210 protein-coding genes (2 of these 210 cut by a window edge) are annotated in these 230,686 nt (G+C 35.7%); 93 read left to right on the top strand and 117 right to left on the bottom strand.

Going from position 1 to position 230,686, the window contains the following annotated elements; translation table 11 throughout:
- On the top strand, positions 1-766 hold the 3' portion of the coding sequence (locus tag MKS83_RS13930) for a ferric siderophore ABC transporter substrate-binding protein (protein ID WP_240580192.1). It extends 119 nt beyond the left edge of the window; 766 of the gene's 885 nt are visible here — the last part of the coding sequence; the start codon falls outside the window, past its left edge; it ends in the stop codon at positions 764-766.
- A gap of 122 nt (positions 767-888) precedes the next feature.
- Entirely contained in the window at positions 889-2,004 is a 1,116-nt protein-coding gene (locus MKS83_RS13925; RefSeq protein ID WP_240580191.1) for a retropepsin-like aspartic protease, read from the top strand.
- 87 nt (positions 2,005-2,091) lie between these two features.
- Here MKS83_RS13925 and MKS83_RS13920 read toward each other — a convergent pair whose 3' ends face one another.
- The 3 genes from MKS83_RS13920 to MKS83_RS13910 form a co-directional block, all read right to left on the bottom strand.
- Positions 2,092-5,187, bottom strand: a complete 3,096-nt coding sequence (locus MKS83_RS13920; protein WP_240580190.1) for a T9SS type B sorting domain-containing protein — start codon at positions 5,185-5,187, stop codon at positions 2,092-2,094.
- A gap of 107 nt (positions 5,188-5,294) precedes the next feature.
- The gene (locus MKS83_RS13915; protein ID WP_240580189.1) at positions 5,295-7,631 is read right to left on the bottom strand and encodes a T9SS type B sorting domain-containing protein; all 2,337 of its coding nucleotides are present in this window, start codon (positions 7,629-7,631) and stop codon (positions 5,295-5,297) included.
- A gap of 155 nt (positions 7,632-7,786) precedes the next feature.
- On the bottom strand, positions 7,787-10,081 hold the full coding sequence (locus MKS83_RS13910; RefSeq protein WP_240580188.1) for a fibronectin type III domain-containing protein: 2,295 nt from the start codon (positions 10,079-10,081) through the stop codon (positions 7,787-7,789).
- A 448-nt stretch (positions 10,082-10,529) separates the two neighbouring features.
- Between MKS83_RS13910 and MKS83_RS13905 the strand changes: the two genes are divergently transcribed.
- On the top strand, positions 10,530-12,068 hold the full coding sequence (locus tag MKS83_RS13905) for a helix-turn-helix domain-containing protein (protein ID WP_240580187.1): 1,539 nt from the start codon (positions 10,530-10,532) through the stop codon (positions 12,066-12,068).
- Entirely contained in the window at positions 12,065-13,192 is a 1,128-nt protein-coding gene (locus tag MKS83_RS13900) for a tetratricopeptide repeat protein (RefSeq protein ID WP_240580186.1), read from the top strand. Before MKS83_RS13905 ends, MKS83_RS13900 begins: the two co-directional genes overlap by 4 nt.
- A gap of 18 nt (positions 13,193-13,210) precedes the next feature.
- Here MKS83_RS13900 and MKS83_RS13895 read toward each other — a convergent pair whose 3' ends face one another.
- The 10 genes from MKS83_RS13895 to MKS83_RS13850 all read right to left on the bottom strand — a co-directional run bounded on the left by MKS83_RS13895 (position 13,211) and on the right by MKS83_RS13850 (position 21,724).
- A complete protein-coding gene (locus tag MKS83_RS13895) occupies positions 13,211-13,594 on the bottom strand; it encodes a hypothetical protein (protein WP_240580185.1) in 384 nt (127 codons plus the stop codon).
- Positions 13,595-13,611: 17 nt separating this feature from the next.
- Complete coding sequence (locus tag MKS83_RS13890) at positions 13,612-14,349, bottom strand: ATP-grasp domain-containing protein (RefSeq protein WP_240580184.1); 738 nt, start codon at positions 14,347-14,349, stop codon at positions 13,612-13,614.
- Positions 14,350-14,358: 9 nt separating this feature from the next.
- Entirely contained in the window at positions 14,359-15,762 is a 1,404-nt protein-coding gene (locus tag MKS83_RS13885; protein ID WP_240580183.1) for a nucleoside recognition domain-containing protein, read from the bottom strand.
- 102 nt (positions 15,763-15,864) lie between these two features.
- Entirely contained in the window at positions 15,865-16,383 is a 519-nt protein-coding gene (locus MKS83_RS13880) for a DUF6973 domain-containing protein (RefSeq protein ID WP_240580182.1), read from the bottom strand.
- 54 nt (positions 16,384-16,437) lie between these two features.
- Positions 16,438-17,295: an acetyl-CoA carboxylase, carboxyltransferase subunit beta gene (accD, locus tag MKS83_RS13875; RefSeq protein WP_240580181.1), complete on the bottom strand. Its 858-nt coding sequence runs from the start codon at positions 17,293-17,295 to the stop codon at positions 16,438-16,440.
- Positions 17,296-17,389: 94 nt separating this feature from the next.
- On the bottom strand, positions 17,390-18,460 hold the full coding sequence (gene fbaA / locus MKS83_RS13870) for a class II fructose-bisphosphate aldolase (protein ID WP_240580180.1): 1,071 nt from the start codon (positions 18,458-18,460) through the stop codon (positions 17,390-17,392).
- Positions 18,461-18,530: 70 nt separating this feature from the next.
- A complete protein-coding gene (locus tag MKS83_RS13865; protein ID WP_240580179.1) occupies positions 18,531-19,400 on the bottom strand; it encodes an NAD kinase in 870 nt (289 codons plus the stop codon).
- Between the two features lie 2 nt (positions 19,401-19,402).
- Positions 19,403-20,056 (bottom strand): CBS domain-containing protein, encoded by a 654-nt coding sequence (locus tag MKS83_RS13860; RefSeq protein WP_240580178.1) that lies wholly within the window; start codon positions 20,054-20,056, stop codon positions 19,403-19,405.
- A gap of 185 nt (positions 20,057-20,241) precedes the next feature.
- Complete coding sequence (locus MKS83_RS13855; protein ID WP_240580177.1) at positions 20,242-20,772, bottom strand: RNA methyltransferase; 531 nt, start codon at positions 20,770-20,772, stop codon at positions 20,242-20,244.
- Between the two features lie 64 nt (positions 20,773-20,836).
- Positions 20,837-21,724, bottom strand: a complete 888-nt coding sequence (locus MKS83_RS13850; protein WP_240580176.1) for a bestrophin family protein — start codon at positions 21,722-21,724, stop codon at positions 20,837-20,839.
- Between the two features lie 108 nt (positions 21,725-21,832).
- Here MKS83_RS13850 and MKS83_RS13845 point away from each other — a divergent pair, with 108 nt between their 5' ends.
- The 3 genes from MKS83_RS13845 to mutS all read left to right on the top strand — a co-directional run bounded on the left by MKS83_RS13845 (position 21,833) and on the right by mutS (position 25,745).
- Positions 21,833-21,994, top strand: coding sequence for a hypothetical protein (locus MKS83_RS13845; RefSeq protein ID WP_157798803.1), 162 nt, complete (start codon positions 21,833-21,835; stop codon positions 21,992-21,994).
- Between the two features lie 105 nt (positions 21,995-22,099).
- Positions 22,100-22,966 carry a cupin-like domain-containing protein gene (locus MKS83_RS13840; RefSeq protein ID WP_240580175.1) on the top strand — a complete coding sequence of 289 codons (867 nt, stop codon included), beginning with the start codon at positions 22,100-22,102 and terminating at the stop codon, positions 22,964-22,966.
- Positions 22,967-23,156: 190 nt separating this feature from the next.
- Positions 23,157-25,745, top strand: coding sequence for a DNA mismatch repair protein MutS (mutS, locus tag MKS83_RS13835; protein ID WP_240580174.1), 2,589 nt, complete (start codon positions 23,157-23,159; stop codon positions 25,743-25,745).
- 36 nt (positions 25,746-25,781) lie between these two features.
- Here mutS and MKS83_RS13830 read toward each other — a convergent pair whose 3' ends face one another.
- Positions 25,782-26,252: a hypothetical protein gene (locus MKS83_RS13830; protein ID WP_240580173.1), complete on the bottom strand. Its 471-nt coding sequence runs from the start codon at positions 26,250-26,252 to the stop codon at positions 25,782-25,784.
- 140 nt (positions 26,253-26,392) lie between these two features.
- Between MKS83_RS13830 and MKS83_RS13825 the strand changes: the two genes are divergently transcribed.
- The 3 genes from MKS83_RS13825 to MKS83_RS13815 all read left to right on the top strand — a co-directional run bounded on the left by MKS83_RS13825 (position 26,393) and on the right by MKS83_RS13815 (position 27,998).
- Entirely contained in the window at positions 26,393-26,884 is a 492-nt protein-coding gene (locus tag MKS83_RS13825; RefSeq protein ID WP_240580172.1) for a TlpA family protein disulfide reductase, read from the top strand.
- Between the two features lie 10 nt (positions 26,885-26,894).
- Positions 26,895-27,551: a thioredoxin family protein gene (locus MKS83_RS13820; RefSeq protein ID WP_240580171.1), complete on the top strand. Its 657-nt coding sequence runs from the start codon at positions 26,895-26,897 to the stop codon at positions 27,549-27,551.
- A 72-nt stretch (positions 27,552-27,623) separates the two neighbouring features.
- A complete protein-coding gene (locus tag MKS83_RS13815) occupies positions 27,624-27,998 on the top strand; it encodes a DUF2809 domain-containing protein (RefSeq protein WP_240580170.1) in 375 nt (124 codons plus the stop codon).
- 120 nt (positions 27,999-28,118) lie between these two features.
- Here MKS83_RS13815 and MKS83_RS13810 read toward each other — a convergent pair whose 3' ends face one another.
- From MKS83_RS13810 to MKS83_RS13795, 4 genes are all read right to left on the bottom strand, one after another.
- Complete coding sequence (locus MKS83_RS13810) at positions 28,119-29,036, bottom strand: YARHG domain-containing protein (protein WP_240580169.1); 918 nt, start codon at positions 29,034-29,036, stop codon at positions 28,119-28,121.
- A gap of 80 nt (positions 29,037-29,116) precedes the next feature.
- Positions 29,117-29,755 (bottom strand): DUF2306 domain-containing protein, encoded by a 639-nt coding sequence (locus MKS83_RS13805; protein WP_240580168.1) that lies wholly within the window; start codon positions 29,753-29,755, stop codon positions 29,117-29,119.
- A gap of 1 nt (position 29,756) precedes the next feature.
- Positions 29,757-30,155 carry an energy transducer TonB gene (locus MKS83_RS13800; RefSeq protein WP_240580167.1) on the bottom strand — a complete coding sequence of 133 codons (399 nt, stop codon included), beginning with the start codon at positions 30,153-30,155 and terminating at the stop codon, positions 29,757-29,759.
- A gap of 12 nt (positions 30,156-30,167) precedes the next feature.
- On the bottom strand, positions 30,168-31,370 hold the full coding sequence (locus MKS83_RS13795; RefSeq protein ID WP_240580166.1) for an NAD(P)/FAD-dependent oxidoreductase: 1,203 nt from the start codon (positions 31,368-31,370) through the stop codon (positions 30,168-30,170).
- 114 nt (positions 31,371-31,484) lie between these two features.
- On the opposite strand from MKS83_RS13795, the gene MKS83_RS13790 reads away from it, so the two are divergent.
- From MKS83_RS13790 to MKS83_RS13780, 3 genes are all read left to right on the top strand, one after another.
- On the top strand, positions 31,485-31,976 hold the full coding sequence (locus tag MKS83_RS13790; RefSeq protein ID WP_100377467.1) for an acyl-CoA thioesterase: 492 nt from the start codon (positions 31,485-31,487) through the stop codon (positions 31,974-31,976).
- Positions 31,977-32,046: 70 nt separating this feature from the next.
- The gene (gene thiL / locus MKS83_RS13785; RefSeq protein WP_240580165.1) at positions 32,047-33,111 is read left to right on the top strand and encodes a thiamine-phosphate kinase; all 1,065 of its coding nucleotides are present in this window, start codon (positions 32,047-32,049) and stop codon (positions 33,109-33,111) included.
- A gap of 91 nt (positions 33,112-33,202) precedes the next feature.
- The gene (locus MKS83_RS13780; protein WP_240580164.1) at positions 33,203-33,601 is read left to right on the top strand and encodes a hypothetical protein; all 399 of its coding nucleotides are present in this window, start codon (positions 33,203-33,205) and stop codon (positions 33,599-33,601) included.
- A 47-nt stretch (positions 33,602-33,648) separates the two neighbouring features.
- Here MKS83_RS13780 and pepT read toward each other — a convergent pair whose 3' ends face one another.
- Entirely contained in the window at positions 33,649-34,896 is a 1,248-nt protein-coding gene (pepT, locus tag MKS83_RS13775) for a peptidase T (protein ID WP_240580163.1), read from the bottom strand.
- 186 nt (positions 34,897-35,082) lie between these two features.
- On the opposite strand from pepT, the gene MKS83_RS13770 reads away from it, so the two are divergent.
- Both MKS83_RS13770 and MKS83_RS13765 read left to right on the top strand, forming a co-directional pair.
- Complete coding sequence (locus tag MKS83_RS13770) at positions 35,083-35,931, top strand: hydroxymethylglutaryl-CoA lyase (RefSeq protein ID WP_240580162.1); 849 nt, start codon at positions 35,083-35,085, stop codon at positions 35,929-35,931.
- Between the two features lie 132 nt (positions 35,932-36,063).
- Complete coding sequence (locus MKS83_RS13765; protein ID WP_240580161.1) at positions 36,064-36,900, top strand: sulfurtransferase; 837 nt, start codon at positions 36,064-36,066, stop codon at positions 36,898-36,900.
- A 94-nt stretch (positions 36,901-36,994) separates the two neighbouring features.
- Here the strand turns inward: MKS83_RS13765 and MKS83_RS13760 are convergent, their stop codons facing one another.
- Positions 36,995-37,321: an SUF system Fe-S cluster assembly protein gene (locus MKS83_RS13760; protein WP_039371432.1), complete on the bottom strand. Its 327-nt coding sequence runs from the start codon at positions 37,319-37,321 to the stop codon at positions 36,995-36,997.
- Positions 37,322-37,324: 3 nt separating this feature from the next.
- The gene (locus MKS83_RS13755) at positions 37,325-38,029 is read right to left on the bottom strand and encodes a 3'-5' exonuclease (RefSeq protein ID WP_240580160.1); all 705 of its coding nucleotides are present in this window, start codon (positions 38,027-38,029) and stop codon (positions 37,325-37,327) included.
- Between the two features lie 78 nt (positions 38,030-38,107).
- Between MKS83_RS13755 and MKS83_RS13750 the strand changes: the two genes are divergently transcribed.
- Positions 38,108-38,878 (top strand): DUF4382 domain-containing protein, encoded by a 771-nt coding sequence (locus MKS83_RS13750; RefSeq protein WP_240580159.1) that lies wholly within the window; start codon positions 38,108-38,110, stop codon positions 38,876-38,878.
- 4 nt (positions 38,879-38,882) lie between these two features.
- Here MKS83_RS13750 and MKS83_RS13745 read toward each other — a convergent pair whose 3' ends face one another.
- Both MKS83_RS13745 and MKS83_RS13740 read right to left on the bottom strand, forming a co-directional pair.
- Positions 38,883-39,230, bottom strand: a complete 348-nt coding sequence (locus MKS83_RS13745) for a tRNA-binding protein (protein ID WP_240580158.1) — start codon at positions 39,228-39,230, stop codon at positions 38,883-38,885.
- A complete protein-coding gene (locus MKS83_RS13740; protein WP_240580157.1) occupies positions 39,227-39,733 on the bottom strand; it encodes a hypothetical protein in 507 nt (168 codons plus the stop codon). The genes MKS83_RS13745 and MKS83_RS13740 overlap by 4 nt, the downstream gene beginning before the upstream one ends.
- A gap of 199 nt (positions 39,734-39,932) precedes the next feature.
- Here MKS83_RS13740 and MKS83_RS13735 point away from each other — a divergent pair, with 199 nt between their 5' ends.
- The 6 genes from MKS83_RS13735 (at position 39,933) to MKS83_RS13710 (ending at position 48,874) form a co-directional block, all read left to right on the top strand.
- Positions 39,933-40,508: a DUF4840 domain-containing protein gene (locus tag MKS83_RS13735; protein ID WP_240580156.1), complete on the top strand. Its 576-nt coding sequence runs from the start codon at positions 39,933-39,935 to the stop codon at positions 40,506-40,508.
- 102 nt (positions 40,509-40,610) lie between these two features.
- Complete coding sequence (locus MKS83_RS13730) at positions 40,611-41,177, top strand: RNA polymerase sigma factor (RefSeq protein ID WP_240580155.1); 567 nt, start codon at positions 40,611-40,613, stop codon at positions 41,175-41,177.
- Positions 41,170-42,534 (top strand): outer membrane beta-barrel protein, encoded by a 1,365-nt coding sequence (locus tag MKS83_RS13725; RefSeq protein ID WP_240580154.1) that lies wholly within the window; start codon positions 41,170-41,172, stop codon positions 42,532-42,534. Before MKS83_RS13730 ends, MKS83_RS13725 begins: the two co-directional genes overlap by 8 nt.
- Positions 42,535-42,646: 112 nt before the next feature.
- Positions 42,647-43,612, top strand: a complete 966-nt coding sequence (locus tag MKS83_RS13720; RefSeq protein ID WP_240580153.1) for a T9SS type A sorting domain-containing protein — start codon at positions 42,647-42,649, stop codon at positions 43,610-43,612.
- Positions 43,613-43,800: 188 nt separating this feature from the next.
- Entirely contained in the window at positions 43,801-45,336 is a 1,536-nt protein-coding gene (locus tag MKS83_RS13715) for a YifB family Mg chelatase-like AAA ATPase (protein ID WP_240580152.1), read from the top strand.
- Positions 45,337-45,769: 433 nt separating this feature from the next.
- Positions 45,770-48,874, top strand: a complete 3,105-nt coding sequence (locus tag MKS83_RS13710; protein WP_240580151.1) for a non-ribosomal peptide synthetase — start codon at positions 45,770-45,772, stop codon at positions 48,872-48,874.
- A gap of 55 nt (positions 48,875-48,929) precedes the next feature.
- On the opposite strand, the gene MKS83_RS13705 is transcribed toward MKS83_RS13710, so the two are convergent.
- Both MKS83_RS13705 and MKS83_RS13700 read right to left on the bottom strand, forming a co-directional pair.
- Positions 48,930-49,406, bottom strand: a complete 477-nt coding sequence (locus MKS83_RS13705; protein WP_240580150.1) for a YdeI/OmpD-associated family protein — start codon at positions 49,404-49,406, stop codon at positions 48,930-48,932.
- A gap of 83 nt (positions 49,407-49,489) precedes the next feature.
- Positions 49,490-51,697 (bottom strand): S46 family peptidase, encoded by a 2,208-nt coding sequence (locus MKS83_RS13700; protein ID WP_240580149.1) that lies wholly within the window; start codon positions 51,695-51,697, stop codon positions 49,490-49,492.
- 86 nt (positions 51,698-51,783) lie between these two features.
- Between MKS83_RS13700 and MKS83_RS13695 the strand changes: the two genes are divergently transcribed.
- Positions 51,784-52,239 (top strand): META domain-containing protein, encoded by a 456-nt coding sequence (locus tag MKS83_RS13695; RefSeq protein ID WP_240580148.1) that lies wholly within the window; start codon positions 51,784-51,786, stop codon positions 52,237-52,239.
- Between the two features lie 71 nt (positions 52,240-52,310).
- Here MKS83_RS13695 and MKS83_RS13690 read toward each other — a convergent pair whose 3' ends face one another.
- The 4 genes from MKS83_RS13690 to MKS83_RS13675 all read right to left on the bottom strand — a co-directional run bounded on the left by MKS83_RS13690 (position 52,311) and on the right by MKS83_RS13675 (position 56,610).
- Positions 52,311-52,724, bottom strand: coding sequence for a hypothetical protein (locus MKS83_RS13690; RefSeq protein ID WP_240580147.1), 414 nt, complete (start codon positions 52,722-52,724; stop codon positions 52,311-52,313).
- 7 nt (positions 52,725-52,731) lie between these two features.
- On the bottom strand, positions 52,732-55,257 hold the full coding sequence (locus MKS83_RS13685; protein ID WP_240580146.1) for a beta strand repeat-containing protein: 2,526 nt from the start codon (positions 55,255-55,257) through the stop codon (positions 52,732-52,734).
- A gap of 4 nt (positions 55,258-55,261) precedes the next feature.
- Positions 55,262-55,744: a T9SS type A sorting domain-containing protein gene (locus tag MKS83_RS13680; protein ID WP_240580145.1), complete on the bottom strand. Its 483-nt coding sequence runs from the start codon at positions 55,742-55,744 to the stop codon at positions 55,262-55,264.
- Positions 55,745-55,902: 158 nt separating this feature from the next.
- Complete coding sequence (locus tag MKS83_RS13675) at positions 55,903-56,610, bottom strand: LytR/AlgR family response regulator transcription factor (protein ID WP_100377449.1); 708 nt, start codon at positions 56,608-56,610, stop codon at positions 55,903-55,905.
- A gap of 199 nt (positions 56,611-56,809) precedes the next feature.
- Here MKS83_RS13675 and hflX point away from each other — a divergent pair, with 199 nt between their 5' ends.
- The 6 genes from hflX (at position 56,810) to MKS83_RS13645 (ending at position 62,170) form a co-directional block, all read left to right on the top strand.
- Positions 56,810-58,033: a GTPase HflX gene (gene hflX, locus MKS83_RS13670; protein WP_240580144.1), complete on the top strand. Its 1,224-nt coding sequence runs from the start codon at positions 56,810-56,812 to the stop codon at positions 58,031-58,033.
- Positions 58,033-58,659 carry a DUF4919 domain-containing protein gene (locus MKS83_RS13665; RefSeq protein WP_240580143.1) on the top strand — a complete coding sequence of 209 codons (627 nt, stop codon included), beginning with the start codon at positions 58,033-58,035 and terminating at the stop codon, positions 58,657-58,659. Before hflX ends, MKS83_RS13665 begins: the two co-directional genes overlap by 1 nt.
- A gap of 25 nt (positions 58,660-58,684) precedes the next feature.
- Entirely contained in the window at positions 58,685-59,971 is a 1,287-nt protein-coding gene (locus MKS83_RS13660) for a cation:proton antiporter (RefSeq protein ID WP_240580142.1), read from the top strand.
- Between the two features lie 23 nt (positions 59,972-59,994).
- Complete coding sequence (locus tag MKS83_RS13655; RefSeq protein ID WP_240580141.1) at positions 59,995-60,705, top strand: DNA alkylation repair protein; 711 nt, start codon at positions 59,995-59,997, stop codon at positions 60,703-60,705.
- Positions 60,705-61,034, top strand: coding sequence for a DUF6122 family protein (locus tag MKS83_RS13650; RefSeq protein WP_240580140.1), 330 nt, complete (start codon positions 60,705-60,707; stop codon positions 61,032-61,034). Before MKS83_RS13655 ends, MKS83_RS13650 begins: the two co-directional genes overlap by 1 nt.
- Before the next feature lie 65 nt (positions 61,035-61,099).
- Positions 61,100-62,170, top strand: coding sequence for a calcium:proton antiporter (locus MKS83_RS13645; protein ID WP_240580139.1), 1,071 nt, complete (start codon positions 61,100-61,102; stop codon positions 62,168-62,170).
- Between the two features lie 5 nt (positions 62,171-62,175).
- Here MKS83_RS13645 and MKS83_RS13640 read toward each other — a convergent pair whose 3' ends face one another.
- Positions 62,176-62,556, bottom strand: a complete 381-nt coding sequence (locus MKS83_RS13640; protein WP_100377442.1) for a group III truncated hemoglobin — start codon at positions 62,554-62,556, stop codon at positions 62,176-62,178.
- A gap of 136 nt (positions 62,557-62,692) precedes the next feature.
- On the opposite strand from MKS83_RS13640, the gene MKS83_RS13635 reads away from it, so the two are divergent.
- Both MKS83_RS13635 and MKS83_RS13630 read left to right on the top strand, forming a co-directional pair.
- The gene (locus MKS83_RS13635) at positions 62,693-63,664 is read left to right on the top strand and encodes an ion channel (protein WP_240580138.1); all 972 of its coding nucleotides are present in this window, start codon (positions 62,693-62,695) and stop codon (positions 63,662-63,664) included.
- The gene (locus tag MKS83_RS13630; protein WP_225687383.1) at positions 63,664-64,152 is read left to right on the top strand and encodes a YkgJ family cysteine cluster protein; all 489 of its coding nucleotides are present in this window, start codon (positions 63,664-63,666) and stop codon (positions 64,150-64,152) included. Before MKS83_RS13635 ends, MKS83_RS13630 begins: the two co-directional genes overlap by 1 nt.
- A 120-nt stretch (positions 64,153-64,272) precedes the next feature.
- On the opposite strand, the gene gdhA is transcribed toward MKS83_RS13630, so the two are convergent.
- The 3 genes from gdhA to MKS83_RS13615 form a co-directional block, all read right to left on the bottom strand.
- A complete protein-coding gene (gene gdhA, locus MKS83_RS13625) occupies positions 64,273-65,631 on the bottom strand; it encodes an NADP-specific glutamate dehydrogenase (RefSeq protein WP_100377439.1) in 1,359 nt (452 codons plus the stop codon).
- A 190-nt stretch (positions 65,632-65,821) separates the two neighbouring features.
- Positions 65,822-66,931, bottom strand: a complete 1,110-nt coding sequence (gene dprA, locus MKS83_RS13620) for a DNA-processing protein DprA (RefSeq protein ID WP_240580137.1) — start codon at positions 66,929-66,931, stop codon at positions 65,822-65,824.
- 37 nt (positions 66,932-66,968) lie between these two features.
- Positions 66,969-67,736 carry a rhomboid family intramembrane serine protease gene (locus MKS83_RS13615; RefSeq protein ID WP_240580136.1) on the bottom strand — a complete coding sequence of 256 codons (768 nt, stop codon included), beginning with the start codon at positions 67,734-67,736 and terminating at the stop codon, positions 66,969-66,971.
- Between the two features lie 218 nt (positions 67,737-67,954).
- Between MKS83_RS13615 and MKS83_RS13610 the strand changes: the two genes are divergently transcribed.
- Positions 67,955-68,887, top strand: coding sequence for a DUF3078 domain-containing protein (locus tag MKS83_RS13610; protein ID WP_410678618.1), 933 nt, complete (start codon positions 67,955-67,957; stop codon positions 68,885-68,887).
- 59 nt (positions 68,888-68,946) lie between these two features.
- Here MKS83_RS13610 and MKS83_RS13605 read toward each other — a convergent pair whose 3' ends face one another.
- The 4 genes from MKS83_RS13605 to MKS83_RS13590 form a co-directional block, all read right to left on the bottom strand.
- Positions 68,947-69,591 carry a 50S ribosomal protein L25/general stress protein Ctc gene (locus tag MKS83_RS13605; RefSeq protein ID WP_100377435.1) on the bottom strand — a complete coding sequence of 215 codons (645 nt, stop codon included), beginning with the start codon at positions 69,589-69,591 and terminating at the stop codon, positions 68,947-68,949.
- 57 nt (positions 69,592-69,648) lie between these two features.
- Positions 69,649-70,587, bottom strand: a complete 939-nt coding sequence (locus MKS83_RS13600; protein WP_100377434.1) for a ribose-phosphate pyrophosphokinase — start codon at positions 70,585-70,587, stop codon at positions 69,649-69,651.
- Positions 70,588-70,671: 84 nt separating this feature from the next.
- Positions 70,672-72,231, bottom strand: a complete 1,560-nt coding sequence (locus MKS83_RS13595; protein ID WP_240580135.1) for a G-D-S-L family lipolytic protein — start codon at positions 72,229-72,231, stop codon at positions 70,672-70,674.
- Positions 72,232-72,241: 10 nt separating this feature from the next.
- Positions 72,242-73,480, bottom strand: coding sequence for an OmpP1/FadL family transporter (locus tag MKS83_RS13590; RefSeq protein ID WP_240580134.1), 1,239 nt, complete (start codon positions 73,478-73,480; stop codon positions 72,242-72,244).
- A 276-nt stretch (positions 73,481-73,756) separates the two neighbouring features.
- Here MKS83_RS13590 and MKS83_RS13585 point away from each other — a divergent pair, with 276 nt between their 5' ends.
- The 6 genes from MKS83_RS13585 to MKS83_RS13560 all read left to right on the top strand — a co-directional run bounded on the left by MKS83_RS13585 (position 73,757) and on the right by MKS83_RS13560 (position 82,378).
- Complete coding sequence (locus tag MKS83_RS13585) at positions 73,757-75,157, top strand: stage 0 sporulation family protein (RefSeq protein ID WP_240580133.1); 1,401 nt, start codon at positions 73,757-73,759, stop codon at positions 75,155-75,157.
- Complete coding sequence (locus tag MKS83_RS13580) at positions 75,150-75,611, top strand: gliding motility lipoprotein GldH (RefSeq protein WP_240580132.1); 462 nt, start codon at positions 75,150-75,152, stop codon at positions 75,609-75,611. Before MKS83_RS13585 ends, MKS83_RS13580 begins: the two co-directional genes overlap by 8 nt.
- 6 nt (positions 75,612-75,617) lie before the next feature.
- Complete coding sequence (locus tag MKS83_RS13575) at positions 75,618-77,999, top strand: penicillin-binding protein 1A (RefSeq protein ID WP_240580131.1); 2,382 nt, start codon at positions 75,618-75,620, stop codon at positions 77,997-77,999.
- 65 nt (positions 78,000-78,064) lie between these two features.
- Complete coding sequence (locus MKS83_RS13570) at positions 78,065-79,603, top strand: protein adenylyltransferase SelO (RefSeq protein ID WP_240580130.1); 1,539 nt, start codon at positions 78,065-78,067, stop codon at positions 79,601-79,603.
- A gap of 85 nt (positions 79,604-79,688) precedes the next feature.
- Positions 79,689-81,035, top strand: coding sequence for a T9SS type A sorting domain-containing protein (locus tag MKS83_RS13565; protein ID WP_240580129.1), 1,347 nt, complete (start codon positions 79,689-79,691; stop codon positions 81,033-81,035).
- 68 nt (positions 81,036-81,103) lie between these two features.
- Positions 81,104-82,378 carry a DUF6080 domain-containing protein gene (locus MKS83_RS13560; protein ID WP_240580128.1) on the top strand — a complete coding sequence of 425 codons (1,275 nt, stop codon included), beginning with the start codon at positions 81,104-81,106 and terminating at the stop codon, positions 82,376-82,378.
- Positions 82,379-82,423: 45 nt separating this feature from the next.
- Here MKS83_RS13560 and MKS83_RS13555 read toward each other — a convergent pair whose 3' ends face one another.
- The gene (locus tag MKS83_RS13555) at positions 82,424-82,960 is read right to left on the bottom strand and encodes a sporulation protein (protein ID WP_100377427.1); all 537 of its coding nucleotides are present in this window, start codon (positions 82,958-82,960) and stop codon (positions 82,424-82,426) included.
- Positions 82,961-83,145: 185 nt separating this feature from the next.
- Between MKS83_RS13555 and MKS83_RS13550 the strand changes: the two genes are divergently transcribed.
- The 11 genes from MKS83_RS13550 (at position 83,146) to ribH (ending at position 95,913) form a co-directional block, all read left to right on the top strand.
- A complete protein-coding gene (locus MKS83_RS13550) occupies positions 83,146-84,507 on the top strand; it encodes a c-type cytochrome (RefSeq protein WP_240580127.1) in 1,362 nt (453 codons plus the stop codon).
- A gap of 22 nt (positions 84,508-84,529) precedes the next feature.
- On the top strand, positions 84,530-87,592 hold the full coding sequence (locus tag MKS83_RS13545; RefSeq protein WP_240580126.1) for a TAT-variant-translocated molybdopterin oxidoreductase: 3,063 nt from the start codon (positions 84,530-84,532) through the stop codon (positions 87,590-87,592).
- Positions 87,593-87,617: 25 nt separating this feature from the next.
- Positions 87,618-89,015: an NrfD/PsrC family molybdoenzyme membrane anchor subunit gene (gene nrfD, locus MKS83_RS13540; RefSeq protein ID WP_050021927.1), complete on the top strand. Its 1,398-nt coding sequence runs from the start codon at positions 87,618-87,620 to the stop codon at positions 89,013-89,015.
- Positions 89,002-89,523, top strand: coding sequence for a DUF3341 domain-containing protein (locus tag MKS83_RS13535; RefSeq protein WP_100377424.1), 522 nt, complete (start codon positions 89,002-89,004; stop codon positions 89,521-89,523). Before nrfD ends, MKS83_RS13535 begins: the two co-directional genes overlap by 14 nt.
- Positions 89,516-90,205, top strand: a complete 690-nt coding sequence (locus tag MKS83_RS13530; RefSeq protein ID WP_100377423.1) for a c-type cytochrome — start codon at positions 89,516-89,518, stop codon at positions 90,203-90,205. Before MKS83_RS13535 ends, MKS83_RS13530 begins: the two co-directional genes overlap by 8 nt.
- Positions 90,206-90,213: 8 nt before the next feature.
- A complete protein-coding gene (locus MKS83_RS13525) occupies positions 90,214-91,545 on the top strand; it encodes a quinol:cytochrome C oxidoreductase (RefSeq protein ID WP_240580125.1) in 1,332 nt (443 codons plus the stop codon).
- A 158-nt stretch (positions 91,546-91,703) separates the two neighbouring features.
- A complete protein-coding gene (locus MKS83_RS13520) occupies positions 91,704-92,717 on the top strand; it encodes a hypothetical protein (RefSeq protein WP_240580124.1) in 1,014 nt (337 codons plus the stop codon).
- A gap of 50 nt (positions 92,718-92,767) precedes the next feature.
- Positions 92,768-93,967, top strand: a complete 1,200-nt coding sequence (locus MKS83_RS13515; RefSeq protein WP_240580123.1) for a hypothetical protein — start codon at positions 92,768-92,770, stop codon at positions 93,965-93,967.
- A complete protein-coding gene (locus MKS83_RS13510; RefSeq protein ID WP_240580122.1) occupies positions 93,968-94,504 on the top strand; it encodes an adenine phosphoribosyltransferase in 537 nt (178 codons plus the stop codon). It begins immediately after the preceding gene.
- Positions 94,505-94,683: 179 nt separating this feature from the next.
- Positions 94,684-95,391 carry a tetratricopeptide repeat protein gene (locus MKS83_RS13505; RefSeq protein WP_240580121.1) on the top strand — a complete coding sequence of 236 codons (708 nt, stop codon included), beginning with the start codon at positions 94,684-94,686 and terminating at the stop codon, positions 95,389-95,391.
- Positions 95,392-95,394: 3 nt separating this feature from the next.
- Positions 95,395-95,913: a 6,7-dimethyl-8-ribityllumazine synthase gene (ribH, locus tag MKS83_RS13500; RefSeq protein WP_100377417.1), complete on the top strand. Its 519-nt coding sequence runs from the start codon at positions 95,395-95,397 to the stop codon at positions 95,911-95,913.
- 48 nt (positions 95,914-95,961) lie between these two features.
- Here the strand turns inward: ribH and MKS83_RS13495 are convergent, their stop codons facing one another.
- Genes MKS83_RS13495 through MKS83_RS13485 form a run of 3 tightly spaced genes read right to left on the bottom strand, consistent with a single transcriptional unit; the run spans position 95,962 to position 97,747 of the window.
- A complete protein-coding gene (locus MKS83_RS13495) occupies positions 95,962-97,089 on the bottom strand; it encodes a glutathionylspermidine synthase family protein (RefSeq protein WP_317224441.1) in 1,128 nt (375 codons plus the stop codon).
- 2 nt (positions 97,090-97,091) lie between these two features.
- Positions 97,092-97,424, bottom strand: a complete 333-nt coding sequence (locus tag MKS83_RS13490; RefSeq protein WP_240580120.1) for a hypothetical protein — start codon at positions 97,422-97,424, stop codon at positions 97,092-97,094.
- Positions 97,424-97,747 (bottom strand): hypothetical protein, encoded by a 324-nt coding sequence (locus tag MKS83_RS13485; RefSeq protein ID WP_240580119.1) that lies wholly within the window; start codon positions 97,745-97,747, stop codon positions 97,424-97,426. Before MKS83_RS13485 ends, MKS83_RS13490 begins: the two co-directional genes overlap by 1 nt.
- A 78-nt stretch (positions 97,748-97,825) precedes the next feature.
- Between MKS83_RS13485 and MKS83_RS13480 the strand changes: the two genes are divergently transcribed.
- Positions 97,826-98,686: a neutral zinc metallopeptidase gene (locus tag MKS83_RS13480; protein ID WP_240580118.1), complete on the top strand. Its 861-nt coding sequence runs from the start codon at positions 97,826-97,828 to the stop codon at positions 98,684-98,686.
- Between the two features lie 42 nt (positions 98,687-98,728).
- On the opposite strand, the gene MKS83_RS13475 is transcribed toward MKS83_RS13480, so the two are convergent.
- Positions 98,729-99,565 (bottom strand): GLPGLI family protein, encoded by an 837-nt coding sequence (locus MKS83_RS13475; protein WP_240580117.1) that lies wholly within the window; start codon positions 99,563-99,565, stop codon positions 98,729-98,731.
- A 13-nt stretch (positions 99,566-99,578) separates the two neighbouring features.
- Positions 99,579-100,526 carry a GLPGLI family protein gene (locus tag MKS83_RS13470; RefSeq protein WP_240580116.1) on the bottom strand — a complete coding sequence of 316 codons (948 nt, stop codon included), beginning with the start codon at positions 100,524-100,526 and terminating at the stop codon, positions 99,579-99,581.
- A 216-nt stretch (positions 100,527-100,742) separates the two neighbouring features.
- Here MKS83_RS13470 and MKS83_RS13465 point away from each other — a divergent pair, with 216 nt between their 5' ends.
- The 5 genes from MKS83_RS13465 (at position 100,743) to MKS83_RS13445 (ending at position 106,409) form a co-directional block, all read left to right on the top strand.
- Positions 100,743-101,072: a HesB/IscA family protein gene (locus MKS83_RS13465; protein ID WP_240580115.1), complete on the top strand. Its 330-nt coding sequence runs from the start codon at positions 100,743-100,745 to the stop codon at positions 101,070-101,072.
- A gap of 68 nt (positions 101,073-101,140) precedes the next feature.
- On the top strand, positions 101,141-102,589 hold the full coding sequence (gene sufB / locus MKS83_RS13460) for a Fe-S cluster assembly protein SufB (RefSeq protein ID WP_100377407.1): 1,449 nt from the start codon (positions 101,141-101,143) through the stop codon (positions 102,587-102,589).
- A 247-nt stretch (positions 102,590-102,836) separates the two neighbouring features.
- Positions 102,837-103,580 carry a Fe-S cluster assembly ATPase SufC gene (sufC, locus tag MKS83_RS13455; protein WP_100377406.1) on the top strand — a complete coding sequence of 248 codons (744 nt, stop codon included), beginning with the start codon at positions 102,837-102,839 and terminating at the stop codon, positions 103,578-103,580.
- Between the two features lie 167 nt (positions 103,581-103,747).
- Positions 103,748-105,055: a Fe-S cluster assembly protein SufD gene (sufD, locus tag MKS83_RS13450; protein WP_240583193.1), complete on the top strand. Its 1,308-nt coding sequence runs from the start codon at positions 103,748-103,750 to the stop codon at positions 105,053-105,055.
- Between the two features lie 133 nt (positions 105,056-105,188).
- Entirely contained in the window at positions 105,189-106,409 is a 1,221-nt protein-coding gene (locus MKS83_RS13445) for an aminotransferase class V-fold PLP-dependent enzyme (RefSeq protein WP_240580114.1), read from the top strand.
- A 49-nt stretch (positions 106,410-106,458) separates the two neighbouring features.
- Here MKS83_RS13445 and MKS83_RS13440 read toward each other — a convergent pair whose 3' ends face one another.
- Positions 106,459-107,115 carry a hypothetical protein gene (locus tag MKS83_RS13440; RefSeq protein WP_240580113.1) on the bottom strand — a complete coding sequence of 219 codons (657 nt, stop codon included), beginning with the start codon at positions 107,113-107,115 and terminating at the stop codon, positions 106,459-106,461.
- A 114-nt stretch (positions 107,116-107,229) separates the two neighbouring features.
- Here MKS83_RS13440 and MKS83_RS13435 point away from each other — a divergent pair, with 114 nt between their 5' ends.
- Entirely contained in the window at positions 107,230-107,862 is a 633-nt protein-coding gene (locus MKS83_RS13435; RefSeq protein WP_240580112.1) for an NAD(P)H-dependent oxidoreductase, read from the top strand.
- 129 nt (positions 107,863-107,991) lie between these two features.
- On the opposite strand, the gene hemE is transcribed toward MKS83_RS13435, so the two are convergent.
- The 6 genes from hemE to hemA are packed head-to-tail and all read right to left on the bottom strand — an operon-like array spanning position 107,992 to position 113,180.
- Positions 107,992-109,023: a uroporphyrinogen decarboxylase gene (hemE, locus tag MKS83_RS13430; RefSeq protein WP_240580111.1), complete on the bottom strand. Its 1,032-nt coding sequence runs from the start codon at positions 109,021-109,023 to the stop codon at positions 107,992-107,994.
- A gap of 39 nt (positions 109,024-109,062) precedes the next feature.
- Positions 109,063-109,746: a uroporphyrinogen-III synthase gene (locus tag MKS83_RS13425; protein WP_240580110.1), complete on the bottom strand. Its 684-nt coding sequence runs from the start codon at positions 109,744-109,746 to the stop codon at positions 109,063-109,065.
- The gene (locus tag MKS83_RS13420) at positions 109,746-110,402 is read right to left on the bottom strand and encodes an N-acetylmuramoyl-L-alanine amidase (protein ID WP_240580109.1); all 657 of its coding nucleotides are present in this window, start codon (positions 110,400-110,402) and stop codon (positions 109,746-109,748) included. Before MKS83_RS13420 ends, MKS83_RS13425 begins: the two co-directional genes overlap by 1 nt.
- 5 nt (positions 110,403-110,407) lie before the next feature.
- Positions 110,408-110,989 carry a DUF1287 domain-containing protein gene (locus tag MKS83_RS13415; protein ID WP_240580108.1) on the bottom strand — a complete coding sequence of 194 codons (582 nt, stop codon included), beginning with the start codon at positions 110,987-110,989 and terminating at the stop codon, positions 110,408-110,410.
- Positions 110,990-111,010: 21 nt separating this feature from the next.
- Positions 111,011-111,919, bottom strand: a complete 909-nt coding sequence (gene hemC, locus MKS83_RS13410) for a hydroxymethylbilane synthase (protein ID WP_100377398.1) — start codon at positions 111,917-111,919, stop codon at positions 111,011-111,013.
- The gene (gene hemA, locus MKS83_RS13405; protein ID WP_240580107.1) at positions 111,906-113,180 is read right to left on the bottom strand and encodes a glutamyl-tRNA reductase; all 1,275 of its coding nucleotides are present in this window, start codon (positions 113,178-113,180) and stop codon (positions 111,906-111,908) included. The genes hemC and hemA overlap by 14 nt, the downstream gene beginning before the upstream one ends.
- 376 nt (positions 113,181-113,556) lie before the next feature.
- Between hemA and MKS83_RS13400 the strand changes: the two genes are divergently transcribed.
- The 6 genes from MKS83_RS13400 to MKS83_RS13375 all read left to right on the top strand — a co-directional run bounded on the left by MKS83_RS13400 (position 113,557) and on the right by MKS83_RS13375 (position 119,908).
- Entirely contained in the window at positions 113,557-114,582 is a 1,026-nt protein-coding gene (locus MKS83_RS13400) for a rod shape-determining protein (RefSeq protein WP_100377396.1), read from the top strand.
- 26 nt (positions 114,583-114,608) lie between these two features.
- Positions 114,609-115,463, top strand: a complete 855-nt coding sequence (mreC, locus tag MKS83_RS13395) for a rod shape-determining protein MreC (RefSeq protein WP_100377395.1) — start codon at positions 114,609-114,611, stop codon at positions 115,461-115,463.
- On the top strand, positions 115,456-115,962 hold the full coding sequence (locus MKS83_RS13390; RefSeq protein WP_240580106.1) for a rod shape-determining protein MreD: 507 nt from the start codon (positions 115,456-115,458) through the stop codon (positions 115,960-115,962). Before mreC ends, MKS83_RS13390 begins: the two co-directional genes overlap by 8 nt.
- Positions 115,959-118,001 (top strand): peptidoglycan D,D-transpeptidase FtsI family protein, encoded by a 2,043-nt coding sequence (locus MKS83_RS13385; RefSeq protein WP_240580105.1) that lies wholly within the window; start codon positions 115,959-115,961, stop codon positions 117,999-118,001. The genes MKS83_RS13390 and MKS83_RS13385 overlap by 4 nt, the downstream gene beginning before the upstream one ends.
- Entirely contained in the window at positions 117,998-119,227 is a 1,230-nt protein-coding gene (gene rodA, locus MKS83_RS13380; RefSeq protein WP_240580104.1) for a rod shape-determining protein RodA, read from the top strand. Before MKS83_RS13385 ends, rodA begins: the two co-directional genes overlap by 4 nt.
- Before the next feature lie 99 nt (positions 119,228-119,326).
- Positions 119,327-119,908, top strand: coding sequence for a pentapeptide repeat-containing protein (locus MKS83_RS13375; protein ID WP_240580103.1), 582 nt, complete (start codon positions 119,327-119,329; stop codon positions 119,906-119,908).
- A 134-nt stretch (positions 119,909-120,042) separates the two neighbouring features.
- On the opposite strand, the gene MKS83_RS13370 is transcribed toward MKS83_RS13375, so the two are convergent.
- From MKS83_RS13370 to MKS83_RS22340, 8 genes are all read right to left on the bottom strand, one after another.
- On the bottom strand, positions 120,043-120,756 hold the full coding sequence (locus tag MKS83_RS13370; RefSeq protein WP_240580102.1) for a C40 family peptidase: 714 nt from the start codon (positions 120,754-120,756) through the stop codon (positions 120,043-120,045).
- Between the two features lie 306 nt (positions 120,757-121,062).
- On the bottom strand, positions 121,063-122,169 hold the full coding sequence (locus MKS83_RS13365; protein ID WP_240580101.1) for an efflux RND transporter periplasmic adaptor subunit: 1,107 nt from the start codon (positions 122,167-122,169) through the stop codon (positions 121,063-121,065).
- 24 nt (positions 122,170-122,193) lie between these two features.
- Entirely contained in the window at positions 122,194-125,463 is a 3,270-nt protein-coding gene (locus MKS83_RS13360) for an efflux RND transporter permease subunit (protein WP_240580100.1), read from the bottom strand.
- Positions 125,464-125,495: 32 nt separating this feature from the next.
- Complete coding sequence (locus MKS83_RS13355) at positions 125,496-126,887, bottom strand: TolC family protein (protein ID WP_240580099.1); 1,392 nt, start codon at positions 126,885-126,887, stop codon at positions 125,496-125,498.
- A gap of 78 nt (positions 126,888-126,965) precedes the next feature.
- Positions 126,966-128,318, bottom strand: coding sequence for a sensor histidine kinase (locus tag MKS83_RS13350; protein ID WP_240580098.1), 1,353 nt, complete (start codon positions 128,316-128,318; stop codon positions 126,966-126,968).
- A complete protein-coding gene (locus MKS83_RS13345) occupies positions 128,315-129,007 on the bottom strand; it encodes a response regulator transcription factor (RefSeq protein WP_100377385.1) in 693 nt (230 codons plus the stop codon). The genes MKS83_RS13350 and MKS83_RS13345 overlap by 4 nt, the downstream gene beginning before the upstream one ends.
- Before the next feature lie 296 nt (positions 129,008-129,303).
- Complete coding sequence (locus MKS83_RS13340; RefSeq protein ID WP_100377384.1) at positions 129,304-131,499, bottom strand: glutamine synthetase III; 2,196 nt, start codon at positions 131,497-131,499, stop codon at positions 129,304-129,306.
- Between the two features lie 106 nt (positions 131,500-131,605).
- Positions 131,606-131,809, bottom strand: coding sequence for a bacteriocin-like protein (locus MKS83_RS22340; protein WP_410678604.1), 204 nt, complete (start codon positions 131,807-131,809; stop codon positions 131,606-131,608).
- A gap of 107 nt (positions 131,810-131,916) precedes the next feature.
- On the opposite strand from MKS83_RS22340, the gene MKS83_RS13335 reads away from it, so the two are divergent.
- The 4 genes from MKS83_RS13335 to MKS83_RS13320 all read left to right on the top strand — a co-directional run bounded on the left by MKS83_RS13335 (position 131,917) and on the right by MKS83_RS13320 (position 136,651).
- On the top strand, positions 131,917-133,608 hold the full coding sequence (locus MKS83_RS13335) for a DUF6909 family protein (RefSeq protein ID WP_100377383.1): 1,692 nt from the start codon (positions 131,917-131,919) through the stop codon (positions 133,606-133,608).
- 12 nt (positions 133,609-133,620) lie between these two features.
- Positions 133,621-134,148: a cysteine peptidase family C39 domain-containing protein gene (locus MKS83_RS13330; RefSeq protein WP_240580097.1), complete on the top strand. Its 528-nt coding sequence runs from the start codon at positions 133,621-133,623 to the stop codon at positions 134,146-134,148.
- The gene (locus MKS83_RS13325) at positions 134,145-134,615 is read left to right on the top strand and encodes a DUF1572 domain-containing protein (protein ID WP_240580096.1); all 471 of its coding nucleotides are present in this window, start codon (positions 134,145-134,147) and stop codon (positions 134,613-134,615) included. The genes MKS83_RS13330 and MKS83_RS13325 overlap by 4 nt, the downstream gene beginning before the upstream one ends.
- Positions 134,616-134,815: 200 nt before the next feature.
- Positions 134,816-136,651 (top strand): M1 family metallopeptidase, encoded by a 1,836-nt coding sequence (locus tag MKS83_RS13320; RefSeq protein ID WP_240580095.1) that lies wholly within the window; start codon positions 134,816-134,818, stop codon positions 136,649-136,651.
- A gap of 69 nt (positions 136,652-136,720) precedes the next feature.
- On the opposite strand, the gene MKS83_RS13315 is transcribed toward MKS83_RS13320, so the two are convergent.
- Positions 136,721-137,320 (bottom strand): hypothetical protein, encoded by a 600-nt coding sequence (locus tag MKS83_RS13315; RefSeq protein WP_240580094.1) that lies wholly within the window; start codon positions 137,318-137,320, stop codon positions 136,721-136,723.
- A 181-nt stretch (positions 137,321-137,501) separates the two neighbouring features.
- On the opposite strand from MKS83_RS13315, the gene MKS83_RS13310 reads away from it, so the two are divergent.
- Positions 137,502-138,260 carry a type III pantothenate kinase gene (locus MKS83_RS13310; protein ID WP_240580093.1) on the top strand — a complete coding sequence of 253 codons (759 nt, stop codon included), beginning with the start codon at positions 137,502-137,504 and terminating at the stop codon, positions 138,258-138,260.
- A gap of 53 nt (positions 138,261-138,313) precedes the next feature.
- Here the strand turns inward: MKS83_RS13310 and MKS83_RS13305 are convergent, their stop codons facing one another.
- The 10 genes from MKS83_RS13305 to MKS83_RS13260 all read right to left on the bottom strand — a co-directional run bounded on the left by MKS83_RS13305 (position 138,314) and on the right by MKS83_RS13260 (position 152,321).
- Positions 138,314-138,745, bottom strand: a complete 432-nt coding sequence (locus tag MKS83_RS13305) for a nucleoside deaminase (protein WP_240580092.1) — start codon at positions 138,743-138,745, stop codon at positions 138,314-138,316.
- Positions 138,746-139,378 carry an energy transducer TonB gene (locus MKS83_RS13300; RefSeq protein ID WP_240580091.1) on the bottom strand — a complete coding sequence of 211 codons (633 nt, stop codon included), beginning with the start codon at positions 139,376-139,378 and terminating at the stop codon, positions 138,746-138,748.
- 54 nt (positions 139,379-139,432) lie between these two features.
- Positions 139,433-140,353: a helix-turn-helix transcriptional regulator gene (locus MKS83_RS13295; protein ID WP_240580090.1), complete on the bottom strand. Its 921-nt coding sequence runs from the start codon at positions 140,351-140,353 to the stop codon at positions 139,433-139,435.
- A gap of 132 nt (positions 140,354-140,485) precedes the next feature.
- Positions 140,486-141,127 (bottom strand): hypothetical protein, encoded by a 642-nt coding sequence (locus tag MKS83_RS13290; RefSeq protein ID WP_240580089.1) that lies wholly within the window; start codon positions 141,125-141,127, stop codon positions 140,486-140,488.
- Positions 141,128-141,150: 23 nt separating this feature from the next.
- On the bottom strand, positions 141,151-142,833 hold the full coding sequence (locus MKS83_RS13285) for a hypothetical protein (RefSeq protein WP_240580088.1): 1,683 nt from the start codon (positions 142,831-142,833) through the stop codon (positions 141,151-141,153).
- Positions 142,834-142,908: 75 nt separating this feature from the next.
- On the bottom strand, positions 142,909-146,607 hold the full coding sequence (locus MKS83_RS13280) for a hypothetical protein (RefSeq protein WP_240580087.1): 3,699 nt from the start codon (positions 146,605-146,607) through the stop codon (positions 142,909-142,911).
- A gap of 99 nt (positions 146,608-146,706) precedes the next feature.
- On the bottom strand, positions 146,707-149,853 hold the full coding sequence (locus MKS83_RS13275) for a hypothetical protein (RefSeq protein WP_240580086.1): 3,147 nt from the start codon (positions 149,851-149,853) through the stop codon (positions 146,707-146,709).
- Between the two features lie 285 nt (positions 149,854-150,138).
- Complete coding sequence (locus MKS83_RS13270) at positions 150,139-150,381, bottom strand: hypothetical protein (protein ID WP_240580085.1); 243 nt, start codon at positions 150,379-150,381, stop codon at positions 150,139-150,141.
- Between the two features lie 212 nt (positions 150,382-150,593).
- Positions 150,594-151,631, bottom strand: coding sequence for a patatin-like phospholipase family protein (locus MKS83_RS13265; protein ID WP_240580084.1), 1,038 nt, complete (start codon positions 151,629-151,631; stop codon positions 150,594-150,596).
- A gap of 189 nt (positions 151,632-151,820) precedes the next feature.
- Complete coding sequence (locus MKS83_RS13260; protein WP_240580083.1) at positions 151,821-152,321, bottom strand: M15 family metallopeptidase; 501 nt, start codon at positions 152,319-152,321, stop codon at positions 151,821-151,823.
- Between the two features lie 184 nt (positions 152,322-152,505).
- On the opposite strand from MKS83_RS13260, the gene MKS83_RS13255 reads away from it, so the two are divergent.
- Positions 152,506-153,783, top strand: a complete 1,278-nt coding sequence (locus tag MKS83_RS13255) for a Y-family DNA polymerase (protein WP_240580082.1) — start codon at positions 152,506-152,508, stop codon at positions 153,781-153,783.
- Positions 153,784-153,854: 71 nt separating this feature from the next.
- On the opposite strand, the gene MKS83_RS13250 is transcribed toward MKS83_RS13255, so the two are convergent.
- The 3 genes from MKS83_RS13250 to MKS83_RS13240 all read right to left on the bottom strand — a co-directional run bounded on the left by MKS83_RS13250 (position 153,855) and on the right by MKS83_RS13240 (position 157,340).
- Positions 153,855-154,466 (bottom strand): YdeI/OmpD-associated family protein, encoded by a 612-nt coding sequence (locus MKS83_RS13250; RefSeq protein WP_240580081.1) that lies wholly within the window; start codon positions 154,464-154,466, stop codon positions 153,855-153,857.
- 5 nt (positions 154,467-154,471) lie between these two features.
- Positions 154,472-155,605, bottom strand: coding sequence for a serine hydrolase domain-containing protein (locus tag MKS83_RS13245; RefSeq protein ID WP_240580080.1), 1,134 nt, complete (start codon positions 155,603-155,605; stop codon positions 154,472-154,474).
- A 193-nt stretch (positions 155,606-155,798) separates the two neighbouring features.
- The gene (locus tag MKS83_RS13240; protein WP_240580079.1) at positions 155,799-157,340 is read right to left on the bottom strand and encodes a glycine--tRNA ligase; all 1,542 of its coding nucleotides are present in this window, start codon (positions 157,338-157,340) and stop codon (positions 155,799-155,801) included.
- Between the two features lie 374 nt (positions 157,341-157,714).
- Between MKS83_RS13240 and MKS83_RS13235 the strand changes: the two genes are divergently transcribed.
- Positions 157,715-158,410 (top strand): pseudouridine synthase, encoded by a 696-nt coding sequence (locus MKS83_RS13235; protein WP_240580078.1) that lies wholly within the window; start codon positions 157,715-157,717, stop codon positions 158,408-158,410.
- Positions 158,411-158,866: 456 nt separating this feature from the next.
- Positions 158,867-159,904 (top strand): quinone-dependent dihydroorotate dehydrogenase, encoded by a 1,038-nt coding sequence (locus MKS83_RS13230; RefSeq protein ID WP_240580077.1) that lies wholly within the window; start codon positions 158,867-158,869, stop codon positions 159,902-159,904.
- A gap of 327 nt (positions 159,905-160,231) precedes the next feature.
- On the opposite strand, the gene MKS83_RS13225 is transcribed toward MKS83_RS13230, so the two are convergent.
- Positions 160,232-161,476, bottom strand: coding sequence for a DUF445 domain-containing protein (locus MKS83_RS13225; RefSeq protein ID WP_240580076.1), 1,245 nt, complete (start codon positions 161,474-161,476; stop codon positions 160,232-160,234).
- A 170-nt stretch (positions 161,477-161,646) separates the two neighbouring features.
- Between MKS83_RS13225 and msrB the strand changes: the two genes are divergently transcribed.
- Positions 161,647-162,090, top strand: coding sequence for a peptide-methionine (R)-S-oxide reductase MsrB (msrB, locus tag MKS83_RS13220; RefSeq protein ID WP_240580075.1), 444 nt, complete (start codon positions 161,647-161,649; stop codon positions 162,088-162,090).
- A 128-nt stretch (positions 162,091-162,218) separates the two neighbouring features.
- Positions 162,219-162,974, top strand: a complete 756-nt coding sequence (locus MKS83_RS13215; protein ID WP_100377360.1) for a murein L,D-transpeptidase catalytic domain family protein — start codon at positions 162,219-162,221, stop codon at positions 162,972-162,974.
- Between the two features lie 194 nt (positions 162,975-163,168).
- Here the strand turns inward: MKS83_RS13215 and MKS83_RS13210 are convergent, their stop codons facing one another.
- Positions 163,169-164,536, bottom strand: coding sequence for a sensor histidine kinase (locus tag MKS83_RS13210; protein WP_240580074.1), 1,368 nt, complete (start codon positions 164,534-164,536; stop codon positions 163,169-163,171).
- Positions 164,533-165,222, bottom strand: coding sequence for a response regulator transcription factor (locus MKS83_RS13205; protein WP_240580073.1), 690 nt, complete (start codon positions 165,220-165,222; stop codon positions 164,533-164,535). Before MKS83_RS13205 ends, MKS83_RS13210 begins: the two co-directional genes overlap by 4 nt.
- A gap of 246 nt (positions 165,223-165,468) precedes the next feature.
- Between MKS83_RS13205 and MKS83_RS13200 the strand changes: the two genes are divergently transcribed.
- Genes MKS83_RS13200 through MKS83_RS13190 form a run of 3 tightly spaced genes read left to right on the top strand, consistent with a single transcriptional unit; the run spans position 165,469 to position 167,730 of the window.
- Positions 165,469-166,797: a hypothetical protein gene (locus MKS83_RS13200; RefSeq protein ID WP_240580072.1), complete on the top strand. Its 1,329-nt coding sequence runs from the start codon at positions 165,469-165,471 to the stop codon at positions 166,795-166,797.
- Between the two features lie 12 nt (positions 166,798-166,809).
- Positions 166,810-167,229 (top strand): Dabb family protein, encoded by a 420-nt coding sequence (locus MKS83_RS13195; RefSeq protein WP_240580071.1) that lies wholly within the window; start codon positions 166,810-166,812, stop codon positions 167,227-167,229.
- A gap of 21 nt (positions 167,230-167,250) precedes the next feature.
- On the top strand, positions 167,251-167,730 hold the full coding sequence (locus MKS83_RS13190; protein ID WP_240580070.1) for a hypothetical protein: 480 nt from the start codon (positions 167,251-167,253) through the stop codon (positions 167,728-167,730).
- An 85-nt stretch (positions 167,731-167,815) separates the two neighbouring features.
- Here MKS83_RS13190 and MKS83_RS13185 read toward each other — a convergent pair whose 3' ends face one another.
- The 14 genes from MKS83_RS13185 to MKS83_RS13120 form a co-directional block, all read right to left on the bottom strand.
- Positions 167,816-168,928, bottom strand: a complete 1,113-nt coding sequence (locus MKS83_RS13185; protein ID WP_240580069.1) for a TlpA family protein disulfide reductase — start codon at positions 168,926-168,928, stop codon at positions 167,816-167,818.
- Positions 168,929-168,995: 67 nt separating this feature from the next.
- Entirely contained in the window at positions 168,996-170,051 is a 1,056-nt protein-coding gene (locus tag MKS83_RS13180; protein WP_317224436.1) for a serine hydrolase domain-containing protein, read from the bottom strand.
- An 88-nt stretch (positions 170,052-170,139) separates the two neighbouring features.
- Positions 170,140-170,709, bottom strand: coding sequence for a helix-turn-helix domain-containing protein (locus tag MKS83_RS13175; protein ID WP_240580068.1), 570 nt, complete (start codon positions 170,707-170,709; stop codon positions 170,140-170,142).
- 22 nt (positions 170,710-170,731) lie between these two features.
- Positions 170,732-171,973 carry a beta-ketoacyl-ACP synthase II gene (gene fabF, locus MKS83_RS13170; protein WP_240580067.1) on the bottom strand — a complete coding sequence of 414 codons (1,242 nt, stop codon included), beginning with the start codon at positions 171,971-171,973 and terminating at the stop codon, positions 170,732-170,734.
- Positions 171,974-172,399 carry a PaaI family thioesterase gene (locus tag MKS83_RS13165; RefSeq protein ID WP_240580066.1) on the bottom strand — a complete coding sequence of 142 codons (426 nt, stop codon included), beginning with the start codon at positions 172,397-172,399 and terminating at the stop codon, positions 171,974-171,976.
- 3 nt (positions 172,400-172,402) lie between these two features.
- On the bottom strand, positions 172,403-173,671 hold the full coding sequence (locus MKS83_RS13160) for an acetyl-CoA C-acetyltransferase (protein ID WP_240580065.1): 1,269 nt from the start codon (positions 173,669-173,671) through the stop codon (positions 172,403-172,405).
- A gap of 10 nt (positions 173,672-173,681) precedes the next feature.
- The gene (locus tag MKS83_RS13155; protein WP_240580064.1) at positions 173,682-174,287 is read right to left on the bottom strand and encodes a TetR/AcrR family transcriptional regulator; all 606 of its coding nucleotides are present in this window, start codon (positions 174,285-174,287) and stop codon (positions 173,682-173,684) included.
- A gap of 316 nt (positions 174,288-174,603) precedes the next feature.
- Positions 174,604-175,023 (bottom strand): OsmC family protein, encoded by a 420-nt coding sequence (locus MKS83_RS13150; RefSeq protein ID WP_072953912.1) that lies wholly within the window; start codon positions 175,021-175,023, stop codon positions 174,604-174,606.
- 90 nt (positions 175,024-175,113) lie between these two features.
- Positions 175,114-175,980: a helix-turn-helix domain-containing protein gene (locus MKS83_RS13145; protein ID WP_240580063.1), complete on the bottom strand. Its 867-nt coding sequence runs from the start codon at positions 175,978-175,980 to the stop codon at positions 175,114-175,116.
- Positions 175,981-176,127: 147 nt separating this feature from the next.
- Entirely contained in the window at positions 176,128-178,812 is a 2,685-nt protein-coding gene (locus tag MKS83_RS13140; RefSeq protein WP_240580062.1) for a TonB-dependent receptor domain-containing protein, read from the bottom strand.
- A 219-nt stretch (positions 178,813-179,031) separates the two neighbouring features.
- Positions 179,032-179,178 (bottom strand): hypothetical protein, encoded by a 147-nt coding sequence (locus MKS83_RS13135; RefSeq protein ID WP_240580061.1) that lies wholly within the window; start codon positions 179,176-179,178, stop codon positions 179,032-179,034.
- Between the two features lie 90 nt (positions 179,179-179,268).
- Positions 179,269-179,889, bottom strand: a complete 621-nt coding sequence (locus tag MKS83_RS13130) for a hypothetical protein (RefSeq protein WP_240580060.1) — start codon at positions 179,887-179,889, stop codon at positions 179,269-179,271.
- 90 nt (positions 179,890-179,979) lie between these two features.
- Positions 179,980-180,666: a response regulator transcription factor gene (locus MKS83_RS13125; RefSeq protein WP_039363658.1), complete on the bottom strand. Its 687-nt coding sequence runs from the start codon at positions 180,664-180,666 to the stop codon at positions 179,980-179,982.
- Between the two features lie 106 nt (positions 180,667-180,772).
- Complete coding sequence (locus MKS83_RS13120) at positions 180,773-182,320, bottom strand: sensor histidine kinase (RefSeq protein WP_100377350.1); 1,548 nt, start codon at positions 182,318-182,320, stop codon at positions 180,773-180,775.
- A gap of 206 nt (positions 182,321-182,526) precedes the next feature.
- On the opposite strand from MKS83_RS13120, the gene MKS83_RS13115 reads away from it, so the two are divergent.
- A complete protein-coding gene (locus tag MKS83_RS13115; protein ID WP_240580059.1) occupies positions 182,527-183,012 on the top strand; it encodes an SRPBCC domain-containing protein in 486 nt (161 codons plus the stop codon).
- Positions 183,013-183,067: 55 nt separating this feature from the next.
- Here MKS83_RS13115 and MKS83_RS13110 read toward each other — a convergent pair whose 3' ends face one another.
- The 4 genes from MKS83_RS13110 to MKS83_RS13095 all read right to left on the bottom strand — a co-directional run bounded on the left by MKS83_RS13110 (position 183,068) and on the right by MKS83_RS13095 (position 187,080).
- Positions 183,068-183,412, bottom strand: coding sequence for a hypothetical protein (locus MKS83_RS13110; RefSeq protein ID WP_100377348.1), 345 nt, complete (start codon positions 183,410-183,412; stop codon positions 183,068-183,070).
- 216 nt (positions 183,413-183,628) lie between these two features.
- Entirely contained in the window at positions 183,629-185,674 is a 2,046-nt protein-coding gene (locus tag MKS83_RS13105; protein WP_240580058.1) for a S9 family peptidase, read from the bottom strand.
- A gap of 88 nt (positions 185,675-185,762) precedes the next feature.
- The gene (locus MKS83_RS13100) at positions 185,763-186,503 is read right to left on the bottom strand and encodes a uroporphyrinogen-III synthase (protein ID WP_100377346.1); all 741 of its coding nucleotides are present in this window, start codon (positions 186,501-186,503) and stop codon (positions 185,763-185,765) included.
- A 10-nt stretch (positions 186,504-186,513) separates the two neighbouring features.
- Positions 186,514-187,080 carry a DUF4271 domain-containing protein gene (locus MKS83_RS13095; protein ID WP_240583192.1) on the bottom strand — a complete coding sequence of 189 codons (567 nt, stop codon included), beginning with the start codon at positions 187,078-187,080 and terminating at the stop codon, positions 186,514-186,516.
- A gap of 178 nt (positions 187,081-187,258) precedes the next feature.
- On the opposite strand from MKS83_RS13095, the gene MKS83_RS13090 reads away from it, so the two are divergent.
- From MKS83_RS13090 to MKS83_RS13075, 4 genes are read left to right on the top strand one after another with little or no spacing between them, the layout of a single operon-like run.
- The gene (locus MKS83_RS13090) at positions 187,259-187,975 is read left to right on the top strand and encodes a polyprenol monophosphomannose synthase (RefSeq protein WP_240580057.1); all 717 of its coding nucleotides are present in this window, start codon (positions 187,259-187,261) and stop codon (positions 187,973-187,975) included.
- Positions 187,972-188,349 (top strand): DUF4296 domain-containing protein, encoded by a 378-nt coding sequence (locus tag MKS83_RS13085; RefSeq protein ID WP_240580056.1) that lies wholly within the window; start codon positions 187,972-187,974, stop codon positions 188,347-188,349. The genes MKS83_RS13090 and MKS83_RS13085 overlap by 4 nt, the downstream gene beginning before the upstream one ends.
- Positions 188,350-188,355: 6 nt before the next feature.
- The gene (gene tgt / locus MKS83_RS13080; RefSeq protein ID WP_100377342.1) at positions 188,356-189,489 is read left to right on the top strand and encodes a tRNA guanosine(34) transglycosylase Tgt; all 1,134 of its coding nucleotides are present in this window, start codon (positions 188,356-188,358) and stop codon (positions 189,487-189,489) included.
- A gap of 8 nt (positions 189,490-189,497) precedes the next feature.
- Positions 189,498-190,607, top strand: a complete 1,110-nt coding sequence (locus tag MKS83_RS13075; protein WP_240583191.1) for an LptF/LptG family permease — start codon at positions 189,498-189,500, stop codon at positions 190,605-190,607.
- On the opposite strand, the gene MKS83_RS13070 is transcribed toward MKS83_RS13075, so the two are convergent.
- A complete protein-coding gene (locus tag MKS83_RS13070; protein ID WP_240580055.1) occupies positions 190,601-191,314 on the bottom strand; it encodes a biotin--[acetyl-CoA-carboxylase] ligase in 714 nt (237 codons plus the stop codon). The genes MKS83_RS13075 and MKS83_RS13070 overlap by 7 nt on opposite strands.
- 86 nt (positions 191,315-191,400) lie before the next feature.
- Between MKS83_RS13070 and rsfS the strand changes: the two genes are divergently transcribed.
- The 6 genes from rsfS (at position 191,401) to MKS83_RS13040 (ending at position 197,589) form a co-directional block, all read left to right on the top strand.
- On the top strand, positions 191,401-191,769 hold the full coding sequence (rsfS, locus tag MKS83_RS13065; RefSeq protein ID WP_100377340.1) for a ribosome silencing factor: 369 nt from the start codon (positions 191,401-191,403) through the stop codon (positions 191,767-191,769).
- A 16-nt stretch (positions 191,770-191,785) separates the two neighbouring features.
- Entirely contained in the window at positions 191,786-193,798 is a 2,013-nt protein-coding gene (gene ftsH / locus MKS83_RS13060) for an ATP-dependent zinc metalloprotease FtsH (RefSeq protein WP_100377339.1), read from the top strand.
- 134 nt (positions 193,799-193,932) lie between these two features.
- Complete coding sequence (locus MKS83_RS13055) at positions 193,933-194,514, top strand: LUD domain-containing protein (RefSeq protein ID WP_240580054.1); 582 nt, start codon at positions 193,933-193,935, stop codon at positions 194,512-194,514.
- Between the two features lie 25 nt (positions 194,515-194,539).
- The gene (locus tag MKS83_RS13050; RefSeq protein WP_240580053.1) at positions 194,540-195,424 is read left to right on the top strand and encodes a phosphatidate cytidylyltransferase; all 885 of its coding nucleotides are present in this window, start codon (positions 194,540-194,542) and stop codon (positions 195,422-195,424) included.
- Positions 195,421-196,074, top strand: coding sequence for a phosphatidylserine decarboxylase family protein (locus tag MKS83_RS13045; protein ID WP_240580052.1), 654 nt, complete (start codon positions 195,421-195,423; stop codon positions 196,072-196,074). The genes MKS83_RS13050 and MKS83_RS13045 overlap by 4 nt, the downstream gene beginning before the upstream one ends.
- A 186-nt stretch (positions 196,075-196,260) precedes the next feature.
- Positions 196,261-197,589, top strand: a complete 1,329-nt coding sequence (locus MKS83_RS13040) for a peptide-N-glycosidase F-related protein (protein WP_240580051.1) — start codon at positions 196,261-196,263, stop codon at positions 197,587-197,589.
- A gap of 50 nt (positions 197,590-197,639) precedes the next feature.
- Here MKS83_RS13040 and MKS83_RS13035 read toward each other — a convergent pair whose 3' ends face one another.
- The 4 genes from MKS83_RS13035 to MKS83_RS13020 form a co-directional block, all read right to left on the bottom strand.
- Positions 197,640-197,987 (bottom strand): DUF1801 domain-containing protein, encoded by a 348-nt coding sequence (locus MKS83_RS13035; protein ID WP_240580050.1) that lies wholly within the window; start codon positions 197,985-197,987, stop codon positions 197,640-197,642.
- A 22-nt stretch (positions 197,988-198,009) separates the two neighbouring features.
- Positions 198,010-199,848 carry an ABC transporter ATP-binding protein gene (locus MKS83_RS13030; protein WP_240580049.1) on the bottom strand — a complete coding sequence of 613 codons (1,839 nt, stop codon included), beginning with the start codon at positions 199,846-199,848 and terminating at the stop codon, positions 198,010-198,012.
- A gap of 52 nt (positions 199,849-199,900) precedes the next feature.
- A complete protein-coding gene (locus tag MKS83_RS13025) occupies positions 199,901-200,824 on the bottom strand; it encodes a M28 family peptidase (RefSeq protein WP_240580048.1) in 924 nt (307 codons plus the stop codon).
- A 208-nt stretch (positions 200,825-201,032) separates the two neighbouring features.
- Complete coding sequence (locus tag MKS83_RS13020; protein WP_100377331.1) at positions 201,033-201,422, bottom strand: DUF4293 family protein; 390 nt, start codon at positions 201,420-201,422, stop codon at positions 201,033-201,035.
- A gap of 145 nt (positions 201,423-201,567) precedes the next feature.
- Here MKS83_RS13020 and rho point away from each other — a divergent pair, with 145 nt between their 5' ends.
- Positions 201,568-203,382, top strand: coding sequence for a transcription termination factor Rho (gene rho / locus MKS83_RS13015; protein WP_240580047.1), 1,815 nt, complete (start codon positions 201,568-201,570; stop codon positions 203,380-203,382).
- Positions 203,383-203,435: 53 nt separating this feature from the next.
- On the opposite strand, the gene MKS83_RS13010 is transcribed toward rho, so the two are convergent.
- Positions 203,436-204,389 (bottom strand): hypothetical protein, encoded by a 954-nt coding sequence (locus MKS83_RS13010; protein ID WP_240580046.1) that lies wholly within the window; start codon positions 204,387-204,389, stop codon positions 203,436-203,438.
- 163 nt (positions 204,390-204,552) lie between these two features.
- Between MKS83_RS13010 and MKS83_RS13005 the strand changes: the two genes are divergently transcribed.
- Positions 204,553-205,149: a superoxide dismutase gene (locus tag MKS83_RS13005; RefSeq protein ID WP_240580045.1), complete on the top strand. Its 597-nt coding sequence runs from the start codon at positions 204,553-204,555 to the stop codon at positions 205,147-205,149.
- 50 nt (positions 205,150-205,199) lie between these two features.
- Here MKS83_RS13005 and MKS83_RS13000 read toward each other — a convergent pair whose 3' ends face one another.
- Complete coding sequence (locus tag MKS83_RS13000; protein ID WP_100377328.1) at positions 205,200-205,619, bottom strand: DUF6146 family protein; 420 nt, start codon at positions 205,617-205,619, stop codon at positions 205,200-205,202.
- A 51-nt stretch (positions 205,620-205,670) separates the two neighbouring features.
- On the bottom strand, positions 205,671-206,870 hold the full coding sequence (locus tag MKS83_RS12995; protein ID WP_240580044.1) for an endonuclease: 1,200 nt from the start codon (positions 206,868-206,870) through the stop codon (positions 205,671-205,673).
- A 238-nt stretch (positions 206,871-207,108) separates the two neighbouring features.
- Between MKS83_RS12995 and MKS83_RS12990 the strand changes: the two genes are divergently transcribed.
- The 3 genes from MKS83_RS12990 to MKS83_RS12980 all read left to right on the top strand — a co-directional run bounded on the left by MKS83_RS12990 (position 207,109) and on the right by MKS83_RS12980 (position 212,698).
- Positions 207,109-209,892 carry a TonB-dependent receptor gene (locus MKS83_RS12990; protein ID WP_240580043.1) on the top strand — a complete coding sequence of 928 codons (2,784 nt, stop codon included), beginning with the start codon at positions 207,109-207,111 and terminating at the stop codon, positions 209,890-209,892.
- Positions 209,893-209,903: 11 nt separating this feature from the next.
- Positions 209,904-212,036: a DUF5689 domain-containing protein gene (locus MKS83_RS12985; RefSeq protein WP_240580042.1), complete on the top strand. Its 2,133-nt coding sequence runs from the start codon at positions 209,904-209,906 to the stop codon at positions 212,034-212,036.
- Positions 212,037-212,251: 215 nt separating this feature from the next.
- Entirely contained in the window at positions 212,252-212,698 is a 447-nt protein-coding gene (locus MKS83_RS12980; protein WP_240580041.1) for a hypothetical protein, read from the top strand.
- A gap of 88 nt (positions 212,699-212,786) precedes the next feature.
- Here MKS83_RS12980 and MKS83_RS12975 read toward each other — a convergent pair whose 3' ends face one another.
- From MKS83_RS12975 to MKS83_RS12950, 6 genes are all read right to left on the bottom strand, one after another.
- Positions 212,787-213,257: a DUF6702 family protein gene (locus MKS83_RS12975; protein WP_240580040.1), complete on the bottom strand. Its 471-nt coding sequence runs from the start codon at positions 213,255-213,257 to the stop codon at positions 212,787-212,789.
- A 57-nt stretch (positions 213,258-213,314) separates the two neighbouring features.
- Entirely contained in the window at positions 213,315-214,064 is a 750-nt protein-coding gene (locus MKS83_RS12970) for a TIGR00730 family Rossman fold protein (RefSeq protein ID WP_410678583.1), read from the bottom strand.
- Positions 214,065-214,069: 5 nt separating this feature from the next.
- On the bottom strand, positions 214,070-214,783 hold the full coding sequence (locus MKS83_RS12965) for a nucleotidyltransferase family protein (protein WP_240580039.1): 714 nt from the start codon (positions 214,781-214,783) through the stop codon (positions 214,070-214,072).
- A 92-nt stretch (positions 214,784-214,875) separates the two neighbouring features.
- On the bottom strand, positions 214,876-215,286 hold the full coding sequence (locus MKS83_RS12960; protein WP_240580038.1) for an RNase adapter RapZ: 411 nt from the start codon (positions 215,284-215,286) through the stop codon (positions 214,876-214,878).
- 68 nt (positions 215,287-215,354) lie between these two features.
- Positions 215,355-215,762 (bottom strand): GxxExxY protein, encoded by a 408-nt coding sequence (locus tag MKS83_RS12955; RefSeq protein WP_240580037.1) that lies wholly within the window; start codon positions 215,760-215,762, stop codon positions 215,355-215,357.
- A 55-nt stretch (positions 215,763-215,817) separates the two neighbouring features.
- Entirely contained in the window at positions 215,818-216,831 is a 1,014-nt protein-coding gene (locus MKS83_RS12950; protein ID WP_240580036.1) for an aminoglycoside phosphotransferase family protein, read from the bottom strand.
- Between the two features lie 49 nt (positions 216,832-216,880).
- Between MKS83_RS12950 and xrtF the strand changes: the two genes are divergently transcribed.
- Both xrtF and MKS83_RS12940 read left to right on the top strand, forming a co-directional pair.
- Positions 216,881-217,411: an exosortase family protein XrtF gene (gene xrtF / locus MKS83_RS12945; RefSeq protein WP_240580035.1), complete on the top strand. Its 531-nt coding sequence runs from the start codon at positions 216,881-216,883 to the stop codon at positions 217,409-217,411.
- A complete protein-coding gene (locus tag MKS83_RS12940) occupies positions 217,398-217,832 on the top strand; it encodes an exosortase F system-associated membrane protein (protein ID WP_240580034.1) in 435 nt (144 codons plus the stop codon). The genes xrtF and MKS83_RS12940 overlap by 14 nt, the downstream gene beginning before the upstream one ends.
- Here MKS83_RS12940 and MKS83_RS12935 read toward each other — a convergent pair whose 3' ends face one another.
- From MKS83_RS12935 to MKS83_RS12890, 10 genes are all read right to left on the bottom strand, one after another.
- A complete protein-coding gene (locus MKS83_RS12935) occupies positions 217,833-218,831 on the bottom strand; it encodes a cation diffusion facilitator family transporter (RefSeq protein ID WP_240580033.1) in 999 nt (332 codons plus the stop codon).
- 54 nt (positions 218,832-218,885) lie between these two features.
- Positions 218,886-219,878, bottom strand: a complete 993-nt coding sequence (locus MKS83_RS12930) for an aspartate-semialdehyde dehydrogenase (protein WP_240580032.1) — start codon at positions 219,876-219,878, stop codon at positions 218,886-218,888.
- A 33-nt stretch (positions 219,879-219,911) separates the two neighbouring features.
- Positions 219,912-220,343, bottom strand: coding sequence for a hypothetical protein (locus tag MKS83_RS12925; RefSeq protein WP_240580031.1), 432 nt, complete (start codon positions 220,341-220,343; stop codon positions 219,912-219,914).
- A 96-nt stretch (positions 220,344-220,439) separates the two neighbouring features.
- Complete coding sequence (locus tag MKS83_RS12920; protein ID WP_240580030.1) at positions 220,440-223,070, bottom strand: TonB-dependent receptor; 2,631 nt, start codon at positions 223,068-223,070, stop codon at positions 220,440-220,442.
- Between the two features lie 210 nt (positions 223,071-223,280).
- Positions 223,281-224,141 carry a carboxylating nicotinate-nucleotide diphosphorylase gene (gene nadC / locus MKS83_RS12915; RefSeq protein WP_240580029.1) on the bottom strand — a complete coding sequence of 287 codons (861 nt, stop codon included), beginning with the start codon at positions 224,139-224,141 and terminating at the stop codon, positions 223,281-223,283.
- Positions 224,142-224,151: 10 nt separating this feature from the next.
- Complete coding sequence (locus MKS83_RS12910; protein ID WP_240580028.1) at positions 224,152-224,790, bottom strand: hypothetical protein; 639 nt, start codon at positions 224,788-224,790, stop codon at positions 224,152-224,154.
- A 21-nt stretch (positions 224,791-224,811) separates the two neighbouring features.
- A complete protein-coding gene (gene nadB, locus MKS83_RS12905; RefSeq protein WP_240580027.1) occupies positions 224,812-226,383 on the bottom strand; it encodes an L-aspartate oxidase in 1,572 nt (523 codons plus the stop codon).
- A gap of 30 nt (positions 226,384-226,413) precedes the next feature.
- Positions 226,414-227,040, bottom strand: a complete 627-nt coding sequence (locus tag MKS83_RS12900; RefSeq protein WP_240580026.1) for an NAD(P)H-dependent oxidoreductase — start codon at positions 227,038-227,040, stop codon at positions 226,414-226,416.
- A gap of 104 nt (positions 227,041-227,144) precedes the next feature.
- Entirely contained in the window at positions 227,145-229,136 is a 1,992-nt protein-coding gene (locus tag MKS83_RS12895) for a T9SS type B sorting domain-containing protein (RefSeq protein WP_240580025.1), read from the bottom strand.
- 96 nt (positions 229,137-229,232) lie between these two features.
- Positions 229,233-230,686: the 3' portion of a lectin-like domain-containing protein gene (locus MKS83_RS12890; protein ID WP_240580024.1), read on the bottom strand. 799 nt of this gene lie beyond the right edge of the window; the window shows 1,454 of its 2,253 coding nt (coding positions 800-2,253); its start codon lies off the right edge, out of view; it ends in the stop codon at positions 229,233-229,235.

The following is a 230,686-nucleotide window of genomic DNA, read 5'->3' as shown; positions in this document are numbered from 1 at the left end:
TGAATTGGATCCGGAACCGGAGGTTGTTACGACAATGCTGGTCAATTTCGGGGATAACAGAAACGGAAATGGGGTAGAAGAACCTGCAGATCAGCCGGGAAGTCTGGCTGCTGCTACGGAAGAAGTTACTCCTGAACCTGTAGAAACGGCAGTTCCTGAAACAAAAACCATCATAAAGCCTGAACCACAACCTGAAACCAAAAAATCAGAGGCTAAGGATAAAATTATTACAGGAAATAATTCTAAAGTAACGGTTCCGAAAAAAGAGGAGTCAAAGGCGGATAATAAAAAATCCGCAACAAGTACAAGTGCTTCTAAAAACACTAAAAAATCAGGTGCAGTTACTGCGAATTCAAAAACCGGAAACGGTGATGGGAAAGGAACAGCTGCTATAGGAAATTTAATAAGAGGAAGAGGTACAAAAGCAGGAAGTCAGGGTGATGGAGAAGGTATCGGAAATGCGGGAGATCCTCTAGGTGGTGACGGAAATGGAGACAGCAGAGTAGGAATCGACAGAAAATTGGTAGGATACATTCCCGGGACTATGGGTAGAGGTGGATCACAGCCGTCTCACAGCTGTACAGCAAGTGGATCTATTACCATTGCTTATACGGTGGATAAAGCAGGGAATGTGGTTTCTGCGAGAAGATCAGGAGGGATTTCAGACCCTTGTGTTTCTTCTACTTCAGTTTCCTGGGTAAAAAAGTATGTAAAGGCTGAAAAAGCCAATGTTTCTTCAACAGGAACGTACAAGATTACCTTCTAAGAAAATAATTTAATTTTTATACTACCGTGTTAAAGTGTAACAACTTTAACACGGTTTTTTATTTGGAGAAATAGAGAGAGTGCTTATATTTGCTTATACCATGAATAAATCACAATAGAAATATGAAATTTAACTCTTTAATCATCTTATTATTACTTTGTCCGTTTTTTTTCAAAGCAACCGTAATCCCTTTTGAATTAATAGAAGGAAAGATCGTCTTAAATGTAACGATAAAGAATGATCAACATCATTTTATATTTGATACCGGGGCTTTTACTATTATTTCAGATGAACTGAAGAATAAAATTAATGCTAAAAAAAGCAACATTATATTTGAGTCAATAGATGCGAATAATGCGAAATCTAAAATGGATGTCTTCACGATTAATACTTTAAAGGTAGCAGATTTAAATATTAAAAATGTCAACTTTTCGTTTGCTGATATCGGCTGGATAAGCTCTCGTGCCTGCAAAAAGATAAGTGGGATCTTAGGAGCAAATATGATGAAAGATAAGATGTGGCAAATTGATTTTAAAAATAAAACGCTGACAGTGTTTGACAAAATAGAGAATGATTCTTATTCAGGCTCTGTAGCAATTCCTTTTACAGAAGAAAAATTTATAGGTGTTCCAAAAATTGAAGTGAAAATAAGAGGGCAAATTTTAGACTATGTGTTTGATACGGGTTCAGGGATGGGCTTTTCTCTTAATCAGCAATCTTATAACAAGATAAAAGATCATGATTTTCTGATTTTTGAAGGTTTACTTGCGCAGTCTTTAAATAGTATAAGCAAAGGTGAAAAAGAGGTTGATATAATGGAAGTTCAGTTTGGTAATATAAACGTCGGAAATCAGATTATAGACAGCAGTTTAGACGCTGTCAACTTAGTGGGAACTAAATTCATGGAAAATTATTTGATAGTTCTGGATTTTATCAATAAAAAAATCATTTTATATCCAAATGGTGATACACCTGCATATAATTCTTTCGGAGTATCGTTTGCTGTAAATAAAGACCGCTTGATTATAGTTAACAGGCTGATAATAGACTCATTATCAGAACTGAATCTTGGGGAAAGAATTATAAAAATAAATTCGATGGACGTATCAATTGTAAACGATGAAATCTTCTGTGAGGTGAAAAAAATACTTGACAATAATACCATCATCACTCTTGAAAATGAGTCACATAAAAGATTTACCATAGAAAAGAAAAACCTTTTACAGTTGTTGAATTAATAAAAAAAAGCTGTCTAAAAAAGACAGCTCAAAACAAAAATATTCCCTCAATATTAATCCCCAATCCTAATCATCATATGAATTTCTTTAATTTCTATTTTTTACCAATATCCAGTCGGTGTAAGTAACCATTTTATTGGTGTCCGGATCGGTCCACTTTATTTCGTACCAATAGGTGCCGCTATTTACAGGGGTTCCGTTAATGGAGCCGTCCCATTTGAAGTTATTATTTCTATCTGAAGAATAAAGGAGCTGCCCATATCTGTTATAGATAGAGATTTTTAAATCTTTCAGATGAGAGAGCTCAGAATAATCCAAAGTGTCATTTCTGCCATCTCCATTGGGAGTAATTGCATTGACAAGGTTTGCCACTGTTACCTGAATCTGAACCGGAGCACAATTGTTAGAATCTTTTACGTAAAAACTGTTCTTACCGCGAGGAAGATAGGTAAATAGGTTGGAATCCTGCCATATTTGTCCGTCTCTGGAATATTGGTAAGGAGGAACTCCACCTTCTGCAATCACAGTTGCGGTATTGTTTTTTAAGTTAACATTTTTAATTTTTGGAAGCTCGAAAGGATGCACTTTCACAAATTGTTTCGTTTTACAGCCATCAGAAGAAAGAACAACCCAGTAATCTCCTACCGGAACGTTTTGTATAGACTGTGTGGTTGCTCCTGTACTCCATAAATAAGAAGTATAACCGGAGCCGGCGTCTAAAGTCGTGCGGCCTTCCGGGCATATTGTTTGATCCTTCAAAACTGCAGATGGTTTCGGAGGAATAACTTTCAGGGTTATTTTAGCAAAGTCGAAACATCCGTCGTTGGAAATAACTTTTACATAAACAATAGAATTCGCTGAAACATAGCTGGCAGGTGAAGTAATTTCATTGGTTCCGTTGGTTGCATCAGTAAGTGTCGGATAATATTTTTTAGTTATAGGATTGGTGGTTGTAACGGCGGCTGTCGTCAGATTAAACGTTCCTGTGCTAGGATCGGTTTCGTTGAAACATTCGGTTAAAACGGCCTCCTGTACATTAACTCTCGGATAAAATTGCAGGGTGATCTTAGCATTGGCAGTACAGCCGTCTACTGTGGTTACTTTTACATAAACACTGGCGGGAACTGTTGACGGAAATGCATTGGCTGGGATAATTTCATTAATATTTGCAGTTAAGTCTGCTAATGTTCGATAATATTTTTTAGTTGCTGAAGCAGGAGCTCCCACATTGGCGGTGGTTAAATCGAAAATACCATTTCCACCGACATTACAAGCGCTTATTGTAGTATCTGTAAGAACCAGCGGAACTACAGTAATATTTACTTTTACCTGCTCGCAGTCTGTAAAATTCGGATCATTTCCACAGAATTTATAAGTGAATATGTCTGTTGTTGTTCCTGCATTCGCTGTATAGGTTAATACTCCTGTTACAGAATTTACGGTTAATGTACCGTTTGCAGGCGGATTAATGATTTGTACTGTAGAAGGAACCGGAGTTTGTGTAGAGCCGGTAAAAGCCGGAGTTATGGTAATCGGAGTACCTGTACTACAGATATTTAATGGTTTTACAGTATTTACCAAACAAGAATATACCTTGTAAGCATAGGTTGTATAAGTACAGTTTTCTTTAGTAATTGTTACGGTATAGTTTCCTCCTTGTGTAGGAGAATAGGTGTTGGATGTAGCACCCGGAATAGGATTTCCATTAAGATTCCATTGATAACTGTTAAAACCGCTGTCAACCTGTAAAACGATTCCCGGAGCACACTCTCCTGTGGTTTTGCTGATAACAGGAATAGAGCTGAACCCGGCAAAATAACCTCCGTAACCTAAGTTACCACTCCCTCCTGCAATTCCTGCAGTAACTGCTTTTGTTGAATTTACAGTAATATTACCCGCAATATTGGGAACGGTGTATGATACCCAATTCGTCGTTCCGGTAATGGGGAAGGGACCATAAGTTGCAGCCAGAGGAACACCGTTTACCGTTACAGTGGCTCCGACTTGTGTTAAGATATTTAATTTTACAAAAAGAGGCGGGCTAAAAGTAGTCGCATAAGGCATTTCGTCTATTTTCCCAATTTCATCAATCGTTTTGGGAAGTAAACAGTTTAATGGCGGAATATAATTAAACCCTTCTGTAGCATCGTTATCTGCAGTACCTGATAAAAGCTGATAGGTATAGACATTCTTGCTGGTTCTAATATACATATTGAGATGAGAAGGTCCGTTTACGATATAATTTTGGGCGGTTACTCGGTAATAATCACCTTCATTTAACGTGGCAACAGGGGTAAGGTTATTATTCAACCATACTTTAGTGTCATTTTCAGGGGCTACGATGAGCGCTCCTTCAATTTCTGGAAGAATGTTCCCCATTCCTTTGATAAGGGCAAATTCATTCCCTAAACGTTCAACGGGAACTGACTGATCCATAATGATATCTTCACCGTTATATGGCGGATTAAGACCGAATTGACCACGGAAATTTCCATTGGTCACAGATACTGGTTTGGTAGCTTCTATTTTAGCTCCTATAAATCCGTCTCTATTTCCCGGTCTGTTTGCTGCCCCAGTAAATATGTAAGACTGTCCTTTGTTTAGAGTAATGGTAATCGAAGGATGGGTAAGACCATTGAAATTATTAATGAACCAGGTGGTCATATCATATCCCGAAACTTTAACTTGTGTATTGTCTTCTGTTGCCAAAATACCGCAAGTGAAATTTTGAACGCCACCGGCAGGAACACCAGTAGCCGGAAGGGGAGCATAGACAGCATAAAACAATGTCCCGATTCCTGCTTTTCCTTTAGAGGTCAAAATCTCGCCATGATTAATTTCCGAAAACCTGTAGGTCACAAAAAAAGGAAGATCGCCATGAAGATACAGCCCTCTGGTTTTTACACTCATGGCATCAGAAGGATTCTGACCAAGCATGAAATTGAGCGGTACATCGAATGTTTGAGGACTTCCCTTACTGATCGTTATGGTTCCTATTGCAATATTATTATTGTAAATGGTAACAGGAAAAGGAGTTGTGCTGTCCGTAGATAGAAACAAAGCCTGTTTAGGGCTCCCGTTGGTAAGACTTCCTGCCATAGGCGCAAACCAATGGTCTGTATCTCTTTGGGCATTCAAACCAAGAGATAAAAACAATATAAAAATAAATAAGATCCTTTTCATAAATTATGAGGAAAATTTAAATTAAACAAACCATCACAGCGATTTAATGAGTTAAGGTGCTTTTGTTGATGATTTGTGATTGTTAATAGTTGTAAACTTTAAAAAAGTTAGTCTCTGTTTTTTAATAAAATCCAACCTGTGTATTTAATTGTAGCGTTTTGTAGATTGGATTCTTTCCATGATATTTCGTACCAATACGTTCCGGAAAGCAATTTTTTGTTGCTGAATTTTCCGTCCCATGTATAATTGTTGAAAGCAGTGCCTTTAAAAATATTGTTTCCGTATCGGTCATACACAGAGAAAGACAGATCTTTCTTGTATTTAAGCTCTGCATAAGAAATCGTATCATTAATGTTGTCTCCGTTCGGAGTGATGGCATTGATGATATTGATTACGGTCAGTTCTACCTGTACAGGTTCACAATTGTAAGCATCCTTTACATAAAATGTATTTTGTCCGTTTGGCAGATTGTTAAATACATTAGAAGTTTGCCAAGTTATCTTGTTAGTAGAATACAGATAAGGAGGCTTTCCTCCGGTTACGGTAATGGTCGCTTTCTTATTTTCAAGATCAATACTTTTGATCACCGGTTTTGGGGCTGTTTTAACAACAATGTCATATTTGTTAAAACAATCGTTATACCCTAAAATCACCCAATAATTTTCCGGTCCTATATTAGAGATAGATTGTGTTGTTGCTCCCGTGCTCCATTCATAAGACTGATATCCCGGTCCCGCATCTAATGTTGTCGTTGCGTCGATACAAATCGTTTGGTCGGTAAGTAAAGAAGGAGGTGCAGGAGGCGTTACTACTTCAAATACAGGAGTTGTTGCCGGCGGGCAGCTTCCTCCTGTAGAAACGGTCACGGTATAATTTCCCGCTTTGGTTGGAGAATAGCTATTTGTAATGGCTCCCGGAATCGGATTTCCATTAAAATTCCACTGATAAGAAGCGTAGCTGTCGTCAACTTCCAGAATCATTCCCGGAATACAGTTTCCGTTCTTTTTGGCAATCACAGGAACGGAAGAGAATCCGGCGAAGTAGCCGCCATAGCCTACAGCGTCATCTCCACCTGCTATTCCGGCAGTGACGGCTTTGGTTGAGGTTACCGTAATATTCCCCTTTATATTATTTACAGAATACGTTTGCCAGTTAGGATTTCCTGTTACGGGATAGGGGCCTTGAATACCGGATAAGGTTGCTCCGTTTACAGCGACGCTTGCTCCTGTTTCGGTAATAATATTCAGCTTCACCGCAGGGGTAAAAGCTGTATAATAAGGCATAATATCAATCATCCCAATTTCATCTATTTTTTTAGGAAGAAAACAACTGAGAGGAGGAATATAATTTGCTCCGGGAGTAATATCACTCTGGTTTGTAGTTCCTGCCATCAGCTGATAAACATAGATTTTTTTTGTGCTTTTAATGCGCATATTGTAATGCCCACTAAAATTGGGAGTAACATAACTTGTAGAGTTAATTCTATAAAATTGCCCTTCGTTCAAAGTGGTAACGGGAGTGGTTTCATCATTCAGGTAAATCTGAGTATTGTTCTCTGTAGCAACGACTATTGCTCCTTCTGTATTTTCTTGTAGAAGAGCCATTCCTTTCATTAACACATATTCATCACCTATTCGATCTGTAGGAATACATTGATCCATCAAAATATCCCCTCCGTTATTTGATCCTACGATTTGACCGTTGAAATTTCCATTGGTAACTGTAATTGGTTTTGTTGATTCAATTTTAGCTCCGATAAAACCGGTATGATTTCCCGGGATATTTCCTATTCCTTCTATTATATAAGACTCTCCTTTGTTCAATGTAAAAGTAATAACAGGAGTGTTAGCTCCTGTTGTTCCGTTAGAAAACTGAACGGAAGGATTATAACCAGAAACAGTTACCTTGGTATTGTCTTCCGTAGCTAATACCCCGCAGCTAAAGTTATATGCTGATGAAGATACCGTGATAGGTCCATAGGCTGTGTAAAATTTTGTGCCGATGCCGGCTTTGCCTTTGGATGTAAGGATTTCGGCATGAGCCTTTACAGAAAATCTGAAAGTACAGAAAAAAGGTTTGTCTCCTTTTACATACAATCCTCTTGTTTTTACTTTAAATATTTCTGTTGGAGAATCGGCAATCATGAGCTCCATGGGAATAACAAAAGATTGTGGATTTCCTTTGCTGATAGTTACCGTACCAATTGCAATATTGTTGTTGTAAATAGTAACAGGAAATGGAGTAACAGAATCTGTAGATAAGAAGAGAGCTTGTCTGTCATTATTCCGATTAAGTCTAGACATCATTGGAGCAAACCAATGTTCGGTATCTCTTTGCGAAAAAAGATCGTTGCTAGCAAAGAGGATCAATAAAAAACTAAACAAAAGCTTATTCGAAAAGCTAAGCCATTGTTTTATATGATGAGAAGTATTGTTAGGAATCATTGAATATTTTTGTTTTTATAATTGAAAATAGATAGAGTTTTATATCATTTTGAATAGGCATTTTTAATCAAATTGGGTAAGAAAACGGAAAGAATAAAATCTGCCATAAAAGCGGCGAGATGACCTCGCCACTTATTATGACAGAAACAACATATTTACTTTTTAACAGCTTTTATTGTTTTAGAAGAACCATTTTTCAGGGTTAATTTTATCATATACACACCAGAATTAAGTTCGTGTAATGAGATTGTTTTTTCTGAAGATTTTACTTCTTTCACCATTTTACCTGAAGCATCATAGATGGAAACAGACTGTAACTGTACATCTCCGGAAATATTAATCATATCTGTAAATGGATTAGGATAAATCGTGATGTCATGTTTTGCTGCTACTTCACTGGTTCCCAATGCTACAGTAGGAGCCCAAGATATATTATCCCAATAGTATAGAGCATTACCTCCTTCGGCAAATGTTGTATATAGGACAAGTCGTGCTGTAGCAGGAACGGTATTCGGAATAACCACACTGTATTCACTTGATCCTGTATAAGCGGTATTGGTGATATTCACATCCTGAATCAATACAAAGGAATTGATATCTGTAAGATTTGTTATATAACCAACTTTTATTTTACCAGTATTTACACTGCAGTATGCTCTGAACGTTAATGAATGTGTTCCTGCATTGATATTACTTAACTCCGGTAAAATGGCCATTGATGTTCCGGTAAGAGGTCTTTGCAGAATATGTCTTGTTCCGGAATAGGCTCCTGCTGAGTTTATATTTACACTTCCGGAATTAGTAACTAATTTTTTCCAACATGGTGCATTGGTTTCAATCAAGCCGGTGTTATAAGAATCGAAATTTTCAAAAAGAGATGTTTGTGGAGCACAAAGTGTTAAGATAGAGGTCATATTTGCCCATGCACTTTGATCTGTTCCGCTGCATCTTGCTCTTACCCAAATATAATAGGTGGTTGCCGAATTCAATCCGGGTAATGTATAAGGGTTTGCGGTTACTCCTGTTACATTTGGAAGGGTAGAAGAAGTCGGTGGAGTACTGCTTGTACTGTAATAGATATCATATCCTAAAGCGGGAGCGGGTGTAGGAGTTGTCCATGCAATATCAACCGATGCGCTGGTAACGTTTGATAATACTATATTAGACGGGGCTATACATGATGGTTTGGGTTCCCAATAAACATTATCCCAATATATATTTACAGAAGGTACACCTCCGTGTCTAATGGCTAATCTTGCATTCGCCGGAACAGTATTAGGTACAACTACTGTATATTCATATCCATCAAATACAGTATTGCTAAATGTTACAGATTGAATATTTACAAAAGAGGAAGCATCAGTATCATTGGTAACATATCCCACATCTAATGTTCCCGATCCGCTGCTTGTTTTAGCTTTAAATCTAAGCCAATGGGTCCCGGCGTTTAGATTACTGAATGCCGGAAGAACGGCAATAACGGTATTGGCAGCTCCATTTGCACTTTGATACATTCCTTTTGAGCTGTTAACCCCTGAACCTGTAGAAACAGCTTGGTACCCGGTACCCAAAATAATTTTATCCCAACAGTCTACGATGTACCCGGTTCCCGTGGTTGCAGTTTCAAAGTCCTGAAACATAGAAGTCATAGGATCACATTTGGTCTTAAATGTTCCTCTTAAAGACCAAGCACTTTTATTGGATGTACCACAAACAGATCTTACATAATAATAGTAAGTGGTAAAAGAAGCCAATCCGCTAAGAGGTTTAGAGGTTGTAATGCTTGTTCCTGATTCCGGTGTAGAAGCGGTAGGAACAGTAGTTGAAGAGGTATAATAGTACTCATAACCGTTTGCAGGAGCTGTAGCCGGAGCTGTCCAGGAAATCGTTGCTGTATTGGTTGTGATATTGCCGGAAGTAAGAGCGGAAGGAACATAACAAGTAGGAACAGGTTCAATTTTTAAACTGAAGTCTACAAAGTTTCCATTACCATTAGTATTGGGTCCGCAAGGATTTGGAGTACCACTAAGGGTTGTCCCTGTTTGTACCCTAATTCTGTAAATTCCCGGAGCCTGAGCCGGTGGAACGAAAAATTGGTCATCAACCGTTGAATAGGCAGACACTCCAATAGGATTTTCATAGAAATCATTGAAATCCCCATTCGAGTTCCAATCTACCCAGACAAGAGATTTTGTTCCGCTTCCTATAAATTCTAAATGTACTTTCACCGTTCCCCCCGGGTAAGAGGTTACCATTTGGCTCGCGGAATTATCTACATAGGCTTGATACGTGGTCGCGTCATAATAAAATGCTCCCTGATCCGAAAAAATAGCATTTTTTAAATAATTTGCTGTGGACGTTCCTCCGACAGTAGGTGTACAGTAGGTCTGTGCATTCAGCTTAAAAAAAGGAAGAAGTAATATCATCCATAACAGATAATGCTTTCTCATATATTTTTGTTTTATCGTTAGTAATTGTTATTTCAAAAATTAATTTGCAATATGATTTTTAAGAATATTTTTCAGTTTTATCTTTAAAATCCGGAGACCTGAATGGTCATTTATTCATATCTCAAATTGGAGTCATAATGCTTTCTTTTTTTGTAATTTTTTTCACTAAAAAAGCCGATGTCTTTAATGTTTTTTTCACATCCTTAGGCTTTGAACAATATTAGAGTTATATTTGTTTTTTATAAAGGATTGGGCTTGCATATTTCAATAAATTTGCAAGGATTTAAAAATTAAAAACCTGAAAAACAGCAACTTATTGAGATTGCTTTTAAAAAGACAGATGATGGTTTTATCTGGAAAAATGTGCGAAAAAATAGAGTGTATCTCAAAAAAAATGAGACGAAATAATATGCTGATATTATTTTTTACACTGTTATATCCATTTTTTATGAATGGTCAATCCGCTCCCAATTTTGGTATTCTGACCGATAAAGCATTTCAAAAACTCTATCAAAATCCTGAAGATTGCATCAGCTATTCGCAGAGTCTTTTAATGAGTGATAAAAATGCCGAGCACAAAATTATCCTAAGAAAAATTATTTCCCAGGCTTATGCTTTACAGGGCAATTATGTACAGGCTGTAAATATCTCCAATCAAAAAGAAGACGATGGAAAAAATGATAAGCCTTCTTACTTTGCCCAATTGTATGGAGAATATAATCTTGCGGACCAGTATCAGAATTTGGGGCTTTATAACCAGTCGAGGAATATTATTAAAGGGATTCTTTCGGATAGGGAACTTCTGAAAAGTACCAATGTGAAAGTGAGGATGACGTTGGGGAAATTATACCAGCTTCAGGCAATTAATTTCGGAATTACCAGAAACTATGACATTGCCCAGCAAAATCTTGACAAGAGTAATCAGTATCTTGACAGCAGGAACGCAGAAAATGCAATTATTAAACAGGAAAATAACATCTTCCGGTCCAATTTTTTAATGAGACAAAATAAATTGGAAGAAGCCAAAAAAGTACTGGATGAGGTTATATATAATGTTAATAATCATGGAAATAGTACTTTTCTAATGGCTTTTGCCTATGAAACATTAGCAAGGTATTTTTTCCTGAAAGAAGATTATAACACGGCAATTATTTACTTGGAAAAAGGGCTCGGAAAAATTAATAATCTGCCTTATAACGATATGAAACTCATTTTTTATGAATTGCTGACAAAGAATTATCTGGCGCTTCATAATGATGAAAAATACTATTACTACAATAATCTTTACACAGACTTAAAAACGAAGCTGGATGCCAATAAGAAAGAAGGGATACAGTATATTGTAAAGCTTGTAGAAACGTATCAGAACAACAATATAGAATTTCAGAGACAGCATAAATTGGGGCAATTAAAGAATACATCTGTCGTTATTTTACTTTTTGTTTTAGGAATAACGGTGTATTCGTTCTATGAATCGAGGAGGAGTAAAGATTTGAAGAAGCAGCTCAGTTTTTTTGAAAAACAAAAAGAAAGAGAAGAATTTATGCTTGCTCACGCCAATAAGTCTAAAAGTGAACCGGCGAAAGAAAATAAAAACAGTGAAAAAGATCTTCTGAAGGTTTCCAAAGAAAAAGAAGACGAAATTCTGAATAAATTGATAGAATGGGAACAATCGGACAACTTTTTGAATAAAAATATGTCAATTGCAATGCTTTCTGCACAAACGGGGATCAATACCAAATATCTTTCCGAGGTTATTAATAATAGTAAAGGGAAAAACTTTAACGGTTATATTAATGAATTGAGAATCAATCATATTGCTCATCAGTTAAAGACGAACCCTGCTTATCTGAACTATAAAGTAAGCTATCTTGCCGAATATTCAGGGTTTTCTTCGCATGGGGCATTTACCAATATATTCAAATCGGTAACGGGAATGTCTCCCAATACTTATATTCAGGAAATTTTAAAAAATAAGAAAGCATGAAAGCAATTGGTTATATTCTTCTGTGTATTGCGTTGTGCTGGCAGTTTCCTATTTTCGGACAGAAGGTTTCCAATGACTCGCTTATAAAAAAAGCGAATCTTGAAATTTATAATAATCCGGATAAAGCAATTGGAATAGCAAAAAAAATGCTTCAAACGGAAAAAGATATCAATAAGATCATAAGAATATATTTAATTATGTCTAATGCGGGGATTGCCAAAAGGAATTTTGAAGAATCTCTGCAATATATTGTAAAAGCAAGAGAATTTGTTCAGAAGACAAACGATCCCAAAGCAAAGACCAGCTTTTTTCTTACGGCAGCCGTTCAGTTTCAGCAGATGGAACTTTACAGTAAAAGCTTTGAATCCTTGGATGAAGCAGATGTGCATATCGCCAAAATACAGGATGCGGATTATAAATATTTCGAAATAGCAAAAAGCTATGCTTTGCGAGGGATGATTTATAAAAACCAGTCTAACCCCGAAATTGCTCTTCAGGAGTTTTTAATCGCCATTAAAAATTTTGAAAAAGTAAAAGAAAACCAACAGACTTATTATAATCAAAGTATTGTGTATTACAATATCGGGTATTGTTATCTTAGTGTCAATCAGTTAAATAATGCAGAATCCGCATTTGAAAAATCTATGAAGTTTGCCAGCTCGATTAAGGCTAAAAGTTTAGAAGCTTTTGCGTTGAAAGGAATGGCTGAGATGAATAAGCAGAAACACCGGAATCAGGAGGCATTAGAACTGCTAACAAAAGCAATAAGCCTGAGTAAAGACGTAGGAGATCTTACCCTTAATGAAGGAATATATAAAGAAATGGCCGACAATCATCTTGCGATGGGAAACCAAAACCTATATCAGGAATACAATAAAAAGTATTTTGAGACTCGTTTAAAAAGAGAACAGAGCGAACTGAGCTCCGTCGATCGTGCTATTGATATTCACAATATGGAAGCTAAGAAAAGAAATAAAGAAATTGTGAACCAATACAATTATTATATCGGAGCTGTTGTACTATCCGGATTAGCGGTGTTTGGACTGCTTTTTTGGAGAATGCTTACCATTAAAAAACGCAACAAAAAATATCAGAAAGAGATTCAAAAACTTATCAGATCCTAGAATCTCTTGATGGAGGCTTTAATTCTTCAGCTCGTTAATCCTGTTGATAACGGGTAATGCAAAAATCCCACTGGTCTGAAGATACAACTCGTAGAATGTTTTTGCCTTGTCTAAAAAGTCCTTATTTCCATTCGCTTTTCCATTAAAATAGAAAAGATTTCCCAGCATTTCATAATAATCCTTGTGATCTCTTTCCTGTCTTTCGTTGACGATTTCAATAATCTCTTCTTTTGATTTTGATGAAAGAGTGGTAAAATCGAACTTGAAAATATCCCTCATCAAAGTTTCAAAGTCCAGTTCTTTCTGCATTAAGCTTTCTTCAGGCTTATCCAAAATAAGTTTTTCCAACGCTTGAGTTAACTGACGTATTAGTCTTAATGTGAATTCTTTATCTGTAATCATTGTTGATTTTTTATTTGTTAAAAGTTTAAATAGTCTTCTGTTTGAGTGAGCTCACTCCATCTGGCGGAAAGAAACTTTGCATAATTGATGGATGAAAGACCATAAGTTCCTAAAGAATGTCCATCATTCACTTCAACTAATATTGTTTCCCCTTTTGTATTTACACCGAAATCTAAAGCAAATGAATTAGGTTGTGATGTAAATGAATTTATGGCGGCTTCAACAATTTTTACGTCTATTTTGGTGTCCCAGTCTCCTTTGTATCTTCGAATGTCTAAGATTTCTTTATATCGGATAAAACATCTCCATTCTGTTTTAAAATCAATAAGCTCGGAACAGAGTACTTCAATGTCTTTTTCTTCATTAATAATGCCTAAAAAATCAATTTCATTTTGAATAACTTTTCCGGCAAACAATTTTGTTTCTGTTTTAGGCTTAATGAAAATATTCCAGCTGTTCTTATCTGAGAAAATTTGATTAATTGTTGATTCCCAAATTTTTCTTTTCAAAAAAGGTTTTAATTCCTCAGGATAATCAATTTCCTTATCGGGACGAATTATGTTTAGGTTTTTAAGTCTCTTTCTTACATTTCCGATTCCTCCTATAATTATATTTTCCGGATTGTTATCTGAGATATCGTCTGCATCAACAAATTTTTCTATTTCATAACCAAAGTTTTTGAACCCTTCATATGCTATAAAGGCATTCACATTATAAAATTCCCCTGTTGTGTCCGTTTGAATATAGGCTTTCATTATTTAGCTTTATGCAAAGAAAAGATAAGCAAGCGCAATAGAAGTAATAATACCCACTAAATCGGCCAAAAGCATGGCAATTACAGTGTATCTCGTGTTCTTTATGGCTACTGCTCCAAAATAAACCGCAATTACGTAAAACGTCGTATCTGAGCTTCCCTGGAGAACAGCTGCCAGTTTTCCCTGGAAGCTGTCTGCTCCGAAGGTTGTCATGGTATCAACCATCATTCCTCTTGCTCCGGAACCTGATAATGGCTTGATTAAAGCAGTTGGAAGACCGTCTACAAATCGGGGATCAAAGTTTGTGGCATTGGCTACCCATTTCATTCCGTCAATAATCACATCAAAAACTCCGGAAGTTCTTAACAGAGATATTGCAATCAACATTCCGACTAAGTAAGGAATAATCTTTACACAGGTTGTAAAACCTTCTTTTGCTCCTTCAATAAAAGCATCAAATACATTAATTTTTTTATAAACCGCCCCAAGTACAATAGCAAGGAAGATGAAAAGAATTAATCCGTTGCTGAGTACTTTACTAAAATCATCCAACTCGTCTTTGCTTAATTGAGTTAAATATAAAACCAGTAAAGCGATAAGAGCAGAAATTCCCCCAACATATGCGAGAACGACAGGTCTTAATAAATTAATCTTTTGATAGAGTGACACAATAATCATAGCCGCTAAAGTTGCTGCAAAAGTGGCAATCATGCACGGAAGGAAAATATCGGTTGGTGTTCTCGAGCCCATAGAAGCTCGGATTGCAATAATGGAAACCGGAATCAGCGTCATTCCTCCTGCATGAAGGCAAAGAAACATGATCTGAGAATTACTTGCCGTGTCTTTATTCGGATTTAAAGTCTGCAGACTTTCCATGGCTTTCAAGCCAAAAGGCGTTGCTGCATTATCCAAACCTAAAAGATTAGCACTGAAATTCATCAGCATATGCCCGAAAGCAGGATGGTTTTTAGGGATTTCAGGAAATAGTTTTGAGAAAAAGGGCTGGATCAACCGGCTTAAAAGATTAATTCCTCCAGCTTTTTCAGCAATACTCATGAATCCCATGAATAACGTCATAATCCCGATCAACCCCAAACATATCTTCACTGCTGTTTCAGAGGTTCCGATTACGCCATCAGCTTCCTGAACACGATATACTTTTACATTTTGTTTTAGTGAATCAGTTTTATAGTGGATTCTGTTGTCAGCAAAATCGGGCTTTTTCATCAAACTGTCCCGGACAATCGGAGAAAGTGTATTTATTTTCTGTGTTGCAATCTGTACTGTATCGCCTCCTTTTCCCACTACCATATCGTTAAAAATGGTTTTGTAGTGACTTGAGGAAATGTATTTTATACTTGCAATAGCAATGGCAACAATGATAAATGCCGACCAAATTCTGCTGAGAACCATCTTTATTTTTTGTTAAGTTGTAAAGTTGTTAATTCGTGAAGCCGTTTATTTCGTTCTATAAAAAACAAATGTACAGATTTACATCCTAACAATTTAATATCTTTACGATTTAGCATCAGAAAGATAAACCAGAAAGCCATCAAAATCATCATTCAGATTTTTTAAGACTTTTGCCTCCTTCATTTTCTTTTCCAGCCCATCAATGAAAAAGCTTTTTTCAAAAAACTGACGGTGGATTCCGGGCAGTAATTCCATAAAATAATCCATCCCGATTTTATTGTTATGCAGATCCATTTTTGTTTCCAATGGCTGGTTGGGAAATAATTCTTCGTGCATATCGGTCATTCTTTTACAGAATTCCAGTGCTTTTTGAGGAGAAGAAACTTTACAGCAGTACATCATGATAAAGCAGCACCACAAAGCATGTCTGAAAGCATTTCCGATACCATTATTAGAAGCGGTTTTAGGGAATTTTTTCTGAGCAATGGTGTACGCTTGTATGGTGGCATGAAAACTTAATAAAGAAAAAAGAGGATGGGGCAGAACGAGTGACAAAAGACGCATGATCTTTTTGAAACTCATACTCCGGATCGTATCAAAGAATATTTTAAAAGTTCTCATCAATAAAAATCTCTCCCTAATTAGAGAGAGATGATTGTATTTTTGTTACAAATTTTAAGCACGTACTGCTAATAAATTTATTGTTTTAGCTACGGTGTCCTGAATTTCAGTTCTTTTTACGATGAAATCCACAAATCCTTTTTCCTGCAGGAATTCAGAAGTCTGGAATCCTTCCGGTAGATCTCTACCAATCGTTTCGCGAATAACTCTAGGTCCTGCGAAACCGATTAAAGCTCCCGGTTCAGCCATGATAATATCCGCTGTCATTGCAAAAGAAGCCGTAATACCTCCAAAAGTAGGATCACAAAGGTAGGCAATGTATAAAAGACCAGCTTCTGAAAGCTGAGCCAATTTTGCCTGAACTTTTGCCAACTGCATCAGAGAATACGTTGCTTCCTGCATTCTTGCTCCTCCTGACTGACAGATAATCATATAAGGAAGTTTATGCTGAATACAATAATCTACCGCTCTTCTGATTTTTTCTCCCATTACAGAACCCAAAGATCCTCCGATAAAAGCAAAATCCATACAAGAAACTACCATTTCAGTTCCTTTTACAGTTCCTACGGCGTTTCTGATAGAGTCAGTAAGCTTTGTTTTCGCCTTTACTTCTTTTAAACGGTCTGCGTAAGGCTTCGTATCTTTAAAATTAAGGATATCTATACTTTCAACGTTAGCATCTAACTCAGTGAATTTACCTTCATCAAAAAGGATATCAAAAAATTCTGCACTTCCAATTCTTACATGAAATCCATCCTCAGGAGAAACATAGTTGTTTCTTTTTAATTCTTCATGCTCAACTACTTTTCCAGAAGGAGTTTGGTGCCAAAGACCTTTGGGAACATCCTTTTTTTCATCAGTAGAAGTCGTAATGTTTTTTGCTTTTCTTTTAAACCAGTCGAATGCTGCCATTTTATAATATATTAATGTACAATGAAAAAAGTAAAATGTATAAAAGAGAAAGTGCTGAACTTGCTACATTATACATTTTACTTCTTACCAATTTTTATTTTAAAGTATTTACGTTATTTAAATCTTCAAATGCCTGAACCAATCTTGTAGAGAAAGTTTCTTCACCTTTTCTCACCCAAACTCTTGGATCGTAGAATTTTTTGTTTGGTTTCTCTTCTCCTTCAGGGTTTCCGATCTGAGTTTTCAAATACTCGATATTGTTTACCATATAATCTCTGATTCCTTCTGTATAAGCAAACTGAAGGTCAGTATCAATATTCATTTTGATTACTCCATAGTCGATGGCTTCTCTGATTTCTTCCAAAGTAGAACCAGAACCTCCGTGGAATACGAAATTCACCGGCTTAGCTGCAGTTCCGAATTTCTCCTGAACATATTTTTGAGAATTGTCAAGAATTTTAGGAGTAAGAACTACGTTTCCTGGCTTATAAACTCCGTGTACGTTACCAAATGCGGCTGCAATTGTAAAGTTATCGGAGATCGCCTTCAATTTTTCGTAAGTATAAGCGATATCTTCTGGCTGAGTATATAATTTTGAGTTGTCAACGTCTGAATTGTCAACACCATCTTCTTCACCTCCTGTAACTCCGATTTCCACTTCAAGAGTCATCTGAAGTTTAGCCATTCTTTCAAAATATTGAGCAGAAATTTCTAAGTTTTCTTCTAAAGGCTCTTCAGAAAGATCAAGCATATGAGAAGAATAAAGAGATTTTCCCGTTTGTTTGTAATGCTCTTCGTTAGCATCCATCAACCCGTCAATCCAAGGCAATAATTTTTTTGCACAGTGGTCTGTGTGAAGAATTACAGTTGCCCCGTAAGCTTCAGCCAGCGTATGGATATGTTTAGCTCCGGCAACAGCACCTAAAATCGCTGCTCTCTGCCCATCGTTGTTTAATCCTTTTCCTGCGTTGTAAGCAGCTCCACCATTTGAAAACTGAATAATAACAGGAGAGTTTAATTTCGCTGCAGTTTCCATAACTGCATTAATGTTGCTGGAACCAATTACGTTTACTGCCGGTAATGCAAATTTATTTTCTTTAGCATATTGAAAAATATCGGTAACTAATTGACCTGTGGCAACTCCTGCCGGAAAAATTCTGCTCATGTTTTACTTTTTATATAAATTATTAGGATCTTGTAAAATTGTTGTAAAGGTAATCATTTTTGCTCAATAACTAATTTCTTTTATCTCGGCCCCAAAGTAGCTTTTGACGGATGGTTTCGTAAAAACTTAAATTGTTGGGCTGCACCAGAAGAAGCTGGAAAGAAGCCTTTTTAATAATAATTTCCTTATCTGTTTCTATATGTATTAACCTTGAGTCTAAGGAAAGGGAATATTGTGGAACCCTGCTTTCTACTCGGAATTTGATTTCTACTCTGTCATTAACCACCAAAGGTCTTACATTAAGATTGTGAGGTGCAATAGGAGTAATGACAAAATTTTCGTTATTGGGAGAAATGATCGGTCCGCCGCAGCTTAATGAATATGCCGTAGAACCTGTAGGTGTCGAAACAATCACCCCGTCTCCCCAGAATACATTTAAAAATTCATCATTAATGTATGAATCTACAGTAATCATGGAAGTCGTTTCTTTTCTGGAAACGGTCACATCGTTTAATGCATAAGGAAAAAAACCTTCTTCTAAGCCGGGAGAAACCACTTCAATTACTGATCTTCGGCTGGTTTTAATATCTCCTTTTAAAATGGCATCCAGCTCTCTGAACGCTTCTTCTTTTGTAAAGCTTGCCAGAAAACCCAGTCTTCCGGTATTTACACCAACAACAGGAATTTCTAAATCTTCAATAAAAGTTAAAGAGTTTACAATCGTTCCGTCTCCTCCAAATGTGAAAAAAAGATCCACTTTTTTCTCTAGAAGATCTTGCTTACAATTAAAGGTTTCGAAAATTTTTGAAAACTGAAGGGCTTCAGCCATTTCGTCATAAAGAACAGATGTTACACCTCTACTTTCGAGCTCTGAAATAAATTTACTGAGATATAAAAAGGTGTCAAGATCTTTTTTCTGAGAATATATGGCTGCTTTCATGCTTAGATTTCTATGAATTTTTGGAAAAAGCCGAATCTGTCCTTATACAGGTCCGATTTTTCATCCGAATAATATTTTTCCACAATTCGGTAATCATATCGGTCGAATGTGGCGTCTATCGAAGCCAGGTTTTCATTGCTGATCTTTATCGTCACTTGAATCACTTCATCCGACATAAAACTGATAAATCCTCCGTAAAATTTAGAATTGTTGCTTTCTATAATATTGGCAATTTCTGTCATGGAATATTTTCTCGCCGGAGTTTCTATGGTAAGGATTGCTCCCGTTTCGGAAAACAGCGGATATTTTGATAAATCCTGGAAAATATCATCACAACTAATATATCCTAAATATTTTTCATTTTTATTGATAACAGGAACCACATTGGTGTTAAAAGTATGAAACAGACGGATACTGTCCATGATATTGCTGTCTTCCGATATCGCAAAACGTTCTATCTGGTGTTCCAGGTCTTTTAAAGTACCCTCTTCTTCTTCATAAAGAAAGTCTATGGCAATGGCTCCGTAAAAATGATGGGATTTTTTGATGAAAACATGAGTATATCCAAAGTCTTCTAATAAGTCCCTAGCTGCTTCTATTGAATCAGTCAGGCTAAAACATGGAAAGTCTTTTGAGATATAATCCTTGATAAACATGGTGCTAATTTATAAAAAATTAAACTAAAATTTTTCTGTATATCGCTTTTTTTTGATGATTTTTTTTGAAAAGTGATGTTAAAATTTGTTTGTAAAGGAAAAAGAAGTATCTTTGTCGCCTTTCATTTTTACTTTTTATTAGATTTATTTCAAACTGCACTGTCTTTTAGACATATGCAGTTTTTTTATTTTAGGGCTTTTGCAAACTCCCACATTACGATTCCTCCGCATACGCTCACATTTAAAGAATGCTTTGTTCCCAATTGTGGAATTTCCAGGAAAGAATCGATATTAGGAAGGGCTTCATCGCTGATTCCTTCTACTTCGTTTCCTAAGATAACGGCATATTTTTTAGACTTATCTATGGTGAAATCGGTGATCATTTGGCTGTTTGTCGTTTGCTCAATTCCCACAATTTCGAAACCCTGCGATTTTAAATCATTAATGGCAGTATTGATATCATTTTCATGGCTCCAGTCAACACTTTCTGTAGCTCCCAGTGCCGCTTTATGAATTTCGCGGTGAGGAGGTTGCGGAGTAATACCGCAAAGAACGATCTTTTGAATTAAAAAAGCATCTGCAGTTCTGAAAGTAGCACCTACATTGTGCATGCTTCTGATGTTGTCCAAAACAACTACCAAAGGAATTTTTTCAACCGTTTTAAATGTTTCCACATCTATTCTGTTGAGTTCTTCCAGTTTTAATTTTTGTACCAATGTATTATTTTGTAGAGATTAAAAAATCAAAAATAACAGTTTTTTATTAAACCCGATTTTGAAACTAGAGAAGTTTGTTTAATCCCATGATCTGATGAACGTTTCTTTCAATATTCTGTGCCAATGCTTCCATAGGGATGTCATTCTCGTCATTATTGAAAGGATCTTCAATTTCTTCGGCAATAAGCTCTAAACTCATCAAAACATAATAGACAAAAACAGTAAGTGGGATCATAAAAAGACCAATGCTGATCACATAGGCAACCGGTAATGCCATGACATACAGAATGATGAATTTTTTGACAAAAGAAGAATAAGAATAAGGAATCGGAGTGTTTTTAATTCTCTCACATCCACCGCAAACTTCTAAAAAACCGCTGAGTTGTGTATCCAGATACAGCATTTCTACATCAGAAATTTTCCCTTCTTTTTTTAGCTGATTCAGTTTATAGGTCAGAAGAATAATGATTTCATTGGGACCGTGGTTCTTTATAGACTGTTCAATCTCCGAATAGTCTTCGTCCAGAGCCAATCTCGTAGAATCTTTAGAAAGATGCTTGGCTAAGAAATGAGGAAAAAACTTTAAGTACCTTGCAATCTGTTCGACATCTTTTCTGTCATTTTCAAGAATGGAATTGATTTTTATAGCAAAATTTCGGGAATCGTTGACCAGTTTTCCCCAGAGTTTTCTTCCTTCCCACCATCTGTCATAGGCTGTATTGGTTCTGAAAACCAATAGTAAAGAAAGTACAAAACCAAGCAAGGAATGAATCATCCCGACATTACTGATTCCTGATTTTGAAGTAAGATGAAGATATTCGACTTCTAAATATTCAATTCCCCACGAATACAGCCCTACAATAATCATGCTTGGAAAAAGGATTTTCAAAGTATCGCTTTTATGCAGGCTGAAAAGGATTTTTAGAAAATGTTTGGTGTCGTAAACTCTCATAGGTTTCGTTGTTCTTACAAAGATAAATTTTTCGTTTTATCTTGACTTTACGGAAAACCATAATTTTTTTCATGGCATAGATTTTTTCTTTGTTGAAAATTAATATAAATGGGGTATTACAGAAAAGGATATTTCAGGAATGGAAAATGGGTAAGTGGACATTACGTGAGTACATTTGGTCGCAATACAAGAAAATCAAAAAGTCCTCAAGGCTGTGCTGTGATTATTTTTGGAGGAATAATTTCAATATTATTATATTTCTGTAGCTAAAAGCCTAGGATTATTGCTGGTAATGATAAATTAAATTAATGATGAAATTTTTCTGAGTTTCAAAAAAACACTACTTTTATTTCGCATTAAAAAATACCACACCAAATGATTCTCGAAAGTGTAGATGTTGTTACAGATATTAGTAAAGAAGATTTTCAGAAAAATTATTTCAAAAAGCACAAGCCGCTTCTGATTAAAAATTTTGCGAGCCGATGGGATGCTTTTGATAAATGGAACTTTGATTTTATCCGTGAGAAAGCCGGTGAACAGGAAGTTCCTTTGTATGATAACAAGCCCGCTGATGCGAATAAAAGCAGCGATGCTCCCGTTACCAAAATGAAAATGAAGGATTATATAGATACCATAAAAAGCAAGCCTTCGGATCTTCGGATTTTCTTTTACATCATTACAGACCGGCTTCCGGAATTATTGAAGAATTTCACATACCCGGATTTGGGGATGAAATTTTTTAAAAGACTTCCAACCTTATTTTTCGGAGGAAGTGAGGCCCATGTTTTAATGCATTACGATGTAGATTTGGGAGATTTTCTTCATATCCATTTTGAAGGTAAGAAGAGAATTTTATTGTTCGATCAGAAACAGTCAGCTTTTTTATATAAAGTTCCGTTATCGGTGCACACCATCTATGATATTGATTATGAGAATCCTGACTATGAAAAATTTCCTGCTTTAAAACAGGCAAAAGGTTTTGAAATTTTCATGGAACATGGAGACGCTCTTTTTATTCCGGGAGCGTTTTGGCATTTTAACAGATACCTGGAACCCGGGTTTTCAATGTCACTTCGTGCCCTTCCGAACAAACCGAATGTTTTTGCCAATATGCTGTATCATGTTTTCATTATGAGATACACGGATAAATTAATGCGAAAGATTTTTAAAGCTAAATGGGTGAATTATAAACAAAAATGGGCGTATAAAAAGAGTTCAAAAGCTTTGGCGAGACATTCTTAATAATTTTTTTCTCCCACAGATTTCACAGATTATTGCATATATTTTTTTCTTTTTTAAAACAAAGTAAAACATAAACATCTGTGCAAATCCGTGAAATCTGTGGGAGATTATAAATGTAGTTTTTCAAAAGCTTTCCTTCTACTATTTTATTTCTTACTTTTACCATCCTAATTTTTTAAGACAGATTTTAATGGCAAAGGCAGCGAAGAAAGAAACTCCGTTAATGACTCAGTATAACACCATCAAGGCGAAATATCCTGATGCTCTTTTACTATTCAGAGTGGGGGATTTTTACGAAACTTTCGGGCAGGATGCGGTGAGAACGTCTCAGATTTTAGGCATTGTTTTGACAAAAAGAGCCAATGGTGAAGGTCATATCGAGTTGGCCGGGTTTCCACATCATTCTGTAGATTCTTACTTGCCAAAATTGGTAAGAGCAGGAATGAGGGTTGCAATTTGCGATCAGCTGGAAGATCCGAAAATGGTCAAAGGAATTGTAAAAAGAGGAGTTACGGAATTGGTAACTCCCGGAGTTACTTTCAACGACCAGGTTCTCAATTCAAAAAAGAATAATTTCCTGCTTTCCCTTCACAAAGAAAAAGAGAAGTTCGGAATTGCTTTGGTGGATATTTCTACGGGAGAATTTTTGGTGAGTGAAGGAAATTTGGAAAAGCTGCTTCATATTGTCAATACGTTTGATCCGAGTGAGATTATTTACCAGAGAAGTGTTCAGATTCCTGAACAGCTTAAAAATAAAAATGCTTTCAAGCTTGAAGATTGGGCGTATCAATATAATTTTGCCTACGAAAAACTTACTAATCATTTTAAAACCAATTCATTAAAAGGTTTTGGGGTTGAAAGCCAGCCGTTGGCAATTACCGCGGCAGGAGCCATTTTTGCTTATCTTGTTGAAGATACCCATCACAATTTATTATCCCACATTACTAAAATTCAGGTGATTCCTCAGGAAGATTACCTGATGATGGATAATTTTACACTGAGAAACCTTGAAATTGTTTATCCAAGCAATCCGCAGGGAAAATCATTGTTAGATATTATCGACAAAACTTCAACTCCGATGGGAGGAAGGCTGTTGAGACGAAGAATTATTTTGCCGTTAAAATCAGTCAGTGAAATCAACAGAAGACTTGCTTTAATTGATTTTCTGAACGAAAACGATCAACTTAAATATGAAATTTCCCAACTGTTGAAATCGATTTCTGATCTGGATCGACTAATGGGAAAACTGGCGGCGGAAAAAATTTCTCCTAAAGAATTGGGATATCTTCGCCAGAGCTTGATTAATATTCATAAAATCAAAGCTTTGCTTCATCCTCATGCGGATGTTCTGGATTGGCTGGATCCGCTGTACGATCAGGATGAATTAATTAAATGCCTTCAAAATCATCTGAATGACGAGCTTCCTGTTAATTTAGCGAAAGGAAATGTTATTAAGGAAGGTATTTCTGAAGAGCTTGACCGTTTGAGAGGGTTGCAGTCTAAAGGTCGTGGTTTCCTGGATGAAATGTGTCAGAGAGAAATCGAAAGAACAGGAATTTCGAGCCTTAAAATAGATTTTAATAATGTTTTCGGATATTATATTGAAGTTCGAAATACTCATAAAGATAAAGTTCCGAGTGATTGGCTGAGAAAACAGACATTGGTTAATGCTGAACGTTACATCACGGAAGAACTGAAAGAATATGAAAATCAGATTCTTGGGGCCGAAGAGAAAATAGGAGTGCTGGAAAATGAGCTGTACAGAAATGTATGCGCTGAAACCATGATTTATATTGATCAGATTCAGGAAAATTCAAATATTATTGCACAACTGGATGTTGCGGTTGGATTGTCTGAACTGGCTGTTTCTGAAAGCTACACAAAACCTGTTTTAACAGAAACTTTTGCGATCGATTTAAAAGAAGCAAGACACCCGATCATTGAAAATGCGCTTCCTTTAGGTGAAAAATACATCCCGAATGATATTTTCTTAGATAAAGATTCTCAGCAGATCATCATGGTTACCGGACCGAACATGGCAGGTAAATCGGCGATTCTTCGTCAGACAGCTATTGTTTGCTTGCTGGCTCAGATCGGAAGTTTTGTTCCTGCAAAACATGCGAAAATCGGGGTTTTAGATAAGATTTTTACAAGAGTAGGAGCAACGGATAATATTTCTGCCGGAGAATCAACTTTCATGGTGGAAATGAATGAAGCGGCTAATATTTTAAATAATATTTCCGATCGAAGCTTAATTTTATTAGACGAGATCGGTCGTGGAACTTCTACGTATGACGGGGTTTCTATTGCTTGGGCGATTGCAGAATACCTGCATCAGCATCCTACGCAAGCAAAAACGTTATTTGCAACGCATTATCATGAATTGAACGAAATGACAGTAAATTTTGAAAGGGTAAAAAATTTCCACGTTTCTATTCAGGAAAATAAAGGAAATATTATCTTTTTAAGAAAGCTGATTCCGGGCGGAAGTGAGCATAGTTTCGGTATTCATGTGGCGAAACTGGCGGGAATGCCCGCAAAAGTGGTGAACAGAGCTAATGAAATCCTGAAAACACTGGAAGCAAGCCGCACTCAGGGAAGTTCATCAGAAAGCATTAAAAGAGTGACGGAAGAAAATATGCAGTTGTCTTTCTTTCAGCTGGATGATCCTGTTTTAGAGAATATTCGTGAGGAACTGACCAAAATAGATATCAATACCTTGACACCCATAGAAGCTTTAATGAAGCTTAATTCGATAAAAAAAATGATTGGAGGATAATCCAATCATTTTTTTATGAAGATATTTGATTCATTTTTAATACTTCTGCAAAGAAAGCGGGAAGCTGTAAAGATAACGAACGGGTTTGTCTGCTACTAAAGCAGGTTTCCAGCGAACCAGCATTTTCTTCAACGCTGCTTCTGCTGCTTTTGCATGATCTTTATTGTTGCTTATGGCGGCAATATTATTGATATAGCCATTTTTTTCAACGATAAAATAAACGCGGGTATCTATCTTTTTGCCCTTTGCGTAGATTACCTCCATATTTTCAGCAAATTTTCTGCGGAAAAGTGCCATTCCACCAGGAAATTCCGGTTCTTTATCTGCGGTCATTACTACACCCGTAAGGTTGATCCTTTTTTTCAGTTCTACATAATGAGGAAGTGACTCCACATTGATAATAGTTGCCGGAGCAGGAGCCGGAGTCGTTTTTGTTTCAGGAGTCTCCTGTGCAAAAGCAAAAGAAACCATACACAAAGTTATCAGCAGCAATATCCTTTTTTTCATACAATAATTTTCCACAAAAATAATTATCCTTCCTGATATAGTGATTATTTTTAAAGAAAATTAAAATATCCTCAAAACTCTTAACAAAATTTAACAGGAAGTCTCTGTAGACTAATTTGTTGATTTTCTTAATTTTGAGTATGAATAAGATAATTTACTTTGTTATTTTACTGTTGGGCACACATTGGTATTCTGCGCAAAATCAAACTGATGTTTCCTTTGTGAAATATGAAGAACTCGAAAAGAGAATTCAGTCAGAAAGAGATAAATTGCTGGTGGTAAACTTTTGGGCGACTACTTGTGCTCCATGTGTAAAAGAGCTTCCTTACTTTATGGAAGTGAATAACAAATACAAAAAAGACCCGAAATTTAAAATGCTTTTGGTCTCTTTAGACAGAGCTGTAGACAAAGAGAGGGTTTTAAAATTTATAAAAAATAAAAATCTTGGGGCAGAAGTCATTTTACTGGACGATATTAAAAGAATGAATACCTGGATTCCCCGTTTTGAAAAGAACTGGGACGGAAATATCCCTGTAACGATCTTTTATAAAAATGGTGAAAAAGTACATTTTAATAACGGTGAAATGAGTAAAGAAGACTTAGAAAATACAATTGCTAAACATTTAAATTGAACAAAATACTATGAAAAACTTAAACATCTTAATAATAGCTTTTGTTGTTGGATTAGGACTCCTAAGCTTTACCACAACAGATCATGGTAAAAAGGAACACGGAAAAGAAAGTAAATCTTTGGTAAAAGGGTACGAAGTAGGAGATGAAGCAACCGATTTTAAGCTGAAAAATGTTGATGGAAAAATGGTTTCTCTGAGTGATTTTAAATCGGCAAAAGGATTTATTGTTGTTTTCACCTGCAATCACTGTCCTTACGCAAAAAAATATGAAGACAGAATTATAGCTTTAGATAAAAAATATAAATCTCAAGGGTATCCTGTAATCGCCATTAATCCGAATGATCCTTCCGTACAGCCTGAAGACGGATATCAGCAAATGATTGAGAGAGCAAAGCAAAAAGGATTTACGTTCCCGTATTTAGTAGATGAAGGACAGAAGATTTTTCCTCAATATGGAGCCACAAAAACCCCTCATGTCTTTCTTCTTCAGAAAGAGAATGGGAAAAATATAGTAAAGTATATTGGCGCTATCGACAATAATTATGAAAATCCTAACGATGTCTCAGAATATTATGTTCAGGATGCGGTAAATGCACTGATTAAAAATGAGCCGATAAAAATGACAAAAACTGTTGCTATAGGATGTACAGTGAAAGTGAAGAAATAATATATTTGTTACCGGAATTTATATATCGGCATTCATTCGAATGCCGATTTTTTATCATCAAGATTTAAAATAATGAAATTAAAATTTAATCTGAAATATTTTCTTCTTAGTGTTATAATTTTCCTGACAGAAGTTTTAATTGCAACCCGATTAAAAGATATTTTCTTTGTAAGAGCTTATCTTGGAGACGTAATTGTTGTCATACTTCTATATACACTTATCAAAAGCTTTTTCAGCATTACAGATAATGAAAAACTGATTCTTGGGATTCTTATTTTTTCCTGTCTTGTTGAGTTTGCCCAGCATTTTAATATTGCAGAAAAATTAGGTTTCCGGCCCGGAAGCATTATGTATATCGTTATTGGAAATTCGTTTTCCTGGATTGATATTGTATGCTATGCTGTCGGATGCTTATTGCTTTATATTTTGGTTAAATTAGAAAAATAATGACAATAGATGAGATCCTTCTACTGCGCTCAGAATAACAACAAAGTAATGTCCTCCATTTCCTGGGATCAATAATAATGCCTGTCATCCTGAGCGCGAGCTTAGAATTATAGATAGAAGTTATCTTCCAAAACTGTCATATTTATCCTCCGCATATTTTATGAAGCGGTTGAGTAACGCAACATTATCCTTTTCCATTGGAGAAAGATCTTTGTCCACATTGTTGGAAACCGGGATATACCAGTCCGTCTGCTCAAAAAAGTTCCTATAAGTCTGCTTTTTAAAAGCATAGCCATGTCTTGCAAAAACGGAATTTTTGATGATCTCCATATCAAGTTTTCTAAGATTTTTAAGGTCTTTTTCAGTGAGCTTTTGCTTGGATGCGTTGATTTTGAAAACCGCATCAGAAGCAATCCTGTTTTTTGAAGCGGTATAAGTTTCCGTTTTTCCTGTTTCTTCATCGGTATATTTTTCTACAAAATCTTTCGGGTTTTCCCAGTCGATGAGATCATTGTCCTCATTCAGCATGAAGTTGGGATTGTAAACAAACTCTTTTTTGATCAGTTTCAGAGTCTTTAAAGGGGCTTTTACGGCAGATTTATTAAAGGCATTCCATTTTCCGGTAAGACTGTCATTGTTTAATTTAACTTCAAATCTCCCATCGGCTTTATCATTTCCCGGTTCGTCCAGAACAAACGATTTTGTTTCTTCATTAAAGACTCCACGGAAAGGACGCTGGTTTCCATTCACAATACTTTGGCCGTAAACGCTGTCTTTTGTAATTCTATTGATCTTTAAAGAAATTTTCTTGTAGACATCGCCTTCATACTCTTCTCCGATTTCAGGAGTGATCATTTCTTTTCCTGCAAAATCGCCCATATAAATTCCATAATACTCTTTATGGATCTCAGGAACAACTACCGAATCTTTCTTTGCAATAAGGCTGTCATTTGAAGAATCTGTTGCCTTTGCTTCTTTTTTACAGCTTACCAAACTTATGGTAAACAAGGAAATTAAAGTTAATTTTAAAATTTTCATATGTGATTTTTATTGATTTTTAGTGATCATATGCAATCGCAGAATAAAATGTTGGCCTTATAACAAAAGATAAAGCGATTTCATAGGTGCTTTTTTGTGATTAAATATTCAATTAAAATAATATTGGGAATCCATCCCATCCAGGCAATGATCTGGTAAACATCCATCGGATTGGGGTGAAATAAATATACAATAATTACTTTCCACATTCTTAAGGTGATCGCAGAAACGGTTAATGCGAAACTGCGCCACATCCATTGTTTATGTTCTTTGAATTTTTTTTGTCGGGCTAATTGATAGGCTTTAAAAGTCGAAAACCACCACAGACAACCTAAGATAACGAATGAGATTTTAGAGTAAATTCCACCGTTGGCAAAAATTCCCATGTAAATTCCTGAAGGTGCCGCGAAAACTAAGATCAGAAAAATATAAATCTTTCCTGCATTTTTATGAAAGTTTTTTAGTCCGAAATCTTTTCTGAGAATAGCTAAAAATCCGCTCAACAGCACAAAAATACTTGTGTAAACATGAGTATAGAAAAAATATAAGTATTCCGGTTTTTCAATGACTTCTGTTTGTTTGATCATCAAAAAACTTACATCTTTTCTAAAAGGAATATATTCGAATGTAATTTTCAGCATCAGCCAAAAGAAATACCCGAATCCTAAGACCAAAAGGATTTTAGAAATGTTAGAAATATTTTTTTTAACCAAAAGCATTTTACTGATCTTCTGCAAAAGTTATTGTAATTGGAAAGCGATATTTAGAATTGATGGCTTTATCATTTAACTTCTTCGGAATCCATTTCAATCTGCTCATTTCTGTAATTACTCGCTCTATTTCCTTATTCATAGATTCATTAATTCCAGTTGCTTTTATATTAGTAATCGTTCCTTCTGAGGTAACAATGAATGTCGCTTCGGATTGTGTTATTCCATTTCCATTGATTTTGCCCCTATCAAAAATTTCATAAAATTTCTGTCTGAAATTGTATTCTCCTCCAGGATAAACACTGTCATAAATATTATCAACTTTCATATTTTCTTGATTAGATGAAATACTCTCTTGAGAGAATGTTTTAACAGAAATAATCAGTAAAAGTAAAATTAATAATTTCATGATATTGTTTATTTATAAATTATTTAGATCCTGTGCAATCAGCCAAGCTTCACTCCAGCAAGCCTGAAAATTAAATCCGCCGGTTACAGCGTCAATATTCAATACTTCTCCTGCAACGTAAAAGTTAGGCAAAATTTTCGAAGACATATTTTTAAAGTTAATTTCCTTTAAATCAACACCTCCTGCGGTTACAAATTCATCTTTAAAAGTCGATTTCCCAGTTACATTGAATTTCTTGTGGCATAAATTTTCAATGATTTTCTGCATTTCCTTTCCTGAAATTTGAGCAACCTGTTTATTCAGATCAACATTGGAAACTTCAAGAATTCTCTGCCAAAACCTGTTGGTTACTTCAAAAATTTTAGACTGTCCAATCGTTTTTTTAGGATTTGACTGTTTAAACTGTTGGAAAAGTTTTTCAGCATCCTCTGGATCTTTAGAAATAAAATTAACTTCAATCTCGAAATTATACTTCATTTTCGCCAAATTAATCGCTTCCCAAGCTGAAATTTTCAAAATTGCCGGCCCGGAAAGTCCCCAATGCGTAATCAATAAAGGACCACTCTCCTGTGTTTTTAATTTAGGAATAGAGGTTTCAGCCATTTCAAAACTTGTTCCGGCTAAATCTTTCAATAAAGGATCCTTAATATTAAAAGTAAAAAGTGACGGAACCAGATCGATAATTTTATGGCCTAGATTTTCTATCATTTTCAGCGACTTTGGGGAGCTACCTGTTGTATAGATGACAAAATCGGCTTCGAAATCTCCCAAACTCGTTTTAACGATGTATATTTCATCCTGTTTTTCAATTTCTTTGACGGAGCATTTTGTTTTTATTTCAACATTTTTTTTCTGAGTTTCATTCAGAAAAGTATTGATAATGGTTTGCGATGAATTACTTTCCGGAAAGATTCTGTTGTCATTTTCTATTTTCAACGAAATTTTTCGTTGATCGAACCAATCCATTGTATCTCCTGGTTGGAATTTAGTAAAAACACTTAGTAATTCTTTATTTCCGCGAGGATAGAACTGAACAAGTTCTCTTGGGTCAAAACAGGCATGGGTTACATTGCATCTTCCTCCTCCTGAAACCTTTACTTTCTGAAGGACATCTGAGTTTTGTTCGAGAATGGTAATTTTATATTGCGTTTCGTCAAGATTCGCTGCACAGAAAAATCCTGCTGCACCGCCTCCGATAATGATAATTCGTTTCATAGTTTTATTAATCTTATGCGCAAGATTATTTTTACAAAACTACAATTTTTATAAACCATCTTATTTGAGTAATTTTGAAGAATATAATTTAATGATTCTAAAACTGATTTTTAAATGATTTTTTACCATAAATTCGAGGTGCGTTGGAGTGATCTTGACGCCAACAAACATTTGGCAAACTCATCATATGTCCAATATTGCGCTCAGGCCAGAATGGCTTTTATGACCAAAGAAAAAATGGGTGTGACACAAATGAGCAGATGGGGAATCGGGCCTGTAATTTTGCATGAAAGATATTCTTTTTTCAAGGAGATCTATGCAGATCAAACCGTGATTGTAAGCGTTGAAATTGATGGGTGTTCAGAAGACTCATCTATTTACAGGTTTCTTCACAAATTTTATACTCCGGATGGGCAGCATTGTGCTACTGCTGAAGCTACGGGAGTCTGGATCGATATGATGCTGAGAAAAATGACAACACCGCCGGATGATGTGGTAGAAGCGATGAATAAGTATAAATCTCCGGAAACTGTTGTTCTGACGAGAGAGGATTTCAAAAAACTGCCTTTCCATCCGAATAACATTGATCCGGCAGAATTAGTTTAAAAGATTAAGGTTTTGAGTTCAATAGCCAATATTGCTCATTATCTATTACTCATTACTTATAATTAAAAATATGTTTGAAGATAAATCACAGGAATTAACACCGATTTCCAAACTGGGAGAATTCGGGCTGATAAAACACCTCACAGAATATTTCCCTTTATCCAACGAATCTTCGGAGCTTGGAGTGGGAGATGACGCCGCTGTTATTAATCCCGGGAATAAAAAAATTGTTGTTACAACAGATGTTTTGGCGGAAGGCGTACACTTTAATTTAGGATATGTTCCTTTGAAACATTTGGGATATAAGGCAGTTGTTGTAAATCTTAGTGATATTGCAGCCATGAATGCAATCCCAACTCAGATTTTGGTTTCCCTGGCTGTTTCCAACCGTTTTCCGGTAGAGGCGTTGGAGGAATTATATGCTGGAATTCAAGCCGCTTGCGGAAGATATAAAGTTGATCTGATCGGGGGGGACACTACAAGCTCCAATGCAGGTCTTGTGATGAGCATCACGGCAATCGGATTGGAAAATGAAGGAAATATTGTAAAAAGAAGCGGTGCACAACCTAATGATTTGCTTGTTGTAACGGGAGATCTTGGAGGAGCCTATATGGGGCTTCAGATTCTGGAAAGAGAACACGCCGTTTTCTTAGCGAATCCGGATATGCAGCCTGAAATGGAAGGCTATGACTATATTCTGGAAAGACAGCTGAAACCGGAAGCAAGAACGGATGTAAAAGGGATTTTAGAGCAGTTGGACATCAAACCAACTTCTATGATCGACATTTCAGATGGGTTAGCTTCAGAAATTCTGCACCTTTCAGATCAGTCAAAAGTAGGTTTCAGATTGTATGAAGAGAAAGTTCCTATGGATAATCTTACAATTTCAACTGCGGATGGTTTTAATTTGAATCCTGTAATGGCCGCATTAAGTGGTGGTGAAGATTATGAATTGCTGTTTACGATTTCTCCGAATGATTTTGATAAGATTAAAAATCACCCTGATTTTACCATTATTGGTCATGCCGTAGAGAAAGAAGAAGGTAATTTTATGGTAGCAAGAGGTTCTAATCAGCTGGTGGCTTTAACAGCACAAGGTTGGGATGCTTTTTTAGGGAACCAACAAAACGATTAAATTTTATTTAATTTTTCTAATATTGTAAACCACTGCTTTTTGTAGTGGTTTTTTGATTTAAATAATTAATTTGTAAATGAAAATTAGTTGGATGAAATTACTTATATACTCTCTTTTCTTATTCATTATTTCTTGTCAAGGAATTGACCAAAATGAAGTTTATGGAAAGTACTCTCCAGTTTCTTATAAAAATACTTTTGATACGTTAATAATTAAAAAAGAAGGTAAATATAGGAGGGTCGTTTATGATAAAAAGAAAACAAAACTTTTAGATTATGAGTCTGCATACAAATTAGATGGTATTTCAATTAATTTTGACAGTTTCTATTTTAATCTAGATAAAGATTTAGTTGCCTTCCCAAATGATGTTAAAGATGTTGATATGACTTTTACAACATATTTTGAAAAAATTGATGGAAATGTGGGACTTTGTTTTGGCTATCATGAAGGAGAAAATTGTTATAAAAAAGTGATAACCTCATCTAAATAAAAAATCCAACTCGTTGAGCTGGATTTTAATTTATTTAAATTAAAATTTTACGATTTCGCAATATTCAAAATCACTTCCATTGCTTTTTCCATGCTTTCCAAAGCTACATATTCGTAAGGTCCGTGAAAATTGATTCCTCCTGCAAAAATATTCGGACAAGGCAATCCCATATAAGACAACTGTGCTCCGTCGGTTCCTCCTCTGATGGCTTTGATTTTAGGCTCAATTCCCGCTTCTTTCATGGCTGCTGCTGCAAGATCGATGATGTGCATTTTTCCTTCAAACTGCTGCTTCATGTTTCTATATTGTTCCTTAATCTCAATTTCAGCAGTTCCTTCTCCATGTTTCTGATTGAATTCAGCTACTTTTTCTTCCATGAATTTCTTTCTTGCTTCGAATTTATCTGCATCATGATCACGGATGATATATTGCAATTTAGCCTCAGAAATATCTGCGTTTAAATCCATCAAGTGATAGAATCCGTCAAAACCTTTCGTTGTAGCCGGAGTTTCGTTGGCAGGAAGCATTTGAGCGAATTCAGAAGCCAATAAAGCCGCATTGATCATTTTTCCATAGGCATAACCAGGGTGAACACTCAATCCGTGGATTTTCACAACCGCTCCTGCTGCGTTGAAGTTTTCATATTCCAGTTCCCCAACTTCTCCACCGTCCATTGTATACGCAAATTCAGCTCCAAATTTAGCAACATCAAATTTGTGTGCCCCTCTTCCGATTTCCTCATCAGGAGTAAATCCAACTGCAATTCTTCCGTGCTTGATTTCAGGATGAGCAATTAAATATTCAGCAGCTGTAACGATTTCTGCACAACCTGCTTTATCATCTGCTCCAAGAAGGGTCGTTCCGTCTGTAGTAATCAGGGTCTGACCGATATATTTTTTTAAACTTTCAAATTTTGAAGGCGATAGCTTGAAGCCTGTTTCTTTATTTAAAATCAAATCATTGCCGTCATAATTTTCCCAAACCTGCGGCTGTACATTTTCTCCGCTGAAATCCGGTGAAGTATCATAATGTGAAATAAATCCAATAGTAGGTTGGTCATCATTTTCAAGGTTTGAAGGCACATATCCCATGATATAACCATTGTCATCAATTGAAACATCTTCAAGACCAATCGTTTTCAGCTCTTCAGTAATGTAGTTGGCAATGTCCCACTGTCTTTCTGTAGAAGGCGTTGTTTCGCTTTCAGCATCACTCGTTGAATATATTTTTACATAGCTAAGAAAACGGTTCAGTAACTTTTCTTTCCACACTTGGTTGAATTCTATTGTACTCATTATTCGTATAAATTTCCGGCAAAGTTAGCAATTTTGATGCTCAGAATAATTTATTCGGAGATGAATATCAGCTATTGAAATTTTAAATCGGATATAAATATTTGAGAATCAAAATAATGTTAGATTTGTGAGTGTGTTATATCAAATTATTTAGTTTTATTATATTTGAGAAAATCTAACGTAAAAATGTTTCTTACTGAATGTCCGCGCGATGCAATGCAGGGTTGGGGAGAATTTATTCCTACCGATAAAAAAATAGATTATATCAACTCTTTAATGGATGTTGGTTTTGATGTATTGGATTGTCTGAGTTTTGTATCTCCAAAAGCAATTCCCCAAATGGCTGACTCTAATGAGGTTGCTGAAAATATCGATAAATCCCGATCCAATACTAAAGTTTCTGCAATTGTTGCCAATTACAGAGGAGCTGAAAAAGCATTAAAGCATCAATCGGTAGATATTATCGGGTTTCCATTTTCTATTTCTGAAACGTTCCAGCATAGAAATACCAATAAAAACCAAGAAGAAGCTTTTAATGAAATTATTAAAATGCTGGAGCTTGTAAAAAGTGAAAACAGACAACTGAATATCTATTTCTCTATGGCTTTTGGAAATCCCTATGGAGAAATGTGGAAATGGCAGGATGTAGACGTCTGGGCGCAGCGATTTTCAGAAATTGGGATTAAAGATATCTTACTTTCTGATACAACAGGAGTGGCAACTCCGGAAACAATTGCTCTTTTATTTGAAAAAATACCGTCTAAATATCCTGAAATTAACTTTGGAGGGCATTTTCATAACCGATATGAAGATTCTTATTCGAAATTAAAAGCGGCTTATGATAAGGGTTGTACAAGATTTGACAGTGCGATCAAAGGAATTGGAGGTTGTCCGATGGCCAAAGATGATCTGGTAGGGAATATGCCGACCGAGCAGGTGATCAACTTTATGAGCGTAGAAAAAGTAAATCATAAATTGAATTTATTAAACTTCGAAAGCTCTTACAATAAGGCGAAAGATATTTTTCATTTCTAAAATGTTAAATATTCATGAGTCTTAATATCATCCTGAGCGAAGCCGAAGGATCTCAAATAAAAAATTAATAGAAGCGGGCTTTAAACCCGCTTTGTCAGTCAAAACAAACTTTTTAACCCAAAAATCTATAAAATGCCACCAATAATCACTCCTTCAGAATTAAAAAATCTTCCAACCGAAAACTTAATAATCCTGGATGCAAGAGTAGGAAAAGATGTCTATCAAAACTATCTGAACAAACACATTAGAGGAGCTAGATTCATTGATTTGGATAAAGATTTGGCAAATATTGGAGAAGATGCAGCTTTTGGAGGAAGACATCCTCTTCCCAGTGTTGAAAAATTTGCAGAAACACTTTCCAGGCTTGGAGTTTCAGAAGACTCTCATCTTGTTGTTTATGATGATAAAAATGGTTCCAATGCTGCGGCAAGAGCTTGGTGGATGCTGAAATCTTTTGGGTTTGAAAATGTACAGGTTTTGGACGGCGGATTTCAACATGCTGAAAAAGAGGGTTTAGAATTTTCTTCGGGGGAAGAAGCTTTTGAAAAGGCTCAATTCATCAAAAAAGAGAATTGGCTTCTGCCAACTTCAAGCCTGGAAATTGTTGAAAATGAATTGATAAATCATTCTTCGACGGTAATCGACGTAAGAGATGCTTATCGTTATAAAGGAGAATCTGAGCCGATCGATTTAGTGGCGGGTCATATTCCGGGAGCAATCAACATTCCTTTTTCTGAAAACCTGGATGAAAACGGAAATTTCCTGAAGCCTGAAATTCTGAAGGAAAAATATTTGAAATTACTCGAAGGGAATTCTGAACATCTGATTATTCACTGTGGTTCCGGAGTGACGGCCTGTCACACTATCTTAGCGCTGGATTATGCAGGATTTAAAATCCCGGATTTATATGTAGGTTCGTGGAGTGAATGGAGTAGAAGAGAAGGTAAAGAGATTGCAAGGGGAATTTAGCGTTCTGAATGACAATGGGCAAAGGGATCAACAATTAATTAACAAAAATAAAAGGCTGTCAAAATTGGCAGCCTGTTTTATTTTTTATCCGAACTTAAAGCATTCCCAGCTCAAATTTCGCTTCCTCACTCATCATATCCTTGTTCCAGCTTGGCTCGAAAGTAAGCTCTAAATCGACACTCTTCACATTTTCAACTTCCGCTACCTTGTCTTTTACTTCTTGTGGAAGTGTTTCTGCAACAGGACAGTTCGGAGTCGTAAGTGTCATGATAATTTTTACATCAGCATCATCAGAAATCTGTACGTCGTAAACAAGCCCTAATTCGTAGATGTCTACAGGAATTTCAGGGTCATATACTGTTTTTAATACGCTAATGATTTCTTCACCGATGTCAGCAATCTGATCGTCTGTAAATTTCATTTTTTAATCTAAATTGGTATACCTTTTCAACAAATCTTCCTGACGCATACGACGGAAAATATTTGCCAAAGTTAAGACATCTTTTTCACAATAGTCAACTATTCTTTGCAAGTCTTTCTCTATGTAATAGATTGATGAAACCATTGAGCCGTCGATATCATCTTTTGGAGTGGGAATTCCGAAAAGATGTGCCAATAATTCAAGCGAAATAAAACTTTTATAGTCCCCGAATTTCCACAGTTCCATAGTGTCGATATGGGGGATTTCCCAAGGTTTCTTTCCGTACATCTGAAATGGAGTAGGAGGCTGAATTCCGTTGATTAAATATCTTCTTGCGATCCACGGGAAATCAAACTCTTTACCATTGTGGGCACACAGAATAACGTCTCTCAATCTCGGACTGTTGAAAATTTCGCCAAATTCAAGCAGTATTTTCTTTTCGTCATCACCAGCAAAGCTTTTTATTTTTAAAGTGTCATTTTTTTCAAGCATGCCGATGGTAATGCAGACAATTTTTCCAAATTCAGCCATAATTCCAGCTCTTTCAGGATAAAATTCTGCTGCAGAAACTTCATCCTTTCTCTGGAATCTGGTCTTTTTATCCCAAAGCATTTGTTCGGTTTCGGGCATATCTTCCCATGTGCTGAATCCTGGAACGGTTTCAATATCAATAAATAAAATTTTTTCCAGAGGGATATTCTGTATCATTTTTTTGTTTTTAAACTGAAAGATAAGACATAATAAATGAATTATCAAAAACGTTTTAATAGAACAAAATATTATTTTATGAAAAGGTTATTGATAATAGGAAGCAGTATAGGTCTGCTTTTCTTGGCTTCGTGCAATGATTCTGAGGGAAGTGATACTGCTACAGTGAATGTGAGACTTACTGATGGTCCCGCGGCGTATGATGCTGTTAATATTGATATTCAGCGAATAGAAATCAATAATAACGGTGAATGGACTGCTCTTAATTTTCCTAGTCCTGGTGTTTATAATCTTCTTAATTTTAAAAACGGAACAGATACCGTTTTAGGTCAGGCAGTATTGCCCACGGGTGAAGTTTCTCAGATGAGAATGATCTTGGGGCCTAATAATTCTTTGGTTGTGAATGGAGTTAATTACCCGTTACAAACTCCTTCGGCTCAGCAAAGCGGACTGAAGTTCAACTGGCATCAGACATTAGCCGCCAATGGTGCTTATACTGTATGGATCGATTTTGATGCGGGAAGATCTGTTGTAAAAACAGGAAACGGATCTTACATTTTGAAACCGGTTATCAGAACGTTTTCAGAACTAACAAACGGACAGATAAAAGGCTATGTACAGCCTCAGGCTGCAGATGCTGTTGTACATGCTATTGTAGCTTCGGATACGATTGCAACGGCAATACCAAATCCTGACGGATTTTTCATGTTTTCCGGACTGCAGCAGGGAACTTATACCGTTTCTTATGATGCAGATAATGCAACAGGATATGTAGATGAAAATACCAATAATGTATCTGTCGTATTCGGACAAATTACCAATTTAGGAACAAAAACTTTACATCAATAAGTAGTTAACCTACCTGAAACCCATTTTTAGTCGGAAGTGATGTGGTAAGCAATGTTACTTCCGATTTATTTTCGCCATATACTCCCAAAACCAGGCATTCACTAAAGAAATTGGCAATCTGTTTCTTTGGAAAATTGACAACCGCTAAAATCTGTTTTCCGATCAGATCTTCTTTTTTATATAATGTAGTAATCTGTGCTGAGGATTTTTTTATTCCTAATTCTCCAAAATCAATTTCTAATTGATAAGACGGGTTTCTGGCTTTTTCAAAATCGTTCGCTGAGATTATGGTTCCGCATCTTATGTCTATTTTTTCAAAATCTGTCCAGGAAATTTCGGGTTTTATGGTCATGGTAATACATTGATTAATTGTTCTATTTCAGCTTTTTGTGTGGCATATTTTTTCTGCAGTTCGGAGCCTTCTCCCATTCTTTTATAATATTCAAATGCTTTCTCTCCGAAAATCTTTTTATGAAAATCTGAAGCGTCCGGAATTTTCGGAAAATTTTTATGGAAAAGCATCTCATAATACGCCTGAAATTCTCTTTCATTTTTGTCCTCCACAGTTTGTTCCGGAGCTTTTTGCCTTACATGGAGCATTTCGTGAGCAATTACATTTAAAATAAGATTCAGGTCAAAATCAAATAAGTTAGGAGGAATCATTACTGTTTGGGGTTCTCCCAATTCACCTTCTGTCGTTAAAAGAACTAAGTTCGGAATTGCTTCCCGTAACCCAAATCCTGCAAAGTTTTCATGTTCCAGGTCGAAAGAATATAGCAAATACTTTGCGGCATCAATTACCTGATCGTTTTCTTTATAAGCATTCAAATGTAATTTGATCTGTTCGAAATCCATCTCAAAAAATATGTTTTAACAAATGTATTAAAATAATGAAACCTGAAATGAAGAAGCAGTAAAATAAATAGTCTGGAAATCAGTGTGTTATTGTTTTTAGCTTCAATTTTTGCTAATTCTCATGCAAGATTTCCTAAAAACCGGATTTATATAAATGAGTACTCCAATGAATAATGTGTAATGCTAAAAAATTAAAAAAATGAAGAAATTAACAGTACTTAAATCTTTAATGATCGCCATCATTGCGTTTTTGGGATTTTCTTTAACATCTTGTAATGACGATAAATATGAACCGATTCCTCTGACTTTGAATGATGTAAATGGGAGTTACAGGGCGAGACTGCTGACTTCGCAGGGAGGGAAGTTCAATGAAAAAATTATTGACTTTACGGCAAAAGATTCCATTATTACCTTCAAAGATTTTCCGGTAAAGGAAATTGTGAAGTCAGTTGTGAAAGATCCTGCTAAAGCTGATGCTGCGATCGCCAGTTTAGGAAAAATTGAATATAAGCTGAATTATAGCTCAAAGTTAAATACAGATCAGAATGTAGTGGAATTAACGTTTGAACCTAAAGTATTAACCTTACAGATTCCGGTGGATGGAACAGTTAGAAATACAATAGTGAAATTAGTGACTAAACAGAAGGGGTTTTTCGTAGGATACGACTGGTCGATGAGATTTGCTATGGAAGCCGAAAAAATAACGGTTGACGGAGCTGAGCTCACTCCTTATGAAACTATAAAATATGAGATTCCGATTAGTATTAAGAATTAAACGAATGAATAATTTGTAAAATAGGCAAAACCTCGAGTTGAGGTTGCCTATTTTTGCTTACTGAAAATCAATGCATAAACTGAGCAGCTATTGAATAGGTAAATGAAAGAAAATAAGGAGCAGATTTTGGTATCCCGCCTTTTGCAAAAGGAAGAAGCGGCCTGGAAAGAACTTTTCGGAGTGTATTCAGGTGGTCTTGCCTATGTCTGTTCCCGGTATATTATTGATAAAGACGATGTTCATGATGTGCTTCAGAATAGTTTTATACAGATGTTCCGTTCTATTGGTTCTTTTGAATACAGAGGAAGTGGTTCTTTGAAAGCCTGGATTACCAGAATTGTAGTTACTGAATCTTTAAAACATATAAAGAAGAACCCAGACTTAAAAACGGTTTCGGATGATTTTGAAATTGCGGATGAACAAAATGATGAAGATCCCAACCTGGAAGAAATTTCACAAGATATCATCATGACGATGATTCGTTCTCTTCCGGACGGTTACAGAACGGTTTTTAACCTTTTTGTTTTTGAGAAGAAAAGTCATAAAGAAATTGCAGAGATATTGGGAATCGCAGAAAATTCTTCCGCCTCACAATTTCATAGAGCAAAAGCAATGCTTGCCCAGAAAATAAAAGAATATACAATGTCTAAAACAGCGCACTATGAGTAATAACGAATGGCTAAATGATTTGCGCAGAAAAATGGAAGATCATATTGAAGATGTTCCGGATGGATTATGGGATGATATCAGAAACGAATTGTTTGTGGAAGATAAGACGGAGAATATTATTCCTGTTATAATGAACGATGGTCTGAAAGCGCAGGATAAAGCTGTTTCAACAATGCATCATAAATCTCTACTTTATCGTATCTGTGGTGCTGCTGCGGCTATTATCTTATTCTTTATTGTGGGCAAGCTACTTGTTTTTAATGATCAAAAAGAAGTTGTAAATATTGTTCAGGTGAAAGAAAATTCTTCAGAAAAGACTTCTTCTGATCATCCATATGAAGGAAATACCTTGGGACACGGAATAATTTTAGAGAGAAATGATACGAATGGTTTAAGTCACAATTTTGCGATAGAAAACTTGAATAAGCTTTCAAATGAAACAGAAAAATCAGAAGTAAAGAAAAATATTGAAGACAAAAGATATAATTGGAATGAAAGCCTCGGTCAATATGTGCAAAACAGTTCTTCAACACCAAATGAAAATACAGAGATAAAACGAGTAGAGGAAGAAACCGAAACGTATGAGCTTCTTACTAAAGAAGAAAGAGAGAAAAAACAGAAATTAAAAGAAGCCGAAAAAGTAAAACTTACCAAGAATAACAAAAAATCCTGGGCGATAGGATTGCTTGCAGGAAATACAGCCTCCAGTTCGACCGAGCAGTTTCCAGGATATGCTACTTTGAACGGAGCTACCTTGAGCTTACCGGAAATCTGGACTTCAGAATATGAAGAAAATCCTTTAATGGCAATTTTGCTGGCTAATCAGGATAAAAAAGTGGATGCTAAAATTAAGCATAAAACCCCGGTTACCTTTGGAGCCTCTGTTTCTAAAAGGATTGGTAGAAAATGGTCTGTAGGTACGGGAATAAATTATACTAAGCTCTCTGCAGAACTTACCTCAGGAAGCGGATCGAATTTTATAAGCAGTGAGCAAAATATTCATTATGTAGGGATTCCGGTGCAGGTAAATTATAATGTAATTCAGAAAGGTGCATTTACGGGCTATATTACAGGAGGAGGGGTGATTGAAAAAGCGATTTCGGGAGATATAAAAACTAAATATATCGTTGATGGAGAGGTGAAAGAAGTAACCAAAGAAGAAATTGGTGAAAAACCTGTCCAGGTATCCGTAAATACAGCGGCCGGACTGCAATTGAAAGTGATAAAAAATATTGGAATTTATGCTGAGCCCGGAGTAAGCTATCATTTTAAGGACGACAGCTCATTGCAAACCATTTATAAAGAAAAGCCTCTGAATTTCAACATCAAGTTCGGAATAAGACTGATCATAGACTAAATACAATCTCATATCAAACATTAAATGGCAGAACTATAAAAGTATAGTTCCTAAAGAAACACATCTAATTTTTATGGGAAAAATTGGTAAAAACTCATTAAATATTATAAATATGAAATTAAAATTAATCTTTTTAACAGCACTTTTTTCCTGTTTTTTCATTGTAAAATCACAACAATGTACACCGACTATTACAAGCCCGAGATTGGGAGCAATGTTCCAGGATAAAGTCGTGTTTTGTACAACGGAAACAGAGACATTATCCACCACTCAAACGTATGGAAGCTATCAATGGTATAAGCAAATGTGGGATTGGCAAACACCTAATCCCAATCCTTGGGTAGCGATTCCCGGGGCAACCTCGCAAACCTTGACCATCAACGGTTCTGCGGATATGCTGTATTATTTTAAAGTACAAGTTTCAGGGAATGATTGTGCGGCGGAGAGTGATCCGATCTTAGCGGACGGTTATGCGTATGGTCTTCCATTCCTGATTGCCAACTTTACCCCCGGAACTTATGAAGAAGTGGCTCCCGGAGAATATAATGTGTGTTCGGGAGCTTCTGTGGTTTTTGAGAACGGATTCCCTGCGGTGTATGGTCTCCATACATGGTTTAAATGCGTTCCCGGGAGCAATCCTCCATCACCTACAGATCCGTGTATTATTAATGGAGCTACGGGAGATACGTATACAGCTACATCATCCGGAAAATACGGATTTTATGCCTGTACGGAATACTGCCCGGATATGTGTGAAATGTTAAGTGATATGGCATTTATACAGCTTAATTTTGGAAGCTGGAGCTTCTGTAATTTAGGAACTGGGGAAGTAAAACCTAAAGAAAATAATTTGAGCATTTATCCCAACCCTGCTACCCAGTTTCTGTATATAGGAAAAGAATCAGAAAAATACACTGAAGTTTCCATTATTGATATGTCCGGAAGACTGATATTGCAAAAAAAAGATCATAACTACACTCAGGCGATCGATGTGAATGCTTTGTCCGCAGGTACTTATCTTATTGTTTCTAAAAGCGTGGAAGGAAAAACGTATAAAAATAAATTTATAAAAAAATAAATGTTCTGAGCTTAAGAGACGGTTTTTTTCAAATAGTTAGTTGGAGGCGGCACAAGATTTTGTGCCGTTTTTTTGTTTTCAAACTTCTGATAATAAATTGTTTATCGGAATGAGGGCTTAAGGAAATAATTAAAAATCATATTTTAAAAATCAGGAAAATATTTTTACTTTTACATTAAAACACAAACATGCTGATTAAAATTTATGGAAGCGCAATTCATGGAGTTGCGGCCCAAACTATTACTATTGAAGTGAATGTAGATACAGGAGGAGTGGGATACCATCTGGTAGGCCTTCCTGACAATGCTATTAAAGAAAGCAGCTACAGAATTTCTGCCGCCTTGAAAAATGTAGGTTACAAAATTCCCGGAAAAAAGATTACTATTAATATGGCTCCCGCAGATCTTCGTAAAGAAGGTTCAGCTTATGATCTCAGTATTGCTGTCGGGATTTTAGCCGCTTCGGACCAGATTCTTGCCGAAAATATTCAGGATTATATTATTATGGGAGAATTGTCTCTGGATGGCAGTCTACAGCCGATAAAAGGAGTGCTGCCCATAGCAATTCAGGCAAGAGAAGAAGGCTTTAAGGGGATTATATTGCCTAAACAAAATACACGTGAAGCTGCCATCGTAAATAATCTGGACGTGTATGGTGTAGAAAATATTAAGGAAGTCATTGATTTTTTTAATGAAGGAAAGGAATTAGAAAAGACCGTTTTAGATACCCGAAAAGAATTTCAGGAAAAGATCAATCATTTTCCATTTGATTTTTCTGAAGTAAAAGGACAGGAGGCAGCTAAAAGAGCAATGGAAGTTGCCGCAGCAGGAGGACATAATATTATTTTAATCGGTCCACCCGGAAGTGGTAAAACCATGCTGGCCAAAAGAGTTCCCAGTATTTTGCCTCCATTAACACTGAAAGAAGCATTAGAAACTACCAAAATACACTCTGTTGCAGGAAAAATGGGAGCGGAGACATCATTAATGACAGTGCGACCGTTTAGGTCACCTCATCATACGATTTCGGACGTAGCTTTAGTTGGGGGCGGAAGTTATCCGCAACCGGGAGAAATTTCATTGGCTCATAACGGCGTTTTGTTTTTAGATGAAATGCCCGAATTTAAACGAACGGTTTTGGAAGTCATGAGGCAGCCTTTGGAAGACCGTGAAGTAACGATTTCAAGAGCCCGATTCACGGTAAATTATCCTTCAAGCTTTATGCTGGTTGCTTCGATGAATCCCAGCCCGAGCGGATTTTTTCCTGATGACCCGAATAATACCTCTTCTGCTTTTGAAATGCAGCGGTATATGAATAAGCTTTCAGGACCATTATTGGATAGGATTGATATTCATATTGAAGTGCAGAAAGTGGAATTTGAGCAATTGGCAGAGAAAAGAAAAGGTGAAAAAAGTGAAGAAATAAGACAGCGGGTACTCAAAGCGCGCGAAATTCAAAATGAGCGATATAAGGATTTAAAAATCAGCTATAATGCTCAAATGGAATCAAAAGAATTGGAAGAATTTTGTGAACTTGATGAGGTTTCATTCGGCTTAATAAAAATGGCCATGGAAAAGCTGAATCTTTCAGCTAGGGCTTATGACAGAATTTTGAAGGTAGCCAGAACCATTGCAGATCTTGAGGTTTCGAAAAATATTCTGTCACATCATGTTTCTGAAGCAATACAATACAGAAGTCTGGACAGAGAATTTTGGAATGTTTAAACATGTGTAAACTTAGGGTTTATAAGTTGAACAAATGTAAGTGTTTGTATTTTAACTGCTTGTTTTATTTGTTAAATCTCCTTCTCGGGAAAAATTTTTATAAAATTGCTTGTTTGTTACAATTATTATATTAAATTTGAGCATCATATTTTTAAAATATTGCAATTATGAAAAAGAATTTATTAATCTTTAGTTGAAATCTATTATTTATAATTAGTAAAACAAGAATAATTGTTTAATTAGTCATAATAATTGCGTGTTTCCTATCCCTAATAGAATCATTACCGTCTAGTTATCTTCCCCAACATAAAAAACTACCATGAAAACATATTTGTGAATAAATGTGCAGCTTTCTTGCGCCTTTAATTCATCAGATAAACTTTTTATCAGATCTTATTTGATATAGTATTTTAACCAAATCATTCTGTTAAACATGAACACATTTTCAACAACACAGACACTTGGAACTGGTGTCGCAATTTCTTTATCACAGGAAGACAAAGAAAGACTTTTAAACGATTTCAACCGAACAGACTGGGATTATCCAAAAGAAGAAACATTGCTTTCTCTTTTCCAAAAACAGGTAAGCCGTTTCCCTGAATATGTAGCGGCAGTATTTCAGGATCAGCAGATTAGCTATCAAGAATTAGATGAAAGAAGTAACCAGGTTGCGAATGCCCTTTTAACCAAAGGAATCAAGGAAGGAATGTATGTTCCTGTCTGGCTCGATAGGTCACTGGAATGGATTGTAGCAATACTCGGAATCATCAAAACCGGAGCGGCTTATGTCCCGATTGATCCTGCTTATCCTGCAAAACGGGTGGAATTCATACTTTCCGATACTTCTGCTCCATTAATAATTACCAACAGCTCGTTGGCAGATTTTCTAATTAAAGATATAAATACAGAAACTTTTGTTGTTGACACAATGGATGATCTGTCTGGCTGGGGTACAGATGCTACAAATAATACACTTCATCAGGAAGCTTTGGCTTATACGATTTATACATCGGGTTCTACTGGGAATCCGAAAGGGGTGATGGTTTCTCATCGCAGTATTCAGCATTTGGTAACATGGCATAATCAGTATTTTCATGTGGATCATACTTCAAAGCTAAGTCTTGTTGCAGGGCTGGCTTTTGATATCTCTGTATGGGAAATGTGGTCAGCGCTTACCTCCGGAGCTACCATTTTTATAGCGGACAATGAAGAACGTACAGAAGCTTCGGCTTTGGTAAATTATTATCGGAAAAATAAAATTACGCATGGTTTCGTACCGACTGTTCTTGCTCCTTCTGTGGTGGAAAAAACAAAAAGTTATAATGATTTAAATTTAAAATATCTTTTTACTGCAGGAGAAAAACTAAAGCCAGTTTTAACCTCTGAGCTGAATTATGAGCTTGTCGATTATTATGGACCTACAGAATGTACAGTGTATGCAACGTTTAAAAAAGTGAAAGATATGAACGGGCAGTATATTTCATCCATCGGGAAACCGATTGCCAATGCTCAGGCTTATATTTTAAATGAGAATTTAGAGTTATTACCTATTGGGGCAACCGGAGAATTATACATTGGAGGAAATTTGTTGGCCAAAGGATATCTTAATAATGAGGAATTGACGAATGCGAAATTTATTACCAACCCATTTAATGAGGCCGAAAAAATATACCGTACGGGAGATTTGGCAAGATGGTCTATGGAAGGAGATATTGAGTTCTTAGGAAGAATAGATAATCAGGTGAAAATTAGAGGTTTCCGTGTTGAGTTAGGAGAGATTGAAAGAGCTCTAATGAGAATAGAGGATGTAAAAGATGCATGCGTGATCACAAAAGATAATCATGGAGGAAATAAATATCTTGTCGCTTTTATAGTATTAAATAAAGGGACTCAAAAAGATATGTCATCCATCAGGAATCAATTGAAAGAAGAATTACCAGGCTATATGATCCCTGCACAAATTATTTTCCTTGATAAAATATCCTTAACAGCAAATGGAAAAACGGATACTAATTTCTTAAAAGAACTGGCAGATAAGGAGGCTAAAGAGCTTATTTCTCACGAACCTCCAACCAATGAAACGGAGAGAATCATTGCGGATATCTGGGCGGAAGAATTGGAGCGACCAGTAATTAATATTACAGATAATTTCTTTGATATTGGGGGTAATTCTTTGCTGGTAGCGATTGCAGCAGTGGCATTGCAGGAAAAGTTAGGCGTAAAAGTATATATCCGGGATGTATATCAACATCCTGTTTTGCAGGATTTTGCCAATGTTTTAATTGCAAGGGCAAAAGCAGAAAGAGAGGCTATTCCGGTAGAAGATGTAGAACCTTATGTAGAACTTCAAAATGATGTATATCTCAATCCGGGGACAGTTTTTGAAGGTACTTTTGATCCTAAGCAATTGGAAAATCCAAAGTCTATATTCCTGACCGGAGTAACGGGATTTGTAGGAATTCATTTACTACAGGAGCTTTTAGATACTACAGAAGCGGATGTCTATTGTTTGGTAAGGGCGCAGGATGAATTCCATGCTTTGGAAAAAATTAATAAATGTTTTCAGCAGTTTCATATTTCAAGAAAAATGGAACAGGCTTCAAGGATTATTCCTGTAATCGGAGATTTGGCAAAACCATCATTAGGCTTTTCCGATGAAAAGTTTAAAGAATTGGCAGGAACATTAGATCTTATCTACCATTCCGGAAGTTCTGTGAATTTTATAGAACCTTATTCTTATATGAAAGCACCAAATGTGGAAGGGTTAAGGGAAATCATTCGTCTTGCAGGAGTAGAAAAAACAAAATGTCTGGCTTTATTATCGACAATTTCTGTGTACAGTTGGGGACATATTTTTACCGGAAAAAAAGTGATGCTTGAAAGTGATGATATTGAACAGAATATTATTTCGGTAAGCAAGGATATAGGATATGTAAGAAGTAAATATGTAATGGAAGCTATTGCAGACCTTGCGGCAAAACAAGGTTTACCATTAATTACGTATCGTCTTGGTTATGCTATGTGCCACAGTGAAACAGGTGCAAGTGCTCCTTATCAATGGTGGTCCGGCTTAGTGAAAAACTGTATTGAATTTAAATCCTATCCCATGCTGACAGAGCTTAGAGAAGGGCTGATTACTGTTGACTACATGACAAAATCAATGGCTCATATTACCAAGAATAAAGATGCTATAGGAAAAAAATTCAATCTGATTGCAAGACCGGAAACGAATCTTACGTTAGAGGATTTCTTTGGTTTAATTAAAAAGTATTATCCGTTTACGTTGGAAGGATTTTCTTATAAAGACTGGAGAAAGCAATGGGAAAATGACAGTAAAAATAGACTGTATCCGCTTACAAGCTTGTTTAAAGATAATATGCATGAAGGTTTGTCAACAGTAGAGCTTTATCAGAATACCTATATTTGGGATTGCTCGAATGTTATTAAATTTCTGGAGGGATCCGGAATAGAAGAACCGATTTTTGATAAATTCCTGCTGGATTCTTATTTAAATTATCTTGGAATTTCTATTTCATAATATTTATTTGAGTCCGGGGCAACGAAGTTGCCCCGGACTTTTTTGATGAATTTAATTATATTCCCTTCTTCCCATCTAAAATCATCTGAATCATTTTTATCTTCCTGTTTTCTCTTGTTTCAGGTTTTTTAGCTTCTTCGATCCAGCGGATATATTCTTTTCTGTGGGTATAGCTCATTTTGTCGAATAGAATTTTGGCTTCTTTGTTTTCATTAAAAATCAAGGAAATATCATCAGCTATTTCAACAGTTCGTTCTTCTTTATCTTCAATTAAAGAAACGGATACACTGTCCCCAAATGTTTTGTTTAACTTCTTTCTAATTTCTTGTGTCAGGCCTAGAATATGACAGTCTGATTTCATTTTTACCAGGCTTCCCCTGTATTCTACCTTGTCATCAAAAAGAGCTTTTATTTTTACCTGTCCTTTCTTATCAAAAAGTTCTATTGTCGAAAAAGGAAATTCTACAAAAGCGGCATTCATTTCTCCGTTTTGCTGGATGATTGCATTAAATTGGATAGGTTGATTTTCCATTTTAAAATTTCTGAAATTTAATTCAAAAATAAAAAAACCGTGAAATATTCATTTCACGGTCTATAAATTATAATCAAAAAAGATTATTTTTTCTTGGTTTTTTTAGGAAGAGTCGTTGTTCCTGAGTTTTTTGTTTTTGTATCTGCAGGTGTATTTTCGTCTCTTACAAGCTTTAATTCGTCAATAAGTCTTCTTGCTCCGGCATATTTGTCGATTGTCCAAAGAACAAAACGAACGTCTACGTTGATCGTTTTTTGCCATTCCGGTTCAAAAACGATATCGCCGCTTAATGCTTCGCTGTTTCCGTCAAAAGCAATACCGATAAGGTTTCCGTCTCCGTCAATTACCGGAGAACCAGAATTACCACCCGTAATGTCATTGTTTGAAAGGAAGTTTACAGGCATATATCCTTTAGCATCTGCATATTGTCCGAAATCTTTTAGGTTGTAAAGATCGATCACTCTTTGAGGAAGATCAAACTCTTCATCTCCTTTTTTGTATTTCCCTACTAAACCTGTCATATCAGTATAGTAGTTATCAGTTATTCCGAAATAGTTTCTGTCTGTTCTAATTGGTAATTTATCTACTGTTCCATAAGTTAATCTCATGGTAGAGTTAGCATCCGGATAGAATTTTTTTCCTGGCATAGCTTTCATAAGACCAGCTAAGAATAGACGATTGTTTTTCGCGAAATTCTCATCTACCTTAGAATAGCTTTCTGTTACCAGCTTTTGGTCAGCTACAACACCGTTTGCAATTTTCCAAAGTTGATCAGCATCAAGTTTTAAAGCATCAGGATTCAATAAGAAGTTGGTTGCTGATGTTTTATTAGCAAAAATAGAAGAATAAGCTACGTTAGAAAGATTTTTGGCATCCAATCCTAAAAGCGTTGCAGAAGCAACATTTTTATTCGTTACTCTTGCCTGGTAAAGAGCTACCATAGAGCTTAGCATTTCTCCTTCCAAAGAAGGGTTGAAGTTTTCATAAGCAGCTTTGAGAGCAGCTTCTGTTTTTGCTTTCATAGCAAGTCTTCCTGCCATATCCTGAGCAGCATAGGCTTTAAGTACACTTCCTACCTGTAAAGCTAAGCTGATGTATTTTGCATTTCTTGTAAGTTGTGTTGCATAGTTTCTTTCAACATTTCTGTCGGAAACTTGCTTGTAATAAGCATCTATATCTTCTAAAACACCGTCATACTCTTCGTTTCCAGCCTGCATAGACCAAACTCTGTATGTTTTCTCTATATTTTGCTTGTCAGAGATTGTTCCGTTTTTGTCAACGGCATCTATAGTTCCTTGTCTGTTTTTCCAGTAGTTGGCTACAGAAGCATATTGAGAAGCGTAGTTTAGCTGAGTTGCTTTATCTTTATCCATATACTTCTTCATAACATCCATTGCTAATTTAGAAGCTTCTACCCAAGCCGGATAATCTTTATTTACCATTTGCTGGATCCCGTAAGATGTTAAATAACGGTTGGTTCTTCCAGGATATCCTAAAATCATAGAAAAATCACCAGGCTTAACACCTTTAAGAGAAACCGGTAAGAAATGTTTAGGCTTTAAAGGAACGTTGTTTGGAGAAAACTCAGCAGGGTTTCCTGCAGCGTCTGCATATACTCTGAAAACCGTGAAGTCAGCAGTGTGTCTTGGCCATTCCCAGTTATCAGTATCTCCACCAAATTTTCCTAATGATGAAGGTGGTGCACCTACCAATCTGATATCTTTGTAATCCTGGTATACGAAATAATAGAATTCATTTCCGTTGAAGAAATCTCTTACTACTACAGTGTATTTTCCGTTCTCAGAGTTTTCAGTCTGAATTGCCTTTGTCTCAGCATCAATAACAGCTTTTCTCTCTGCTCCGGTCATTTTATTGTTAAGCTTAGAATTGATTCTTTGCGTAGCATCATCCATTCTAACCAAAAATCTAACATATAGATCTTTTGCATTAAACTCGTCTTTCTGTTTCATCGCCCAGAAACCATTTTTTAAATAGTCTTTTTCCGGAGTAGAAGCAGCGGCAACGGCTCCATAACCACAATGGTGATTCGTAAAAATAAGACCCTTATCAGAAACAATTTCTCCTGTACAGAAACCACCAAAACTTACGATAGCGTCTTTTAAACTGGAATTATTAACGGAATAAATTTCTTCCGGAGTCAAATGCAAACCTTCTTTTTGCATGTCAACACCATTAAGTCTTTTGATGAGCATTAAGAGCCACATCCCTTCATCGGCCCTCATTTGAGCAAAACTCAATAAGAAAGTGAATAGTAGAAGTATTCTTTTCATTTTATAAAATAATTTTTGTGTCGCTAATTTACTAATTTTTACGATATTCTGTCCCGGATTGGTATGAAAATGGGAGGAGGCTTTCTATGAAAAAAATATTATTTTCGGTTTTACCTGTTTTATTTTTAGGGATATTGCTGAATTGTTCTTCTGTAACTAAGGAAAATACACAGATGAACACTCGAAATTATCAGATTCAGAGAGAGTGGATGTTGGTTTCTTTTGGGCATTTTACTAAAGCTGATTTGGTTAACTACAAAGCTAAAATTGATTTGACCGGAAAACTGGAAAAAGGAAGAATCCAGGCTACGGCATTTATGGGATGTAATAATATATCATTTTCCTCTGAATTTAAAAATAATGGAAATGTAAATATTAAAGGGTTACTTTCCACGATGAAGGCTTGTCAGAATATGGATTTGGAAAGCGAGTTTCAGAAAAAATTTGAGACCATGACAAAATATAAAGTGGAAGGACATTTTCTGACATTATCTGATGGTAAAGGAAATATCATGAAATTTGTGGCAGCAGATTGGGATTAATGAAACTGAATAAAAAAGAAAGTCCATCTGTTGACGGGCTTTCTTCTTATTGCTGAAAAATCTATTGGTCATTAGTTTTTAGGAATGGTCTTTTTGATGTCTTCTAAAGTTAAATCTGGGCTGCTTACCAATCCTTTAATATTGTTATTTGTGTTCTTGGGAATACTTGTTTTGCGAGCTTGTCGTCCCGGAATAGTTGCTAATATTTCTTCAAAACTGGCTGTATTGGGCAGGAGTTTTCCGGAGTCGTTTGCCGTTTTCTGTTTGGCAGGCTGCTTTTTTACTTCCAGTCCCTGTTCAGATGTAAGTGTTACTGATGAAGGTTTTTGAAGAGCTTTTTCCTGAGCCTCTTTCATCATTTTGGCTTCAAGTTCTTTGGACTCTTTGTAGTAGGGAGCTTCCTGTACTTCCGAAACAGTTTTTTCTTGCTGAGCGTAAATGTTTATACTTAACGCTAAAAAAGAGATGATATATAATGGTTTCATGATCGTTTTATTTAATGTTTACCAATACTTTGATTTTTCCGATGCCGTTTTGGCCATAATCCTGGAGTGCTTTGCCAAGAACCTGTCCTATTCTCACTTTTTTAAGATTGGCTTTCATCGCCACTCCGGATTTTGAAGAAGTTACCAAAAGATCTCCTCTTTTAATCTTTCCTCCTTCAAGACATACTTTTGTAGGGATTACTCCAATTACTCCCATCGGCACTTTTCCGAAAAGATCTGCATCTATATTTTCTTCAGTTAAAAGTACTCCCGGTTTTGTTGCATAAACTCCCGCCACGAGACTTGAATAGGGTTTGGAAGATTTTTCTACAGTTCTGTCAGAGTCTGTGGAAATAACTAAGATGTCACCGGGTTCATACTCGGAAGAATTTCCTGTTACATCAAACACTTCGGCAACGTCGGCACCACTGCTTTGAGTTCCCCCATTAAAATAACCTCGGCCATCATTCCCGATTCTTGCAACATTTACGGATCCGGGGTTTCCGGATCTGAATATTGCTATTGAACCCGTACTATGAGTTTCTACAGTAAGTGCGGCATTTGTATTCGCTGTATTGTAGTTGACAAATCTTGCAGCACGGCCTGTCCCAAAATTAGGAATCCAGGCATAGATTGCACTTCCCGTTCCGTCTGCCGTGGTTTCTACACCGTCACCACCATTAGATGCGTTGGCGGTAATTCCGTTTCCGTTTCCATCAGCAATTGCGATCAGAGCGGGGCCGTTTCCGGCAGGGTTACTGGCATGGAATAATCCTGCATAGCCTCCTGTTCCTGATGATACACCGTAAATACCTGCTGTTCCGAAATTGGCAAACATTGAATTCACTTCGCCTCTTACAGCAGGAGATGTTCCTGTGGTTTTGTCAACCTTAAAGTTTCCTGCAATTCCGTTTCCAACAGTGGTAACGGTAATTACATCACTCGTATTGGCATCGTTGAAAATGTTGAATTTTCCTGCTCGTCCGGTAGCAAAACTTGGAACCCAGGCGTAAAGAGCATTTCCGGATCCGTCAATATTGGTTTCCACGCCGTTTCCTCCTTTGCTGGCGTTAGCAGTAATGGCATTTCCGTTACCATCAGTAATGGCAACCAAAGCTGGTCCGTTCCCTGAAGTATTGGAAGCATGAAATAATCCGGCAAAACCTCCTGTTCCGGAAGATTTACCAAAAATTCCGGCAGCTCCAAAATTCCCAAAAATGGTTTTAACTTCACCTCTTACTGCTGCTCCGACGCTATTGGTATTGTTTACTAAAAAAGATGCTGCGTTTCCTTGGGTGTTGTCAGGAATATTCCCATTGCCATTTGTTTCTACTTCAAAGGTGTTATTGGTGGTATTGGTTGCATTAAAATTTTCAAAACGTCCTGCACGTCCTGTGCTGTTACTTAATCCAACTTGTCCGTAAACTCCGATTCCTGTACCTGAAGTATTAGTGGCGACAAAACCTCTTACACCATAGCCTCCACCATCATTTCTACCTACTACCGCTCCCGCAATATCGCTTGTTGTTCTTCCTACCACCGCTTCGCCACCACCATTGTTATCCCCGACAACGCCTGCGGAAGTCTGGGCAGAAGTAAGCCCGTGAAGTGCGAAGCCTGATCCTGTAGAGCTTCTTACTCCAGCCCCACTTCCTGTCGTACTGATATTTACAACCGTTCCGTTTCCTACAGAATTGGCTACAATGACATTATTATTGTTGGCATTGTTGAAAATTGAAAAATTCGCCGGAATACCCGTATTGCTGGTTGCATTTAATCCCGTTCCTGTATTACTGTTGGCATAAACACCATATCCATTGGCGCTTGAATTTCCGTAAACTCCTAATCCGTTAGGAGTTACTCCATAAACGCCCCATCCGCTTCCTGCCTGACTTCCATAAACTCCGACTCCTAATCCTCCTGTACCATTGTTGATTCCACGGATACCTGAAGAGAATCCTCCGGGAGCAACGTTGCTTACAATACCTCTTATGGCTGTAATATTTGAAGTCGTTGTATTGTTAACACCTTCTATTGAGGTTCCATCGCCATCATTGGTAATTGAGAATAGGTTTCCTGCATTATTAAACGTATTTACATAGGGAATTACAAAGCTTCCGCCACTCACTGCCCCTGCTGATTTGGCAAACATGGCATATGGAACGCTTAATAATTGGCTTGTTCCTATGATCGTGTAATTTGTTCCTCCCGCTAAATCAGTTTCTGTTTTTAAATAATAACTTCCTGTTGACCAGTTTATGGTATTGAAAGTTCCTGTAAGTACGGTTCCGGACCCTATTTCTAAGGTAATCAGTCCGTTGGTATTTGTGTTTCCTGTAAGTCTTTCGGAGTAAACGGCAGCTCCTGCAGGAGAACCTTGTAAAATACTTGCCTTAATAGCGATGCTCTGGTTGGGCAAAACCTGTCCGCTAGCATTTCGAATGATGGCTTGGTAGCTCATTTTTTCCGGAACTTGTGCAAAGGCTATGTGAGAGCCTAACACAATTCCAAGCAGGAATAATATTTTTTTCATGGTGTTATTTTTTTATGATTTTGAATGTTTTTATATTTTCTCCGTTTTGATTAATTCTGATGATATACATTGCAGAAGGGAGAAAAGAAAAATTAAATTCAGATTTGGACTGAATAATTTTCTCCGTTTTGATCAATTTTCCCTGGCCATCAAAAATCTGATATTCTGCACCTTTGAAATTGTTTGTTGTAAAATCTAGGTACAGATAATCTTTGAATGGATTGGGATAAAGTAAAATGTCTTTTTCGGTTGATGGGGTTTCATTTGTTGAAAGTGAGGTGATTTCATAAGCCTGTTGTACGCCTTCAGAAATTTCCCGATTGCTTCCCTTGATGAGATAATCGATTTGTCCCACACTATAGGAAACCGAGCCGTTGCCTCCTGTTGCATCTGCTCCTGTAGCCAAAACTGCCGATTGTGCTTTTAGCAGAAAAAAGGGAACAAGAAGAAGTATGAAAAAGAAGCATTGAATAGATGTTCTTTCCATATACATTAGTTTTTGTGGTTATTGAATAAATGATTTTGTCCAAAAACTGAATAAATTTTTGGGAAGACTAAATTACCATATATCAAAACCGGATATTTAAAAAATCGACCAACGACAAGAATAATCGACCAACGACAAAAAGTGAAATGGAAATTAAACTAAGGATGGAAAAAAGCAAGATTTTCTTTGTAAGACCTGCCAATAGGTAGCTTTATCTGATGGGTAAGTTCCACCTCATGCGCATTTTTGCTTCGGATTAAATGACGGGGAACGGCGAAGCTTCTGTGAATTCTTATGAAAGAATCAAAAGTGGTTTTATGTAACAGATTTCCGAGAGAATCCAGAATGCAGTGTTTTTTTTCCGAAGTGACAATTCTGGTGTAATCTTTTAAGGCTTCCAGATAAAGAATGTCTGTAATATTCACCTGATAAATATTGCTGCCTTCTTTTATTTTAATGCTGTTTTCTCCTACTAAAGCATCAAAACATTCACATTTTTCTTTCATTTTAATAAAATCAAAAAGTTTCTGTATTGAATAATGAAAGCGTTCCGTTTTCAGAGGTTTGGAGATAAAATCTAAGGTGTCCAGCTCAAAAGCATCAATGGCAAGTTCCGAGTTTGAACTGATGAAAATGCAGGCCGGTATTTTGTGGGCAAGCTTTCTGAATTCCAGCCCGTTCATTCCTTTAAGGTTGGCTTCAATGATAAGAACATCGATAGGTAGCTCAAGATAGGGAATGGCTTTTTCTGCCGAATTAAAAGAGACTACAATTTCAATATTTTCATATTGTTTCAGATGATGAAACAGAAACAGCCTGTCCAGTTCATTATCATCAATAATCATACATTTAATATTGGTAATCATGATACTTGGTGTTAGTTTTTATAGATTTTACATTCTGTGGTAAGAACATAAAATCATAGTGTAAAGATAGTAATTTTCTATAAATCAATACTATCCTTGTTTTAGATGTATGTGAAAGAGTGGAGGATTCAAAGATTCATTTTGTTTTTTTTCTTAAAAAATGGTAACTTGTAAATCTCATAAACATAGATAGAACTTAATGTTAGAAAAGAAAGAACATAATTACGAAAAAGCAGTTTTGGTAGGGGTGGTAACTCAGCATCAGGATGAAGAAAAACTACAGGAATACATGGATGAGCTGGAGTTTTTGGCCTATACTGCAGGAGGAACGGTAGACAGACGCTTTACTCAAAAATTAACACAACCTGATTCCAAAACCTTCATTGGAAGCGGAAAGGCTCAGGAAATAAAAGAATACGTAAAAGAAAATGGAATAGGAACGGTAATCTTCGATGATGAATTATCTCCCTCACAGCTTAAAAATCTGGAAAGAGAAATTGAAGTCAAAATTTTAGACCGAACCAATCTTATTCTCGATATTTTTGCTCAAAGAGCACAAACTTCCTATGCGAGAACTCAGGTTGAACTTGCACAATATCAATATCTTTTACCTCGACTGACCAGAATGTGGACTCACTTGGAACGTCAGAAAGGGGGGATCGGAATGAGAGGACCCGGGGAAACGGAAATTGAAACCGACAGACGTATCATCCGTGACAGAATCACTTTATTAAAAGATAAGCTGAAAACAATCGACAAGCAAATGGCAACGCAGCGAAACAATCGTGGAAAAGTTGTGCGTGCAGCTTTGGTAGGCTATACCAATGTCGGAAAATCCACTTTAATGAATGCTTTATCCAAATCTGAGGTTTTTGCTGAAAATAAACTGTTTGCAACGCTCGATACTACCGTAAGAAAAGTGGTGATCGGAAATTTGCCGTTTTTGTTAACGGATACAGTAGGATTTATCAGAAAATTACCTACCCAGCTTGTTGAATCATTCAAATCAACATTGGATGAGGTAAGAGAAGCAGATCTGCTGATTCATGTTGTGGATATTTCTCATGAAAGCTTTGAAGATCATATAGAATCTGTAAATCAGACTTTAATGGAAATCAATGCACATCAGAAACCGATGATCATGGTTTTCAATAAAATTGATGATTTCAGCTATGAGAAAAAAGATGAAGACGATCTTACTCCGTCAACCAAGAAGAATATCTCTCTGGATGAATGGAAAAATACATGGATGGCAAAATCAAAATATCCGACGGTATTTATTTCGGCTTTAACGAAGGAAAACTTCCCTGAAATGAAAAAGATGATCTACGATGAGGTGATGAAAATTCATATATCAAGATTCCCTTACAACGATTTCCTTTTTGAATATTTTGATAATGATGAGGAAGAAAACCAGCCTTAATGAAATATATTTTTCTCCTTTATTGCTTTCTCTTTTCGGTTTTTGGTTTTAGCCAGAAATCAAAAATTGATTTTAAGAATATTGAGAAAAACAGTAAAGATCCTAAATCTCCCTACAATTATGAAAAACTTATTTTTAAATTTAAGGGACTCCCGAAGTCTGTAGATTCCATAGAAGCACAACATCTTTATTATGGAAGAAATTTTAGAGATATTATCTCGACGGAAGATGAAAGCTTTAAAAGTCTTGCTGAAGCCTTTAAAAATAAGGATTGGGAGAACAGTATCAGCTTAGGAAAAGTGCTTTATTACAAAGACCCCACCAATCTGGATGTGCTTCTGATCTTGCTACGTTCTTATGATTCAAAACAGGATGTGAATAATTTTGTTTATCATTTAAGCCAGTTCAGATTATTGGCAGATGCAATAAGGAATTCGGGAGACGGGAAAACTGAAAAAACGGCCTACAACGTCAATTCTATCGGAGATGAATATATTCTTTTGAATATGATGAATATCGGGATGGATTATACAAGAAGCTCAAAAGAGGTGAAAGGCGGAATGCTGGATATCTGGGAGAAAGAAAACAATAAAATGTATATCAAAGTTCTCTATTTGAGAAATTAACATAAAAATTTTAAAAAACAGCTTAGTGGAGTTATATTATTCATTTTCAGCTTTAATCGTTTTAGCATCAATATTTGCATATCTTAATTACAGATTTCTTAAACTCCCAAGTACAATTGGGATCATGGTGATTGCCATTGTGGTGTCTATCATACTGGTATTTTTCGGAGAAAACTTTCTTCCGAGAACATTCGGACATCTTAATAATCTAATGAACAGCATTGATTTCACAGAAGTTCTGATGGGGGCAATGCTTAATTTCCTTCTTTTTGCAGGAGGAATTCACATCAATATCAATGATTTAAAAGAACAGTTGCGTCCCGTTGTTATATTTTCTACGGCAGGAGTGGTGATTTCAACATTTATTGTTGGTTTCGGAATGTTTTACCTGTTGCCTTTGGTAGGATTGCAGATGCCGTTTATCTACTGTCTCGTTTTTGGAGCATTGATTTCTCCTACCGATCCTGTAGCAGTGTTAAGTGTATTAAAACAGGCGAATGTTTCCAAATCCTTAGAAACTAAAGTTGCGGGAGAATCCCTTTTTAATGATGGTATGGCGGTTGTGGTTTTTACCGTTGTGCTGCAATTGGCAGTCGGAAAAGAAGTCGATTTGGGGATTGAGAATATAGGGCTTTTACTGATGAAAGAAGCCGGAGGTGGGTTGCTCTTGGGTGTTTTACTGGGTTGGGTAACTTCCAGATTAATGAGGGAAGTTGATGATTATATTATTTCCGTTTTGGTGACGCTTTCTGTCGTAATGGGAGGTTATCTTATTGCCAGACAAATGCATATTTCAGGACCATTAACGATGGTTGCGGCAGGATTATTCATGGGGAATTTTAATGTGAAATTTAAAATGAAGTCTATAACGCAGGATTATCTGATCAAGTTTTGGGAGCTTATCGATGAAATTCTGAACGCGGTATTGTTCCTGTTTATTGGTTTTGAGCTCTTAATGATCAAAGATCTGAAACACTTTATGATTCCTGGATTGGTGGCTATTATCGTTGTTCTGATCGCAAGATTTATTTCTATTTGGGGGCCAACGAAATTTATGTCTTTAAGAACCCGGTTCAGTCCGCAAACGGTAAAAGTGTTGGTTTGGGGCGGAATTCGTGGGGGAGTTTCCATTGCTTTGGCGATGTCTATTCCTAAAAGTGAATACAGCGAAATTATTTTAAGTATTACTTATTGTGTCGTTGTTTTCTCTATTATTGTTCAGGGACTTACGATTGCAAAAGTGGCTAATCCGAAAAAGATAGAGTCTGAAGAAAAAGAACAGGAAAGTATTGCTTTAGATGAGTCTCATTAATATATTGTAAATAAGTGGGTAATATGCTAAAAGAAATAGAAGAAGCCCTTGCTGTTTTATCCATTCCGGAAAAAGCTGAATTTTTTCCAAAGTTCTTTAAAACCGGAAAAGGAGAGTATGGTGAAGGAGATCTTTTTTTAGGGGTGAAAGTTCCGGACCAGCGCTTGGTTGCAAAAGAATATTTTGCTAAAATTTCATTAGAGGATCTAAGTACCCTGCTTTCATCAAAATATCATGAGCATCGGCTGACTGCTTTATTTATGCTGATTTCTAAATTTGAAAAAACGAAAGATAAAGCGGTAAAAAAGGAAATCATTGAGTTTTACTTAAGCCATTTGAAGTATGTCAATAACTGGGATCTTGTTGATTCAAGCTGTTATAAAATTCTCGGCAGATATGCGTTTGAAAATCAGCAGGAAGAATTGTTAAGAAAACTAGCTGTTTCTGAAGAAATGTGGTACAAAAGAATTGCGGTGGTAGGAACGATGCATTATGTGAAAAAAGGAGCTTATGAGCTTACAAAAGAATTTGTAACGCTGAATTTAAAACATCCCCATGACCTGATGCATAAAGCAAATGGCTGGTTATTGAGGGAAATGGGACAGAAAAATGAACAGGAATTGCTCAGTTACCTGAATCAATATTATAAAGAAATGCCGAGAACCTGTCTTCGATACGCCATTGAAAAGCTGGATGAAGATTTGAGGCAGGATTATCTAAAAGGCAGAATCTGATGGATTGTTTCTTTTGGAAAACGCTAACTCATTATTTTCTACACCTGATTTTTCCGGGGATTATTGCTTTTGTTTTCTATCGGGAAAACTGGAAGAAGGTATATCTGATTCTTTTGGCTACGATGCTTGTAGATCTGGATCATTTATTTGCAGATCCTATTTTTGATCCGAACAGAGGCAGTATAGGCTTTCATTTTTTACATTCCTATTATGCAATTGCTGTGTATTTTCTAATGCTGTTTTTTAAAGGAAATATAAGAATTATAGGCATTGGTCTTCTTTTTCATATGCTGACTGATTTTCAGGATTTTCATTGCTGGTGTCATTAAAACTCCATTATATTTTTATTCCGGTATTTCAAAATCTGCTGTTTTTTTGTAATTTGTAGACACTTATGAAACTAAAAGAACTATTACATTATACCTATATTTTTCCCATTCTGGCAGTCGGGTATTATTTTTCCGGCTTACTGGGGCAAGGAGCTCTTTATGATGCGATTGGGGGGATTTTATTGATTGGCGCTGTTCTTTCAGCGGTTCATCATGCGGAAGTGGTAGCTCACAAAGTCGGAGAGCCTTTTGGAACCATTATCTTAGCACTTTGTATCACCATCATTGAAGTGGCCTTAATTATCTCATTAATGGTTGCCGGAGGAGACCAGGCTATTACCTTGGCAAGAGACACTGTTTTTGCTGCGGTAATGCTTATTCTGAATGGGATTTTAGGGATTTGTATATTAGTGGGAGGAGTGAAGTACTATGAGCAGTTTTTTGCCAGGACTTCGGCCACAACATATCTTGTAAGTATTGTTTCCATTCTTGTGCTTACCTTGGTGCTGCCTAATTTTACTTCAAGTGTTAATGGCCCTTTTTATAACAATGCCCAGCTTACTTTTGTTTCAGTGGCTTGTCTGGTTATTTATGGAGTATTCTTAATGGTACAAACCGTAAGACACAGGAGTTATTTTATCATTCCGGATGAACATCCTGAAGAACATTATATTCCGTCATTAGCTAAAACTTTGGTTAGCTTTGTATTTCTTGTGATCTGTTTGGCTATTGTGGTGATGATGGCGAAAGGTTTATCTTCATCCATTGAAAGTATGGTGCAGAGTTTAGGAGCTCCCAAATCTTTGGTAGGAGTCATTATTGCGGCTGTTGTTTTGCTTCCGGAAGGGGTTGCTGCGATCAGGGCTGCAAAAAGTAACCAGATTCAGTCAAGTTTAAACCTGGCTTTAGGCTCTGCATTGGCAAGTATTGGGTTAACAATTCCTGCGGTTTCGGTAGTTTGTATAATGTATGATATTCCTTTGGTGTTAGGATTAGATAAAAAAGATATCATTCTGCTTTCCTTATCGGTATTTATTGTAATGCTTTCCTTAAGCAGGGGAAAAACCAATATTCTCTACGGCACGGTTTTGCTGGTAAATCTTGCGGCTTATATTTTTACGGTAATAGTTCCTTAGTTTTATTAAAGTCTTCTTGCAAGTTCCATTTTAAAAGCCATCAGCTTAGCAATGTTTTGTGCCTTATAAATTGCTAAATCGGCATTTTCTCCCGCAAAATTTTCTTCAACAGTCTGTGTCCATAAGCTAAGCCATTGGTCAAAATGTTCCTGTTCCATAGCTTTGATCTCGTTGATGGGAAAGTGTGCTCCCATCGGATTTCCTTTATAGGTCATCTGTCCGAAAAGTATAGATTCCCAGAACGAATACATTTTAGGAAGATGCTTATCCCAGTCTACTTTTGCGATGTCTGTGAAAAATGATGCAATCTTCTCATCTTTAATCACTTTCGCATAAAAGGAATTGACAAGCTGTTCAATGTCTTTTCGGGTTTCCAATTTTTTCATAAGTCAAATTTAGTTTAAAATCAATTGAAAAATTCATTGGGGGAGTTGATAAATTTCATGAAAACAATATTTTATCTTTGCAGAATTGAAGAGGGTTTTTAACGCAGCTATCAGTAAACAAAATTAAATTTAAACAATGGCAAGAGGGTTCAGGCAAAAAATTCGCCAGAAAAATACGGAAAACAGTGGCTTTGGAAGCAATGCTTCCGGAAGGTTCATCAACAAAGACGGTTTTCCTAATGTAAAAAGGAGAGGAGTGAATGTTTTTAATAAGCTCAGCTGGTATCACACTATGCTGAATCTGTCATCGTTCCGTTTTTTATCTTATTTGGTGATTGCTTATGTTGTTGTAAATCTTTGTTTTGCATTCATTTATTATCTGATTGGAGTAGAGCACCTTACAGGAATTGATAAAAGCGATCCGCTAAACGAGTTTATTGATGTGTTTTTCTTCAGTTCTCAGACTTTTACTACTGTTGGATATGGAAGAATTGCTCCGGTAGGCTTTATGGCAAGTTTGGTAGCTACTTTTGAAGCTTTTTTAGGATTACTTACCTTTGCCATTGCAACAGGTTTATTTTATGGTAGATTTTCAAGACCTAGAGCATATTTGAGATTTTCAGACAATGCCGTTATTGCCCCTTTTCAGGATACGACCGCTTTGATGTTCAGGCTTGCTCCTTACAAGAATAATGCTTTATCGGATGCGGATGTAATTGTCTCAACGGCAATTGAAGTTATTGAAAATGGTGTTTCCAAAAGTAACTTTTACAGGTTGGAGATCCAGTTGAGCAAGATCAATACGTTGGCATTGAACTGGACGATTGTTCATAAAATTGATGAAAACTCACCATTTTATGGTTTTACAGAAGAAGACTTTAAAAATACGGACATTGAGATCATTATTCAGGTAAGAGCTTTTGATGAAGTATTTTCCAATACGGTGGTGCAAAGGACTTCTTATGTTTCGGAGGAAATTATTTTCGGAGCTAAATTTGTTCCAATGTATTCTCCAAGCAAAGATAACCTGTCAACGATTCTTGATCTGGATAAAATAAATGAATATCAAAAAACAGAGCTTCCTTCTGCAATAGAAGTACAACAATAATGAATTTGGATTTTTATAAAAAACAGGCAATACAAAAGCAGAAAGAACATAAAAAATTCTTAGACGGATTAAAGAAAAAACCGCCTAAAAATCTTGATTATATTGTTCAGGATACCCATGATGAAGTTTTTGAAAAAATAGACTGTTTACAATGTGCGAACTGCTGCAAAACAACCGGGCCTTTGTATACTGAAAAGGATATTGAACGTATTGCCAAACATCTTCGGATGAAAACCGCCGACTTTGAGGCTAAATTTTTGCGTGTGGATGAAGATAATGATAAAGTACTTCAGAATCTTCCCTGCTTTTTTCTGAATGATGATAATACCTGTTCTATTTATGAGGTAAGGCCAAAAGCGTGCAGGGAATATCCTCATACAGATCGTAAAAAGATCTACCAGATCAATAATCTGATGCTGAAAAATACCATTATTTGTCCCGCAGCCTATGAATTTGTGGAAAGCATGATGAAAAATATAAAGCAATAAATAAAAAAGCGTTGATTAATTCAACGCTTTCTCCTTTCACTTTTTACTTTTTTCCCATTTATAATCCCGGGAACAGGTTATATCAAAAAAGGCCGGGAATATTCCCAACCTTTATATTTTTTATACCACTCCTTGAGCTAACATTGCTTCTGCAACTTTCACGAATCCGGCGATATTGGCACCTTTTACGTAGTTTACATAGCCATCTTCCTCTTTTCCGTAGTCTCTACATGCTTTGTGGATTCCGATCATGATTTCTTTTAATCTTGCATCTACCTCCTCAGATGTCCAGTTGAGACGGATTGAGTTTTGAGTCATTTCAAGACCGGAAGTCGCAACACCACCAGCGTTAGAAGCTTTTCCTGGAGAGAACAATACTTTGTTGTCTAAGAAATAGTTGATAGCATCCAAAGTTGAAGGCATATTAGCTGCTTCAGTTACACAAACGCAACCGTTTCCTACCAATACTTTAGCATCTTCCAGATCCAGTTCGTTCTGAGTAGCAGAAGGGATAGCAACATCACACTTCACTTCCCAAGGACGTTTTCCGGCATGGAATTCTGCAGATGGGTATTTTTTAGCGTAATCTTCAGCTCTGTTATTTCCTGAAGATCTTAATTCTAATAAGTAATCGATTTTTTCTCCGTCGATACCATCTTTATCGTAAATATATCCGTCTGGTCCGGAAATCGTTACCACTTTTCCTCCTAGTTCAGATACTTTTTTGATAACTCCCCAAGCTACGTTTCCGAAACCTGAAACCGTTACGATCTTGTTTTTGAAATCCTGACCGATCGTTTTAAGCATTTGCTCAGCGAAGTAAACAACACCATATCCTGTAGCTTCAGGACGGATCAGTGAACCTCCGTAAGCCAGACCTTTTCCTGTAAGAACTCCTGTAAACTCGTTTCTGATTTTTTTATACTGTCCGAATAAATATCCGATTTCTCTGGCTCCAACACCGATGTCTCCTGCAGGAACGTCTGTTTCAGGACCGATATGCTTGCACATTTCCGTCATAAAAGCCTGGCAAAAACGCATTACTTCCATATCAGATTTCCCTTGTGGATCGAAGTCTGAACCTCCTTTACCACCACCCATTGGAAGAGTAGTTAAAGAGTTTTTAAATACCTGCTCAAAAGCTAAGAATTTAAGAACGGAAAGGTTTACAGTCGGGTGAAAACGGATTCCTCCTTTATATGGTCCAATCGCAGAGTTCATTTGAATTCTGAAACCTCTGTTTACCTGAATTTCACCTTTGTCATCAACCCATGGAACTCTGAAAATGATTATTCTCTCAGCTTCAGCCATTCTCTCTAGCAACTTCATCCCTGTATATTCCTTTTTGGTCATAATAAACGGAATTACAGTTACAGCGACTTCTTTTACAGCTTGTAAAAATTCTGGTTCATTAGGGTTTTTTGCTTCAATCTTAGCAATAAACTCTTGGATTTTCTGGTCAATATTATATTGTTCCATATATTAAGGTTGAATATTATTGCCAACAAATTTAATTTTTTTTTCAAGATTCACAATACCTTGATTGAAGATTGTTAAAAATTTAATAATAATGTGTCGAAATATTATTAAAATGATAATTTTTGTTTAAATTTTATTAAAAATTAAATGTTATGTCTGAAATAATGCAATATTAAGAAATCATTAAATCTTAAAGCGGTACAAATTGTCTCCCGGAAAGTGATTTTACCTTCCCTAAAAGCTCTAACTCCAAAATAGTTGTCAAAATTTTATGACCGGGCTGGTTTATTTTATCAGCCAAATCATCCAAAGAAATTTGCGGATGAGAAGTAATTGTTTTATAGATTAATTCTTGATTTTCAGAAAGTTGTATGGTTGTTTCTGTACTAGGAAATAATTCTTCTATTTTTTCTTTAGGAGGGTTAAAGCCTATTTGATTGATCAGATCCTGAATGGTAGATATGGCAGTTGCTTTATTCTGGAAAATAAGATGATTACATCCCTGGCTAAATTTGTCAGTAATTTTTCCGGGAAGAGCAAAAACATCTCTGTTGTAATTGTTGGCGAAAGTTGCTGTGCTAATAGAACCTCCTCCAAACGCAGTTTCTACAACAATTGTTGAAGGAGATATTCCTGCAATAATGCGGTTTCTCTGGATAAAATTTTCTCTGTCAGGTTTTCTTGATGAGTTGAATTCGGTAAAAAGGGCACCATTTTCCGATAAGATTCTATCAGAAAGGTTTCTATGGCTGGAAGGATATAAGGTATGAAAGCCATGAGCAAGAACTGCTACAGTAGGAATTTTTTGGCGGATGGATTCTGCATGAACTTCTTTATCGGTGCCTAATGCCAGTCCGCTTACAGAGATGAACTTGTGTTTTCTGGATTCTTCAAAAAAAGTCTCAATAAAGCTTTTTCCGTACAAAGTTATTTTTCGTGTACCCACAATACTTACAGGATGCAGGGCAGGATTAATTTTTCCTTTTTGATACAGTATTGCAGGAGCATCTTCACATTCTTTTAATAGAAAAGGAAGCTGATTAAGATGGCGGAGGTTGATTTGTATATTGTTGTTTTCACAAAAGGAAATTTCTTTTTCAGCGAATTTAAGATGTTTTATATTTCCAATGTCTGAAATTGTTTTTCTTCCGATTCCTGTTATTTTCTGAAGTTCTTTTGATGGAGCTTTCCATACATTTTCTGCACTGCCAAAAGCCCGGATCAGTTTTTGAAAATTAATATCACCGATATTAGAGCATTCTCTAAGGGCGATAGAAAAAAGATTTTCTTCCGTATCCATTTGTGTGTTATTTTATTCAAATGTAACGAAATATGAGCTATTTTTTTCTTAATTCTTCTAAATGTTCCCAGATATCATCATTTTTTTTGTAGGGTAAATCTAAAAAATCTTCAGGATGGTTTTCTTTATACTCCTGCCAAAGCTTATCATCTTTTTCGTTGTAATAGTTAGGAAATTCCCAGATGTATTTCTTTTTTTTGTCACCCACTTGTTTGAATGTGTAGGCAAGTATCACTCCTACAATGGCACCGGAAAGATGCGCCTGCCACGAAATTTTACTGGGTTCCTCAAGATTGTAAAATAATTCTTCAGGTACCATTCCCCAAATTAAGCTTCCGTAGTAAAGAACCACAAGAAGAGAAATGGTTAATAATTTCATGTTCCACTTAAATACACCACTGAAAAACAGAAAAAAAGCTAAAACATAAACAACGCCGCTGGCTCCGATTGTACAGGTGTACATATAATCTCCGGTTAGGATATCAATAGGGGGCAAAATCCATAGAAGCAAGCCCGTAGAAATCCAACCTAAAATAAATACTTTATTAGCTACTAAAGGATAAAACTGATATAACAGGAACATTAAGATAGCAATAGGAATAGAGTTTCCTACGATATGATCAATATTTCCATGAAGTAGAGGAGAGGTTATAATTCCGACAAGTCCTTCCGGAAGAAGCGGAATGATGGCTCCGGTACAATTGGAAAAAAAGCCCATAGTTTGTAAAAGAAAGCCTAACCACATTGCGGATAGCATGAGTAGGGGATTTATAATTGCTTTTTTGTGGATGATATTCTTTAACATACTATATGACTCTCAAATAAAAAGCCATTAATAAATTTCGGAAATTTTGTCGAAAAATTTTATTTATGTCCTTTTATTTTGACAAAAGAGACTCGTTTTTTATTTTTATAAAAATTTTGTCATTTATTTATTAAAAAAAATCAATAAGTAGAAGAGTGTGCTGAATATTAAGGTCTTTCTTTTGCTATTGTAATGCAGATAGAAATGTTGTATTTATTATGAGAAAGGTTTTGTCCGGAATTTCTGTTTTAATGGGAGCTTTAATTGCAGCGCAGGAAATAAAAGATGTAAAAGAAGAATTACCGGCTTTGGATACGGTAAAAGTATGGTCGGTTCAAGGGCAGAATACATTAATGCTGAATCAGGCTGCTTTTTCAAACTGGGTAGGTGGAGGAGCCAATAATGTAGGCTGGTTAGCAGGAGCAAATTATAATATTACCTATGAAAAAGATAAAGTGCTATGGGAGAATATTATTATTTTAGGATTCGGACAAAATAACACAAAAGGAATAGGCACAAGAAAAACACAGGATGTCGTGAATATTTCTACCAATTTTGGAAAAGGATTTGCGGAACACTGGTATTTTTCGGGAGGAGCAAGTTTGCAGACTCAATTTGCTTCTGGGTATGAAGATGGGAATAATCCGGCGGCTGCCAAAATTTCAAGTTTTATGGCTCCGGGATATATAAACTTAGGGGCAGGTATTACGTACAGACCTAATGATGATCTTACCGTAACACTTCGTCCTACCAATGCCAGATGGACCTTCGTTTTGGATCCTGACCTTCAGTATGCAGGTACTTATGGTTTGAAAAATGATGGGGATTCATGTTTGTTTCAGTTTGGTTTTTTGGGTTCAGCGATTTACAAACTGAAAGTTATGGAGAATGTTAATTTGGTAAGTACAGGCTCTGTCTTTTCAAACTATCTGGATCATCCGACAAGGCTTGTTCTTTCTTATAACGGTGTGCTGAGTATGAAAATTAATAAATATATCTCTGCGAATATCACATTGGATTTGCTGTATGATCATAATCAAATTCAAAAGACACAGCTAAAGCAAACTCTGGGTATTGGTTTTGCCTATACTATTGAAAAGGGAAAAAAGCGATCGGATAAAAAAGATAATCGTTCTTGGAGAAGTAATTAAATATAAAATAAAAAAACCTGTCATAAAGACAGGTTTTATATTTTGCATATAAGGAATTCTTATTCTGCTGCAGTTTCTTCTGCTGCCGGAGCTGCTCCCTCTTCTGCTACAACTTCTTCTTCATCTTCATCATCCATAGCTGCTGCACCACCTTTCATTGCATTTCTAGACATCTTAACAGCTACAACAACTGCGTTGTCAGGGTGCATGAAAGAATATCCTTCAGGCTTAAGACCTCCTACATAGATTTTGTTACCGATTCTTAAAGGAGTAACATCTACAACTACCTCATCAGGTAAGTTTGCAGGGATCGCTTTTACTTTTAATTTTCTGAAAGACTGACGTAGAACACCACCAGCTACAACACCTTTTGAACGACCAGTAATTCTTACCGGAACCTCCATAATTACCGGCTTGTCATCAGCTAATTGGTAGAAGTCAGCGTGAAGAATTCTGTCAGTAATTGGGTGGAACTGAATATCCTGAAGAACTGCAGGGATTACCTGTCCGTCAACTTCAATAGATACCGTGTGTGCTTCAGGAGTGTAAACTAAACCTTTGAAAGCTTTCTCTTCAGCAGAGAAGTTTAAAGGAGCTGTTCCTCCATAAACAACACAAGGAACTAATTCAGCATCACGTAAAGCTTTTGTAGACTTTTTGCCCACGCTTTCTCTTTTTGTACCTTGAATTGTAATAGATTTCATTTATAAAAATTTAAAAAATTGTTTCTTTTTTTTAATTTGCAATTGCTTGATTGTTAATTAAATAACAAACTTGCTGCTGATAGATTGGTGCTCATGAACCATCTTCATAACGTCTGCAAATAATGGGGCGCAAGATAGCACTTTTATTTTGGATGACAAATTATTTTTTACAGGAATTGAGTCAGTTACAATAACTTCCAACAATTTTGAGTTTTCAATATTCTCGTAAGCCTTTCCTGAAAGCACTCCGTGAGTTGCCATTGCTCTTACAGATTTTGCTCCTTTTTCGATAAGGATATCTGCAGCTTTGCAAAGTGTTCCTGCAGTATCGATCATATCGTCGATAAGGATAACATTCTTTCCTTCCACATCTCCGATAAGGAACATTTCTTCTACAACATTTGCCTTCTTTCTTTCTTTGTAGGCAATTACTACTTCAGCACCTAAATGTCCGGCGTAGTTTTTAGCTCTTTTTGCACCTCCCATATCCGGAGAAGCAATCGTAAGATTTTCTAAATTCAGGTCTCTGATATAATCTACGAAAATTGTAGAAGCATATAAGTGATCTACCGGAATTTCGAAGAACCCTTGAATCTGATCTGCATGAAGATCCATCGTCATTACTCTCGTTGCTCCTGCAGCGGTTAAAAGATTGGCAACCAATTTGGCACCGATAGGAGCTCTTGGTTTGTCTTTTCTGTCCTGTCTTGCAAGCCCGAAGTAAGGAAGTACTACTGTAATGCTCTTGGCAGAGGCTCTTTTCGCGGCATCAATCATCAAAAGAAGTTCTAAAAGATTGTCTGCTGGAGGGAATGTAGATCCGATTAAGAAAACTCTTCCTCCTCTTACGGATTCGTCCAAAACAGGTTCGAATTCTCCGTCGCTGAACTCCTGAAAGTTGATTTTTCCTAATTCCTGCCCATAATGTTGGGCAATTTTTTCTGCCAAGTCCTTGCTTGTCCTTGTACAAAATAGATAACTTAACTGATCGGCCATTTTTACTTTTTAAAGATTTTGCAAATTTAAAAAAAAACCACAAGATTTACTCCTGTGGTTTCTAAGTTTTTATTTTACCAATTATTATGGGAATTTTACTCCCGAATATTTGTTAGGATCTACCTGTGGAAGAGTAGATTTATACTTGGCATTAATAGCTTTAATAAATTCATTCGCAACAACGGCGTATCCTCTACCTGTAAGGTGAACTCCGTCTAATGAGAAGGTTCCTCCGGTTACAAAGGTTGCAGTATATCTAACTCCGTTCCAAACGATTCCAGATTTAGAATTTAATTCTATCATTTTTGCATTCATGTCAACAAATGCTAAGTTTTTGGAATCTGCCACACTTTTTATAGTAGCGTTAAATGCTGCAGTAGCTGTTAAAACTTCTTCAACTTCGCCATTCACACCGTTAAACTTACCTCTTAATACATGCTTATCTTCTAAAGGATAAGTAGTCCCATATTTATCAAAAGGCGCAATAGCTAATGGAGAACTTGGAGTAGTTCCTAAAACAGAGCTTGTAGTAAGAGGGATTAAGTCTTGATCAGTGCTATGTCTTGCCTGGCCGTATAATTGTCCCATTAGACCGGCTTGTTGGACGGGAACTCCTGCAGATACCAATGCTGTAGTTATTTGTGCCGATAAGTTTGTTAAAGACTCGTCTTTTAATAGAACAAGATTACCTTGAGTTTTTGATAATAACTGGATTCTGCTTCCTTGTCCTAATGCTGTTAAAATTTGTTTTAATGGCCCAAAAACCTGTGTGTTAAGGGCATCTATATTTGCGTTTTGATTAGATGGGCTTCCCGTTGGTGCAGTATTGAATTTTTCAGGAGGGATTGGATTATACGGTACTCTGGTAAAAAACGGAATTGAAGTTACATTTGGTATATTGGCTACAATTCCCTTCCTTGTAGTTCCATTTGGAAATAATGTACTTACTAATGCGGTATAGGTAGAATTGAAGCCTACTCCCACAGCTCCATCCACGGGTGTTATTGGATTGCTCCCGTCACCTCCGCTGGTTGCATATCCCAAAACATCATTATTTCCGATCCACAATGATAAAAAGGTTGGATTTTGGGCTAAGGCATCAGCAACAACTGAAGTGGAGGAGGAAGATGCAAATCTAACAAAATAAGGATTCGCTGTTGCAGGCAGTCCTGCCGGGTTTCCATATCCCGGTGCCAATAAATGTGCAACTTTAGCTCCCGGCACACCCATATTCTGATATGGTCCAGCGCTATATATATTTGCTAAAGTAGTAGTTCCTGTTCCTGGAGCATCAACTGGTGCCAATGAGCCGGCAACTACTGCAAGTATTTTTTTATTGGGTATACCAGCAGACGGAATTCCTCCGAGATTATCGGCCATTAGAGGCTGTTTGAATTCACCACCTCCGGCTAATTTCATTTGTTGAGCAATCATGGAAGGATAAGATTCATTTTGTCCGTCAATATACAAAGCATTATCTCTATATCCTGATGTTAATGAATTTCCCAAAGAAACATATTTAGAGAAATTCGCTTCTCCGGCTGTTACAGGAATATCCTTTACATCTGTATCAAAATCATCTTCGCAGCTTGTTGTGAAAAGAAGTGCGGAAATAGCGAATGTTGAAATTATAATTTTTTTCATAGTCTTTCAATTAAAAAGGGTTGTAAGATAAACCTAGACCTAAATAGAATGCGGTTGCTTTTGCCTGTCCGTAGAAGCCAAGATTAGCATTGTTTACATTTCTTGACTGTGGCATTGCATAGCCTCCAGCAACATCAACTCCAAATTGTTTTAATTTGAATCCAACCCCACCTGTCACAACATAAGTGTTGAATGATGGTGTTTCCGGAATGAAGTGGTCATCAGAATAAGGAGATTCATCATAATATGCACCCAAACGACCGTAGATCATATTCGTGAAAGCGTACTGAGTTCCCAGTCTGAACGTTTTGGAATTTCTAAAGTTTTTAGGAGAAACCGAAACAGTTGGGTCAGCCTGATTTCCGATTGGAGCTGTTGCAAAATCCAATGTCAGCTGGCTGTATCTTTCCCATCCGTGGTAATTGAAATCTGCGGAAACTAGCCATTTCGGAGTGATCTTATAAGTTAAACCGATTGTGTATTCCTCTACTAAAGGTAAGGTTGCTGTAAAGCCATCTGTTCTTTTTGCAGCATCCAGTCCTAGTAAAGGATAGATAGAAGCTGATGGGAAGTCAAAGGTTGCTGTTCCGTGTTTTGCTTTCATATCAACTGGGGAACGGTAGGCGATACTTACATCAAGATTTGGATCAGGTCTGAAGTAGAACCCGAATCCGAAACCGTGTCCGGTTGCTTTTTTATCCTTAATATTAATTTGCCCGCCAAATTGTGTAATGGCTTTATCCCAGTCTACTTGTCCTCTTGCATAAATGTAGCTTGCTCCAAAAGCTAGCCAGTCATTGAATTTATATGAAACCATTGGTTGAAAATAAAAGCTCTTCAGTTCAAGTTTTTGAACCATTTCTTTTCCTTCCCAGTCATTTGGCCATTCTATAGTACTTCCAAAAGGAGTTGTGAAACTAAAACCTACGGACAGTTTTTCTATTGGTTTGTAAGTGATAGCAGCATAAAGAGGGGTTCCCATTGGGTTGTCCGTTTGCGTGCTTTGTAATGTATTCAGATTTTGAAAAGTCACTTTGTTGCTTGCTCCAAATCCTCCGGCAACTATACTTAGTTTTGAGGGAATGAAAGACATTCCTGCAGGGTTGAAAAATGCAACACTTGCATCTTCAGCATGAGCACTGGTGTGTGCCATGGCCAATTGTTTTACCCCCTGCAAAGAAACTCTAAATCCCCCTGCATAGGATAGAACGCCTGCCAATAAAGCGGTTGATACTAATATTTTTTTCATAGACTATTATTATATAACCCAAATATAAAATTATTTTACTTACGTCTGTTAATATTTCTTAATTATTTAAACAATATGCCAAAAGAAAACTATGTTTAAAATAATATGTGCCGCTTAACGATATGTAATCTTTTGCTTTCTAGTGTTTTGTGAACGGTTTTATTCTTTAGATTGAATTGAGTTTAAAATTAAACAAATACTGATTTTAATATTTACTATTTTTAGAATCGGATAAAAATAAAAATCTATAAATTTGCAAGAATAAATAATTGTTATATGAGTTGTGGATGTAAAACATCCGGCGATTCTGCGCATTCGTGTGGTCCTAAAAAAACCGCGAATGGTTGTGAAAATGTAAATACCTGTGGTAATAGTTATAAATTAAGTGTTTTCGATTGGTTATCTAATATACAGAACCCGGCATCTAATAGGTGTGATTTTGTTGAAGTTAGATTTAAAAATGATAGAAAATCGTTTTATAAAAATGTAAATAATATCCCTTTACATATAGGTAGTGTAGTCACAGTAGAATCTAGTCCCGGACACGATATAGGTGTGGTAAGCCTCACCGGAGAATTGGTTAAGATTCAGATGAAAAAGAAAAAAGTTTCTGAAGAATCTGCACTTAAAATATACAGACAGTCAAATCAAAAAGATATTGAAGTTTGGCAGGAAGTAAGAAAAAAAGAAGACAGCGTAAAGATAGAAGCAAGAAAGATTGCTCAAAGGCTGGGACTTGAAATGAAAGTTACAGATGTTGAGTATCAGGGAGATGCTTCAAAGGTTACGTTCTATTATACAGCAGATAATAGAGTCGATTTTAGGCAGTTGATTAAAGATTATGCAGGGGCTTTCAGAACTAAAATTGACATGAAGCAGATTGGCTTCAGACAGGAAGCTGCAAAAGTGGGTGGGATTGGTTCGTGTGGGAGAGAACTGTGTTGTTCGACCTGGCTTACTGATTTCAGATCGGTAAATACAAACGTTGCCAGATATCAGCAGCTTAGTATTAATCCTCAAAAGTTGGCAGGGCAATGCGGAAAGCTGAAATGTTGTCTTAACTATGAATTAGACAGCTATCTTGATACACTAAGTAATTTCCCGTCGTCATCTACTACATTAGATACAGAGAAAGGAAGAGCGTTTTGTATTAAAATTGACGTTTTCAAAAAGAAAATGTGGTTTGCCTACGTTGAAAATTCTATTGCCTGGTATGATTTTGATATTGATCTAGTAAAAAAATTAATCTCTAAAAATAAAAGAGGCGAAAAAACATTGCCGCTTGAAGATCTGAAACAGCCTGAAACCTCATTAAAAAGTATTGATTTGATTCAGGAAAATAATGTAGATCGATTCGAGAAGAAAAATAAGGGGAACAACAGGCATAAAAATCAGAACCGATCAAACGCTAACAATCAAAACAATCAAAATCAGCAAGGCCAAGGTCAGAAAAGACCGAATAATAAGCCTGAAAGACAAGATCGTGATCGTTCTGAAAAATCTGAAAGACAGCAGAATTCTAATGCAAACAATCAGCCAAGACAGCCGAAAAGTCAGCAGCCAAAACCTCAGTTGGAAAAAGTAGCAGCACCAAATTCTGATGCAGAGAAAAAGCCGAACCCGAATAAGAAAAAATTCAAAAAGAAATTTCCTCCCAAAAAAGATAACAATGCGTAAAATTTTAGGATTATTAGCTTTTATTTTTCTGTTGAGTTGTAATTCTTCGGGAGAAGATGTTATCATGAATTCTGTTAATAATAAATGGGGTAAAAAGCAGGAGCAGAAATTTAATCTGGAAATTTCAGATCCGCAAAATCCTAAAAATATTATTTTTGTGGTGAGGAATAATAATGAGTATCCATACAGTAATATCAGATTTATTGTGAATTTTACCAACCTTCAAAACAAGAAAAAAGACGTGGATACGTTGAATTATGTACTGGCAAAACCCAATGGAGAATGGCTTGGTACAGGTTTTGGTGATACGAAGGAAATCTTTTTCCAATATAAACTGAACTATAAGTTTCCGGAAAAAGGGAAATATGAAATTGGAGTAATTCAGGCTATGAGAAATGATAATCTCCCTGGAATAGAGGATCTTGGAGTGAAAATAGAAACGGCTAAACCGTAATCATACATGGAAGAAAATAAACAAAACAATGGAAGTAAAGGAAAAACATTTCCTCTTCCACCTAAAAAAAAGAAAGACACTGCTTGGAAAAAGTGGGTGAAAGTAATCTGGATAGGATTAGTTGTCGTTGTTTTAGGAATTTCAGGACTTTTCTTTGCTGTATCTCAAGGGTTTTTGGGAGAAATGCCGGATGTAAAGGAGCTTGAAAATCCTAACATATATGTAGCATCTGAAATTATTTCTTCAGACGGAGTTGTTTTAGGTAAATTTGAAAAAGAAAAAACGCAGCCGGTTTTTTATAAAGATCTCCCTCCGTTTTTGGTGTATGCATTACAGGCAAAAGAGGATGAGCGTTTTAAAGAACACTCCGGAATTGATTTAAAATCTATTTTAAGAGCTATAAGATATGGTGGTGACAGAGGTGGAGGTTCTACAATTACTCAACAGTTGGCCAAACTTCTATTTACAAAAGAACCTTCTAGAAACCCTATACTAAGAGCTGTTCAAAAGCTGAAAGAGTGGGTAGTTGCAGTAAGCTTGGAGAAAAGATATACTAAAGAAGAGATTGTAACGCTGTATTTCAATAAGTTTGACTTTTTATATAATGCCAATGGAATTGAAATGGCTTCAAAAGTTTATTTTAATAAAAAAACTTCTGAACTTACACTTCCGGAAGCTGCTGTTTTCGTTGCGATGCTAGAAGCGCCAAAGGCAAATAACCCAATGAAAAATCCTGAAAGAGCAAAGAGAAGAAGAGATGTGGTACTTTCTCAGATGCTGGAAACAGGTTATATTGATAAAGAAACTTATGATAAAGCGATAGAGACTCCTATTACCGTAGATTTCCATCCTATCAAAGATATTACGGAAGGTTATTCTGCCTACTACAAACATTATCTTAGAAAAGAAATCAATCAGTATCTTGACGATTATGAAAAAGAGACCGGCAAAAAGTTAAATCTTTACAGAGATGGTCTTAAAATATATGTGACGCTTGATTCTAAGATGCAGAAATATGCGGAAGAATCAATTAAAGAACACTTAACGGATCTTCAGAAGAGATTTGATGCTGAACAAAGAGGAAGAAAAGACAGGCCTTTCTATTATCTTAATAGTACGCAGATTAATGATTTGATGGTTCAGGCGATGAAAAGAACGGGAAGATATAAACTGCTGAAAGCAGATGGTCTTTCAGATGAGGCCATTATAGCAGAATTTAAAAAACCTGTTAAAACATCCCGTTTTACCTGGGCTGGGGAAGAAGAAGTAGAAATGTCCCCTTGGGATTCTATTAAATGGCACAAACAGATTGCTCAGGCAGGTTTGATGTCTGTGGTTCCTGGAACCGGAGAAATTAAAGCATGGGTAGGAGGTATTGATTGGCAACATTTCCAGTATGACCATATTAAACAAGGTAAAAGACAGGTAGGGTCTACATTTAAGCCTTTCGTATATGCAACTGCAATCATGAAATTAGGCTTAACACCATGTTCTACGATCTCTAATGCAAGTTTCAACAAAGGAAGCTATCATGTTCCTGGGAGAGGAGGAATGCTTACATTGAAAGATGCTTTGGCGCATTCTCAAAACCCGGTTGCACTACGTTTGGCTGAAATGACAGGAACACAAAGTGTAATACAAACAGCAAGAGATTTAGGGGTTACTGAAGAAATCTCAACCAGCTTACCAATGGCATTAGGAGCTTCGGATATTACCATTTACGAAATGGTAGGGGCATACAGTACTTTTGCGAATTACGGAAATTACAACAAACCGGAAATGATCTGGAGAATAGAAGATGCAAACGGTAGAGTAATCAAAGAAGTGAATGTAGAACCAAAAGAAGTAATGAATCCTTTATATGCCTATACAATGATCGAATTGATGAAAGGAGTCGCGCAGTATGGTACTGCTTCCGGAGAGCTTGGCAGAAAAGGAATTTCAAAGGATGTTGAAATTGCAGGAAAAACAGGAACAACCCAGAATAACTCCGATGGTTGGTTTATGGGGATTACTCCGAAACTGGCAACAGGAGCTTGGGTAGGATGGGAAGACAGAGCAACTCACTTCTTTGGAACAGGAGAAGGGCAGGGGGCAAAAATGGCACTACCTATTTGGGCGATCTATATGAAGAAAGTATGGGCGGATAAGAGTTTAGGAATTTCTCCTCAAGATAAATTTGTAAAACCTTCAGAATGGAAAGACGGATGCTCTAACCTTAAAGGATTAGGAAGTGGATACGGTGATGACGGCGGACTGCAAACCCTGGATGAAATCAAGAATCCGAAACCTGCGGAGCCTTCTACGAAAAAGAATCCTGAAAAGAAAGATGAAAATGTAAATGAAAATCTCAATAAAGGAGAAGAAATTGATTTTAATAATAAATAGATAATTTAGATAAAGCCTTCCGGAAATGGGAGGCTTTTTTGTAATCAAATTAATACCTTTGATGTATGAATCTTACCAATATAAAACAGCCGTTTACAGAGATTTTTCCAGGAGATTTTTCAGGAAATCCGATGCAGAGAATGACACCTAAAGTGTTGTTCTCAACAGTTGTGCCTGTAGAATTTAAAAGTCCTAAACTTATTATTTTTAATGAAAAACTATCTGAAGAAATAGGATTGGGAAGATACGAGGAAAAAGATCTCGGCTTTTTGGTGGGAAATCATTTACCAGATAATATTAAACCCTACTCAACGGCTTATGCTGGACACCAGTTTGGAAACTGGGCAGGACAGCTGGGAGATGGCAGAGCAATTTATGCGGGAGAAATTGAAAGTCCGTCCGGAAAAAAAACTGAAATACAATGGAAAGGTGCCGGTGCAACACCTTATTCCAGACATGCAGACGGAAGAGCAGTACTCAGATCCTCTGTTCGTGAATATCTGATGAGTGAAGCAATGTATCATTTGGGTGTTCCTACAACAAGAGCGCTAAGTTTGAGCCTTACAGGGGAAAATGTGGTAAGAGATATCTTATATAGTGGAAATCCTCAAGAAGAAAAAGGAGCGGTAGTTATAAGAACCGCAGAAAGTTTTTTAAGGTTTGGGCATTTCGAATTATTATCTGCTCAGCAGGAATATAAAACATTGCAGGATCTTCTGGATTTTACCATAAAAAATTATTTCCCTGAAATTCAGTCTGAAGAAAATCAAAAATATAAAGACTTTTTTGAAAATGTAGCGGAAAGAACTGCAGACCTTATGGTAGAATGGTTTAGAGTTGGTTTCGTACATGGAGTAATGAATACGGATAATATGTCGGTTCTTGGTCTTACGATAGACTATGGACCATTTTCAATGATGGATGAATATGATCTGAATTTCACTTCCAATACCACAGATCTTCCGGGAAGAAGATATGCTTTTGGAAAGCAGGGGCAGATTGCTCAATGGAATCTTTGGCAGCTGGCCAATGCGCTCCATCCCATTATAAAAGATGAAAAATTTTTAGAAGATACCCTGAATAAATTCGGGGATTACTTTTGGAAGGGACACGACAATATGTTGTGTGATAAATTTGGATTTGATGAATTAAGGGTAAATGATGAAGAGTTTTTTATCAATTGGCAGGGTTTGATGCAGGAATTTCAGCTTGATTATACACTTTTCTTTAATCTCTTGGAAAGGGTAGGAGATTATGACCTGAACGATGAATTTGAAAAAATCTCATATACTGTATTAGGCGATAAAGCTTTTTCAAAAATTAAAAATTTCATCAACCAATATGAATTGAGAATTCAAAAAAATAAAATTTCAAGAGAAGAGTCTTTAGCATTAATGCAAAAAAACAATCCTAAATTCATTTTGAGAAATTACCTTCTCTACGAATGTATTGAAGAAATTGAAAAAGGTGAAACTGCTTTGCTTGAAAAATTAATCATAGCATTGGAAAATCCTTATGAGGAAAAATTCCCCGAATTTTCAGCGAAAAGACCAACAAAATATGATGATGTGTCGGGTTGTTCTATGTTGTCCTGTAGTTCTTAGATTGAATAATATTTATTTTTTTTGATTTAATATTAAAAATTGTTTAATGTTTTCTTTTTTTTGTTATTTTTATATAAAAAATATCATGAAAAGAATTTTACTTTCTGTTTTTATGCTTATTACTGGTTCGTCAGTGTTTGCTCAGTATTGGTCAGTACAAAATACAGCATTTACTACTGCATCTAGGGGGATTTCAGGCTTGGAAGTATATGATGCTAATACTGTTTGGGCTTTTGCATATGATGGAGCAACATCTACAAACAATGTTCAGGAGTTTACCAAAACATCTAATGGAGGAACTACATGGACCTCCGGAGCTATTAATATTGGAGATCCGGATTTAAGAATCACTAATATTTCCGGAGTTAGCTCTACAACAGCTTGGGTAGGTGCGTTTGATGACCTCATTGGTTTAGGTGGTGTTTGGAAAACAACAGATGCAGGAGTGACATGGACACAACAAAAAGCATTGACAACACCTAATCAATCTTGGACAAATTTTGTTCATTTTTTTGATGCAAATAATGGTATTGTTGGTGGTGATCCTGAAGGTGGAGAGTTTGAGCTTTATACAACATCTAATGGAGGAAGTACTTGGACAAGGGTTGCTGGGGCCAATATTCCCAATCCATTAGCAGGTGAATATGGATATAATTCAGGATACTATGCAAATGGAAATAATATTTTTTTCTATACAGGAAAAGGAAGAATTTTTAAATCTACAGATAAAGGCTTAACATGGGCTGTTGTATTTACTGGCTCAACATATGGACTTACTGATTTTGGTGGAGCAACTATAGGTGGAGATATGGCTTGGAGCGATGCAAATAAAGGAATTGTTTTTAAAAAAACATATAATACAGCTTCTCCTCCTGTTCAAACTGGTTTAGCGATCTATGGGACTACAGACGGAGGAACAACTTGGAATTCTATAACTTTTACGGGTATTACTGCTGCAAACGGTATTAATGATGTTACTTATGTTCCGGGGACGAGTATATTGGTAGCAACAAGTTCTGCAGGTGGATCATGGAAAAGTGTAGATAATGGTGTTACATGGACATCTATTGATACAGGAGTTCAGCATTTGAATGTTAGATGCTCTGATTCCAATACTTGCTATTCTGGAGGATTCAATACGTCCTCTACAGTAGGAGGTATGTTTAAATCAACTCAGAATTTAGGTGTATCAGATGTTATAAATAAAAAAAATAAAGCATTATTAATTTATCCTAATCCAACAAAAGGAGAAGTAAGCGTTAAGGCTGATAAAAAAATAATAACTTCTAACGTGATTGATATTACAGGGAAATCAGTATTAAAAGCTGAATCAGAAAAAGTAAATTTATCCTCACTTCCTGCGGGAACCTATTTTTTACAAATTGATTTTACCGACGGCACTTCTACTTCAGAAAAAGTAATTAAAGAATAAATGATCTCATAAAAGTTTTAAACTCACCAATTATGGTGAGTTTTTTTATTTTTGCAAAAATTTTAACAGTGTCCATACAATCAAAACTTTATAGTTTTTTTAAAATAGTTTTTCCTTCCACTTTTACAGAACTGGGTATTTTCCTTTTCTTTCTTTGTGTCTATGGGATTTTAGGATCTTATATAGCGCTGAATTATACCATTATTTTTGATGATAGAATTCCCTGGGATGCCTATTTTAGTTTTGACAACCGATCTATCGTGATGACAGGAGGAAGCTTTGAGCGTCACCCATTGTCTTATTATTTTTTTAATTGGTTGCGTGAACTGGCTTTTCTTTTTTCGGAGGGAAAGAAAGATGGTACTTTCAGATTGGTTTTAGCCTGGATGAGCAATCTGATGGTGAGTTTGAGCATTGTTCAGGTTTTCAAATATTTGAAGAATATCATTCAGCTGCCTTTGATAATTAGTCTTGTATTGGTTGCTTTCTTTTCTGTATTTTCTACAGCTATTATGCTCTCTTTTACTCCTGAAAATTTTACCTATACACTGTTTTTATTAATGCTTTTCAATTATTATGCAGCGACAAGGCTTAAAAATGAAAAAAAAATCTCTCCATTGGCATTGGTTGCGGCAGGTGTTACTATTGGAGGGCTTACCATCACGAATCTGGTAAAGGTTTTTATTCCTGTATTTTTCGAAAAGAATTTATTTAAAAGCTGGAAAAAACTTCTTGATGCTTTTATAAGAGGTTTAGTAACAGTGATTTGTTTTGTTTTACTTTATCTAAACAGAATTGAATTTAAATATGAAAATATTTTTTCCAAAACCAGCAGTCAGTATGAGAAGTTTTCGAATGCTGAGCCTGCTTCAGTTTGGGATATGATCGTTTCTTTCTTTTTTGGGGGTAATATGCTTTTTCCGGGCTTTATCATCAGAGATAAGCATAATATGAAAGGTTTTCATTATAAAGGCTTGTTTATGGATGTGTATTCATCCCCGATATCCTATTTATTTGTCTTTATTGTTTTGGGACTTCTGGTGTGGAGTTATTGTAAAAATTTTAAAAATAAATTTGTTCAGATTATTGTAATTTCCTTCGTTATAGACATTATCATACACTGCTTTATGAGATTTGGACTCCATACTTCCTATATCTATGGAGGTCATTTTGTTTTTGTGTATGTTCTGTTGCTGGGATGGCTTTTCTACGCCTACAAATCCTCTCCGAAAATGATGTCATTGCTTACGGCAATTATAAGCGTACTGCTGGTTTATCTCGGGTATAATAACTATTTAAGAATGGAAGAATTTTTTGACTTTCTGAATCAATTTTATCAATAAAAAAAGCTGAGAAATTTCTCAGCTTTTATGTTTTCATGTACTTAATTATTTAGCTTCTGCACAGAAAATTCTGTATTGTACAGCAACGGCAGATTTGAAATATTCTTTTATTTTAGAAAGATCGGAAGCGGCACTTTGCTTACTGAAATAACTTCCGGCTAAAATTTTATAATTAGGTCGTAAAGAAGCGTCTGTTTCCACTTTTAAATTCGGAAATCTCTTTCTGAAATAAGTTTTGATTTCGTTGGCTTCATCATTACTTTTTACGGTAGTGATTTGTATTTTGTACCCTAAAATTCTAGGGTTCTTTCTGCAGATTTCAGCATTCGTAAGTTCCCTGTTTGGAACCAGAATTTTTGTTGGTCTTGATGGGGTATCATCATCTATAACGTTAGAAGATTTACCGTAAGAAACCTTAGAACATTTATCTTCCAGGTTCGTCAATGCATCATTCACTCTGGGATCCATACTCATAATAAGCTCTGTACCGGATAAAGTATCTTTTTTTACAACCTGTTGTGCATCAATATTATAAAAACTAAGCAGGGATAATATCGAAAATAATTTTATCAAATTTTTCATTTAAAAGTTGTTTCAGCAAATTTATACAAATAAAAAATTATACCAAACTGAGTTATTTAGAATCAATACAAATTAAACTGAAATGATATTTTCCCCTTTCTATATGCCGTTAAATTTCTGTTAAATATATTATTTTTGCGGAATTGATTGAATGTTCAATATTTTACTAACATAAGATAATTTAAATGATTAGTTGGAGAAAGCATTATAAACAAACGTTGGTTGCAATAGGCTTATTGTTATCAACCAGTGCTTCAATTTACGGGCAAGACGGCGATCCTAAAAACGGAGAGAAACTTTTCAAAGCGAATTGTACTGCATGTCACGCGCTAGACAAACAAGTTGTAGGTCCACCTTTGAAAGGAGTGGTAGAACGAGTTAAGACAGAAGGCGGCAAAGATACAGAGTGGCTTCACAAGTGGATCAAAAACAACAAGGAAGTCAGAGAATCTGGCGATAAATACGCCAATGAGATTTTTGAAAAATTTAATAAGACTGAGATGCAGCTCTTTCCAAATCTTTCTGATAAGGATATTGACGACATCTTAGCATACACAACTAATCCTCCGGCTCCAGAGCCTGTCGCTGATAAAAAAACAGCAACACAGGGTACTGAAGCAACAGCAGCTCCGGCGAGCAGTACTACAACAAACGTTGTAATCATTTCCCTTTTAGCTATTGCAGCTTTATTAGTTTGGATTCTAGTAAAACTAAGACAGCTTGTGAAACTAGGTCAGTCTGAAGACTTAGCAGGGCTAAACGAAACAAGAGTAAAATCTTTCAGTGAAGTTTATGAAAAATACCATTATGTAGGTAAGGGGTTGATCGCGATCCTTGCTTTATTGGCTACTTATGGTGTTTGGAACTGGATTATGTGGATTGGGGTTTACAAAGGATATAAGCCAGAACAACCAATTTACTTCTCTCACAAAATTCACGCAGGAGAACAGAAAATCGACTGTCAGCTTTGTCACTCAAGTGCTAAATATGGTAAAGTATCTGAGATTCCTTCTATGAACGTTTGTATGAACTGCCACAAAGCAATTGGTGAATACAACGCGGAACATTATATGGAGCCTGGAAAAGATAAAGCATTCTATGACGGAGAGATTCAGAAAATTTATGCTGCAACAGGTTGGGATCCGGTAAAACAACAATATACAGGAAAAACTCAGCCGGTTGAATGGACAAGAATCCACAACATGCCAGACTTTGTTTACTTCAACCACTCTCAGCACGTAGTAGCAGGTGAACAAGCGATTATTAATTCTTTCAACAAAAAGAATCCTACGAACAAAATTGATGTTGTTTGTAAAGCTTGTCACGGTAAGATTGATACAATGAATGTTGTTCAGATGGCTAACGATTTCACTATGGGATGGTGTATCGAGTGTCACAGAACTACTGAGGTTGATATGAACAACGGTTATAATAAAGAATACTTCAAAAATCTACATGACAAATTGAAAAAACAATACCCTAAAGACGGTGGTAAGATTACTGTAGATGCAATTGGAGGTCTTGAGTGTGGTAAATGTCATTATTAATAACTAAAAATTAGAAGTATAAATGGCTTCAAACAAAATACAATTTAGAAGTATTCACGAACTTAAAGATCCGGCTTTAAACAATAAGCTGGCTCAGAAAGAGTTCCAGGAAGAAATTCCTGTAGAAGATTTCCTTGGAGATGCGGAACAGAACGGTTCCAGTACTTCAAGAAGAGATTTCTTAAAATTATTAGGTTTCTCTACGGCAGCGGTAACATTGGCTGCCTGTGAAGCTCCGGTAATTAAAACGATTCCTTACGTGGTAAAACCACATGATATTATTCCGGGAGTTCCAAATTATTACGCTTCAACATATTTCGACGGTTTTGACTTTGCTAGTGTTTTAGTAAAAACCAGAGAAGGAAGACCTATCAAAATTGAGCCGAATCCAGCAGCTGGCGATTTAGGAAAAACAAATGCAAGAGCTCAGGCGAGTGTACTTTCTCTTTATGATAATGATAAAGTAAAGCAACCTAAATTTGAAGGAAAAGACGAGACTTTCGATAAAGTAGACAGTTTTGTTATTAAAGGGTTGGAAGAAGCGAAAGCTGCAGGTAAAAGAATTGTGTTATTATCACATTCTTTTGCTTCACCTACTTTCAAAAAATTATTTGCTGAATTTAAAGCAAAATATCCTACAGCAGAATTGGTGACTTATGATGCTTTCCCTTATGCTGCAGCGTTAGACGCAGCTCAGGAAGTATTCGGAACAAGAGCATTGCCGGTTTACGACCTTAAAGGAACTGAATTGGTAGTTGGTTTCCACGCTGACTTCTTAGGAGATTATAATGCAGGAAGCTTAGAAACTTCCTACGCAGCGGCAAGAAAGCCGGGTGCAAACATGTTAAGACACATTCAGGTTGAATCTAATATGTCTTTAACAGGAGCTAATGCTGATGAAAGAATCAGATTAAAGCCAAGTGCAGTGAACAAAACTTTGGTTGAAGTTTACAATGCAATCGTTGGTGGTGGTTCATCAGATAAAACGGCTAACGAAATTGCTAAAGAATTACAGGCAAAAGGCAGTAAAGCTGTTGTTTTTGCTGATGGTTCTAAAGGTGCTCAGGTTTTAGCTCACTTAATTAACCAAAAATTAGGTTCAGTTGCTTTCACAGGTAAAGCGAACTTCCTAAAAGATTTTGATAAAGCAAGATTCCAGGAATTCCTTGGATGGGTAAACGCTGGTCAGGTTGGTGTATTGATCGCTAACAATGTTGACCCGATTTATTCTTATCACAAAGGAGAAGATTTCAAAAAATCTTTAACTAAAGTTCCTTATGTAATCGCAGTTGCTGATAAGAAAAATGAAATGTACAAAGCTGCTAAGGCTGTAATTCCTGTAGCTAACTGGTTAGAATCTTGGGGAGATATGGAGCCTCAGACAGGTGTATATTCATTAATGCAGCCAACAATCCAGAAAATCTACAAATCAAGACAGATTGAAGAGTCTTTATTGGTTTGGAAGAATGGTAAAAACAATGCTGCTAATAATTATTATGATTATTTAAAAGCGAATGCTTCTTCTATTTTAGGAGGAACTTCTTTCAATAAAGCTTTATATAACGGTATTAATGTTTCTCCAAACGCTACGACATTGTCTTATGCAGGTGGAAATGCTGCTCAGGCCGTTGCTGAATTGAATGGTTTCAAAGCTTCTGATTTAGAATTGGTATTGTATACTAAGACTTCTATGGGAGATGGTACTCAGGCAAACAACCCTTGGTTGCAAGAATTACCGGATCCACTGACAAGAATGTCTTGGGATAACTACTTGACTATTTCTCCGAAAGACGCAGAAAGATTAGGTATTGATAACGATCTTAATGCGAGAATGCAGTTAGATGGTTCTATCGTAAACCTTACTGTAAACGGAGTAACAATAAAAGACGTTCCTGTATTCATCCAACCGGGACAAGCTGACGGATCTGTAGGTCTTGCATTGGGTTATGGTAAGAAAAACTCTGGTGCTACTGCTGAAACAGGTGTAAACGCTTATCCTTTATTTGACGGTTCTAACTTAGTTGTTTCTAACGCTAAGATTGAAAAAACAGGAGAAGATCACGAATTTGCAGGTATCCAGCTTCAAAATACATTAATGGGACGTTATGAAATCGCTAAAGAAGTTCCTTTGGCTGATTACTTAAACGTAGCATTTGATGATGAACACAATGGATGGAATAAACCATTGGAATATCATACCATCAGTGGAGCACTTCCTGCAAGAAAAATTGATCTTTGGGATGCTTTCGATGATACAGACGGACCTCACTTTAACTTATCAATCGACTTGAATTCTTGTACAGGTTGTGGAGCATGTATTATTGCTTGTCAGGCTGAGAACAACGTTCCTGTTGTAGGAAAAGATGAGATCAGAATGTCTAGAGATATGTACTGGTTAAGAATTGACCGTTACTATTCTGCTAAACAAAAAGTGGAAGTTTATGAAGGATTAAAAGATGGATTGGCTGTTCCTGAATTATATGGAACTGCATTCAACAAAGAAGGAGGTGCACTAAACCATCCTGCTGAAAATCCGGATGTAATTTTCCAACCGGTAATGTGTCAGCACTGTAACCACGCTCCATGTGAAACTGTATGTCCGGTTGCGGCTACTTCACACGGTAAGCAAGGTCAAAATCATATGGCATATAACAGATGTATTGGTACAAGATATTGTGCGAACAACTGTCCATATAAAGTAAGACGTTTCAACTGGTTTACATACAACCTAAACGACAAGTTCGATTTCAACATGAACAACGATTTAGGAAGAATGGTATTAAATCCAGATGTAGTTGTAAGAACGAGAGGGGTAATGGAGAAATGTTCTATGTGTATCCAAATGACTCAGGCAACTATTCTTGAAGCGAAGAAAGAAGGAAGAAAAGTGAAAGCTGGAGAATTCCAAACAGCTTGTTCTAAGGCTTGTTCTACAGGAGCAATGACGTTTGGAGACATGAATGACAAAGAATCTGAAGTAAGAGAATTGTACTCTAGCAACAGAAGATATTATTTACTTGAAGAGATCGGAACAAAACCAAATGTGTTCTATCACACTAAAGTAAGAAACAGAGTAGAAAAATAAAGTTTAAATAATAAATAGGTAAAAAATGTCAGGACATTACGAAGCTCCGATAAGGGAACCTCTAATTATTGGTCACAAAACTTATCACGATATCACAGAAGATATTGCACGACCTATCGAAGAAAGAGCAGGTAAATTATGGTGGATCTCATTATATGCAGCCTTGGTTCTATTCATCTATGGATTCGGATGTATCGCTTATACTATCGGAACAGGTATTGGAGCATGGGGGCTTAACAGAACTATTAACTGGGGTTGGGATATCACCAACTTCGTATGGTGGGTAGGTATTGGTCACGCCGGAACCCTAATCTCAGCAGTATTATTATTATTTAGACAGAGATGGAGAATGTCTGTAAACAGATCTGCAGAGGCAATGACGATCTTTGCGGTTGTACAGGCGGCAATCTTCCCGGTAATTCACATGGGTAGAGTTTGGGTAGGATATTGGGTATTCCCTTTACCAAACCAGTTCGGTTCTCTTTGGGGGAACTTTAACTCTCCGCTACTTTGGGACGTATTTGCGATCTCTACGTATTTCTCAGTATCAACTGTATTCTGGTTCATGGGACTAATCCCTGACTTTGCAATGATCAGAGATAGAGCTAAAACTCCTTGGACTAAGAAAATTTATACATTCCTTGCATTCGGTTGGGGTGGTAAAGCAAAACACTGGCAAAGATTCGAAGAACTTTCTTTGGTTCTTGCAGGTTTGGCAACTCCACTTGTATTCTCAGTACACACTACCGTATCCTTCGACTTCGCGACTTCAGTAATTAAAGGGTGGCACTCTACAATCTATCCTCCTTACTTCGTTGCCGGTGCGATCTTCTCAGGATTTGCAATGGTACAGACCCTATTGTTGGTAGCTAGAAAAGTGTGTCACTTAGAAGAATATATTACAATGTATCATATCGAAATTATGAACATCGTAATTATCTTAACTGGTGGTATGGTAACTGTAGCTTACGCAACTGAATATTTCATTGGATGGTACTCAGGATCTAGATTCGAAGACTTCACATATCTTTCTCCGGGTGCTGCAGTAGGTCCTTACTGGTGGGCTTTCTGGTCACTAATCATCTGTAACCTTGTTGTTCCTGCTTCTTTCTGGTTCAAGAGACTAAGAACGAACATTATCTGGACATTCATCGTTGCATTGATCATCAATATCGGTATGTGGTTCGAGCGTTTTGATATCATCGTTATCAACCTTTCCAGAGACTACTTACCAGGATCTTGGACAATGTTTAAGCCAACGATCATTGATGTGGGTGTATACTTAGGAACAATCGGGTTCTTCTCTGTATTATTCTTATTATATGCAAGAACATTCCCTGTAATTGCACAGGCTGAATTAAAATCGATTTTGAAAATCTCAGGTGAAACTTATAAAGCAAAAGAAGGAGATGAGCACCACTAAAATTGTATACGGACTTTATGCTGACGACGACGATTTGATGAACGGCGTTAAGGCATTCAATGATAAAGGGATTAAAATAAACGAAGTTTATACTCCATTCCCGGTTCACGGACTAGATAAAGCTTTAGGGTTAAAGAAAACAAGAATTTCTGATGCTGCATTCATCTACGCGCTTTACGGTGTTACCATCGGTGCTACTGTAACTTGGTATGTGATGAATCATGACTGGCCTCAAAATATTGGTGGTAAACCAGCTTTTGACTGGGCTCACAATATGCCTGCATTTGTAGTTCCAATGTTTGAGCTTATGGTATTCTGTGCTGCTCACATGATGTCATTAACTTTCTTGGTAAGAAACAAAATGTATCCTGGAGCTCCTGCACAAAATCCTGATCCAAGAACAACGGATGATAAATTCATGATGGAATTCGTAACTGAAGATGTAGAATCTGTAAAGCAGTTGCTAATTGAAACTGGAGTTGAAGAAATAACTGTTAAAGATGCTTAAAATGAAAAAGAATGTATTAAGAATTACAGCAGTTTTAGGTTTAACAACAGTTTTACTTAACTCTTGCGGACCGAAAGAAAACACCCCATTGGTGTATTTCCCTGATATGTATTTTCCAGTAGCTTACGATCCGTTGATGAAAGCTCAGGATGCTTATTCAGATCATGAAAATGAAATTCCGGCATTTGTTAAAAATAATGGTGCAACAGGTCTTTCTCCGGTAGAAGGATCCGTACCTCAAAATAAAGACGGAGTTTTTGAAGAAAGTTTACTTCCAAAAACAACAGACGAGTACAACGCTGGTTATGAAGCTTCAAAAACGGTAACATCTTCTCCTTTGAATCCTGCCAATGCAGAAAAAGATATCGAAAGAGGGAAACTGTTATTTGAAAAAACTTGTGCTGCTTGTCACGGTGTAGGAGGGGACGGACAAGGACCTATCGTACAAAGTGGAGCATATTCTGGTGTACCAAATTATGCAGACAGAGACATTACTGTAGGATCTGTTCATTATGTGTTAACGAACGGTAGAAACAACATGGGATCTTACGCGGGTCAATTGAACGCAGGAGATAGATGGAGAGTAGCTATGTATGTGATGAGTGCTTTCAAAAAAGGAGCGGCAGCACCAGCAGCAGCGGCACCGGCAACAACTGAAACGACTACCGAAACTAAAAAATAAGAAAAGAAATGTATAGTTTTTCACCAAAATTAAAATCAACTTCTATAATCCTTCTTGTTGTAGGTTTAGTTCTATTTGGTATTGGTTTCTTTATGAATAAGGGACTTTCTACTGAAAAAATAGGAGAAATGATGGAGGCTGTTCATGCTTCTGGTCATACTGCACCTACACATTCAAGTGAAATGGTAGGACCTCAGGATCATGCTGCTCACCTTGAGCACGCTACTTTGCAGGTTCACAACCAGCCTTTAGCAGCAATACATTTCGTAGCTGTATTTTTCTTTGGAGTTAGCTGCTGTGTATTATTTTTCTATTCTATTCAGCACGCTGCACACGCAGGATGGCCAATCATTATTACAAGAGTAATGGAAGCTATTGCTTCTTATATTCCTTGGGGTGGTGCTATTTTAATTATCTTAATGATTTTAAATATCACTCATAATGGTCACTTATTCCATTGGATGGATCCTGAATTGACAGACCCGGAATCTGCTCACTTCGACGTGATCCTATTTGAAAAGAAAAGATTCTTAAATATACCTTTCTATGCAGTAAGAACTTTCATCTATGTATTGGGAGCATCTTTCTTCGCATGGAAACTGAAAGCTCAGTCTAAGAAAGTAGATGAGACAAAATCTAAAGTAGATTACCAAATGCTTTACAGATGGGCAGTAGGATATATCGCATTCTTCGGATTTGCTTCTGCAGCTTGGGCTTGGGACTGGTTGATGTCTATTGACCCTCACTGGTATTCTACAATGTATATTTGGTATTCAATGGTTAGCTGCCTTTCAAGTGGTATCGCAGTAATCATCCTTTTAAGTGTTTACCTAAAGAAAAATGGTTTCTTACCTCAGTTCAATGATAATCACTTGCACGATTTAGGGGTATTCCTTTTTGCTACAAGTATGCTTTGGACGTATACATGGTTCGCTCAGTTCATGTTGTACTGGTATGCTAACGTTCCGGAAGAGGTTAACTACTTCTTTGGAAGATTCCAACACTATTCTCCAACGTTCTTACCAATGCTTATTGTGAACTTCTTGTTACCATTATTGGTATTAGTAAGTAGCAGCATCAAGAGAAACTATAAAGTGGTTACAACAATGGCTGTAGTAGTTATTTGTGGTCACATCTTAGATTACTTCAACATGGTAATGCCGGGAACGGTAGGTCCATACTGGAACACTCCTGAAGTATTCTTATTAGTGGCAGGAGCTATCCTATTCGTAGCAGGATTATTTATGTTTACTGTGCTTTCAGCATTATCAAAACTTAAACTTATTCCTACAGGAAACCCATTCTTACACGAATCTGAAATTTATGAGTATCCTTTCTAAGGCCTTGTAACAAAATAAAATTATAAAAGACTGATTGTTAAAATGATCAGTCTTTTTTTATGCACTAAAGTGAAAAAATAGAAATGCTAAGCAACCTTTTTCAAATTGACTTGTCTTATCAATAGAGTTCTGATTTTAATTAAAAAACTAAAGCGATTATGAAAAAAAATATTCTTTTACTCTTATTACTGTTGTTCATTAGCTACGTTAATGCACAAACCATTACTTTTATTTCAGAGAAAACAAATAAACCCTTGCCTAAAGTCTCTGTTTTTGGAAAAGACGGAAGTATTGTGGCGTACTCAGATATTGATGGTAAAATTGAGAAACAAGCCATAAAGCCTGAACAGGAGAATTTTCAGCTGATTTATGATAATCTTTCTGTGGCCACTTTATCCTATGCTGATTTCGATAAAGAGGTTATTAAGATAAATGATCGTATAAAAGACATTGAAACGGTTATCATAAAAAACAATAAACCGGCGAAATACATTTTTGTAAAAGGTAATTTTAATACTTATGTAACGGTTAACAGTAAATTGAATTGCTACGCAGACGGAATAGTTACTTACATTTTTGATAATAAAACAAAAAAATTAAAAAGCACCAACGTCGGGCAATACCGTGTTTACAGACTGGAGGATGCTAAGTTTGATAAAAAACAAACAGCAATGTGGGATTATGATAAAACAATGGATATTCCGGATATGAAGGAAGTCGGAAATATCCTGGAATACAAAAGAAGAAATGCCGTCATTAAAGAATTAAAAGGAGAGCAGAAAGATCAGATCGAAATCACCGGGGAAGCTTTGCAGAAAAAAGAATTTGCTTTCTTCGGATACCGTTTTTTTGATGTTAAAAGCATTATCAACGCTTCATACGAAAAGTCAAGCCAAAAAACCTTGAGAGACCTATTGGAATTCAATGAAATTGGTTTCATCAAATTAAAGCATAAAACTGAGCCGGATTACAATCAATTAGTTCTTTACACCAACTTCTATCCTACAGAGTTAGACTTTAAAAATGATAATGACATCGAAAGAGTAAAGTTCAATACAGATAACAGCAACTATACAACACAATATTGGAAAGAAGCTTCTTTCCCCAATATGCAGACTATCTTTAGCTCTTTCTTTAAGGATGACCTGAAAGAGCAAGAAAATAAAAAATAAAACTGTCATTAATAAATGGTTTTACTAAATTTGCAGCAAACCAGAAAAAAATGAAAAAGTTTTCTTTTCTACTAATTCTCAGTTTATTGCTGTTTACAGCATGTAAAAAAGATCATGTAGATGCAACGAATACAAAAACATTACAGTCGAGTATCAATGATATGACTTCAAGTCTGCCTACCATTAAGCAGATTAAATTCAACGAAGCTTTATACATTTTAAAAACATTTGGAGTAGATGCAGATGGAGACATTAATGAGCTTAAAGCTTTAGGGCAATTGATTAACGGTAAAAAAGTTCCGGAAATCATGGCTATGGCAGATGAAGTGGCTCAGAAAAACGGGATAGAATGGGCAAGTACTGCCCCGCCTTCTTTAGGTGAAATGAATATTTTCGGAGATGATAAAGCAAAAGAAAGTGATCCGAATGATGTAAGAGCAAACTCATTAAGCATTCTTACAAGACCTACAGGAGATGACGGAACCGGAGCGCCGACTGCTCTGCAAATTATTCCGAGATTGGTAGATAACGCTGGAAATCCAGTAGCTTTCACAGGAGCAGGTTTAGAAGCAACTCTTGAAGTTTTTAGCAATGGAGTAAAACTGGCAACAGCAAAAAACCTTATGCAGGATAATAATTTTAAGGGATTTAACTTAAAGTTCTCTTCAATTCCGGCAGCTAAGGTAATCGATGGCAAAATTGATATTACGGTGTCTGTAAAAACGACTGCTAAAACCTTCAAGATGTCTAAGATAGGATTAGATGTTAACCCTGCAGCATTGAAGGTTCCGGAAGTTCCTAAAGTAGATTCTACTGCGGTTAATCAGGATCCTGCTGTAGTAGACCCGAATAATCCTGGAGCAACACCATCGACAACGCCTGCTGATCCGGTGGCGACACCTGCAACACCTGCAGCTCCTAAACAACCGACAGCTGATCCAAGATCTACAGTAAACAGCTTTTTAAATAATGTAAGCTCACAAAACCTTAAAGCAGCTTATAATGCATCAAGCAATCCAAGCTGGGGAAGCTATGAATCATTTTCAAATCCGAATTCAGGATTCGGAGCAGTGAAAAATGTAAGCGTTAAAAATATTACGACTAACGGAACCAGCACAAATTCGGCAAGTGTAAATGCAACCTACGACGTTACCGATAAAAGCGGAAAAACAACTTCATTGAAGGTAACTTTCGGGCTTAAAAATGTAAATGGCGACTGGAAGATTTCCAGCTATAAAATAAACCCATAAATGGCTTCACAGGACCTTATAAAAAAGCTTGAAAGTACAATTGAGAATATCCCTGATTTTCCAATTCCGGGAATTCAGTTTAAAGATATTTCTCCCATATTTCTGAATCCAAAACTGTATGAAGAAGTAATAGAGGATTTGGTAACTTTTAGCAAAGGGAAAATAGATGCTGTTTGCGGAATTGAAAGCCGCGGGTATTTATTCGGGATTGCGATTGCGGTTGCTTTGGAAGTACCGTTTATCTTAATCCGAAAAGCAGGAAAACTTCCGCCACCGATTATTTCAGAAAAATATGACCTCGAATACGGAAGTGCTATCATTGAAACCCGTGAAGGACAAATAAAGCCCGGACAAAGAGTTTTGATTCACGATGACCTTTTAGCAACAGGCGGAACTACAGAAGCCGCTGCGAAATTGGTCGAGAAACAAGGTGCAACCGTCTCACAATTCAGTTTCCTGATCGGATTGAAAGGATTGAGTGGCGATGAAAAACTGAAAAAGTTCGACGCAGAAATCTATCATATTTTAGAATACTAAAAATTTTCAAAACATAATTAAAGCTTCATAAACGCAATTTATGAAGCTTTTTTTATAAATGGTGATTAGCAATTTACGTCCTCCATATACTATTTATTCACTTTTATTAATAATACGCACAAAGTATTTTGTAAATCACTAAGAAACAATTAAATTTGCAGTTCAATTTTTAAAAACTTATGGCAAAATTGGAAAAGAATGCTCACAATGAGCAAGAAGGTAAAGAAACAGTAGAATTTTTTAAAGATCTTGACAGAGAAGCTTTAAACACTGAAAGATTTCTTGAAAAATACTCAAAACAAATAGGAATCGTTTTCGGAGTTTTGATTTTGGGAGTTTTAGGTTTTTTTGGCTATAAGCAATTTGTAGAAGCTCCAAAGAACGTAGAAGCTGTAAAAAGTTACCTTGCTGCACAGAAATATGCTGCTGAAGGAAAAGATAAAGAAGCTCTTGGTGGTAAATCTGCTGCTAATCCTGGGTTTTTAGGAACGTATGAAAACTATTCCGGAACTAAAGTAGGAAAACTTTCTGCTTACAATGCGGGGTTATTGAAATTTAAAGAAGGAAAGTTTCAGGAGGCATATGATCTTTTAGATAAATTCTCTTCAGACAATAAAACATTGATGGCTATGAAGTATGGTGCAATGGCAGATGCAAAATCAGGTCTTAACAAGAATGATGAAGCACTTACCTTATTAGATAAAGCTGCTTCTGCTTCTGATGATCCTTACACAAGCTATTATTTCACGAGAAAAGCAGGAATTGTAGCATTAGGGCTTAAGAAAAATGCTGAAGCTAAAAAGTATTTTGCTACAATTGACGAAAAATATCAGGACTACGACAACGGAATGTCTGATTCTTATATTGAAATGACTAAATATTATTAAAACATGGCAACAGTTAATCTTTCCGATTACAAGCCACTTCATATAACGAATGCCGATGAATTTTCAATCGGCATTGTTTTTTCTGAGTGGAATGATTTTGTAACGTACAATCTTCGTGATGCAGCATTGGAAATTCTTGAAAAAGAAGGGGTGAAAAAAGAGAATATTAGCCTTTTCTCAGTTCCCGGAGCATTTGAGTTAAACTATGCGAGTATGCAGCTTTGTAAAGAACGAAAATATGATGCAGTGATTGCAATTGGATGTGTGATTCGCGGAGAAACTCCTCATTTTGATTTTGTATGCTCTGCAGTAGCTCAGGGTATTAAGGATTGTAATGTTCTTACCGATACACCTACCATATTCTGTGTACTGACAGACGATACAAAAGAGCAGTCCATTGCAAGAAGTGGAGGAGATCTTGGAAACAAAGGAGTGGAAGCGGCAGTTACAGCGCTGAGAATGATCGATTTTAAGAAGAATTTATCCGGTAAAAAAGGAAACATCGGATTTGGACATTCTTAATTATAATAAAAAGAAAAAGGAGCTTAAATTAAGCTCCTTTTTTATTGTTTAATCTATAAGATGGGGAATAAATCGACTCTGATTATTGGTAATTAAATTAACCGATTCTCTGATTCCAATTCCGGCAGGTTCCTGACCAATGACCCAGCTCCCGATAATAGGATAGTTTCCATCGAAATTCGGAAGATCAAAAAGCTGTTGATAAATATATCCTTCTTTTCCATATACACCAGTGTTTTGCTCTAAAGGAATGTTATTTTTAAATAAAGTGACATTCGCTCCTTCTCTGGAATATATCGGCTTTTTTACAAAATCCTTTAAATGTTTTGGCTCAAAATATGATTCAAGGAGATAAGGATGATTCGGATATAGCTCCCAAAGAATGGGAAGGATCGCTTTAGATGAAAGCAGTAACTTCCAGGCCGGTTCTATCCATTGAGATCTGAAACCGTTTTTAATAAGCTTTTCTCCAAAACCATCATCAAGAATCCATTCATAAGGATATAATTTGAAAATATATTCCATAATGGATCTGTCTCCGGCAATGAATTCTTCAATATCTTCTGCCCAGCCGATATCCTGAATCGCAATAAATTCGGTATCAAATCCTGCCTGAGTAGCACAGTCTCTTAAATATTCCACATTGGTTACATCTTCAATATTGGTAAGCGATGCGAAATAAATATAATGAGGATTTATATAGTTTTTAAGATACTTCCAGTAATCAACCAGCTTTTCATGAATGGAATTGAACTGATCTTTGTAAGGAAACATCTCCTGAAGCCAGTACCATTGCACTACAGATGCTTCATATAACGATGTCGGAGTATCTGCATTGAATTCTAAAAGTTTTAGATTCTTACCATCAAAACCGAAATCAAACCTGCCATAGATAGAAGGATGATCCTCTTCCCAGCTTGTAATGATATAGTCTTTAAACCAGTCCGGAATATTGAATCGGTACCAAAGATTTTTTTCAATAATATAATCCACCGCTTCGAGACACATTTGCCAAAGTTCGGCAGTCGCATTTTCTATGGTGTTGATTTCTTCTGATGAGAATTGATAATAATGGCTTTCATCCCAGTAAAGACCTTCCAAAGAATGATATCCGAAGCCTAAATTCTCAAGTTTATGTTCCCAGTTTTTCCGGAAACCCGATGTAATTCTTTCCATAGTTATGAAGATGCTCTAAATCCGCTTCTGCCCAATCCGCCTCTTACTACATTTCCTTTATAGGTACTTCTGCCGACATTTGATTTGGAACTGATGGCATCACTGTAATATCCAGCCTTTTGATAAGAACCGTTGTGAAAAGAACCGTAAGGTCTGAATGCATGATACCAAAAATATCCGGGCATGAAACCATGACTTCTGGTATAAGAAGCTGTGGTATCAGATCTCATGTATACTTTTTTTTCAGTTTTCCATTGATCTTCAGGTTTGTTTTGGGTACATGAAGCAAGAAGCCCCGTTACAAAAAGCAATTTTATAGAACTTGATTTTTTCATTACTGAACGGTTATATAAAATTCGTAATCTTTTTTGGTCTTTGCACTTTGTTCATAGCCATCATTGTCTTCCGCAGTAACAAGCGTGTCTCCTAAGGAAGGAATGGTATCTGTTTTAATGATCTCTCTGAAAAGTTTGTTGTTTTTCCAGACCTTATGTTTGGTGATCAGAATGTCTGCGGTGTCGATATGCTTTACTGAAAGTTCTGTTTCAATAGACGCGTTTTTGTCGATACTGCTCACTTCATCTTCCTTAGATTCTTCATTACATGAGTTTAAACTTACGATTCCCAATAACAAAAAGAAAATTAGATTTTTTTTCACTTTAGTTTTAATTTTTCACAAAAGTAATTATTTAGTAATGATATTATTTTAAATTTACATATAAAATAAAACTAAAATATGAAATGGACAGACGATAGAAGCGGTAACGTAGAAGACAGGCGAGGTTCTGGTAGTGGCGGGGCAATTGTAGGAGGAGGGCTTGGTACGCTTATCATTGCTGCAATTGTATTTTTTCTGGGAGGAGATCCTTCTTCCATTCTTTCTTCAGGAAATATGGGAAATGGAGGAGCACAAACTGAACAACGGGAACTCAATGCGAATGAACTTAAAGTGAGAGAATTTGTTCAAATGGTAACCGCCGAAAATGAAGAAACCTGGACTAAAATTTTCGCTGAAAACGGAATAAAATATACTCCTGCAAGAGTCGTTTTATTTGAAAATACCACGCAATCCGGATGTGGAACGGCTCAATCTGCAATGGGACCTTTTTATTGTCCGGTAGATCAGACGGTGTATATGGATATGAGCTTTTTTAAAGAGCTGGAACAACGTTTTGGAGCGAAAGTGACCGAATTTTCCATAGCCTATGTAATGGCTCATGAAATGGGACACCATGTGCAAAACCTATTGGGAACTCTGAGCGAAACCGATAAAGCAAGAACAAGCGGAAATTATTCCGAAGCACAGGTGAATAAAGTCTCAGTTGCTACGGAACTCCAGGCAGATTTTTATGCGGGGGTTTGGGCAAAACAAACGGATAATAGAGAACATATATTAGAACCGGGAGATGTTCAGTCTGCCATAGATGCTGCAGAAGCGGTGGGAGATGATAATATCCAGAAAAGATCACAGGGATATGTAAATCAGGAAAGCTTCACGCACGGATCTTCCGCACAGCGTAAAGAATGGTTTATGAAAGGATATAATACCGGAGATATACGACAGGGGAATACCTTTAATCAAATTTTAGGTAATTAACCAAAATAAAAAATCCTGAAGAAAATCTTCAGGATTTTTTATTTATTGTAGTTCTATCGGATTGCTGTTTCTTTTAGCTTCTTCTTTTACTCTTTCTTCCATTCTCTTTCTCATATCACCGGGGTTTTGATTTCCACCGCCTCCGCCAATTCTCATTGGAGCATTAGGTCCGCTTCCGCCTTGATTCATGAACGACATCGGATCTGTTTTAAACTTCTCCTGTTGTTTTACAAAATCGGTTCTTTTTACTTTGATTAGATTTCCAAACTGATTTAAAGCAGGAATTTCTGAGATTTTATAGTTTTTCATCAAGTCAAATGAATAATCCCCTTTGTCATCCTCAGCTTTAACGATAAGTCCCGGAAGCCCGCTGAATTTATAAGGGCCATCCTGATACGGTAAATCTGTAGTAAACCAAACAGTCCATTTTCTTCCTCCGAACTCTGTTTCGGCTTTCTGAACTTTATAATCTCCGATTTTGGTCGTTTCAGAAGAAATTTTCCAATTAATCGGACGGTCTTCTTCATATACATAAATATCCCGGCCTAATCTGTCTTTATAAATTGTCTTTTGATTTTCCTTATCCTTTTCAATAGAGTAGTTGATGTTCGATCTCAGACTTTCCATCTGATCTCTGTTGAAACTTCCCCTTCCGCCTCCACTTTGAAAGGCTTTTTGCATAATAGAATCTCTTTTAAATCTGTTTTCAGAATAGAAAAGAGACTTTTCTGCCGAAATATCCAGGTAGGCATTTTCGGTCTTGACATCATTTTTATTGGAAGCATCCGGTTTCATGGTCACCTGATACACAAATCTGTTGGTTTGTGCAAAAGCTGTCTGCATGAATAACGCTAAAGCTATAATTCCTAACTTTTTCATTGATTTATATTTTTTATTTTAATTCAATTGGGTTTTGAGGGGCTGTGCTCATTATTGGAGGGCTGTTGCCATTTGAATTCATACTTGGCATTTGTTGTATTCCCTCATCCATTCCGCCACGGTGTCCCATACCGCCTTGCATTTCACTCATTCCTCCAGGCATTCCGCTTCCGTTCATACCACCGCCTCGGCGTCCTCCACCTCGGAAATTTTGTATTCCGTCTCCATTTCCGGCCATATTTTTTCTGTTTTTCGAGAATTCTAATTTCAATGCAGCTTTGTCGCCATTAAAATTAATTCTGGTACTTTGTTTCGCATCAGCGCTTATTGGTTCTTCAAAGGCATTTTGAAGAATCATTTTCTTTACAAGGTCAAACCTGTAATCTCCTTTATCATCTTCCAATTTTACAATGAGTCCGGGCAGGCCCGAAAATTTATAAGGCCCGTCTGAAATAGCAATGTCCTTTGTAAACCATGCGGTCCAGATTCTTCCTCCAAAATTCGCAACCGCTTTTTGAGCTAAATATCCATTTTGCTTTCCGGTGTCACTGGTGATTTCCCATTTTATCGGACGGTCTTCCTGATAATAAATTTGCTTTATACCGACTCTATCATGGTAGTAAACTTTTTGTTCAGGAATCTCTTTCGTGATGAAATATTCAAAGAAAGTTACTTCTGGTCTTTTGAGCTTTTCGGATTTTGAAAGATCTTTCTCTTCTTTTTTTCTGTTTTCTTTCTCTTCAGGTTTAAAAGATGCAAATAAAGAATCCCGTATTAATTTATTTTCGCTGATAAATAATGATCGGTTTGCTTTTACATCCAGGAAAGTTCTCTCCGTTTTCATCGTTACCAGATTGATAGAATCGGGGTTTACCGAAGTTTCATAAATATATCGCGTGGTCTGCCCGTAAGACTTTATTACTGAAAACAATACAAGGAAAACAAGTAGTTTCTGTTTCACTGCTAATTTTTTTAATAGATAAAAAATATTGTTTAAAGTTAAATCAAAAACGGAATCTGCAGATTTGAAAGGAAAAAATTATATATTTTTTAACATTACCCAACCTGTTAAGAATAATCTTATTACTAACAGAATCATTAAAATAGATATCTTCAATTTGAGATTGCGGAAATTAGTTCGTATTTTTGCATTATTAAATCATTCTAAATAAATACAATGATAAAAGTATCAGATCAAGCAAAAGCAAAAGCCATCCAACTGATGACAGAAGATGGTTTTAAACCTTTTGAAGACTATATAAGAGTGGGGGTAAAAAGCGGAGGATGCTCTGGTTTAGAATATGTTTTGAAGTTCGACAACGAAAAGACAGAGACAGATCAGGTTTTTGAAGACAATGACATCAAAATTATTGTAGATAAAAAATCAATTCTCTATTTAGCAGGTACCACTCTGGAATATTCAGGAGGTTTGAATGGAAAAGGATTTGTTTTTAACAATCCGAACGCATCAAGAACATGTGGGTGCGGAGAAAGTTTTTCTTTATAGAAAAGACATTAGATAATAGAAATCAGATCAATTTTCTGAAATCTACATCTGAAATCTAAAAAAAAGTAATGAGTAAATACACTGAAGACGATCTAAGAGTCGATCTAGAAAATAAAAAATATGAATTCGGTTGGGAAACGAAAATCGATTATGAAGATTTCCCGATTGGTTTAAATGAGGACATCATCCGTGCGATTTCTGCTAAAAAGGAGGAACCGGAATGGATGACAGAATGGCGTTTGGAATCTTTCAGAATCTGGTTGAAAATGGTAGAACCGGAATGGGCGAATATTAAATATGAAAAACCTGATTTTCAGGCGATAAAATATTATGCTGCTCCGAAAGTAAAACCAGAATTGGCGAGCCTTGATGAAGTAGATCCTGAATTGATCAAAACTTTTGAAAAATTAGGAATCAATATCGAAGAGCAGAAAAGACTTTCAGGAGTTGCTGTAGATATTGTAATGGACTCAGTTTCGGTAAAGACGACTTTTCAGGAGACATTGATGGAAAAAGGGATTATTTTCTGTTCGATTTCTGAGGCGATCAAAAATCATCCGGACTTAGTAAGGAAATATCTTGGAAAAGTAGTTCCGAGAGGAGATAATTTCTATTCAGCACTGAATTCTGCAGTATTCTCTGACGGAAGTTTCTGTTATATTCCAAAAGGAGTAAGATGTCCGATGGAATTATCTACCTATTTCCGTATCAACCAGGCAGGAACAGGTCAGTTTGAAAGAACACTTGTGATTGCAGACGAAGGAAGCTATGTTTCTTACCTTGAAGGGTGTACAGCACCATCAAGAGACGAAAATCAGCTTCACGCAGCCGTTGTTGAACTTATTGCAATGGATAATGCTGAAATTAAATATTCAACCGTACAAAACTGGTACCCGGGTAATGAAGAAGGAAAAGGAGGAGTTTTCAATTTTGTAACGAAAAGAGGGCTTTGCGAAAAGAATGCAAAAATCTCCTGGACACAGGTTGAAACTGGTTCTGCAGTAACGTGGAAATATCCTTCTTGTATTTTGAAAGGGGATAACTCGGTTGGAGAGTTTTATTCCATCGCGGTGACTAATAATCACCAATATGCAGATACAGGAACAAAGATGATCCACATCGGAAAGAATACAAAATCTACGATCATTTCTAAAGGGATTTCTGCAGGAAAGTCAAACAACTCATACAGAGGGTTGGTAAAAGTAATGCCGACTGCAAAGGGAGCGAGAAATTTCTCTCAGTGTGATTCTCTGTTAATGGGTAATGAATGTGGAGCACATACTTTCCCTTATATAGAGATCAAAGATCCTTCTGCACAACTGGAGCACGAAGCAACGACTTCAAAAATCGGGGAAGATCAGATTTTCTACTGTAACCAGAGAGGTATCGATACGGAAAGAGCAATTGCTCTGATCGTTAATGGTTTCAGTAAAGAAGTTTTAAATAAATTACCAATGGAATTTGCTATTGAAGCTCAAAAATTATTGGAGATTTCATTAGAAGGTTCTGTAGGATAAATTTTCACTCAGTTTGATAGTAATTTGTCATTCTGAACGAAGCAAAGCGAAGTGAAGAATCTTTTATTAAAAAAATAGATTTCTCCGTCGTCGAAATGATAAACTATACATTAAGGTTGATTTCAATTTTAATGTTTAAAAAAGAATAAAATAATATTTCATTCGCTAGCGTTAATGCCTTTGTTAATTGTGGTTTAGTGTTACAAAGGATATACTCAAAGTTTGACCTTGCGATAAATTTGAATGTATGTTAAATATAAAAAACTTGCACGCCAAAATTGAAGATGGCGCAGAAATTTTAAAAGGTATCAATCTTGAAATAAAGCCGGGAGAAGTTCATGCTATCATGGGGCCGAACGGAGCCGGTAAATCTACTCTTTCTTCTGTGATCGCAGGAAAAGAAGATTATGAGGTTACAGACGGAGAAATCATCTTCAGAGGTGAAGATATCATCGAAGATGCTCCCGAAGAAAGAGCTCACAAAGGAATTTTCCTTTCTTTCCAATATCCGGTAGAAATTCCGGGAGTGTCTGTAACGAACTTCATCAAAGCGGCGATGAATGAAAACAGAAAAGCAAACGGATTGGGAGAAATGCCTGCAAAAGAAATGCTGGCTTTAATCCGTGAAAAATCTGAAAAGCTTGGAATTAAAAAAGATTTCCTTTCAAGATCGTTAAACGAAGGTTTTTCGGGAGGTGAGAAGAAAAGAAACGAGATTTTCCAGATGATGATGCTGGATCCGAAACTGGCTATTCTTGACGAAACCGATTCAGGATTAGATATTGATGCATTGAGAATTGTTGCAGACGGTGTAAATGCGTTTAAAAATGAAGGAAACGCAGTTCTTTTGATTACACACTATCAGAGATTGCTTAATTATATTCAGCCTGACTTCGTTCATGTTCTGGCAAACGGAAAAATCATCAAAACTGGTGACAAATCTCTTGCTTTGGAGCTTGAAGAAAAAGGATATGACTGGCTTCTTAACTAAGAAGAAATCAACTGTCACAGAGATTAAAAATTTTTCGTTGTCATTCTGAATGAAGCGTAGCGAAATGAAGAATCTCTAATCATACAATTAGATTCCTCATTCTCCGGAATGACAATGTTTTAGCTCAAATAAAAGGAAAAATGGTGCAAACCACAGATATACCAGTAATGGCATTAAAAGAACAGATTACAGAAAACCATAATGAATTTTTGGAGAGTCTTCATCACAGATTTTTAGATGAAGAAAGAAAAGCAGCTCTTCAGCGATTCGAAAGTGTTGGTTTTCCGACAAAAAAAGACGAAGAATATAAATATACCAGCTTAAAGGAGATTACTGAAAAGGAATATAACTTTTTCCCGAAAGAAAGTCACAATATCACCAAGGAACAGTTGGATCAATTGCATTTAGGCGAAGAAAATTTTGACTGGATCACTTTCGTAAACGGTAAACTTCATAAAGAATTATCAAAAGTTTCGATTGAAAATGTTGAATTTCTTTCATTCAACTATGCGTTGAACGACGAGAAGCATAAAGATGTTTTCGACAAATATTTCAATACAATTGCTGGCGACAAATCAGCTTTTACCAATTTGAACCAAGCTTATTGTAAGTATGGTTTCTTCCTGAAAGTTCCTAAAAATGTAGTGATTGAAAAACCGATTCATGTTTTTTACATTTCTCAGAATCAGGAAGAAAATACATTTTATAATACAAGAAACTTATTAATTGTAGAAGAGGGTGCAAAAGTGGAGATCATTGAAAGTCATCATAATTTTGACAGTACGTATGTGTTGACAAATTCTGTAACTGAAATTTTCACATATCCGAATGCAAAAGCAGACTGGCATAAACTACAGAACGATAACGACACTTCTTACTTAATTGATAATACTTTCGCAAAACAGGAAAAAGACAGTTTAACGACTGTGAACACATTCTCTTTCGGAGGTAAATTGGTAAGAAACAACCTGGATTTCATTCAGAACGGATCGAATATCAACTCATTCATGAACGGAATCACGATTATCGGGAAAGATCAGTTGGTAGATCACCACACGGCGGTTCACCACAATCAGCCGAACTGTGAAAGCTATCAGAACTATAAAGGTATTTTCAACGGGAAATCTCACGGGGTTTTCAACGGGAAAGTATTTGTAGATAAGATTGCTCAGAAAACGAATGCTTATCAGCAAAACAACAATGTTTTATTAAGCGAAGGAGCAACCATTGATACAAAACCTCAGCTTGAGATTTTTGCAGATGATGTGAAGTGTTCTCATGGTTGTACAGTAGGTCAGCTGAATGAAGATGCTTTATTCTATCTGAGAGCAAGAGGTATTTCTAAAAAAGAAGCTCAGGCGTTACTTTTGTATGCTTTTGCAAACGATGCTATGCAAAATATTGATATTGAACCTCTAAAAGAAAAAATTTCTAAGCTGCTGGCTGAAAAATTAGAAGTAGATATTGAATTTTAATCAATATTTTATCATATAAAAAAAGCACTTCAGTCTGAAGTGCTTTTTACTTTTCTTTAACAATAAGTATTAAGAAAAAGCCGTAAATTTGAAGAGTTCTAAATAAGGACGTTTTAATTTAAAATTTTAATAAATGTTTGACATTCAGGAAATCAGAAGTCAGTTTTCTATATTAGATCAGAAGGTGAATGGTAAACCTTTAGTTTACTTAGATAATGCAGCAACATCTCAGAAACCCAATTCGGTTTTAGAGGTTTGGAATACATATTATACAGAGATCAATGCTAATGTACACAGAGGAATTCATACATTAAGCCAGTTAGCAACAGAAGAGATGGAGCTTTCAAGAAGAAAGATTCAGAAGTTCATCAATGCAAAGCATGATTTTGAAGTTATTTTTACAAAAGGAACAACGGAAGGATTAAACCTTATCTCTTATATTTTAACTCAGAAATTAAAGAAAGACGATGAAATTATCATCTCTTATCTTGAACACCACTCGAATATCGTTCCATGGCAAATGCTTTGTGAAAGAACCGGGGCGAAATTACGAGTAATTCCGATTGATGAAAACGGAATTCTTCAGTTGGATAAGTTGGATGAATTTCTAAGTGAAAGGACGAAAGTGGTTTCGGTTAATCAGGTTTCAAATGCGTTGGGAATTGTAAATCCTGTTGAAGAAATTATTGCTAAAACAAGAGCAAATTCCAATGCTTATATTGTTATTGACGGAGCTCAGTCTGCACCGCATTTTACCATTGATGTTCAAAAATTGGATTGTGATTTCTTTGTATTTTCAGGTCATAAAATGTACGCTCCGATGGGAACTGGGATTTTATACGGAAAGCAGGAAGTTCTTGAAGATCTGCCGCCGTTTCACGGAGGAGGTGAGATGATTGCAACCTGTTCTTTTGACGGAACAACTTACGCGGGACTTCCGTTTAAATTTGAAGCAGGAACTCCGAATGTAGGAGGAAATATTGCATTGGGAGCAGCAGTTGATTTTATACAAAAAGTAGGACAGGAGAATATTCAGAATCATGAAAATGCTTTGTTGGAATATGCTCAAAGACAGCTTTTGGAAATCGGAGGACTGAAAGTATATGGTGAAAAAGCTCGTAGAACAGGCGTTGTTTCTTTTAATCTTGAAGGAGTGGGAATTGCATCTGATGTAGGAATGATCCTTGATAAAATGGGAATTGCTGTAAGAACGGGACACCATTGTACACAGCCCATTATGAATTTCTTTAATATCGCAGGAACGGTAAGAGCCAGCTTCGCAGTCTACAATACTTTCAATGAGATTGATTCACTCGTAGAAGGGGTGAAAAAAGCACAGCGAATGCTAAGTTAATTCTAAATAAAATAAAAGACACCTCCGAATCAGAGGTGTTTTTTATTTACTATTTCCAGAATTCCCACCACTTAGGGTATACTTTTGCCGGTTTAGGCTTACTTTGTGTTTGAGTTGGAGGATTTCTGAAATGAACTCCAGGATTGGTAATATTTAATTTATCAAAAATAGTTTTGGCATGTCTGTCGCCTTGAAGGAATCCCTTGATAAACATGGCCACCATATTTTTATGGCCTTCCGGGAATTTATCTATATTATTTTCAATGAAATTTAAAACATATCCTCTTTTTTCTTTATGTGAAGTTCCTATTTTCAGATAAAACTGAAGTGCATTTGAGCCCCGGAATTTACCGTCGGTCAGAATGATTTCTTCAAGATAGTGCATTTGTTCATCTTTATAATGCTGAGCGATCATAATAAGAATAATATAAAGAAACTCTTCGGAAAGCTCTCTGGAGTTTAGTCCGAATTCAGATTCAAAAAGATAGATGTCCGTTATTTCATTCAGGTTAGGAATTCTGGATGCTTCTTCCATCCTTTCCAGTGCAGTAACAATTTCTTCACTTACGATATTATTTTTTCTTTTTTGTAAAAAGAATTTTGCACTTTTTAATATTTCATCGTATACTTCATTATTGATAGTTTGCCTTTGTGCCGCAGATTGTCTCTTGTATTCTTCAATGTCAAATTCAGTGTTTTCTGTCATTTTATTATGGTATTAATTTTATTGATAATAGATGTTAACAATATAACAAATTTAAAATTTAGTATCTGAATATCACGTCGCATGGAGTAATTTTGTTCAGTCAAAATTTAATGCATGGAATTAATTGAAAAATTGAACTGGAGATTTGCAACTAAAGCAATGAACGGTCAAAAAGTACCACAGGAAAAAGTGGATAAAATATTAGAGGCAGCAAGATTAGCACCTACATCAAGCGGACTTCAGCCTTTTGAAATCATCGTGATTACCAATCCGGAAATCAAGGAACAAATTAAACCTCACGCATGGAATCAACCACAGATAACAGACTGTTCTCATCTTTTGGTTTTTGCGGCTTGGGACACATACACAGAGGAAAGAATCAATAAAATGTTTGATCTGACAAATGATATCAGAGGTTTTAAGAACGAAGGCTGGGAAAATTACAGACAGATGCTGTTGAGTACCTATCCACAAAGATCTGCTGAAGAAAACTTTACTCATGCCGCTAAGCAGGCTTATATTTCATTCGGTGCTGCCATTATCGCTGCAGCATTCGAAGAGGTAGATTCTACGCCGATGGAAGGCTTTTCTCCGGAAGAAGTGGATAAAGTGTTAAACTTAAAAGAAAAAGGCCTGAAAAGCGTTCTGCTGCTGCCGTTAGGTTACAGAGATGCTTCAAACGATTGGCTGGTAGACCTTACTAAAGTGAGAAAACCAAAAGAAGATTTCATTACAGAAGTCAATTAAAATTTTACTCAAATAAAATCCCTTTCAGTAATTGAAAGGGATTTTATTTTGGTTTCCCACAGATTACACAAATTTCACAGAATAAATAATCAGTGTGATCTGCGTAATCTGTGGGAAAATATTTTAGAATTAAATATTCGGCTTCCAGTCTACTACAGCTCTGATAAAGGCTTCTGCATTTTCTACAGGAATATTAGGTAAAATTCCGTGACCTAAATTCGCGATATATCTGTCTTTTCCGAAACGGTTAATCATTTCAGTCACCATCTTTTTAATAGTTTCAGGGGTAGAATGTAATCTTGCAGGATCAAAATTTCCCTGTAGCGTCATCGTGTGATTCGTTAATGTTCTTGCAAATTCAGGTTTGATCGTCCAGTCAACACCTAAAGCAGAAACCGGAGATTGTACCATATCTTCCAAGGCGAACCAGCATCCTTTACCAAAAACAACAACGTGAGTTAAAGGGCTTAAAGCTTCAACGATCTGGTTGATATATTTCCAAGAGAATTCCTGATAATCAGCCGGAGAAAGCATTCCTCCCCAAGAATCGAAAACCTGAACCGCAGAAACCCCTTTTTCCACTTTTCTTTTCAGATAAGCGATGGTAGTATCTGTAATTTTCTGAAGTAATAAATGGGCAGCTTCTGGTTGCTGGAAACAGAAAGATTTAGCAATATCAAATGCCTTACTTCCTTTTCCTTCTACGCAATAGCAAAGAATTGTCCATGGAGAACCTGCAAAACCAATCAATGGAATTTCATTGTCTAATTTTTGCAACGTCAGTTCAATGGCGTCAAAAACGTACCCTAACGTATCATTCACATCCGGAACCACAACATTCTGAACCTGCTCCATTGTTCTGATCGGAGTATCCAGCCACGGGCCAACAGATTCTTTCATTTTAAAGTCAATTCCCATTGCTTGCGGAACCACCAAAATATCAGAAAATAAAATCGCAGCATCCAGCGGAAACCTTCTGATTGGCTGTACTGTAATTTCAGAAGCCAGTTCCGGAGTCTGACATCTTGTGAAGAAATCATATTGATCACGCAGCGCAATGAATTCCGGTAAATATCTTCCCGCTTGTCTCATCATCCAAACTGGTGGTCTTTCTACGGTTTCTCCGCGAAGTGCTTTTAAGTATAGGTCGTTCTTAATCATAATATAATAGACTGATATTGCCAAAAGACAATTAAATATTCAATTTTTGTTTAAAATTTCCTTTTTAATCAGTTTCAAAACAGACATCAGATTGTTTCCTTCTGAAACTAAAATCGGGTTTGAAGTGTACTTTCTTAATTCATTGGCCGTGGTTTCACCAATTGAAACAAGTTGCATATCCTCAAAGGAATTTCGATTTGCAAAACTACGAACTCCGCTCGGACTAAAAAATACAGTGACATGATATTTTTCATTTATCAACGGATTGATTTGCTCTGTGTTGTAAATGGTGACTTTTTTATAGCTGATGTTTTGTAAAGGAAGATTTTCGTCAAGCACGTCCAGTGCTATGTTTCCACAGAAGTGTAAAAATTTTTCATGCTGACAGTGGGTTATAATAAATTTTGAAAGGGTGTCGGCATTTTTCAGCATTTTAAAAGTACCAAAGCCGTTTTTTCTTAATTCACGTTTTGTTTTTTCACCCACACAGTAAATTTTATTGTAGTTTTTTGCTGTAAAATTTTCGTTGGGCTTAAATCCGTTTTTAAAAAAGGAATTTACTCCTTTTGCGCTTGTAAAAATCAATGAATAATTTTTCAGATCAAACGGTTTTACCTTTATAGGATTTGTTTTAATTACCTCGACGCATTCAACCAAGATATCCTCTCCTAATTCTTCGGATATAACAGCTGGATCTATGGTTTTGGTAAATAAAATCTTCATTAAGGTTGGTCTTTTAAATGTAAATCGGCGACCTGAAGTCTCACTCTGTTCATGAAATCTTTTCCCGGATCTTCTTTTCCCGTGAAATATTTGGGATCAGATTCTTTCCAGAGTTTTGAGTTTCTGAAAATACCATACTCCGAATGGCCGATAAGATATTCAATTTTATATTTCTGAGTTAAATATCGTACGAGTTGTGCATTAGCTACAACTTGTTTTTCTGTAAGCGGGTCCTTTTTACTTCCGATATTTTCAATCCCTATTGCACAGTAATTTAATCCTATGGTATGTCTTGCGAATTGAGTAGGCTCCATTAACTGGTAAATTGTACCGTCACGATCAATAATGAACTGGGAAGAAACATTTAGTGTACTTTGCTTCTTTAACGTACTTCTTCCGCTTTCCAGCGTTGCTTTATTAAAATATTTGAAATTACTTTCTATATTTCCGCCTGCAGTATAATGAAGAACGATCATTTTAGGAACTATCGTCGGTGTTTTTTGGACCAATCCGTGATGTTCCTTCAGATATTCTAAACTTAATCGAACTCTTTCCTCAGAATAGTTGATCGGTTTATTAATGATTTTCAGTTCGTTTTTCTGTCCTGCTGCAAAACCTATTATCAATATAAATAGAAAGCTAATACTATTTTTCATACTCTTTATTTCTGATATTGATAATGTCCGGTAATGGTAAATTTAAATAAACAGTCTTCAATAACCTGTCCTCCTCCGATATTATGAACAATTAAATATCGTTTTCCGTCTGCCGATTTTCTGTTGACCACAATACCGATGTGCGTTAAATTTCCGGGTAAAATCCAGGTTACAATATCTCCGGGAACATACAGTTCCGGTTTGGTTTCTATTGATTTTGATTTTCCGAACCTGGCAAAGAATACCCTTAAATTAGGAACTCTGCGATGATCAATATTGGCGTCGGTCTTTTTCAAGCCCCATGTTTTAGGATATTTTGAAAAATTTTTCACCATATCTTCATGCACCTCTTTCTGAAGATCAATTCCCAGTTTTCTGTACGCTCTGATGACAACATCGGTGCATACTCCTTTATCCGAGGGAATATCTCCGTTCGGATATTTGACCGTAAAATAAGCGGGATCGTAGGTAACTTTGTCTTTTGTTAAACTTAAAGCGGCATCAGAAAGCTTTTGGGCAAACTGATTCTGTGCTTTTAAATTTAAGACACAAAACATAATGATAAGAATGGTGAAATACTTTCTCATTATTCAGGAATTTTAGATCAATTAAATCTGACTTTTAATTTCCGTCATGAGTTCTTTTCCTCCATTTTCGAGAACAACTTTTGCAAATTTTTCTCCGAAATTTTCTTCTTCATTATAGATGAAGCTTTCATCTGTTGCGATACAGTTTTTGCCGTCTAAAGAACAAAGGGCTCCTTTAAAACGGATCTGATCCTCAAAAATTTCAGCAAAAGCTCCGATGGGAGCTGTACATCCGCCTTCAAGAGTGCTCAGGAAATTTCTTTCCATTTCTACACAGATTTGGGTAGGAGTGTGATTGATTGATTTTAAAATATCGTTGATGTCTTTTTTATCGGAATGTCCGGCAACGGCAATAACGCCCTGCGACGGAGCAGGAATTAAAAATGGCAGCATTTCATAATCGATATCCATTTTCATTCTTTTAATTCCGGCTAAGGATAAAATCGTGGCGTCAAAATCTCCTTCTTCCAATTTCTGAAGACGGGTTTGAATGTTTCCGCGGATATCTGAAAATTCAGCATTAGGGAAGTTTTTTAACCAGAAAGCTCTTCTTCTTAAGCTGCTGGTTGCTAATTTCAGTTCATGGAATTCTTTATTTCGTGCAGATTCTTTTCTGATCAGGACGTCCTGTGGGAAATCTCTTTCCAGATAAGCAACGATCTCAATGTTTTGAGGTAATTGTGTAGGAACATCTTTCAGGGAATGCACGGCAATATCGATCTCGTCATTTAATAATGCAACATCAAGATCTCTTGTGAAAACACCCGTAATTCCTAAAGAATAAAGCGGCTGAGTAAGGTTCTTATCGCCTGAAGAGACAATAGGGACGATTTCCGTTAAATAATTGCTGTTTTGAAGATGCCTCGCAACTTCTCTTGCCTGCCAAAGTGCCAATGCGGAGTTTCGGGTTCCGATTCTAATGCTTTTCATTGAATTCGTTGTTTGGTTGTTCAACTAATATTTCGTGCATTAATTTACTAATTTCTTCGGCTTTTAAAGGATTATCGATGATATATTTTGCAAAACGGTTGGTGATTTTCTGAATCATTTTATCGGAAAGTTCCATGTCCGTGATGTTTATGTATTTATTTTTTTTATAAAAATTATGCATTTCATTACGTTCCATATTTTTTAAAACCGCTTTGAAATGATGAATGTTGGGTGCCAATTTTCTCTTTTTTTCCCACTCAAGGAAATCTTTTGTCAGCTCTTTGATAATTTTTTCAGCTTTTGGAATTTCTTTTTCCCTTTGCTGAATGGTTTCCTGAATCTGTTTTGAAAGTTCATCAACGTCAATTAATGTTACATTTTCATTTTCCATTACGTTTTTATCAACGTTATTGGGAATAGAAAGGTCAATCACTAAAGTTTCTTTTCCATTCGGGAAATGAGATTTGTTAACAATCGGATGTCTTGCTCCGGTTGCCACGATAAGGATATCGGTTCCGCTGAGCTCTTGATCAAAATCAGCATAATCGATATGAGGAATATTGTATTTCTCGGAAATTTTTGCGGCTGTTTCCTGAGTTCGGTTAGCAATTTTAATTTTTGGCTGATAAACGTGCTTTACCAGATTTTCAACCGTATTCTGTCCAATTTCACCTACTCCTAAAAGCAGAATGTTTTTTTCAGCAATTCTCTTTTGATTATTTAAAATATAATGAACCGCCGCATAAGATACGGAAGCTGCCCCGTTAGAGATTCCGGTTTCGTTTTTGATTCTTTTAGAAATCTGAATCGCGGAATTTATCGCTCTTTCTAAAAAAGGATTCGAGTTTTGTCTTTCTTTTTTAAAACGGTTATACGCTTTTTTGATTTGCCCGATAATTTCGAAATCCCCAATGATTTGGCTTTCTAGACCGGCTGCAACCCTGAACAGGTGGGTTAAAGCCTCTTCTTTAGTCAAAATATTGGCAAATTGTAAGAAGTCCATCAGATTAACTCCAATCGTTTTGCAATACTCTTCAGCAATTAAAAGATAATTGGGTGAAGTGGTATAGATTTCGGTTCTGTTACAGGTGGATACTACAAATGCATCCCCTAGGTTCTCATCATGAATTCGGGTAACAAAATTTTTGATGTTTTCATCAAAGAAGGCAAACTTTCCCCTGGTTTCCACATCAGCCTTTTCAAAGCTAATGGAAAGTACCGAGAAATTCGCAGTTTGATGGATGTTGGAATACTGTAACATAAGCGCAGCAAATTTACGTTTTTTTTAATTAATCATCCTCTGATAGTATATATGATAATTATCGTAAAAAACTATTTCTTATAATCAAAAATTAAACTGAGAATTTACGTGGAATGTTAAAAGTTTTAAGATAGCTTGAAATTGTTTGTGTATAGATTTTTATTATGTTAAATACTGAGGCTTCCGTCTTTTCCCTTTCTTGCTCTAAATCACCTTAAATCTGGTTGAGTTCAAAGTTCGTAAATATCTAAAGTAAAAGTTAATAAGCGGTTAGAAAATTTAATAAAATTTTAACCAAATTATATGCTTGGAGAATTCCTTTGGTAGTGTTAAATTTATATCTTTGTAAATCTTTAAAAAAAATCAGAAGTAAAATATGAGTTTATTCGATATGTTTACGCAAGAAATTGCGATAGACCTTGGTACAGCTAATACCCTTATCATCCATAATAATAAAATTGTTATAGATCAGCCGTCAATTGTAGCAATTGAACGTTCTACGGGTAGGCCGATTGCTGTAGGAGAGCAGGCAAAACATATGCAGGGGAAAACTCATGAGGATATTAAGACAATTCGTCCGTTGAAAGATGGGGTAATTGCAGATTTTCATGCTTCTGAGCATATGATTAAGGAGTTTATTAAAAAGATTCCTGGAATTAAGGGTAAATTTATTCAGCCGGCATTGAGAATTGTAATCTGTATTCCTTCCGGAATTACAGAGGTTGAAAAAAGAGCGGTAAGAGATTCTGCTCAGAAAGTAAACGCTAAAGAAGTACGTTTGATTTATGAACCAATGGCTGCGGCAATAGGAGTTGGAATCGACGTTCAGAAGCCTGAGGGTAATATGATTATCGATATAGGTGGAGGTACTACTGAAATTGCTGTAGTTGCTTTAGGAGGTATTGTTTGTGACAAATCTGTAAAAATTGCAGGCGACGTTTTTACGAATGATATTGCTTATTACTTAAGAACACATCACAATCTTTATATTGGAGAAAGAACTGCTGAAAGAATTAAAATTGAAGTGGGTTCTGCAGTTGAAGATCTGGAAGTTGATATTGAAGATATTCCGGTTCAGGGTAGAGACCTTATTACAGGTAAGCCAAAAGAAATTATGGTTGGATATAAGGAAATTGCAAGAGCTTTGGATAAATCGATCATCAGAATTGAAGATTCTGTAATGGAAACACTTTCTTTAACTCCGCCTGAATTGGCAGCGGATATTTACAAAACAGGTATTTATCTTGCAGGTGGTGGTGCATTACTAAGAGGTCTTGCAGACAGATTGCATAAAAAGACTGGTCTTCCTGTTTTTGTAGCAGAAGATCCGTTGAGAGCGGTTGTTCGCGGAACGGGTATTGCGCTTAAGAATATGGATAAATTCAATTTCTTAATAAAATAATTTTAACTTTTTACGAACACATCTGAATGGGATTTTTGCTGAGATTATTTTCGAAGAACGCACTTTTTGTCTTCTTTATATTTCTGCAAATTATTGCTCTGGTCCTGATATTCTCTAGAAACGCAATGCAAAGATCCTGGATTGCGGGTCAGTCAGCCGCATTGAATTCCTGGTTTTCCGGGTATATCGATGAAGGAGTTTCATATCTTAAGTTAAAGCAAATCAATGAAGATCTTGTTGCTCAGAACAAATCTTTAATGATGGAGCTGTACGGGAAGCAGGGAGCAAAAAATCCTGTTTTCAGAAAAGTTCACGATACTTTGGGCGGCGGACAGATTTATACTTTCGTAGATGGTGAGATTGTTTTCAACAGTATTAACCGAAGAAATAACTATTTTACCATTAACAGAGGAAAAAGAGATGGTGTATTTCCGCAAATGGGAGTAATGGCACCTAAAGGAATTGCAGGTATTGTGATTAACTCTACAGATAGCTATGCTTTAGTTCAGTCTGTTTTAAGTGTGAATAAAATCAGAATCAACGCTGCATTAAAAAACTCAGGATATTTCGGAACTTTAACATGGAACGGTGACAATTCCCGGATAATGCATCTTGCTGACGTTCCCAAATATGTTGCCTTAAAGATTGGCGATACTGTAGTTACAGACGGAAAGTCGGCAATTTTCCCTAAAGGAGTAATGATAGGAACTATCGCAGGGTATTCAGTGGATAACAAGACAGGTTTTTGGGACATTTCTGTTGAATTAAGTGAGAAAATGGGAGCCCTGAGCAAAGTCTATGTGGTTAAAAACCTGAAAAAAGCTGAGGTTCAAAAGATTCAAGATACAATGCAAGCTGTAATAAAAAAGGAAAATGATTAGCAGAACATTATTTACGGATATATTAATCATGATTTTTCTAGTTGCATTACAAATTTTTGTATTGAACAGGATTACGCTATTCGGTAAATATACTCCGGTGTTGTATCCGGTGTTTGTGATGTTCTATCCTTTTTTTAGAAATAAATTTCAGTTTTTAGCTTTAAGTTTTTTAATAGGTCTTACGGTTGATACTTTCTTACAGACAGGAGGGATCAACGCATTTGCAACCACTTCGATTGCCTATTTCAGAACCCTAATTTTCAGAACTTCTACAGATACTTCTACAGATTTTTTCTCTTTTCAGTCCTTACAATGGGCGCAGTTTTTGCTGTTTCTTTTTTCGAGTATCTTTTTACATCAGCTTTTAGTACAGTATATTGAATTCTTTAAGTTGAGCAGATTTTTTGAAATATTACTTAATGTATTGGTAACAAGTATAATTTCGTTTATATTTATAGTTATATATGCATTAATATTTAAAATCAAACAGAAAGTTTGAATACGCGTTATTTAAAGATTTTTTCCGTCCTTGTAGTTATAGCCCTGATTTTCGTGGCTAGGCTTTCTTATTTACAGTTGTTTACAGATCGTTATGCGCTGAATGCAGCCAATACTTCTATTAAAATTGAATATGTTATTCCTCAAAGAGGAGTTATTTTTGACAGAAATGGGAAGATCTTGGTGGGAAATCAGCCTGCCTATGAAATCTCATTTACACAGGCATTGATGAAGCCTGATTTTGATACTATAGGATTTTGTAATTTAATGAAAATTACAAAGCCTGATTTTATCAAAAGAATAGAGTTGATTAAAAAGGAAAAGTATTATTCCAAGCTTACTCCAATGACTTTCATGAAGGATTTGAGCAGAGAAGATATTGCGAGAGTTCAGGAGATTATTTTTAAATATCCGGCTTTCAGTATTGTATCAAGACCTCAGCGTCAATATGAAGTTTCTACCTCCGGAAACCTTTTAGGATATACAAGTGAAGTCAATGAACGCGAAATTAAAAAAGATTCTCTTTATTATTTGCCGGGCGATTTCATCGGAAAAACAGGAATTGAAAAATCTTATGAAAAAGAATTGCGCGGAGTAAAAGGAATGAAGTATATCCAAAAAGATATTAAACTTCGAAATGTAGGTCCGTATAAGCAGGGTTCTTTAGATAAAGAAGTTGTTACAGGAAAAGATATTACGCTCACTATAGACTACGATCTTCAAAGATTAGCAGAAGAGATGATGGTCAATAAGCATGGTGCTATCGTTGCATTAGACCCTAATAATGGGGAGGTTTTAGTGGCGGCTACAGGGCCGGATATTGACCCGAATCTTTTTACCGGGCCTAACAAATCTAAAAATCTTTACGCTCTGTCGAAAGATACCATTTACGAAAATAAACCCACTTTTGATCGTTCACTTCAGGCGGCTTATCCTCCCGGATCCACATTTAAATTACTTACAGCTTTAGCTGCCATGCAGATGGGGGTGATGGATGAAAAAACGATTTTCCCTTGTGGAGGCGGCTTTTTCTACAGAGGAAAAAGGATTAAAGGTCATGGAGGAGCAGATCCGCTTATCCCGTCTATCCAGGTTTCAAGTAACTGCTTTTTCACTTATGCATTCATTGCAATTATTAAAAAATATCCGGGAAATCCTTCAAAAGGGGTTGATGAATGGAAAAAGATCATGAGTAGCTTCGGCGTGGGAGAATTCTTAAATAATGACTTTGCGGTTGGAGCAAAAGGAAGGATTCCTTCGGGAGATTTCTATGAAAGACGTTTTAAAGCCATTATGAAAGCAAGTGGATCACAGAGGACTGATTTTAAAAATTGGGACGAAATGCCTACAGGAGCTATTTACAACGGAATGGGACAGGGAGATGTTCTTGTAACTCCAATCCAATTGGCTAATTATGTAGCGGCCATTGCCAATCGTGGCTGGTATTATACACCTCATATCGTTAAATCTATTGACGGAAAACCGAATCCGGATCCAAGATTTAAGGTAAAACATCAAACATTAGTAGATAAAAAACATTTTGAACCCGTTTTGAAAGGAATGGAGGCTGTTGTACTTCGTGGAACGGCAGCAGGACTGAAATCTCAGGATTTTACTCAGTTAGCTAAAACAGGTACGGCACAGGTGCCTCAGGGAAAAGATAATTCTATCTTTGTTTTGATTGCTCCTGCTGATAAACCAAAAATTGTTGTTGTTGCCGTAATGGAACATGCCGGTTTTGGAGCGACCTGGGCAGGGCCAGCCTGTACTTTAATTGCTGAAAAGTATTTAACAGGAGATATTAAGAGAGATTATCTGTATAAAAAAATGGTAACGTCCAGCTTTATGCCTGAATACAAAAGGCAATGGATTGCTGATTTGAAGCGTAAAGGTTTGTATGTGGAACCTAAACCGGATTCCCTAAAGCTTAAAAGAATACAGGACAGCCTTAGATTTATTAAAGAACAAAAAGCCAAGCTGCAAAAAAAGATCGACGAAAAAACAAAAAATAACAAAAACACTAAAACGGTAAAACAATGAAGTGGACAGAAGGAATAGATAAACTAGGTCTGGGCCTGTATTTTCTGCTTTGTATTTTTGCAATTGCAAATATTTACAGTGTTGACCAGAAACTGGGTGAGAAACAGCTTATATTCTTTTGTATCTCTTTATTTGTGGGGCTGGTTATTTTTGTGGGAAGAAGTAAGTTCTTCGAAAATATGTCAGGGATTATTTACATTGGAGGTGTCTTGCTTCTTATTGGTCTGTTTCCGTTTGGTAAAGAAATTCTCGGACAAAAAAACTGGTATAAGTTCGGAAGCTTTACGATGCAACCTGTAGAGTTTGCCAAAATTGGAACCGCATTAATGCTTTCGAATTATGTTTCAGGTCCTGAATTTAACTTAAATAACAGAAAATCATTATACACGACTCTGGCTATCGTCGGAATTCCTGCTGCTGTCGTGCTGGCAATTCCTGATGTAGGATCTATGTTGGTTTTCATTGCATTTTTCATTGCGCTGTATCGTGAAGGAATGAGCGGGATGCTATTTGCAGTAGGATTTCTTTTTGCGGGAGTTTTCTTAATTTCCCTCGCTATTCCTCCTATTTATGTAGTGATTGCAATATTGGTCATTGTAGGAGGCTGGATTGCCATGAATTATTATAAAATGTCATGGAATGTTATTTCGATTTCGGGAATTGTAGGTTCTGTTCTTGTTTTGTGTGGTTTGGCTTTTGGGTCTCCATATATTTTAGAAAAATTGCCAAAACACCAAAGAGAAAGAATTGAGGTTCTTTATAAAGGCGAAAAAGCGTTCAGAGATACATCAGGTTACAATTTATTATATTCTAAAACGGCAATTGGTTCAGGAGGACTTTTGGGAAAAGGATACCGCGAAGGTTCGGTTACCCAAGGGAAATTCGTTCCGGAGCAGGAAACCGATTATATTTTCTGTACAGTAGGGGAAGAATGGGGCTTTGTAGGAAGTACTGTTTTGATTCTATGTTATATGATTTACATAGGAAGGATATATTATCTCGCAGAACAGCAGAAATCCTCATTTAACAGGGTTTTCGGATATTGTTTTGCTTCCATCCTTTTAATGCACTTTACCATCAATTTAGGAATGGTTATGGGGCTTTTCCCGACTGTAGGTATTCCTTTGCCGTATTTCAGTTACGGAGGAAGCTCATTGCTTGCCTTTTCTATTATGACTTTTATTTTCTTTAAGCTGAACTATTCGGACAAAAACAGTCTGGTGTAAAAGCGAAGACGAAAGGAATAATTTATAATCATGCTTTTTTTCATCTGCTCTATCCGAAAAATCTGCGTGAAATAAAAATAACTTTACTTTAAAATTTCAATGAAGCACCCATACATCTCGGACGAAAATTTTGAGAGCACAGACTTTACCCAAAAATCCTTAGAAAAAGGCGAATACGAAAATTGTACCTTCAGGAATTGTAATTTTGAGTACCTGGATCTTTCCGGATTCAACTTTAGTGATTGCGAGTTCACAGATTGTAATTTAAGTATGGTAAAACTCGTCGGAACCGCTTTTCGGGATGTGAATTTCAAAGGATGTAAAATGTTCGGACTTCAGTTCAATGACTGCAATGAATTCGGGCTTTCTTTTAGATTTGAAAGTTGCTCTCTAAATAATTCTGTTTTTTACCAGGCATCCTTAAAGAAAATAGTATTTAAAGATTCTAAGCTTATAGAAGTTGATTTTACCGAATGTGATCTTTCAAATGCAGTCTTTAATAATTGTGACTTTTCCGGAGCTGTTTTTGATAATACCAACATGGAAAAATCAGATTTGAGGACATCGGTTAACTATTTGATAGATCCTTCCCAAAACAGGCTTAAAAAGGCCAAATTTTCACTTTCTGAAATCCATGGTCTTCTATATAAATTGAATATAGAAATAGATAAGAATAGTTAAGGAGGTTAAAACTTTACTTCATGTAAAGTAAATCCTAGTTAAAACAAGCTTCCATAAAATCTCATCAGGAACAAAGAACAAAAAAGCCTTCAAAATTTTGAAGGCTTTTCATTATTTAAATCAATTATTTAAAATTAAAAACTTGTTCCGTTTGATACTGGAGTTACTGCTGCCAGATTATTGTAAGCCTCTCCGTTTTCATTAATAATTCTTTTTGCGAATCTATATTTTGGTCCCCAGTAAGAATCATTAAGAGAAGAAACCATTACTCCTTTTGATGTAGCAGCATGAATGAACTTAACCTCTCCTTCTTCGGAAACACTTTCAACAATTCCTACGTGAGAAATTCTTCTGCCGTGAGAGAAGAAAATCAAATCTCCTTTCTGTAGATTCTCTTTTTCTACTTTTTCTCCTTCCTGTGCCTGAGAAGATGCTACTCTTGGTAAACTAAGACCTGCTGCTGCACCGAAAACTGAAAGAACGAAAGCAGAACAGTCAATCCCGTTTCTTGTTGTTCCTCCATATCTGTAAGGTGTCCCTAAATAAGTAGCTGCCTCAGATAAAATGTTGTCAATTGTTGTATTGTGTTTGATTGCTTTTGCAATCTCAGAATTTTTAACTGCGTTTTTCGCACTGGCAATAGATGCCGCTTTTTCAGCAAGGAAAGAATCAATTAATCTTTGCTTATCAAGCTCAGCTTTCTTAGGATCGAAAGAAGCTAGTTTGGCATCTGTTTTGTATTCTTTAGTATAAGTTGCTGGTTTTGAAACTACATAATTTGTAACACAAGACTGTAGAGACATTGTAGAAACTACAGCAACTAAATAAAACAAAACTCTTTTCTTCATATATATTTGATTATCCGTGTTAAAAGGAATCGTTATTTTTCAAAAGCATTACAAAAATAGAGATTCCGATAAAAAGACTCCTGATATGATAATTGTCAGGTTCTTTATTTAACACATTTTAACATATTATTTACGTATGTTAAAAAAAAACAAACCGCAACCGCCTGTTTTAGGCGAGTCCGCAGTTTTTTTTATTAAGATTCTTTAACATAATTATTATAGATTATTCCTATCAAAGGATTTTTTCAGATTAATGTTAAAGAAAAGAGAGTCCTAAATTTTGTTAATAAAACATTGACTATAAGCCTATTTAAGCAGTTTAACTCTAATATTCTGCCCATCACGAATTTCTTCGGATGCATTCTTAACAACTATGTCATTTGTAGAAATATTTCCGATAATTGTCGTGACTTCTCCGTTAGCAATTCCTGCCGTTACTGGAACCCAATGTGCAATATTCTTTTCGACTTTAATAACGAAAACGCCCAAAGTGGAATTTAAAACGGCTGTGGAAGGAACAGACAAAGATTTATTGTTTTCACTTAAAGGTAAAATCACGTTGGCAACCATTCCCGGCAGCAATCTTTTGTCTTTGTTGTAAACATCCATTTCTACCCATTGAGAACGCAGTTTGTTGTCTAAAGCACCCGCAAATCTCGCAACTTTTGCCGTAAAAGTCTCTCCCGGAATCGATTGAATGGAGAATTTAATATCTCCATTTTTATTCAATAAGCCGGTGTACGATTCCGGAACATTCACAACCAAACGTAACCTGTCCTGCTGAACCAGACTGAACATAGGCAAATCCGAACCTTTTCCCGAAGGTCCAACGTAAGCTCCAGCACTCACATTTCTCATTGCAATATTTCCGCTGAATGGCGCTCTGATCTGCAAATAATTTTTAACATCAGCAACTTCTCGGTACGATGCTCTTGCGGCTTCCAATTGTGCTAAATCTGATCTTTGTGCCGCCAAAGCCTGTTCCAGATCAAGTGCGGATATTGTCCCGGGTGTTTTGCTGGTTTCTTTTAAGCGGTCATATTTCGCTTTACTCGCAATGTATAATGCTTCTTTTGACTTTAATGCTGATGAAGCTGCACTTTGTTGGGAATTGATTTCCGGAGCTTCCAATGTTGCCAATAATTGTCCGGCTTTTACTTCATTTCCAACATCAACGTACAATTTTTTCACAAAACTGCTCACCTTTGCATAAATATCAACTTTCTGATAAGGCTGTAATTCTCCCGGAATTGCCGTTGATGATGAAAAATCTGCTTGGGAAGGATTTACCGCTTCGATATCCGGAGAAGAAGTTTCTGCTGATTTCTTTGCTTCCTTTTTTTCCTCGTGCCCACAACTCTGTAAGCTGAAAACCAGTATTGTCGGAATTAAATATTTATATAATCGATTCATATTTTATCTTAAATAGTTTATTATTTATTTTACAATTTCAGGCATAAAGTGAATGCTTTCTTCATCTTCCGGATCAAGAGAAACACTTTGAGTAGTCGCTTTTCCTTGTCCCCAAGCAAACGCTAATGGAAGAATGAAAAGGGCAGCAAAAGTAGAAGCCACCAAACCTCCGATCACAGCTCTTCCCAGCGGTGAAACCTGATCTCCTGCTTCTCCCAATCCGAGCGCCATCGGGATCATTCCTACCACCATCGCCAAAGCGGTCATTACAATGGGTCTTAACCTCAACGCTGCGGCTTCCCTTGCGGAAAGTAATGCATTTCCGTTATGTTTTCTTAATTGTTCTGCATTGGTAATCAACAATACAGCATTCGAAATCGAAACTCCGACCGACATGATAATTCCCATGTAAGATTGAAGGTTAAGAGTTGATCCACTGATGATTAATAAAGCTAAAGATCCAACCAAAACTGCAGGCGCTGTTGCCAATACAACCGCAGAAACTTTGAATGACTGAAAATTCGCGGCCAACATTAAGAAAATCACAACAATCGCGATAATCAAACTACTTTGTAAACTACTTAAGGTTTCATTTAAAGTCTGGCTTAAACCAATCATTTGAATATTTAAACCCCTTGGAAGTTCACCCATATTATCAATTACTTTTTGTACATCTTTTGAAGCGGTTCCTAAATCGGTGTGATTAAGATTTGCAGTCACTGTCAAAGTCGGCATTGCTCCCAAGTTGTCGGTTTCTCCGTAGGTGAAACTGTTTTTAATGGTTGCAACATCTCCCAAATTCGGTCTGTTGGAATTTTTCTGTAATGGAATTCCTGCAATTTCTTCTTTGCTGTTCATTTTATTTTCAGGAATCTGAACCTGAACATTGTAGCTATAACCACCTTTTTCATCCGTCCAAATATTTTTTTCCGTAAATCTTGATGAGGAAGTTGAAGCTACCAAAGAACGCGAAACATCCGACATATCCACTCCCAATTGAGCAGCGCGGACACGATCAACATTAATATCTAAGGCTGGATATTTGATAGACTGACCAATCTGAACATCTCTCAAATAAGGAATCTTCTTTAATTCTTCTACGATTTTTTTAGCATAATTTTCATTTACGCTTTTATCTCTTCCCGATAATCTCACCTCAATCGGAGTCGGAGAACCTTGGCTGAGAATTTTTTCAGTTAATTCAATCGGCTCGAAGGATAATTTCATATCAGGATTAATGGTTTTCGCTTTTTCTCTGATTTTATCCTTTAAATCATCCATATTGGTATGATAATCTTCATTTAAACCCACCTGTAAAACCGTTTCATGAGAACCTGCCATCCAAAGGTAAATCGGACTTACCGAGAAAAGGGTCGGGTGCGTTCCTACGTATGCAGATGTGATGGAGACATTGTCTTTTCCGACAATTTCTTTAATTCCGTCTAATAATTTTAAAGTCTGAAGCTCGGTTTTTTCAATTCTTGTCCCGTCTGGAATTCGCATTCTTACCTGGAATTGTGTTCCGTTCACCTGTGGTAAAACATCTCGTCCGATGCTGTTTAAAAACAAAGCAACCATTCCCATCATCAATATAATATAAGCTGAAACCAATATTTTTCGATAAGGCATGATTCGGTCTAAAAATTTCAGATAACGGAATCTTATTTTTTCAAATAAACTTACTTTTCCGTCGCGGTTGCTGTCTTCATTTTGAAGTAAAATTTCTTTCTGACTCCATGTATCATTTTCATCGCTTAATCCTGCTGCTTTTAATTCTTCGGAATCTGTTAAAGTATGTCCATCTTTAGCTTTGTGATGTTTTACTTTCATGATCCAGTTGGCCATTACCGGAACGAAAGTCTGTGCAAGGAAATAAGAAACAATCATGCTAAAACCAATTGCTAAAGCTAAAGGTAAGAACAATGATCCCGGAATTCCTCCCATCGTAAATGCAGGAGCAAAAACTGCCAAAATACAGAATAAGATCAATAATTTTGGAAAGGCAATTTCTTTACAGGCATCCCAAATAGCGAGCGATTTGGGTTTTCCCATATCCAGATGCTGGTGAATATTTTCTATGGTAACTGTACTTTCATCGACGAGAATTCCGATGGCGAGGGCGAGTCCGCTCAACGTCATAATGTTGATGGTCTGTCCGAAAAGATTTAAAAATAAAACAGCCGAAATAATGGAAGTTGGAATCGTGAGAATTACAATCAACGCTCCTCTGATATCGCCGAGAAATAAAATAACCATTAATCCGGTGAGAATGGCTCCGATAGTTCCTTCGCTTAATAAACTTTTAACTGAATTAATTACGTAAGTCGATTGATCAAATTCAAAACTCACTTTCACATCATCCGGAAGATTGGACTGAATTTGTGGTAACTGTTTTTTCAGATTCTGAACCACGTCCCACGTTGAAGCATCGGCACTTTTAGCAATACTTAGATAAACCGAACGACGACCGTTCACCAAAGCATAACCCGAAGTCATATCTGCTCCGTCGGTTACTGTCGCAACATCTCTTAAATAAAGATTCTGAACACTGCCTTTGTACAAAGGAATATTTTCGAAATCTTTTACATTTTTAATCATCGTATTGGTCGGAGTGATATAGTATTTATCTCCGATTCTTACGTTTCCGGAAGGGGCAGTCTGGTTGTTCAAACGTAAAGCTTCTACGAGCTGATCAGGTGTCATATTATGCTGACGGAGCAAATCCGGATTGGCATTAATGACAACCGTACGAATATTACCACCAAACGGCGGAGACGAAACAATCCCAGGAATGGAGGTAAATGTTGAACGCACATACACGTTCGCGAGATCGAGCAATTCGTTGTTGGATCTTTTATCACTGCTTAAAACCAATTGTCCGACCGGAAGAGTTGAAGCATCAAAACGAATGATAAACGGCGGGTTGGAACCCGGCGGAAACGCGGCCTGAATTCTGGTTGAGAACGAGTTTAACTCAGCGGCAGCTTGCGCCATATTGGTTCCGGGATAGAAATTAATTTTCATTAAAGTCAGTCCCTGAATATTTTTGGTTTCAATACTTTTAATTCCGTTAACGAAAAGGAAAATATTGATGTATTGTTTGGCGAAAAATGCTTCCATCTGCTGCGGTGTATAACCACTGAAAGGGTGGGAAACATAGATTACCGGTAAATCCAGTTTGGGGAAAATATCGACTTTAATAGAGTTCATGGACCGGATTCCGAAGAAAAACAGCCCTGCAACAATTACTAAAATCGTAATAGGTTTTCTTAATGCAAATCTTATTAAATTCATTGAGATAATCTTGATTATAGTTGATATTAATCTTACAATTCGTTTTCAAAGACAGTGAAATCACCCAACGCGGCAGCTTTTAATAATAAAGCATTCCAAACATTGCTAATGGCGATATCTCTGTCGGTTTCTGCTCTTACCAAAGCATAAATCGCTTGTGATAAATCCACCAAATCTGTCAAACCGTTTTTATATAAAACCGATCTTTGGATGTAAGCATCATTGGCAGATTTCAACTGAACAGGAACCTGATCGTACACCGTGATGGCATTTTTCCATTTGTTTTCGGATAAATCCAATTGGGCTTTTAATTGCTGTTCGGCGAGGTCATATTCATGTTTTAACCCTTGACTTACATAATCCTGAGCGCTGATTTCTTTTGATAATCGATAGGTCTGAGTGAAATTCCAGGAAACACCAAGTCCAACTAAATAATTGCTTCTCGTCGGATGAATTCCATCCCAATAAGATGTTGAATAATCATTTTGATTTTGAGCATAACCACTTCCAAATCCTGAACCTCTCGTCTGAAAAATACCTACCATCGAAAATGACGGATAATACTGTGTTTTCAGAAATTGTTTTTCCTGTTCGCTTACATTAATTCTGCTTTTATATAAAGCCAATAACGGATGGCTTTCCAAGGAAGAGTTGGCTTCAATCGGAAAATCGGTCGGGACTCTTTTTAATAAAGTACTGTCCAGCACAAATTCCTGGGCAGGAATCCCCAACAGCTGAGCGAGCTTGTTTTCCTGTTCCTGTTCATTGTCTTTCGCTTTGGTGTAGGTGATCATTGCGTTGGCGTAATCGGCTTTAGCAAGGGATAAATCAACTCCGGGAACGATTCCGTTTCTTTCTTTTACCTCAACAATTCTCCTGATCGTGTCGGTTCTTCCGAGGTTTCGGGCGTAGGAAAGTTTTAATTTTTTAGCCGCTAAAACATTTAAATAAGCCGCTGCCACTTTTACTTTGTGCTGGAAAATTTCATCAGACAAGTCTTTGGTGTCCCTCAGATTTTTAGATTCTGCAACTTTTACCCTTTGCTTGGCTTTCCCGAAAGAGAAGAATTCCCAGTTGATATTGGCTAAATACAATGCTCCGAAAGAAGCATTCCAGTTTTGATCGGGAAGGGGAAGTCCCGAAGAAGCTACTCCGTAACCCCCGAAACCGTACAATGGCCCGTTTTGTCCGTTCACTGTTCCGTAATCCTGTTGCAGGCTGATGTTGAGGTTCGGCAGATATTGCCGTTTTGCCAGTTCTATCGATTCCTGTGAAGATAATCGGTAAGATTCTTTGGCTTTAATGGTTCCGTAATTTTGAACAGCGGTTTCCAGCGCAGATTTCAGCGTGAGAACTTCCTGTGCTTTCGCTGTGTTGGCAAAAAAAACGGATGATAAGGCGAGAATAAAAATTCTTGAAAGCATCTAACGTATTTTTCTTTTTTCAAAGTAAAAAATACATTTTGAAGCAAATTTGAAGTTTGAAAAATAATGTAAATCGCTTTATTCAGCAAAGTTTACAACTTGTTCAACGCTTTCGAATTCTAAATTGTTTTCATTTGAAATCTTATCAGAAATTAGTGGTTCGTGGAGCTGAGTCTGATCAAAATGAATTGTAATGTTGTGCCATCCGTCAGCAAAATCGTAATGAACAGCAAATTTATTGACTTCACAGATTTGTTTCACAATAGAAAGGCCAAGGCCGATACTTTCCTGGGACTGGTTACTTTTTTTAAACCTTTTAAATAATTCATTGGGCGGAACATCAGGCGGAAGTCCGGTATTGCTGATCTGGAAGTAGTTTTTGGTAAGATTAATTTCAATTTTTCCGCCTTCCAGATTATGCCGGATTGCGTTGGAAAGAAGATTGCTTAACAGAATTTCGGCTAAGGTCGGGTGAATTTTAATATAAACATTCTTTTCACAATTTCTGTTTAACGTAATGTTTTTCAACGCCAAATGATCCTCGTACATACATAGCGTTTCTTTTTCAACCCTGCAGAATTTCAATTCTTTGTTTGTTAAAAACTCATTGTTATTTAATTTAGTTAAAAGAATTAAAGAGCGGTTGATGCGGCTTAATTTGTCAATTGAATTCTGAATATCTGTTAGTAAGATGGCTTGGTTTTCATTGATTTCCGTTTCTGCCAACAATTCAATTTTACTTTGAATAATGGCTAAAGGTGTCTGAACTTCATGAGAAGCGTTTTCAGAGAATTCCTTCACGGAAGCATAGTCTTCCAGCGCCTTGTCGGTCATGGTTTTCAGGAATTCATTTAATTTTTTAAACTCTTTTGTGCTTGTCGGTAAAAGTTCAAGTCTTTCTTTTTTCTGAATACTGAATTTTTGAAGTCCGTCGATCGCGTGGTGGAAAGGTTTTAATATGAATTTAGATAAAATTCTTGCGGTAATAAAAACAATGGCTGTAATTAATAATAATTTCCAGAAGAGAGCGATCAGCATTCCGCCCATAATTTCTTTGGTAGCGGTAATGTAGGTGTATGAAGAGATTTTGTAAATTCTATTATCAATATTTGCAAAAGAATTGATCTGGATTTTACATTCATTCTTAGAAACGCCATTGTCTTCAAGGCAGGTGTGAAGAATTTCCGGTTCCGCAGGAAGGTTTTTTCCGTTTAAAACATTAATGGCAATAGGAAGTCCCTGTGTTGTCGTTGCTGGAGCTTCTCCTTTTTTTATCTGATTAATTACATAATTGTTGACGGTTTTCAATCTTTCAATTTCAACATTATCCAGTCGTTTTTTTATGCTTGTATACGAAATATACATGCTTATGGGCGTTACAAGCAAAATAATGGCGATAAACCAGACTGATATTTTATTCACTAAATTCATGAACCACTATATTTTAAAGCATTAAACTTGTATCCCAAGCCGTAGATCGTTTCGATATAATCGTTACCTTTTGCAGCGCCGATTTTTTTTCTGAGATTTTTAACGTGCTGATAAACAAAATCAAAATTAGCCAAATTATCGGTATAATCACCCCAAAGATGATTGGCAATAGACTGTTTGGATAATACCCGGTTTTTGTTGACGAGAAAGTAAAGAAGTAATTCAAATTCTTTCTGAGTGACTTCAAGTCTTGTTTCATTAATGGCAACTTCGTAAGTATCAGTATTTAAAATGATTTCATTGAACTTTACTTCGTTGTAACCATCCATTTTATTTCTTCGGTAAACGGCCCTCAATCTGGCATGTAGTTCCGGTAAGTGGAAAGGTTTTGTGATATAATCATCGGCGCCTTTTTCCAATCCGTTGATTTTATCGTCTAAGGCGTTTTTTGCAGAAATAATGAGAATTCCGCTGTTGATTTTTTCACTTTTGATATGATTTAAAATATTCAATCCGTTTCCGTCGGGCAACATAATATCCAGCAAAATACAGTCGTAGGAATTGAAATTTAATCGTTCCAATGCTTCGTTGTAGTTATAAGCGCATTCACAGATATAGCTCTCGCCTTCAAGGTAAAATTCCATACTTTGGGCGAGTTCTCTGTTGTCTTCTATGATCAGGATTTTCATAATTGAAGCAAAATTAAAATTAAATTTTGTATGAATTTTGAAGTTATGGAAGTCTTTGTCTATTAGTGTTTTAAATTAAATTTTAATTTAGATAAAAGATCGGTCGTCACTTCGAGTAAATTTTTGAAAAAAAATTGTATCGAGAAGTTCATTTAATTAAGTTCTCGATACATTTTTCTTAATATCACGATGAAAAACACTTGAACTGGCGAAAATTTCATATTGAAATCAGATTAAACAAAACAAAAACTCCCCGATTAATCGAGGAGTTTCACTAATATGGAACTTTACAAATGTTACTTTGTAAATAACATTTCTCTGTATTTCGTCATTGGCCAAAGCTCATCATCCACCATCATTTCTAAATCATCAGAAGCTTCTCTGATAACGTCGAATAAAGGTTTTACTTTGTTGCAGTAAGTTTCTGCCTGCTTTTGACTGTCTGAAACCGCTTTTGCAGCTTCTCTCGCTTTGATCAGATCTTCAACGCCAACTTTAATTTTAGAAACGTTTTCAGAGATGCTGGTAATTAAGCTCATTTGTTCTTTCGCTAAAGATTTGAACTCTTTGTCTCCGAAAATTTCTTTAAGACCTTTTACGTTCTCGATCAGTCTGTTCTGATAATTTAAAGCTGAAGGAATAATGTGGTTTCTTGCGATATCACTTAGAACTCTTGCTTCAATATCGATAACCGTAGAATATTTTTCTAATTTGATTTCGTTTCTCGCCTCAACCTCTCTGTGCGTGAAAATTCCCATTTCTTCGTAAAGAGCTAAGAATTTTTTATCCATCTCCTGCTTAAGAGCTTCCGGAGTAGTTTTTAAGTTGTTCAAACCTCTCTTTTTAGCTTCTTTTGCCCAGTCATCAGAATATCCGTCACCTTCAAACATGATGTTTTTACACTGCTTGATGTATTCTCTCAATACGTTGAAGATCGCTTCATCTTTCTTAAGACCTGTTTCAATTAAAGCATCAACTTCTTTTTTGAAATCGTTTAATTGTTTTGCTGCGATGGTATTCATTACGGTCATAGATTCAGCACAGTTGGCTGCAGAACCTACCGCTCTGATCTCAAATTTATTTCCTGTAAATGCAAATGGAGAAGTTCTGTTTCTGTCAGTGTTATCCAACAAGATTTCAGGAATTTTTCCAACAACATTTAATTTTAAGTCTGTTTTTTCGTCCGGTGAAAGTTTTCCTTCCGTTACTTTTTCAAGCTCTTCCAAAACTCTGAACAATTGGCTTCCGATGAATACAGAAATAATTGCCGGTGGAGCTTCGTTTGCTCCTAATCTGTGGTCGTTACTTGCAGAAGCAATGCTTGCTCTTAAAAGATCAGCATATTCGTGAACCGCTTTAATTGTATTAACGAAGAACGTTAAGAACTGTAAGTTTTTCTTAGGATTTTTTCCTGGGCTTAAAAGGTTTTCACCGGTATCAGTTGCCAAAGACCAGTTGTTGTGTTTTCCGCTTCCGTTTACGCCTGCGAATGGCTTTTCGTGGAATAAAATGTGGAAATGGTGTCTGTGAGCAATTCTTGCCATTACGTCCATCAACAAAGAGTTGTGATCTACGGCTACGTTTACTTCTTCAAACATTGGAGCCAGCTCAAATTGGTTTGGAGCTACCTCGTTGTGTCTAGTTGTTACAGGAATACCCAATTTCATACATTCGATTTCCAACTCTTTCATGAAGTTCATTACTCTTGTAGGAATAGAACCGAAATAGTGGTCATCCAATTGCTGTCCTTTTGCAGGAGAATGTCCCAATAAAGTTTTACCTGTTAAAACTAAATCTGGACGAGATTGGTATAATGCTGAGTCAACTAAGAAATATTCTTGCTCCCAACCTAAGGTGGGCGTTACTTTTGTCACGTTTTTGTCAAAATACTGCATTACGTTGGTTGCAGCTTCGTCTACCGCGTTCAATGCTCTTAAAAGAGGAGCTTTATAATCTAAAGTTTCTCCTGTATAAGAGATGAAAATAGAAGGGATACATAATGTAGTACCCATAATAAATGCCGGAGATGTAGGATCCCAAGCTGTATAACCTCTTGCTTCGAAAGTGTTTCTGATACCACCATTCGGGAAAGAAGACGCGTCCGGTTCCTGCTGGATCAATAAGTTTCCACTGAATCTTTCAATGGCTCTGCCTCCTTCGATAGGAGTGAAGAAAGAATCGTGCTTTTCTGCAGTACTTCCTGTCAAAGGCTGAAACCAGTGTGTGTAGTGAGTTACTCCTTTGCTCATTGCCCAGTCTTTCATAGCTACTGCTACCTGGTCTGCAATGTGTCTCTGGATTTTAGTCCCTTTTTTTACCGCATCCATAATAGACTGGAATGCTTCTTTTGTTAAATATTCTCTCATCGTTTCTTCTGAGAAAACATTTTGACAGAATAATTCTGACAATTTCACAGGAACTTCCACAGAGTTATCTCTTCTAAAGTCCTTAAATGGTAAAGTTTCTAACGCTTTGAATCTTAAAGTTGACATATAGGTTAATTTTTACGGGGCAAATTTACAAAAAAATATAAGATAAAATAAAAACACCCCTAAAAAATATGGGGTGTTTTTATTTTTTTTATTTTGTTTTCAATCTTTAGGGGTTTTCTGGGCAGATTCCTCCAATAAGACATAAGCAATCACAGGTTGACGGATCAAATTCTACGGGACAATTTCGTTGTTGCCATAAAGACATATTGCACCATTGACCACAAACAGAAGCTGGTTCTGCAGGACAAGAATTACCCTTTCCTGATACTGAGCGTAACTGCTCTCGTGTTAATTTTTTTAGATTTTTCATAGTAAATTATTTGTTGTTTACCAAATGTAATGAAAAAATAAATAATAATTAATAGGATTTTTAAATAATAATTTTTGAATGTAGTATATTTGTGTGAAATTTATTTTATGACAAATTCTAGAGCAAGAGAAACAACGGAAGCAATTGAAAGATTGTATATTTCTATGAGACACCTCTTTTACAGAGGTTTTTTTAAACCCGCCGGTGTTTCAGGGGAGAGTATCAGAAGTTTGTTGAAGACCATCAATCCGGAGATTTATGGGAGTATGAATATTCCGAGTAAATTGGAACTGGATGGTTTGATGTATGTTTTAGACAGACTTCCGGAAGGAATTGAAGAATGTGCTTTTATTCATCTTACATCAGATGAGGGTTTTGATAAAGGAAGTTTCGAACCAATTGTACCTAAAAAGAGAAGAAGAAACTGTTACAGAATTGATGAGCACCAAATGAATATTGAAGTTCTTTTGGGACGTTCCGAGATTTATGATATTCTTACTCACTTAACCTTCTTATTTATAGAAGCGGATAAGGTTAGAAATCTGGCTTTCATCCAGGATGAAAACTGGAAACCGACGCGTGCTTTTAAAATTATTGAAGAAGTCGTAAAAGGCGAAAAGAAATTCAGCAGAAAGGAAAAAGAAGTTGCCCTGATTCATTTATCTTCTTTGATCGGAAGAACTTTTGATGAAACATTAACAGCTTACAATACTTTCGGGGACGATCATAATCCTGACCGTTTGTTTAAAATTATTTACAACTTAGCGAAAGTAAGTTTAGAGGATGCAAAACAGACAAGAGAAAGAGAAATTCATTTCAGTGCTATTTTAAGAGAAAGAGTAGGACATCACTATTTTGGTGAGAAGTGGGCAGATAAAGTGAAAGAGGTTTTATTTGAAAACAATCTTCATATGCGTCCGCTACATATTATTTCCGCCAATATGCACTCTGTGAAAAATATGCTGTATGCCAATGATGCATTGAAGAAAAAAGATCACAAGGAAGTAGACTATAAATTATACGGAGAAATTTCCGATAAAAAAGAGCTTCGTGATAAGGTTTCCAAATATGCTTTGGAAGAAGGAATGATCTATATTAATGATAAGAGCGGCAGTAATATTGATGTTCAGATCATTGATCTAAGTAAAACCAATCTTAAAAACACTCCTTTCCACGATATTAAATTTGGCGGAGACGATGTGATTATGGTTTTTGATTATGCTTTTGGTGAACAGGCTTATGAAGTAATGGACGAATTATTGAGACCTTACGAGCATAAAGGAGAGGTTTATATGATGAAAGTGAAATCTGTTTCCATTATGGGTAAAGCGGGAATTCTTGCTGGTGGAAAAGGAGATATCATGATTCCTACGTCACACATTTTTGAAGGAACGGCAGATAACTATCCTTTTGAAAATACCTTGAAACTGGCAGATTTCCATGATGATGAACTGAAAGCATTTGAAGGTCCGATGATTACTGTTTTAGGAACTTCACTTCAAAACAGAGATATTTTATCATACTTTATGAATACTTCCTGGAAGGCCATAGGTCTTGAAATGGAAGGGGCACATTATCAGAAAGCCATTCAGGTGGCATCTAAGATCAGACACCATATTTCACCGGATTTATTTGTAATGTATGCATATTACGCTTCAGATAATCCTTTGGAAACGGGAAGTACACTTTCTTCAGGTGGTTTGGGATTAACAGGAGTAAAGCCAACCTATCTGATTACTTTGAGAATCTTGGAAAAGATCTTACAGAGCGGAAAGAAAGAAGTTTCTGCTAAAAAATAATTTGATTAAAAAATGAATTTTCTTTATAAGATAGGAAATATTTTCATGAGCATATTTTTATTTATGCTCATGATTTTTTTTGCGATGAGTTGTAAAAATGAAAATGCCACGCAAAATTTTCCTTTTTATAAACAGACAAGTGAAAAGACTTGTGGCCCAACCTGCTTAAGAATGATTTTTAAATATTATGGTCAAACTTATACCGAGAGTTATCTGAGTAAAATTACTCACTTTGATTCTTCAAAAGGGACAAGCATGTATGATTTATTCTCTGCTGCAGAATCATTAGGATTTAAACCTGAAGGTGTGGAAGTTGATTTTCAAAATTTAAGTAAAAATGTAGTATTACCTTGTATTGCTTATTGCAAGCCACATCATTTTGTTGTGGTTTACAAAATTGAAGATTCAAAAGTATATGTTGCAGATCCAGCAGATTCGTTAAGAATTTACAATAAAGAAGAATTTTGTAATTTTTGGGAAGACCCTAACTCTAATGGCATCAAGACAGGATATGCTTTAATAATAAATAAAAAACAATGAGCTCAATATCACAATTAGCCAAAAGATTCAGAGAAGTAATGCTGGATGGTTTATGGATTGCTAATACCAATTTTAAAGATCAGCTTTTGGGTGTAACTTGGGAGCAGGCAACAATGCAAGTAGGCTCTTTGAACACCATTGCCATGCTTACTTTTCATATCGATTATTATATTGCAGGTTTGGTGAATGTTTTTGAAGGCGGGAATCTGGAAATCAGGGATAAATATAGCTTTGATCTTCCACCAATTGGATCTCAGGAACATTGGGAGGAGCTTTTAAATAAGCTTTGGAATGATTCTGAAAAGTTTGCTAATCTATTGGAACAAATGCCCGATTCTAAAATGAATGAAGTTTTTGTCGATGAAAAATACGGTACCTATTTAAGGAATATTGACGGGATGATTGAACATGCGTATTATCATCTTGGACAGGTTACTTTGATCAAAAAATTATTGAAAAATCAGTAAAATCATATTCCCACAGATTGTATAAATCCCGCGGATTAATTTCAAAACAATTTTCTGTGAAATCCGTGAAATCTACGGATGTATTTAACAATTAGAATAAATTTAATCTAACACTATAATATAGAATAAGCCTCATCAATACCTCCACGTTTGAGGTTCTTACTTAAAATACATATCTTTAGAAAACTAAAAAATTTTAAATGAAAAAATCGGTTGCAATCCTATTTGCGTTTATAATTTCACAATTTCAAGCTCAGCAGGGAGCTTATTATCAGCAGAGTGCAAAGTACAAGATGGATATTGATGTGAACGCTGAAAAATTTACTTATCAGGGAAATCAGACTTTAGAATACACCAATAATTCACCGGACGAGCTTCATGTTGTTTATTTCCATTTGTATTGGAATGCTTTTAAACCCAATTCCATGATGGATCAGAGAGTTGCCGGACAAGGAAAAAACGGGGATTCAAGATTGCAGAAAGACGGAGTTTCAAGATTGGCATCTATTCCGAAAGATCAGGAAGGAGCACAAAATATTCACTGGATCAAACAAAACGGCAAAACATTGAAGTTTGAAATTCAGGAAACCATCATGAAAGTCTATCTGGCAGAACCGATTAAGCCAAATTCAACCACAACATTCACGATGGATTGGGATGCCGTAATTCCTCAACAAATCAGAAGAAGCGGAAGAAATAATAAGGAAGGTGTTGATATGACTATGACGCAATGGTATCCTAAAATCGCAGAATATGACTATGACGGCTGGGCAACATTCGATTATATCGGAAGAGAATTTCACGCGCCGTTTTCAGATTTTGATGTGACGATTAAAATCAACAAAGATTATGTAGTAGGAGCAGGGGGAATTCTTGAGAATCCGGCAGAAGTGAAAGGGTATGATACCAATGCAAAAATCAAAGCTGATAAAAATAAGGCCACCTGGAAATGGACAGCGAAAAATATGCTGGATTTTGCATGGAGCGCAGATAGAGATTATGTGGTGAAAAGTTTTGATGTTCCGCAAGGTCCGAAGGTATTTTTGGTGTATCAGAATAATGAAAAAACAAAAGTTTGGGAAGAAGCGCAGCCTTATGTTACAAAATATTTCCAATTGATGAATTCCCACTTCGGAAAATATGTATACCCAACTTACGCTTTCATTCAAGGGGGAGACGGTGGAATGGAATACGGAATGTGTACGATGATTTTAGGAGAAGCAAAAGATATTAAAGGATTGATGGGATTGATGGCTCACGAAGGTGCCCATTCCTGGTATCAGCAAATGCTTGCCACAAATGAGTCGATGCGTCCGTGGATGGATGAGGGGTTTACAAGCTATGCGGAAAACTATGTAATGTATCAGTTATTTCCGGAAGACCTTCCCAATCCGTTCGCGCATTCTTTGGATGCTTACAGAAACTTTATTAAAAAAGGAATTGAAGAACCTGCGGTTTGGTTAGGGGATCACCATGATAACGGAACTGCTTATACATACGCTTCTTATGTAAAAGGAGAATTGTATCTGGTGCAGCTGGGTTACATTATGGGAGAGCAGAATTTGGCAGAAACTTTAAAGCAATATTATGATCAGTGGAGTATGAAACATCCTTCTGACAGAGATTTTCTACATATTGCTCAGAAAGTTTCAGGGATGGATTTAAAATGGTTTCAGAATTACTGGATCAATACTACAAAAACGATCGATTACGGAATTAAAGACATAAAATACGAGGCAAAATCAACAACCATCACTTTGGTAAATAATGGACAAATTCCAATGCCTATTGATTTTAGTATTATAACAGCAGATAAAAAGATTGTAAATTACCAGATTCCCATGAATATGACCCATACGTGGAAAGAAAAGGATATTTACGGAGACTTTAAAACAGTGCCTTACTGGCCTTGGACACAGAAAGAGTATTCAATTACGGTTCCTTATACAAAATCTCAGCTGTCTGCAGTAGGAATTGATTTTAGTCAAAGAATGGCAGATATCAATATGCAGGATAATTTTGTTGAGGTGAAATAAACATCACATTGATTCTATAAAAAAGTCTCTGAAAATATTTCAGAGACTTTTTATTTTGTAGTGACAAATCTATTTTATTTCAAACTGCTGTACCATCCAATGCCTTGAATGATTTTTAATCAAATCATCCTTTATGGTGTTGTCTTTGGTATTCAGGTAGCTGTATACTTTAAGTGGAATGGAATCCGGATATTCTTTTAAGCCTTGTATTATTGTATTTTGAGACTCATCTTTTCTATGGCCGCTTTCTAATGCTTCTGCTTTGTAAATGTAAATAATGGCTGGAATTTTCCCGAAAATGTCTTTTGTTTCATTTTCAAGAATATTCATGGTCTCAATCTGAAAGTCTGCATCCGGTTTTTTTCCTACCGCTGCTGTTTTGCTGATATGCTGCTGATACATCAGAAAAAGCATGAGGATATGAAGATTTTTAGTATTGGGATCGGAAACCAGTTTCTCTATTTGCTGGATGTCTTCGGGAGTCATTTCTTCCTGATCTGCCTGAAGGTTTTTTTCATAAAAAGTAGTTAAGAGATTATAAATCGTTTTATCGGATTTATCAATTTGGGATTTTTTCTTTAGGTCAGGATAGATATCTTTAATGGAAGCTTTTTGCGCATAAAGAGACAGGTTAATCATTATAAAAAATATCAAAACGAACTTTTTCATGTCTGTAGGATAAATTTGAGTGGTTGTGACTTTAAATATAATTAATTGTTTTAAAAAACGAAAATTTCAAAATAATTTCAAACGTTCTAGCGTCTTGTTTCTATCAAAAATTATTAATTTTGAGCCTTAAAATTAATTAGGCTTCTCTATTACTAAATAAGCCAGATTGAAACATAAATCAATGAATTCAATTGTCATAAATGTTGGGAACAGCAATATCAGGTTTGGACTTTTTAATGGTGATAACTGTGATGTTTCATGGGTAATCAATACAAAACCTTACAGAACAACAGACGAGCTATATGTTCAGATGAGTATGTTATATCAAACCTATAAAATTGAACCCAAAGAAATCAGTAAAGTAATCATCGGTTCTGTTGTTCCTCAGCTTACCAAAGTGATGAGTTCTGCGATCAAGAAAATACATGATATTACTCCTGTCATTGTTGACAGAAATACACCTTCCGGTGTTCAGGCAAAATCTAAGCAAATGGGAACGGATATTTATGCGAATCTTGTAGCAGCGCATAATCTGTATCCCGGCAGGAAAAAGATCATTCTGGATTTTGGCACTGCACTTACTGCAAGCTGCGTTGCTGAAGATGGAGAAACGATGGGAGTTATTATTGCTCCGGGAATTGTTACTTCTCTTAATTCGTTAATCAGTCAAACGGCGCAACTTCCAGAAATTGAATTGAAGAAACCCAAATCGGTTTTGGGCTTAGATACGGTAACCTGTATGCAAAGCGGAATGGTTTATGGTTTTTTAGGAATGGTAGAAGGGTTTATAGACCGAATTAATGATGAGGTAAATGATGACTGTTTTGTGGTGGCAACGGGCGGTGTTTCGCATGTTTACAAGCCTTTGACGAATAAAATTCATATTGCAGACAGACTGCATACCCTGAAAGGACTTTATTTTTTAGGAAAAGATAAATGAAGATAAAAAAGCAGCTATAAAAGCTGCTTTTTTATTATAGGTTGCATAGAAAGTTATCTTCTAGATTTAAAAAACTCCTTTACAATGGAAGAACATTCGTTTTCCATGATTCCGGTAATGACTTCCGTTTTTGGATGAAGAGACAGGTGTTTATTGATGAACCCTCTCTGTTCGTCCCGTGCTCCGATCACTACTTTTGAAATCTGTGACCACGAAAGCGCTCCGGAACACATTACACATGGTTCTAGTGTCACATATAGCGTGCAGTCTTTCAAGTATTTTCCGCCTAAAAAATTAGCGGCAGAAGTAATGGCCTGCATTTCTGCATGCGCGGTTACATCATTTAACGTCTCTGTGAGATTGTGGGCTCTTGCAATAACTCTGTTGTTAGAAACAATGACACATCCAATGGGAACCTCATCTTTTTCTAAGGCAATTTCGGCTTCCTGTAAAGCCATTCTCATGTAATATTCGTCTGTAAACATTTATTCAAAATTCATCGTTAAAGGAAGTTTGAAGCTGAATCTCACCGATTCCCCATTGACTGTTGCTGGAGAAAATTTCTCAGGAATGGAGTATAGCGCAATTTCAGCCTGCCTGTTGAAGGTAAAATTATCTCCCTGAGCATTTACATTGCTGATGCTTCCGTCCCTTTCGACAATAAAATCAACATTGGCTTTGATTGTTTTGGTTTCGGAATATACTCCCGGTGTATAAAAAATCTGAGCAATCTCCTGTCTCAATGCATTGATTCCACCTGGGTAATCGGCATTTTTACTTACTGCTGAACCTCCTTTGGATTGGGTGTTGGATAATTCTATTTTGTCGTTTTGCTGATTGATTCTTTTTAAATCTTCCAGGTTTTTAACTTTTAATAAAGCTCCGATCATTGCAACATTTTCAATGCTGTCCATTTTTTTCATGAACAACAGATAATCCTGTTTTATGGCTGCTTTGGTCAATGTATTGGTTTCCGCGTCAAATTTCTTTTTAAACTCAGTATTGAGCATACCGCGATGCTGATTGTAAAAGTTTTTTACATTTTTAAATTCTTCCGTCTGTTGCGAAAAACAAAAAGAAGAAATAAGGCAAAACAGACAAAAGAATATAGGTTTCAAATTGAAATATTTATGTAAATGTAATCAAAAATAACCGAAATTCTTCATTCTTTTTTATTCACTCAGATAGCTGTTCAAAGACTGCTGCAGATGATTACGGATCTCATCAACTAAAGTTTTAGGTTCTAAAACGCGTACTTCTTTTCCATAGGAAAGAATTTCCTGCATAAAGTCATAAGTAGGGTGGAGGAAGAATTCAAAATAGATTTCTTCGGGAGTTTCCTTCAGTTCTTTCTGAGACTGGTGAAGCGGAAAACTTTTGATATATTCTCCCTGGTGTCTGCTGCATTTCAGGACAATTTTTTCAGGATTCTGTTCTGAAAGATTCATCACACCGAAAGCATTTTTAAAATGTTCCCTGAAATTATACTTATACTTTTCCCTGAATTGTTTTTCACTTACATCCAAATAATTGATTCGGTCCAATCCAAAAGATTTCAGCATTTTGTCTTTCGTATCAATAGCAATCAGGTACCATCTGTCTTTGGATTCTTTTAAGGCTAACGGATGAACTTTTCGGGAAGTCATCAGCTTGTTTTTGTAATTGTAATGCTCAAAAGAAACGATTCTTTTATTTCGGATCGCAAAAAACAAATCATAGAAATTTTCAACTCCGGTTGGTTTTCTGCTTTCAAAAAAGATAAAATCAGCAAAATCCGGATGCGTATTCATGGCGTTGCTTACCTGAAAAGACTCGAGCAATTTCTGGTTGTATTCATCTACCTCCATGATTGGTCGGCTTTCGATATAATACCGATTGTCCCCTTTCTTTTTATTGTGAATGGAAAGATTAAAAAGATCGGAAATCTCCCGAATATCCCTCTGTAACGTACGGATAGAGTAGCTCTTGATATCCGCATCCTGAAATTCGAAAGAGTTAAGAAGATAGTCCTCCAGCTGCGAATAGGTAGCCGGAGAACTTTCCAATCTTTTTATAATTAAGGCATATCTTGTCAGGTAAAAATCTTTTTTCATGGATGAATTTTATAAGACAAATATATGGGCTTAATGCGACAAAAGGTGTCGTGTTTTATTTTTTTAGTAAATATAAAAGGCAAAAGCCACAGTATTCTGTGGCTTATTGATTATTATTTGATGATAAATGTTCTATTTGTAATTTAATGATTCGCAATCTAATTTATGAAAGGTATTAATTTTCTGTTCAAAAATACAGGTTGATAATTTGGAAGAAGAATAAGAGCTAATTAGAACATATTTATCAAAAAAAATAGGTTGAGATAGGCTTATAGATTTAAATGTTTCATTCTTCTTTGCCTTTTTAAAGTTTTTCAAAAAAGAGTAATATGCTGTTTTCTTTTTATCCTCATTCCAATTTTTTTTCGAATATATAATAAATTGAGTTGGTTTTTTAGTATTAATAATCTGTGCTTTCTCCTTTTTAGTAAGGTTTTCAGGAATAAATAAAATGCAATCATAAGGAATATTCTTTTCACTTATAATAGGTATTCCATTTTCACATAAAATAGCTCTTTTCAAATTATAGTCTTGCCAGTTTATCTGGCTAATATTTTGATTTTTTAGAGCATTAGTATATTGTTGTCTGCTATTCAGGGAGATTGATTTACTCCAATCATCATTGAGTTCAGTAAGTAAAATGGGTTTGGCTTTTCTCTCTAAAAGATAGTAATCGTTTCCATATATACCATTAATAAAGCTTGAAATTTGTTCCTTATTTTGTGCGAAACAAGGAATATTGACCATTAATAATAAAAAGAAAAAGTATTTCATTTTTTGTAATTTAATTATTAAAATTATAAATTATCTAGTAAATCTTCACAATCTTTTTTTAAATTTTCAGCTTCTTTGGGATTGTCATCGAAAAGATTTTCGTAATACTGCAATTCATTTCTACTTCTTTCGGTATGGTAACTTTTCATATTTTCCCATTGTTTTGCATTAAAAACATACGGTTTTGGATGTAAAAGTTTAGTTCCGTCAATATTGATAACATAATAATCCATCACATTTTCAAGAGTTAAGCCTTCTTTCTGAATATTAATTCCTGTTGAATTTTCAAAAATATGACCTAAACTGAGACCATGAGCTAGCTCATGCGCATAAGTACTATACGAATCTTTCCCATGTATTAAACTAAACTTAGAAACAAGCACTGAAAGTTTATGACTTTTAATACGGTTTGACTCAAAAGCTTCTGTCCATTTCCAATTTCCGTCCTGTAAATAAATTTTAAATGTAATATCTTCTAAAAGGAAAAAAGGAATATAAGTATCTAAATACCATCGTCTGATTTCGTTCAGAAAATCTTCTTTAGAAAATACTTTTCTAATTTTATTTTTATATTTTTCATAAATAGCATTTAATTCCGTTGAGGTATTTAATTTGTTCTGTATATCGAGGTTATAAATCTTTGATATATGACTTTGAAGCTTAGATTCGGAGGTGTCATTTTTCGTCGCTAAGATCGAATTTCTTTTAAAAACGGTGGATAAATCACCTTTATTTTTTAAATCAACTACATCAGTATAATCCGCCAAATTAAATTTTATTTCTTCAACACCTGTACTCGAATTAATTTCTTTATATTTTTCTTCAAGTTTTAAAATATCAATAGTGTTTTTAGGGACAATGATATTCATTGCAGCCTGTCCCATAGTATTATTGTTTAAGAAGGAAGATAAACCTGTAATATCAAATGAATGATTTTCTGTGTACTTTTCTGTTCCATTATTTGTTACTTTTACCTTAATAAACTTTAATTTAACATTATTTTTTTTATTGGGAACAAAATTACATTGGCCCACTAGAAACTCTTCTCCTTTGTCATTTTTATAAAAACAAATTAACCCTATATGATCATCAAAGTCATCTACGGCTTGTATGGTAATTTGTGAGTCAAAATCTTCTTTACCAGATAATATTAATTCTTTACCGGAAATGATATTTAATTTGTTATCTGGATAATCTCTAAATTCTGATGTTGCTGCATTTTTAATTGGAAGCTTTGCTTCGTTTAATAATACAAATTTAAATGAAAGCTTAGGTAACATATATTTCTTTTTTGAATATCCTTTAATATATAAAGTGACATTATTATTTTTTGTGATACAAACAGAAGGAATATAATATTTATCATTCCCTTTGCTTTCTAGTTTGAAATTGTCTCTATTTAATTTCTTTTCTTCAATTACTGTTTTTATGTCTGTATTAACTGTATAATCATTCTCAAATTGTCTTGCAGGATAGAGTTTTGGAATATAAGTGTCAAAACCAAAATTTCCTGTATATAAATTGTCATATCTTATTTCTCCACTTGATTCAGTTTTGGGAAGACTTCCACTTGCCTGATTTTTTGATCGAAAGAATAAAACAAAGATACTTTGATCATCAAAATAGATTTTTTTTCTGTCCGTTTTATAAACATCCACATCAGCCACACCAATCTTTGCAAGATTTCTAATATCTATATTTTTCATTTTTAAAGTTATTTAAAATTAAAAATTGAGAAAAAATAGCAGTGATATTTCACACCGCTACTTAAGATTAATGATTTATCCAACAATTGTAGTAGGTAGAGTAGTTTTATCATCACCTGTTCCTTCTAATCGAATATCATCCAAACTAAAAGAAGTTTCGCCTTCCAATTCTTTTGGATTTTCACAATTTTCAGGATGCTCTTCAGGGAAGATTGGTAAAGGCTGGTCTTCCGCTACCTGTAATCCAACGGATTGTGCCTGTAGAATGGTTAATGTAGTAGGAACTCTTGTAATCCAGTATTTACCTTGAGGTACTCCTGTCGGTTGTCTCATTTCATCAACAATCGACATATACATAGGATCTCCGATTACAGGAACTTCACCGCCATTCCAGATTCTTCCGGTCGTCATGAAGAATTGTACTGCGTCTTCAAATCCTGGTTTTACGGTAACAATCACTCTTGCCATCCCGGATTGTAAAAAGCTTCTGAATAATGGATCTGCGCTTTCCGACAGGTACATTTTCTGCCACTCATCACGGTGTGCCCAGTAATAAGGATAGAAAGTATAATCCATAATTTCCCATTCGAATGCCTGCTCCATAAATTTGGCTAAAGCAGCGTATTGCTCAAGCTCTTCCCCTAAGATAACTTCAAAGTTTTTCATCTGGTCACCCACGGTAAACTTCTGACCTAAAGTGTTTAGATAATCCTGTAATAAATAAGCAATACAATTGTGTTTCAGAATTACACTTTCTATATCACGATAGAAAACCGACTGTTTGTTTTGGTTTTCAGTTGCCTGTTCTTTTGCTTTTTCGTCAGCTTCTTTTTGTTTTGTTAAAAAGTCTGCGTAGGCTGTTTCATAAGCTGCAATAATTGCATCGAAATTTTCTTTTTTCCAGGCTTCGAATAGAGCGGGTTTGATTTCTAAGTTTAACCTTAAGGAAATGTCTACAATTCCAATGTTGTAACCTGAGTTTTTGAATACCCAGCTGCCTGAAAGATTGAAGCCTCCTAAAGAAAAAGATTCTGTTGGATTGTATTTAGCGAAGCCAATACCATTTGTGAAATCTCCTGTTATCTGGAGGCTTCTGCTACTTTTCGAGCGTGTTGCAGAATAAGAGACATCTACCGATTTACAGATGTAGTCTGCCGGAACTGTAAAATTTCTCTGCTGTACACTACAGTTTCCACTGTCGTTAAACTCATCATGAACATTTTCAATATGCTGATCTTTTTCTTTAATTGCGGTAAGTTTTACTCCATAGATAGCTGCCCAATATTCCAGCAATTCTTTAGTTGCTGATTTTGAATCGGCCATAGTATTTGGTCTTGGTGCTTTTCTAGGGTCTACAGGTTCTGTAAAAGTTTCCTTATTTACAAAAGCAGACAGACGGTGCAACTTAGCAGGTTCAGGAATCATAAATTCAAACATGGTACGTTTCCCATAGTTATAAATCTGATTCTTCATTTTTTTATCAACCCATCTGTAGACCCCTGTAATATGTTTGGGCTGTGCAGCATCAGGATTATTGGTATCAGTAACCTTTCCGCGGTTATCAAATTCGTGTACGTTGGTTTCTGTGTATTCTTTAATGATCTTTTGAACTCGCTCTTTATTGATTTTCGTAAGAACTCTTTCCATCGCTCGCTCCGTGATTTCCTGAGATTTTGCGACAGCCTGTCTTGTACTGTCATGTTGAGCCGTATTATTAGCGTAGTTCGCTCCAATTTCAAAGAATGTTTTGCTGGCTCCATAGCTAAATCTTGTACTTGCAGTGATGCTTTGCTGTTTTTCCAGTTCTTGAGCCACTTCAGTCTGCATTTCATTTCTTTCCGCTTTTGTGGTGTCGGAAATTTTTTCTGTTTCAACAGATTCTGATGTGGTATCTGTAATTTCCGAATAATCTCTTGAAACGGAAGACTTGTGACGCAATTCACTGGCCATTACGTTTTCAATATTTGAAACTTCACCAGGGACGTAGGCATGTACACTTTGCTCCACTTTTAAGTAATCTGCAATTCCCAGTCTTTTTACACCGAAATGTTTTGGCACGAAAGTTCCCGGTTTGGGAGTCGTTCCGCCTTCGGTAGGGTTTTCAATTTCCAGCTTTACTCTTTCCGTATATAAAATACCTGTATAAGGTGTTTCTAATGAGATATTAGTAAACTCCAGATTGGCTTCTTCCCCATTGTTGAAGAAAATTCTTATCTTTAAATTATTGATAAACCTTCCAAATTTGTTGACCAGAATAGGAGGGAAGGTAATTTTTTCTGCACTTACGCTGATATTTGAATAGGATTCTTCATACGTTCCGAAATCAGTAACAGCGTTTACTTTAGCAGAGGCAACTCCCCAAACATTGCTTGCTGCCTGATAATAAAATGTAAGATATGATGATTTTCCGTTCAGAGTGCTGGCTTTAAGATAGAATGTTCTGGAAATAGTATTTAATGGACTGCTTCCGATGTCACTTACAGGGATGAGGATTCCACCAATATTTGCATAAATGTTTTTATTAACAGATGTTTTTTCAAACAATGCTTGGGTTTGAGAAGCCTTTTTTTCATGTAATACTTCAAAAATTTCATTGTAAGTATCATATTCTTCATCAATGTTAACTCTGATTTCTCCCAGCTGTATTGTTCTGTCGGAAATGACAATGATTACAGAGTAATCTAGCTCTCTGGTTCCTGCATCCGTGAATATACTGACAAATAGCTTTAAAGAATCCAGAGAAAGTTTAGCTTTAAAATCTTCAAAATTAAGCTCATCTTTATAGCTGAAAGTAAACTGAGGAACATTTAATTCTCCTAGCTCAGCATACATGGCATCGATTTCTTCTTGAGTAGTGGTTTCTGTAATGCGGGCTTCAATTTCCCTCAGTTTTCTGTCATATTCGTCGATTTCGGGTTGGTAAGTCTCGAGATATTGCTTATAAGCAGCATCATAAGCTTTATTTTTGATTTTATAATATGATTTTTGAGTAGCCTCCAACTCTGAAATAAGAAGCTCTATACCTTGTTTTTCTAAATTGAGGGAAGAGAGTTCCGAAATTTTCTCACCTTCCACTTTTAACTGTTCCTGTACTGCAATAGGAAGAAGATCTGCATTGATAGGGTCTTCTGCTCCTAAGGAAGAAGTTCCTACGGTAAAGGCTCTGCTGGCAATTAAAGATGAGCCGCCTGCATTTGTACCTTCTCCAAAAAACTTTAATGGTAATACGACTTTAGCATCTAATGATTTAGCTTGTAGATCATCTCCGTTGATTTTTTTTAATTCATCGGTAGGAATTAATTGACAAGCATAGCCTAAATGTAGTGCCTTTAAAATGTGAATAATGGCTTCTTTTACATAAAAATCGCTTTGCCTTACCGTTTGAAATATGAGATTGTCCCATAAAGCTCTGTATTGATCTTGAGTAGTTTGAGAATATAGAGCCATTACAATATCTTTATCAGAAACCGAAATTTCTTCTTTTTTAGCAATTTTTCTTCCGATTTTCAAGGCTTGGGAAAAAACACCGGATTCAATCTGTGCTTCGTTTTGAAATCCTGTAGGAAGAAAAGACTGAGCAGCACGTTCCAGCGCCTGGAATTTTGCAATTGCGGTATCGTTCTCAGGTACTTGATTATCAAAAGCACTTGATAAACCAGCAGGTCTGTGTATAAAGCCTAGGTTGGTGGCTTTGGTTTCTGTTAATTGTGGATTTCTAAGGCTTACAAATCTGAAAAGGGTTTGTGAAGCATTATTTTTATTAGTTGTTGTCATTGATTTTGCTTTTTTATAGTTAAATTGTATTGCTGTAAGTATATAGTTGGTCTGGAAATACGAATGGAGTATTTCATGGAAATCTGTGTAGAACCATTTTTATATAATCGAATAAGTATTAGATGAGGATATTCTGCGTAAGTGCCCGCTATTATGGGCCATATACACTTTGGTTTCACCTGGTTCAATATTATCTACATTACCATATCCCTCAACATCTACCCTAAGTATATTTGATGCTGAAAAATTATGTAAGTGATAAGTTTGGCCATTCGGTAGTGAATGAATTACAACCCGCCCATTTGCAGAAGCATTAAATACAATATTAAACTTCTCTACAGTAGAGTCACCAATATCAAAAGTATTATCATCAATCTCTCTATATTCCTGTAACTGAGTAAAGCTTGTATTACCTCTCGCAACAAGATTAGAGGTATCAATATTATCAAGTTTTGTTTTATCAACACTAGACATAAATCCTGCCGTAGAGCTAGTTGCATTAGCGTGAGCTGTTCCTCCTGAACCCACGTGTGATATAGGTGTGTAATTAGTAGAAACATATCCTTGCGTTGCTATTGGTACAACAACACCAGTAGAATGGTACATATAAGGATACTCATTTCCTGTATTGGTTGGTAAATTTCCTGAACTAAAACCAATTGCTATCGCATTATCCCATAAATTAGCTTTAGTATCAGGATTAAAATTCCCTGCGTGCCAAATATTATTCCCATTCAATTGAATGTTGCCAGCAACATATAACCCTGTAGGATTTACAGTAGCAATGGTATTCCCATTGGCTTGTAAGTTTATACCTAAACTTGCATTTGCATTAATTGTTAATGGCGAACCATAATTCTCTATCCTATCATAAGTAATAGTGTCTGAAGCATTTTGAGCAGTAATATTTCTTGCATTTAGGTTACCTGTCATAGTATCACCTGATTTACTCACTTTATCATTTGGATTAAAGTTATGACCTGTCCAAACGACAGCTTCACCAACACCAGTTTTTGTGTGTAAAATATTAGAAGAAGATTTTAATTTAATATTACTTAAACCTAAACCATTACCTAATGCTACTGTTCCACCATCTACATCAAGCATTAAATTTCCTGTAATAGAGCCACTATAAACACCTCCAGTCAGTCCTAATGAAGGAACAGTTAGTTGACCTGTCATAGTATCTCCTGACTTGTTTACTTTTGAATCTGGATCAAAATTAACAGAATCCCATTGCTTTCTCCAAGGAGTAAAGCCATATGCATCTGACTTTCCTCTAGTAAATAATTGTCCTGAGAAAATTTCTGTAGCCAATTGTGTAAACTCCGTTGCAGATTTTCTATGGGTCCATACAGAACCATATCCTACACCTGCTGGTCTATTTGCTGTACCATCATTGATACCTAGTATTGAAGTTTTAGATACGGCATCCATATCTGTAGCTGTTACTTCTGTAACAGTACCTAATCCATAATTATGATAATCTTCTAAATTTCCTGAATGCCAAATTTGATTTCCTCCTATATACCCATTACCATTTTGTGACAAAATAAAAGAAGCTGTATTATTTACATCACTTGGTACATTTAATTCAGTATAGAAATTATAAGTTGGACTCCAACCTCTTCTCAATAGATTTCTTTGTAGATAATCTGTACCACCAAGTTTAATAACATCAGTAAATATACTAGAGGGAAAATCTAAATATCCATTGTTTCCATCAATAGATAGAATTCTATTGTAAGTAGCACCGCCATCGGAAGAAAAATCAAAACCGAATTTGACTTCTGCTGAAGAACCATCTCCGCCTCTAACAATACCATATTTCCAAACATTTCCATAAAATGTATGAAGCCATCCACCCGAAATATTACCATATCCACTTGTAGTATTATATGATTGAGTATTATTCTGATTGTACTCATTACCATATATAGTAAGTTTGGCAGTTTGGGAAAAACTTTTATCTGCTATAATAGTTTGAGGCGTATTAATAGTGACATAATTACCTAACTGACTTACTGCAGCAAAGTCTGATATTGATTTAGCACTACCTCCTGCAAGAAGTACAAAGTCATCATCATAACCATTCTTTATAAATCCATTTGCTTTAATTGGAAAATATCCTGTACTATTAGTATTCTTAAAATGCAATCCAAAACCATCAAAAGCTAGTTGTGAATTATCTACTCCATCTTTAATAAATGATATAGCTGGATTTGAACCATCACTAGATCTTATCCATAATCTATTATTTCCTACATCTCCACCAAGATAAGTATAAAATGCTTTAATTCCTGTAATATCCTGAGATGATGTTTTATCCACATAGTCATTAGGATTAAAATTTCCTGAGTGCCATAGCCATCTAACAGGATTCCATGTGCCATTATCTCCATTATGGCTCCTAAGTCCAAATCTATCACTGTAGTATTCACCAAATAACTCTACCGCATAATCATTATGAAGTCCAGAAAAATTAATTACTGAACCTGCCGTATTTACTAATCCAGCCCAAGTATAATCAAACCAAGTTTTATTAGTCCTTGTATCTGAACCGTTACTTATACTTCCTGCTGAGTGTATATTATGATAATTCCCCAATTGACTTGATAAAGCAAAATCAGATATGGCTTTATGACCACCATTTCCTGTTAATACATAATCATTACTCGAGTCAGATTTTATAAAACCGTCAGAAACTATAGGAATGCTGTCTGTTCCCGAGCTATTTGTAAACCGAAATTCATCATCATTATATACAATTTGTCCAATACCATTTGAGTCAAATGTTATACCGGCTCCTTCGGAGTTAGTATTTTTAATATGTAAGGAATTATTATGGTCATCAGTCCAGAATGTTTTGGTCCCATTTGGGAAAACATCTTGTGGAGAATCTGTAATCATGACATTGTGGCCCGAAATTATCGGGACATACTCAGAGCCACTCCATCTTAACTGGGTATTAGTACTGTTGATTACATATATTTTACCTCTTTCCCCAGGATTGGGTAAGTCTTCAAGAAAGTCGAATTCCAAAATATCATCAACATAGCTGGGTAATTGCGTAGCCGGAATTTTTCCGTCAATTAAATCGGCTTTATTTGAAAAATCATAGTTTATATTTTCCAGAGGAAGTTTTTCATTTTTATGCCAATAAGAATCCTGCCATTCCCAGAAATCATCTTGTTTTGGAATATCTCCATTTTCGAAGAAACTTTTTAATTCTTCTTTAGATTTCATTTTTTGTCATTTTTGGTTATAAAAGTTAATATTGCGCTTCTTTTCATTAAGAAGCTTGTGTTGTCAGTTTTAGTCGGGTTTAAGCAAAGCGCCTCAACTTTTGTTTGCATTCTTGTTTCATAGTATTCTATTTTAGTTTGATTTTAAACACAGTTCAGGCTGTCCAACATGGTGTGAATGGTGAATTCAAAGGGTATTTGAGATATTATTGAATGGATTGGTGTACTACGTAAGTATCAAAAGAAATTGTTGGAAGTTTCTGAACTGTGCTTAAAAAAACAAGATTTACATATCTTCTTCAAGGATATCTTTCTCAAAATCTTCCCGGAAAAAGTTTTCGATGTCATTAAGATAATTGTCGTAATCGATCTCCATATTTTCAATGTCGTTCCATTCTATGGTGTAAAGATTTTCATCGAAAGAGATATGCGAATCAGATTTTGATATTTCCATGCCTTGTTGTTTGAGTTTTTCATTAAGGTTTGAACAGAATTTTGGCTGTTCATCATTAGGGAATGTTGAATTCAAAAGTTATGTTTTTAGTTTTTAATAATGAATTTTTGTGTTTTTATTTATACCTCAAAAGTAGAGGTGAGAAGCGACAAAACTTGACGTGATTAAATATTTGAGAAAAAATAATTATCTTTTTTTAAGTGCTTCTAAATCAGAATAAAAAATATAAGCTACTGTAATAAATATAATCAAAATAGCTTATATTAATGTTTTATAAGCTAAAAAGCTTATATTTTGTTTTTGATTAATTTCTGAACAATTTGATTTAAAATATCCCTGTTGTCGTCAATATAGCTTAATCCCGCTTGTATCAGGTTTTCAATATTGGATCTTCTTACATTATCCATTGCCGGAGAAGCATTTTTCAATGAAGGATTTAGTCGATAATAATTTTTCTGATTTCGAGTTCCTAAAGTCTGAAACATCTGACAAAGCTGATAATCTACAGTTTCAGCATTTGCTGACATTAGAATATCAATAATAGGATTTACCCAACCGATTTTGCCAGCTTTTTGAAGCTTTTTGAAAGAATAAGACTTTGATTCAATTCCGGTCCCGATTGAAACAATAATCATATCATTTACAGTCGGGTGATTGGCTTTCTGATGATTTTTCAACACTTCCGCAAAAGGAATTTTTCTCGCTTCAGCATAAGCGCAAAGTGCCGGATTATTGGCAAACATTCCTCCATCGATAAGGCTGAAGATCTGTCCGTACATGGATCTGATCTGAACCGGCGTAAAATAAGTCGGTGCTGCAGAAGTAGCCCTACAGACATCTTTTACATAAAAATTATCGGTGCTTAAATAGGCATTCCACGAGTTAAATAATTTTGCCCTTCTGTTTTCGATATCATAACTTGTAATTAAGCAGGGTTTTATTAATTCTTTAAGTTCTAAATTTCCAAAAAAGTCATTTAAATTTTTTTCAAGGGCTTCCTGCGATATTTTTTCATTCAGTAATCCGAAAGGATTTACCAAACGCTCCCAAAAAGAAACCTGAAATATGTCTCCCCCTTTTTCAGCATATAATTCCAGTCCTTTTTGGATAGAATATTTTGCCTTCCGGTGTTCATCGGGACATAGAATAATAGATGCAATTAATCCTCCGGTACTGCTTCCCGCAACAAGATCGAAATAATCGCCAAGCTTTGCAGTGGGATGGTCAAGCAATTGTAGCTGTTCTTCCATATAGCGCAGAATAATACAGGTGATAATTCCTCTGATTCCGCCGCCGTCTAAAGAAAGAATGGTTGTCTTTTTCATATGATTTTTTTTACTTTTTCTAGAAACACTTTTGTCCTTTAGGCAAGTAAAACCAATAACTTTTTTAAAAATAATTATTGGTTTTAACTTATTATACAAGGATATTTTTGTTGTTTTTCTATACAGTAAAAATAGTTCGGGAAGGCGACAGAACGTGTCGTATTAAAAATAATTTAAAATAAAATAGACTTAAAAAATCACGTAATTTTCTTTATCACGAGGCATTTTCATTAATGTTCTCCAGTTTGTTTTCACCAGGCCTTTCTTGGTGGGAATATTCTTCTTTTCAAAATGAGGAAGGTCTTTAAAGGTCTTCCAGTTTCCTCCCCAATCCCAGCCGTGTTTTGCAAAAATTTTCACACATTCGTACCAGTCCGCAACCCGATCATTATCCCAGTCTTTTACAGTGTCCCAACTTGCGATTTTTCCGTCGATGATCAGACAGATATCAACAGCAAGCCCATAATTGTGAATACTTTGACCGGCTTTGGCATTGGTTACTTTTTTCCCAGAGGTAATTCTTCCGATGGCATATAGCTTTTCCTGTTCTTCAAAGCTTCTTAAGCCCTGTGTAATTCTTACTTTGGCCCTTCCGGTTAAGGCTTCATCACATTCCTTAATGATCTGTTTCACTTCATCTCTTACGTAGGGGTGAAGTTTTTCAATCCTCTGTAGCGTTACTTTATCCATAGTATCAAATTTTTAGCGTTTTTGGAAAACAAAATTAAGCCTGTATAGCGACAAAACTTGACGTGTTTAAAATAAATTAATATTTTGTAAATCAGTTGTTTAATTTAGTTTTAAAATTTTAAATAATTACAGTTTTCTGTTTTAAAAATCATAATTTTGTGTATTGAAATGCAGTTTTTGAATCATGTATGCTTTAGTCGATTGCAACAATTTTTTTGTTTCATGTGAGAGAACCTTGAAGCCGGAACTTAATAACAAACCCGTTGTGGTACTTTCCAACAACGACGGATGTGTTGTATCCAGAAGTAAAGAAGCAAAAGACCTGGGAATTCCAATGGCAGCTCCTGCTTTTAAATATAAAGCACTCTTCAAAAAGCATGATGTACAGTGCTTTTCTGCAAAATTTGAGTTGTATAATTTTAAAAGCCAGCGTGTTATTGAAATTTCGAAAGCGTATGTTGACAAAACTGATTTTGAGGTGTACTCCATAGATGAATTGTTTTTAGATCTTAAAAGTTTTAAATACATTAATATTTACGACTACTGTATTGACATAAAAAATGAAATTTATGATAAAGAAAACATTCCTGTAAGTATTGGAATTGCTCCTACAAAAACACTGTGTAAAGTCGCCAATAGAATTGTGAAGAAAGATCCTGAAAGATTTAATGGAGTTTTTGCTTTAGATACTCCCGAAAAAATTGAAAAAGCTTTAAAGTGGTTGAATATAGGAGATGTTTGGGGAATCGGAAGACGATTGGCGGTAAAAATGCAGGACAACGGAGTTTTCAAAGCCTGGGATTTATTACAGAAACCTGAAATGTGGGTTCGTAAAATCATGGGAATTCATGGTGTAAGAATGGTGAATGAACTAAAAGGAATCCGTCAGTTAGAGCTGGATGCTCCGTCTCCGAAAAAATCGATTGCAGTGACCAGAAGTTTTATGGAAATGCTGACAACAAAAGAAGAGGTTCGGGAGCGTGTAGAAACTTTTGGAATGTATTGTTCGGAACGTTTAAGAAAACAAAATACCTGCTGTAAAATGGTAACGGTTTTTGTGCAGACCAACCGTTTCAGGAAAGACCTGCCCGAATATAGAAAGGCTATGACCCGAATTCTTCCTAATCCTACCAATTCGTCAATTCTGATAGGGAGAGTGGTGAATGAATTATTTGAAGCCATTTATAAAGAAGGTTTCCATTACAAAAGAGCCGGTGTTTTTGTCAATGATTTTGTTCCTGAAGATCAAAGGCAGATCAGCTTTTTTGAAGAGGATACTCAAAATCAGCATTTGCCGGTAATGAAAGCAATGGATGCCATGAATAAAAAATTCGGAAAAGACAAAGTCCGCCTCGGAAGTATGAGCGGACAAAATACTTTCGGACGTGCAAAATTATCTCCGGAGTATGAGGCGTTTTTAAAAAATAATACCCTTCCTGAAGCGAATTTTAGATTCCACTAAGAATTTAGTTAGAGAGATGCGAGATTCGTGTTTCGAGATGTTGTATGAATAGTTTTATTTACTTTCCTAAATTATTTTTTCATATACTTCCAGTTTCTTGCTTTTCCCTCAGAAAGCCATTCTATAGCCTGCTCCATTCGCTTATTTCTGGTAGCCTCCGTTTTAGCCTCTGTGAGCCAGTTGATGTATTCTTTACGGAAAGACGGTGAACCTTGTGTAAATACTTCTAAAGCTTTTTTATTTTGTTTCAGGGCAGCCTGGAAGTAATCAGGAACTTCGGTTTCCGTTTTGGAAGGAGGTGCTTTTTTCAGGGTTACCCCCATGTCTGTAAGTTCCATGGCTTCCAAAATCATTTCTTTCAGTAGAGATTTTGCAGGAAGATCTTCCACTTTAGTGATTTTTCCTAAGCTGAACATATTGGTTTTTTCGACATCGGTTTCAATGTTCTTAAGTGTTTTCATGGAGTCATGCAGCCAAAATCCCAGGCTGCAATACTGCTTAAATGAAACCATAGAACAAAGGATTTTATTTTGATACATAAAAGTGGGGAACTTCCATTTGATGGCTTCTTCCGTATGCGGGCATGCCTCATGAACGGTTTCCCGGATATAGTTTAAAATAGGTTTTGCAAAATCCTGGGATTTCTCAATATATTCATCGACTTTTGTATTATATTTTTCCATAGATACTACTGAAATAATGATACGGTTTCATTCACGAGAAATTTTACCTGATCTGGTCTTCCTCTGTCGGTTTTTGGAAGATTGTTGTAGCTTCCCGTTCTTACGATGACCATATTGTGCTCAGGGACCATGATAATGTATTGTCCTTGAAGTCCAAGGAAATAATAATGTTTTATGGGATTATCATTATTGATCCAGAATCCCATTCCGTAAATATCCTCAGATTTTTTAGTAGGCGTTCTCATCTGATTAATGAAATCAAGATTCAGAATCTGCTGGTCATCTGATTTTCCGTCATCCAAAAATAATTGTCCCAGTTTGGCAAAATCTCGTGCATTAGAATGAATACAGCAGTATGTTTTTTCCATTCCGCTTTCATCGGTACTCCATTCCGCATATTGTTCCATTCCCAAAGGAATCCAGAATTTTTCTGATAAATAGCTTGCTAACGATTGACCGACGGCTTTTCTCACAGCAAAACCGAGGAGCTGCGTAGATCCGCTTTGGTACTCAAATCTTTCGCCTGGATTTTCTTTGAATTTCCTTGAAAATGTAGCGTCGATAAGACTTTTTCCGTAATACGCTTTTGCATTGGGTAAAAAAGGATTTTTATAGTCTTCATCCCAGTTCAGGCCGGCTTCCATCTGGGCTAAATTTCTAAGTGTCAATTGATCTCCGAATTCTTTATTCCTAAATTCTTCAAAATAATCGGAGAATTTATCATCAATACTTTTTATTTTACCTTCTTCCAGAGCTTTTCCCAAAAGCATGACAGTAACGGCCTTTGCCATAGAAAAAGAATTGGTCTTTGAAAGTTGATTATAACCGTTCCAGTATTGTTCATGAACCAGTTTTCCATTTTTTACAACAAGAAAAGAAGCGGTATAGGATTGAATTAAATCATCAACTATATTTTTCGGTAATTCTGTTTTGTTATATTCAGCAGCTTCTTCCCAGAGTTTTGGTATTTTCGTAGCGATGAGGTTACTGGAGAATAACTTACCATCATCAATATTGGCACTGGATTTTCCGCGCAGATAGGTTTTTGAAATCCCGTTAAAAAGATAGGCATATCCTGAAAGGTACATGATGCTTACCAAAGCAATAATCCCAGTAATGAAGTAAAAGAAGATTGTCATATCATTTGATCTATAACAAATTTAAAATAATTTTAAAAACATGGAATGAAATTATTTTCTAAAGGTTCCACATTCAAATTTTTGTTTTTATCTGTTTTATAGAATTATGGTTATGATTCAAATTACATGAGAATAACAAAATAAGGCATAGACGATAAAAAATAAAGCCCTGAGAAACCAGGGCTTTATACATTTATATTTTTGAAAGTAAATTTCTGAAATTTGTTTTCTCATCAATGATTCTTCTCAGTTCAGAAACCGGAACTCTTTCCTGTTCCATCGTGTCTCTGTCTCTGATCGTCACGGTGTGATCTGTTAAAGAATCGTGATCGATGGTGATACAGTAAGGTGTACCGATCGCATCCTGTCTTCTGTAACGTTTTCCGATCGCGTCTTTTTCTTCATAAAATAAGTTGAAATCATATTTCAAATCGTTGAAGATTTGTTCGGCATATTCTGCCAAACCATCTTTCTTCATTAATGGAAGAATGGCTGCTTTTATTGGCGCTAAAGCTGGTGGTAAAGATAAAACCGTTCTCTCTGAACCGTCTTCCAATACTTCGTCTCTTAAACAATGAGAGAATATAGCAAGGAATAATCGATCTAGACCTACTGAAGTTTCCACCACATAAGGAACATAATTCTGGTTTCTTTCAGGATCAAAGAACTGTAGTTTTCTTCCTGAGAATTCTTCGTGAGCTTTTAAATCGAAATCCGTTCTCGAGTGAATACCTTCCAGTTCTTTAAATCCGAATGGGAAGTTAAATTCAATATCTGCGGCTGCATTTGCGTAGTGCGCTAGTTTTTCATGATCATGGAATCTGTAATTTTCATTACCTAGACCTAAAGCCAAGTGCCAGTTGAGACGTTTTTGCTTCCACTGTTCGTAGAATTCAAGTTCCGTTCCCGGAGCTACGAAGAACTGCATTTCCATCTGTTCAAATTCACGCATTCTGAAGATAAACTGTCTTGCAACGATCTCATTTCTGAATGCTTTTCCGATTTGGGCAATACCAAAAGGAAGTCTGTGACGTGAAGTCTTCTGAACATTCAAAAAGTTAACGAAAATCCCCTGAGCGGTTTCCGGTCTTAAATAAAGATCCATCGCCGAATCTGCAGAAGCTCCTAATTTAGTTCCGAACATCAAATTGAATTGTCTTACTTCCGTCCAGTTTTTAGAACCTGTATCTGGATCAGCAATTTCCAATTCTTCGATTAAAGCTTTTACATCAGCAAGATCTTCATTTTCCAGAGATTTTGCCAGTCTTGCCAGAATAGCTTCTCTTTTTGCTCTGTATTCCAACACTTTTGGATTCGTCGCAACAAACTGATCTTTATCGAAAGACTCACCGAATCTTTTTGCTGCTTTTTCGATCTCCTTATTCTCTTTATCTTCAATTTTAGCACAGTAATCTTCTACCAAAACGTCTGCTCTGAAACGTTTTTTAGAATCTTTATTATCAATTAATGGATCGTTGAAAGCGTCTACGTGGCCCGATGCCTTCCATGTTGTTGGGTGCATCAAAATTGCTGAATCAATGCCGACAATATTTTCGTTAAGCTGTACCATCGCTTTCCACCAATATTGTTTGATATTATTTTTTAACTCGGCACCGTTTTGTCCATAATCATAAACAGCGGATAAACCATCGTAGATCTCACTCGAAGGGAAAATAAAACCATATTCTTTAGCGTGAGAAATCACTTTCTTGAAAACATCTTCTTGCTTTGCCATAATTTTTTTCGTCTGAAGTGCAAAAATAGGAATTTGAATCCCAATTCCATGAGATTCAATAAAAAAAGCTGTTAATAAACAGACAATATTTGGAGTTTTAATTTTTAGGAGCTGGAACCTGCTTTCGCTACTCGCTTTTTCTTAGGTTTGGCTGCGGCGGCGGAGCCGCCGCAGCCAAACCTAAGAAAAGAGCTCAAACATGCCACTCAATCAGGGCTAATGACTGAAGCATATTTTAAAAACAAACCTCATAGGTCTTTAAAACTTATGAGGTTTAGCAATAGTTAAACTTTATTTAAAAAATTGAATCTTTATCATCCGAAATCTTCAAGGTTTGAAATAGTATTTAATTTAGAAATCTCTACTTTTGCCCCATGCTAGAAATTCTTTATCGCGACGAACATCTTATTGCCATCAACAAACCCAGCGGATTATTGGTTCACAAATCTTTTTATTCGGGAGATGCGGATACTTACGCGATTCAGGAATTGAAAAAACAGATTGGGCAAAAAGTTTATCCCATACATCGGCTAGACCGAAAAACATCGGGCGTTTTGTTGTTCACTTTAGATAAAGAAACGTTGAGAATCATGAGCGATCAGTTTGCATCAAGAGAAGTCGAGAAGAAATACATCGCCATTCTTCGTGGCTGGGCAAAGGAAGAAGAAACGATCGATTACGATTTAGTTAACGAAAATGAAGTCAAACAAAATGCGGTAACGTACTATCATCGTCTGCAGACTTCGGAAATCGATTTACCTTTTTTAAAGCATCAGACTTCAAGATATTGTTTAGTAGAAGCGATTCCTGAAACAGGACGGTTTCATCAGCTGAGAAAACATTTTAAACATATCCTACATCCCATCTTAGGCTGTCGCAAGCATGGCTGCAATAAACAGAATAAATTGTGGCTGCAAACATTTGGAATCAACAAAATGACGCTTCATGCCCATCAATTGATTTTTAATCACCCTGTTTCTAATGAAAGAATTACGGTGAATGCAACTATAGATGATGAATTCAAAAGGGTAGGGGATATTTTGAAATTAGATTTGAGTGCATATTCTTAATTTCTTATTAAGATACAGTTTGTCATGCTGTAAGCATCTAAGCATAGTATTGGAGAATCATTTGTAAAATTCTAGCTTGGATTCCTACGGAATGACAACCTTTGAGAGTATTCAATACTAATGAAAAATGATTACAATGGAAAGTAGAAATATCATCAAATAACATCTAAACGCAAAGATTTAATTATTTGAAATTTTGATTTTTAGAAAGGTAAAGACAAATAAATTTGTGAACGTAATACTTCATCAAATCAACTTATTGATTACTACTTTGTTCACTCAACATAATACGCTTAAGAAATAAAAACTTTGCGTTAAAAAACAATCTCACATATTTTACCGATTATGCAGATGTCTGGTTATATAGATGTCATTAATAATGCTTTTTTTCATAAAATATCATAGGGTAACCAAACATTAATTTTAAAATGAGTATTTTTGTAAAACTTTTTTTCAATGTACAAATCGCTCATTCGTCCGATTCTTTTCAAATTCGATCCTGAAGAAGTCCACTACTTTACTTTTTCAATGCTAAAGAATGTTGGATTCCTCACTAAATTATTTTTCCCAAAACCTATTAAAGACAAACGTCTGGAAAGAGAAGTTTTTGGATTAAAATTTAAAAATCCTGTAGGATTGGCTGCTGGTTTTGATAAAAATGCAGTTTTGTTCAATGAACTAGGAGATTTAGGTTTTGGATTTGTAGAAATAGGAACAGTAACGCCAAGAGCTCAAGCAGGAAATCCAAAGAAAAGATTGTTCAGGCTCATTGAAGATGGCGGAATAATTAACAGGATGGGCTTTAATAATGATGGCCTTCAGGCTGCGATTGAAAAACTGAAAGGCAATAAAGGAAAAATCATCATCGGCGGAAATATCGGAAAAAATACAGATACGGCTCCGGAAAATTATACCCAGGATTATCTGGATTGTTTTGAAGGGCTTCATCCCTACGTAGATTATTTCGTACTGAATGTAAGCTGTCCGAATGTTGGCAGTCACGCCAAACTGGAAGACGTAGAATATCTACGAGAGCTGATTACTGAAGTTAAGAAAATCAACCAATCAAAAGCTATACAGAAGCCGATTTTACTGAAAATTGCTCCGGATTTAAATAATAATCAATTAGACGAAATTATTGAACTGATCGCTGAAACGAAAATCGACGGAATTGTAGTTTCCAATACATCAGTTAACAGAGAAGGGCTTAAAACTTCGCCAGAGATTCTGGCACAAATCGGAAACGGAGGTTTGAGCGGAAAACCTATTCGTGAGAGAAGCACAAAAATGATCAAATACCTTTCGGAAAAAAGCAACAGAGTATTCCCGATCATCGGAGTTGGTGGAATTCATTCTGCTAAAGATGCAATAGAGAAACTTGATGCAGGAGCTACTTTAGTTCAGTTGTACACGGGTTTCATCTACGAAGGTCCGGAATTGATTAATGATATCAATAAAGAAGTTTTAAAAAGAGCAAGCCGTTTACCAAAATAATTTTCAAGCAATGAATATTATAATCTTAGCCATTTTGAATATATTTCTTATTTCAGTATTGAAATTTTTATTTCCTGTAATGAAAGAAATAAGAATTGGAACCGAAGATTTCTACCCCAATCTTTTTAGAAAAATATTTAAGAAAAAATAGAGAGAGCTTTGAGCTCTCTTTTTTATTGCAAAAACTTTGACGGTTTGTCATTTCGACAAAAAGGGGAAATCTGATTTATGATTAAGTGATTCTTCATTTCACTTCTGAACTTCGTTCGTAAACCTTCAGTTTATATTCAGAATGACAAGACATTATTTAAAAGAGAAATAACTTTATTAAAGGAAAAAATGAGCAATCGTATAAATTATCAATCCAACCAATCCTCCAACTAAAGTTCCGTTGACCCGGATGAATTGAAGGTCTTTTCCAACTTCCAGCTCCAGTTTTTCGCTTAATTCTTTTCCCTGCCAGTTTCCTACGGTTGAGCTGATGAGGTTTCCGAACTGATGGGTGTTTTTCAGGATATACTTATAAGCCGTTACGCGAATCCAGTGGTCAATTTTATGTTGAAGGACTTCATCGGTTTTCAGGTTTTGCGAAAATTCGTTCAGGTTTTTTGAAATATAATTTTTTAAAGAAGACTGATCTTCCTGTAATTCTTTTTTCAATGTGTTTTTTATGGAAATCCAGATATCACTTGAATATTCATCAAGTTTATTACCCTTTAAAAGATCATTTTTAATATTTTTAAATTCATCTTCCCATTTCGGATCCTGTTTTAGTTCGTTGGAGAACTCATAAATTTTCCGGGTAACCAAAGCTCTGATTTCGTGGTTGGGGTCTTCTTCAACTTCTTTGAAAAAATCTGAAAGTCCACTTGCAATTTTATCAGCAATTTTATTGTCAACAAAAGCAGGAATAAAGGAATAACTTCCCTTTTTTACACGTTCCTGAATCATTTCATCATTTTCAAGGATATAATTCTTAATCTGAGAAGAAAGATTGGTGATCATTTTCTGATGATCATTTTTGTCCAAAAGATAAGTGATCCCGTTTCCGAGAATGACATTTAATTTAATCGTATCTGTCATTTCCGAAACCTTTTTACTGATGAAATGGCTCACTTCAGAATCATCAAGCTTGTTTAAAATATCTAAAACAATATCTGAAAGATTTTTAATGAGAATCTCCTGATTTTTTTCCTTTACCAGCCATTCACCTACAAAGCCTGAAACTTTTAATTTCTGGATATAAGGACGGATATTTTGAGGTGATAGAAAATTATTGACTACAAAACTTCCCAGGTTGTCACCCAGTTTTTCCTTACTGTTTTCAATCAGGTTGGTGTGTGGAATGGGTAAACCGAGCGGATGACGAAATAATGCAGTAACGGCAAACCAGTCTGCTAAAGCACCAACCATTGCGGCTTCGGAAAATGCTCTGACATAGCCGATCCAATGAGAATCGATGGTCTTCTGTAAAAGAGTGGTTATAATGAAAATTACCGCCATCAGAAGAAATAATCCGGTGGCAAATGCTTTATATTTCCTTAATTGTTTTCTTTTGGCTTCATCATTCATATGCTCAAATTTAGTAAATTTGGTTGTGAACTTATGATTTATTCTCACCACAAAAGTCACAAAAGATCAAATACATCTTTTTTAAATCATTATTTTTCTTTTAAAAAGGCTTAAAGCTTCTGTGACTTTTGTGGTTTAATTTAAATTTCAAAAACAGTTAAAATAATCCTATGGAAAACCAAGCAAAAAACAATCCATACTATTCCAGAACCGAGACTGCGAAACTCGATATTCCCAATGAAGAATGGAAAAAGATCCTTGCTCCGGATTTATATGCAATCTCAAGAGAAGCGGCAACAGAAAGAGCTTTTACCGGAAAATACAACGATTTTGATGAATTGGGAGAATATTATTGTGCAGTTTGCGGAAATCATTTATTCCGTTCGACGACGAAATTTTCAAGCAGCTGCGGATGGCCGAGTTTCTTTGAAGCTGATAAGGAAGGGGTATATTATAAAAGAGATTTAACGTATGGCATGGATCGGGTAGAGGTGCTTTGCAAGAGATGCGATTCGCATTTGGGACATGTATTTGATGATGGCCCGAAACCTACAGGACTACGCTATTGCATGAATTCTATAAGCCTGGAATTTGTTCCTGATTCTGAAAAATAAGAGGGTTTTATTCACAGAATCAGGAAGTTAAATTTTCTTAAATTGAGTTAAACTTTGTGGAGTTATTCCTGTTAAGTAATTATGTTTTAATACATTTGCTGACTAATTTGGATTTAACATAATATTGAATGAAAGGATTTTTTAGTTTATTAAGTATTGTTTACATGGTAACTACTTCATTCTATTTGTCTCCAAGAAAGGCAATTGTAAAGAATGAAATAAGTACAAAAAAAATTGAAAGAGTAGCCACGAAATCTGAGAAAACTGTTGAAAAAGCAGTGTCTTCATCAGAAGAATTATACAAGTCTATATCATTTGAGCAAGGGCATGAGCTTAACGAAGAAGTTTTCTTTAAAGCTCTAACAGGTTTTGAGAATTTGAAGAAAGCTGGTTTGCTTAATTCGGAGTCGCATTTACTTACAGTATGCGATTTTTCTATGTCCTCCAATACAAAAAGACTTTGGGTAATTGATATTAATGAAAAGAAAGTATTATTCAATTCGCTGGTTGCCCACGGAAAAAACACGGGTGAAGAGTTTGCAACGAACTTTTCCAATACGGAAAGTTCGCTTCAAAGCAGCTTAGGATTTTACATTACCGATGCAACGTATAACGGAGACAACGGGTTTTCTCTGAGATTGCTGGGAATGGATAAAGGGTTTAATGATGCGGCTTACAGAAGAGCGATCGTAATGCACGGTGCGGATTATGTAAGTGATGAATTTGCAGCAATGCACAAAAGGATCGGAAGAAGTTGGGGATGTCCCGCTGTTCCAAGAGATCTTACACAGCCGATCATTAATACGATAAAAGGAAGGAATCTTCTCTTTATTTATTATCCTGATCAGAATTACCTTTCCAAATCGGAATGGTTGAAAGCGTAAAACAAAAGCAGTCTGTTACGGACTGCTTTTTTATTGGACTTAATTAGCCACAAAGTCACAAAAACCATTTAATGTTTTCAAAAGAAATGAATTATAGATTTTTTCAAAGCTAATATGTTCTTTTTTGCAGTGTGATTTTAACTTTAAATAAACTCCGGTGTTTAGATCTTTTGTGACTTTTGTGGTTGATTTTTTTATGAACTAAATTTTATCGTAAAAATACTTCCTTTTGAAGGCTCAGACTGTAGTGAAAGTTTTCCCTGATGCATTTCCACAATTCTTTTTACAATAGACAATCCGATACCGTTCCCTTTTTCATAGTTCTTATTGTTTCCGCGATAAAATAAATCGAAAATTTTGGTCTGATCTTCCTCTGAAATGCCAATTCCGTGGTCTATGAAGCGAATTTCCAGATTATTATTTTGTACGTCAATTTCAACATGACAGTTTTTATCCGAAGAATATTTACAGCTGTTTTCCATTAAATTAAGAAAAGCAATCTGCAGCAAATAAGGATTTCCGTGAAAGTCATAGTTGCTCTCATCTTTATCCGCAAGATTGTCCATATAATGAATCCCGATTTTATAGGTCGGATTTTTTTGAAGCAAAGCCACTTTTGCGTCGGCCAAAATCTCATCCAGACGAAGTTCTACAAAGCTGATTTGAGAAACATCATAACTCGCCCGCGCAAAATCGAGTAAAGCCGATGATAGTTGTGAAGCATGATTGGCATCCTGCAAAGCATTCTCAATTGAAATTTTGTAATCTTCTAATGTTACATTCAGCTCTTTAGCGAGCTCAAGCTCAGCGATTAAGGTCGAAAGCGGAGTTCTGAATTCGTGGGAAATAGTCGTTACAAATTGTTTGTGATTGTTGAATGATTTTTCTAAACGGTTAAAAGTTGAATTAAAAGTTTCGGTGAGCTCATAAATTTCATCTTTTGCTTTTGGAACGATCAATCTTTTGTTGAGGTTATGTTCCGAAATATCGCGGATCTGAAGGATAATATCTTTTAAAGGTTTCAGCGTGTAATAGGAAAACAGAAATCCAATGATGAAAATAATCAGAATTGAAATGATATAAATAATAATAATGTCTTTCTTAAATTCTTCAATATGAGCGTTTCCGGTAACATCTACCGCACTTCCGATAATGTAAAAATTCTCATGATTGAATTCATATTTAAAGGCCATATATTGGCGGTCTTTCCGTTGCCAGGTTATTCTGTTTTTTTTCGTTTTAATTAATTGATTTAAATAATACTGATTTTTTGAAGACGGTTCAATATCAGTAAAGATCAGTTCTTTTTTGCTATTGTAAACGCTGATATCTGCTTCATTCAGGAGTTTCTTATTGCGTTCGTGCAGTTCACGGATTTTCGCATCATCCATTTTCGCATCAAAAAGAAACTCAGATCTCCACGTGATTTTGTAGCCCAATCGGTCATTAAATTCATCTTCCCTGTTTTTTTCAGAGACAAAATACAGGGTATAGGCAAAAACAAAAAGAATTCCTGCGGTAAGAATGGCGTAATTGAGAGCAGTTCTGGTCGCTATTTTCATAACTGATGTGTAAAAATGAATCCCATTCCGGGTTTGGTATGAATCAGTTTTTCATCGAAATCTTTATCAATCTTTTTTCGCAGATACGCGATATAAACATCAATATAATTGGTTCCGGTATCAAAATGATTTCCCCATACATTCTCAGCAATTTCTTCCCGGCTCAGAACCCTGTCTGCATGGGTCATAAGAAAAACCAACAATTTAAATTCCTTCGGAGTCAGACTGATTTCTTTTTCGTTTCTGAAAACGCGGTTCGTATTGATATTGACAATAAGGTTTTGATATTCAATTAAATTTGAAGAATCGCTTTTCTTGGGTAAAGATGATTTTCTTAATAAAACCGCTTTTATTCTTGCATATAATTCTCTTATTTCAAAAGGTTTTACCATATAATCATCTGCTCCGGCATCAAACCCTTCAATTTTTTCATCAATTGTTCCTAAAGCCGTAAGCATAATGATGGGTAGATCAGGGTTTTTCTGTTTGATGATTTTACTTAATTCAATACCGTTCATTTGCGGAAGCATGATATCAGTAATCACGAGATCAATAGCAATTCTTTCGATCATGACTAAGGCATCTTCTGCATCTTCCGAAATATAAATTTTGTAGTCCTGACTTTCCAGCCCTCTTTTTAAAAGCGCAGAAACACGGGAATTATCTTCTATAATTAAAATGGTCATGTGAAAAATAATTTCAGAACAGATTTTCAGATTTTATTTTGAAATAGTATTGATAGCTGACTGATTATCAGTCACTGTTTAATTTCTTATACAAAGGTATTCCATATTTTCATTTTAAAAGAACAGATTTATTCTTTTAATGGATTTCTAAAGATTTTCTAATGGTTTTCTAACGATGTTCCTTGTTTTTCGAGTCTAATTTTGTCCTGTTGAAATCAACAAAAGGATTAAGAAAAAGAATATATTATGAATAAAAAATCTGTTAAGGTCGGGCTCATTTTAATTTCTATGATGAGTGTTTACTCTAAAGTTGAAGCACAGAAAAAGAACGATTTTAATAATCCGGGACTTACGCATTATCTGAATGAAGAACATACAAGATATGTTTCTTTCAGCGGATATGCAGAGCTTTGGGCAAGATATACGCAGCTCAATCCAGGAAGTCTCATCAATAATCAGGCAGAATCGGAAGCTTCGGATCTGTCGTTGAGAAGAGTAAGAGTAAAGATGACGTATAAACCTACAGAAAAACTGATGTTTGTTTTGCAGGGCGGTACAACCAATGTGAATGTGAATGCAAAAGCAAGTAATTATTTTGATTTGCTAGATGCTTACGCAGAGTATTCATTCAGCGATAAAATCGCTTTTGGGGCAGGACGTTCTACTTGGAGAGGATTGTCAAGATTTACAACGGGTCCTTTAAATACATTATTGTATGATTTGCCGGCCTATGCGACTTCTAATGCGGGTGCTACAGATTATACGGTAAGAGAACTGGGAGCTTATGTTAAAGGCCAATTAGGAAAATTTGATTACCGTTTGGTGGTTGCAGATCCTTATACTATGGCCACTTCAGATCCGAAATACAATGTAGCTACTTTCAGTAAAAATGCTCCAAACAAAGATTTCTCAGGATACTTCAGATATGCCTTTTTAGATACGGAAAATATTTCGACCCCTTTTAATTCCGGAACGTATGGAGGAAAGAAAAATGTACTGAGTCTGGGTGCAGGTTTCGATTATATTCATAATGCAATGTGGCATCAGGATATTAATAAAAATACCATTAATGATGATATGAAAAACTTTGCGGTAGATTTATTTTATGATGCTCCTCTGAATAAAGAAAAAGGAACTTCTATAAGTGCCTACGGTATGGCAATGCATAATGATTACGGACCTAATTTTGTGCGTTACGTAGGGACAAATAATCCCGCAACTTCTGTAGATGCTACACAGGCAAGTCTGAACGGTGCCGGAAATGCAATGCCTGTAATCGGAACAGGAAATACATATTATGTTCAGTTGGGCGGAACGTTGCCGTACTTAAATAAAAACAAAAAAAATCTTCAGCTGCAACCTGCGGTAAGTATGCAGTTGTCTGATCTGAAAGGGCTTCATGATAATGCGATTATTTATGATGCAGGAATTTCTTTATTAATGAACGGAATGTCTTCCCGACTGACTTTTGATGCTCAAAACAGACCTGTTTATACGGCAGATCCTTCTAATAATGCTGTGGTTTCTGACAGAAAATGGCAGTTTGTTTTGAAATACAGAATAGATTTTAACTAAAAAAATAATACAATGGAAAGAAGAAAATTTTTATTCCGGTCAGTTCAGGCTTCTGCGCTGTTGCTGATTTCAGGAAATATGTTTGCGTCTGCTTTACCTATGTTTAACCCTATAAAAAAGAAAAAAGTGTACTTCCATTATTTGTTGTTCTGGCTTAGGAAAGATCTGTCCGAAGCTGAGGTAAAAGAATTTGAAAACTTTTTTGAAGGCTTGAAAAAACTGCCTTATCAAAAAAATCTACGGTACGGAAAACCTGCCAATTCGAGCCCAAGATCAGTTCTTGATAATACCTTCACTTACAATGCTTCTATGGAATTTGACAGTCTGGAAGAGCTGGAAGCGTACGGTCAGCTTCCTGAGCATTTAGCTTTGGTTCAGAAATACAAACCGTTTTTTGAGAAAATGATGGTGCATGATACAGTTTACAATTAAAAATAAAGAATTAAATTTATAATGAAAAATTTCGTTAAAGGCATTTGCCTTGTTTTAGCATTAAGCAGTGTTGGATTTATGAACGGTCAAGAAAAAGATCATAAAAAAGTAAGCGTAAAAGCAGAAGAAACCTCAGAGTTTATTTCTGCAGTAAGGTTAATCAATAAACCGGATGGTTCATGTGCCTTTGAAAAAGGAAGGATTCCTACCCTGAAGCACATGAATACGACGACTTTCTGGATGAGCAATAAAACTGAAGAATGGGAAAAAAACGCGCATCCAGCTCCAAGAAGGCAATATGTGATTACCATAAAAGGAAATATCAGATTTAAAGTGACAGACGGATCTACATTTTTGATCAAGCCGGGAACGGTTCTTCTTGCTGAAGACCTTAAAGGAAAAGGACACAGTTGGGATATGGTAAAAAGCAAAGAATGGGAGAGATTATACATCCCGATTGCTGAAGATGCTGATGATTTCTTTATTGCAGATAAAGATTAGCATTAGATCATAATGCTTTAATGTTTTATATACTTCGTACAATGGAGAAAGCAGTCAATCTTTGACTGCTTTTTTAGATTGAAAGCTATTGTAAATATTCTTTAATGATACTTCTGGCTTCTTCAATATTGTTTCTGATCCTCGCAATTATTTTTCCGTTTTCGTCGATGATTAAATGGAGAGGATAGCCTGTTGCATTTAATTTCTTTTGGAAATCTTTATTCACATCAAAGAAATTGGTCCAGTCGGCATTGTTCTTCTTTAAAATAGATATAGCCAGTTCCATTCTTTTGGTGGTGTTTTCGTCCGTAATGGTAATGAAGTTTACGTTTTTATCTTTATAATCATTGTATAAATTGACGATTTCTGGCATTCCTTTTATGCATGGAGCACAGGTGGTAGACCAATAATCGATAAAAGTTAATTTATGTTTCTTGAAATCTTCAGAAGTCAGTTTATTCTGTTTATCAAAATAAATATCAGGAATCTTTTGTCCGATAGAAGTGGATTGCTCTGCCTTCAAATGAGATTCGACGCCCTTGTATAATTTGTTTTGTTTGAATTTTGCTGAAAATAAATTCATGTTTTTCAAATAATCGGGGTGATAATTATACTGAGTATAATCATTTACAATTTCCCATAACGCAACATACGAATTTGGATTTTTCTTGATGTATTGTGCAAGAAATTCCTGCTTTTTGTCCAGACTTATTAAACTGTCTTGTTGATAGGGATTGTTAGATTTTACATAAAATTTTTCCAATGCTTTCTGCAAAACCTTATATTCATTATTGGTAGGAGTGTTTATAGTTAAGTCTAAGAAATTAATATCTTGTGGCAAATCAATTTTATATTTTCCTTTTTCAAGAAAAAATATTTTTGTTCCCAAAGCAGATTTATTCTTTTTATCCAGATAAACAAAAGCTACCGGTTGAGGATATTCTATAAAGCCATTGATAAGGTTTTCTTTCTGAACTTTTATAAAATACAGGGAATGATCCGATCCAAATTTTGAAATAATTTTATTTGGTTTTATATCGAATGTGTACAGATCTCCAAATCCTTTTCTCGTCATCGGAGCTCCCAGAATAAGACTGTCATTAATATAGGAATCAGAAGTAAGATCAATCTCAAAATTGTTTTGAGAATAAATGAAATTGGAAATAAAAATTAATAAAACATAGTGGAGTTTCTTCATAAAGATATTTTGTAGTGTATGCGCATGCTAACTTACAAAAAACTCGTGGTAATAATGGATTTCTGTTTTACTTTGTTTCTATATCTACGATCTTCTGTCCTCTTTCTCCCAAGTAATGAACGACCAATTTTTCATACGTTTTATAACCTTCATCAGCATTTGTAAAAATTATAATTCCCTGTTTAGATTTTGGTAAAATGAAGGCAATACATTGACTTCCTAAATCTGAGCCTCCGTGAGATAGTGCAAACTCATCATTTCCGAGGTCGTAGATCTCAAAACCAAGTCCGAAATATTTATTTTCTTTTGTTTTTACTTGCTTTTTTGTCATTTCAGAATAAATATCTTTATTCAGATTTTCTCCTTTAAGAATACTAATTAGAAAATTTCCATAATCTTCTATTGTTGTGTGCAGATCGTCCGCTGCATTTGCTTTTTTATTTTTTACGGTCTCATATGGTTTTCCAGTTTTGTCATAGCCGATTGCGAATCTTGATTCATCGGTTTTATCATCCCAGATGTAATTAGTATCATTCATTCCTAAAGGTTGAAACAGGAGTTCTTTAGCTAATTCTTCAATGTTTTTTTTGAATTTACTTTCTATAGCTTTTCTTAGATATTCCATTCCTTCACCCGAATATTGATATTTTGTTCCGGGTTCAAAATCGAAAGTTAATTTTTTGTTTTCCTTCATCCATCGCCAGTTTGGAAATCCTGTCTGATGGCTCAGGATGATTCTGGTAGTTAGTTTTTTGCTGCGGGGATCAGTCGCTATGTCGGGATCTGTCCAATATTTATAGACAGGCTCATCAAGATTCCATTTTCCTGCACTGATCAATTTCAAAGCAACCATTGCAGTAATAGGTTTGGTAAGTGAGGCCACATTGAAAATTGTATTATAAGGAGCGGAAATTCCATCTTTGATCTCGCCAAAAACCTGTATCTGTTTTAGCTTTCCGTTTTCAATGATTCCGAGTCCAAGAGTTCGGATATGATTTTCCTTTAACCAATTTTCAATGGTACTATCGTCATTGAAAACAGGATCGGTAGTCTTTGTCTGTGCATTGCTTTTAATAGAAAAAAGAAAGAAGATGAAAATCAAAAAATGAATAGTCTTTGTCATTGTTTTTATTTTTTCAGCAAAGATTCGATTTCTTGTTTTTAAGACAAAAAAATTAACCCGACAAAAACCCGACAATTACTTTTTTGGATTATATCATGTTGAAATTCAGTTTGTAATGTAGCTTTTGCTTTCTGTCGATTTCAATTGTATTTCTAATGACAATAAATAAATTTGATAGAACAATGAATGCCATTATTCCTAAAGTATAGTTTCCCCTAAGTCTCAGAAAGACCCATAACATGAAAACAATAGGTGCGGCAATTGTCCAGAGAATCTGAATGGAGATGATCTGTTTCGCCACAATATTTTTCTGCTTCAGTTTAAACATCAGAAGAATGGGCATCAAAATATTCAATGGAGGAAATACTATAAAAGGAATCGATGAGAGATTGATGATTTTGAGTAATGAATAATTGATTGTTGTTTCCTCCTTATTCTCCTGAACTGAAGTCTTCTCTTTTTCAGTTTCCGTGCTTTGGATATTTTGAAGAATATCTTCCGAAATTCCCAAGGTTTTCGATAATGTTCGAAGTGTATATCCTTTAGGAATTGTTCCGGCTTCTATCCTTTGTATTGTTCTTACAGAAATACCGGAGCTTTCTGCCAACTCTTCCTGAGTCAGGTTCTGAAGCTCCCGTATTTCTTTTAGTTTTGACATGAAATTATTCTTGAGAATAAAATTAAGAAAACTTCTTAAAGATCAGCGTAGCATTATGTCCTCCAAATCCAAAAGCATTGCTTAGTGCATAATTAATATTCTTCTCTTTAGCTTCCCCAAAAACAATATTGATATCTTTCGGAATATTTTCATCGATCTTATGAAGATTAATCGTTGGCGGAATAATTCCGTTTTCAATGGCTTTAATCGAAAGAATAGCTTCCGCCGCTCCGGCTGCACCCAATAAATGTCCCGTCATTGATTTTGTGGCACTAATATCAAGGTTTTTGCTTCCTTTAAATAGTTTATTGATACCGTTCAATTCTACCAGATCTCCCATTGGAGTGGAAGTTGCGTGAGGATTAATATAATCAATATCTTCTGTGTTGATTCCTGCTTCCTGTAAAGCCAGTTGCATCGCTTTTATCGCTCCAATTCCATCCGGATGAGGTGCTGTCATATGATAGGCGTCTGCAGTCATTGCTGCTCCTACCAGTTCTGCATAGATTTTTGCGCCTCTTGCTTTGGCGTGTTCATACTCTTCCAAAATCAATGCTCCTGCACCTTCTCCCATTACGAAACCATCTCTGTCTGCATCGTAAGGACGGCTCGCGGTTGCGAAATCATCATTTCTTGTAGACATTGCTTTCATAATAGAGAAACCTCCGACTGATGCAGGAGTAATAGCCGCCTCAGAACCGCCGCTCACGATTACCTTTGCCTTCCCCAGTCTGATGTAGTTGAAAGCATCCATTAATGCCGTATTTCCTGTAGCACAGGCCGAAATTGTGGTGTAATTGATTCCCTGAAGTCCGAATTTCATGGAAATCATTCCCGAAGCCATATTCGCAATGAATTTAGGAACGAAAAACGGATTGAATCTCGGTGTTCCGTCTCCGGCTGCGAAATTCATCACTTCACTTTCGAAAGTCCACATTCCGCCTTGTCCTGTTCCCCAGATCACACCTGTGTCGAACGGATCCATATTTTCTAGTTCAAGTCCTGAATCTTTTAGTGCTTCCGCTGTTGAATACATAGCGTATTGTGAAAAAAGATCGCTTCTTTTGATTTCGTGGTGTGTTAAATGATCTTTCGGATCAAAATTTTTAACTTCACAAGCAAAGTGTACTTTAAATTTTTCTGTATCGAAATGGGTGATTTTGTTGGCCCCGCTTACTCCGTTGATACTGTTTTGCCAGAATTCTTCGACATTATTTCCTAAAGGCGTCACTGCGCCAAGACCTGTAATGACAACTCTTTTCATTTAATTACTGATTTTGAATAAATTAGAGGTTCCTCTTGCAATTAAGCGCGTTTTGTCTGCGTTCCATATTTCGCACTGCGCGTTTACAAATTGCTTCCCTCTTTTGATGACTTTAGTTTCAGCTACAATATTATCATTTTCTTTTGCTGTTGAAAAATAATCGATGCTGTTATTTATGGTTACAATAAAATTTTTTTCATTTAAAGAAAACATGGTGGCGCCTATTACATCATCAAAAATTGCGGCAGTAACTCCACCGTGAAGATTTCCCATTGGATTTAGCCATTCCGGTCTTACCGTATACTGAAATTCCAGTTGCCCTTCTTCGGCAGAAATCACGATGGGATTAAGCCACCTCATAAATGGAGAAGGGGACGCTGTAAATTCTTTTCCGATGAATTGTTTTAATTGTGCTATTCTGTCCATATTTTATTTTTCTAAGATCATTGTTACTCCCTGCCCACGAGCGGCACAGATCGAAATAAAACCTTTTCCGCTGCCTTTTTCATGGAGTAATTTTGCCAATGTTCCGATGATTCTTCCTCCTGTTGCCGCAAAAGGGTGTGCTACAGCCAAGCTTCCGCCTTTTACGTTTAATTTATTTCTATCGATTTTACCTAATGCTTTTTCCAATCCGAATTTTTTAGCCAGATCATCATTTTCCCAGATTTTTAAGGTGGCCAGAACCTGTGCTGCAAACGCTTCATGAATTTCGTAATAATCAAAATCTTCCAGGTTCATTCCTGCTTTTTTCAGCATTCTGTCGGCTGCAAAAACAGGCGCAAGAAGTAAGTTTTGTTTATTCTCAACATATTCAATTCCGGCAACTTCCGAAAAGGTGATATAAGCTAAAATTGGTAAATTATTCTCCTTTGCCCATTCTTCACTGGCGAGCAAAACGGCAGAAGCTCCGTCGGTAAAAGGCGTTGAATTTCCGGCTGTCAACGTTCCGTTTTGTTTGTCAAAAGCTGGTTTTAATGAAGCTAATTTTTCCAAACTGGTGTCACGGCGAAGGTTGTTGTCCGTATTTAAACCAAAAGCAGGTGTAATCATATCATTGAAAAAGCCTTCGTCATAGGCTTTTGCCATATTTTGATGACTTTTAAATGCCAATTCATCCTGATCTTCGCGGGAAATTTCATAATATTTTGCGGTAATTTCTGTATGACCGCCCATGACCAAACCGGTTTTCGGTTCCTGACCTTTGTAAGGAATAGGCATCCAGTCTTTTAGTTTCGGACTTAATAATTGCTTGATTTTTCCGAAGGCAGACTTTTCTTTATTGGCTTTTAATAAAGCTTTTCTCAATCTTGGAGAAGATTCAAAAGGAATGTTGCTCATGGCTTCAACTCCACACGCAATTCCACTTTCAATCTGGCCTAAAGCAATCTTATTTCCGATATAGACTGCCGCTTCAATTCCTGTATCACAGGCTTGTTGAAGATCGCATGCAGGAGTTGCTGGGTCAAGAGAAGTTTCCATAACGGATTCTCTGATGAGGTTGCTTTCAGATATATGTTTAATCACTGCACCTCCGGCAACTTCGCCCAAGAGTTTCCCTTTAAGGTTATAACGATTGATAAGGCCATTCAAAGCTGAAACCAGCAAGTCCTGATTTCCTTTGTCTGCATATGCTGTATTGATTCTTGCAAACGGAATTCTGTTATATCCTACAATTGCCACTTTTTTTGTTTCCATATTGTGAAGTTTATGATGGAAGTTTGTTTAGTTCGTTGTCTATAATATTGAGTACCTTGTCTAAAGCCTGATTTAAAAATTTCTGGTTCCCGGTAGTTTTTGATAATAAGATTCCACCTTCAATCAGCATGATAAACAAGGAAGCATATTCTTCTGCGTCAGCTTTTTCATTCAACTCTCCATTTTTCTGACCTTGGGCAATAACCTGTGAAATTTTAGAAATCCATTCTCCAAATGATTGGGTAACTTGTTTTTTTAAATTTGGGAAGGTATCATCAGCTTCAGTGGCTGCATTCATCAGGGGACAACCCCCATTTAAGAATACCGAACGCCAATTTTTCCTGTAAAATGCTACAAAAGCATGCAGTTTGTCTATTGTCGTCGGAAATTCTTCTCCGAAAGAACGGGACATATTTTTCTTCAGCACATTTGCATTGTATTTATAAACTTCCAATGCTACTTCATCCTTGTTTTCGAAATTACCATAAATGCTTCCTTTTGTTAATCCCGTTGCCTGCGTGATATCCGAAAGAGACGTAGAAGTATAGCCTTTGGTGTTAAACAAAGATGCTGTTTTCTCAATAATGAATTGTTTGGTCTTTTCTGCTTTTGACATTTTCAACTGATTATGATGCAAATATACAAAAATATACCGATGGGTATATTTTATTTTAAAATTATAAGTTGTGTGCTTAATCTATCAATTAAAATATTAAGATTTTATTTAAGGAAATTAATATTAATCTTTAATTTTAAGCTGAAGCCGTATAATTGTTTTAAAAGAGAAAACGGGCTGAAGCCCGTCCCTATTGATGATATTTTATCAATTTAGTTTGTCATTTTGTAGGAATCAAAGCAAAAGTTTTTATAATTATATTTCTAATAATTGTGCCGAGATTCTTGCAGAATGACAAACTGTGTGATTTAAATTCTTAGTTAGCCAAAGTAGCTTCCAAAGTAATTTCAAAGTTGAAAGCCGCACTTACAGGGCAACCTTCCTCTGCAATTTTAGCATATTTCTGGAATTCTTCTTCAGAAATTCCCGGAACTTTTGCTGTTAAGGTCAATTCAGATTTTGTAATTTTTCCGATATTCGGGTCTAAGGTGATGACAGATTTTGTTGTCAACTCTTCAGGAGTGTAACCTGCCTGAGAAAGTTCTGCGCTCAATTTCATGGTAAAGCAACCTGCATGTGCTGCTGCCAATAATTCTTCCGGATTTGTTCCCACTCCATCCGCAAAACGGCTGTTGAAAGAATATTGAGTTTGGTTTAATGTTGTACTTTGGGTAGTGATATGTCCGTTTCCTTCTTTGATGGTACCGTTCCAAACGGCTGTTGCGTTACGTCTCATAATAATTGTTTTTTGTTGTTTTAAATATTGTTATTTTTTGATGTTACAAAGGTATGGTAGATATTCTTGCAGATAAATACACAAATCGACTTAAATATTGTACTTTTTTCCCGAAGTGTAATTTTTTTTGAAATTTGTCGGCGTACTTCCGATTTTATTGGTGAAAAGACGATTAAAATAAGCCGGATCTTCATAACCTAAATCATAGGCAATCTCTTTTACAGGTTTATCTGTATAAAATAAAAGTCTTTTGGCTTCCAGTAGAATCCTGTTAATGATAAACTGGTTTGGAGATTCAAGGTTTAAACTTTTGAATTTGTGAGTTAATGTTTTCGGTGCAATGTGCAGTAAATCTGCATAATCAGCTACATTGTGCTTTTTCCTGAAATGAATTTCCAGATGTCGGCTGAAATCACGGAACACATCCAATTCGTTGCTCGGAATTTTTATTTCGTCGTTATCAAGATTTTGCTTTTTCCATTTTCTGGTGGCACGGATGATAATTTGCTTAACGTAAGTCCGGATCATTTCTTCTGCAGAAGAATCTTTCCATTCCAGTTCGTCTTTGATGTTTTGAAATAGATTTTGAATGGTGAAATTTTCATTTTCATCCAACTCAACAAAAGGGATTTCAAAGACATTGTGAAAAAGAATTCCGTCGCAGGCTACCTCCTTGTCATGAATCTGGATACAGTAAAAATCGCGGTTGTAATATAAAAGATGAGATTCTTCTATGCCATTTTCAACGGTCAAATGTTGGTTAGTCAAAAAAAATAAGACAGGATTCTCTGTTGTATAATGTTTAAAATCTACTGTCAGTTCATAACCGGATGGAACATAGAAAACTTTAATTTCAGATTTATAGTTGGAGTCTTTAAACGTTTGCAGATTATGTTCGGAAAAAGTTTCGAAACCCAGCTTCTTGTAGTTGTCTTCAAAGATAAGTGTCTGTGACATAGATTTTCTTTAAGATAAAGGTACAAAAAAGCATGGCTTCTTAATGATTAAATTATTGAAACCATGCTTGTTTATTTTCCCGCAGATTTCACAAATCTCACAGGAAATCCGTGCAATCTGTGAAAATCTGAGGGAAATTAATCTTAATTAAAATGTTACGTCAAGTCCGACGTAAAAATTTGCCTTCATAATCGGAGCATACACCATTCCGCCGTCAAAATAATTTCCGAAAGGATTTTTAAAATCAACGATTGCGTTCTTCTGATAATATGAAGTTAAGTTTTCACCACCTACATAAGCTCTGATTTTTTTATTGAAATTTCTTGAGAACTGCGCATTTAAAATCGCATAAGACTCAGAATAGGTTGGTAGCTGGAATTCTTCAGGATTTGAAGAGGTATTCGGAAGTCTTTGTTTTCCGACTAAATTTAAAGTCGTATCAAAACTCCAGAATCCGCCGTTATTATTTTTATTGGTTGAATACGCCAGATTCACAAAACCTCTGTGTTTCGCCATGAATGGAACTTCACGTCTTCCGTCTAAATAATCTGCCTGTACATCATAATATTTATAGGCCAATCTTACCTCAAAATTCTTAAAAGGCGTAAAATCCCATTGCGTTTGGAAAGAATTGGCAAAAGATTTTCCGTCAAGATTATAGAAAGTCAATTGCTGAGGTGAACGGTCTAAATCTACCATCACCTGATCCTGGAAATCGGTTCTGAAAAAATCGGCCACGATCGTAGATTTTCTTCCGAAAAGTTTAAATTCCTGTTGTAAACTTGCTCCGTAGTTCCATGCGATTTCCGGTTTTAAACCATAAATATTTCCACCATTTTGTAAAATCTGAATATTTCTATTCGACGCAAAATACTGCTGGCTTTCCGCAAAAACATTCGCTGTCCTGAAGCCTCTTCCAGCAGAAAGTCTCAAAATAGTTTGTGGCGTGAAATCATATTTAAAATTTAATCTCGGTGTAAACTGAGTTCCTGCCAAATTGTGAAAATCGACTCTTGCTCCTGCCACCAAAGTATATTTTAAACCTGTCAAAGTATATTCTGCGAAAGCTCCGGGAACGATTTCGTTTCTTTTAAAATTGTCCGTTAAATACGTTTCATCGTAGCCATCATACATAAAACTCGCTCCGGCTTTGTATTTGTGATTGGTATTTCCTAAAATACTTTCAAAAATTAAATTTGAATAATAGGTTTGCTGTTTTCCTGAATAATTTCTTAATCCAAAAAAGCTATCTTGTTGATGATAAGTATATTGATTCATCCAGCCTAAACTCTGATAAGGCTTTCCTTTGAAAACATATCCTGTTTTATTCCAAACCTGAAATCTTGAAATATCGATTCCAACACCATAAAGCGATTGCTTGTCCTGTGGAATTTTTTTATCAAACCCTATTTGTCCGGAAGTTCTTTCGTCTTTAATGAAATTAATTCCAAAATGCGAACCTAAACCTGATTTTTCTAAATCATTATAATTCAATAAATAAGCTGTATTTAATTGAGTTCCTTTTGGTCTGTCCAGAAATCCATCGTTATTCATGTCCGTGTCTCCGAAAGTTCCGTTTCCATGAAGTAAGAATGTCTGCGACCATTTATCGTTGATAGGCGAAACATTAGTAATATTGGCTTCAGCTCTTCCGTTAAAATCGGCAAAAAGATTTAATGAAGTCTCGGGTTTTTCTGCATTTTTCAACAGTTCTGTATTGATTTGTCCTGTAATGCTTTCGTAGCCGTTGGTTACTGTACTTCCGCCTTTGGTAAGCTGAATGCTTTCGATCCATCTTCCGGGAATGAAATTCAATCCGTAAGCAGAAGCTAACCCTCTGATTTCGGGTAATAATTCTTTTGTTAGGCTCGTGTATTTTTGATCTAAACCTAACATTTTCAATTGTTTTGTTCCGGTCACGGCGTTGCTGAAAGAAACATCAACGGTCGCATTGGTTTCAAAGCTTTCGGATAAATTACAGCAAGCGGCTTTTAATAATTCTTTTTTATCAATATTAAAAACCAATCCTGCTTCTTTTTTATTTAAAGAGGTTGCTGCTTTTGTTCCGGTTACGATAACTCCTTCGATCTGTTTTTCATGATTGTCATGGTTTTCATTTGTGGTACTATGATCGTTGTGTCCGGAGTGTTCAGAATTATCTTCTTCAGCATGAACTTTTGGATTAGCTTCTCCAAAAGGAATGTTTCTGTCATAAAGGCAACACGCAGGCAGATTTTTGTAAGTATTGTCGTTGGATTTATACTTTTCATTATCGTGGCCAACTTCTGCAATTTTCTTTAAAATTGTATCTGAGGAAGTTTTTTCCGAATTAAAATTCAAAATAACAGTTTGTGTTTCTGCATTCCATTCGGCAGATTCTGCTCCTGCGTCTTTCGCTGCTTTTTCAATTCTGGCTTTGCATGATTCGCAGTTTCCTTTTACATAGAATTCATTCTCTTTTTTTGAATGATGATCGTGATTTTCAACCGGTTTTGCTTGTAGATCTCTTTCGTAATGACAACATCCCGGAAGTGCTTCGTAGGTAGCATCGGTTGATTTGAATTTTTCATTATCGTGACCAGCTTCAGCGACTTTTTTTAAGATATCATCCGTTGAAACCGAATGGTCGGTTTCTAAAGTTAATGTTTGCAGATCAATAGAATAGATGGCTGTTTTTGCACCTGCTTTTTTGGCTGTGTTCTCAATTCTTTCTTTACACATATCGCAGTTTCCTTTAACTTTAAACTGGTTTTTAGAAAGATGCTGAGCAAATATAAATTGTGTAGATAGTAAGAATACACCAAGAATAACCCTGGAAATATATAATTTCATTTTGTTTAAAATTTAGATTAATTAAAAAACGGTTCATTAAAGTTATAATGAACTTCTGCTGATTGAATTAAGCTATTTTCGGCGGTTGCCAAATCTCTTTTAAACGGTCTGAAATATACGGATCAGAATATTCGAACTGTAAATTTTTATTGGATTTGTAATATGAATATTCTAGCTGTAAGCTCTTTGAAAAAGGAGTCTCTATATAAGTGTAACAAGCTAAACAAGTTGAGCAGCAATCGTCATTACAGGAAGATTTTTGCTCTTTTTTGTTGTGGTCATGTCGAGAATGTTGTTGATGATCATTTTTGCAGCAATCCATTCCTGATTCAGATTTGCAACAGTTTTCCTGTGAAATTTGAGCATAGAAATTATCTTTAGGAATTATAAAAATTCCCAAACAGAAAATAATTGCTATAATCTGACCCCATTTCACAACAGCAAATTTACAAAAAATTAAAGAGGATCACCTACTTTTTTAGCACAGTCATGCCAAGGTTCTCCGTGAGGAGGGTTTAATTCCGGTTTTGGCCCTGTTGGTGCAGGAGTTGGAGTCGGAGCAGGTGTATTTTGAGCAATTGTCTGAACGGATTGTTGGGCAACTGCAGGTTTACTATTCAAAGGTTGTCCTACCGGGATGTCACATCTGTGCCCCGGCTCTCCGTGCGGAGGATTCATTCCCGGAGCGATCTTCCCCGGTTTATTAGTGTTGTTGACTTGTTTTAATGAATTAGGATCAATCTGAATAGTTTGACCTTGGTTGGCATTTACGGTAATATTTTGAGCTCCCGGCTGTGCATTTTGAGTTGGTGCAGCGTTTAAAGGCTGGCCTACAGGAATATCACAACGGTGTCCCGGCTGTCCGTGAGGAGGATTCATTCCCGAGGCAGTAACCATTTGGCTGGGTTGAGCGGTTTGAATTCCGGCTTGTGCCATTAGAGATGCTTTTGGGGTGTTATTTACAGTAGAAACTGGCTGGCTGCCATTTTCGTCTTTTATATAAGTAGGTCTTTCATCTTTTTTGCAAGAGATGATTAAAAATCCTGTCACTGTAAGTCCTAAAAGTAAATTTCTCATATCAAATTCAGTCGTTTAAAACAAAATTAGCAAAACATTTTGAAATGTCTTGCTAATTTGAAGGGTATATTGTTTTGGGTTAAAAAACTTCTAGTTTTTTACCAGTAGTCTAAATCCTTCCCCATGTACGTTGATAATTTCCAATCCTTCGTCATCTTTTAAAAGTTTACGAAGTTTTGCAATATAAACATCCATACTTCTTGCCGTGAAGTAATTTTCTTTTTTCCAGATTTTTCTTAAGGCAAGATCTCTTGGCATGAAATCATTTCTGTGCAGACAAAGAAGTTTCAGAAGCTCGTTCTCTTTTGGAGATAGTTTATATTCATTATCTCCAACTCTTAGCTGTCTCAGCATAGAATCAAAGAAAATATTGCTGATCTTAAACTGTTCCTGCTCTTCATTTTCTAGCGTAGAGCTTCTTTGAAGGATGGCTTTGATTTTATATAAAAGAAGTTCGGTATCGAATGGTTTTGTAATATAATCATCCGCTCCCAATTGGTAACCTTTTAAAATATCTTCTCTCATATTTCTTGCAGTCAGGAAAATGATCGGGGTATTTTTATCTATCTTTTTAACGTCTTCCGCCAATGAAAAACCGTCTTTTTTAGGCATCATCACGTCGAAGATACAGATGTCGAATTCATTTTCTGTAAACTCTTTCAAGCCTTGTTCACCATCTGTGGCAAGAGTAACTTCGAAATTATTTATTGTCAAATAATCCTTCAACACTGCCCCGAAACTCTGATCGTCCTCTACTAATAATATTCTGTTGCTCATAGTTTTAAAATAATTAATAATTAATAATTAATATTTAAGAATGCACAGGTCACTCTTCTCTTCTTATAATTTGTTATTTGGTTTATATTTATTTGATCTTTCCATTTTAGCTCATCGGAAGTTTAATGGTAAATGTACTTCCACTTCCTTTGTGAGAATCTACAATGATTTGTCCCTTATGAAGCTCTACAATTTTCTTTACATAAGAAAGTCCCAAACCTTGCCCTTTCACATTATGAATATTTCCGGTCTCTTCTCTGAAGAACTTTTCGAAAATCTTCGTTTTATTCTGGGTTTCCATTCCCATTCCTTTATCTGAAACTTCAATTACATAGAAATGTCCCTCGTTTCTTGTTTTAATTGTAATTTCCGGCGTCTCCGGTGAGTATTTATTGGCATTATCCAAAAGATTCACCAGCATATTGGAAATGTGGAATTCATCTATTTTAAACGTGTAGTTTGTAGCATTGAATTCCTGATTAAGGGTTCCGTTTCTTTGCTGAACGATCAGGTTGAAAGATTCTGTTGTCTTTTTAATCAGCTCTCTTACATTGGTTTCCTTTAAGAATAATTTGACTTCATTCCGTTCAAGCTTCGACATATTCAAGACGTTCTCCACCTGTTTTTTCATCCTCAGGTTCTCCTGCTTGATTAATTCTGAATAGTATTTTACCTTATCGGGATTGGTCGCAATTTTATCATTAGCTAATGAATCCGTTGCCACCGAAATCGTTGCCAGTGGAGTCTTAAACTCATGAGACATATTATTGATAAAGTCCGTCTTCACTTCTGCCAGTTTTTTTTGCCTCATCATATAATTGATGGAAATAATATAAATTCCTAAAATCGTCAGCAGTGAAAGAAAGGTTCCTAAAAGCATCGGCCAGTTGTTCATGGCTAAAGAGTATTCCTTTTTCGGGAAAACTAAAGTTAAGCCATAGATGGTTCTATCCTTTTTATCGGTGAAAAGAGGGTAGTTATAGAAATTATTGTCTTTTTTCTCTTTATATATTTTGTTGGCGATACTCGTCAGTTTATTGTTTTTGTCTACGATTCCGTACCCAAAACTAGCAGTGATCCCTCTTATTTTAAGCTCTTTGGTAATCACAGAGTCAAGAACTTTCTGATCTACTCTTTTTGTAATCGGAAGATTATTTCCATAGACTTTTACATATTCTTTCATAGAATAATCACCCGTTTCAATATCCTGATTGATATCCGCGGTAAGAGGCTCCCGGTTGGTGGTGTCTCTTTTCAGCTTGTATGCCGCTTCATCAGTATATAAAGTGGTAAGTTTAATGGAGTCGCCTTTGGGAGAAATGGGTAGTTGTGTTTTTTCAATAATATTTTTAGAGTAGATGATCTGTCGTTGTGTTCCGGAATCTTCTACTTGTTGTATTGTTGTTAAAGAAGGTTGATCGCTGTTGGCTAAAATATTTTTTCTGAAATTTTTAAAATCTTCATTCAGATATTTTTCAACTTCAATTTCGCCAATAGTTTTTGAGGTACTTTCCAGAGCAGAATAGACTTTATTGGTAAATTCTTGTTCTAAGGCTCCATAATAACCTTTCAGCCAATAAAATTGGAGTGTGACAAAAACGATCAGTGAAATCGTCATAAACACTGAAATTATTGGGATGAATTTGTTATTCATTATTTAATTTTAATAGTTTTTTATACTTGTGAATGTTAAAATTAATCATTTTAAGATTTGATAAACAAAATACGAGCCAAAAAATTGTATAATTTTTCTTAAAAGAGTGTTTTTTAACATTTATTTATAAATATTTAATCATTTTTATAGAATTGGTTTCCGGTTGATCATAAAAAAACTAGCTTTGTTTAAACCAAAATATTATTATGAAATCTATGATCACTTTTAACGAAGATTTTGATTCAAACTCTGTTTATGTCATGAAAATTTACAACGCAGAGGTGTCAAAAGTATGGGATTATTTTACCAAATCCGAGCTCTTGGATCAATGGTGGGCTCCCAAGCCTTGGAAATGTGAAACTAAAAATCAGGACTTTAAAGAAGGGGGAACGTGGCTGTACTCAATGGTGGGTCCGGAAGGAGAAAGACATTATTCCTTATTGAAGTACGGGGAAATTAGAGAATACAGGAGTTTTGACGGTATGGATGCTTTCTGTGATGAAAACGGAACAATTAATGAAGATTTTCCCCAGGCAAAATGGCTGCTTGGTTTTACCGGAGTAGAGGAGGGCACGAAAGTAACCGTTAATATTCACTTTGCCTCGCAGGACGCTTTAAAGCAACTGCTAGAAATGGGCTTTGAAGAAGGTTTTAAAACAGGACTGAACCAATTGGAGGAAATTCTCGACTAATTTCAAAGTCGGAATTAAATTTAAATAAAAAAGCTTGGAAGACTCCAAGCTTTATTTATATCAATTCTTCATCCTGGAAATATTGGATGATTGCTTTTTTCATCAGGATCTGCTGTTCATTTGGTTTCAGTTCCGGAAGCTCTTCCAGCTTTTCAAAGTGCGGATATCCGTCATCGTCATAATGTGAAAATTTATAATATCCAAAAGGTTCTAATAATCTGCAAACTGCAATATGGATTAAATTTACTTTATCGTCTTTAGTGTATTTTTGCTGGCCGCTTCCCAATTCCTGGAGTCCGATTAAAAACAAATAGGTTTCAATCGGAGCATTTTTTTCAGTGTCAAAATTTTCAATGAAAAATTGTTCTATCTTTTGCCAATATTCTGCTTCGTTAATCATAATTTATACATCAATTCTCCTAATTGTTATTTTTATTAATGTTATCCTCTTCAGATTCTACGTCCTGTTTTCTTGCAAGATCAAGAAGTTGTTTGAATTTTTCATTCTTCCTATTCTGCAAATCTTCTTGTTTGTCAATTCTATTGATCTTGTTTTTTTGAAAAAGATAATAGATAATTATAATACATAAGAAAATAATGAGGAGAATCATAATTTTTAATAATTATTTTCTAGTTTTAATAAGAAGGCATATTCCAACGCGTCTTCTTTTAATGATTCAAATCTTCCGCTTGCTCCTCCGTGTCCTGCGCTCATGTCTGTTTTGAAAATCAAAATGTTATGATCCGTTTTCAATTCTCTCAATTTAGCGGTCCATTTTGCGGGCTCCCAATATTGAACCTGAGAATCGTGTAGTCCGGTTGTTATGAGCATATTCGGATAATCTTTCGCTTCTACATTATCGTAAGGAGAGTAAGATTTCATGTAATGATAATATTCTTCATCATTAGGATTTCCCCACTCGTCGTATTCCCCGGTTGTCAAAGGAATGGTTTCATCCAACATGGTTGAAACGACATCTACAAAAGGAACCTGTGCTACAATTCCGTTGAATAAATTAGGTTCATAATTTACAACTGCTCCGACAAGCAAGCCTCCTGCGCTTCCGCCCATTGCGTATAAATGCTTTGATGAGGTGTAATTTTCTTTAATTAAAAATTTCCCTGCATCAATAAAATCGAAGAACGTGTTTTTCTTAAAAAGCATTTTTCCGTCTTCATACCACTCTCTTCCTAAGTATTCACCACCTCTGATATGGGCAATTGCATAGATAAACCCTCTGTCCAGAATAGATAATCTTACATTCGAAAAACTTGCATCAACCGTGTGACCATAACTTCCATAACCGTACAAAAGTAGGGGAGTGTCAGCAGATTTTTTAGTGTCTTTATGATAAACCAAAGAAATCGGAACTTTCGCTTCTCCATCTCTTGACTCTGCCCAGATTCTTTCAGAAATGTAATTTTCAGCGAAGAATTTTCCGCCTAATACTTCCTGCTGTTTCAGAAGTTTGGTGGTCTTCTCTTTCATGTTATACTCGTACGTGGAACCCGGTTGTGTGAGTGAGGTATAACCGTAACGTAAAACTTCTGTATCAAATTCTAAATTGATTCCTATATAGGCAGTATAAGTAGGATCGGAGAAAGGCAAATAATGAGACTCCTGAGTTTTTTCATCAATAATCTTTATTTGCAGTAAACCTTCTTCCCGTTCTTCAAGAACAAGATAGTTTTTAAAGATTTCAAAACCTTCCAGCAAAACTTTCTCACGGTGAGGAATAACATCCACCCAGTTTTCCATTCCGCAATTGTCAATTTTTGTTTTTACAATTTTGAAATTGGTGGCATCGTCTGCATTGGTGATGATATAAAACTCATCTTCGTAATGCTCGACAGAATATTCCAGATCATCAATTCTTGGTTGAATGATAGTCCAGTCTGCAAAAACATTGTCAGAAGGAATAAATCTATGCTCGTCGGAAATCGTACTCGAACTTGCGATAAAAATGTATTCTAAAGATTTCGTTTTAAAAACATTTACATCAAACGTATCATCTTTTTCATGGAAAATTAAAACATCTTCTGAAGTATCAGTTCCTAGCTTGTGTCTGTATACCTGAAACGCACGTAAGCTGTCATCCTTTCTGATGTAAAAAATATGCTCGTTATCATTCGCCCAAACTGCTTTTCCTGTTGTATTTGGGATTTTGTCAGCAAGAATTTCTCCTGTTCGTAAATCTTTAAAGTTGATAGAGTAGATTCTTCGGCTTACATTATCCGTGGAGAAAGAGGCAAGTTTATTATTTGGGGAAACCGCAACGCTTCCTACTTCGAAATAGCTTTCACCTTCTGCTAAAATATTAACATCAAGAATGATTTCTTCTTCGTTCTCTAAACTTTTATACTTTCTGCAAAAAATGGGATATTCTTTTCCTTCTTCATAACGAACGATATACCAGTACTCATTAAAAAAATAAGGCAGGGATTCGTCGTCTTTTTTGTAACGGGCTTTCATCTCTTCAAAAAGATCTTCCTGCAGTTTTTCCGTATCCTTCATGATGAAATCTGCGTAAGCATTTTCTTCTTCCAGATATTGTATTACCGCGGGATTTTCTCTTTCATTAAGCCAGAAATAGTTGTCTATTCTTTTGTCGCCGTGTATTTCTAATATTTTTTCTATTTTTTTTGCCTGTGGAGCTTCCATTCAATATTAATTCTTGTTCAAATGTAATTAAAAAAAAACCATCTTTCCTTGTATGAAAAGACGGCTGATTTATTTTTGATATTAAAAACTATTTGTGAAGTGTTTTAATATATTTTTCCAATGCCATAGTCATGGAAGGAGTTTCTTTTGTAGGAGCCATTAAATCTACTCTCAATCCAGCCTCTTCTGCAGCAGCTAAAGTTGTATTTCCGAATACGCCGATTTTTGTTTCATCCTGTTTGAAATCCGGGAAATTCTGCTGTAAAGATTTAATTCCTTGCGGGCTGAAGAAAATCAACATTTCGTAATCTTTAATGTTGATATCTGTAAGATCACTGCATACTGTTCTGTACATGATGGCTCTTGTCCAGTCAATATTCGCCGCATCCAGTGTTTTTACAATATCCGGACTTAGTACATCTGAAGATGGCAAAAGGTATTTCTCTGTCGGGAATTTTTTGAAAAGAGGAGCAAGATCTGAGAAATTCTTCTCTCCGAAACTGATCTTTCTTTTTCTATAGACAATATGCTTTTGAAGATAATTGGCAATCGCTTCAGACTGACAAATATATCTCATCGTATCTGGGACCGAAAAACGAAGTTCCTCGGCAAGTCTGAAGTAGTGGTCTATCGCATTTTTACTGGTAAAGATAATACCAGTATATTGCGTTAGATCTATCTTTTGTGTTCTTAATTCTTTGTTGTCAACTCCTTCGACGTGGATGAAAGGTCGGAAATCTATTTTTATTTTTTCCTTCTTCGCTATATCCAAGTATGGAGAAGATTCACTAGGCGCAGGTTGTGAAACCAATATAGACTTTATTCTCATCATTGACTGTTTATAAAAATAATACCTTCCAAAGCAATAATATTGGTGCGATTTGGAGGGTGCAAATATACAAAAATTTATAATACCATTTTTCCGGCAAAACGTTGTTTCTGTGAAATAAATAGAAAAAAACCTTGAAAATAAAGACAAAACAAAAGAAGTATAAATAATACAAAAAAGATTTATTTCTGTCTATCGGGAAATAATAGTGGGTAACACAGAGAATTATTAATAAAAATGATAAAACAAAGTAGAATTTTGTGGCAGTAAAATAAAAAACTGACCATTTTTTTCCATCACCTATACTTTGGTAAAATAAAAAGCCTAAAACAGATTTAATAGCATAAAAAAGTATGATGGCAATAAAAGTAAATCCGAATTTATTAAGCTGATATCCTAAAATCCGGAGATCAGCAACAAATTTAGGAACAACTGGAATATATTGAGATGCTAAAACCGACAAAGTGAGTGCGGTTACGCATGAAGTAATGACCCAGCTGGGTAAATTGTTACTGGCATCAAAATATTTCTGAAGCAGAAAATCCTTTAAATTGGCGTCCCTTTCTATGATATTCATCATAAAAATAAATAAAAAGATGCAGCCCAGCAATATAAAAATTACCCAATCGTTGTTCTCAGGTATTCTTACATGGTTTATAAAATTTTGTGATAATAACAACGGAATGTTTTTTGCAAAATTATAGATTATTTTGTATAAAATAAAAAGGTTAAATAAACTATCTTTGCAAACTGAAATGAAAAAACTGGTCATAATTCCAACTTATAACGAAAAGGAAAATATTCAAAATATTATTTCCGCGGTTTTTGCATTGGATGATGACTTTCATATTTTGGTTGTGGATGATTCGTCTCCCGACGGAACGGCGGAAATTGTAAAGAATTTACAGAAGGAATTTCCACACTATTTGCACCTCTCAGTCAGAAAGGTGAAAGATGGTTTGGGAAAAGCATACATTCATGGGTTTAAATGGGCGATTGAGAATAATTATGACTATATTTTCGAAATGGATGCTGATTTCTCCCACAACCCAAACGATTTGCCAAAACTTTTCGAAGCTTGCTTAAATGCAGATATGGCCATCGGTTCCCGGTATTCGAAAGGAGTAAATGTGGTCAATTGGCCAATGGGAAGAGTCTTGCTTTCTTATTTTGCCTCAAAATATGTAAGATTTGTTTTGGGACTTCCCATTCATGATACAACAGCAGGTTTTGTTTGTTTTTCAAGAAAAGTATTGGAAGAAATAGGTGTGGATAATGTAAGATTGAAAGGATATGGGTTTCAGATTGAAATGAAATTCAGAACCTTCAAAAAAGGATTCAAAATTGTAGAAGTTCCTATTATTTTTACCAACCGAATTTTAGGCGAAAGTAAAATGAATGGAGGAATTATTCATGAAGCGGTTTTTGGTGTTTTAAACTTAAAATGGAAATCAATTATCGGCAGATTATGAAAAAAATAGTCTTCGTTTTTATTTTGATGTGCCTGTTTTCATGTCAGGATTATATTGATAAGCCTAAGAATCTGATTCCTAAAGATCAGATGGCGGAGATTATTGCAGATCTGGCGATTAATGACCAGGCAACTTATATGTATCCGAATACCAACTTGGAAGCGGGAACGAGATATGTCCTGAAATCACATCATGTAAAATCAGAAGATTTTGTTGAAAGCTTTAAGTATTATGTTGTAAAGCAAAAGATGCAGGGAATAACTGAAGATGCTCAGGGAATTTTATTAAAAAAAGATCCGAAAGCAGATCAATACATAAAAGATAAATTGAAGAAAAACGGAAATCCTCAGAATGTTCCGACTTTATCAAGATAGTTTAAGATGCAAAAGTTTTTTAATATAGAAAAAACCTCGGAAGGGAAGGCAAGAGCGGGAGAAATTACCACAGATCACGGTACAATTCAAACTCCTATTTTCATGCCTGTTGGAACAGTTGCTAGTGTAAAAACAGTTCACCAAAGAGAATTAAAGGAAGATATAAAAGCCCAAATTATTTTGGGAAACACATACCATTTATACCTGCGCCCTGGAATGGAAACCATGCAGGAAGCGGGAGGTTTACATAAATTCATGAACTGGGATCTTCCCATTCTTACTGATTCAGGTGGGTTTCAGGTGTTTTCCTTAGCGAGCAGCAGAAAAATGACTGAGGAAGGAGCAAGATTCAAATCCCATATCGACGGAAGTTATCATATGTTCTCGCCTGAAAAATCTATGGAAATCCAAAGACAGATAGGAGCTGATATTTTCATGGCTTTTGATGAATGTGTTGCGTATCCTTGCGAATACAACCAGGCAAAAACCTCTATGGAGCTTACGCACCGTTGGCTGAAAAGATGCATTGAATGGACGGAAAATAATCCTGAATTGTACGGGCACAAACAAAGACTTTTTCCAATTGTCCAAGGTTCTACCTATTCAGATTTAAGAAAAATCTCTGCTGAAGTTATTGCTGAAGCAGGCGCAGAAGGAAATGCAATTGGCGGACTTTCTGTAGGAGAACCTGAAGAGGAAATGTACAGAATTACCGATGAGGTTACCGATATTTTACCTAAAGAAAAGCCAAGATATTTAATGGGAGTAGGAACTCCGTGGAATATTTTGGAATCTATAGGCTTGGGAATTGATATGATGGATTGCGTAATGCCTACCCGAAATGCAAGAAATGCCATGCTTTTCACTTGGAAAGGGGTAATGAATATGAAAAATGAAAAGTGGAAAAAAGACTTTTCACCTTTAGACGAGTTCGGAACCAGCTTCGTAGACAGAGAATATTCAAAATCATATGTGAGACATTTATTTGTTTCTAAAGAATATTTAGGTAAACAGATTGCCTCAATTCATAACTTAGCATTTTATTTGGATCTGGTAAAAGTCGCCAGAGAACACATTATTGCCGGAGATTTCTATGAGTGGAAAAAATCTGTAGTTCCGGTTCTTAGACAAAGACTATAAGAGAGATGATTACAATTATAGATAAATATATTATCAAAAAATATCTTGGGACATTCAGTTTCATGCTGATATTGTTGTCTATAGTTGTATTGGTAATCGATGTTCAGTCAAAGATTCCCAGGATACAGAGTGCAACAGAACTGGATCCTAAACTAAACGTGACTTATTTTTTGATCCATTTTTATCCGTTCTGGATTATCAATCTGGTCATGACGTTTCTGTCTATTCTGGTCTTTATTTCAGTGATTTACTTTACCTCAAGAATGGCAAATAATACAGAGATTGTTGCCGTAATAAGCAGCGGGGCTAGTTTTCACCGTTTTGCAAGACCCTATTTATTGACCTCTGTTTTCATTGCAGGGATTTCCCTTGTGATTAATCATTTCGTATTACCTTGGGCAAATATTAAGAAAAATGAGCTCGAAGCTTATACTTACAATGCCAGAAATAAGGAAAAAGTATTGGGAACGGCACCTGCTTCGGCCCAAATAAGCCGTACAGAATATATTTTCGTTAATTCCTGGAATAAAAGAGAGCAAAGAGGTTCCGGATTTATTTTTCAAAAGTTCGATAAGGACAGAAAAATGATTTACGAACTAAAAGCTTCAGATGTATATTGGGATAAGGATAAAAAGCAGTTTGTTCTTAATAGTTATCTTGAAAAAACAATAAATAAAGACAATTCAGAAAAGCTTGGAAATGGTGCTGAATTAAGAAAAAGCTATGGACATAGCCCGGAAGAGCTCTTTCCGAATGAACTTTTAGGACAAAATAAGACAACTCCTGAGCTTCTGAAATTTATTGCCAGAGAGAAAGAAAAAGGAAACAGTAATTTAAATACCCATTTAAATGAGCTCTATCAGAGGACTTCAATGCCTGTTTCTATTATTATTCTTACGTTTTTAGCGCTTTCATTATCTTCCCAGAAAAAAAGAGGAGGGTTAGGAATTAACCTGGCCGTCGGGATTTCTTTAGCCTTTGTTTTTGTTTTTTCCTTTGAAGCGTTAAAAGTGGTGTCTGAAAATAAAAGTATGTCGCCGATTCTGGCAATGTGGTTTCCCAATATTGTCTTTTTCCCTCTTGCTGCCTATTTATATCTTAAAAGAGCTAATCAGTAAAGAAGCTTTATTTCTTTGTGGTAAAAAGATTGTAGTCCGCTTTCAAGTTCAATCCAGAGTTCGCCTTTTTCATCCGCATGTCTTATAATGCCATTTTGTCTTTTTTGGTTGAGCTCAAAAACCGAAATTTGATCCTTTCGGAATAAATAGCTGTTGAATTGATTCAGAATTTCTTGTTCTGAAGGAATGTTTTGAAGTTTTTCAACCAAAAAATCATGTAAGTTTAAAGTAAATTGATTAATATCAAAATGCTTTCCTGTCTGCGTTAAAAGGGAGCCTGCATTGGATATTTCGTCAAATTTTTCCTGCAGGATATTGAATCCGGCCCCAATGATGAAATAATTATTTTGATTAATTTTCTTCTTTTCTATTAAAATTCCAACGATTTTTTTATTTTTAAGGATGATATCGTTTGGCCATTTTATCTCTACTTTATTTTCAGTCAGATTGGCAAGAAAATCTCTAATGATAATTGCGGTATAATAATTGAACATAAAATCTGAAACCAAAATGTTTTGGATCTTTACCGCCAGTGTATAAGCTAAATTTTTCCCTGCAGTCGCAGCCCATGTATTTCCGTACTGTCCGCGACCCTGAGTCTGATTATAGGTGTGCACCGAAATAAAATCTGAGTGATCATAAAGTAAAAACTTTGATATTTCGTCATTAGTAGAAGAGCATTCTTTTAGATAGAATAATTGGCTCATTTAAGAAAACTTTAAGACATTAAGGGGGTAAAAGTAAGGCTAAAGTAAAAGAAAAACAATAAATTTGCAGATTATAGTATTTTTTAATGAATAAAACAGCAGAAAAACAAGAATTATTAGATAAAATCGTTGAGGCTATCCAGGATGTAAAGGGTGAAGATATTATGATCTTTGATCTTTCCAATATCGAAAACTCTGTAGCTGAGACATTTGTAATATGTAGCGGAAACTCGAATACACAGGTTGCTGCTTTGGCAGGAAGTGTTGAGAAAAAAGTAAGAAACGAGCTTAAAGAAAGACCATGGCATGTAGAAGGTACAGAAAATGCAATGTGGGTTTTGGTAGACTACGTTTCTGTGGTGGTTCACATTTTCCAAAAACAAGTACGTGAGTACTATGATATTGAGGAACTTTGGGGAGATGCCAAAATCACAAAAATTGAGAATGAATTTTAAATTTTAAAAAGTATAAATGAACAATAAGGGATTTAACTGGTTTTTTCCAATAATAATCATTGCTCTTTTGTTATTCGTGGGCTCCAATTTCTTAGGAGGAGACGGTGCAAAATCTATGGATGAAGATGCTTTCTTCAGAGAAATGCAGGCGGGAAAAGTTCAGAACATTATAATTTATAAAGATACTGAAAGAGCGGATGTATTCCTTACAAAAGCGGCGAAAACAGCAACAGTGGACAAGTCAAAAGAAAATGATCCTCTTGCTGCCTTTTCAGTAGCTCCAAAAGCTGATTTTACAGTTAAATATGGAGATCTTCAGCTTTTTTTACAAAAATTTGATCAGGTAAAGGCTGCTAATCCGGCTTTAGCAACTACAAAAGACTACGGAACAGGAAAAAACCCAATGATGGAAATTCTTGTTCAGGCACTAATCTGGATTACAATCTTAGGAATATTTTATTTCTTCCTTTTCAGAAAAATGGGAAGCGGAGGTGGACCCGGAGGTCAAATTTTCTCTATCGGAAAATCTAAAGCTAAACTTTTTGACGAAAAAGAAAGAATACAGGTAACCTTCAAGGATGTTGCGGGATTAGAAGGAGCAAAGGAAGAAGTACAGGAAGTGGTAGATTTCTTGAAAAACGCTGAAAAATATACAAAATTAGGGGGTAAAATTCCTAAAGGGGTACTTTTGGTAGGGCCTCCGGGAACAGGTAAAACTTTATTGGCAAAAGCTGTTGCCGGTGAAGCTAAAGTACCTTTCTTCTCACTTTCAGGTTCAGATTTCGTGGAAATGTTTGTTGGGGTAGGAGCTTCGAGAGTAAGAGATTTATTTGCTCAGGCTAAAGCAAAATCTCCTGCCATTATTTTCATCGATGAGATTGATGCAATTGGTCGTGCAAGAGGGAAAAACAATTTCTCAGGCGGAAACGACGAGAGAGAAAATACATTGAACCAGTTGCTGACTGAAATGGATGGTTTCGGAACCGATACGAATGTTATCGTAATGGCTGCAACCAACAGAGCGGATATTTTGGATAAAGCTTTAATGAGAGCAGGTCGTTTTGACCGTTCCATTTATGTAGACCTTCCGGAACTGCATGAAAGAAGACAGATTTTTGATGTTCACTTGAAAAAAATCAAGCTTGATGATAATGTAGACAGAGAATTCTTGGCAAAGCAAACACCTGGATTCAGTGGAGCGGATATTGCAAATGTTTGTAATGAGGCAGCATTAATTGCTGCAAGAAATAATCATACTTCGGTAACGAAACAGGATTTCCTTGATGCTGTAGACAGAATTATTGGTGGTCTTGAAAAGAAAAATAAAGCAATCAAACCATCAGAAAAAAAGAGAGTAGCTTATCACGAAGCTGGTCACGCTACTATTTCATGGTTGGTTGAGCATGCTTCACCATTGTTGAAAGTAACAATTGTGCCGAGAGGACGTTCATTAGGGGCAGCTTGGTATTTGCCTGAAGAAAGACAATTGACAACAACCGAACAAATGCTGGACGAAATGTGTGCAACATTAGGAGGTAGAGCTGCAGAACAGGTTATTTTTAACAATATCTCTACAGGGGCGCTTTCTGACCTTGAAAGTGTAACGAAGAGAGCTCAGGCAATGGTTACGATTTATGGTTTGAGTCCGAACATCGGTAATATTTCTTATTATGACAGTTCAGGCCAGTCTGAATATTCTTTCGGAAAACCTTATTCTGAAGAAACGGCGAAAAAAATCGATATTGAAATTAAAGCAATTATCGAAAATCAATATGACAGAGCGGTTCAGATTCTGACTGAAAATAAAGATAAACTGGATGCCTTGGCAAACAAACTGTTGGAAAAAGAAGTCATTTTCCGTGAAGATTTAGAAGAAGTATTCGGAAAAAGAGCTTGGGATCCGGAATTAACGGAAAAGCCTGTAACAAATACTATTCCTAATGGGAAAGAAAATACAGAAGAAATAGAAATTAAAGATAAAGAAGAGGAAAGCGAAATTCAGGCTCCTGAAAGCTCTTCTCAACTATAAAATCTTAAAAAATAAATAAGTTTAAACCTGGCAACTTTAAATTGTCAGGTTTTTTCATATTTATAACCATATTTTTGGAATCTATTATGATTTATTTTCTATTTTTGTATAAAGTTGACTAAAAATAGATTAAGTTGAATTTATTCAAGAAGATTGTAAGCAAACTTACCAACCAGCCTGAGGAAGAGGATAAACAGAGCCTGGAGAAACTTGGAGATTCGTTGAAAAATGCGGATCTTGATTATAAGTTTGCGCAATTGTTTACGCATTCGGGAGGTTTTTTTAATTATTGTGCAGATGAAGGAGAAGCGTTACAAACTTTAAATCAAATCATTAAAATAGAAGGGATTACCAATCTTTTTTGCTGGGATAAAGAGCTTCAGAATTTTTTAAATGTTGTAAAGGCTCCTTATACTTCTGATCTGGAATCTTCTAACGACTGTGCTTTTATTACCTGCGAATATCTTATTGCTTACGACGGGAGAATAATGCTGTCCCATAATAATATTCTTCATTATCACTCTTCAAGGTTACCAAGCAAAATTATTATCATTGCCAATGTTTCTCAGATAGTGAATAATCTCAATGATGCGATGGGAAAAATCAAAAGAAACGGTAACATCAAAAATCTGACTTCAATCAGCGGTAATCAATCGAAAATGGATACTTCTTCTAATTCTAATACGAAGTTGTTTTTATTGCTGCTTGAAGATTAAGCATCAACTTTCTAAATTTTAAATTTTGGACAAAAACCTTATTCAACGAACCCTTTCCGGAATTGTATATGTTGCAATTATTGTTTTATGTGTTACTCCATTGGGAGCGAAACTGATTAATTCTATTTCTCCGGATCTGGTTAAACAGCAATATCTTTATTACGGACTGATTACATTTTTAATGCTGGTAGGAACCTGGGAATGTGTAAAAATTGTACAGTTTGGCAACGGATATGAGAAGTGGGTGGTGCTGCCTCTTATTGCGTTTATTTTTTATCTCTTTTCTAAGCGATATTTTAACTATGGTTTCTTTTTTGATTTCAGATTGAGCGAAATATTGGCGATTGTTCTAATTTTAATCGCAGTGGTTACCTTATTTAAGTTTTCAAGTGAATTATACTATGACAGCGGAAAACTGATTTTTACAGTGATCTATATAGCTCTCCCTTTCTCTTTCGCATTGGGACTTCCGAAATTTACCTCTTACGACGATACATTTTCTTTAGAAGTGCTATTTCTTTTTATTTTGATATGGAGCAGCGATACTTTTGCTTACTTAACCGGGAAATTTTTCGGAAAACATAAAATGGCTCCTAAAATCTCTCCTAAAAAAACATGGGAAGGCTATATTGGTGGAGTAGTACTGACATTGGTTTTATCTTATTTTATAGAACATTATCATCCTGATCTTCGGGGGAACTGGATGATCGTAGGTTTTTTGGTGGCTGCATTCGCTCCATTGGGAGATTTGGTGGAAAGTCAGCTGAAGAGAAATTTCGGTGTAAAAGACAGTGGAAATATCATTCCGGGGCATGGTGGAGTATTAGATAGGCTGGATAGTTTTTTAATCTGTGTTCCTGTCGTATATTTGTACTTTATTTTAGCTAAATTTATTTATATAATCTCATGAAATTACACAAAGAGTCGAAAGGAACAATTACAGTAGCTACCCTATTGTTCGTCATATTAGGCGTATTAGCTATTTATTTCCTTAAAATCTGGTCGTTACTCATTATTCTGCCTTTGTTGGTAATATATAGTTTGGTATTTTGGTTTTTCCGGGTTCCTGATCGTAACATTTTAGATCACAGAGAAAATGTGATAGCGCCGGTTGACGGTAAGGTGGTGATGATCAAAGAAGTGGATGAAGATGAATTTATTAAAGGAAAAGCAATTCAGGTTTCTATCTTCATGTCTCCGCTAAATGTTCATATTTGTAGATATCCTGTATCAGGAAACGTAATTTACAAGAAATATCATCCTGGAAAATATCTGGTTGCTTGGCACGAGAAATCTTCCACAGAAAACGAAAGAACAACAGTTGCTGTCGAAACTTTAACCAATCATAAAGTGGTTTTCAGACAAATTGCAGGATATGTGGCGAGAAGAATTGTTTTCTATTGTAATGAAGGAGATGCAGCAAAAGCGGGACACGAATTTGGATTTATCAAATTCGGGTCAAGAATGGACGTTTTCCTACCTATGGATACTGAAATCATTTGTAAGATAGGTGATATTACCAAAGGAGGTTTAGATGTGATCGCCAAATTAAAAGATTAATATTTATCAAGATATTAAAAGACTGTTTCGAAGGAAGCAGTCTTTTTTGTTTTAATAAGTTTGATTTATTAAAATGTAAATTACATTTAGGCAAATTGTATTTTTTAATATATTTAAATGTTTAACCTTGTTTATTTTTCTTTTAAATTGTATTTTTGGTGCGAAATCATAAATTAAATTTTAAAAATGAAAAAAGTTCTACTTTCCTTAATACTTTTTGTTGCATTTTTGAAAATACAAGCACAAACTACTATTAACGTATTTTCACAGGTTGTTTTTTACGACGGGTATGCGGCAAATGTTTCCAATCCGGTTCCGGCAAATACCATTCGATTGGCGAATTACAGATATGCCAGAAAACTAAGTGATACTGAACTGAATTCTTTTCAGAATAAAATTCAGATGAATGTAAATATCGGAGCGCTCTGTGATAATTATGACCGAATAGGAGGTGTACATATTGCTTTAGTTCCTAAAAATCAGACAACTTATACATTGAGTGATACAGGAGTGAAAAGATTTGAAATAGGGAGGTATATTACTCCCTTCATGAATAAAAATATTTCTCCAACTACAGTTCCGTACACTTATGAAGTAGATAATCTGTATGCGGTGTTCAGTAATGTAACTTTACGAAATACATATGATATTTATGTAGAACTTGATGTTTTCGGGGTTCCTTATGCAGCAAATACTCAGGTTGCAGGTTGCTCCGGAAGAAATGATGTTTTTGAAGGAACGCTAAGTTTTGTCACCTATAATGATCCTTCAGTTACTACTTCGTATAATAACCTACTTCCGTTATTAGATTCCAATGAATTGAATAACTATAATAATACGGACCAAGCCGGGGAAACAGTAAGGTTGGTTAATTTTAATGTAAATCAAAGTACGGATAACGCTAAGTTTTTCATTATTTCCACACCCCATGGAGCCAATACTAATGGAGAGGAATATGTAAGAAGGGAAAATCAGGTTTCATTAGATAATGCACAGGTATTAACCTTTACTCCGGGTGGAAAATCATGTGAACCGTACCGAATGTATAATACGCAAGGAAACGGAATATACGGAACATCCGTAAAAACTACGGCCTGGTGGACTTCCTGGAATAACTGGTGTCCCGGAGATTCCGTCCCAATCAGAAGTTTTACATCTCCTACACTTACTGCTGGAAGTCATGTACTAAAGTACGAAGTTCCGACTGCTGTTTTTTACGGGCAGGATGGGAGGATAGTTCTTTCTATTTATATGCAAAGCAATAATCAGCTTTTGTCTGTGAAAGATGTTTCTACCATAGATGTGTCAATTTATCCTAATCCTACTGCAGATTTTGTAAACATAAAATCGGATAAAAAAGTGAAGAATATTTTTGTCTATTCTTTGGACGGAAGAAAATTAAATGAGGTAAAAGATTCTAAGGTGGATATGACTCCGTATTCTGCCGGGATATATTTGCTGGATATTACGTTGGAAGGAGGAACCCAATTTAAACATAAGATCATTAAGAAATAACCTAATATCGGTAAAAATAAATGAGAGAAGTCAAAATGGCTTCTCTTATTTTATTTAATATGCTGTTTTACTTCTTTAATAAGGTTTAAAATGAAGTCTAAAGGCAAATCTTCATTCCCATCGATTAAAAGGATTTTAAACTTCTTTCTGCCTTCCTGTAGCAATAATGGATGATCTAGTTTATCCCCATGATAAAAACTTATATAATGCTGCTTATGTTTTTTGCTATAATACAAATAGCACAGCATTTTCTTTTTATACTTAAAAAACGGCAATCCAAAGCTTAATGTTTCCGTGATATTGTCTGGATCAGATTCGAGGATCTTTTTGCGTAAAAAAAGAAGAGTACTTCTTTCAGGCTCATCGATTCTGTAGAAGTACTCTTGTATAGGATTCATTTTTAAAATGATTTAAATATTTCTAATCAAAGTTTTGAAGCTCAACCAATTTGTGATACACTCCTCTTTTGGCAATAAGATCGTGATGAGTTCCCTGTTCCATAATATCACCTTTTTCCATTACCACGATCCAATCCGCTTTCTGAATTGTTGAGAGACGGTGGGCGATTACTAAGGATGTTCGGTTTTCCATCATTTTTTCCAACGCATCCTGAACAAATCTTTCGGATTCTGTATCCAATGCTGATGTAGCTTCATCCAGAATCATAATTGGTGGATTTTTCAATACAGCTCTCGCAATAGAAACCCTTTGTTTTTGACCTCCGGAAAGTTTTCCGCCGTCGTCTCCGATATTGGAATCATATCCATCAGGAAGATTGGTGATGAATGAGTCTGCATTAGCGATTTTCGCGGCTGAAATTACCTCTTCTCTTGTCGCGTCAGGTTTACCCATCAAAATGTTATTATAAACAGTATCGTTGAATAAAACGGACTCTTGAGTTACCATTCCTAGTAACTTGCGGTATTCTTTCAGTTTTAAATGTTTAATATTAACTCCATCAATTAAAATTTCGCCTTCGGAAACATCATAAAATCTGGCTAAAAGGTTCGCAATGGTTGTTTTTCCACTACCACTTTGTCCGACAAGCGCAACAGTTTTTCCTTTGGGAATACTTAATGAGAAGTTTTTAAGAATAGTATGGTCTTTATCGTAATAGAACCCAATATTATTAAATTCAATAGCATTATTCAGGGTAGAAATTGAAACAGGTTCTGCTACCTCATCAATTTTTACATCTGCATCAAGGATTTCTAAAACTCTTTCAAGGGATGCTTCACCCTTTTGGACATTGGAAATAGATTGAGATAAACTTTTAACAGGAGGTAAAATTTGGAAGAAAATACCTAAGAAAACAAGGAAATCTGCTGGAGAAATACTTTGTTCTACAATAATTTGTTTTCCACCATACCAGGCGATGATTAAGAATGTCACTGAGCCTAGAAACTCACTCATTGGCGATGCAAGCTCCTTTTTTCTTCCCAATCTTATGGAACTGTTGATCCATCTTTGCATAGACTGCATGAATCGGTTGTCCATTATTTTTTCTGCACTGAAAATCTTAATTACTTTTGTAGACTTCAATGTTTCATCTACAATAGAGAAAATGGTTCCCATTTCGTTTTGCGCTTCATGAGAATCCTTTTTTAAGCTTTTTCCTATCAAGGCAATCATTGTTCCCATTACAGGCAATACCAAAAGTGAAAAAAGAGTCATTTCTGTACTCAGGAAGAATAGTGTTACCAATGTACTGATCAACATAAATGGCGCATTGATCAATTCTACCAAACTTCCCAAAATATTTCCTTCTACTTCACCTACGTCGTTTGACATACGCGACATTAGATCTCCTTTTCTGCTTTCTGTAAAAAAAGAAACCGGCAAAGAAAGAATCTTTCTGTACATAGCTCCACGAAGGTCTTTGGTAACTCCTACACGATAATTGATCAGTAAAAATGAGCCCAAATATCTGAAAAGGTTTCTCAGTAGAAACATAAAAGCAGTTCCTACACACAGCCAGGCTAGTACCTTAAGCGCTCCATAATCTGTCACCAAAGTCTGAACGTAATAATTGGCATATTCTTTTATGTAAGAAAAAAAGTCTAAAATTTTTCCCGAATAAACAGGTGGATGACTGTATTTTTTAGCCTCAATGGTTCCGAAAAGCATTCCCAGAACCGGCAAAATTGTTCCTAACGAAGCAATTTGAAATACAGAATACAACAAATTGAAAAATAAACTCCCATAAATGTATTTCTGGTGTGGTCTTGCGAATTTTAAAATTTTTTGATACTTATTCATTCAATGAAAAAATTGGATAGCAAAATTACATAATTTAAACGATAAGACGTTTTTAATTGAAATTTACTTTGTCGTTATATTTCGGATTGAAATTTTTGGGATTTATTTTCTTTAAAGTCTGACCAAAATTATTGATAATTTGAGTCAGATTCTCAAAATCAACTACATGTAAATCATCGCTTTCATTATGATAATGAGAAGCTTTTGTCATATCAACTGTTGAAAAAGAATGGGCAATAATTTTCTTTTTAACGAAGTTTACGTTATCAGATCTGTAAAATAGTTGCTCTGAAGCGTAAGGATCCGGATTGATTTTTAAACCATTTGCTGCATTTTTGTTGAACAATTCATCTAAGTCAGAAAATTCGTCACCCGTCATGAATAAAGCATTTTTTCCGAACTGGGATTCTGTAGCCACCATTTCAAAATTGAAAAGAGCGGTCATATTGTTATAAATTTTGTCTAATGCTTTATCTTCAGATATTGCTCTGGAGCCAAGCATTCCCTTCTCTTCTCCGTTAAAAGCCATAAACACCATGGAAAACTCAGGCTTTTCATTTTTAAAATAATCTGAAATTCCTACCAGTGTGGTAATTCCGCTCGCATCGTCATCGGCTCCGTTGTAGATATTATCCCCGCTTTTATTGCTGGTTCCTATATGATCAAAATGTCCTGAAAAACCAAGGTATTTATCTGTCTTTCCCTTTTTTACTCCGCAAACATTATAGACTGTTTTTCCTTTATAATTAAATGGAACCAGGTAAGAATTTCCCGTGCAATATTCCAGATTGTTTTCTTTGAAGAGTTTAGCTATGTAATTGGCCGCGTTTTCATTTTCCTGGGTTCCGATTTCACGACCTTTCATTTCATCTGAAGCCAATGTAGCCAGAATGGTGTTGATTCTTTCCTTGGAAACTTCCTGTGCAAAAGAAAATATGGAAAAAAGTGAAAACGTTAAGTAGGTTAGTTTTTTCATTGTATAGATTTATAGATAATCTGTCGCACATTTATTGAAAATGTTGCATGTGAATTTCTATTTTCCTCAAATTGCATCGATTTCACAAATACTTATCTCATGATATTATAAATTTTAAAAGAAAAATAGGCACAATAATCTGTGGGAATATCTATAAAAAAACAGCTCCTAAAAAGAAGCTGTTCTCACTCAAAAAATCGTTGTAAGGTTATCGAAGTCTGTCTACAGATTTTACGAGCCTGTCATCTTTCTTGATGTAAATATTTGCAATAAACAAACAGATCATCGCGATCAATGGAAAAATTGGCTCAATACCCTTCTCAGGAAAATGAACTCCTCCGGATAATTTTAGTAACCAGTAAATCAATATACCAATCAACAAAGCGTTTATAATGATGCTGATGGTATTCAGCAAAATTTGTCTTTTTCTGTTTTTAAAGCTGAATACACTCAGCAATCCAACCAAAACAAGTACGATACAGGCAATATTAAGTACAGGAAAACTGTCAGAAATGATAACATCTTGCCCTGTAACGAACAGAAACACAGCAGCCAAAACTGCTAAAAAAGTCCATATGGTCTGTATTCTTTGTAGCATTGAATATTAAATTCTAGGCAAAAATAATATAAATTTTGCACAATTCAAAAATAAGTGTAGATTTGCATTATACGAATGTACTTGAAAACAACAGTCACCGGACTTACTTTTCTTACTCACAATTAATTACATTTTTACATTAAATATGTTTAACATTGAAACGTTAAGGTCAAAATCCGTAACGGACTTGACTAAAATCTTAAAAGATTTAGGCGTTAAAGTTGCAAGAAACAGCAATGAGAATGATAAAATCTTTGCTATTCTTGACTTTCAGGCTTCCAACCCTAAAGTTGCTAAAGATTATTTCAACGCCACAGAAAGTAGCATGACTACTGAGGAACCTCCTGTAGAGAAAGCAGTAAAGGCTCCAGCAAAGAAAGCAGCTCCTAAAAAGGCTGCTCCAAAACCTAAAGCAGAAGCAAAACCGCAGATTGAAGGAAAGGCAGAAGAAAAAGAAATTGCTGTGGAGGAACCAGTAAAAGAGGAACCAAAAATAGAAATCAATACTGAGGATACTCCTAATGAATCTGCTCTTGCAGCGAATGCTAAGAAGAAAAGAAAACGAGTTCCTTCCGCTAATGCAGGCAATTCTGAAAATCCTCAGGAAAAAACAGAAGTTTCAAACAGTACAGAATCTCCAGAAACTGCTTCCGCAGACGAAAAGCCGACTTCTCCTCAACATCAGGCTAGATCTCAAAAAGGTCAAAATCATCCGCAAAACAACGGAAACCAGCATAAAAATCAACAGCACCATAATCAACATCAAAATCAGAATAAGCAACATCAGCAGCATTCTGAAAGAAATGATGAACATCAACACCAGGAACCGAAGAAGGAGTTCAACTTTGATGGAATGGTAAGTATTGAAGGAGTCTTGGAAATCTTACCGGATAATTATGGTTTTTTACGTTCTTCAGACTTTAGTTATATCTCTTCTCCGGATGATGTATATGTTTCTACTGCACAGATCAGAAATTTCGGATTAAAGACAGGAGATACTGTAAAAGGTATTGTAAGGTTACCAAAAGAAGGTGAAAAGTATTTTTCTTTATTAAGACCTACTGAAGTTAACGGACGTGATCTTGCTTTTATTAAAGACCGTGTTGCTTTTGAATATTTAACACCGCTTTTCCCTGAAGAGAAATTTAATCTGGCAGGAAGCGGATCTACAATTTCTACAAGAATTGTTGATTTGTTTGCTCCCATTGGGAAAGGACAAAGAGCAATGATTGTTGCCCAGCCAAAAACAGGTAAAACAATGTTGCTGAAAGATATTGCCAATTCTATCGCAGCTAATCATCCTGAGGTATATATGATGGTTCTTCTGATTGACGAACGTCCGGAAGAAGTTACCGATATGGAAAGAAGTGTAAATGCGGAAGTAATTGCCTCTACATTTGATGAAGCGGCAGACAAACACGTGAAAGTGGCTAATCTAGTTCTTGCTAAGGCACAAAGAATGGTAGAATGCGGTCATGATGTAGTTATTTTATTAGATTCAATTACAAGATTGGCAAGAGCTTATAATACGGTTACGCCTGCTTCAGGTAAAGTATTATCAGGAGGAGTTGATGCCAACGCTCTTCATAAGCCGAAAAGATTCTTTGGGGCTGCAAGAAAGATTGAAGGAGGCGGATCTTTAACAATTATTGCAACAGCACTTATTGATACAGGTTCTAAAATGGATGAAGTAATCTTTGAAGAATTCAAAGGAACGGGTAATATGGAACTTCAGCTGGACAGAAAAATTGCAAACAGAAGAATTTATCCTGCCATAGATTTAGTAGCATCCAGCACCCGTAGGGATGACCTTCTTTTGGATGAAGTAACTTCTCAGAGAATGTGGATTTTAAGAAAATATCTTTCTGAAATGAATCCTATAGAAGCTATGGAATTTGTAGATAAAAATATTAAAGGAACTCTGAACAATGAGGAATTCCTTATGTCTATGAATAAGTAAATTAATTTAATATTGTTAAGAAAAAGCACAAACCTTAGAAGGTTTGTGCTTTTTTATTTTTTAATCGGATTTAAAATTCCTGTTTCAAGAATTAGTTCATTGTTTTTTGCAGTAAACTGATCTGTTGAAAGTATAGGAAATGTTTTCTTTATATTTTCCTGTTCAGAATGCACAGTATTATTATGAAGTGTTTTTACCTTTTCAAAAGTGACAGGCTTTCCGTTGATCAGTATATTTTTTTGGATTATTTTAATATAAGGAATATCTTTATAATAAATATAGTCTGAATCCTCTTTGAATCTTGGTTTTTCAGCGAAATCAATAGTATATCTGTACTGCTCCAAAAATGATAGTATATTTTTATTCATCCTTATTTTCTTTCCCGGAAATGCAAGAGATCCTATGGTTGCTATGGTATGAGATTTCAAATCTTCAACAGTCATTGTTAGCCAGGTATGCTCGTACTTTCCCCAGCTGAAATAGGTTTTATCAATATCAACATTTTGAATAGATGTACCCGGTACGTAACCATCTTTTTTGATCGTTATTCTATAATTTCCTTTATTCCATCCAATGGGGTTTCTTACACTGATGAAATCTCCTTCCGTGTCAGAACTTATATAATATCCAGTAGTTTTTAGAGCATTTTTATTCCTTTCATTCCATCTGGAAAAGATACCGTTAAATGGAATGTAGTTTTCCTGTTGATTGGTTTTAAAATCAATCCCGTCTCCTTTGGATTGTAGCCCTGAGTAGATAGGGATTTCGTTGAATTCAAGATTCAAGGGTGCAATGTAGAAATAATAATTTTTAGGGATATAATTTTTCACTTCTATATCTATTGAAATTGACTGAAAATTTTCCACATCCTCTTTCAATTGATAAAAGGTGTTGGTGTAATGCAGAGGAGGCAGGATTATGTTATCTGCAGGTTTGGATTGTGCCTGCAAAATTTTGCAACTGCTTATTAAAAGTATGGTGAGAATACAAGTTATTCTGGTGTTCATGATCACAAATTTAAAGATGTTTTTGTGGCATTAAATATTTATTTAAAATTAATTCCTTCTAAATCAATATATCAATGTTAAAGATTTATTAAAGTAATCTTCATTTTTTGAATATAGGTTAAATTATGGCTAAATTTGGATTAATAACATTAAAAATAAAATTATGTCATTTGAATTACCAAAACTAGGATATGCTTATGATGCATTAGAGCCGACTATCGATGCAAGAACTATGGAAATCCACCATACAAAGCACCACCAAGCATATATCGACAATTTAAATAATGCAATCAAAGGTACTGATCTGGAAGGAAAAACAATAGAAGAAATCTGCCAAACAGGTACTGATAAACCAGCGGTAAGAAATAATGGTGGAGGTCACTTCAACCACTCTTTATTCTGGGAAATTCTGACTCCGGGTGGAAGTAATGAGCCTGTAGGAAATGTAAAAGCTGCTATCGAAGCTTACGGAGGTTTTGAAAAATTCAAAACTGATTTTTCTGATGCTGCTAAAACAAGATTCGGTTCAGGATGGGCTTGGTTGATAAAAAATTCTGACGGCTCAGTTTCTGTTTCTTCAACTCCGAACCAAGATAATCCTTTAATGCCTGTAGCAGATGTAAAGGGAACTCCGGTTTTAGGACTTGACGTTTGGGAGCATGCTTACTACTTAAATTACCAAAACAGAAGACCTGACTATGTAGCAGCATTTTTCTCTGTAGTAAACTGGGATAAGGTTGAGGAATTATTCAACAAATAATTTCTTAGTATCATAAAAAAAAGGTTCAGAATAATTCTGAACCTTTTTTGCTATCTGATAACATCAGCTCCGGAAAGCCCGTTCATGCGAAGTTTATATTTCCAGCTGACATAAGCAAAAACCTGGTAGAGTTTATATTCGAATTTAATTCCGTAATTTTCTTTCGGATCGTAATCAATAGACGATTCGATAATGTTTCTGTATTTTCCTGAGTAGTAATAGGAATTCCATTCGTTAACTAAAAAAGTATTTTTTGTTTTCAAATAAGATTCTGAATATTGGCTTATCGGTTTTGCAACCGCATTTAAAAAATAATCAAATTGAGTATCTAATACAGTTAGATCCCATTCTCCATCTTCATTTTTTGAAGGCTTCATCTCAGATTTTTCCTTATTATTTCTAGTTTCAGTTTGCGCTATACAACTGAAGGGTAAAAGTGAAATAATTATAAGTAAAATTATATTTTTCATATATATAAACTTACATAAAAAAAGCACTCAAAATGAGTGCTTATCCTGTATTTATTTTTTTATATATTCTTTCTGAACTATTGATACCGCTGGGAAGTGATCGCTGTATCCTCCGGTAAATCGGTCTCCGTCCCAAGAACGTAAAGGATAGCCTTTCCACTGTCCTTCCTTATTAACTAAATAAGACGGAGCATAAATTTCTGCTTTATAAATAGAATAAGTAGGGGTTATTTTTTCTATTGAGTACAAATTCTTAGAAACAATAATCTGGTCAAATAAGTTAGGAGCATCTCTGTAAGCTAGAGATGCAACTCCGGCTTTATATAATTTGTACATTAAATTATAGTAAGGATATTTATCAGAAAGTTCACTTGGGTCTCCTACTGCATTTAAATATTTTTTCAAACTTGGACTTACAGGGTCGTCATTGTAATCTCCCATTGAGAATAATTTGATGCCCGGATTTTCGGCTGTTACTTTATCCATTTCATTTTTTAAAGTAGTTGCAGCGGCATTTCTTTTAGCCTGAGAAATAGCCTCTCCTCCTCTTCTGGATGGCCAGTGATTCATAAAGATCCCGACTTTTTCACCATCCAATAATCCTATAGCCACTACAATATCTCTAGTGTATTCTCTTTTTCCGTCTTCATCAAAAATTTTGATTTCTTTTTTATAAGAATTCTGTAAGGAAAATCTTGCTTTTTGATAAATGATAGCTACATCAATTCCTCTGGCGTCATAGGAGTTAAAGTGTACAATCCCATAGTTGCTTCTCGCTAAAGCGGGTTGTTTTATCAGATCTTCAACGACTTGTCTGTTTTCTACTTCAATAAGTCCGCAGATTGCAGGGTTGTCATTGGTATACTGTCTTCCTAATTCTGAGATGACTTTCGCTTCATTTGCTAATTTCTGATTATAAAACTTTGTTCCCCATCTTTTAGGACTGTTGGCTGTAAAATCGTCTGCTAAGATCTGTTTACGGATTACTTTTTTACCAAGTAAAAGATCATCACTCCATTCTCCCTTGTAATCTTCAGTGGTTTCTAAAAACTTTAACGAATCTAATGGAACACTTCTGTGAAATGCAGGATTAGAAACAGCAAGAGTTCCGTTGATATAATCAGCAGAAGGAATAGTATCCCAAAGGTTTTCAACATTCAAAAATCCGATAGCGGCTCTTTTTACTTGTTTCTGCTGAGAAAACGTAAATCCAAAACAAAAAACAACAATAGCGATTAAATATTTTTTCATAATCTTAGTATTTTCAAAAAAATGAGGGGTAAAAGTACTAATTTTATATAAGAAAAAAGATTAAAAAAAATTAATAAATATTTTTTTGTAATTAATTGTAAAAAGGTAATATTTTTAGGATAATAATCATAGGTTAAGAAAAATTAATAGAATAAATTATTAAAAATGTTTGAGTTAATGAAAATAGTTCTAAATTTGTTGCCCCTTAATTAAAGAAGGAGTTTAAAAAAGTTTATATATGATTAAAAAACTATCCCTAATCTCTTTGTTTACTTTACTGCCTGCGTCTTACTACTTTGCGCAAACGACTGTTTTTGCATACGTTAAGGATCAGGAAGGTAAACCATTGGAGAGAGCAGAAGTGGATCTTGCACAGTCCGTAAATGATGTAACTGCGGATAAAATTGGATACTTCCAGTTTGTAGATCTAAAGCCGGGTCATTATCTTATTACGGTTACAAAACCAAACTTTGAGTCTAAAATTTTAGAGTTTGATGTAACTGCGGATGAGAAAAGAAAGAATCTAGGTGTTATAACACTTAGTAACAATGTAGGTTCATCAGATGCTGGTGTGGTTGTTGTTGATGATTCTGCAAGTGATACTGAAGACGGAGGTTCTGCAATGCAACCTACAGTAGGTCTTTTAAGTTCGGGGAGAGATGCATTTCAGAATGTATCTGCTTTTGAATTAGGAGCATACTGGTTCAGACCAAGAGGTGTAGACAACAGATTTGAGGATGTAGTTTTCAATGGGGTTTCAATGTCTAAAAATGACGATGGAAGAATTGACTTCAGTAATTGGGGTGGTTTAAATGACGTAACAAGATATCCTTATGAAAATGTAGACAATATTACCCCTTCAGAATATACTTTTGGTAACCTGGGCGGAGTAGTATATTATAATACGAGAGCTTCCAGCTACAGAAGACAAACTTCATTAGCCTATTCTTTTACCAATAGGAGCTATTTGCATAGAGCTATGGCTACTTACTCTTCGGGTTTATCTAAAAAAGGTTGGGCATTTACATTCTCGGCAAGCAGAAGATGGGGAGACAGAGCTGTTATAGATGGTGTATATCAGGATGCTTACGCATATTTTGCATCTGTTGAGAAACAATTCAGCGATAGACACTCTATCAACTTTACAGGATTTGGTTCACCTACTTACAGAGCTTCCAATGCTCCTAATACTCAAGAGGTTTATGATATTATGGGTAAGAACTATAATTCATATTGGGGATGGCAAGATGGTGAAAAAAGAAACTCAAGAATCAGAAAGGTTTTTGAACCTATGTTTATGCTAACTGATTATTTAAAAATCGGTAAAAACTCAAACTGGATCAATACTGTTTCTTATCAGTTCGGAAGTGATGCAAGAAGCAGACTAGACTGGTTCCATGCATCAGATCCAAACCCTACCTATTACAGAAAGCTTCCAAGCTACGGAGAGTATACAGCAGATGAATTCAGACAAAATTCTCAAATTGACTGGAAAGACTTATATTATCAAAATAGCAATGCTCCTGTAAACAGCTATTTAATAGGTTATGATAATAGCGGAAAACCTATTATGGAAACTGGTAAAAGAGCAATCTATGATGTTGTGGAAGATGTGAATAAAGACAAAACTTTCAATTGGGCTTCTCACTTTGATACTAAGTTGAAAGACAACTGGAAATTAAATATCAACTTTAATTATCAGAACTTAAAATCGGATAACTTCAGAAGGGTTAAAGATCTTTTAGGTGCTGACTTTGCATTAAATTTAAATGCATTCAACAACGATTCAAAATATAATGCAGACGAGCCAAGCGTTGTTGTGAAAGAAGGCGACAGAACGCAGTACTCGTATGAATTGAGTAGAACTCAGTATGCCCTAAATATTTCGTCGGAAGTAGATTTCAACAAATGGAATTTTGTAGCATCTATTTTTTCTTCCTATTCTGAAGCGTACAGAGATGGCCATTACAGAAGTGGTTTAGTGAGGTTTAAAGATAATTCTAAAGGAAAAAGTGCTGTTTATGATGCGCTAGATGCAGGTATTAAAGGTAAAATCACCTATAAATTAAACGGAAAAAACTTTATCGTGTACAACGGAGCATTTTTTAGTTTGGCACCTACGCTTAACGAGATTTTTATCAATCCGAGAATGGCAGATAACGTAACACCGGGGGTGAATAACCAGATGATCAATTCAAATGATTTGAGCTACATTATGAGAGGTCAGATCTTGAAATTAAGATTGTCGGGATATTATACTACAATTAACAATGCTACCGAAATTTCAAGATATTATGCAGACGTGAACGACGGAACTGAAGGAAACTCATTCAGTACTTTAGTAAACGAAGCAATGAGCGGAGTGAATAAAAGATATATAGGAGTGGAGCTTGGTTTTGATGTAAAGATTACGCCTACCCTAAACGCAACCGGGGTAGCGAGTGTAGGTGAATATAAATATACCAATAATCCGGAAGTTTCTACTTTTGATGATATTAACGGGTTTAGAGGTACAGATGTTTGGGGCAATGCCAACGTGAAAAATTACAAAGTAGCAGGTACACCACAGAAAGCATTTTCTTTCGGATTAAAATATAACTCACCTAAATACTGGTGGGTAGGTGCTTCTGCAAATTACTTGATGGATCAGTACCTAGATTTCTCAGCATTAAATAAGACACCATATATGTATACGGATATTTTGAAAAACGATCCTTATGCAGGAGTAACACCAGAGCTTATTCAGCAAATTACGGCACAGAAAAAATTTGATAATCAGTTTATGCTGAACGCAAATGCTGGTAAATCTTTTCAGTTAGGAAAATATAGAATGGGAATCAGTGTTTCTGTAAACAATATTCTGAACAATAGAAATTATGTAACTGGAGGTTTTGAACAGGGAAGAAACGTGAACTTTGAAGAGGCGTTGATAGATTTACAAAGAGCAACACCTTATTTCGGACCAAAATTATGGTATGATAGAGGTACAACTTTCTTTACTAATGTTTATTTAAGATTCTAAATTTGACCACTATGAAAAAATATAATTCAATTTTAAAATATATTTTCGTTGTTATCACTGCGCTTTTTATTACCGGCTGTGTACACGATGATAAATACGATGAACCAAACCTTGAGGGGTATTCGTGTAAGTCCGAAAATTATTATTCACAAAACGGATATACAAAATGGACATTAGAGATGTTAAAAGGCAAGCCTCAAAATACTTCATTTGCAGATAAAGCATATATTGAAGGCTATGTTTCCTCTACAGACGAAACTGGAAACATCTACAAAACTATTTATATACAAGATTCTCCGGAAAACCCCACACAAGGCTTAACAGTGAGTGTAAATATGGTAAGTACTTACACAAGATTTCCTCAGGGCTCTAAAGTTTATATTGATATGCAAGGTCTTGCGTTAACGGCTTATGGAGGAGTGGTGCAATTAGGAATGATTACTCCCGAAGGAACGAGAATTCCGGAAAAAGAAGTTAAAAATCATATTGCTAAAGACTGTAATATAAAAGCTAATATTGTTCCTAAAGTAATGACAATTGCTCAATTTGCTGATGCGGGAAGCAATAATCTTATTGGTTGTTTAATTCAACTGAATAATGTAGAATTTGAAAACAGAGCATTATGTACAACCTATGCACCAAATGCTGTTACTGTTAATAAAACTATTGGTGAAGGCGGATCTCTACAAAACGGGGTTTGGAAATATGCAAAAACGGCTCTTGTAAGAAATAGTGGATATGCATCTTTTGCCAATCAGGTTCTTCCTGCTGGAAATGGATCTTTTGTTGGTATTTTTAGTAAATACAATTCCGATTTCCAATTGTATGTGAATAATACCCAGGATCTTAAAATGAATAATTTCCCTCGTTTAGATGGAATAACCTCAAACCCTTGTGAATTTAATCAAAGTGTTTTAACGCCAAAAACTGTAGCAGAGGTAAAAAGCCTTGCAGTAGCAGGTGCGAACTGGACGGAAATTACAGGGGATTTCTCTCTGAAAGCTCAGGTTGTAGCTAATGATGAAACTGGGAACCTCTATAAATATGTTTATGTGGAAGATGCAACAGGAGGTATCAGAATAAATATCAATAAGGTAGATTTGTTTCTAGACAGTCGTTTCAGATTAGGAAAAGATGTAAATATCAAACTAAAAGGAATGTATATCAGAAACGTAAACGGAGAGCTTCAATTGGGAGGATTGTTTGTTAGTGGTGGAGTTACTCAATTTGGGCAAATTGAAGAAATGAATATGTATAAATATTTCTTCGATAGCAATACAGTAGTCCGCCCTGTTATACCTACAGAAAGAACAATTTCCCAGTTAACAAATGCGGATGTTGGAAGATGGATTAAATTGAAAGATGTCCAGTTTATTAATTCAGACCTGGGCAAAATGTTAACCGAATCTAATGCAGTTACCAACAGGACTCTTGAAGACTGCTCAGGGAAAACCATTATTCTTAGAACCAGCAACCAGGCTAATTTCGGAACAAAAGACAATCCTGTAAAACCAGCTACCGTTGAGCTGGAAGGAGGAAAAGGAGACGCTTATGCTATTTTAAGTGTTTTCAACGGAACCTACCAGTTATGGATTACTAGACTTTCGAATATTGACTTTGATAATACACTTAGATGTGACGGAACAGTATATACACCGCTTCCGGTAATTTACAACGATCCTTTTGCTGCAGGAGGTTTCAGCTCAGATTGGACTACAGTAAACGTTGCAGGACCAAATCAGGCATGGACGACTTCTAATCAAGGGAATGGATCAAATTATTATGCTGTTCTGACAGGGGTTTTAAATAATGTAAACGAAGACTGGTTAATTTCAAAATCGGTAAGCTTAGCAGGAAAAACGAAAGCCATACTAAACTTTACAACCGATGTAAGATATTCAGGAAATGCTTTACAAGTTTATGCAACAGAAAATTATACAGGAAATCCTGCAACAACAACTTGGGTGCAGTTACCAGCAACGTTGGACACAAATACTGCAGCATTCGGTGACTGGGTAAGTTCAGGAAATGTAGATCTAAGTGCTTTCTTAGGTAAAAATGTAAGGATAGCATTTAAATATACTTCCACTGCTTCTGCAGCATCCACTTGGGAAATAGATGACTTTAAAATCAAAGGTCAGTAATAAAATAGCCTTAAAATAAAAAAAACGGTAACTCACTTTATTGAGTTGCCGTTTTTATTTTTAGATTAAGAATCTCGGGTAAAGCTTTTCATCTTGTAAAGATTAATTTTACGATCAGGAAGGGAGAAATACTGCTGTAACCTAATAGATGAAGAAATGATACAGAGTTTAAATGCTGCTACGGATAGTGTAATTAATAATGAATTGAAATAAATATGAAAAACAATCACAAATCTATAGCAATTGGTTTATTAATCATCGGAATGCTTATTTATGCCGTCAGAATTCAATATATTAAAAAACCTAAAATCGGGATATTAAAGAATATCAAATATACAGTGGGAAAAGTAACGTCGAAATATGATTATTATAGACATGGTTATGATTATATATTTGTATTTAATGATAGTAGAAAAGATGGGCAACAGGATGGAAATTTCATTCAGGGGCACAAGTATTTAGTGGCTTATGATTCCACAAATATTAAAAATGGCTTTATGATATTAGATAAATTCGATGTCACAGACTCCCTTGAAAAACATTGCATATTTGATGAATACGGACTATATTGGGAAGGATGGTCACTACAAAAAATTCCGTTTCAGTATGATAAAAGTGATATTGAATTTGAAGTAAGGGAAATAATTAATTCTTACAAATGAAATTTAAAGTGATCATAGATTTAATGTAAGCCACATAGAAGGAAAAACAAAACCACTGCAACTGCAGTGGTTTTTGTTTAAATTATCTTTAGAAATCAACTTCATTTACCTCTTTTCCTCTCTGGAAATTCATGTTTTTCTGTTTTCCTTTATAAGCAATGGTAACAAGGTTTATTTGCTTCGGAAAAGCGCTTAAAAGTATCGTGTTTTTTATTTTTAAACTACTAATATCTGAAACACCTCCGGTTTCAAAATAAACCCATACAGTTTCTCCACTTACCTGACTTCCTGTAAAAGTTATTGTTTTAGGAGAGCCATTGACGTACACATCAAAATTATTATTTACATATTTTTTGACTTCTGCTTCAAATCCTGCGGTATTAGGATTTATTTTAATAGCATCTGAAATATGGTTCGTATTCATTTTTGTAGTAAACTTCAATGTCTTGCTTCCTTCAATATAATCCACTTTTGTCATTGAAGAGAAAAACTCTACATACATAAAACTCATTAACATAAAAAATGTTAAAATCCCTGATATATATAAAAATTTTTTCATCTTAAATAATAGATTTACAATCATCTTTTTTGGTATAAGTCACAAATAATATGCCAATTAAAAATTTACGTTTACAGAATACTTATCGTAGAAAGCTTTAATATGCGCGACTGCTTCGTCCGCCGTATCTACAACCCTGTAGAGATCAAGGTCGCCTTCAGAAATCATTCCTTCTTTTAAAAGTGTTGCCTTGAACCAATCTAATAATCCGCTCCAAAATTCCGTTCCTACTAATACAATCGGGAATCTTCCTATTTTTTTAGTCTGAATCAGAGTTAAGGCTTCCGTAAGCTCATCCAAGGTCCCAAATCCACCAGGCATTACTACGAATCCCTGAGAATATTTTACAAACATTACTTTTCTTACAAAGAAGTAATCGAAATTCATGGAGTACGATTTATTGATATAAGGATTGAAATGCTGTTCAAAAGGGAGATCAATATTTAGACCGATAGATTTACCTTTAGCATTAAAAGCACCTTTATTTCCGGCCTCCATAATTCCCGGTCCGCCTCCTGTAATGATTCCGAAACCTATTTTGGTAATTTTTTCTGCAATATCTACAGCCATCTGATAATATTTACTCTCCGGCTTTAATCTTGCCGAACCAAAGATAGATACGCAAGGTCCTATTTTAGCCAGTTTTTCGTAGCCGTCTACAAATTCAGCCATTACTTTAAAGACCATCCAGCTGTCTTTCGTAATGGTTTCATCCCATTTTTTTTGTTTTAAACTGTTGTGTAATTTAGTTTCATTAATATCAAATTCCGGATTTACCAGACTTTCATCTCTTTCATTCATTTCCATGGCAGTTATTTAAAATGTTTTTCGGCTTCTGTTACAGATTCGGGTCTTCCCACATCAATCAAAAGGCTGTCATGCAAAAAGCCATGTATATGCTCCGTATGCATAAGATCCAAATACTCTTCCATTACAGAAAATTTGCCGGTTCTTTTTATTTTATCAAAAATGCTTGGGTTTATACAATGAACGCCACTAAAAGCTAATGCCTTAAACCCTTTATTAAATTCAGCGAGCCTTTGTTCTCCGGTTTGCACATTCAGCCATCCTCTTAATACCATTTCGTCATTAAAAAGCAATTTTCTGGAGCTTTCCCGATCTGAAACTGCTAAAGTAGCAAAATCTTTTATCTTTTTATGGTAACTCACCAGAGCATCGATATTGATGTTGGTTAAAATATCCGCATTCATAATCAGAAAGTCCTCTCCATGATCCAGAAATTTTCTTGCAAAAACCAATCCGCCCCCGGTTTCTAACAGCTCTTCAGATTCATCAGATATTTCAATATGGCAGCCGAAATTATCATTCATTCTAAGAAAATCAACAATCTGATTTCCGAAATGATGAATATTGATGACAAAATCCTGTATTCCAAAGCCTTTAAGGTAATTAATATTTCTTTCCAAAAGTGGAATTCCGTTCACCTTTGCCAGTGCTTTCGGATGATGATCGGTGAAGGGTTTTAATCTTGTTCCTTTTCCTGCTGCGAAAATGAGAGCTTTCATATTTTATGGGTAATGAGTGATTAATAATGAGTAATTGTTGATAGGCTGTATAAGTAATGAAGTTAAAAATATTACCTATTGCCCATTACTCATTACTTATAATTAAGTTGATGTTGTTCGTCATGGTGAAGACTTACTTCAACTTTTTCACCATATTTTTCTTCGATGAAGTGAGCAATTTTTATTGCGGAATATACAGATCTGTGCTGTCCCCCAGTGCATCCGAAATTAATCTGCAGGTTCTCAAAACCACGTTCAATATAATTATCTATAGTAATGGAGATCAGTGATTTGACTAATTCTAAAAATTGAGGCATTTCAGTTTTTGTTTCTAGGTATTCCTGAACGCCAATATCGTTTCCGGTCTGGCTTTTATATTCTTCAATTCTTCCGGGATTCAGAATTCCACGACAATCGAAGGTGAAACCTCCCCCGTTTCCTGAATCATCTTTTGGAATTCCTCCTTTTTTGTATGAAAAACTGTGGATGTCTATGTGTAACATATTGTTTTATTCGGTTTATATTTAATATTAATGAAATTTTACCATTAAGGTATTAAGAAAATTAAGAGTTATTCGGTTAGAAGACTAAAATATTCATTTACCAAAGGTTTCATAGATTTTGTTATGTTTTCTGTGAAAAAGTTAATAAGTAATCCTTGTGGTTTTTCCAAAACTTTCATGTAAGTCAATAATTGTGCTTGATGAACAGGAAGTAATTCATTTACTGTTTTTAATTCTACGACAACCAGGTCATTAACTAATAAATCAACACGAAGGTTAGTCTCTAGCAATAATGTATCATAAATTATGGGTGCGTAAACCTGTTGTTTTACACTATAGCCATTACGTTCTAGTTCAAATTTTAAACATTCTTCATAAATGTTTTCCAATAAACCAGGCCCAAGATTTTTATGAACTTTTATTGCGAAACCAGCAATTTCGTATGATAATTGAGTTACATATTTTTTTGTATACATAATTTTAATTTCATGATAAAAAGCTTAATCATCTTAATGCCTTAATGGTTAATTATTATAAAATTTCTTTAATTTTCAGCTTAGTTTTCTCGAGATTCAATTGTTTAATCACCTTTTTAAGTTCCGGATATTCTTGCATATTATCCCAGCTTTCAGCAAATTCTGTAATGTTTTCAATACCTTTTTCAATACTTGCGATAAAATGTTGTTTCTTCTGAATCAGGCCTCGGAAACCATAGGCTCCTAAAACCTGTAAAAACCGCATCATCTGAATTGGTTTTACCGACCTTTTTAGTTGAAGCTGAATATTCTTACTTTCAAATTGTTGAATGTAAAAATCGAGCATGTCATTTTTAAAATCTTCAGGAAAGTTTGCTTTTGCCTGAAACAGAAAAGAAATAACATCATATATCAATGGACCTTTCATTGCCGACTGATAATCGATAAATGAAACTTCATTGTTTTCATTCACCATAATATTTCTTGCCTGAAAATCTCTTATCATAATTCCTTTAGGCTCCAGACTTTCGATGAGTGAGGCAATGTTCTTGAATTCTTTTAAAAGAGTAGATTTATGGTATTCCAACTCAAGAACATCAGCAACAAAATTTTTAAAATAATATAAATCATGAATTACAGGGAGCTCATCATATTGTTCATATTCAAAAGTTTTGCTGTAATCTATTTTATCTTGAGTCAAAATTTGTAATTGATAAAGCTTCTCTAAAGTCTGTCGTACCAAAGATTTTACACGCTCAGATAAGTTTTCTTCAGCTATAATTTCAGAAAGCGTATTTTGTCCTAAAAATTCCTGAACGTATATTTTCCTATCTTCAGAAATACTTAAAATAGCGGGAGTATTCAGATGTAAAGCTGAGAAAATTTCAGAATAATAAAAAAAGCTTTCATTCTCCTGAATATTTTCGTTGTAAGTGATGATGTATTTTTGGTTGTCGGATTGAGCCCAGAAATTTACCCTTGAAGAACCGCTTTGAGCCAAGGAGACGAATTCAGAAGATTTTTCACCAAGATAATTTTCAAAAAATCGTTTTGCTTTTTCAGAAATCATAATATGAAACAAATATACTAAATTACAGTCTAATTTTTATCTTTGCAATATGCTAAAGGATTTCAGGCCAGTATTAAGCATTTTATTACGTTTCATCATCATTTATCTGGTGTTGTTATTCGTCTATCAGTTTTACCTGAATAGCTTTAAAGAGGCCGGTCTTGATCCTTTTTCGCGAATGGTTGCAGAACAGGTGAGGCTTGTTCAGAATGTATTGGGCTATCCTACGATGTTATATGATGATGTAAAAGGGGAGCAGGTTTGGTTTTACGTAAAAAGGAACTATGTCACGAGAATGGTTGAAGGCTGCAATGCTATTTCGGTGATGATTCTCTTTGTTTCTTTTATTTTCGCGTTCTATAAAGGAATTAAAACGTTCGTTTTTGTATTTGCAGGGTTAATTATCTTGTATGTGATGAATGTTTTGAGGATTACGGGATTAAATATTGTCGTTTCGGATCATCCTGGTTATAGTAAAATGTTTCACGATTATGTATTTCCTGCAGTTATATATGGTACTGTCGTTGTGCTTTGGTTGGTTTGGATTAAATGTTTTGCTTTAAAAAATGAAAATTCTTAGCTGGTTTTTGGTTGTAATCGGAATTTTTGGTCTTATAAGCGTGAGAATGCTTGAAGACAAATTATTTTATGATCCTTTTCTTACTTATTTTCACGAAGCCGTTAAAAATATAGATTTCCCCTCTTTTGATTGGGAGAAATTAATCTTGGGGCATATTTTCCGATTTGTTTTAAATCTTTTGTTTTCCTGTTTAATTATTCAGTGTTTATTTAAAAATACAGAATGGACAATTCAGGGAGCTGTGCTAATTGCTATTGTTTTTGCAATTACTTTTCCTATTTATTTATATTGCATTTACACACAGTTCGAAATAGGATATCTCTTTTCCTTTTATATAAGAAGGTTTGTGATTCAGCCTTTGGTTCTGCTGTTGATAGTTCCGCTATTTTATTATAGAAAACAAATGGTACTGAAAAACTGATTACCCGGCTGTATGTTTTTCAATACTGGTTACATTCTCCGGGGTCCATTCCACTCTTTTTATAAAATCTTTTTCACGGACCGGACAATCTTCGATCTGGCAAATAGGGCAGGAGATGGGTTTACAATCGTCCATATGAAAATTAAACTCTACGCTTCGCTTAGTGTTTTGGGCTAAAAGAATGATCACTTTTTCCATTTCACTGTGTGCTTCACGAAGGCTATAGTACCAGGGAAGGGTTATATGGGCATCCATATGAAGGGATGAACCAAATTGTTGGATTTTCATGTTATGAACGTCGATCCATTCTGTTCTTCTGTTTTCTTCAAGTACGGTAATGATCTGGTTGAGTAAATCAGGGTCCTGTTCGTCCATAATTCCGCTTAAAGATTTACGGACAATTTTGTAGCCGACAACAATGATATAAGCTCCAAAAATAAGGGCAACAACAGAATCTATCCAGTAGATTTTTGTGAAGTAAACTACGATTAAACTCAGCACAACTCCCAATGTTGTAATAGTGTCGGATTGTAAATGCTTCCCGGATGATATAAGCACCAGTGAATTTTCCCTTTTTCCTTTTTTAATAGAAATATATCCTAATAGATAATTGATCAGTGCGGTTGCAGCAATGATGAATATTCCCCAGTCTAATTTGTTTAAAACTTTTCCGACAATTAAACTGTTGATTCCTTCATAGATAATGATTACTCCGGCAATGGCAATAAGAGCTCCTTCAATTCCAGAGGTGACAAATTCTACCTTTCCGTGGCCGTAAGGATGGTCTTCGTCTTTGGGTTTGGCGGCAAGATATAAAGAATAGAGCCCCATAAAAGCACTGATGATATTGACAATGCTTTCCATAGCGTCTGAAAAAACAGCATCCGATTTAGTCAGTTTCCAGGCAATAATTTTTCCAATGAAAAGAATAATGCCAAAAGCTGCAATGAGCTTCTGAAAGCCTATTTTATCTGTATTTGTAGTTTTCTGAACGTTCATAGGTTTGATAAAAAAAAGAATCTCAATTCTGAGACTCTTTTTTATTTTGTTAGTTTATACTAAGTTGTTTGCTACAAGATATTCTGCGATTTGTACTGCGTTGGTAGCGGCTCCTTTTCGCAGGTTGTCTGCCACAATCCATAGATTCAGGGTCTTTGGCTGTGAAAGATCCCGTCTTATCCTCCCGACGAAAACTTCGTCTTTTCCTTCCGAGTAAAGAGGCATCGGATATTCGTTATTCTTTACGTTATCCACTACCACAACTCCGGAGGTTTCAGATAGGATTTTTCTTACTTCATCAAGATCGAATTCATTTTCAAATTCGATGTTTACGCTTTCTGAGTGTCCTCCCTGTACAGGAACTCTTACTGCAGTCGCTGTTAAATTAAATGTATCGTCCCCTAAAATTTTCTTAGGTTCTTTCATTAATTTAATTTCTTCTTTAGTGTAATCATCATCTGCAAAAACATCGCAATGTGGCAATGCATTTTTGAAAATCTGATAAGGATATACTTTTGCAATAGAATCGTCCCCGCTGATTTCTCCGTTCAATTGGTCAACAGCTGCTTTACCGGTTCCTGTAACGGATTGGTAAGTAGAAACGATTACTCTTTTTAAATCATATTTTTTGTTCAAAGGTCCTAAAACCATTACTAACTGAATCGTTGAACAGTTCGGGTTTGCGATAATTTTATCTTCTCTAGTCAATACATCTGCATTGATCTCGGGAACGACCAATTTTTTATCAGGATCCATTCTCCATGCCGAAGAATTATCGATAACGGTTGTTCCTGCTTCAGCGAAAAGAGGCGCGAATTCCAGAGAAGTACTACCACCTGCAGAGAAGATTGCAATATCCGGTTTGGCAGCTATAGCGTCTTTCATGCTTACAATCGTAAATTCTCCCTGTTTATACTTCACCTTTTTACCAATAGATCTTTCCGATGCTACCGGAATTAATTCGGTGATAGGGAAGTTCCTTTCCTCAAGAACTTTCAGCATAACTTGTCCAACCATTCCTGTTGAACCTACTACAGCTACTTTCATTTTAATGATTAAAAATTATTTAAGTTAATATATTTATGCCCCAAAGACTCTTGCCCAAGGGAACGCGAATGCAAATAAGCCAACCGCGATCAGTCCCATGATCACAACTCCTAAAGAGATGGTATCATTAGTTTTTACTTTTTTATTGACGATCGTCATTAAAACAGCAGCGATTAACATTGAAAATGGATGTTCTACATATTGGAATCTTAAAGCCGCATTTTTCATAACTTCTCCCATATTAAGCCCTTTAGTAAAATTGGTAATCAGCATAATGATTCCCAATAAAAATTGGATGTGGAAGAAAATCATAGTGAAAAGAGTTGTTTTCTTTAAAAACTTGTTCACTTTTCCACTGAATCCGAACATAGTCGCTAAAAGTGCAATCACAAATAATGTTACCAAAAGCAATTCTAAGTACCCAAATCCTTTGTGGGCATTAAGCAAAATCTTGTAAAAATCCATATTTTGTTTTTTCTGTTTTTTCCGAATACAAATATAACAAAAATCCCAGCGATAAGCTGGGATTTAGTATTTTAATCTGATCGTTAAAATATTTTATTAGAATCTATAAGATAATGATGCTGCCCAAGTTCTTCCGAAACCGAAATAAACGCTATTGGCTGTATCCAATCCTTTATAAACTCCTTTTGTCTTATCACTAACAAATATACTTGATCTCAAGTCAGAAATGTACACTGTGTCAAACAAGTTATAAATATTTCCTGTGATTATTAATCTGCTTCCATTTTTCAAGTTGAATGTATAAGAAGCTCCTACATCTGTCAGGTTATAAGATGGCGCTTTCAGCGAACCGTTTTGTGCTCCAGATGGAGTCACTCCAGGTGTTGTAATAATATAGCTATTATTGATGCTAAATGTTCCGTATAAATTATCATAATATCTCCATGTTCCGAAAATATCAAGATTTTTAACAGGCTTTATTGTTGCTCCTATCGCAGCAGTTGTTTGAGCAGCGTCTCCAACTTTCATTCCATCTAAAGCTAAAGTAACCGCTTCTGCTCCATTTGTTGTAATTGGGTCTCCGTTTACGTCAGCGATTCTTCCTGTTGGGTTGTTTTTGTATTTCCAGTTTCCTACAGAAAGCATACCATTAAACTCTAACCAGTTTATAGGTTTGTAGAATGTCTCTAGTTCAACACCCATATGTACTTCTCGTACACCTGTTAAACTTGCAGTACCGTTTGTACCAATAGTATTGTCAGGATTAGTGTAAGTAATACCTGTAACACGAACAAATCTATCTTTCCAATCTGTGTAATATGCATTCAGATTTGCTCTGAATTTTCCACTTTTGAATCCATAACCGATTTCAGCAGAAGATATTTTTTCGTTTCTTAAATCTTTATTTTCGATTTGCTGATATAAAGAACCAAAAGTTTTTGTTGGTAAGTTATAAGGGAAAATAGCATTTTGGTTCGGTTGTTTAGAATAAATACCAAGATTTACGAAAACATTGTGCTGTTCGTTGATGTTATAGTTTACACCAGCTTTTGCATTGTATCCAAATCTGAATTTCTGATCTGTTTTTTGATTTACCACTTGTCCTTGCTGTGTGGTAGAGATACCGGTAGGAACAGCAGATGTTCTATCCCAAACCCATTTATCAATTCTTTGGTTGCTCTGCTCAGATGCAGAACCCTGTACGAAAGCTGAAATTTTATCATTCGTATATTCTAACTGTCCGAAAACACCACCCCAAAGAACTTTACCATCATAATTTCTATATACAATCTGTGATTTGTCTTTTACAGCAGCAGCAAACGGATTTGCAGATGGTGCTGGATTATATGATTGTGTAACGGTGTAATATGGGGATTGGTTATAGTTTCCAGCTTCACGGTATTCTTTGTTTCCTAAGAAATCAGTAACAAGACCTGGGTGATAACCATAGTAATATCTTGCATCGATCCCTACTGAGAAGTTCCAGTTGTCGTTTACTTTATGTTGGAAATTAGATAGAATTCCATACCAGTCATGTGAATTTACACTGGCTCTTCTGGTAATACCATTTGAACTTGTTCCGACAAAAGGAGTTTTGTTATTTGCTCCAAAATCGGCAACCGTTTGTCCGGTATTCCATGCATAGATATCGTCAAAACGAATCAAACCATCTGCTGTTTTTGGTAAAGCATTAATACCTTTTCCATTAATAGAACCTAGAATTCCGGTTCCACCTCCTCTACCCCAAGAAGCATATCCTACAGTAGATAATTTTGATTTTTCAGAAATATTCCAATCCCAGTTGATTGAAGCTACTGGCTTACTGTAGTAGTTTACAGATTGCGAATATTGTCGACCATCTAAATACCCCCAGTTAGAGTTGTATCTTCTGTTTGGTTTATCAGATAAAACGCCATCTAATCTACCATCGCCCATATCTAAATCGGTTGCGATCGTATTATTAAAAGTCTGGTTGTGCCATTGTGGTGCTCCTGTAAAAGTAAACTGAAAGTCATGCTTTTTGTTTGGTTGGAAACCTAAAGCAAAATAATAGTTGTACGCTTCAAAATCTGAACCGTCAATATACATTGCTCCAGCAGTTCTACTCATTAAGAATGAAGTAGACCATCCTTTTGCAGATTTTCCTGTATTATAAGAAAATAAAGTTTTAAGATAACCGTCATTACCAACACCTAAAGTTACATTCCCTTCTCTCTTTTTATCTGCAGCTCTTGTAATAATGTTAACTGTACCTCCAACAGAAGCAATTGCTAATTTTGAAGCTCCTAAACCTCTTTGTATCTGCATTGCAGATGTTACATCAGAAAGTCCAGCCCAGTTAGACCAATATACAGTACCTCCTTCCATGTCATTAACGGGAACACCGTTAATCATTACTGCGGTATTAGAAGTATCAAAACCTCTCACGTTCATACGTCCGTCTCCAAAACCACCACCACCTTTTGTAGCATAGATAGAAGGAGTTGTTGATAAGATCTCAGGAAATTCCTGGTTACCCAATCTTTGTACGATTTGTGCTTCTTTGATTGTAGAAACTGCTACCGGTGTTTTTCTTTCTTTTGCGATGTCAGCAACACCAGTTAGTACAACTTGTTCAATGTCCTTAGACCTTGTATCAACTGTGTCTTTCGTTTGTTGAGCATAATAGACACTAGCTGTAGATAATGTAATTATCGCAGTTAGCATCGATTTGTTGATTAATTTCATAATCGTTAGTAATAGTTAGATTTAAATTTTATGCAAAAATCGGTATTTTTTTTTTAACTATTATTAACTAACTATTAATTTTTATTCAATCTTAATAATTGTTATTTGATTGGTTTTCAGGTGTTTATATTTTATGCTATACATAGCATGAAAAAAATCATATTGTTTAATTGGTAACAAACTGACTTGATTTTTGTTAAAAATTCAATGCTATTTCACTGCTTTGAGGCTCAAATCCATATTGTCTGCAGAGTGAGTAAGGGCACCGGCTGAAATATAGGTTACCCCTGTAGAAGCGATTTCTTTAAGTTGGTCGCGAGTGATTCCGCCTGAAGCTTCAGATTCGCAAGAGCCATTAATAAGTTCTACGGCCTGTTTCATTGTCACTATATCCATATTGTCAAGCATGATTCTGTCGACTTTTGCATTGATCGCTTCCTGAACTTCCGCAAGATTTCTGGTTTCAACTTCTATTTTAAGCTTCTTTTTATTTTTTTTGATATAATCTTTAGCCATTTTTACGGCATTCGTAATACTGCCATTGTAATCAATATGATTGTCTTTTAACATAATCATATCGTAAAGTCCGTACCGGTGATTGGTTCCTCCGCCGATAGCAACTGCCCATTTTTCGCAGACCCTGAAATTAGGAGTTGTTTTTCTTGTGTCTAAAAGCTTGGTTTTAGTTCCGACCAGCCTGGAATCCCAGTCGTGAGTAAGTGTTGCAATTCCGCTCATTCTTTGCATACAGTTCAGAACGAGTCTTTCAGTGGAAAGGATAGATCGGGCGCTTCCCGTAACAATAAAAGCGACTTCACCTATTTTTACAGCATCGCCGTCTTTAACAAAAGTTTCAACTTTTAAGTTTTTATCGAAGGTTTTAAAAATAATTTCAGCCAATTCCACGCCTGCCAAAATACAGTCTTGTTTTACCAGAAGTTTTGCACTCTGCTGCAGATCTTTTGGAATGGTAGAAAGGGTAGAGTGGTCACCATCCTGAATATCTTCTTCTAAAGCATTATTGATGAATTGTTTTAAAACTTTATCTGTAACGTATGCTGGTCTTTTCATAGGGGTTATTTTAGTAATAGTATGATGCTTTTGTACCAAATAATAGATCGTGTATTATAAAAAGTAAAATTACTTCATTTTCTTCAGCTTTTATTTTTTCGAACTCTATTTTGTTTTTTATTCTAGTGTTATCTGAGGTGATATCTTCAAATTCAATTATTGGGACGTTATCTTTAGGTCTTCCGGATATATTGGCTATTTTGTACTTCCAATTTAAATTTTCCCAACTGTATTCTTGGTAATGAAAAATAATTTTTTCTCTATCAAATTGCAAGATAGGATATTGCTTGTTATTTATATGATAAAAAGTTAGAGGAAGTTTATTGTCATTGATGATCTCATCAAAATCAAATTTATTTTTCCCAAAATAATAGGGTTTTCCTAATTGAATTATATTACATAATACATTTAAAGGAAGCGGGTGCTTTGCTTTGGAAATAATAGTTTTCTTAAAGTAATTAAATAAATCTTTCTCAAAAAAGATAGCTGCGAAAATAATTACTCCACCCAAAATTTCTCCCCAATGATTTCTGTTTTCAATACCGAAAAAAAGAAACAAAATTATTATGGAAATAGCTACAATCAATGATATTCTTAAAAAGTATAAGACCTTAACAATTGTTAAAATTCTCAAACTGAATATTTCCATGACCTCCGCTTTACAATTTCTTTAAGCCAAATCTTTATTATAAAATGCTCCTTTGTTTTCTTTCATTTCCATAGATTGTGTAATGATAAGGTGGGCAACAGTGGTTAAATTTCTCAATTCAGATAGTTGAGGTGAAAGAATAGAGTAGTGGTAGATCTCATCTACTGCAGCGGCTATTTCCTGATGTTTTTGCAGTGCCATATTCAGACGACGGTTACTTCTTACAATACCCACCAGATCGCTCATCATTTCCTGAAGCTGCTTTCTTAAGTATGAAATGATTACCATCTCATCCATGATTTTCATGCCTTCTTCATTCCATTCCGGGACAGCTTTTAGATCATCAAAGTTAAAATTGTTTTCATGTAATAGCTCAACGGTTTTCATAGCGGCACTGTGTCCGAAAACCAGGCCTTCCAGTAAAGAATTTGAAGCTAATCTGTTGGCACCATGAAGACCGGAATTAGTACATTCTCCTACCGCAAAAAGATTTCGGATAGAAGATTGGCCGTCTCTGTCCACCTCAATTCCACCCATTAAGTAATGACAAGCCGGAACCACGGGAATTAATTGAGTGAAGGGATCAATTCCTTCGTCTTTACATTTTTTATAAATATTCGGGAAATGTTCTAAGAATTTTTCATGGTCCATTTCCTTGCAGTCCAATCCTACATATTCATCTCCGGTGATTTTCATTTCAGCATCAATCGCTCTGGCAACAATGTCTCTTGAAGCAAGTTCTTCACGCTCATCATATTTGTGCATGAATTTTTCACCTCTTTTTGTTCTCAGTTTTGCTCCGTCTCCACGTACGGCTTCGGAAATTAGAAACAACATTCCGTCTATTTTGCTGTATAAGGCCGTCGGGTGAAACTGATAGTACTGCATATTGGAAACTTTTCCTTTCGCTCTTGCTACAAAAGCGATTCCGTCTCCTGTTGCAATGGTAGGATTGGTTGTATTTTTATAAACATGACCAGCTCCTCCGGTAGCAACCAAAGTTATTTTTGAGGTTATTTTTTTTATTTTTTTAGATTTCTCATCTAAGATATAAGCTCCGTAACAATGAATGTCGCCTTCATTGAGCTCTTTTCCGGGAACATGGTGCTGAGTGATAATATCAATTACGTAGTGATGATCAAGGATTTCGATATTTTCACTTTTATTGGCGGTTTCCAGAAGGGCCCTTTCAATCTCAAAACCAGTGATATCTTTATGATGTACGATTCGGTTTTCTGTGTGTCCTCCTTCTCTTCCTAAAGCAAATTTTCCATTTTTCATATCGAAATTTGCTCCCCATTCTACAATTTCACTGAATCTTTTCGGGGCCTCGGTGACTACCATTTCTACAACATCGCGTTTGTTTTCGCCATCTCCTGCACGCATGGTGTCTTCAATATGTTTTTCAAAGTTATCTTTTTGGAAGTCTGTAACTACAGCAAGCCCTCCTTGTGCATATTTGGTGTTGCTTTCATCTTCGTCAGATTTTGTTACGATGATTATTTTGGTGTCAGGAAACTGTTCAGAAACCTTTATGGCATAAGAAAGTCCCGAGATTCCGGAACCGATTACTAATACATCCGCTTTTATCATATCCTTAGTTTAAGACAATTGTCTAAATAATTAAATAAATTTAAACAATTTTTCGTTTGGTTTTCTTACTTTTTTCATGTGCTGGAAATGATCTTCTTCCGAACGGTAGCCTAAAGCGAGGGTGACGGTTACTTTTTCGGTTTCAGGATTTATCTCTAAAATTTCTTCGATGAGTTCCTGGCGAAAACCTTCCATAGGACAAGTATCTATATTTTCGATTGCTGCCGCATACATTAAGTTGGCCAGTACGATATAAGACTGTTTTTCTGCCCAATTGAAAATTTCATCTTGTGTTTTTTGATTAATATGTTGGTTAATGCTGTTTTTAAAAAGATCCAGTTTTTCCAGTGGTGTTTCTCTTACTTTGGATATGTGTCGGAAATATCCGTTGATATAATTATCATCCACCATTTTTTTTGAAATAATAACAATTAAATGAGAGCATGTGGAAATCTGGGATGGATTATAAAATGCCGGAATTAATTTTTGCTTCATCTCCCTACTTTCCACTACTAGGATTTCGTAAGGCTGAAGGCCAAGAGAGCTTGCCGATAGTTTTCCTGACTCAAGAATATTGTGCAATGTTTCCTGGGGTATAATTTCGGAATTAAATTTTTTCACAGAATATCTTCTGCTTAAAGCCTCTAAATAATTCATCTTACAAATTTAATAATTGAAGGTGAGAAAAAGGGTTTTAATACAAAAAAATAAGGATTACTTCAATTTGAAATAATCCTTATTAAAATTTATGGTAATGTTTATTACTCTCTATTTTTCACCAATATCCATCCGGAATATTTAATAGGAGTGCTTTTTTTGTCATTTTCATTCCATGTTACAGAATACCAGTAGCTTCCTGTAGGAACTTTTCTTCCGGCAGTAGTTCCGTTCCATTTGTAGTTATTGGATTTATCCCCTTGATGGATTTTTGTTCCGTATCTGTCAAATACACTAAACACTAGGTTTTGTTTGTTTGCTAATGCGGAATAATCGATAATGTCATTTACCCCGTCTCCATTTGGTGTAATAACGTTGATTAGGTTAGGAACAACAATATTGATTACTACGGGTTCACAATCATAGGCATCCTTTACATATACTGTATGATCACCTCTCGTAATATTTGTGAAAACGTTGGAATCCTGCCAGCTGATGTTATCCATAGAGTATTTATATGGAGCAGTTCCTCCGGTTACGTAAACCGTAACAGTATTGGTAGCGATATCAATGCTTGAAACTACGGGCTGTTCGGAAGGATAAACTTTTACGGTTTGCGTAGTCCAGCATTCTCCTGTTTTTAATTGTACCCAATATGTACCTACTGTAACATCAGATATCGATTGTGTTGTTGCTCCGGTGCTCCATTTGTATCCGTCAAAGTTTGGTCCTGCATCTAATGTTGTTTTATCTTCAAAGCAAATAATTTTATCCTTTAAAACAGTTGAGTGAGTAGGAGGGAATACTTCCAAGGTGATTTTTGCGATTTCAGAACATTCATAAATATTGGTTACTGTTACATATACTACACCGTTTGGAGCAATATACTGATCAGGATTTAAAATTTCGTTTGTTCCGTTTTGTGCATCGGTTAATGAAGGGTAATATTTTTTAGTGACCCCCGAAGTAGTGGTTATTGGTGCTGTTGTTAGGTTGAATAGTCCTGTGGCGGTATTTTCCGGGCGGAAACAAGATCTTAGAATGGCGTTGGTAACACTTACTGTAGGTGCAACGTTTAAGGTGATTTTCGCATCATTATTGTCACATAATACTGAGGTAGGATCCTTTATAACTACAGAAATGCTTGTTGTTGCACTATACTGGAAATGCGTAGGGTTTGCAATAGGAGTTCCGCTTCCTGTAACATAGTATGCAAAAGTATAGTTGGCCGGAGTTGCTGTAAACTGAGAATTCAGGGTAGTTAAATCAATAGTAGAAGTTCCTGTAGAGTCTGGACAAATAGTTTTAGTAATGGTAGTTGCCAACAATGGGATTTTATCCACATATACTTTTACATTTTTAATAGAATGTCTTTCTCTTGCACCTCCTGTAGATGCTGAAAACCCAAAATACCCGACTGTCATTGCAGCGGCAGTGCCTGCCGGAGCAAAAGACTGATTACAGATTACTGTTCCATCAAGTGTTACTTTTACAATCCAGTTGGCGGGAGCGGCAGGATCTACCTGACCGGTTACTTCAACATGTTTATAGGTGCTCCCTCTAAAATTTTGGGTAGGGTTGAGATCCGGAGAGTGAAATGAGCTTCCTGGCGTGTTGAAGTATTCAACATTGTTGCTGTCTGTTGTATTGGCAACCTGTCCGTATGCTACGTGTACCTTACTCATCTGAGCTGTGGTTGTATTATTGTAGGTGTCAAAACCAACGATAAAACCAACGGCATTTTGTGAGACTCCAAGTCCTGAACCTAGTATACTTGCAACAGGTGGATTCGCAAGATACCAAAATGCAATACCGTCTCCGTTGTAACTTTGAGGAGAATCCATTCTGAAATCAAACTCCACTCTCCACTTGTCACAGTATTTCAAATTGATGGGATCATTCAGCCTTATGGATCCTGATTGATCATTAAGATCGGGAGTGAGCTGAACGAAATCTGTATTTACCGTGGTAGGACCAACCATTGTCCAGCCTGTTGTATTTACAGGATTCCCTGAAAGCTGGTAGGTTTGTGCGGATATTTTTAACGGAATTATTAAAAGAAAGGCTAAAAGGCCTAAAAGTAGAATTTTTTTCATTTTGTAAATACTATATATATTGTTGGGGGAAATTAAATTGTTTTGAGAATAAAGGGAGGCGCCTGCATATAAGCGCCCCCAAAAAATCCTAATTCTTTATTCTCTGTTTTTTACCAATACCCATCCGCTGTACTTTGTCTGAGTATTATTTTTGTCATTTTCATTCCAAGATATGGTGTACCAGTAAGTTCCTGTGGTTATCTTTTTACCACCTGAAGTTCCGTCCCATTTGTAGTTTCTTGTTTTATCTGCTTCAAATTTTTTGTTGCCATATCTGTCATACACTACAAAACTTAAATTTTTCTTGTAAGCTAAAGCGCTGTAATCTATAAAATCATTGATATTATCTCCGTTTGGAGTAATGGCATTGATTAGATTAGGAACAGTTACCTGTATCTGAGTTGGCTCACAATTGTAAAAATCTTTTACAAAGACCTTATTTTCTCCTCTAGGAAGCCCTGTAAATACATTGGAATCCTGCCATTTTATACCATCCAAAGAATACTGATAGGGAGCACGCCCTCCGGATACATTTACAGTGATTGTATTATTGGTAATATCTAAACTTGTAATTACAGGATCCGCAGCAGCAATTACTCTTACTATTTGTTTTGTAATACAATTGCCTGTTTTCAGTTTTACCCAATAAATTCCTACAGGTACGTTCTGAATAGACTGGGTTGTTTCTCCTGTGCTCCATTCGTAAGTCGCAAACCCGGGACCTGCATCTAATGTTGTTTTATCATCAATGCATATTGTCTTGTCTTTCAGTACGGAAGATGTTACAGGAGCTAAGACAATTAATTTTATTTTTTTAATAATATAGCAAGAATTTGCACCTTTTATCCTTACGTACACTTCTCCATTTGAAGAGATGTAGTTTGTTGGATTTGGAATTGGATTCGTGTCAGCTAAAGCATCAGCTGAAGTTGTATAATATTTTTTTGTTATTCCTGCTTCTGTAGATACATTGGCAGTATCTAAATTAAATAAAGCTTCAGTAGGATTGTCTTCAATGAAACAAGACTGTATTGATGCGTCATTAGAAACAGGTAAAGGAAGGAAACTTAACGTGATTTCAGCATTTCCTGTACAGCCCTGCGGAGTAGTGACTTTTACATATACTTTACCAGGTGCAGAAACATAAGCGTTAGGAGTGGTGATTTCATTGATACCGGCGGTTAAGTCTGCTAATGTCCGGTAATATTTTTTTACAACACCGGGTACACCTGTTACGGGAGCATTATTCAGGTTGAATGTGGCTGTCGTAGCATTGTTGTTGTTACATTCGCTTATGGTGACATTATTGGCCGTAAATGGAGATAGAGTAAGCTGTATTTTTCCATCAGGATTATCACAGAGAATTGCAGAATTATCTTTTACAATTACGTTGACAGTTGTATTGGTATTGAACTGAAAGTTGGTCGGGTTGGTAACAGTAGTTCCGTTTGCAATATATGTAAATGTATAATTACTAGGCGTTGTTACAAACTGGCTATTGTAAGAGGTAAGATTTACGGTTGCAAAACCAGTACTTGGATTGGGGCAGA

It is taken from the genome of Chryseobacterium sp. Y16C, from assembly GCF_022488405.1.
Lineage (GTDB): Bacteria > Bacteroidota > Bacteroidia > Flavobacteriales > Weeksellaceae > Chryseobacterium > Chryseobacterium geocarposphaerae.
This window is presented reverse-complemented; position numbering and strand designations above follow the sequence as displayed.

Bases quoted from the DNA above. Each gene is read 5' to 3' on its own strand.
- hflX (WP_240580144.1), top strand. From the start codon at position 56,810: ATGTTAGAAAAGAAAGAACATAATTACGAAAAAGCAGTTTTGGTAGGG.
- MKS83_RS13210 (WP_240580074.1), bottom strand. From the start codon at position 164,536: ATGAAAATAGCGACCAGAACTGCTCTCAATTACGCCATTCTTACCGCA.
- MKS83_RS13250 (WP_240580081.1), bottom strand. From the start codon at position 154,466: ATGGAAAAATATAATACAAAAGTCGATGAATATATTGAGAAATCCCAG.
- MKS83_RS13310 (WP_240580093.1), top strand. From the start codon at position 137,502: ATGAATTCAATTGTCATAAATGTTGGGAACAGCAATATCAGGTTTGGA.
- MKS83_RS13030 (WP_240580049.1), bottom strand. From the start codon at position 199,848: ATGAATAAGTATCAAAAAATTTTAAAATTCGCAAGACCACACCAGAAA.
- MKS83_RS13545 (WP_240580126.1), top strand. From the start codon at position 84,530: ATGGCTTCAAACAAAATACAATTTAGAAGTATTCACGAACTTAAAGAT.
- ftsH (WP_100377339.1), top strand. From the start codon at position 191,786: ATGAACAATAAGGGATTTAACTGGTTTTTTCCAATAATAATCATTGCT.
- MKS83_RS13840 (WP_240580175.1), top strand. From the start codon at position 22,100: ATGATTCTCGAAAGTGTAGATGTTGTTACAGATATTAGTAAAGAAGAT.
- MKS83_RS13655 (WP_240580141.1), top strand. From the start codon at position 59,995: ATGCTAAAAGAAATAGAAGAAGCCCTTGCTGTTTTATCCATTCCGGAA.
- MKS83_RS12920 (WP_240580030.1), bottom strand. From the start codon at position 223,070: ATGAAATTAATCAACAAATCGATGCTAACTGCGATAATTACATTATCT.
- MKS83_RS13445 (WP_240580114.1), top strand. From the start codon at position 105,189: ATGTTTGACATTCAGGAAATCAGAAGTCAGTTTTCTATATTAGATCAG.
- MKS83_RS13290 (WP_240580089.1), bottom strand. From the start codon at position 141,127: ATGAAATACTTTTTCTTTTTATTATTAATGGTCAATATTCCTTGTTTC.
- MKS83_RS13335 (WP_100377383.1), top strand. From the start codon at position 131,917: ATGACAAATTCTAGAGCAAGAGAAACAACGGAAGCAATTGAAAGATTG.
- rho (WP_240580047.1), top strand. From the start codon at position 201,568: ATGTTTAACATTGAAACGTTAAGGTCAAAATCCGTAACGGACTTGACT.
- MKS83_RS13820 (WP_240580171.1), top strand. From the start codon at position 26,895: ATGAAAAACTTAAACATCTTAATAATAGCTTTTGTTGTTGGATTAGGA.
- MKS83_RS13490 (WP_240580120.1), bottom strand. From the start codon at position 97,424: ATGAAAAAATCAAGTTCTATAAAATTGCTTTTTGTAACGGGGCTTCTT.
- MKS83_RS13925 (WP_240580191.1), top strand. From the start codon at position 889: ATGAAATTTAACTCTTTAATCATCTTATTATTACTTTGTCCGTTTTTT.
- MKS83_RS13700 (WP_240580149.1), bottom strand. From the start codon at position 51,697: ATGAAAAGAATACTTCTACTATTCACTTTCTTATTGAGTTTTGCTCAA.
- MKS83_RS13630 (WP_225687383.1), top strand. From the start codon at position 63,664: ATGAATTTGGATTTTTATAAAAAACAGGCAATACAAAAGCAGAAAGAA.
- MKS83_RS13880 (WP_240580182.1), bottom strand. From the start codon at position 16,383: ATGAGAACTTTTAAAATATTCTTTGATACGATCCGGAGTATGAGTTTC.
- MKS83_RS13360 (WP_240580100.1), bottom strand. From the start codon at position 125,463: ATGAATTTAATAAGATTTGCATTAAGAAAACCTATTACGATTTTAGTA.
- MKS83_RS13600 (WP_100377434.1), bottom strand. From the start codon at position 70,587: ATGGCCGATCAGTTAAGTTATCTATTTTGTACAAGGACAAGCAAGGAC.
- rodA (WP_240580104.1), top strand. From the start codon at position 117,998: ATGAAGTGGACAGAAGGAATAGATAAACTAGGTCTGGGCCTGTATTTT.
- MKS83_RS13475 (WP_240580117.1), bottom strand. From the start codon at position 99,565: ATGAAAAAGTTAGGAATTATAGCTTTAGCGTTATTCATGCAGACAGCT.
- MKS83_RS12950 (WP_240580036.1), bottom strand. From the start codon at position 216,831: ATGATTTCTGAAAAAGCAAAACGATTTTTTGAAAATTATCTTGGTGAA.
- xrtF (WP_240580035.1), top strand. From the start codon at position 216,881: ATGCTAAAGGATTTCAGGCCAGTATTAAGCATTTTATTACGTTTCATC.
- MKS83_RS13605 (WP_100377435.1), bottom strand. From the start codon at position 69,591: ATGAAATCTATTACAATTCAAGGTACAAAAAGAGAAAGCGTGGGCAAA.
- MKS83_RS12975 (WP_240580040.1), bottom strand. From the start codon at position 213,257: ATGAAAAAATTTTTATATATATCAGGGATTTTAACATTTTTTATGTTA.
- MKS83_RS13810 (WP_240580169.1), bottom strand. From the start codon at position 29,036: ATGAAAATTTTAAAATTAACTTTAATTTCCTTGTTTACCATAAGTTTG.
- MKS83_RS13285 (WP_240580088.1), bottom strand. From the start codon at position 142,833: ATGAAAAATATAGATATTAGAAATCTTGCAAAGATTGGTGTGGCTGAT.
- MKS83_RS13705 (WP_240580150.1), bottom strand. From the start codon at position 49,406: ATGGAAAATCAACCTATCCAATTTAATGCAATCATCCAGCAAAACGGA.
- MKS83_RS12995 (WP_240580044.1), bottom strand. From the start codon at position 206,870: ATGAAAAAATATTTAATCGCTATTGTTGTTTTTTGTTTTGGATTTACG.
- tgt (WP_100377342.1), top strand. From the start codon at position 188,356: ATGCAAAAGTTTTTTAATATAGAAAAAACCTCGGAAGGGAAGGCAAGA.
- MKS83_RS13005 (WP_240580045.1), top strand. From the start codon at position 204,553: ATGTCATTTGAATTACCAAAACTAGGATATGCTTATGATGCATTAGAG.
- MKS83_RS13570 (WP_240580130.1), top strand. From the start codon at position 78,065: ATGAATCTTACCAATATAAAACAGCCGTTTACAGAGATTTTTCCAGGA.
- MKS83_RS13505 (WP_240580121.1), top strand. From the start codon at position 94,684: ATGGCAAAATTGGAAAAGAATGCTCACAATGAGCAAGAAGGTAAAGAA.
- MKS83_RS13225 (WP_240580076.1), bottom strand. From the start codon at position 161,476: ATGAATGATGAAGCCAAAAGAAAACAATTAAGGAAATATAAAGCATTT.
- MKS83_RS12930 (WP_240580032.1), bottom strand. From the start codon at position 219,878: ATGAAAGTAGCTGTAGTAGGTTCAACAGGAATGGTTGGACAAGTTATG.
- MKS83_RS13365 (WP_240580101.1), bottom strand. From the start codon at position 122,169: ATGAATCGATTATATAAATATTTAATTCCGACAATACTGGTTTTCAGC.
- MKS83_RS13340 (WP_100377384.1), bottom strand. From the start codon at position 131,499: ATGTCAACTTTAAGATTCAAAGCGTTAGAAACTTTACCATTTAAGGAC.
- MKS83_RS13885 (WP_240580183.1), bottom strand. From the start codon at position 15,762: ATGGTTCTCAGCAGAATTTGGTCGGCATTTATCATTGTTGCCATTGCT.
- MKS83_RS12900 (WP_240580026.1), bottom strand. From the start codon at position 227,040: ATGAATTATTTAGAGGCTTTAAGCAGAAGATATTCTGTGAAAAAATTT.
- MKS83_RS13850 (WP_240580176.1), bottom strand. From the start codon at position 21,724: ATGAGAGTTTACGACACCAAACATTTTCTAAAAATCCTTTTCAGCCTG.
- MKS83_RS13105 (WP_240580058.1), bottom strand. From the start codon at position 185,674: ATGGAAGCTCCACAGGCAAAAAAAATAGAAAAAATATTAGAAATACAC.
- MKS83_RS13830 (WP_240580173.1), bottom strand. From the start codon at position 26,252: ATGAAAAAAAGGATATTGCTGCTGATAACTTTGTGTATGGTTTCTTTT.
- MKS83_RS12940 (WP_240580034.1), top strand. From the start codon at position 217,398: ATGAAAATTCTTAGCTGGTTTTTGGTTGTAATCGGAATTTTTGGTCTT.
- msrB (WP_240580075.1), top strand. From the start codon at position 161,647: ATGGAAAACCAAGCAAAAAACAATCCATACTATTCCAGAACCGAGACT.
- MKS83_RS13245 (WP_240580080.1), bottom strand. From the start codon at position 155,605: ATGACAATCTTCTTTTACTTCATTACTGGGATTATTGCTTTGGTAAGC.
- MKS83_RS13725 (WP_240580154.1), top strand. From the start codon at position 41,170: ATGAGTAATAACGAATGGCTAAATGATTTGCGCAGAAAAATGGAAGAT.
- MKS83_RS13755 (WP_240580160.1), bottom strand. From the start codon at position 38,029: ATGATACAGAATATCCCTCTGGAAAAAATTTTATTTATTGATATTGAA.
- MKS83_RS13155 (WP_240580064.1), bottom strand. From the start codon at position 174,287: ATGTCAAAAGCAGAAAAGACCAAACAATTCATTATTGAGAAAACAGCA.
- MKS83_RS13730 (WP_240580155.1), top strand. From the start codon at position 40,611: ATGAAAGAAAATAAGGAGCAGATTTTGGTATCCCGCCTTTTGCAAAAG.
- hemE (WP_240580111.1), bottom strand. From the start codon at position 109,023: ATGATTAAGAACGACCTATACTTAAAAGCACTTCGCGGAGAAACCGTA.
- MKS83_RS13040 (WP_240580051.1), top strand. From the start codon at position 196,261: ATGAAAAAAGTTCTACTTTCCTTAATACTTTTTGTTGCATTTTTGAAA.
- MKS83_RS13000 (WP_100377328.1), bottom strand. From the start codon at position 205,619: ATGAAAAATATAATTTTACTTATAATTATTTCACTTTTACCCTTCAGT.
- MKS83_RS13295 (WP_240580090.1), bottom strand. From the start codon at position 140,353: ATGAAAAAAGATTTTTACCTGACAAGATATGCCTTAATTATAAAAAGA.
- nadC (WP_240580029.1), bottom strand. From the start codon at position 224,141: ATGAAAAGACCAGCATACGTTACAGATAAAGTTTTAAAACAATTCATC.
- MKS83_RS13130 (WP_240580060.1), bottom strand. From the start codon at position 179,889: ATGAGAAATTTACTTTTAGGACTTACAGTGACAGGATTTTTAATCATC.
- MKS83_RS13085 (WP_240580056.1), top strand. From the start codon at position 187,972: ATGAAAAAAATAGTCTTCGTTTTTATTTTGATGTGCCTGTTTTCATGT.
- MKS83_RS13330 (WP_240580097.1), top strand. From the start codon at position 133,621: ATGAATTTTCTTTATAAGATAGGAAATATTTTCATGAGCATATTTTTA.
- MKS83_RS13280 (WP_240580087.1), bottom strand. From the start codon at position 146,607: ATGACAACAACTAATAAAAATAATGCTTCACAAACCCTTTTCAGATTT.
- MKS83_RS13580 (WP_240580132.1), top strand. From the start codon at position 75,150: ATGCGTAAAATTTTAGGATTATTAGCTTTTATTTTTCTGTTGAGTTGT.
- nrfD (WP_050021927.1), top strand. From the start codon at position 87,618: ATGTCAGGACATTACGAAGCTCCGATAAGGGAACCTCTAATTATTGGT.
- MKS83_RS12980 (WP_240580041.1), top strand. From the start codon at position 212,252: ATGAAAAACAATCACAAATCTATAGCAATTGGTTTATTAATCATCGGA.
- MKS83_RS13230 (WP_240580077.1), top strand. From the start codon at position 158,867: ATGTACAAATCGCTCATTCGTCCGATTCTTTTCAAATTCGATCCTGAA.
- MKS83_RS13805 (WP_240580168.1), bottom strand. From the start codon at position 29,755: ATGCTTTTGGTTAAAAAAAATATTTCTAACATTTCTAAAATCCTTTTG.
- MKS83_RS13010 (WP_240580046.1), bottom strand. From the start codon at position 204,389: ATGAACACCAGAATAACTTGTATTCTCACCATACTTTTAATAAGCAGT.
- MKS83_RS13690 (WP_240580147.1), bottom strand. From the start codon at position 52,724: ATGAAACCATTATATATCATCTCTTTTTTAGCGTTAAGTATAAACATT.
- MKS83_RS13110 (WP_100377348.1), bottom strand. From the start codon at position 183,412: ATGATTAACGAAGCAGAATATTGGCAAAAGATAGAACAATTTTTCATT.
- MKS83_RS13555 (WP_100377427.1), bottom strand. From the start codon at position 82,960: ATGAAAAATTTGATAAAATTATTTTCGATATTATCCCTGCTTAGTTTT.
- MKS83_RS13735 (WP_240580156.1), top strand. From the start codon at position 39,933: ATGAAGAAATTAACAGTACTTAAATCTTTAATGATCGCCATCATTGCG.
- MKS83_RS13165 (WP_240580066.1), bottom strand. From the start codon at position 172,399: ATGGACAGAATAGCACAATTAAAACAATTCATCGGAAAAGAATTTACA.
- MKS83_RS13420 (WP_240580109.1), bottom strand. From the start codon at position 110,402: ATGAAAAATAGTATTAGCTTTCTATTTATATTGATAATAGGTTTTGCA.
- sufC (WP_100377406.1), top strand. From the start codon at position 102,837: ATGTTAAATATAAAAAACTTGCACGCCAAAATTGAAGATGGCGCAGAA.
- MKS83_RS13195 (WP_240580071.1), top strand. From the start codon at position 166,810: ATGGAAAGAAGAAAATTTTTATTCCGGTCAGTTCAGGCTTCTGCGCTG.
- MKS83_RS13045 (WP_240580052.1), top strand. From the start codon at position 195,421: ATGAAATTACACAAAGAGTCGAAAGGAACAATTACAGTAGCTACCCTA.
- MKS83_RS13650 (WP_240580140.1), top strand. From the start codon at position 60,705: ATGGATTGTTTCTTTTGGAAAACGCTAACTCATTATTTTCTACACCTG.
- MKS83_RS13390 (WP_240580106.1), top strand. From the start codon at position 115,456: ATGATTAGCAGAACATTATTTACGGATATATTAATCATGATTTTTCTA.
- MKS83_RS12955 (WP_240580037.1), bottom strand. From the start codon at position 215,762: ATGTATACAAAAAAATATGTAACTCAATTATCATACGAAATTGCTGGT.
- MKS83_RS13765 (WP_240580161.1), top strand. From the start codon at position 36,064: ATGCCACCAATAATCACTCCTTCAGAATTAAAAAATCTTCCAACCGAA.
- MKS83_RS13590 (WP_240580134.1), bottom strand. From the start codon at position 73,480: ATGAAAAAAATATTAGTATCAACCGCTTTATTGGCAGGCGTTCTATCC.
- MKS83_RS13790 (WP_100377467.1), top strand. From the start codon at position 31,485: ATGATTTTTTACCATAAATTCGAGGTGCGTTGGAGTGATCTTGACGCC.
- MKS83_RS13695 (WP_240580148.1), top strand. From the start codon at position 51,784: ATGAAAAAAATATTATTTTCGGTTTTACCTGTTTTATTTTTAGGGATA.
- MKS83_RS13665 (WP_240580143.1), top strand. From the start codon at position 58,033: ATGAAATATATTTTTCTCCTTTATTGCTTTCTCTTTTCGGTTTTTGGT.
- MKS83_RS12970 (WP_410678583.1), bottom strand. From the start codon at position 214,064: ATGGAAATGAATGAAAGAGATGAAAGTCTGGTAAATCCGGAATTTGAT.
- MKS83_RS13535 (WP_100377424.1), top strand. From the start codon at position 89,002: ATGAGCACCACTAAAATTGTATACGGACTTTATGCTGACGACGACGAT.
- mreC (WP_100377395.1), top strand. From the start codon at position 114,609: ATGGGATTTTTGCTGAGATTATTTTCGAAGAACGCACTTTTTGTCTTC.
- MKS83_RS12985 (WP_240580042.1), top strand. From the start codon at position 209,904: ATGAAAAAATATAATTCAATTTTAAAATATATTTTCGTTGTTATCACT.
- fbaA (WP_240580180.1), bottom strand. From the start codon at position 18,460: ATGAGCAGAATTTTTCCGGCAGGAGTTGCCACAGGTCAATTAGTTACC.
- hemA (WP_240580107.1), bottom strand. From the start codon at position 113,180: ATGTTACAGTATTCCAACATCCATCAAACTGCGAATTTCTCGGTACTT.
- MKS83_RS13635 (WP_240580138.1), top strand. From the start codon at position 62,693: ATGGCAAGAGGGTTCAGGCAAAAAATTCGCCAGAAAAATACGGAAAAC.
- MKS83_RS13675 (WP_100377449.1), bottom strand. From the start codon at position 56,610: ATGATTACCAATATTAAATGTATGATTATTGATGATAATGAACTGGAC.
- MKS83_RS13720 (WP_240580153.1), top strand. From the start codon at position 42,647: ATGAAATTAAAATTAATCTTTTTAACAGCACTTTTTTCCTGTTTTTTC.
- MKS83_RS13465 (WP_240580115.1), top strand. From the start codon at position 100,743: ATGATAAAAGTATCAGATCAAGCAAAAGCAAAAGCCATCCAACTGATG.
- rsfS (WP_100377340.1), top strand. From the start codon at position 191,401: ATGAATAAAACAGCAGAAAAACAAGAATTATTAGATAAAATCGTTGAG.
- MKS83_RS13715 (WP_240580152.1), top strand. From the start codon at position 43,801: ATGCTGATTAAAATTTATGGAAGCGCAATTCATGGAGTTGCGGCCCAA.
- MKS83_RS13125 (WP_039363658.1), bottom strand. From the start codon at position 180,666: ATGAGCAACAGAATATTATTAGTAGAGGACGATCAGAGTTTCGGGGCA.
- MKS83_RS13585 (WP_240580133.1), top strand. From the start codon at position 73,757: ATGAGTTGTGGATGTAAAACATCCGGCGATTCTGCGCATTCGTGTGGT.
- nadB (WP_240580027.1), bottom strand. From the start codon at position 226,383: ATGATAAAAGCGGATGTATTAGTAATCGGTTCCGGAATCTCGGGACTT.
- MKS83_RS13275 (WP_240580086.1), bottom strand. From the start codon at position 149,853: ATGAAATCTAAAGAAGAATTAAAAAGTTTCTTCGAAAATGGAGATATT.
- MKS83_RS13595 (WP_240580135.1), bottom strand. From the start codon at position 72,231: ATGAAAAAAATTATAATTTCAACATTCGCTATTTCCGCACTTCTTTTC.
- MKS83_RS13090 (WP_240580057.1), top strand. From the start codon at position 187,259: ATGAAAAAACTGGTCATAATTCCAACTTATAACGAAAAGGAAAATATT.
- MKS83_RS13320 (WP_240580095.1), top strand. From the start codon at position 134,816: ATGAAAAAATCGGTTGCAATCCTATTTGCGTTTATAATTTCACAATTT.
- MKS83_RS13180 (WP_317224436.1), bottom strand. From the start codon at position 170,051: ATGACAAAGACTATTCATTTTTTGATTTTCATCTTCTTTCTTTTTTCT.
- MKS83_RS13905 (WP_240580187.1), top strand. From the start codon at position 10,530: ATGAATGGTCAATCCGCTCCCAATTTTGGTATTCTGACCGATAAAGCA.
- MKS83_RS13140 (WP_240580062.1), bottom strand. From the start codon at position 178,812: ATGAAATTATATATTTCCAGGGTTATTCTTGGTGTATTCTTACTATCT.
- MKS83_RS13260 (WP_240580083.1), bottom strand. From the start codon at position 152,321: ATGGATAAAGTAACGCTACAGAGGATTGAAAAACTTCACCCCTACGTA.
- MKS83_RS13890 (WP_240580184.1), bottom strand. From the start codon at position 14,349: ATGAAAGCCTATATTCAAACGGACACAACAGGGGAATTTTATAATGTG.
- MKS83_RS13100 (WP_100377346.1), bottom strand. From the start codon at position 186,503: ATGAGAATAAAGTCTATATTGGTTTCACAACCTGCGCCTAGTGAATCT.
- MKS83_RS13435 (WP_240580112.1), top strand. From the start codon at position 107,230: ATGGAATTAATTGAAAAATTGAACTGGAGATTTGCAACTAAAGCAATG.
- ribH (WP_100377417.1), top strand. From the start codon at position 95,395: ATGGCAACAGTTAATCTTTCCGATTACAAGCCACTTCATATAACGAAT.
- MKS83_RS13305 (WP_240580092.1), bottom strand. From the start codon at position 138,745: ATGTTTACAGACGAATATTACATGAGAATGGCTTTACAGGAAGCCGAA.
- MKS83_RS13160 (WP_240580065.1), bottom strand. From the start codon at position 173,671: ATGGAAACAAAAAAAGTGGCAATTGTAGGATATAACAGAATTCCGTTT.
- MKS83_RS22340 (WP_410678604.1), bottom strand. From the start codon at position 131,809: ATGAAAAATCTAAAAAAATTAACACGAGAGCAGTTACGCTCAGTATCA.
- MKS83_RS13795 (WP_240580166.1), bottom strand. From the start codon at position 31,370: ATGAAACGAATTATCATTATCGGAGGCGGTGCAGCAGGATTTTTCTGT.
- MKS83_RS13025 (WP_240580048.1), bottom strand. From the start codon at position 200,824: ATGAAAAAACTAACCTACTTAACGTTTTCACTTTTTTCCATATTTTCT.
- MKS83_RS13480 (WP_240580118.1), top strand. From the start codon at position 97,826: ATGAAATGGACAGACGATAGAAGCGGTAACGTAGAAGACAGGCGAGGT.
- MKS83_RS12925 (WP_240580031.1), bottom strand. From the start codon at position 220,343: ATGGATTTTTACAAGATTTTGCTTAATGCCCACAAAGGATTTGGGTAC.
- MKS83_RS13400 (WP_100377396.1), top strand. From the start codon at position 113,557: ATGAGTTTATTCGATATGTTTACGCAAGAAATTGCGATAGACCTTGGT.
- MKS83_RS13915 (WP_240580189.1), bottom strand. From the start codon at position 7,631: ATGATTCCTAACAATACTTCTCATCATATAAAACAATGGCTTAGCTTT.
- pepT (WP_240580163.1), bottom strand. From the start codon at position 34,896: ATGAGTACAATAGAATTCAACCAAGTGTGGAAAGAAAAGTTACTGAAC.
- MKS83_RS13740 (WP_240580157.1), bottom strand. From the start codon at position 39,733: ATGGATTTCGAACAGATCAAATTACATTTGAATGCTTATAAAGAAAAC.
- MKS83_RS13265 (WP_240580084.1), bottom strand. From the start codon at position 151,631: ATGAAAAAGACAACCATTCTTTCTTTAGACGGCGGCGGAATCAGAGGA.
- MKS83_RS13175 (WP_240580068.1), bottom strand. From the start codon at position 170,709: ATGTCAAAACTAAAAGAAATACGGGAGCTTCAGAACCTGACTCAGGAA.
- thiL (WP_240580165.1), top strand. From the start codon at position 32,047: ATGTTTGAAGATAAATCACAGGAATTAACACCGATTTCCAAACTGGGA.
- MKS83_RS13910 (WP_240580188.1), bottom strand. From the start codon at position 10,081: ATGAGAAAGCATTATCTGTTATGGATGATATTACTTCTTCCTTTTTTT.
- MKS83_RS13035 (WP_240580050.1), bottom strand. From the start codon at position 197,987: ATGAATCCTATACAAGAGTACTTCTACAGAATCGATGAGCCTGAAAGA.
- MKS83_RS13370 (WP_240580102.1), bottom strand. From the start codon at position 120,756: ATGAAGAAAAGAGTTTTGTTTTATTTAGTTGCTGTAGTTTCTACAATG.
- MKS83_RS13760 (WP_039371432.1), bottom strand. From the start codon at position 37,321: ATGAAATTTACAGACGATCAGATTGCTGACATCGGTGAAGAAATCATT.
- MKS83_RS13345 (WP_100377385.1), bottom strand. From the start codon at position 129,007: ATGAAAATCCTGATCATAGAAGACAACAGAGAACTCGCCCAAAGTATG.
- MKS83_RS13235 (WP_240580078.1), top strand. From the start codon at position 157,715: ATGCTAGAAATTCTTTATCGCGACGAACATCTTATTGCCATCAACAAA.
- MKS83_RS13750 (WP_240580159.1), top strand. From the start codon at position 38,108: ATGAAAAGGTTATTGATAATAGGAAGCAGTATAGGTCTGCTTTTCTTG.
- MKS83_RS13350 (WP_240580098.1), bottom strand. From the start codon at position 128,318: ATGAATTTAGTGAATAAAATATCAGTCTGGTTTATCGCCATTATTTTG.
- MKS83_RS12935 (WP_240580033.1), bottom strand. From the start codon at position 218,831: ATGAACGTTCAGAAAACTACAAATACAGATAAAATAGGCTTTCAGAAG.
- hemC (WP_100377398.1), bottom strand. From the start codon at position 111,919: ATGAAAAGCATTAGAATCGGAACCCGAAACTCCGCATTGGCACTTTGG.
- accD (WP_240580181.1), bottom strand. From the start codon at position 17,295: ATGGCAGCATTCGACTGGTTTAAAAGAAAAGCAAAAAACATTACGACT.
- MKS83_RS13550 (WP_240580127.1), top strand. From the start codon at position 83,146: ATGATTAGTTGGAGAAAGCATTATAAACAAACGTTGGTTGCAATAGGC.
- MKS83_RS13565 (WP_240580129.1), top strand. From the start codon at position 79,689: ATGAAAAGAATTTTACTTTCTGTTTTTATGCTTATTACTGGTTCGTCA.
- MKS83_RS12990 (WP_240580043.1), top strand. From the start codon at position 207,109: ATGATTAAAAAACTATCCCTAATCTCTTTGTTTACTTTACTGCCTGCG.
- MKS83_RS13355 (WP_240580099.1), bottom strand. From the start codon at position 126,887: ATGCTTTCAAGAATTTTTATTCTCGCCTTATCATCCGTTTTTTTTGCC.
- MKS83_RS13515 (WP_240580123.1), top strand. From the start codon at position 92,768: ATGAAAAAGTTTTCTTTTCTACTAATTCTCAGTTTATTGCTGTTTACA.
- MKS83_RS12965 (WP_240580039.1), bottom strand. From the start codon at position 214,783: ATGAAAGCTCTCATTTTCGCAGCAGGAAAAGGAACAAGATTAAAACCC.
- MKS83_RS13825 (WP_240580172.1), top strand. From the start codon at position 26,393: ATGAATAAGATAATTTACTTTGTTATTTTACTGTTGGGCACACATTGG.
- mutS (WP_240580174.1), top strand. From the start codon at position 23,157: ATGGCAAAGGCAGCGAAGAAAGAAACTCCGTTAATGACTCAGTATAAC.
- MKS83_RS13530 (WP_100377423.1), top strand. From the start codon at position 89,516: ATGCTTAAAATGAAAAAGAATGTATTAAGAATTACAGCAGTTTTAGGT.
- MKS83_RS13205 (WP_240580073.1), bottom strand. From the start codon at position 165,222: ATGACCATTTTAATTATAGAAGATAATTCCCGTGTTTCTGCGCTTTTA.
- MKS83_RS13115 (WP_240580059.1), top strand. From the start codon at position 182,527: ATGAAATCTATGATCACTTTTAACGAAGATTTTGATTCAAACTCTGTT.
- sufD (WP_240583193.1), top strand. From the start codon at position 103,748: ATGGCATTAAAAGAACAGATTACAGAAAACCATAATGAATTTTTGGAG.
- fabF (WP_240580067.1), bottom strand. From the start codon at position 171,973: ATGAAAAGAGTTGTCATTACAGGTCTTGGCGCAGTGACGCCTTTAGGA.
- MKS83_RS13070 (WP_240580055.1), bottom strand. From the start codon at position 191,314: ATGAGCCAATTATTCTATCTAAAAGAATGCTCTTCTACTAATGACGAA.
- MKS83_RS13845 (WP_157798803.1), top strand. From the start codon at position 21,833: ATGGGGTATTACAGAAAAGGATATTTCAGGAATGGAAAATGGGTAAGT.
- MKS83_RS13185 (WP_240580069.1), bottom strand. From the start codon at position 168,928: ATGAAGAAACTCCACTATGTTTTATTAATTTTTATTTCCAATTTCATT.
- MKS83_RS13440 (WP_240580113.1), bottom strand. From the start codon at position 107,115: ATGACAGAAAACACTGAATTTGACATTGAAGAATACAAGAGACAATCT.
- MKS83_RS13610 (WP_410678618.1), top strand. From the start codon at position 67,955: ATGAGAAAGGTTTTGTCCGGAATTTCTGTTTTAATGGGAGCTTTAATT.
- MKS83_RS13860 (WP_240580178.1), bottom strand. From the start codon at position 20,056: ATGTTTATCAAGGATTATATCTCAAAAGACTTTCCATGTTTTAGCCTG.
- MKS83_RS13780 (WP_240580164.1), top strand. From the start codon at position 33,203: ATGAAATTACTTATATACTCTCTTTTCTTATTCATTATTTCTTGTCAA.
- MKS83_RS13150 (WP_072953912.1), bottom strand. From the start codon at position 175,023: ATGAGACGTAACGCAACAGCCGTTTGGAACGGTACCATCAAAGAAGGA.
- MKS83_RS12895 (WP_240580025.1), bottom strand. From the start codon at position 229,136: ATGAAAAAAATTCTACTTTTAGGCCTTTTAGCCTTTCTTTTAATAATT.
- MKS83_RS13920 (WP_240580190.1), bottom strand. From the start codon at position 5,187: ATGAAAAGGATCTTATTTATTTTTATATTGTTTTTATCTCTTGGTTTG.
- MKS83_RS13615 (WP_240580136.1), bottom strand. From the start codon at position 67,736: ATGTTAAAGAATATCATCCACAAAAAAGCAATTATAAATCCCCTACTC.
- MKS83_RS13375 (WP_240580103.1), top strand. From the start codon at position 119,327: ATGAAGCACCCATACATCTCGGACGAAAATTTTGAGAGCACAGACTTT.
- MKS83_RS13095 (WP_240583192.1), bottom strand. From the start codon at position 187,080: ATGAATATCATAGAAAGGGACGCCAATTTAAAGGATTTTCTGCTTCAG.
- MKS83_RS13685 (WP_240580146.1), bottom strand. From the start codon at position 55,257: ATGAAAAAAATATTATTCCTGCTTGGAATTGTGTTAGGCTCTCACATA.
- dprA (WP_240580137.1), bottom strand. From the start codon at position 66,931: ATGGATACGGAAGAAAATCTTTTTTCTATCGCCCTTAGAGAATGCTCT.
- MKS83_RS13135 (WP_240580061.1), bottom strand. From the start codon at position 179,178: ATGCTCAAATTTCACAGGAAAACTGTTGCAAATCTGAATCAGGAATGG.
- MKS83_RS13520 (WP_240580124.1), top strand. From the start codon at position 91,704: ATGAAAAAAAATATTCTTTTACTCTTATTACTGTTGTTCATTAGCTAC.
- MKS83_RS13255 (WP_240580082.1), top strand. From the start codon at position 152,506: ATGTATGCTTTAGTCGATTGCAACAATTTTTTTGTTTCATGTGAGAGA.
- MKS83_RS13415 (WP_240580108.1), bottom strand. From the start codon at position 110,989: ATGAGAAAGTATTTCACCATTCTTATCATTATGTTTTGTGTCTTAAAT.
- MKS83_RS13190 (WP_240580070.1), top strand. From the start codon at position 167,251: ATGAAAAATTTCGTTAAAGGCATTTGCCTTGTTTTAGCATTAAGCAGT.
- MKS83_RS13900 (WP_240580186.1), top strand. From the start codon at position 12,065: ATGAAAGCAATTGGTTATATTCTTCTGTGTATTGCGTTGTGCTGGCAG.
- MKS83_RS13680 (WP_240580145.1), bottom strand. From the start codon at position 55,744: ATGGAAAGAACATCTATTCAATGCTTCTTTTTCATACTTCTTCTTGTT.
- sufB (WP_100377407.1), top strand. From the start codon at position 101,141: ATGAGTAAATACACTGAAGACGATCTAAGAGTCGATCTAGAAAATAAA.
- MKS83_RS13575 (WP_240580131.1), top strand. From the start codon at position 75,618: ATGGAAGAAAATAAACAAAACAATGGAAGTAAAGGAAAAACATTTCCT.
- MKS83_RS13510 (WP_240580122.1), top strand. From the start codon at position 93,968: ATGGCTTCACAGGACCTTATAAAAAAGCTTGAAAGTACAATTGAGAAT.
- MKS83_RS13200 (WP_240580072.1), top strand. From the start codon at position 165,469: ATGAATAAAAAATCTGTTAAGGTCGGGCTCATTTTAATTTCTATGATG.
- MKS83_RS13895 (WP_240580185.1), bottom strand. From the start codon at position 13,594: ATGATTACAGATAAAGAATTCACATTAAGACTAATACGTCAGTTAACT.
- MKS83_RS13770 (WP_240580162.1), top strand. From the start codon at position 35,083: ATGTTTCTTACTGAATGTCCGCGCGATGCAATGCAGGGTTGGGGAGAA.
- MKS83_RS13495 (WP_317224441.1), bottom strand. From the start codon at position 97,089: ATGGAAAGAATTACATCGGGTTTCCGGAAAAACTGGGAACATAAACTT.
- MKS83_RS13145 (WP_240580063.1), bottom strand. From the start codon at position 175,980: ATGTCACAGACACTTATCTTTGAAGACAACTACAAGAAGCTGGGTTTC.
- MKS83_RS13215 (WP_100377360.1), top strand. From the start codon at position 162,219: ATGAAAGGATTTTTTAGTTTATTAAGTATTGTTTACATGGTAACTACT.
- MKS83_RS13645 (WP_240580139.1), top strand. From the start codon at position 61,100: ATGAAACTAAAAGAACTATTACATTATACCTATATTTTTCCCATTCTG.
- MKS83_RS13325 (WP_240580096.1), top strand. From the start codon at position 134,145: ATGAGCTCAATATCACAATTAGCCAAAAGATTCAGAGAAGTAATGCTG.
- MKS83_RS12960 (WP_240580038.1), bottom strand. From the start codon at position 215,286: ATGTTACACATAGACATCCACAGTTTTTCATACAAAAAAGGAGGAATT.
- MKS83_RS13315 (WP_240580094.1), bottom strand. From the start codon at position 137,320: ATGAAAAAGTTCGTTTTGATATTTTTTATAATGATTAACCTGTCTCTT.
- MKS83_RS13020 (WP_100377331.1), bottom strand. From the start codon at position 201,422: ATGCTACAAAGAATACAGACCATATGGACTTTTTTAGCAGTTTTGGCT.
- MKS83_RS13525 (WP_240580125.1), top strand. From the start codon at position 90,214: ATGTATAGTTTTTCACCAAAATTAAAATCAACTTCTATAATCCTTCTT.
- MKS83_RS13120 (WP_100377350.1), bottom strand. From the start codon at position 182,320: ATGAATAACAAATTCATCCCAATAATTTCAGTGTTTATGACGATTTCA.
- MKS83_RS13745 (WP_240580158.1), bottom strand. From the start codon at position 39,230: ATGACCATAAAACCCGAAATTTCCTGGACAGATTTTGAAAAAATAGAC.
- MKS83_RS13640 (WP_100377442.1), bottom strand. From the start codon at position 62,556: ATGAAAAAATTGGAAACCCGAAAAGACATTGAACAGCTTGTCAATTCC.
- MKS83_RS12910 (WP_240580028.1), bottom strand. From the start codon at position 224,790: ATGGAAATATTCAGTTTGAGAATTTTAACAATTGTTAAGGTCTTATAC.
- MKS83_RS13865 (WP_240580179.1), bottom strand. From the start codon at position 19,400: ATGAAAGCAGCCATATATTCTCAGAAAAAAGATCTTGACACCTTTTTA.
- MKS83_RS13240 (WP_240580079.1), bottom strand. From the start codon at position 157,340: ATGGCAAAGCAAGAAGATGTTTTCAAGAAAGTGATTTCTCACGCTAAA.
- MKS83_RS13425 (WP_240580110.1), bottom strand. From the start codon at position 109,746: ATGAAGATTTTATTTACCAAAACCATAGATCCAGCTGTTATATCCGAA.
- MKS83_RS13710 (WP_240580151.1), top strand. From the start codon at position 45,770: ATGAACACATTTTCAACAACACAGACACTTGGAACTGGTGTCGCAATT.
- MKS83_RS13800 (WP_240580167.1), bottom strand. From the start codon at position 30,155: ATGAAATTATTAATTTTACTTTTACTGATTATTTCTGTTAAAACATTC.
- MKS83_RS13815 (WP_240580170.1), top strand. From the start codon at position 27,624: ATGAAATTAAAATTTAATCTGAAATATTTTCTTCTTAGTGTTATAATT.
- gdhA (WP_100377439.1), bottom strand. From the start codon at position 65,631: ATGGAACAATATAATATTGACCAGAAAATCCAAGAGTTTATTGCTAAG.